Source organism: Thalassospira sp. MCCC 1A03138 (assembly GCF_002115785.1).
Classification (GTDB): Bacteria; Pseudomonadota; Alphaproteobacteria; order Rhodospirillales; family Thalassospiraceae; genus Thalassospira.
Genome location: NZ_JFJY01000001.1, coordinates 1 through 229,792, shown reverse-complemented (window position 1 = coordinate 229,792; position 229,792 = coordinate 1). Strand labels below are relative to the sequence as shown.

At 55.5% G+C, this 229,792-nt stretch carries 225 protein-coding genes, 5 tRNA genes, 1 other RNA gene, 1 pseudogene and 2 riboswitches (1 of these 234 cut by a window edge); of the genes and pseudogenes, 133 read left to right on the top strand and 99 right to left on the bottom strand.

From position 1 onward, the window contains the following. Positions 1–311 carry the 5' portion of a hypothetical protein gene (locus TH468_RS01155; protein ID WP_085641861.1) on the bottom strand. The gene continues 490 nt to the left of window position 1, outside the view, so the window shows 311 of its 801 coding nt (coding positions 1–311); its start codon is at positions 309–311; its stop codon lies beyond the left edge, outside the window. 232 nt (positions 312–543) lie between these two features. On the opposite strand from TH468_RS01155, the gene TH468_RS01150 reads away from it, so the two are divergent. From TH468_RS01150 to TH468_RS01135, 4 genes are all read left to right on the top strand, one after another. Further along, positions 544–1,359 (top strand): phage capsid protein, encoded by an 816-nt coding sequence (locus tag TH468_RS01150; protein ID WP_085641860.1) that lies wholly within the window; start codon positions 544–546, stop codon positions 1,357–1,359. A 44-nt stretch (positions 1,360–1,403) separates the two neighbouring features. Further along, positions 1,404–1,679 (top strand): hypothetical protein, encoded by a 276-nt coding sequence (locus TH468_RS01145; protein ID WP_085641859.1) that lies wholly within the window; start codon positions 1,404–1,406, stop codon positions 1,677–1,679. A gap of 118 nt (positions 1,680–1,797) precedes the next feature. Further along, positions 1,798–2,409, top strand: a complete 612-nt coding sequence (locus TH468_RS01140; protein WP_085641858.1) for a hypothetical protein — start codon at positions 1,798–1,800, stop codon at positions 2,407–2,409. A 65-nt stretch (positions 2,410–2,474) separates the two neighbouring features. Beyond that, positions 2,475–3,125 (top strand): phage tail protein, encoded by a 651-nt coding sequence (locus TH468_RS01135; protein ID WP_085641857.1) that lies wholly within the window; start codon positions 2,475–2,477, stop codon positions 3,123–3,125. 44 nt (positions 3,126–3,169) lie between these two features. Here the strand turns inward: TH468_RS01135 and TH468_RS01130 are convergent, their stop codons facing one another. Next, positions 3,170–4,726 (bottom strand): tetratricopeptide repeat protein, encoded by a 1,557-nt coding sequence (locus TH468_RS01130; RefSeq protein ID WP_168177051.1) that lies wholly within the window; start codon positions 4,724–4,726, stop codon positions 3,170–3,172. 101 nt (positions 4,727–4,827) lie between these two features. Between TH468_RS01130 and TH468_RS01125 the strand changes: the two genes are divergently transcribed. From TH468_RS01125 to TH468_RS01080, 10 genes are all read left to right on the top strand, one after another. Then, on the top strand, positions 4,828–5,397 hold the full coding sequence (locus tag TH468_RS01125; protein ID WP_085642412.1) for a hypothetical protein: 570 nt from the start codon (positions 4,828–4,830) through the stop codon (positions 5,395–5,397). 30 nt (positions 5,398–5,427) lie between these two features. Continuing rightward, entirely contained in the window at positions 5,428–7,350 is a 1,923-nt protein-coding gene (locus tag TH468_RS01120) for a hypothetical protein (RefSeq protein ID WP_085642411.1), read from the top strand. Beyond that, entirely contained in the window at positions 7,350–7,793 is a 444-nt protein-coding gene (locus TH468_RS01115) for a hypothetical protein (protein WP_085641855.1), read from the top strand. The genes TH468_RS01120 and TH468_RS01115 overlap by 1 nt, the downstream gene beginning before the upstream one ends. A gap of 298 nt (positions 7,794–8,091) precedes the next feature. Beyond that, on the top strand, positions 8,092–9,495 hold the full coding sequence (locus tag TH468_RS01110; protein ID WP_085641854.1) for a hypothetical protein: 1,404 nt from the start codon (positions 8,092–8,094) through the stop codon (positions 9,493–9,495). Positions 9,496–9,542: 47 nt separating this feature from the next. Continuing rightward, positions 9,543–10,655 (top strand): hypothetical protein, encoded by a 1,113-nt coding sequence (locus TH468_RS01105; protein WP_085641853.1) that lies wholly within the window; start codon positions 9,543–9,545, stop codon positions 10,653–10,655. 4 nt (positions 10,656–10,659) lie between these two features. After that, the gene (locus tag TH468_RS01100; RefSeq protein WP_085641852.1) at positions 10,660–10,998 is read left to right on the top strand and encodes a hypothetical protein; all 339 of its coding nucleotides are present in this window, start codon (positions 10,660–10,662) and stop codon (positions 10,996–10,998) included. A 159-nt stretch (positions 10,999–11,157) separates the two neighbouring features. Beyond that, the gene (locus TH468_RS01095) at positions 11,158–11,700 is read left to right on the top strand and encodes a DUF4365 domain-containing protein (protein WP_085641851.1); all 543 of its coding nucleotides are present in this window, start codon (positions 11,158–11,160) and stop codon (positions 11,698–11,700) included. Further along, positions 11,697–12,854 (top strand): hypothetical protein, encoded by a 1,158-nt coding sequence (locus tag TH468_RS01090; RefSeq protein ID WP_085641850.1) that lies wholly within the window; start codon positions 11,697–11,699, stop codon positions 12,852–12,854. Before TH468_RS01095 ends, TH468_RS01090 begins: the two co-directional genes overlap by 4 nt. A 411-nt stretch (positions 12,855–13,265) precedes the next feature. After that, positions 13,266–13,679 carry an MbcA/ParS/Xre antitoxin family protein gene (locus tag TH468_RS01085; RefSeq protein WP_085641849.1) on the top strand — a complete coding sequence of 138 codons (414 nt, stop codon included), beginning with the start codon at positions 13,266–13,268 and terminating at the stop codon, positions 13,677–13,679. Beyond that, complete coding sequence (locus tag TH468_RS01080) at positions 13,676–14,362, top strand: RES family NAD+ phosphorylase (protein ID WP_246832177.1); 687 nt, start codon at positions 13,676–13,678, stop codon at positions 14,360–14,362. Before TH468_RS01085 ends, TH468_RS01080 begins: the two co-directional genes overlap by 4 nt. Before the next feature lie 43 nt (positions 14,363–14,405). On the opposite strand, the gene TH468_RS01075 is transcribed toward TH468_RS01080, so the two are convergent. Continuing rightward, positions 14,406–15,386, bottom strand: a complete 981-nt coding sequence (locus TH468_RS01075) for an alpha/beta fold hydrolase (protein ID WP_085641847.1) — start codon at positions 15,384–15,386, stop codon at positions 14,406–14,408. A gap of 197 nt (positions 15,387–15,583) precedes the next feature. On the opposite strand from TH468_RS01075, the gene TH468_RS01070 reads away from it, so the two are divergent. The 4 genes from TH468_RS01070 (at position 15,584) to TH468_RS01055 (ending at position 19,043) form a co-directional block, all read left to right on the top strand. Then, positions 15,584–16,198, top strand: a complete 615-nt coding sequence (locus TH468_RS01070; RefSeq protein WP_085642410.1) for a TetR/AcrR family transcriptional regulator — start codon at positions 15,584–15,586, stop codon at positions 16,196–16,198. A gap of 270 nt (positions 16,199–16,468) precedes the next feature. Beyond that, positions 16,469–16,771 carry a hypothetical protein gene (locus TH468_RS21125; RefSeq protein WP_139834599.1) on the top strand — a complete coding sequence of 101 codons (303 nt, stop codon included), beginning with the start codon at positions 16,469–16,471 and terminating at the stop codon, positions 16,769–16,771. 137 nt (positions 16,772–16,908) lie between these two features. Next, positions 16,909–18,480 (top strand): phage terminase large subunit, encoded by a 1,572-nt coding sequence (gene terL, locus TH468_RS01060; RefSeq protein ID WP_085641845.1) that lies wholly within the window; start codon positions 16,909–16,911, stop codon positions 18,478–18,480. A gap of 251 nt (positions 18,481–18,731) precedes the next feature. Continuing rightward, positions 18,732–19,043: a hypothetical protein gene (locus tag TH468_RS01055; protein ID WP_085642409.1), complete on the top strand. Its 312-nt coding sequence runs from the start codon at positions 18,732–18,734 to the stop codon at positions 19,041–19,043. 265 nt (positions 19,044–19,308) lie between these two features. On the opposite strand, the pseudogene cml reads toward TH468_RS01055, so the two are convergent. Continuing rightward, a pseudogene (gene cml / locus TH468_RS01050) lies at positions 19,309–20,484 on the bottom strand (CmlA/FloR family chloramphenicol efflux MFS transporter); the annotation flags it as partial. 280 nt (positions 20,485–20,764) lie between these two features. Between cml and TH468_RS01045 the strand changes: the two are divergent. Then, entirely contained in the window at positions 20,765–21,058 is a 294-nt protein-coding gene (locus tag TH468_RS01045; protein WP_085641843.1) for a hypothetical protein, read from the top strand. Between the two features lie 32 nt (positions 21,059–21,090). Next, the gene (locus TH468_RS01040) at positions 21,091–21,546 is read left to right on the top strand and encodes a cell wall hydrolase (RefSeq protein ID WP_085642408.1); all 456 of its coding nucleotides are present in this window, start codon (positions 21,091–21,093) and stop codon (positions 21,544–21,546) included. 45 nt (positions 21,547–21,591) lie between these two features. On the opposite strand, the gene TH468_RS01035 is transcribed toward TH468_RS01040, so the two are convergent. After that, complete coding sequence (locus TH468_RS01035) at positions 21,592–22,188, bottom strand: papain-like cysteine protease family protein (protein WP_085641842.1); 597 nt, start codon at positions 22,186–22,188, stop codon at positions 21,592–21,594. A 155-nt stretch (positions 22,189–22,343) separates the two neighbouring features. On the opposite strand from TH468_RS01035, the gene TH468_RS01030 reads away from it, so the two are divergent. The 4 genes from TH468_RS01030 (at position 22,344) to TH468_RS01015 (ending at position 25,666) form a co-directional block, all read left to right on the top strand. Then, entirely contained in the window at positions 22,344–22,844 is a 501-nt protein-coding gene (locus TH468_RS01030; protein ID WP_085641841.1) for a 3TM-type holin, read from the top strand. Positions 22,845–22,887: 43 nt separating this feature from the next. After that, positions 22,888–22,985, top strand: a riboswitch (TPP riboswitch). A gap of 32 nt (positions 22,986–23,017) precedes the next feature. Continuing rightward, a complete protein-coding gene (locus TH468_RS01025; protein ID WP_085642407.1) occupies positions 23,018–23,488 on the top strand; it encodes an NUDIX hydrolase in 471 nt (156 codons plus the stop codon). A 254-nt stretch (positions 23,489–23,742) separates the two neighbouring features. Further along, on the top strand, positions 23,743–25,050 hold the full coding sequence (locus TH468_RS01020; protein WP_085641840.1) for an ATP/GTP-binding protein: 1,308 nt from the start codon (positions 23,743–23,745) through the stop codon (positions 25,048–25,050). Continuing rightward, on the top strand, positions 25,031–25,666 hold the full coding sequence (locus tag TH468_RS01015; protein ID WP_168177050.1) for an RloB family protein: 636 nt from the start codon (positions 25,031–25,033) through the stop codon (positions 25,664–25,666). Before TH468_RS01020 ends, TH468_RS01015 begins: the two co-directional genes overlap by 20 nt. 157 nt (positions 25,667–25,823) lie before the next feature. Here the strand turns inward: TH468_RS01015 and TH468_RS01010 are convergent, their stop codons facing one another. After that, positions 25,824–26,102: a type II toxin-antitoxin system Phd/YefM family antitoxin gene (locus TH468_RS01010; protein ID WP_007092311.1), complete on the bottom strand. Its 279-nt coding sequence runs from the start codon at positions 26,100–26,102 to the stop codon at positions 25,824–25,826. Positions 26,103–26,273: 171 nt separating this feature from the next. Between TH468_RS01010 and TH468_RS01005 the strand changes: the two genes are divergently transcribed. Next, entirely contained in the window at positions 26,274–26,861 is a 588-nt protein-coding gene (locus TH468_RS01005; protein WP_085641838.1) for an exopolysaccharide biosynthesis protein, read from the top strand. Positions 26,862–26,901: 40 nt separating this feature from the next. On the opposite strand, the gene TH468_RS01000 is transcribed toward TH468_RS01005, so the two are convergent. Then, on the bottom strand, positions 26,902–27,255 hold the full coding sequence (locus TH468_RS01000; RefSeq protein ID WP_085641837.1) for a hypothetical protein: 354 nt from the start codon (positions 27,253–27,255) through the stop codon (positions 26,902–26,904). Between the two features lie 217 nt (positions 27,256–27,472). Between TH468_RS01000 and TH468_RS00995 the strand changes: the two genes are divergently transcribed. Next, the gene (locus TH468_RS00995) at positions 27,473–27,853 is read left to right on the top strand and encodes a DUF952 domain-containing protein (protein WP_246832176.1); all 381 of its coding nucleotides are present in this window, start codon (positions 27,473–27,475) and stop codon (positions 27,851–27,853) included. Here the strand turns inward: TH468_RS00995 and TH468_RS00990 are convergent, their stop codons facing one another. Both TH468_RS00990 and TH468_RS00985 read right to left on the bottom strand, forming a co-directional pair. Beyond that, entirely contained in the window at positions 27,854–28,093 is a 240-nt protein-coding gene (locus TH468_RS00990; RefSeq protein WP_246832175.1) for a DUF1413 domain-containing protein, read from the bottom strand. It lies immediately after the preceding gene. Between the two features lie 105 nt (positions 28,094–28,198). Continuing rightward, on the bottom strand, positions 28,199–29,314 hold the full coding sequence (locus TH468_RS00985; protein ID WP_085641835.1) for an NADH:flavin oxidoreductase: 1,116 nt from the start codon (positions 29,312–29,314) through the stop codon (positions 28,199–28,201). 156 nt (positions 29,315–29,470) lie between these two features. Here TH468_RS00985 and TH468_RS00980 point away from each other — a divergent pair, with 156 nt between their 5' ends. Continuing rightward, positions 29,471–29,854 (top strand): helix-turn-helix domain-containing protein, encoded by a 384-nt coding sequence (locus TH468_RS00980; RefSeq protein WP_085641834.1) that lies wholly within the window; start codon positions 29,471–29,473, stop codon positions 29,852–29,854. A 3-nt stretch (positions 29,855–29,857) separates the two neighbouring features. Here the strand turns inward: TH468_RS00980 and TH468_RS00975 are convergent, their stop codons facing one another. Then, the gene (locus tag TH468_RS00975; RefSeq protein WP_139834598.1) at positions 29,858–30,253 is read right to left on the bottom strand and encodes a hypothetical protein; all 396 of its coding nucleotides are present in this window, start codon (positions 30,251–30,253) and stop codon (positions 29,858–29,860) included. Between the two features lie 206 nt (positions 30,254–30,459). Between TH468_RS00975 and TH468_RS00970 the strand changes: the two genes are divergently transcribed. From TH468_RS00970 to TH468_RS00950, 5 genes are all read left to right on the top strand, one after another. Next, entirely contained in the window at positions 30,460–31,770 is a 1,311-nt protein-coding gene (locus TH468_RS00970; RefSeq protein WP_085641832.1) for a quinone-dependent dihydroorotate dehydrogenase, read from the top strand. Positions 31,771–31,896: 126 nt separating this feature from the next. Beyond that, complete coding sequence (locus tag TH468_RS00965; RefSeq protein ID WP_085641831.1) at positions 31,897–32,781, top strand: TIGR01459 family HAD-type hydrolase; 885 nt, start codon at positions 31,897–31,899, stop codon at positions 32,779–32,781. Then, a complete protein-coding gene (locus TH468_RS00960) occupies positions 32,756–33,118 on the top strand; it encodes a hypothetical protein (protein WP_085641830.1) in 363 nt (120 codons plus the stop codon). Before TH468_RS00965 ends, TH468_RS00960 begins: the two co-directional genes overlap by 26 nt. Positions 33,119–33,153: 35 nt before the next feature. After that, entirely contained in the window at positions 33,154–33,348 is a 195-nt protein-coding gene (locus tag TH468_RS00955) for a hypothetical protein (RefSeq protein ID WP_085641829.1), read from the top strand. A 111-nt stretch (positions 33,349–33,459) separates the two neighbouring features. After that, positions 33,460–33,921, top strand: a complete 462-nt coding sequence (locus tag TH468_RS00950; RefSeq protein ID WP_085641828.1) for a pyridoxamine 5'-phosphate oxidase family protein — start codon at positions 33,460–33,462, stop codon at positions 33,919–33,921. A gap of 84 nt (positions 33,922–34,005) precedes the next feature. Here the strand turns inward: TH468_RS00950 and TH468_RS00945 are convergent, their stop codons facing one another. After that, positions 34,006–34,878: a DMT family transporter gene (locus TH468_RS00945; RefSeq protein ID WP_085641827.1), complete on the bottom strand. Its 873-nt coding sequence runs from the start codon at positions 34,876–34,878 to the stop codon at positions 34,006–34,008. A gap of 206 nt (positions 34,879–35,084) precedes the next feature. On the opposite strand from TH468_RS00945, the gene TH468_RS00940 reads away from it, so the two are divergent. Beyond that, positions 35,085–36,314: an SIR2 family anti-phage-associated protein gene (locus tag TH468_RS00940; protein WP_085641826.1), complete on the top strand. Its 1,230-nt coding sequence runs from the start codon at positions 35,085–35,087 to the stop codon at positions 36,312–36,314. Continuing rightward, the gene (gene herA, locus TH468_RS00935; RefSeq protein ID WP_085641825.1) at positions 36,314–38,053 is read left to right on the top strand and encodes an anti-phage-associated helicase HerA; all 1,740 of its coding nucleotides are present in this window, start codon (positions 36,314–36,316) and stop codon (positions 38,051–38,053) included. Before TH468_RS00940 ends, herA begins: the two co-directional genes overlap by 1 nt. A gap of 149 nt (positions 38,054–38,202) precedes the next feature. On the opposite strand, the gene TH468_RS00930 is transcribed toward herA, so the two are convergent. Together TH468_RS00930 and TH468_RS00925 are read right to left on the bottom strand one after the other, a co-directional pair. Beyond that, positions 38,203–39,057 (bottom strand): D-amino-acid transaminase, encoded by an 855-nt coding sequence (locus TH468_RS00930; RefSeq protein ID WP_085642405.1) that lies wholly within the window; start codon positions 39,055–39,057, stop codon positions 38,203–38,205. Between the two features lie 276 nt (positions 39,058–39,333). After that, positions 39,334–40,242, bottom strand: coding sequence for a LysR family transcriptional regulator (locus tag TH468_RS00925; protein ID WP_197467418.1), 909 nt, complete (start codon positions 40,240–40,242; stop codon positions 39,334–39,336). Between the two features lie 284 nt (positions 40,243–40,526). Between TH468_RS00925 and TH468_RS00920 the strand changes: the two genes are divergently transcribed. Together TH468_RS00920 and TH468_RS00915 are read left to right on the top strand one after the other, a co-directional pair. Beyond that, positions 40,527–41,465 carry an aromatic alcohol reductase gene (locus tag TH468_RS00920; RefSeq protein ID WP_085642404.1) on the top strand — a complete coding sequence of 313 codons (939 nt, stop codon included), beginning with the start codon at positions 40,527–40,529 and terminating at the stop codon, positions 41,463–41,465. Positions 41,466–41,693: 228 nt separating this feature from the next. Continuing rightward, entirely contained in the window at positions 41,694–42,635 is a 942-nt protein-coding gene (locus tag TH468_RS00915) for an arylamine N-acetyltransferase (RefSeq protein WP_210402196.1), read from the top strand. 65 nt (positions 42,636–42,700) lie between these two features. Here TH468_RS00915 and TH468_RS00910 read toward each other — a convergent pair whose 3' ends face one another. The 12 genes from TH468_RS00910 to TH468_RS00855 all read right to left on the bottom strand — a co-directional run bounded on the left by TH468_RS00910 (position 42,701) and on the right by TH468_RS00855 (position 59,425). Continuing rightward, positions 42,701–43,504 (bottom strand): ABC transporter substrate-binding protein, encoded by an 804-nt coding sequence (locus TH468_RS00910; RefSeq protein ID WP_085641824.1) that lies wholly within the window; start codon positions 43,502–43,504, stop codon positions 42,701–42,703. Between the two features lie 212 nt (positions 43,505–43,716). Then, entirely contained in the window at positions 43,717–44,838 is a 1,122-nt protein-coding gene (locus TH468_RS00905) for an ABC transporter ATP-binding protein (RefSeq protein ID WP_085641823.1), read from the bottom strand. Positions 44,839–44,848: 10 nt separating this feature from the next. Further along, a complete protein-coding gene (locus TH468_RS00900; RefSeq protein ID WP_062960875.1) occupies positions 44,849–45,700 on the bottom strand; it encodes a carbohydrate ABC transporter permease in 852 nt (283 codons plus the stop codon). A gap of 18 nt (positions 45,701–45,718) precedes the next feature. Then, positions 45,719–46,612 carry a carbohydrate ABC transporter permease gene (locus tag TH468_RS00895; protein ID WP_231887028.1) on the bottom strand — a complete coding sequence of 298 codons (894 nt, stop codon included), beginning with the start codon at positions 46,610–46,612 and terminating at the stop codon, positions 45,719–45,721. Between the two features lie 44 nt (positions 46,613–46,656). Next, positions 46,657–47,925 (bottom strand): sugar ABC transporter substrate-binding protein, encoded by a 1,269-nt coding sequence (locus TH468_RS00890; RefSeq protein WP_085641822.1) that lies wholly within the window; start codon positions 47,923–47,925, stop codon positions 46,657–46,659. Positions 47,926–47,955: 30 nt separating this feature from the next. Continuing rightward, positions 47,956–49,155, bottom strand: a complete 1,200-nt coding sequence (locus TH468_RS00885; protein WP_085641821.1) for a PLP-dependent transferase — start codon at positions 49,153–49,155, stop codon at positions 47,956–47,958. Beyond that, a complete protein-coding gene (locus TH468_RS00880; RefSeq protein WP_071239820.1) occupies positions 49,142–49,861 on the bottom strand; it encodes a FadR/GntR family transcriptional regulator in 720 nt (239 codons plus the stop codon). The genes TH468_RS00885 and TH468_RS00880 overlap by 14 nt, the downstream gene beginning before the upstream one ends. Before the next feature lie 437 nt (positions 49,862–50,298). Continuing rightward, positions 50,299–51,117 carry an alpha/beta fold hydrolase gene (locus tag TH468_RS00875; protein WP_209221525.1) on the bottom strand — a complete coding sequence of 273 codons (819 nt, stop codon included), beginning with the start codon at positions 51,115–51,117 and terminating at the stop codon, positions 50,299–50,301. A 284-nt stretch (positions 51,118–51,401) separates the two neighbouring features. Continuing rightward, positions 51,402–53,873 (bottom strand): autotransporter outer membrane beta-barrel domain-containing protein, encoded by a 2,472-nt coding sequence (locus tag TH468_RS00870; RefSeq protein ID WP_085641820.1) that lies wholly within the window; start codon positions 53,871–53,873, stop codon positions 51,402–51,404. A 232-nt stretch (positions 53,874–54,105) separates the two neighbouring features. After that, a complete protein-coding gene (locus TH468_RS00865; protein ID WP_085641819.1) occupies positions 54,106–55,092 on the bottom strand; it encodes a GAF domain-containing DNA-binding protein in 987 nt (328 codons plus the stop codon). Positions 55,093–55,186: 94 nt separating this feature from the next. Then, the gene (locus tag TH468_RS00860; RefSeq protein ID WP_085641818.1) at positions 55,187–58,843 is read right to left on the bottom strand and encodes an autotransporter domain-containing protein; all 3,657 of its coding nucleotides are present in this window, start codon (positions 58,841–58,843) and stop codon (positions 55,187–55,189) included. 192 nt (positions 58,844–59,035) lie between these two features. Further along, positions 59,036–59,425, bottom strand: coding sequence for a cytochrome c (locus tag TH468_RS00855; RefSeq protein WP_085641817.1), 390 nt, complete (start codon positions 59,423–59,425; stop codon positions 59,036–59,038). A 173-nt stretch (positions 59,426–59,598) separates the two neighbouring features. On the opposite strand from TH468_RS00855, the gene TH468_RS00850 reads away from it, so the two are divergent. The 5 genes from TH468_RS00850 to TH468_RS00830 all read left to right on the top strand — a co-directional run bounded on the left by TH468_RS00850 (position 59,599) and on the right by TH468_RS00830 (position 65,761). Further along, entirely contained in the window at positions 59,599–60,111 is a 513-nt protein-coding gene (locus tag TH468_RS00850; protein ID WP_082832717.1) for a sigma-70 family RNA polymerase sigma factor, read from the top strand. A gap of 120 nt (positions 60,112–60,231) precedes the next feature. After that, positions 60,232–61,275 (top strand): FecR domain-containing protein, encoded by a 1,044-nt coding sequence (locus TH468_RS00845; protein ID WP_085641816.1) that lies wholly within the window; start codon positions 60,232–60,234, stop codon positions 61,273–61,275. A gap of 160 nt (positions 61,276–61,435) precedes the next feature. Next, complete coding sequence (locus tag TH468_RS00840) at positions 61,436–63,865, top strand: TonB-dependent siderophore receptor (protein ID WP_085641815.1); 2,430 nt, start codon at positions 61,436–61,438, stop codon at positions 63,863–63,865. 222 nt (positions 63,866–64,087) lie between these two features. Then, the gene (yghX, locus tag TH468_RS00835) at positions 64,088–64,975 is read left to right on the top strand and encodes a YghX family hydrolase (protein ID WP_085642401.1); all 888 of its coding nucleotides are present in this window, start codon (positions 64,088–64,090) and stop codon (positions 64,973–64,975) included. A gap of 150 nt (positions 64,976–65,125) precedes the next feature. After that, entirely contained in the window at positions 65,126–65,761 is a 636-nt protein-coding gene (locus TH468_RS00830; RefSeq protein ID WP_168177049.1) for a bifunctional 2-polyprenyl-6-hydroxyphenol methylase/3-demethylubiquinol 3-O-methyltransferase UbiG, read from the top strand. A gap of 51 nt (positions 65,762–65,812) precedes the next feature. Here the strand turns inward: TH468_RS00830 and TH468_RS00825 are convergent, their stop codons facing one another. The 4 genes from TH468_RS00825 to TH468_RS00810 form a co-directional block, all read right to left on the bottom strand. After that, positions 65,813–66,739 (bottom strand): ABC transporter permease, encoded by a 927-nt coding sequence (locus tag TH468_RS00825; RefSeq protein ID WP_210402195.1) that lies wholly within the window; start codon positions 66,737–66,739, stop codon positions 65,813–65,815. Positions 66,740–66,742: 3 nt separating this feature from the next. Then, entirely contained in the window at positions 66,743–67,522 is a 780-nt protein-coding gene (locus TH468_RS00820) for an ABC transporter ATP-binding protein (protein WP_085641812.1), read from the bottom strand. An 80-nt stretch (positions 67,523–67,602) separates the two neighbouring features. After that, positions 67,603–68,589 (bottom strand): ABC transporter substrate-binding protein, encoded by a 987-nt coding sequence (locus TH468_RS00815; RefSeq protein ID WP_085641811.1) that lies wholly within the window; start codon positions 68,587–68,589, stop codon positions 67,603–67,605. Between the two features lie 135 nt (positions 68,590–68,724). Further along, complete coding sequence (locus TH468_RS00810; protein ID WP_085641810.1) at positions 68,725–69,627, bottom strand: AraC family transcriptional regulator; 903 nt, start codon at positions 69,625–69,627, stop codon at positions 68,725–68,727. A 158-nt stretch (positions 69,628–69,785) separates the two neighbouring features. Between TH468_RS00810 and TH468_RS00805 the strand changes: the two genes are divergently transcribed. After that, positions 69,786–70,541, top strand: coding sequence for an SDR family NAD(P)-dependent oxidoreductase (locus tag TH468_RS00805; RefSeq protein WP_085641809.1), 756 nt, complete (start codon positions 69,786–69,788; stop codon positions 70,539–70,541). A gap of 6 nt (positions 70,542–70,547) precedes the next feature. Here TH468_RS00805 and TH468_RS00800 read toward each other — a convergent pair whose 3' ends face one another. From TH468_RS00800 to TH468_RS00790, 3 genes are all read right to left on the bottom strand, one after another. Then, the gene (locus TH468_RS00800) at positions 70,548–70,916 is read right to left on the bottom strand and encodes a VOC family protein (RefSeq protein WP_085641808.1); all 369 of its coding nucleotides are present in this window, start codon (positions 70,914–70,916) and stop codon (positions 70,548–70,550) included. A 17-nt stretch (positions 70,917–70,933) separates the two neighbouring features. Then, positions 70,934–72,094, bottom strand: a complete 1,161-nt coding sequence (locus tag TH468_RS00795) for a hypothetical protein (RefSeq protein WP_085641807.1) — start codon at positions 72,092–72,094, stop codon at positions 70,934–70,936. A gap of 211 nt (positions 72,095–72,305) precedes the next feature. Further along, positions 72,306–72,977 carry a TetR/AcrR family transcriptional regulator gene (locus tag TH468_RS00790; RefSeq protein ID WP_085641806.1) on the bottom strand — a complete coding sequence of 224 codons (672 nt, stop codon included), beginning with the start codon at positions 72,975–72,977 and terminating at the stop codon, positions 72,306–72,308. 165 nt (positions 72,978–73,142) lie between these two features. Here TH468_RS00790 and TH468_RS00785 point away from each other — a divergent pair, with 165 nt between their 5' ends. Together TH468_RS00785 and TH468_RS00780 are read left to right on the top strand one after the other, a co-directional pair. Then, entirely contained in the window at positions 73,143–74,333 is a 1,191-nt protein-coding gene (locus TH468_RS00785) for an efflux RND transporter periplasmic adaptor subunit (RefSeq protein ID WP_085641805.1), read from the top strand. A gap of 24 nt (positions 74,334–74,357) precedes the next feature. Continuing rightward, positions 74,358–77,504 carry an efflux RND transporter permease subunit gene (locus TH468_RS00780; RefSeq protein WP_085641804.1) on the top strand — a complete coding sequence of 1,049 codons (3,147 nt, stop codon included), beginning with the start codon at positions 74,358–74,360 and terminating at the stop codon, positions 77,502–77,504. Between the two features lie 274 nt (positions 77,505–77,778). Here TH468_RS00780 and argE read toward each other — a convergent pair whose 3' ends face one another. Further along, the gene (gene argE / locus TH468_RS00770) at positions 77,779–78,966 is read right to left on the bottom strand and encodes an acetylornithine deacetylase (RefSeq protein WP_085641802.1); all 1,188 of its coding nucleotides are present in this window, start codon (positions 78,964–78,966) and stop codon (positions 77,779–77,781) included. Next, positions 78,963–79,730, bottom strand: a complete 768-nt coding sequence (locus TH468_RS00765) for an NAD kinase (protein WP_037992041.1) — start codon at positions 79,728–79,730, stop codon at positions 78,963–78,965. Before TH468_RS00765 ends, argE begins: the two co-directional genes overlap by 4 nt. Positions 79,731–80,044: 314 nt before the next feature. Between TH468_RS00765 and TH468_RS00760 the strand changes: the two genes are divergently transcribed. The 5 genes from TH468_RS00760 to TH468_RS00735 all read left to right on the top strand — a co-directional run bounded on the left by TH468_RS00760 (position 80,045) and on the right by TH468_RS00735 (position 85,956). Continuing rightward, on the top strand, positions 80,045–80,770 hold the full coding sequence (locus TH468_RS00760) for a TetR/AcrR family transcriptional regulator (protein WP_110252816.1): 726 nt from the start codon (positions 80,045–80,047) through the stop codon (positions 80,768–80,770). A gap of 146 nt (positions 80,771–80,916) precedes the next feature. After that, complete coding sequence (locus TH468_RS00755; protein WP_085641801.1) at positions 80,917–81,840, top strand: sulfurtransferase; 924 nt, start codon at positions 80,917–80,919, stop codon at positions 81,838–81,840. A gap of 106 nt (positions 81,841–81,946) precedes the next feature. Continuing rightward, entirely contained in the window at positions 81,947–83,155 is a 1,209-nt protein-coding gene (locus TH468_RS00750) for a YeeE/YedE family protein (protein WP_085641800.1), read from the top strand. Positions 83,156–83,850: 695 nt separating this feature from the next. Then, positions 83,851–85,668 carry a DEAD/DEAH box helicase gene (locus TH468_RS00740; RefSeq protein ID WP_085641799.1) on the top strand — a complete coding sequence of 606 codons (1,818 nt, stop codon included), beginning with the start codon at positions 83,851–83,853 and terminating at the stop codon, positions 85,666–85,668. Between the two features lie 78 nt (positions 85,669–85,746). After that, entirely contained in the window at positions 85,747–85,956 is a 210-nt protein-coding gene (locus TH468_RS00735) for a cold-shock protein (protein ID WP_007090722.1), read from the top strand. Between the two features lie 101 nt (positions 85,957–86,057). Here the strand turns inward: TH468_RS00735 and TH468_RS00730 are convergent, their stop codons facing one another. Next, the gene (locus TH468_RS00730; protein ID WP_085641798.1) at positions 86,058–86,735 is read right to left on the bottom strand and encodes a FadR/GntR family transcriptional regulator; all 678 of its coding nucleotides are present in this window, start codon (positions 86,733–86,735) and stop codon (positions 86,058–86,060) included. A gap of 204 nt (positions 86,736–86,939) precedes the next feature. Between TH468_RS00730 and TH468_RS00725 the strand changes: the two genes are divergently transcribed. From TH468_RS00725 to TH468_RS00700, 6 genes are all read left to right on the top strand, one after another. Further along, on the top strand, positions 86,940–87,722 hold the full coding sequence (locus tag TH468_RS00725; protein ID WP_085641797.1) for a transporter substrate-binding domain-containing protein: 783 nt from the start codon (positions 86,940–86,942) through the stop codon (positions 87,720–87,722). A gap of 52 nt (positions 87,723–87,774) precedes the next feature. After that, on the top strand, positions 87,775–88,446 hold the full coding sequence (locus tag TH468_RS00720; RefSeq protein WP_085641796.1) for an amino acid ABC transporter permease: 672 nt from the start codon (positions 87,775–87,777) through the stop codon (positions 88,444–88,446). Next, positions 88,439–89,092, top strand: coding sequence for an amino acid ABC transporter permease (locus TH468_RS00715; protein WP_007090726.1), 654 nt, complete (start codon positions 88,439–88,441; stop codon positions 89,090–89,092). The genes TH468_RS00720 and TH468_RS00715 overlap by 8 nt, the downstream gene beginning before the upstream one ends. Continuing rightward, positions 89,079–89,807, top strand: a complete 729-nt coding sequence (locus tag TH468_RS00710) for an amino acid ABC transporter ATP-binding protein (protein WP_085642400.1) — start codon at positions 89,079–89,081, stop codon at positions 89,805–89,807. Before TH468_RS00715 ends, TH468_RS00710 begins: the two co-directional genes overlap by 14 nt. Before the next feature lie 77 nt (positions 89,808–89,884). After that, a complete protein-coding gene (locus TH468_RS00705; protein ID WP_246832174.1) occupies positions 89,885–91,180 on the top strand; it encodes an MFS transporter in 1,296 nt (431 codons plus the stop codon). Positions 91,181–91,218: 38 nt separating this feature from the next. After that, positions 91,219–91,701 (top strand): YaiI/YqxD family protein, encoded by a 483-nt coding sequence (locus TH468_RS00700; RefSeq protein ID WP_085641795.1) that lies wholly within the window; start codon positions 91,219–91,221, stop codon positions 91,699–91,701. Between the two features lie 81 nt (positions 91,702–91,782). On the opposite strand, the gene TH468_RS00695 is transcribed toward TH468_RS00700, so the two are convergent. Next, positions 91,783–93,240: an aldehyde dehydrogenase gene (locus TH468_RS00695; RefSeq protein WP_085641794.1), complete on the bottom strand. Its 1,458-nt coding sequence runs from the start codon at positions 93,238–93,240 to the stop codon at positions 91,783–91,785. A 387-nt stretch (positions 93,241–93,627) separates the two neighbouring features. On the opposite strand from TH468_RS00695, the gene TH468_RS00690 reads away from it, so the two are divergent. Further along, positions 93,628–94,602: a helix-turn-helix domain-containing protein gene (locus tag TH468_RS00690; protein WP_085642398.1), complete on the top strand. Its 975-nt coding sequence runs from the start codon at positions 93,628–93,630 to the stop codon at positions 94,600–94,602. A gap of 145 nt (positions 94,603–94,747) precedes the next feature. Next, complete coding sequence (locus tag TH468_RS00685) at positions 94,748–95,569, top strand: DUF3750 domain-containing protein (protein WP_210402194.1); 822 nt, start codon at positions 94,748–94,750, stop codon at positions 95,567–95,569. Positions 95,570–95,644: 75 nt separating this feature from the next. Here the strand turns inward: TH468_RS00685 and TH468_RS00680 are convergent, their stop codons facing one another. Beyond that, positions 95,645–96,658, bottom strand: a complete 1,014-nt coding sequence (locus TH468_RS00680) for an NADP-dependent oxidoreductase (RefSeq protein WP_085641792.1) — start codon at positions 96,656–96,658, stop codon at positions 95,645–95,647. A gap of 108 nt (positions 96,659–96,766) precedes the next feature. Continuing rightward, on the bottom strand, positions 96,767–97,276 hold the full coding sequence (locus TH468_RS00675; protein WP_085642397.1) for a TspO/MBR family protein: 510 nt from the start codon (positions 97,274–97,276) through the stop codon (positions 96,767–96,769). A 285-nt stretch (positions 97,277–97,561) separates the two neighbouring features. Here TH468_RS00675 and TH468_RS00670 point away from each other — a divergent pair, with 285 nt between their 5' ends. Next, positions 97,562–99,253 carry a methyl-accepting chemotaxis protein gene (locus TH468_RS00670; protein ID WP_246832173.1) on the top strand — a complete coding sequence of 564 codons (1,692 nt, stop codon included), beginning with the start codon at positions 97,562–97,564 and terminating at the stop codon, positions 99,251–99,253. A 59-nt stretch (positions 99,254–99,312) separates the two neighbouring features. On the opposite strand, the gene zigA is transcribed toward TH468_RS00670, so the two are convergent. From zigA to TH468_RS00655, 3 genes are all read right to left on the bottom strand, one after another. Further along, the gene (gene zigA, locus TH468_RS00665) at positions 99,313–100,539 is read right to left on the bottom strand and encodes a zinc metallochaperone GTPase ZigA (protein WP_085641790.1); all 1,227 of its coding nucleotides are present in this window, start codon (positions 100,537–100,539) and stop codon (positions 99,313–99,315) included. A gap of 163 nt (positions 100,540–100,702) precedes the next feature. Next, a complete protein-coding gene (locus TH468_RS00660; protein WP_168177048.1) occupies positions 100,703–101,857 on the bottom strand; it encodes a carboxylesterase in 1,155 nt (384 codons plus the stop codon). A gap of 228 nt (positions 101,858–102,085) precedes the next feature. Continuing rightward, the gene (locus TH468_RS00655) at positions 102,086–102,799 is read right to left on the bottom strand and encodes a glutathione binding-like protein (RefSeq protein ID WP_085641788.1); all 714 of its coding nucleotides are present in this window, start codon (positions 102,797–102,799) and stop codon (positions 102,086–102,088) included. Between the two features lie 151 nt (positions 102,800–102,950). On the opposite strand from TH468_RS00655, the gene TH468_RS00650 reads away from it, so the two are divergent. Further along, complete coding sequence (locus tag TH468_RS00650) at positions 102,951–103,643, top strand: glutathione S-transferase family protein (RefSeq protein WP_085641787.1); 693 nt, start codon at positions 102,951–102,953, stop codon at positions 103,641–103,643. 74 nt (positions 103,644–103,717) lie between these two features. On the opposite strand, the gene TH468_RS00645 is transcribed toward TH468_RS00650, so the two are convergent. After that, on the bottom strand, positions 103,718–105,058 hold the full coding sequence (locus TH468_RS00645) for an MFS transporter (RefSeq protein ID WP_085641786.1): 1,341 nt from the start codon (positions 105,056–105,058) through the stop codon (positions 103,718–103,720). Between the two features lie 413 nt (positions 105,059–105,471). Here TH468_RS00645 and cyoA point away from each other — a divergent pair, with 413 nt between their 5' ends. The 6 genes from cyoA to TH468_RS00615 all read left to right on the top strand — a co-directional run bounded on the left by cyoA (position 105,472) and on the right by TH468_RS00615 (position 111,454). Continuing rightward, positions 105,472–106,602: a ubiquinol oxidase subunit II gene (gene cyoA / locus TH468_RS00640; protein WP_085641785.1), complete on the top strand. Its 1,131-nt coding sequence runs from the start codon at positions 105,472–105,474 to the stop codon at positions 106,600–106,602. A 92-nt stretch (positions 106,603–106,694) separates the two neighbouring features. Continuing rightward, positions 106,695–108,704, top strand: a complete 2,010-nt coding sequence (gene cyoB / locus TH468_RS00635; protein ID WP_085641784.1) for a cytochrome o ubiquinol oxidase subunit I — start codon at positions 106,695–106,697, stop codon at positions 108,702–108,704. A gap of 10 nt (positions 108,705–108,714) precedes the next feature. Next, the gene (gene cyoC, locus TH468_RS00630; RefSeq protein WP_085641783.1) at positions 108,715–109,335 is read left to right on the top strand and encodes a cytochrome o ubiquinol oxidase subunit III; all 621 of its coding nucleotides are present in this window, start codon (positions 108,715–108,717) and stop codon (positions 109,333–109,335) included. Then, the gene (locus TH468_RS00625; RefSeq protein WP_062952651.1) at positions 109,332–109,724 is read left to right on the top strand and encodes a cytochrome o ubiquinol oxidase subunit IV; all 393 of its coding nucleotides are present in this window, start codon (positions 109,332–109,334) and stop codon (positions 109,722–109,724) included. The genes cyoC and TH468_RS00625 overlap by 4 nt, the downstream gene beginning before the upstream one ends. An 87-nt stretch (positions 109,725–109,811) precedes the next feature. After that, complete coding sequence (locus TH468_RS00620; protein ID WP_085642396.1) at positions 109,812–110,588, top strand: SURF1 family protein; 777 nt, start codon at positions 109,812–109,814, stop codon at positions 110,586–110,588. A gap of 227 nt (positions 110,589–110,815) precedes the next feature. After that, the gene (locus TH468_RS00615) at positions 110,816–111,454 is read left to right on the top strand and encodes a glutathione S-transferase family protein (RefSeq protein ID WP_085641782.1); all 639 of its coding nucleotides are present in this window, start codon (positions 110,816–110,818) and stop codon (positions 111,452–111,454) included. A gap of 87 nt (positions 111,455–111,541) precedes the next feature. Here the strand turns inward: TH468_RS00615 and TH468_RS00610 are convergent, their stop codons facing one another. From TH468_RS00610 to TH468_RS00590, 5 genes are all read right to left on the bottom strand, one after another. Continuing rightward, positions 111,542–112,099, bottom strand: coding sequence for a peroxiredoxin-like family protein (locus TH468_RS00610; RefSeq protein WP_085641781.1), 558 nt, complete (start codon positions 112,097–112,099; stop codon positions 111,542–111,544). A gap of 117 nt (positions 112,100–112,216) precedes the next feature. Next, a complete protein-coding gene (locus tag TH468_RS00605; protein WP_085642395.1) occupies positions 112,217–112,798 on the bottom strand; it encodes a TetR/AcrR family transcriptional regulator in 582 nt (193 codons plus the stop codon). Between the two features lie 145 nt (positions 112,799–112,943). Then, on the bottom strand, positions 112,944–113,375 hold the full coding sequence (gene mscL, locus TH468_RS00600) for a large conductance mechanosensitive channel protein MscL (protein WP_085641780.1): 432 nt from the start codon (positions 113,373–113,375) through the stop codon (positions 112,944–112,946). 125 nt (positions 113,376–113,500) lie between these two features. After that, positions 113,501–114,040, bottom strand: a complete 540-nt coding sequence (locus TH468_RS00595) for a dihydrofolate reductase (RefSeq protein WP_085641779.1) — start codon at positions 114,038–114,040, stop codon at positions 113,501–113,503. Further along, positions 114,040–114,834, bottom strand: a complete 795-nt coding sequence (locus tag TH468_RS00590; protein ID WP_085641778.1) for a thymidylate synthase — start codon at positions 114,832–114,834, stop codon at positions 114,040–114,042. The genes TH468_RS00595 and TH468_RS00590 overlap by 1 nt, the downstream gene beginning before the upstream one ends. A gap of 163 nt (positions 114,835–114,997) precedes the next feature. On the opposite strand from TH468_RS00590, the gene ssrA reads away from it, so the two are divergent. The 5 genes from ssrA to TH468_RS00565 all read left to right on the top strand — a co-directional run bounded on the left by ssrA (position 114,998) and on the right by TH468_RS00565 (position 120,640). Beyond that, positions 114,998–115,374: a transfer-messenger RNA gene (ssrA, locus tag TH468_RS00585) on the top strand. Between the two features lie 137 nt (positions 115,375–115,511). Next, on the top strand, positions 115,512–116,054 hold the full coding sequence (locus TH468_RS00580) for an SspB family protein (protein ID WP_007090751.1): 543 nt from the start codon (positions 115,512–115,514) through the stop codon (positions 116,052–116,054). A 183-nt stretch (positions 116,055–116,237) separates the two neighbouring features. Continuing rightward, positions 116,238–117,854, top strand: a complete 1,617-nt coding sequence (locus TH468_RS00575) for a fumarate hydratase (RefSeq protein ID WP_085641777.1) — start codon at positions 116,238–116,240, stop codon at positions 117,852–117,854. A 164-nt stretch (positions 117,855–118,018) separates the two neighbouring features. After that, positions 118,019–118,939: a DMT family transporter gene (locus tag TH468_RS00570; RefSeq protein WP_085641776.1), complete on the top strand. Its 921-nt coding sequence runs from the start codon at positions 118,019–118,021 to the stop codon at positions 118,937–118,939. Positions 118,940–119,206: 267 nt separating this feature from the next. After that, positions 119,207–120,640: a methyl-accepting chemotaxis protein gene (locus TH468_RS00565; RefSeq protein ID WP_168177047.1), complete on the top strand. Its 1,434-nt coding sequence runs from the start codon at positions 119,207–119,209 to the stop codon at positions 120,638–120,640. A 3-nt stretch (positions 120,641–120,643) separates the two neighbouring features. Here the strand turns inward: TH468_RS00565 and TH468_RS00560 are convergent, their stop codons facing one another. Next, complete coding sequence (locus TH468_RS00560) at positions 120,644–121,702, bottom strand: AbrB family transcriptional regulator (protein WP_085641774.1); 1,059 nt, start codon at positions 121,700–121,702, stop codon at positions 120,644–120,646. A gap of 112 nt (positions 121,703–121,814) precedes the next feature. Continuing rightward, entirely contained in the window at positions 121,815–122,396 is a 582-nt protein-coding gene (locus TH468_RS00555) for a hydrolase (RefSeq protein ID WP_085641773.1), read from the bottom strand. 226 nt (positions 122,397–122,622) lie between these two features. On the opposite strand from TH468_RS00555, the gene TH468_RS00550 reads away from it, so the two are divergent. Continuing rightward, entirely contained in the window at positions 122,623–123,246 is a 624-nt protein-coding gene (locus TH468_RS00550) for an alpha/beta family hydrolase (RefSeq protein WP_085641772.1), read from the top strand. Positions 123,247–123,316: 70 nt separating this feature from the next. On the opposite strand, the gene TH468_RS00545 is transcribed toward TH468_RS00550, so the two are convergent. Further along, positions 123,317–123,754: a VOC family protein gene (locus TH468_RS00545; protein ID WP_085641771.1), complete on the bottom strand. Its 438-nt coding sequence runs from the start codon at positions 123,752–123,754 to the stop codon at positions 123,317–123,319. Positions 123,755–123,879: 125 nt separating this feature from the next. On the opposite strand from TH468_RS00545, the gene TH468_RS00540 reads away from it, so the two are divergent. The 4 genes from TH468_RS00540 to TH468_RS00525 all read left to right on the top strand — a co-directional run bounded on the left by TH468_RS00540 (position 123,880) and on the right by TH468_RS00525 (position 127,964). Beyond that, a complete protein-coding gene (locus TH468_RS00540) occupies positions 123,880–124,584 on the top strand; it encodes a YafY family protein (protein WP_007090760.1) in 705 nt (234 codons plus the stop codon). Next, positions 124,568–124,951 (top strand): TfoX/Sxy family protein, encoded by a 384-nt coding sequence (locus tag TH468_RS00535; protein ID WP_085641770.1) that lies wholly within the window; start codon positions 124,568–124,570, stop codon positions 124,949–124,951. Before TH468_RS00540 ends, TH468_RS00535 begins: the two co-directional genes overlap by 17 nt. 128 nt (positions 124,952–125,079) lie before the next feature. Next, on the top strand, positions 125,080–127,080 hold the full coding sequence (locus tag TH468_RS00530; protein ID WP_085641769.1) for a bifunctional diguanylate cyclase/phosphodiesterase: 2,001 nt from the start codon (positions 125,080–125,082) through the stop codon (positions 127,078–127,080). 290 nt (positions 127,081–127,370) lie between these two features. Next, a complete protein-coding gene (locus TH468_RS00525) occupies positions 127,371–127,964 on the top strand; it encodes a hypothetical protein (protein WP_085641768.1) in 594 nt (197 codons plus the stop codon). A gap of 5 nt (positions 127,965–127,969) precedes the next feature. Here the strand turns inward: TH468_RS00525 and TH468_RS00520 are convergent, their stop codons facing one another. Both TH468_RS00520 and TH468_RS00515 read right to left on the bottom strand, forming a co-directional pair. Continuing rightward, positions 127,970–130,036: a SpoIIE family protein phosphatase gene (locus TH468_RS00520; RefSeq protein ID WP_085641767.1), complete on the bottom strand. Its 2,067-nt coding sequence runs from the start codon at positions 130,034–130,036 to the stop codon at positions 127,970–127,972. Between the two features lie 3 nt (positions 130,037–130,039). Next, positions 130,040–130,345: an STAS domain-containing protein gene (locus tag TH468_RS00515; protein ID WP_007090765.1), complete on the bottom strand. Its 306-nt coding sequence runs from the start codon at positions 130,343–130,345 to the stop codon at positions 130,040–130,042. Between the two features lie 169 nt (positions 130,346–130,514). Between TH468_RS00515 and TH468_RS00510 the strand changes: the two genes are divergently transcribed. Beyond that, the gene (locus TH468_RS00510) at positions 130,515–132,107 is read left to right on the top strand and encodes a sigma-54 dependent transcriptional regulator (RefSeq protein ID WP_085641766.1); all 1,593 of its coding nucleotides are present in this window, start codon (positions 130,515–130,517) and stop codon (positions 132,105–132,107) included. 26 nt (positions 132,108–132,133) lie between these two features. Here the strand turns inward: TH468_RS00510 and cobD are convergent, their stop codons facing one another. Beyond that, positions 132,134–133,189 carry a threonine-phosphate decarboxylase CobD gene (gene cobD / locus TH468_RS00505; protein ID WP_246832172.1) on the bottom strand — a complete coding sequence of 352 codons (1,056 nt, stop codon included), beginning with the start codon at positions 133,187–133,189 and terminating at the stop codon, positions 132,134–132,136. 148 nt (positions 133,190–133,337) lie between these two features. On the opposite strand from cobD, the gene TH468_RS00500 reads away from it, so the two are divergent. Beyond that, the gene (locus tag TH468_RS00500) at positions 133,338–134,222 is read left to right on the top strand and encodes a phytanoyl-CoA dioxygenase family protein (RefSeq protein ID WP_085641764.1); all 885 of its coding nucleotides are present in this window, start codon (positions 133,338–133,340) and stop codon (positions 134,220–134,222) included. Next, positions 134,197–136,743: an ATP-binding protein gene (locus TH468_RS00495; protein WP_085641763.1), complete on the top strand. Its 2,547-nt coding sequence runs from the start codon at positions 134,197–134,199 to the stop codon at positions 136,741–136,743. The genes TH468_RS00500 and TH468_RS00495 overlap by 26 nt, the downstream gene beginning before the upstream one ends. A 68-nt stretch (positions 136,744–136,811) precedes the next feature. Here the strand turns inward: TH468_RS00495 and TH468_RS00490 are convergent, their stop codons facing one another. Further along, positions 136,812–137,963, bottom strand: a complete 1,152-nt coding sequence (locus TH468_RS00490; protein WP_085641762.1) for a Xaa-Pro peptidase family protein — start codon at positions 137,961–137,963, stop codon at positions 136,812–136,814. Positions 137,964–138,263: 300 nt separating this feature from the next. Here TH468_RS00490 and TH468_RS00485 point away from each other — a divergent pair, with 300 nt between their 5' ends. The 4 genes from TH468_RS00485 (at position 138,264) to TH468_RS00470 (ending at position 142,139) form a co-directional block, all read left to right on the top strand. After that, a complete protein-coding gene (locus TH468_RS00485; protein WP_037992343.1) occupies positions 138,264–138,449 on the top strand; it encodes a hypothetical protein in 186 nt (61 codons plus the stop codon). A 189-nt stretch (positions 138,450–138,638) separates the two neighbouring features. Continuing rightward, the gene (locus TH468_RS00480) at positions 138,639–139,382 is read left to right on the top strand and encodes a glycerophosphodiester phosphodiesterase family protein (protein WP_168177046.1); all 744 of its coding nucleotides are present in this window, start codon (positions 138,639–138,641) and stop codon (positions 139,380–139,382) included. Positions 139,383–139,514: 132 nt separating this feature from the next. Next, positions 139,515–140,660 (top strand): ABC transporter substrate-binding protein, encoded by a 1,146-nt coding sequence (locus TH468_RS00475; protein WP_085641760.1) that lies wholly within the window; start codon positions 139,515–139,517, stop codon positions 140,658–140,660. Positions 140,661–140,690: 30 nt separating this feature from the next. Then, on the top strand, positions 140,691–142,139 hold the full coding sequence (locus tag TH468_RS00470) for a GGDEF domain-containing protein (RefSeq protein ID WP_085641759.1): 1,449 nt from the start codon (positions 140,691–140,693) through the stop codon (positions 142,137–142,139). Positions 142,140–142,147: 8 nt separating this feature from the next. Here TH468_RS00470 and rodA read toward each other — a convergent pair whose 3' ends face one another. From rodA to TH468_RS00435, 7 genes are all read right to left on the bottom strand, one after another. Continuing rightward, positions 142,148–143,311, bottom strand: coding sequence for a rod shape-determining protein RodA (rodA, locus tag TH468_RS00465; RefSeq protein WP_085641758.1), 1,164 nt, complete (start codon positions 143,309–143,311; stop codon positions 142,148–142,150). Positions 143,312–143,315: 4 nt separating this feature from the next. Then, positions 143,316–145,202, bottom strand: a complete 1,887-nt coding sequence (mrdA, locus tag TH468_RS00460) for a penicillin-binding protein 2 (RefSeq protein WP_139834596.1) — start codon at positions 145,200–145,202, stop codon at positions 143,316–143,318. Positions 145,203–145,385: 183 nt separating this feature from the next. Next, positions 145,386–145,901: a rod shape-determining protein MreD gene (mreD, locus tag TH468_RS00455; RefSeq protein WP_085641756.1), complete on the bottom strand. Its 516-nt coding sequence runs from the start codon at positions 145,899–145,901 to the stop codon at positions 145,386–145,388. After that, positions 145,898–146,878: a rod shape-determining protein MreC gene (gene mreC / locus TH468_RS00450; RefSeq protein ID WP_085641755.1), complete on the bottom strand. Its 981-nt coding sequence runs from the start codon at positions 146,876–146,878 to the stop codon at positions 145,898–145,900. Before mreC ends, mreD begins: the two co-directional genes overlap by 4 nt. A gap of 125 nt (positions 146,879–147,003) precedes the next feature. Next, a complete protein-coding gene (locus TH468_RS00445; RefSeq protein WP_007090779.1) occupies positions 147,004–148,044 on the bottom strand; it encodes a rod shape-determining protein in 1,041 nt (346 codons plus the stop codon). A 182-nt stretch (positions 148,045–148,226) separates the two neighbouring features. Beyond that, on the bottom strand, positions 148,227–149,129 hold the full coding sequence (locus tag TH468_RS00440) for a S9 family peptidase (protein WP_085641754.1): 903 nt from the start codon (positions 149,127–149,129) through the stop codon (positions 148,227–148,229). Between the two features lie 161 nt (positions 149,130–149,290). Further along, positions 149,291–150,841 (bottom strand): 2-isopropylmalate synthase, encoded by a 1,551-nt coding sequence (locus tag TH468_RS00435; protein WP_007090781.1) that lies wholly within the window; start codon positions 150,839–150,841, stop codon positions 149,291–149,293. A 628-nt stretch (positions 150,842–151,469) separates the two neighbouring features. Between TH468_RS00435 and TH468_RS00430 the strand changes: the two genes are divergently transcribed. After that, positions 151,470–152,093 carry a LysE family translocator gene (locus TH468_RS00430; RefSeq protein ID WP_085641753.1) on the top strand — a complete coding sequence of 208 codons (624 nt, stop codon included), beginning with the start codon at positions 151,470–151,472 and terminating at the stop codon, positions 152,091–152,093. Positions 152,094–152,177: 84 nt separating this feature from the next. Continuing rightward, positions 152,178–152,495, top strand: a complete 318-nt coding sequence (locus TH468_RS00425; protein WP_007090783.1) for a hypothetical protein — start codon at positions 152,178–152,180, stop codon at positions 152,493–152,495. Positions 152,496–152,580: 85 nt separating this feature from the next. On the opposite strand, the gene TH468_RS00420 is transcribed toward TH468_RS00425, so the two are convergent. Together TH468_RS00420 and TH468_RS00415 are read right to left on the bottom strand one after the other, a co-directional pair. Then, complete coding sequence (locus TH468_RS00420) at positions 152,581–153,615, bottom strand: hypothetical protein (protein ID WP_007090784.1); 1,035 nt, start codon at positions 153,613–153,615, stop codon at positions 152,581–152,583. A 171-nt stretch (positions 153,616–153,786) separates the two neighbouring features. Beyond that, on the bottom strand, positions 153,787–154,815 hold the full coding sequence (locus TH468_RS00415; protein ID WP_085641752.1) for a GGDEF domain-containing protein: 1,029 nt from the start codon (positions 154,813–154,815) through the stop codon (positions 153,787–153,789). A 1,055-nt stretch (positions 154,816–155,870) separates the two neighbouring features. Here TH468_RS00415 and TH468_RS00410 point away from each other — a divergent pair. Further along, entirely contained in the window at positions 155,871–156,077 is a 207-nt protein-coding gene (locus TH468_RS00410) for a cold-shock protein (protein WP_007090786.1), read from the top strand. A 132-nt stretch (positions 156,078–156,209) separates the two neighbouring features. Then, a complete protein-coding gene (locus TH468_RS00405) occupies positions 156,210–156,884 on the top strand; it encodes a 5-formyltetrahydrofolate cyclo-ligase (RefSeq protein ID WP_085641751.1) in 675 nt (224 codons plus the stop codon). Between the two features lie 5 nt (positions 156,885–156,889). On the opposite strand, the gene thpD is transcribed toward TH468_RS00405, so the two are convergent. The 3 genes from thpD to TH468_RS00390 form a co-directional block, all read right to left on the bottom strand. Next, positions 156,890–157,807, bottom strand: a complete 918-nt coding sequence (gene thpD / locus TH468_RS00400) for an ectoine hydroxylase (RefSeq protein ID WP_085642394.1) — start codon at positions 157,805–157,807, stop codon at positions 156,890–156,892. A 228-nt stretch (positions 157,808–158,035) separates the two neighbouring features. Beyond that, a tRNA-Gln gene (locus TH468_RS00395) sits at positions 158,036–158,109 on the bottom strand. A gap of 82 nt (positions 158,110–158,191) precedes the next feature. After that, positions 158,192–158,265, bottom strand: a tRNA-Gln gene (locus TH468_RS00390). A 252-nt stretch (positions 158,266–158,517) separates the two neighbouring features. Between TH468_RS00390 and TH468_RS00385 the strand changes: the two genes are divergently transcribed. The 6 genes from TH468_RS00385 to TH468_RS00360 all read left to right on the top strand — a co-directional run bounded on the left by TH468_RS00385 (position 158,518) and on the right by TH468_RS00360 (position 165,915). Next, entirely contained in the window at positions 158,518–159,696 is a 1,179-nt protein-coding gene (locus TH468_RS00385; RefSeq protein ID WP_246832171.1) for a Ppx/GppA phosphatase family protein, read from the top strand. A gap of 59 nt (positions 159,697–159,755) precedes the next feature. Continuing rightward, positions 159,756–160,562, top strand: a complete 807-nt coding sequence (locus tag TH468_RS00380; RefSeq protein ID WP_085641749.1) for an RlmE family RNA methyltransferase — start codon at positions 159,756–159,758, stop codon at positions 160,560–160,562. Positions 160,563–160,840: 278 nt separating this feature from the next. Further along, positions 160,841–161,365, top strand: coding sequence for a PAS domain-containing protein (locus TH468_RS00375; protein WP_085641748.1), 525 nt, complete (start codon positions 160,841–160,843; stop codon positions 161,363–161,365). Further along, positions 161,340–162,668 (top strand): methyl-accepting chemotaxis protein, encoded by a 1,329-nt coding sequence (locus TH468_RS00370; protein WP_085641747.1) that lies wholly within the window; start codon positions 161,340–161,342, stop codon positions 162,666–162,668. The genes TH468_RS00375 and TH468_RS00370 overlap by 26 nt, the downstream gene beginning before the upstream one ends. Positions 162,669–162,911: 243 nt before the next feature. Further along, complete coding sequence (gene guaB, locus TH468_RS00365) at positions 162,912–164,378, top strand: IMP dehydrogenase (RefSeq protein WP_085641746.1); 1,467 nt, start codon at positions 162,912–162,914, stop codon at positions 164,376–164,378. Positions 164,379–164,577: 199 nt separating this feature from the next. Then, positions 164,578–165,915, top strand: a complete 1,338-nt coding sequence (locus tag TH468_RS00360) for an RsmB/NOP family class I SAM-dependent RNA methyltransferase (RefSeq protein WP_085641745.1) — start codon at positions 164,578–164,580, stop codon at positions 165,913–165,915. 194 nt (positions 165,916–166,109) lie between these two features. Here the strand turns inward: TH468_RS00360 and TH468_RS00355 are convergent, their stop codons facing one another. Then, the gene (locus TH468_RS00355) at positions 166,110–166,457 is read right to left on the bottom strand and encodes a hypothetical protein (protein WP_085641744.1); all 348 of its coding nucleotides are present in this window, start codon (positions 166,455–166,457) and stop codon (positions 166,110–166,112) included. Positions 166,458–166,759: 302 nt separating this feature from the next. On the opposite strand from TH468_RS00355, the gene guaA reads away from it, so the two are divergent. Next, entirely contained in the window at positions 166,760–168,313 is a 1,554-nt protein-coding gene (guaA, locus tag TH468_RS00350; RefSeq protein ID WP_085641743.1) for a glutamine-hydrolyzing GMP synthase, read from the top strand. A gap of 66 nt (positions 168,314–168,379) precedes the next feature. On the opposite strand, the gene TH468_RS00345 is transcribed toward guaA, so the two are convergent. The 8 genes from TH468_RS00345 to TH468_RS00310 all read right to left on the bottom strand — a co-directional run bounded on the left by TH468_RS00345 (position 168,380) and on the right by TH468_RS00310 (position 172,147). After that, on the bottom strand, positions 168,380–168,580 hold the full coding sequence (locus TH468_RS00345; protein WP_085641742.1) for a hypothetical protein: 201 nt from the start codon (positions 168,578–168,580) through the stop codon (positions 168,380–168,382). 58 nt (positions 168,581–168,638) lie between these two features. Continuing rightward, entirely contained in the window at positions 168,639–168,974 is a 336-nt protein-coding gene (locus tag TH468_RS00340; protein WP_085641741.1) for a zinc ribbon domain-containing protein YjdM, read from the bottom strand. 106 nt (positions 168,975–169,080) lie between these two features. After that, complete coding sequence (locus TH468_RS00335) at positions 169,081–169,491, bottom strand: MAPEG family protein (protein ID WP_085641740.1); 411 nt, start codon at positions 169,489–169,491, stop codon at positions 169,081–169,083. A 115-nt stretch (positions 169,492–169,606) separates the two neighbouring features. Beyond that, on the bottom strand, positions 169,607–170,371 hold the full coding sequence (locus TH468_RS00330) for an SDR family NAD(P)-dependent oxidoreductase (protein ID WP_085641739.1): 765 nt from the start codon (positions 170,369–170,371) through the stop codon (positions 169,607–169,609). A 93-nt stretch (positions 170,372–170,464) separates the two neighbouring features. Continuing rightward, the gene (locus TH468_RS00325) at positions 170,465–170,677 is read right to left on the bottom strand and encodes a helix-turn-helix transcriptional regulator (RefSeq protein WP_063093489.1); all 213 of its coding nucleotides are present in this window, start codon (positions 170,675–170,677) and stop codon (positions 170,465–170,467) included. Beyond that, positions 170,677–171,216 (bottom strand): DUF2975 domain-containing protein, encoded by a 540-nt coding sequence (locus TH468_RS00320; protein ID WP_085641738.1) that lies wholly within the window; start codon positions 171,214–171,216, stop codon positions 170,677–170,679. The genes TH468_RS00325 and TH468_RS00320 overlap by 1 nt, the downstream gene beginning before the upstream one ends. Before the next feature lie 283 nt (positions 171,217–171,499). Further along, positions 171,500–171,772: a hypothetical protein gene (locus TH468_RS00315; RefSeq protein WP_071240356.1), complete on the bottom strand. Its 273-nt coding sequence runs from the start codon at positions 171,770–171,772 to the stop codon at positions 171,500–171,502. Between the two features lie 111 nt (positions 171,773–171,883). Further along, positions 171,884–172,147 carry a hypothetical protein gene (locus tag TH468_RS00310; protein ID WP_071240357.1) on the bottom strand — a complete coding sequence of 88 codons (264 nt, stop codon included), beginning with the start codon at positions 172,145–172,147 and terminating at the stop codon, positions 171,884–171,886. A gap of 133 nt (positions 172,148–172,280) precedes the next feature. Here TH468_RS00310 and TH468_RS00305 point away from each other — a divergent pair, with 133 nt between their 5' ends. From TH468_RS00305 to TH468_RS00290, 4 genes are all read left to right on the top strand, one after another. Next, positions 172,281–172,742 carry a helix-turn-helix transcriptional regulator gene (locus TH468_RS00305; RefSeq protein WP_071240358.1) on the top strand — a complete coding sequence of 154 codons (462 nt, stop codon included), beginning with the start codon at positions 172,281–172,283 and terminating at the stop codon, positions 172,740–172,742. Positions 172,743–172,848: 106 nt separating this feature from the next. Then, positions 172,849–173,063, top strand: a riboswitch (cobalamin riboswitch). A 31-nt stretch (positions 173,064–173,094) separates the two neighbouring features. After that, complete coding sequence (locus tag TH468_RS00300; RefSeq protein ID WP_071240359.1) at positions 173,095–173,268, top strand: CbtB domain-containing protein; 174 nt, start codon at positions 173,095–173,097, stop codon at positions 173,266–173,268. A 3-nt stretch (positions 173,269–173,271) separates the two neighbouring features. Continuing rightward, complete coding sequence (locus TH468_RS00295) at positions 173,272–173,955, top strand: CbtA family protein (protein WP_085641737.1); 684 nt, start codon at positions 173,272–173,274, stop codon at positions 173,953–173,955. A 72-nt stretch (positions 173,956–174,027) separates the two neighbouring features. Next, entirely contained in the window at positions 174,028–174,552 is a 525-nt protein-coding gene (locus TH468_RS00290) for a hypothetical protein (RefSeq protein WP_085641736.1), read from the top strand. Here TH468_RS00290 and TH468_RS00285 read toward each other — a convergent pair whose 3' ends face one another. Further along, positions 174,553–174,924, bottom strand: a complete 372-nt coding sequence (locus TH468_RS00285) for a DUF1636 domain-containing protein (protein ID WP_246832170.1) — start codon at positions 174,922–174,924, stop codon at positions 174,553–174,555. 199 nt (positions 174,925–175,123) lie between these two features. Here TH468_RS00285 and TH468_RS00280 point away from each other — a divergent pair, with 199 nt between their 5' ends. The 7 genes from TH468_RS00280 to TH468_RS00250 all read left to right on the top strand — a co-directional run bounded on the left by TH468_RS00280 (position 175,124) and on the right by TH468_RS00250 (position 182,128). Then, positions 175,124–177,547 (top strand): heavy metal translocating P-type ATPase, encoded by a 2,424-nt coding sequence (locus TH468_RS00280; RefSeq protein WP_085641735.1) that lies wholly within the window; start codon positions 175,124–175,126, stop codon positions 177,545–177,547. A gap of 399 nt (positions 177,548–177,946) precedes the next feature. Beyond that, positions 177,947–178,783 (top strand): transporter substrate-binding domain-containing protein, encoded by an 837-nt coding sequence (locus TH468_RS00275; RefSeq protein WP_085641734.1) that lies wholly within the window; start codon positions 177,947–177,949, stop codon positions 178,781–178,783. Positions 178,784–178,809: 26 nt separating this feature from the next. Further along, on the top strand, positions 178,810–179,472 hold the full coding sequence (locus TH468_RS00270) for an amino acid ABC transporter permease (RefSeq protein ID WP_007090812.1): 663 nt from the start codon (positions 178,810–178,812) through the stop codon (positions 179,470–179,472). An 11-nt stretch (positions 179,473–179,483) separates the two neighbouring features. Then, a complete protein-coding gene (locus TH468_RS00265; protein WP_062952590.1) occupies positions 179,484–180,143 on the top strand; it encodes an amino acid ABC transporter permease in 660 nt (219 codons plus the stop codon). A gap of 10 nt (positions 180,144–180,153) precedes the next feature. After that, positions 180,154–180,918, top strand: a complete 765-nt coding sequence (locus TH468_RS00260) for an amino acid ABC transporter ATP-binding protein (protein ID WP_085641733.1) — start codon at positions 180,154–180,156, stop codon at positions 180,916–180,918. Between the two features lie 21 nt (positions 180,919–180,939). After that, positions 180,940–181,326 (top strand): RidA family protein, encoded by a 387-nt coding sequence (locus TH468_RS00255; RefSeq protein ID WP_082824806.1) that lies wholly within the window; start codon positions 180,940–180,942, stop codon positions 181,324–181,326. Positions 181,327–181,369: 43 nt separating this feature from the next. Further along, on the top strand, positions 181,370–182,128 hold the full coding sequence (locus tag TH468_RS00250; protein WP_085641732.1) for an IclR family transcriptional regulator: 759 nt from the start codon (positions 181,370–181,372) through the stop codon (positions 182,126–182,128). Between the two features lie 407 nt (positions 182,129–182,535). Here the strand turns inward: TH468_RS00250 and TH468_RS00245 are convergent, their stop codons facing one another. The 4 genes from TH468_RS00245 to TH468_RS00230 form a co-directional block, all read right to left on the bottom strand. Next, entirely contained in the window at positions 182,536–183,675 is a 1,140-nt protein-coding gene (locus TH468_RS00245) for a DUF1513 domain-containing protein (protein WP_085641731.1), read from the bottom strand. 19 nt (positions 183,676–183,694) lie between these two features. Next, positions 183,695–184,825, bottom strand: a complete 1,131-nt coding sequence (locus TH468_RS00240; protein WP_085641730.1) for an imelysin family protein — start codon at positions 184,823–184,825, stop codon at positions 183,695–183,697. A gap of 36 nt (positions 184,826–184,861) precedes the next feature. Continuing rightward, positions 184,862–186,319 (bottom strand): di-heme oxidoredictase family protein, encoded by a 1,458-nt coding sequence (locus TH468_RS00235; protein ID WP_085641729.1) that lies wholly within the window; start codon positions 186,317–186,319, stop codon positions 184,862–184,864. Positions 186,320–186,415: 96 nt separating this feature from the next. Continuing rightward, positions 186,416–187,684: an imelysin family protein gene (locus tag TH468_RS00230; RefSeq protein ID WP_085641728.1), complete on the bottom strand. Its 1,269-nt coding sequence runs from the start codon at positions 187,682–187,684 to the stop codon at positions 186,416–186,418. Positions 187,685–187,915: 231 nt separating this feature from the next. On the opposite strand from TH468_RS00230, the gene TH468_RS00225 reads away from it, so the two are divergent. Continuing rightward, positions 187,916–188,617 carry a cytochrome b/b6 domain-containing protein gene (locus tag TH468_RS00225; RefSeq protein WP_085641727.1) on the top strand — a complete coding sequence of 234 codons (702 nt, stop codon included), beginning with the start codon at positions 187,916–187,918 and terminating at the stop codon, positions 188,615–188,617. Positions 188,618–188,730: 113 nt separating this feature from the next. On the opposite strand, the gene TH468_RS00220 is transcribed toward TH468_RS00225, so the two are convergent. Then, positions 188,731–189,195, bottom strand: a complete 465-nt coding sequence (locus TH468_RS00220; protein WP_085641726.1) for a cytochrome c — start codon at positions 189,193–189,195, stop codon at positions 188,731–188,733. A 216-nt stretch (positions 189,196–189,411) separates the two neighbouring features. Between TH468_RS00220 and TH468_RS00215 the strand changes: the two genes are divergently transcribed. The 4 genes from TH468_RS00215 (at position 189,412) to TH468_RS00205 (ending at position 193,190) form a co-directional block, all read left to right on the top strand. Beyond that, positions 189,412–190,926 carry an NAD-dependent succinate-semialdehyde dehydrogenase gene (locus TH468_RS00215; protein WP_246832169.1) on the top strand — a complete coding sequence of 505 codons (1,515 nt, stop codon included), beginning with the start codon at positions 189,412–189,414 and terminating at the stop codon, positions 190,924–190,926. A gap of 524 nt (positions 190,927–191,450) precedes the next feature. Continuing rightward, the gene (locus TH468_RS21555; RefSeq protein WP_156484639.1) at positions 191,451–191,609 is read left to right on the top strand and encodes an RSP_7527 family protein; all 159 of its coding nucleotides are present in this window, start codon (positions 191,451–191,453) and stop codon (positions 191,607–191,609) included. A gap of 167 nt (positions 191,610–191,776) precedes the next feature. Then, on the top strand, positions 191,777–192,562 hold the full coding sequence (locus tag TH468_RS00210; protein WP_085641725.1) for an alpha/beta fold hydrolase: 786 nt from the start codon (positions 191,777–191,779) through the stop codon (positions 192,560–192,562). Between the two features lie 13 nt (positions 192,563–192,575). Beyond that, positions 192,576–193,190: an NUDIX domain-containing protein gene (locus TH468_RS00205; protein ID WP_085641724.1), complete on the top strand. Its 615-nt coding sequence runs from the start codon at positions 192,576–192,578 to the stop codon at positions 193,188–193,190. Positions 193,191–193,203: 13 nt separating this feature from the next. Here TH468_RS00205 and TH468_RS00200 read toward each other — a convergent pair whose 3' ends face one another. Next, positions 193,204–193,944, bottom strand: coding sequence for an SDR family NAD(P)-dependent oxidoreductase (locus TH468_RS00200; protein WP_085641723.1), 741 nt, complete (start codon positions 193,942–193,944; stop codon positions 193,204–193,206). Between the two features lie 143 nt (positions 193,945–194,087). Between TH468_RS00200 and TH468_RS00195 the strand changes: the two genes are divergently transcribed. After that, a complete protein-coding gene (locus TH468_RS00195) occupies positions 194,088–194,468 on the top strand; it encodes a hypothetical protein (protein WP_037992407.1) in 381 nt (126 codons plus the stop codon). Between the two features lie 116 nt (positions 194,469–194,584). Here the strand turns inward: TH468_RS00195 and TH468_RS00190 are convergent, their stop codons facing one another. Next, positions 194,585–195,874, bottom strand: a complete 1,290-nt coding sequence (locus TH468_RS00190) for a polyhydroxyalkanoate depolymerase (RefSeq protein ID WP_085641722.1) — start codon at positions 195,872–195,874, stop codon at positions 194,585–194,587. A 666-nt stretch (positions 195,875–196,540) separates the two neighbouring features. Continuing rightward, positions 196,541–196,672 carry a hypothetical protein gene (locus TH468_RS21950; protein ID WP_255356831.1) on the bottom strand — a complete coding sequence of 44 codons (132 nt, stop codon included), beginning with the start codon at positions 196,670–196,672 and terminating at the stop codon, positions 196,541–196,543. 593 nt (positions 196,673–197,265) lie between these two features. On the opposite strand from TH468_RS21950, the gene TH468_RS00185 reads away from it, so the two are divergent. The 6 genes from TH468_RS00185 (at position 197,266) to TH468_RS00160 (ending at position 203,457) form a co-directional block, all read left to right on the top strand. Continuing rightward, positions 197,266–197,556 (top strand): TOBE domain-containing protein, encoded by a 291-nt coding sequence (locus TH468_RS00185; protein ID WP_168177045.1) that lies wholly within the window; start codon positions 197,266–197,268, stop codon positions 197,554–197,556. Between the two features lie 151 nt (positions 197,557–197,707). Then, positions 197,708–199,213 (top strand): glucose-6-phosphate dehydrogenase, encoded by a 1,506-nt coding sequence (zwf, locus tag TH468_RS00180; RefSeq protein WP_062959214.1) that lies wholly within the window; start codon positions 197,708–197,710, stop codon positions 199,211–199,213. 4 nt (positions 199,214–199,217) lie between these two features. Then, complete coding sequence (pgl, locus tag TH468_RS00175; RefSeq protein ID WP_062952565.1) at positions 199,218–200,012, top strand: 6-phosphogluconolactonase; 795 nt, start codon at positions 199,218–199,220, stop codon at positions 200,010–200,012. A gap of 5 nt (positions 200,013–200,017) precedes the next feature. Next, on the top strand, positions 200,018–201,856 hold the full coding sequence (gene edd / locus TH468_RS00170; protein ID WP_085641720.1) for a phosphogluconate dehydratase: 1,839 nt from the start codon (positions 200,018–200,020) through the stop codon (positions 201,854–201,856). After that, on the top strand, positions 201,856–202,794 hold the full coding sequence (gene glk, locus TH468_RS00165) for a glucokinase (protein WP_085641719.1): 939 nt from the start codon (positions 201,856–201,858) through the stop codon (positions 202,792–202,794). The genes edd and glk overlap by 1 nt, the downstream gene beginning before the upstream one ends. Positions 202,795–202,815: 21 nt before the next feature. Next, positions 202,816–203,457, top strand: a complete 642-nt coding sequence (locus TH468_RS00160) for a bifunctional 4-hydroxy-2-oxoglutarate aldolase/2-dehydro-3-deoxy-phosphogluconate aldolase (protein WP_085641718.1) — start codon at positions 202,816–202,818, stop codon at positions 203,455–203,457. A 75-nt stretch (positions 203,458–203,532) separates the two neighbouring features. Here the strand turns inward: TH468_RS00160 and TH468_RS00155 are convergent, their stop codons facing one another. Then, positions 203,533–203,766: a hypothetical protein gene (locus TH468_RS00155; RefSeq protein WP_139834595.1), complete on the bottom strand. Its 234-nt coding sequence runs from the start codon at positions 203,764–203,766 to the stop codon at positions 203,533–203,535. Positions 203,767–203,917: 151 nt separating this feature from the next. Here TH468_RS00155 and TH468_RS00150 point away from each other — a divergent pair, with 151 nt between their 5' ends. Next, on the top strand, positions 203,918–204,787 hold the full coding sequence (locus TH468_RS00150) for a LysR family transcriptional regulator (RefSeq protein WP_085641716.1): 870 nt from the start codon (positions 203,918–203,920) through the stop codon (positions 204,785–204,787). 130 nt (positions 204,788–204,917) lie between these two features. Here the strand turns inward: TH468_RS00150 and TH468_RS00145 are convergent, their stop codons facing one another. Continuing rightward, on the bottom strand, positions 204,918–205,166 hold the full coding sequence (locus TH468_RS00145; protein WP_085641715.1) for a hypothetical protein: 249 nt from the start codon (positions 205,164–205,166) through the stop codon (positions 204,918–204,920). Between the two features lie 124 nt (positions 205,167–205,290). On the opposite strand from TH468_RS00145, the gene TH468_RS00140 reads away from it, so the two are divergent. From TH468_RS00140 to TH468_RS00125, 4 genes are all read left to right on the top strand, one after another. Then, entirely contained in the window at positions 205,291–206,166 is an 876-nt protein-coding gene (locus TH468_RS00140; protein ID WP_085641714.1) for a LysR family transcriptional regulator, read from the top strand. A 111-nt stretch (positions 206,167–206,277) separates the two neighbouring features. Beyond that, complete coding sequence (locus TH468_RS00135; RefSeq protein ID WP_085641713.1) at positions 206,278–206,832, top strand: sigma-70 family RNA polymerase sigma factor; 555 nt, start codon at positions 206,278–206,280, stop codon at positions 206,830–206,832. Next, positions 206,829–207,560, top strand: a complete 732-nt coding sequence (locus TH468_RS00130; RefSeq protein WP_085641712.1) for an anti-sigma factor domain-containing protein — start codon at positions 206,829–206,831, stop codon at positions 207,558–207,560. Before TH468_RS00135 ends, TH468_RS00130 begins: the two co-directional genes overlap by 4 nt. 131 nt (positions 207,561–207,691) lie before the next feature. Beyond that, positions 207,692–208,126 (top strand): hypothetical protein, encoded by a 435-nt coding sequence (locus TH468_RS00125; protein ID WP_210402193.1) that lies wholly within the window; start codon positions 207,692–207,694, stop codon positions 208,124–208,126. A 56-nt stretch (positions 208,127–208,182) separates the two neighbouring features. On the opposite strand, the gene TH468_RS00120 is transcribed toward TH468_RS00125, so the two are convergent. The 7 genes from TH468_RS00120 to TH468_RS00090 form a co-directional block, all read right to left on the bottom strand. Next, positions 208,183–209,244 carry a nickel/cobalt transporter gene (locus TH468_RS00120; RefSeq protein ID WP_085641711.1) on the bottom strand — a complete coding sequence of 354 codons (1,062 nt, stop codon included), beginning with the start codon at positions 209,242–209,244 and terminating at the stop codon, positions 208,183–208,185. After that, positions 209,183–209,830 (bottom strand): DUF1007 family protein, encoded by a 648-nt coding sequence (locus TH468_RS00115; protein WP_085641710.1) that lies wholly within the window; start codon positions 209,828–209,830, stop codon positions 209,183–209,185. Before TH468_RS00115 ends, TH468_RS00120 begins: the two co-directional genes overlap by 62 nt. A 16-nt stretch (positions 209,831–209,846) precedes the next feature. Then, positions 209,847–210,938, bottom strand: coding sequence for a zinc ABC transporter substrate-binding protein (locus TH468_RS00110; protein ID WP_085641709.1), 1,092 nt, complete (start codon positions 210,936–210,938; stop codon positions 209,847–209,849). A 339-nt stretch (positions 210,939–211,277) separates the two neighbouring features. Continuing rightward, positions 211,278–212,204: a hypothetical protein gene (locus TH468_RS00105; protein WP_085641708.1), complete on the bottom strand. Its 927-nt coding sequence runs from the start codon at positions 212,202–212,204 to the stop codon at positions 211,278–211,280. Positions 212,205–212,293: 89 nt separating this feature from the next. Then, the gene (locus tag TH468_RS00100) at positions 212,294–213,874 is read right to left on the bottom strand and encodes a SpoVR family protein (RefSeq protein WP_085641707.1); all 1,581 of its coding nucleotides are present in this window, start codon (positions 213,872–213,874) and stop codon (positions 212,294–212,296) included. Next, positions 213,871–215,220: a YeaH/YhbH family protein gene (locus TH468_RS00095; protein ID WP_085641706.1), complete on the bottom strand. Its 1,350-nt coding sequence runs from the start codon at positions 215,218–215,220 to the stop codon at positions 213,871–213,873. The genes TH468_RS00100 and TH468_RS00095 overlap by 4 nt, the downstream gene beginning before the upstream one ends. 146 nt (positions 215,221–215,366) lie before the next feature. Beyond that, complete coding sequence (locus TH468_RS00090; RefSeq protein ID WP_085641705.1) at positions 215,367–217,313, bottom strand: PrkA family serine protein kinase; 1,947 nt, start codon at positions 217,311–217,313, stop codon at positions 215,367–215,369. Between the two features lie 663 nt (positions 217,314–217,976). Here TH468_RS00090 and TH468_RS00085 point away from each other — a divergent pair. Continuing rightward, a complete protein-coding gene (locus TH468_RS00085; protein ID WP_085641704.1) occupies positions 217,977–218,306 on the top strand; it encodes a rhodanese-like domain-containing protein in 330 nt (109 codons plus the stop codon). Between the two features lie 2 nt (positions 218,307–218,308). On the opposite strand, the gene TH468_RS21550 is transcribed toward TH468_RS00085, so the two are convergent. Continuing rightward, a complete protein-coding gene (locus TH468_RS21550; RefSeq protein ID WP_168177044.1) occupies positions 218,309–218,473 on the bottom strand; it encodes a hypothetical protein in 165 nt (54 codons plus the stop codon). 91 nt (positions 218,474–218,564) lie between these two features. On the opposite strand from TH468_RS21550, the gene TH468_RS00080 reads away from it, so the two are divergent. The 6 genes from TH468_RS00080 (at position 218,565) to TH468_RS00055 (ending at position 223,772) form a co-directional block, all read left to right on the top strand. Continuing rightward, entirely contained in the window at positions 218,565–219,110 is a 546-nt protein-coding gene (locus TH468_RS00080) for a helix-turn-helix transcriptional regulator (RefSeq protein WP_085641703.1), read from the top strand. A gap of 21 nt (positions 219,111–219,131) precedes the next feature. Then, positions 219,132–219,671 (top strand): GNAT family N-acetyltransferase, encoded by a 540-nt coding sequence (locus TH468_RS00075; RefSeq protein WP_085641702.1) that lies wholly within the window; start codon positions 219,132–219,134, stop codon positions 219,669–219,671. Between the two features lie 296 nt (positions 219,672–219,967). Continuing rightward, positions 219,968–220,966 (top strand): TRAP transporter substrate-binding protein DctP, encoded by a 999-nt coding sequence (gene dctP / locus TH468_RS00070; RefSeq protein ID WP_085641701.1) that lies wholly within the window; start codon positions 219,968–219,970, stop codon positions 220,964–220,966. A 165-nt stretch (positions 220,967–221,131) separates the two neighbouring features. Then, the gene (locus tag TH468_RS00065) at positions 221,132–221,620 is read left to right on the top strand and encodes a TRAP transporter small permease (RefSeq protein ID WP_062952544.1); all 489 of its coding nucleotides are present in this window, start codon (positions 221,132–221,134) and stop codon (positions 221,618–221,620) included. Beyond that, positions 221,617–222,885 carry a TRAP transporter large permease gene (locus TH468_RS00060; RefSeq protein ID WP_007092235.1) on the top strand — a complete coding sequence of 423 codons (1,269 nt, stop codon included), beginning with the start codon at positions 221,617–221,619 and terminating at the stop codon, positions 222,883–222,885. Before TH468_RS00065 ends, TH468_RS00060 begins: the two co-directional genes overlap by 4 nt. A gap of 5 nt (positions 222,886–222,890) precedes the next feature. Next, positions 222,891–223,772, top strand: a complete 882-nt coding sequence (locus tag TH468_RS00055) for an oxaloacetate decarboxylase (RefSeq protein ID WP_085641700.1) — start codon at positions 222,891–222,893, stop codon at positions 223,770–223,772. An 80-nt stretch (positions 223,773–223,852) separates the two neighbouring features. Here TH468_RS00055 and TH468_RS00050 read toward each other — a convergent pair whose 3' ends face one another. Then, entirely contained in the window at positions 223,853–224,245 is a 393-nt protein-coding gene (locus TH468_RS00050) for a RidA family protein (RefSeq protein WP_085641699.1), read from the bottom strand. A 140-nt stretch (positions 224,246–224,385) separates the two neighbouring features. On the opposite strand from TH468_RS00050, the gene TH468_RS00045 reads away from it, so the two are divergent. Both TH468_RS00045 and TH468_RS00040 read left to right on the top strand, forming a co-directional pair. Beyond that, a complete protein-coding gene (locus TH468_RS00045; protein ID WP_085641698.1) occupies positions 224,386–224,982 on the top strand; it encodes a TetR/AcrR family transcriptional regulator in 597 nt (198 codons plus the stop codon). A gap of 251 nt (positions 224,983–225,233) precedes the next feature. After that, a complete protein-coding gene (locus TH468_RS00040) occupies positions 225,234–225,950 on the top strand; it encodes a LysE family translocator (protein ID WP_085641697.1) in 717 nt (238 codons plus the stop codon). On the opposite strand, the gene TH468_RS00035 is transcribed toward TH468_RS00040, so the two are convergent. Together TH468_RS00035 and TH468_RS00030 are read right to left on the bottom strand one after the other, a co-directional pair. Then, positions 225,906–226,550 carry an NrsF family protein gene (locus TH468_RS00035; protein ID WP_085641696.1) on the bottom strand — a complete coding sequence of 215 codons (645 nt, stop codon included), beginning with the start codon at positions 226,548–226,550 and terminating at the stop codon, positions 225,906–225,908. The two genes, TH468_RS00040 and TH468_RS00035, sit on opposite strands and share 45 nt — an antisense overlap. Positions 226,551–226,559: 9 nt before the next feature. Next, a complete protein-coding gene (locus TH468_RS00030; RefSeq protein ID WP_139834594.1) occupies positions 226,560–227,087 on the bottom strand; it encodes a sigma-70 family RNA polymerase sigma factor in 528 nt (175 codons plus the stop codon). A gap of 192 nt (positions 227,088–227,279) precedes the next feature. Here TH468_RS00030 and TH468_RS00025 point away from each other — a divergent pair, with 192 nt between their 5' ends. Further along, entirely contained in the window at positions 227,280–228,053 is a 774-nt protein-coding gene (locus TH468_RS00025; protein WP_085642390.1) for an alpha/beta fold hydrolase, read from the top strand. Positions 228,054–228,185: 132 nt separating this feature from the next. On the opposite strand, the gene TH468_RS00020 is transcribed toward TH468_RS00025, so the two are convergent. Beyond that, positions 228,186–228,262: transfer RNA gene (locus TH468_RS00020), tRNA-Thr, on the bottom strand. 141 nt (positions 228,263–228,403) lie between these two features. Next, the gene (gene rlmB / locus TH468_RS00015) at positions 228,404–229,276 is read right to left on the bottom strand and encodes a 23S rRNA (guanosine(2251)-2'-O)-methyltransferase RlmB (protein WP_071240401.1); all 873 of its coding nucleotides are present in this window, start codon (positions 229,274–229,276) and stop codon (positions 228,404–228,406) included. Between the two features lie 193 nt (positions 229,277–229,469). On the opposite strand from rlmB, the gene TH468_RS00010 reads away from it, so the two are divergent. Both TH468_RS00010 and TH468_RS00005 read left to right on the top strand, forming a co-directional pair. Beyond that, a tRNA-Tyr gene (locus TH468_RS00010) sits at positions 229,470–229,554 on the top strand. 36 nt (positions 229,555–229,590) lie between these two features. Beyond that, positions 229,591–229,664, top strand: a tRNA-Gly gene (locus tag TH468_RS00005). Positions 229,665–229,792: the final 128 nt, after the last annotated feature.

The following is a 229,792-nucleotide window of genomic DNA, read 5'->3' as shown; positions in this document are numbered from 1 at the left end:
GCATCGCAGAAATTATAGCGGGTAAACAGGCGGTAACGGTTGTTTGCCTTGAGCCAGACTTCGATATCGCGATCGGCATTGAAGACGCGGACGAAAACCGGTGCGCCAATTGCCAGGTCGGCGTTGGACAGTTCGGCTTCGAGATCGGGCAGAACCCGGTTGCGGATATTTTCCGCACCAAACCCGGCAAGGGCCGAAACCCGGCTGGTGAAATCGTTAAAATAGCCGGGAACAGGGGTATAGGGCAGCAGGGTATAACCCGCTGCCCCAATCCCGATCAGGGCGATGGTGGCAAACAGTTTTGCGCGCAACGCAAACTCCAGATCATCAATTTTGCAACAGGTCCGGCCAAACCGGACAGGTGTTCGAAACCGGCCGAGCAGGCGGGGTTCCGAACGACAACACCAAACCACTCAACCATGACCGCAAGATGACCGGTTCGGGGTGCAAATAAGGCGGAATTGCCTGATTTGCCGCGCTGTCGGGCTGTTTCATCGCCACTGTGGTCGGAAAATTGTTTTAGGGCAGAAGGATACAAAACCAATGAGCGTGACAATCGATAAAAGCTTTGTCGATCATTTCCAGGCCGATGTGCATCAGGCCTATCAGCGGATGGGATCAAAGCTTCGTAATACGGTGCGGGTCAAAAACAGTGTGAAGGGGGCCAGTACGGTTTTTCAGAAAGTCGGCAAGGGCAAGGCGACCACCAAGGCACGCCATGGCAAGGTGCCGGTGATGAATGCCGAACATGAGGCGGTGCGCTGTGACCTTCGCGATTATTATGCCGGTGACTGGGTCGATGCGCTGGACGAGCTTAAGACCAATCACGATGAAAAGATGGTTCTGGCCAATGCCGGGGCTTATGCGCTGGGTCGCAAGACCGATGATCTGATCATCAATGCGCTGGCAAGCGGCGAGGAGCTTATTGATCACAATGATACCGGGTTGACCCTTGGCAAGGTGATGGCAGCCTTTGAAGGCATGGGCAACCGCGATGTGCCCGATGACGGGCAGCGTTATGCGATTGTCGGCTGGAAACAGTGGTCGGAATTGCTGCAGATTCCGGAATTTTCCAATGCCGATTATGTTGGTGATGATGATCTGCCGTGGAAGGGCACGCAGGCCAAACGTTGGCTTGGCACGCTGTGGATGCCGCATTCGGGGCTTCCGGTGGCGGAAGGCATCCGGTCGTGCTTCTGGTATCACAGAACCGCCATTGGTCATGCGATTGGGGCGGACGTGCAGTCCGACATTACCTGGCACGGCGACCATGCCGCACATTTCGTCAACAATTCCATGAGCCAGGGGGCGGTGCTTGTTGACGATGCCGGGGTGAGCTGCATCCGGGCCAAAGAGTAAGCCGCGGCTTTTGACGATTTTTCATACAGATAACGGAGACCAAAATGGCAGAAGGTTTTAAAGCCAGAAACCTCAGTGTTCTGGCCTATGCCAACGGCTTTACGCTTTGGCATTACATCACCCCGGATTTCGCCGCCGATGTCGATACGGCGGGTTACTTTGCCGATGCCCGCGACATGCTGCGGGTCGGTGACATCATCATCGCCAATACCAACCGCGATGCCAACATGTCAGGCGGGCTGTTCGTCGTGGCGAGTTCGGGGGCTTTGGGCGTTGATGTCCGCGATATGACGGCGATTGGCAGCTCGAATACGGATTGATCCGGGCCCGGCCCGCGCACGTCGCTGGGTGGTTTTTCAGACAGATTTCATCTTTTCCTCGACCCGTTTCTGCCCCGGCAGGAGCGGTTTTTTTATGTCCAAACCAAGGAGAATGCCCATGCAGGGTTCCAAACCAGTTGAATGCGAAGTGCTTAACGTTATCCAAGCGGCGGGTATCTGGCCGGATTGCGATGACAAGACCCAGTTGCTTCAGGCAATTCAGAAACTCATTCCGTCCGCTGTTTCTCAGCGCCAGTATTTCACCGAAGACGGATCATTTGTCGTGCCTGAAGGTGTAACCAAACTCCGTGTAACTGTTGCCGGTGCCGGTGGCGGTGGTGGCCTGAATGGCTACAGGGTCAGCGAACAATCCGAAGATGGTGAGGCGTCCAGCGTTACCTATAACCAGGAAGTAGTTATTGCTGAGGGTGGCAAAGGCGGCTGGTCAGCAAAAACAACGGCTATTTCTGCACCGCATGGCGGTGCAGCCAATGGTGACGTGAACTTTGTCGGTCAGGGCTCTCCGGGGGGCAACGGCACGACGTCGCAAGATGGCTTAACCGGTGGTGCAGGTGGCAATGGTGGACTAGCGGTTAAGGAATTCGACGTTCTGCCCGGCGAGACTTTGCAGATTGTTGTAGGTGCAGGCGGCACCAGCACTGCAGATCCTGCGCCGGATTACTCGGGTAATTATGGCGTTGATGGTTATGTGATCATCGAGTGGGTCTGATTGAACTATCCCCGGCAGGGCTTCCTTGCCGGGGTTTTGTTTTTTGAAATGACAGGAGAATGTCTATGTTGGGTTCAACCCCGGTGGATTGCGAAGTCCTTCACGTTATTCAGGCAGCAGGCATTACGCCCAATTGCGATGACAAAACCCAGCTTCTTCAGGCGCTGGATGCCCGCTATCTGGGACAGAATGGTGGTGCATCCGGTGGCACCGAGATCGGTGTGATCGCAGCTCTTGCCATGCCGACCCCGCCGGAAGGCTGGCTGGTCTGTGACGGTTCGGCGGTTTCGCGGACCGACTATGCTGATCTGTTTGCCGCGATTGGTACCGTCTGGGGCCATGGCGACCAGATTGCGACCTTTAACCTGCCAGACCTTCGCGGCGAGTTCATTCGCGGTTTTGATGCCGGTCGCGGCGTGGATGATGGGCGTGGGTTTGCGTCTGGTCAGCTTGATCAGATGCAGCGCATTACGGCTCGTGCGTTAGGCTACGGCACTGACGGCGGTATGTTTGCACCGTTTGCGTCATTTGATGGGGCGTTCAGTGAGGCCGAGGCTAATAACAATGGTAGAGCTGCCGTGGGCACCCATAGTGGTTTGGTGTCCGGGTTGGCATTTGACAGCGCTGGCTCGCCAAATGCCCGAGTTGGCGCCGAAACCCGCCCGCGCAACGTTGCGGTGACTTATGCGATCAAGGCGTTTTATCCGGCGGTGTAAGGCCAAGGGATTTGCGTTTCTTGGAACAAAGGGAGAGGGGCGCTTTATTGCGCCCCTTTTTCCGTCAGATATTTGGTGACCTGAGCGGATGCTCGGGCGCGTTGTTCGTAGGTGACGGAGGGGGCGGCGACTTCGATCCAGGTTTTGGCTTCGACATGATCGCGCGCGGCGGCGATGGACAGATAGTACCAGGCAAGTTCGAGGTCTTCGGTGGTGTATTCGCCGTAATAATGCATCCGGCCCATGGCGGCAAAACCGTTGATATCGTCAAGTTCGACGGCCTTCTGATACCAGACAATTGCGCCTGCCGGGTCTTCGGGGCCACCGATGCCGTATTCAAGGAAATGGCCGTAATGGTAAGGGGCGTCGGGATCGCCGTTTTCGGCGGCAAGCTTCATCCATTTCCGGGCCAGCATGGGATCGGGTTCAATGCCCTCGGCCCCGGACTGGTAGATGGCGGAAAGGTTGTATTGGGCGTAGGCGTCGCCGTCGGAGGCGGCCTTTTCATACCATTCGCGTGCGCGGGGCAGACTGACATCGACCCCGATGCCGTGCAGATAGCAATCGGCCAGATTGACCATGGCAGACACATCGCCCAGATCGGCGGCGCGCCGATAGTGATAGGCGGCTTCGGTGGCGTCGGGTGCGACGCCTGACCCGTTGAGATACATGACGCCAATCAGGTTGATCGCGCCGGCATGGTTATGATCAGCCGCCTTGCGGGCCAGTTCCATCGCGCGGGTGAAATCCTGCGGCACGCCATTGCCATGATAGGCGGCCAGCGCATCGGCAAAGAGTGGTTCGGTATCGGGTGCCGGGGCGGTCATCGCCGGTTCGGATGCGGGAGCCGAGGCAGGAACAGCAGGAGCCGGTTCGATCACGATGGATCTGGAGGATGTAAAGCGTTCGGTTATCGTGCCGTTGGCATCCATGGTGCGGTTGGTGAAGGGGCAGGGTTCTGATGCCGGGTAGGTCGTAATGGCATCGCCGTCGGCCAGAACCGCGATGGCCGGGGCGTAACCCTGTTTGGCAGCGCAATTGTACCAGCCTTCGGCTTCTTCGAAGGCATCAAAGAAAAGGAATTGTCCTTCGAGATATTCGGCGAGCGCGAACTGTGCGGCGGGGTCGCCATTCATGGCGCGGGCGCGCAGGGCGTCTTCATCGCCATCATAGCTGTTTGCGGTGTCGGAAATGCCTGGTGCGTTTTGCTTCTGGTCGGCGGTGTAACCGGCCCCGGTGTAATAGCATTCGCCGGTTTCGCTGATATCGAAATTGGCGTTGATGTTTTGCAGCTGATCAATGGCGGGCTGGTCACCCTGCAGGGCAGCACATTCAAGCAGGCGGGTGATGGTGAAATGTTCATCATCGTCAATGTGGCCGTCCTCGGCATAGTCGTAGGACAGTATGGCGCCCAGTATGCGCTGGGCCTCGGCATCGCCTGCGTAGGACTTGCGCCAGTAATCATCGATCAGGGGATCGACATCAGAATTCTGGGCGATTTCCGCAGCAGGTGCCGGAATGGACGCCAAGGCCGGGGCCAGTTCAGACAGGCCCAAGGTGCCCGCGAAAACAAGTGATGCGACATACGGGAACCGGGACATTCGTGCTCCATTCAAATTGCCCGGCCCTGTCACGGTCGGTTGATACGGATTTTGACAATATTTCAACGATATCGGCAACCGGGAATTGAAGGGAACGCGATATGGCACTGAGCGACATCGCACTTTGTGCGCGTGCATTGGTGATGATCGGGGCGGCACCGATTGTTTCGTTCGAGGATGACACCGCCGAGGCGGAGGTGGCGGGGATGCTTTATCCGGCCATTCGGGACGGGATGCTGGCGGCGTATCCGTGGCGGTTTGCGGCAAGGGGTGCGTGGCTGGCGCGGAAGGAGAGTGAGGACGTTTTGGGCGCTGGCGAGGGCATGTTTGTCCTGCCCGGGGATTTTATCCGGCTGCTGTCGCTTGAGACCGAGGGCGGGGCGGTGCCGGAATTTGAGCTGGTGCAGGGGGCGGTGAGGTGCGCGGCGGATCGGGCGTATCTGCGCTATGTCGGGCGAATGGCGGAGGGGGCATTTCCCGCGTTTTTCGATCTGGCGCTGATCACGCGGCTGGCTGCGGAGTTCTGTGTGCCGCTGACCGAAAGTACGTCGCGGGCGGAATATCTGTTTAAGCGCGCGGAGGATCAGTTTCGGAGCGCGAGGCTGGCCGATGCGCAGCAATCAACCCCGCGGGCGATTGGGGATTTTACCCTGATCGGGGCTCGGGGATAAGGGTTTGGGGATTGACCGGAGGGGATGGTTATGGCGCGCAGGGTCTTGGAAAAGACGACATTTTCGACTGGTGAACTGGCGCCGGAATTGTGGGGGCGGTCGGATTTGAATGCCTATGGCAATGGGGCGGCGCGGTTGCGCAATGTGTTCATTGAACCGAGCGGCGGGGTGCGTAGGCGGCCCGGTATTGCGTTGATTGATGCGGTGTCTGGCCCGGTGCGGTTGATCCCGTTCGAGTTCAATACCGAGCAGACCTATCTGCTGGTGTTTGGGGATTACGAGGGGACGGTTTATCGCGATGGGGTGGCTATTGTCGGGTTTGAGACGCCGTTTGGAACTATCCACCATGCGCTTCTGAACTGGACGCAAAGTGCCGATACGCTGCTTGTCACCCACCCGGAGGTCGAGCCGATGCGCCTGACGCGAAAGGCATCGAGGGATGGGGCTGGTGTTTGGGAAATGACCAACTGGGCGTGGCGCGAAACGGCGGTGAAGCGGTTTCAGCCATACTACAAATTCGGCGATCCGGCGGTTTCGATCACGCCTTCAGGGACCAGTGGTACGATCAGCATCACGGCCAGTTCGGCGCTTTTTGAGGCCGGGCATGTTGGCACGCGGTGGCGTATCCAAGGGATCGAGGGGCAGATTGCCGGGGTTTCGAGTGCGACACTGGCAACCATTACCTTGAAAGAGGCGCTTCCGAATGCCAGCACGACACAGGATTTCGAGGAACAGGTGTTTTCGCCGGTTCGCGGCTGGCCGCGCAGCGTGACATTTCATCAGGACCGGATGGTGATTGGCGGATCGCGGGATTTGCCTAACCGGTTGTGGATGTCGAAATCGGGGGATCTGTTCAATTTCGATCTGGGCGAGGGGCTGGATGACGAGGCGATTGAATTTGCCCTGCTGGCCGATCAGGTCAATGCGATTACCGGCATTTTCGCAGGCCGCCATTTGCAGGTTTTCACCAGCGGATCGGAATGGATGGTGACGGGGGACCCGTTGACGCCAGCCAATATTCAGGTCACGCGCCAGACCCGGATCGGCAGCCGGGCGGATCGCACGGTGCCGTTGGTCAATGTGGATGGCGCGACGATCTTTGCCGCGCGCAGCGGTCGGGAATTGCGCGAATTTCTGTTTACCGATGTCGAGCAGGCCTATGGGGCGGCGGATTTGGCCCTTTTATCGCGCCATCTGGTGCAGGGCCCGGTTGATCAGGCATTTGATGCGGATCGCAGGCTTTTGCATGTGGTGATGGGCGATGGCAGCCTTGGGACATTGACCCTTTATCGCAGCGAGGCGATCACCGCCTGGTCGGCGCAAGGTGTTGAGGGTGCGGCATTTCGCGCCGTCGCGGTGGCGGGCGGGGAGGTTTACCTTTGCCTTGAGCGGGACGGGCAATTTTACCTTGGCCGGTTTGATGAGGGTTGCGGGCTTGATCTTTCGATCGCCGCAGAATTGACCGAAGGCGAGGAACCGCGCCGCCATTGGGGCGGGCTGGATGATCTGGAAAATGTCACGCTGGCCGTGTGGGCCGATGGGCGGCTTTATCGCGATATTACGGTGTCGGGCGGCACGATCAGTTTGGCTGATGCGGTTTCAACGGTTGTGGCCGGATTGCCGTTTACCCATGAAATTGCCGCTTTGCCACCCGCCGGATCGGATGGCACGCGGGCACATGGGGGCAATGCGCTGCGGCTTGTTTCGGTGACATTCCGGGTGCAGCAGACCGAACAGCTGCGTGTTGATACCGGGCGGGGATTTCGCGATGTGACGCTGGGTAGAGGACGGAGCGAGGACGCGGCCTATAGCGGTGATGTCAGTTTGCGGGCCCTTGGCTGGCGGCGTGGTAGTGCCGGGCGGAACAATGATGGATTATGGCGGATCGCCGGGGATTTTCCCCGGCCTTTTTTATTGCTGGGGGTCGCCAGCGAATTGGGGGTGAATGACTGATGGGCGCGTTTGCATCCTATGCACCAATGGCACTTTCTGCCCTGCAAACCGGGCAGCAGATTTCATCAAACCGCGCGGATCAGAAAAGCCGCGCGGCCCAGACCGAAGCCAACCGGCAGGCCGATATTGCCAGCATCAATGCGAGCGAGACGGAGCGTGCGCGCGAACGGGCCGAGGAATTGCGCATCCGGCAGGCAAGGCTTCGCGCACGCCAGGGGGCGGCGGGACTGCAAAGCGGGGCGGCGGGATCGGCCAGTGCGGTTCTGGCCGGGCTTGAAAAACAGGCATTGTCGGAAACGCAGGCCGATGCGGATGCGGCGGCGCGCAAGCGGGCGGAGGTCAACCGGCAGGCAAGTTGGCGTGAAACATCGCTTTTGCGGTCGTCACAGGATGACACGGTGGCACGGCTTAATGCGTGGTTTGCGCGGCGGGATGGGTGGTGAGGGCTTAAGGGGTTCGTGGCGGGTATTGAGTGTACGGCACTGTTTTCTGGATTCCCGCGTGCGCGGGAATGACGGGGTTGGGGTAGGGCCTTTCCACCCGTTCGTCACTCCTGCGAAAGCGGGAGTCCATCGGGCTTGTGGGTTCGGTGGTTGGGTTTGAGGATGCGGCGCGGCTGACTGGATTCCCGCGTGCGCGGGAATGACGGGGTTGGGGTGAGGCCTTTCCACCTGTTCGTCACTCCCGCGCAGGCGGGAGTCCAGGGCTGGGGGTTCGGTTTCGGGTTTTTAGGGGGATGAGATGGGCGTGGTATTCAAGGCTACTGGCGGGGCGGGTGTCGGGTTTGCCGGCGACGGGGAGCGTACGGTTTTTCCGTTTCAGTTTGCGGTTTTTGGCAGTGATGATGTGGCGGTGCGCGTTGATGGAAAGCCGGTCACGACCGGGTTTCATGTGGCGTTAAATGAGGCGGAGGAAGCGCCCGGTGGCGAGGTGATTTTCGAGGTCGCGCCAAAGGTGGGGGCCGCGATTTCGATCCGGCGGCATTTGCGGTTACGGCGGTTGAGTGCGTATGGCGGTTCGGCATCGCCCCGCGGGGATGCGGTCGATCGGGATCTGGATTATCTGACCGCGGCCCTTGGCGATGTGGATCGGGCGATGGTGGGCAGTTTGCGGCTTGATCCCGCCGATCAGGACAAGGGTGATCTTGCATTGCCGCGGATGGAGCCCGGTCGGGCGTTGGTGTGGAACGATCAGGGCGACGGGCTGGCGAACGGGCCGGATGCGGGGGAGATTGCAGCGGCGGGGCGGCATGGTGCGATGGCGCAGGATGCGGCTAACCGGGCCGAGGCCGCCGGAACGCGGGCGGAAACCGCCCTTGCGGGGTTTCAGAAGCAGATGGCGGGGGCGGCGTTTGACCTTGATCTGCGCGCGCAAAACGCAACGCTTTGGCAGGATGAACGCCGCATGCCGGTGATTGATGCGCCGGGTGACCGGATCATGGATATCCGCGAGACGGGGGCGCTGGTGCGGTTATCGAATGGCGGGCGGTTGAGCCTTCCGGGGGTGAGTGCCGCGCGCAACGGGGTGCGATACCGCGTGGTCAATGGCGATGGCACGATGGTCGATGTCGCGGCGGCCAGCGGGGATCAGATTGTGCCGCTGGATGGGGCGGCGGTGCGCAGTGTTCATGCCCTGCCGATCCGGGGGGATTGTGTTGATCTGATCTGTGATGGGACGCGGTGGTTTGCAGCACCAATCGCCCAAAACGGGCCGGTGGTGAAGCTTTTGCGGACCAATGCGCAGGATATTCCGGCGGGCGGTTATTTCATTGTTGAATGGGATCATGTTGCGGAGGATAGCCACGGGCTTTATGACGCCGCCCTGCATGGGGTTGGGAATCTTCCACCCGGTTTTTACCATGTTGATGCCGGGGTGAATTTTGCCATTGGTGCGGAGGCGGTGGCGGTCAGTGCCTATGTCGAGCGCCTAGGGGCGGCGGGATGGAGCACGCATTTGCAGGCGTCCGATATTGTCGGGTCGGGCAGCAATGCGACGCAGAGTGTGCGGGTCAGCGGCATCGCCCGGATCGGGATTGCGAGCGATAATGCGCTTCGGCTGCGGGTGCGGCATTCGGACAGCATCACGCGCCAGATCGCGGCGGGGGCGGTGATGAGCTGGTTTCATCTGTGCCGGATTGGCGGGTAAAGGCGGCACTTTCAGCCTTTCATTTATTCAGGGACGGAGAATGCAAAATGGGCATGCGATATGCGCCATTGGAAAGCTGCCTGCGCGTGACGCGGGCGAGCCCCAAGATCGTGCGCGGATCAGACGGGATTCTGACCGAGATTGGGGCCGATATTCCCGGCCATGATCACGATGCGCTGGGCCGGGCGAAGGGGCTTTTGATCGAGGCGGCGGCAAGCAATCTGTTGCGCTATTCCACCGCGTTTTCCAATCCGCTTTGGGAGAAGGAAGCGGGGGTAAGCGCAAGCGCATCCGGGATTGAGGCCCCGGATGGGAGTATCACGGCCACACGCCTTGACCTTCCGGGCGGCACGGCGGGGCTTTATCAGCGGGTCGATGATTTGGTTGCGGGGGAGGTTTACAGCTTTGGCGTCTGGGCGCGGGCGGTATCGGGCACGGCCCAAATTACGCTGGGCGGGGTAAATGGGGCATCTGCCCATGCGGTGAGCCTTGATGAAAGCTGGCAACGGGTGGGCTTTGCGGAAACCGCATCAGGCACCAGCCGCTATCCGAAAATCAGCACCGCGATTTCGGGCAATCCGGCATCAATTCTGATCTGGAATGCGCAGCTTGAGTCCGGGCCGGTTTTGACCAGCGACATGATCAGCAAGGGCATTCCGGCGGCACGGGCGATGGATGATGTGATGCTGGGGCCGGGGGGCTGGTTCCGGGGGGCAACAGGGCGGGGGACGTTTGTGTTTGATCTGGAATTGCCTGCGGCCTGGAGCGGCATCTGGCGGATCATGCAGATGCATTCGGGGAACCTTAAAGATGATCATCTTGATCTTGGCTATGACAGTGCGGCGGATCAGTTGCGGATTTCACTGCGCAAGGCTGGCGCGCCGATCATCACCCAGTCGCTTTATGGCGGGCTTGTGCCGGGCGCGCGCACGCGGATTGTGCTGGCGTGGGAGGATGATGGGGTGGCGGTCGCCAAGGACGGGGCGGTTTTGAAATCGCTGGGCGGCTTTGCCATGCCACGCAATTTCAACGTGATCTGGCTGGGGAGTTATGCCGGGCAAAGCGGGGCGTTAAACGGGCATTTGCGCGGGGTTTCCTATTGGCCGGAACGGTTGGGGGATGATCGGTTGATCACCCTTTCGGAAAATTCGGGAAATTAACCCCATGGAAGCCAAATCGGGATCGGAGGACAGGATGGAGGAACTTGATACGGTGCGGGCGGAGTTTTTGCAAAGCCTGCCCGGCGATATCAACCGGGCGCGCAATGCCTATCGCCGGATGGCGCAGGCCGCGGCCCTCAAGATGGATGCCAAAAGCTTTGCCGCCCATCAGACGGCGTGCAAGGCGGGGCTTTCGCATCTTGAAGGGCTGATCAAACTGCTGCGCTGGGCGTCCGGCCCGGATGCGGCGGCGGAAAATGACAAGGCGAAGTCGCCTGCGATGGAAGAGGCGGAGATCAGGAGGCTGATTGCGGAGGCAAGGGGGGCGTTGGGAGGAAATTAACAGGCCAAAATAGCAAAGAATATTAGCCTGAATCCTTTGAAAAATCGTTTTAAATTAGGAAAAATTAATGGGCTTTGAGGAAACCCTATTAGCAAACTTTCTTTTATAGTAATACATCTTGTGGGAGACGTTTTACGGGAAAATCACTTAAAAGTAGCCATGGCATATACAGAAGAGCACACAAAAGAATCTCTGAGCCGCGCATATGTTTCGATCGTGGCTGGAATGGCGGGGATTATTATAAGTAAACCTGATCATGACTATGGCGTTGATGGTACCTTTGCGCCGGTGAAGGGAACGGTGGATGATGGAGATAGCAAAGAGCGGTTTTTAAAGGGAGCTTGTAAAATTGACTATCAATTAAAAGCCACAACCGTTTGGTCTTATGATAATGAAAAAAAAGAAGTAATTTATGATCTAGAAGCTAAAACTTACAATGATATTGTAAATAGAAGTAGTGATGATCAACCTTTGATTCTTATTCTAATGTGTTTGCCGAAAGATAAAGAAAAGTGGCTAGATATTTCATCAGAAGAGTTGATTTTGAGGAATTGCTGCTTTTGGTGGTTGTCTTCCGGCAATAAAACTAAAAACAGAGGAAAGGTCAGGATTAGAATACCAGAGTCAAATATACTAAATGTAGATGCGATTAAAAATTTACTAGATAAAGAGCGAGTTCGGAGAATGGAGTTTTTCTCATGAATAAGAAAAAAATTTATGAGAGTTTACCTCACATTTCTAACGTTCAAAGCTATCTTCGTGTGAGCGATTGGCTCATTGCAGGAAATTCAGAAAATTATACACTTTATAAGAAAAGCATTGAAGGTGCAGAGTTCGAGTTAATCGTTGCAAAGTCTGAAAACGTTCGAGGCTGGGAAAGGTCGCTTGCCGATGCTATCGAGCAGTTAGCTGACTATCTCGGAAGATCGATTGAAGAGATTATTAGTGCAATATTGGCGATAAAGTTTGATGTGTTTCGCTCTCGGATTGCAGATAGTTTAGTTAGGTATGATACCATAGATATGGAGACTGCCGTCGAGTATGTTACTTGCTTGAAATCCTTCATGGTTTCTTCGGCAGCAGCGGAGTTGAGAAGAGAGCAATTGATTAAGCGTGCTCCTCCCGTAGCCGCTGAATATGGGAGAAAATGCCGGTTTGGTCATACATTCAAAGGTAGTTTTGGGTTTGTTGTTGAATCACCGGTCCATTTTGAGGCGATACCAAAACCACTAATAGAGCCCTTGGATACCTCCGTCTTTACTGAACTGGAAGCACCGTTTGAGCGGAAGGTTATTGAAAGAATTGCTACTGGTATGAGACATCTAGATTTGGCGGCTAGAGAAGATACCACGTTGCCAATTACTGATGGTTATGAGCAGGGCCTAAATGCCAACATGCTTGATGACCTGTTGAACTTGCATGAGGCAGCCAAACTTAGTCGTTTGAGCTTTGATTTTCAGTGGTCACCTCAGTTGCCAGAAGTCAAAATAGAGCAGGGTTTCAATTTTGATTTTGGTAGTGAAAAAATTGAAATCATGGAAACGGCATCGAGAGAACTGAAAAGAACTACTGTCCCGGAAAGAGAAGCTGTTGCGGGGTACGTAACGGATTTGCATACAGACTTCGACTTGCGAGCATCGGATATTTTCCATGATGACCGTAAGGTGGTGGTTAAAATATCGTCCCAAGACTATACGCAAAGAAGGCTGCACATCTCTCTCAATGAAGAAGATTATGGGAAGGCATTAGCTGCCCACAAGGCAGGAAAGTTGGTCTCTGTTATAGGAAAAATGGAAAAGAGGGGTAGATATTGGTACCTCCTTGATCCTGAGAGATTTCAAATAATTTCTGAGTAATCAACCATAATTGGTTCGTTTTTTTGCAGCGTATTACCTCTAATAGATAGCTTTCGCACCTCAAATATCTCTCCACACGATGTTGTAAGTCAGCAAAAATGGAAGCTTGTTAAGCGTCTTTGAGTGAGGAGAGCCTAGTGTCGATCTCATTGACATATCCCAAGAACGTGTCGAAATTTTCCGGTTTTATCGACATGACGTGACGTGCGGCGTGCACGGCACAGCTGGCTGGATTCCCGCGTGCGCGGGAATGACGGTTTTTTTTGGGGGGGGGGTAAGGTCTTTCCATCCTTTCGTTATTCCCGCGCAGGCGGGAGTCCATGGGGCCGCGAGCGCGGTCGCTGGTTTTGCTATCCCGTCATTTGCCATTTGGCATAAAAATGCTATATTGATGCCAAATGGAGGTATGTGATGGAATTCGCGATTGTGGAGCCGGTCGGGGCGCGGCCGGATCGGGCGGTGATTACCGAGGATGAGGCGGCCGCGCTGGCGCGGGCCACGGTTAATCTGTTTGGTGTCTGGGACCTGAGCGATCAGGAAGCGCGGGTGTTGCTGGGCGATATGCCCGCGCGCACATGGGCGCGGTGGAAGAAAAAGGATATCGGGCGGATTGATCGTGATTTGCGCACGCGCATGGCGATGCTGATCGGGATTCACAAAGGGTTGCGATATCTGTTTCGTGAACCGGCACGGGGTTATGCGTGGATCCGCAAGCCCAATGCGGCGTTTGGCGGGCAATCTGCGCTGGAGATCATGTTGCGCGGCGAGATCATGGATATCGCCGATATCCGAAGTTACCTTGATGCGGAGCGTGGTGGCTGGTGAGCAGGAGCAGGCATGTTGCGTGGCCGCAATGCGTGCGGATCATCCGGTCGATCTATCCGCCGATTGACCTGTTTGAAGATATCGCCGATCCCGCCGATTGGGAGGCCCTGGCATCGGCCGAGGCCAAGATGAACCCGCGTATCCGCGATAGCATCGGCAATCTGGCCAAGGTGCCGGTCGAACGCCGGGTATCGGGGCCGGGGGCGAGTTACGTGATGGCGCCGTTTGTCCATTGTTCGCCCTATCGCCCCGGCCGGTTTTCGGATGGTACATACGGGCTTTATTATGCGGGGGATGGCCGGTCTGTGGCGATTGCCGAAACCGTGCATCACCATGCACGGATGATGCGGGCGACCGATGAGGAACCGGGCTGGACATCGCAGTTTCGCGAACTGGTCGGGCGGATGGATCATGTGTTTGATGACGTGAGCGATCGGGCGGATTTGCTGGATCCCGATGATTATTCGGCGTCGCAGAAATTTGGGGCGGAGCGACGCGCGGCGGGATCGGACGGGATTTACTGGCCGAGTGTGCGGTTTGACGGCGGGCATTGCATCGCGTCGTTCTGGCCCGATGTGGTGCCGATCCCCGTACAGGGCGATCATTTTTCCTATCACTGGAACGGGGAGGCGGTCGATTATGTCCGTAACCTTGCCAGTGGGGAGACGTGGAAGGTGATTTAGCGGCTGCATCGCGCAAACGATGCAGCCGATTTGTTTTCAGATGTTATTTGAGCGTGACATGGGCATGTGACGGGGCGTGATTGGCAAGGGCTTTGGCGGCGTTCGCCCATGACGTATCCGCGGGGTCAAGCGCGGATTTGAGGTAGGCCAGCGTCATGCGTTGGGTGATGGCAAGGCGGTCGGGATCTTCGTCGTCGGTTTCCTTTGCATCATATCCGGCAATACCGCCAAGGCCGTGTTTGCCGCCAATGAGGGTCAGCAGGGCGTCGGCACCGGGGCTGTGGTGGAACGGGTCGGTGTGCCAGGCGGGGCCACGGGTCGTCAGGTGCGGGTTGTCATCGGCATCGCCAGCAACGACGAGGGTTCTGGTCGTCAGGTGGCTGAAATCGGGGTTGAGCGACGTGTAGTTTGCACGTGCAAAGTCGCTGAGGCTATCCCCACCCTTGCCAGGGGCGGCCAGCAGCACGCCGGCCGTGATGCGCGGTTCGATCAGATCGACATTCTGTGCGGTCGGGTCGTTGATATCGGTCAGACGGGCACCAAGCAGCATGCCAACCGTCTGCCCGCCCAGCGAATGGCCGATGGCAGCAATTTTGCTGCGGTCCAGCCGCCCGGCGATTGCGGGGAACTGGTCCTCTATCGCGTCAAGCTGATCGAGGATGAGCTTCATATCCTGCACACGCGAGCGCCAGAAAAACGGTGCGCCCGGTGCATCGGCCGGAAGGCCCGCGACCTTGGAATTGCCATGGGTCGGCTGGATCACGACAAAGCCGTGCGCGGCATAGAAATTCGCAAGCGGGGCGTAACCATCCTTCGACGGGATATAAAGCGACGGCCCATGCCCGTGCGACAGCAGAAGGATCGGAAGGTCCCGATCATTCGAGGGCGGGGTGAGCGGCGCGGTGATGCGCAGTTCAAGCGGTTGGCCGCGATCCGGGGCCGGGAGGGTGACCGGGTTGATGCACAGGGTCGGAAAGGACGGGCCGGTCGGGATATGGCGGGCATCGGTAAGCAGATTGTTCATGACTTGGTGCCTTGTTTTGCTTGGCGAAGGTCGGGGGCTTCGCCTATATAGAAAAACGGAACGTTGATCCGATAATAAACGGAACTTTGTTCCACTTGATGAATCGTATATACGGAACGTTGTTCCGTATATCAAGGGTAATTGCGTGCGGGGTCTTTGGACCGGTCGGAAAAAGGAAGCCATGCGTGGCGGACACCATGACAAAACATGACTTTGACAGTGATGGTAACGCACCGAAGCGGCGGGTGCGCGCCGATGCACAGCGTAACGAGGATGCGGTGCTTGAGGCGGCCAAGGCGGTTTTTGCGACCGCGGGCGTGGATGCGCCGGTGCGCGAAATTGCCACCAGGGCCGGGGTTGGTGTCGGCACGCTGTATCGCCGTTTCCCGACCCGATCCGACCTTGTGGCGGCGGTTTTCAGGCGCGAGGTTGATGCCTGTGCGGCAACCGCAGAAACGCTGGCGATGGATTATCCGCCGGGCGAGGCTTTGGTGCGCTGGCTTAATCGCTATACCGATTTTATCGCGACCAAAAAGGGGCTGGCGGCAGCACTGCATTCCGGCGATCCGGCGTTTGATGCGCTGCCCGATTATTTTCGCGCGAAGTTCGAGCCGGTTCTGATGTCGCTTCTGGAAGCCGCGGCGGCGGCGGGCGAGGTGCGCCGCGATATTGCCGCCTATGACCTTTTGCGCGCGATTGGCAACCTTTCGGTCGCCGGTGTTGGCGATGAAGCGGGGGCGGCACATACGCGCAGCATGGTGGAGCTTCTGGTGGATGGGCTGCGGTTTGGGGCGGTGAAGGCGGGACGGTAGGGGCGGTTTGGATGAGCCGGCATTTCTAGCGGTAACGAAACGGGCTTCGGCCCGTTTTTTTGTTTTCGGGAGCTGGGTTACGGCAGTGTCTGGTGTGCCGGGAAGATGTTTACTGCCGGATTTTCCGAAATCAGTTTTCCCAAGCGATTGATCACAGGCCAATTGATGTTTCGTCCGAAACATACCGGCTTTGCATGACGCAGGCCGGGAAGGTTATTGCAGGCACCATCTGGTACCGAGCATAGCCGTTTTTTGAAAGGATGAAGTACGATGAAATCTTTGGCCTTAGTTTTGGCAGCGCTGCTGTTTGCAGCCCCTGCCTTTGCGTCGGATACCAAAGGTGGTGTTCAAACCCAGAACATCACAAATACCGATAACCGAGGGAACAATCCCAATGGTTCTGACGAGAGCAGTGATGAAACTATGGAGGATGAAGGCGCAACGGGAAGGCAGAATTGTTATTCTGCGAGAAAGTGTACCGGCAAGATTCTCAATCACAAAGATGCGCACAACTGCAGGAACTCAGGTGGAAAATCCTGGGAAAGCAAGTTTGGAGTTTGCACCAATCTTTGAGATAGGTTGCGAAGATTTTTCACACTCATACTGCCTTTAACAAGGTTTAGTTTTTGCTGTGAATTAAACAGGCCCCCGGGGGAAACCCCGGGGGCCTTGGTTTTTGGGTCCTGTTATCAGATGGGTGGGGAGCGGGCATGGCGCAGGTGATTGATCGGGGGCGGGCGAGATGTGCCGGGTTTGGCGAGTTTGTCTGGATCTGGAATGCGATGATGGGGCTGGGGTTGCCGGGGCATCATCGCGATATGGCGGCGTGGCTTGAGGATTGCTGGAAGGCGGGGAAGGGGCAGCTTTTGCTGATGGCGTTTCGCAATTCGGGCAAATCAACACTGGTCGGGCTGTTTTGCGCGTGGTTGCTGTATCGTGATGCGGATTTGCTGATTCTGGTTCTGGCGGCCGATCTGGGATTGGCGAAAAAGATGGTGCGCAATGTCAAGCGTGTGATCGAACGCCATCCGTTGCTGGCGGGGCTGTTGCCCGAAAAGCGGGTCGATTGGGGCACGCAGCGTTTTACTGTTGAACGGGCGGGTGTGTTGCGTGATCCGTCGATGCAGGCAGCCGGTATTGGCGGCAATATCACCGGATCGCGGGCCGATGTGGTGATTTGCGATGATGTCGAGGTGCCCAAAAACAGCGATAGCGCCCATAAACGTGCCGAACTGCGCGAAAAACTGGGCGAGATTGCCTATGTCCTGTCGCCCGATGGCACGCAGATTTATGTCGGCACCCCGCATAGCTATTATTCGATCTATGCCGACGAAATCCGGGCCGAAACCGGGGAGGCTGCATCGTTTCTGGCGGGGTTTGAGCGGTTCTGCCTGCCGATACTTGATGATCAGGGGCAATCGAACTGGCCAGAGCGGTTTCCGACACTCAAGATCGAGGAAATCCGCACCCATACCGGGGAGCGGAAATTTGCCAGCCAGATGATGCTGGAAATGATCGCCCCCAGTGATGGGATCCTCGACCCCGCGCGGTTGCGCCGCTATGGCGATGATGCGGTGATCGCGCAGGCCAATGGCGCGCTTCGGCTGTCCATCGGGGATCGGCAGATGATGGCGGGCGCGTGCCATTTTGATCCGAGTTTTGGCAAAAGCGGGGGTGTACCTGGTGGCGCAAATGAGGGCGCAAAGGGGGGGGATGGCGCGGTGATCGCGTGCGTTTATGTCTGTGATCAGGGGGAATACTGGCTGCATGATATGGCGTGGCTGACATTTGATGCCACACGCCTGCATGAAGCCGATGAAGCCAGCCAGATTTGTGCCGGGGCGGCGGCGTTCATCAAGGCGCATCATTTGCCATCCGTGCGGGTGGAGACCAACGGGATCGGGCGGTTTTTGCCCAATATCCTGCGGCGCGCCTTAAAGCAGGCCGACTGGGCGGCAAGTGTGGTCGAACATCACGAGGCGCAAAACAAGGATGCGCGGATTGAGGATGCATTTGGCGCGGCGTTGAGTGCGGGGTTGCTGCATGCGCATGAGCGTATCTGGCAAACGCCGTTCATCCGTGAAATGCGCGAATGGCGTCCGGGCGAGGGGCGGGGGCGCCGCCGGGGCAAAACGGGGCGGCATGATGACGGGCTTGATGCGGTTGCGGGTTGCCTTATTCATGAGCCGGTGCGCCTGCCACGGGTGGAAAAAGCCCGGTCGGAGGGCGACTGGCGGCCTGCCGGGGCGGCTTTTTCGGCCCAAAAAGGCTTTCAGCCCTAAAAAGTTTTGTTCATTCACAGATGCTTATGCAACCCGTCGGAGAAAAGAGCGAAAAATTTATGGAAAATTCAACTTTCGTGATTACGTTATCTATATGGTTGAATAGTTTTCTGTGATTTTTTCTATACTAAAGATTAGTTATTGCCGCCAGGGCGGTGTTGGTCAATTTAGCAGTGCCGGGAAAGGACACCCAAACGGAGATTGGCATCGGGTGCGCCGCGCTGCGCTGTCCCTTAAAGGAGGGCCTGACCATGTGGAAAACTGTAAGCCTGATTGCCGTAATGGCCGGTGGCATTGCCCTTGCCAGTCCGGTCGAAGCGCAGACCGTATCGCCGGTTTGCGGGGATCGCAGCAAGGTGATCAATAGCCTGAGTGCGAAATATTCCGAGGAACCGGTTGCGGTTGGCGTGACCGCCAATGGCGGCGTGATCGAGGTGCTTAAGGCACCCGATGGCAAGACATGGACCATCCTGTTTACCTCGCCCAACGGGGCAAGCTGCCTTGTGGCATCGGGTGAGGCGTGGCAGGAGCTGGAAGTGAAATTGAACGGGCCGCACGCCTGAGTTTCCGGCGCGCGCAGGCATGATCCTGCTGTTCGCGCATGATGTGAAGACATCGTTGGAGACACATGGCGACGCCCTTTGACGAGACACCGGCCCCGCATGAATGCCCTGATCCTCCCGTTCGGGGATGTTGTGCGGACCATGCCGGTGACCATTGAGACGACGGCTGATCTCATCTGGTTTTGATGAGTGACCTCCTTGACTGACCCGCAAGCCTTTCGGTTTGCGGGTCTTTTTTGTGCCGGGGCGATCAGGATTAATCGCGGTTAAAGTGCCTGATCATCAGAACGATGATCGGAACAAACCCGCAAAAGGCAACAATCGGCCATGCACTTTGGCGGGGCAGCAGGGTGACGGCAAGGGTGCCGAACCCGCCAAGCAACAGACCGCCAAGACAGAAATAAACCGCCGTGACCGTGCCTGCGATGTGATCGAAACCGCGAAGCGCGCCATTGGGGGCGACGGATACCGCCATCGAAATACCGACCCCGATCAGCCACATCGGCGCGATGAAGCCCATGATCGATCGGGGTATGAGGCTTTCGGTCAGGGCAAGCATCCCGGCCCCGGTCATCAGGCAGAACATGCCGGTCGCCATGATCCGCGCGATGCCAAAACGCGGCACCAGCCGCCCGACCAGACGGGCGGTTGCCATCATGGCAATCGCGACGGAGGCAAAGAGGAGGCTGAACAGGGTTTGTGACAGGCCATGCCGTGCCATCAGAAGCCACGGTGCGACCGAGAAATAGACAAAGAAGCTGCCCATTCCGGCCCCGTAGGACAGGGTGTATTGCCAGAAGTTAAGCCGACCAAGCGGGGCAAGAAGATCACGCCAGCGAAGGCCGGTTTCGGTTCGTTGCCGGGTTTCGGGCCACAGGAAAAAGGCGGCAATGACCGCAAACGCCATGGCAAGGCCGAGGAGCGCGAATATCGCCCGCCAGCCCAACCATATTTCGACAAGAGCGCCGAGTAACGGCCCGATGGCCGGAACCATGGCGAGCATGGATCCCAGCAGCCCATAGATGACGTTGCTTTCATCGCGTCCGGCATAGATATCGCGCACGGTGGCAAAGGTCGCAACCAGACAGGCCGAAGCCCCGGCCGCCTGCACAAGACGCAAGGCCAGAAACACATCGCCGCGTGTGGCAAGGGCAAGGCCAACCGATGCCGCGATATAGGCCATCGCGCCACCCAGCAATACCGGGCGACGGCCAAAACGGTCAGACAAGGGGCCAAAGACAAGCTGCCCGGCACCGATCAGGACCAGATAGAAAGTCAGGGTCAGCTGGATCAGAAGCGGGCTGGAGCCAAGAATGCCCGCCATGCGTGGCACCACAGGCAGATACATATCCATGCCAAGCGATGCCAGAAGATCGAATGGAGATAACAGAAGAACAGTGGCGGTAAGCGAATACCGCCAAGACAAGATATCAGAGCGCATCAAGCCGTTTCCTTGAAAAAGGGATCGGGCAGCGCTCCCAGAGCCAACTGGTTCTGAAAGAACGCCGCAACAACAAAAACCAAAGGGGTTGCTGCGGCTTATCTGTCGGCTTTTTTGCTGGTGCTCATGGCGGGTGTCTCCTGTCTGACGGCAGCATAAAGGGTGGCTTGAATTGAGGGAAGTGGGTTTTGAATTTGGCCTTGCCATGTGTTCGTCACCTTTGTGACAGCGCGGCAGGCCTTTTTCATGGGCGATTTATGCAAAGGGGCAGGAGGATGTGATGAGTGGACCGGTTGATCTGATCTGGTGGATTACGGCGGTGGAAATCCCGGCGGTGGCGAGCCTTTTCTGGCTGAACTGGCGGATGCGAAGCGAGCTTTCAGAGCGGCTTGAAAACCAGCGCGCCAGCCATGATGCGGAGATGATCGAACTTCGCGATGGTTTGGCGGATTTCAAGCTGGATGTGGCGCGCAACTACGTTTCGATCCCGTACCTCAAGGATATTGAAAAACGCCTGACCGCGCATCTGCTGCGGATTGAGGCGAAGCTTGATCACAATGCGCCAGCGGCATGAGGCCGGGCGCAAAACAGGATAAGGAAATAGCGATGAATGATGTTCTGACGATGGATGCGATCACCGATCCGCACGTTTTGCCGGTGGGTGATGTTCTGGCGCGGACCCTTTATGGCGAGGCGCGCGGCGAGGGATTGAGCGGGATCGAGGCGGTGGCCTGCGTGATCCTGAACCGGGTGGCATTTGCCAAAGCGCGCGGGCGTTATTGGTGGGGCAATACGGTGTCGCAGGTGTGCCTGAAACCGGGGCAGTTTTCATGCTGGAACGCAGGCGATCCGAACCGGGCGAAGTTGCTTAAACTCAGCGCGCGCGACCCGGCATACCGGCTGTGCAAGCGGGTGGCGACCCGCGCCCTTGCCGGGGAGATTGCCGACATGACCCAAGGGGCAACGCATTATCACACCCATGCGGTTGAACCCTATTGGGCGCGGGGGCATGTGCCGGTGGCCGAGATTGGCGGGCACCTGTTTTTCAAAAACATCGGCTAACCCGATGGTCGTTATTGCCATCATGGCGGGCTGCAAAGCCCCGTCTCAATTGGCGATAAAGGCACCGGACCACATATGGGCGATGTTCTGGAACGGGACGGGCTGGGTGAAATAGGCCAGCGGATCATTGATATAAAGCACTGCTGTCGGCCCCATCGGGGTTTGCACCCATGCCATCCCGCGCAGCACCACGACATGCCCGCTATAGGGGGTGTTTTGCAGTTTCAGGATGATCGGACGCCCCGATGCCAGGGTATTGTAAAGCGCCATCGGATGGGCGGGCAGGGCATAGCTGGCAACACTGTTGCTGACCATGTTCAGCAATTGCATGATTTCCTGGTCCTGCCCGGTGCGGATGCATTGCTGTGCCAGCATCGGATTGGTGTTCACCGCGGCAGCATTGCAACATAGGGGCTGCGGCATGCCGTTTGCGAAAGAGACAAGCTCACACTGATGCGGTGATGAATTCGGGTTTGTCTGGCTTTTCCAATGGGCGATCTGTTCGACGACGGCGACCCAGCACCAGACCTGTGTCTGTTGCGGGATGTTGACGATGCCAAGGTCGATTGGTGGCGGGAGCTGCTGCGCATTGGCCTGATTCACCCCCAGAAACAATAGCATTGCGACAAGAAATCTTTTCATGACGGCCCCCTGATATCCCCTGCATTAAAACGCGAACATTAGATTTGATAAATAAATCTATTGGTTTTTTATTTTCGCGTCAATTTATTCAGGGTTGTGTTGGCGGGGTAAGGAAACTGGCGAAACCGGCATTTTTAAAAGGAAGGAGGTATCACGTGATACCAGCATTACTGGCACAGATCGGCCTGCCGCTTTTGATGAAGGCGGTTGGGGCGGGGCTTGAGACCATTGATCATCCGGTCGCGAAAACCGCGGCCGAGGGGCTTAAACAGGTGGGCGATGCGGTGACAAAGGGGGATGTCACCCCGGCCCAGATCGCGGAGGCCAACCGCCATTCCGAACGTATGGCGGAAATCGAGCTTTCGCGGGACCGGGGGATTTTGACAACCATCAACCGCACCATCCGGGCCGAGGTGCAAAGCGAGGATGCGTTTGTGCGCCGCTGGCGACCGAGCTTCGGCTATGCGGTCGCACTCACCTGGATCATGACGATGGGATCGATTGCCGCGGCCATTATCCTGACCCCGCTTCAGGCCCCGGCGATTATTGCGGCATTGGTCAATACCAGCCCGATCTGGGGCATTGCGCTGGGCGTTTTGGGGGTCAGTGTTGTTAAGCGGAGTGCGGATAAGAAGATCGGGGAGGGTGGCGCGTGACGGGGTGGTGGCCTGTTTGCGGCGGTGGGGGCGGGTTGTATCGGGTTGTCTCGCGTGGTGTGGCTGATATGATCGACATCGCACCGACCCTTTGAACCTGATCCGGATCACGCCGGCGAAGGGACGGGACCGCCCTGGTCTTTCCCTTGCCGGGCTCCGCAGACGAGGCCGCCATGCCTGATAAGCCTTTATCGTCTCCATCATCACCATCACGAGAACGGCCAATTGCGGCGACAATTGCGGTTGTCGTGCGTGAACAGCAGGTTTTGCTGGTGCGCCGCGCCAATCCGCCCGATCAGGGCATGTGGGGATATCCCGGCGGCAAGATCGATGCCGGGGAAACCCTTGCACAGGCCGCGTTACGCGAACTTCACGAGGAAACCGGCATTTCGGCGGAAGCCATCGGTGTTTTGACGGCCCTTGATGCCTTTGATCGTGATGCGGACGGGCAGATAAAACGCCATTTTATCCTGATTGCGATGCTGTGCCGCTGGAAAGGTGGGGAGCCGGTTGCGGGGGATGACGCACTGGAAGCGCGATGGTTCCCGGTTGCCGGGCTTGAGGAAAGCGGGCTTGAGCTGAGTCAGGATGTGGCGTGGGTGGCGCGGAAGGCTGCGGATGTTCTGGCAAAGGGGGAGGCCTGATTTGCAGTATCCTTCGTGAATTCAGGCTGTGGCGATTATTTCCGGTGCTGATTAGTGCAAGTTCGACCTAGGGCATTGTGCCTGGCGTTTTGAGGGGAGTGTTGTTAAGCGGAGTGCGGATAAGAGGGGGCTCATACAGTTCTTGCTTACAGGGCTTGAATTTTATAGTAGGGTGGAAAATACCGTATGAATTTGCGGAATTTTGACAAATTTCGCCAATATTTTTACCGATTGGTAAATCTAACAGGAGCCGAATGGTGATTTTGCGGTTCAGCGTACAGAACTATCTGTCATTTGATGAAGAGCAGGAAATCTCTTTCATTGCCAGCAAGCTGCGCGACCGGGACGATGGCCTTATTGATTTGGGGCATGTTTCGTCCGGGTTGCAGGGGCTTCCTGTGGCTGTGGTTTATGGTGCGAACGCATCTGGTAAAAGCAACTTGCTTCAGGCGATTTCAAATATGAGGCAGCTTGTTTTGTTTTCTCATCGTGCCAGTGGGCCGGGAGAAGGCATTAAACGCAGTTTTTTTGCGCTCCGCAGCGACTGCAAACAGGAAGAAACGAAATTTAGCATAGACTTTTTACTGAATAACGTTCGCTACCATTATGGTTTTTCGTTTGATAACGAGATGTATCGAGAGGAGTGGTTGTACTTCTATCCGGAAGGTTCGCGCCGTGTCTTGTTCGAGCGAGAGGCGGGGGAATCAATAAAATTTGGTCCGTCTTTCAGGGGAGAGAAAAAAACGCTTGAGAATCTGACGCGGGAGAACAGTTTATTTGTTTCTGTTGCTGCCCAGAATAATCATGACGTTCTGGGAGAAGTGTTTCAGTTTTTCCAAAGAACAAATGTCAATATGGATGTATATGGGCAAGGAGGGATTTTTCAAATTAATACAGGCGAAATTGATATTGACAAAAGATCAATCAATTTCTTGAGTTTAATAGGTACAGGAATCACAGGATTCCGACGTCAGAAGAAACAGGTTTCTGATGAAGCTATTGGTATTCGGGGAAGTTTATCAAAAATTATAGATCAATACATTGGAGGGAAGGTGAGTGAAGAATATCTGAAGTATATGTCAAATTATCAAGATGTAGAATTTGAGCATCAGGGTGATAATGGAACAAGTTCTTTTCTTAAAATAGCGCAGGAAAGTTCCGGAACAAGAAGATTGATCAGCTTACTCAATCACGTTTTCTATGTGCTCGATCAGGGTGGTTTTATCGCGATTGATGAAGTGGACGTCAGTGTCCATTCTCAAGCGACGGAAGCAATTATTGCTCTGTTTTCTAATAAAGAAACCAACCCCAACGGGGCGCAGCTTCTTGCGACGACACATGACACTAACCTGATGAACTCTAAAGTGCTGAGGCGTGACGAGATTTGGCTTGTGGAGAAAAATCGGGCAGGGATGTCCCAACTTTTCCCGTTGACAGATATTCGGACCCGCAAACAAGATAATATTGAAAAGGGTTATCTGGAGGGACGTTATGGTGCGGTGCCGATGGTCGATATTCACGATTTAATTGCCGAGGTTGGTTGTGGCGCGGAAAAGTCCTGATCTTCATCGACGTGGTCCGCGGTTAGAGCCCAAGAAAACCTTTTATCTTTTCTGTGAGGGAAAGAATACCGAACCGGATTATTTCCGAGCACTAAAACGTAAGATCAGAGATCCACTGATCAAGATTGTTGATAAACCTGCTGCTGGTGTTCCGATGACAATCGCAAATCTGTCTGTCGAGCAGGCAAATGCCATCGGCAAGGGCGCAAAACGCAAACGGGTCAAGCAATCTTATCAAGAGGCGGATGAAGTGTGGGCCGTGTTTGATCGTGACGAACACCCTCATATTCAGGAAGCAATGCAACTTTGTGATTCAAACAATGTCGGTATTGCGTTTTCCGATCCATGTTTTGAGCTGTGGCTGATTTTACACATTCATGACTTTAATCGTGCATGTAATCGTCATGACATCCAACGTGCATTGAGTGATGTTCTTGAGGGTTATGAGCGAGGCAGAGGTAAAACCGCTGATTTTTCGGTGCTGCTTGAGGATATCGAAAATGCGGAAAACAGGGCGGAAGTCTTACTTGATCGTCGGCATGAAGAGGGTGGAGATACGAATCCTTCGACCACGGTGTTCAAATTGACGCGTAGAATTCGAGCTGCTGCCAAGTAACTGTTTTCACTTTTCTGGTCGCAAAATGATTTGCTCAGAGAGAATAGCCAATCATCCCGCCACTGATTGGCATAGAGCAGGTTGTCTTCATGCAACCAGTCATAGGCCGTAATGATATCCGCTACGGCTTTGGGCGATATGACGACCCGATAATGCTTCATTTATGCCGGGTGGAGAGGTCGTTAAAGAAGCTTTCCGCGTCCTGTCCCTGACCGTCGGCAATCTGGTTCAGGCCTGTGCGGATGCCCGCAACCGTCTCGTTATATTCCAGACGATTTTGCATGTCCTGCCACGCCTTTGCATCCATCACCACCACCGAGGCCTTGCCATTGACGGTCAGGATCGCGGGTTGCTGTGTTTCACGCAGGCGTTTGGTGAAGGTCGCCGTATCGCGTTTGAATTCGGTCAGCGGACGAATATCCTTGGTGATATCCATATTTGCACCTTTAAAGCATCGAATTGAATGCGAATTTAGCATGTTTTTCGTGGTGGTGCGATGAAAATTCCCGTTGAAACGTCAATGCTGGCTTAGCCCCCCTGAAACAAAACCACCCTTGTTTGCGTTGCAGGGACAACGTGATTTTGCAAACAGGCAGCGAGGGTTGGCATGACGGACGCAGGGCCGGTTTCCGTGGGCGAGATTGTCGCGCGGATCCGGGATCAGGCAGCGGGGCGGCGCGCGGTTTCGGTTGAGGATATGGTGGCGGTGCTGGGGCGGCGGAGTTACGGGCCGTTTTTACTGGTGCCCGGTCTGATCGGGGTGACGCCGTTATCAGGTATTCCGATGGTGCCGGCGGTTTTGGCGGTGATTGTCGCGCTTTTTGCCATTCAGATCGTGTTCGGGCGGTCGCATTTATGGTTACCCGACATTCTGGGACGCCGGTCGTTTGCAGCAGGGCAGGTGCGCGATGCGATGGCGCGGATCGAACCGGTTGCCGACAAGCTGGATCGCTGGTTTTACGGGCGGTTGCCGGGTTTGACCGGGCGGCATGGGGTGCGGATGGCTGCTGCGATGTGCGTGGTGCTGGCGGCGTTCGTGCCGCTGTTTGAAATGGTGCCGTTTGCCGGGATCGCGCCGATGAGTGCGATTGCCGCCTTCGGGCTTGCGATCCTTGTGCGCGACGGGGCGCTGATGCTGGCCGCGATATTGATTTCGGCCGGGGCGGTCGCGGGGCTGGCGTGGGTTCTGCTGTGACGGGGCCGGTAAGGCAGCCAGCTTATTAGCGGGTGCAGTCTCAGGATATAAGTCGGGCCAGTTCGCTATAAAGATAAAACAGGACGCAGGCGGTGCCGATGGCCGCGATCAGGCGGGCGACAAGCCGGGGCAGATGGACTTTGGGCCAGATATCAAACGCGTTTGAGCCGCCGCAATCCTTGTGAATATCGATGATTTCGGGTGTTGCACGGGTTGAGCGGCCTGAACGGGCGGGATGGGACCGGCGGGTTGGCCGGGGCGACTGGGCCGGGCGCACCGGACCTTGCGCATCGCGGCGGAAGGCGGCCGGTTTCGCGGCCTGGTCATTTGAAACCCATTGGCGGGTGGTGTCGGGAAGGTCTACAGGGGCGCGTTTGGCCTGTCTGGTCGTCATGTTCTGCGTGCTCGTGTCCGGTTTGGTGGTATGGTCTTCTGATTTTGCCGGATGATTTTAACTGGTATAATTTAACTATACGTAAGTATCTTATTTCCTCTCATCGGTATAGGGTTCTTGTGCGGAACGCAAGAGGGAAAAAACATAAAGCCGGTTTTTTTGTCGTTTGGCATTGCGGCTGCTTGCCGAACGGGCCGGGCGACCTTATTTTCCCCGGATGACAAATTCATCACACACCATGATTTACCGCGTATTGGGCTCGGACGAGTGGGCCGAGGCGCTGGCGACCGGGCATTATGCCGGTGCGCCGCACGATATTGCGGACGGTTTTATCCATTTTTCGACGATTGATACGCTGGCCGAGACGCTTGCGCTGCATTACCCGAAACGCGGGGGCCTGCGGCTTTTGCATGTGCCGGTCGAGGCGGTCGCGGACAAGCTTAAATGGGAACCGGCGCGCGGTGGTACGCTGTTCCCGCATCTTTATGATGCGCTTTCGGTCGAGCATGTCGCACGGGTCGATGACCTTAAGCTTGATGATAACGAGGTTCACATCCTGCCCGAGGATCTGCGCCCCGACTATATGCGCAGAGGGTAATCATACCCGGAGATAGACGCGCCCGCCGCCACGCTTTTGGCCGGTATCCTCTACCGTGGGGAATTTACCGGCCCGCACGGCATTGAGAAATTCCCGCCCGATCCTGACCTTGTCCCCGATATAAAGCGTATCCCATCCCGCCCCGTAAATTTCCGGAAAGTGAAACGCGCCGGGATCGCGGGCGGCAATGCGGCTTTGCAGGCGGGTGATTTCGTTGGCATCCATGAGGGGTTCCATCATCGGTTCCTGCGGTTGGTTCTTTTCCCTGAAATATGTCGTGGGTGGCAAAAAGAAAAGGCGGCACCGATGGGCGCCGCCTTTTTGTGGTTGGTCGGTCGGGGTCGATCAGACCAGTTCGCCCAGCGTTGCTGGATCAAAGCCCAGCAGGGCATCGGTTTTATTGTCGCGCACCTTGGCGGTCCAGGCGGCATCGGTGATCAGCGCACGGCCGACCGCGATCAGATCGAACTCATCGCGTTCCATGCGGCTGACCAGTTCATCAAGCCCGGCGGTGGCCGAGCCTTCGCCGGCAAACGCGGTCATGAAATCACCGGAAAGCCCGACAGAGCCGACCGAAATCGTGGCCGCCCCGGTCAGTTTTTTCGCCCAGCCGGCAAAGTTCAGGCCGTTTTCGCCGTCCAGTTCGGGGAATTCCGGTTCCCAGAAACGGCGTTGGGACGCATGGATGATATCCACCCCGGCATCGACCAGCGGGCCGAGCCAGTCGGTCATTTCATCGGGGGTTGTTGCCAGACGGGCAGCGAAATCCTGCTGTTTCCATTGGCTGACGCGCAGGATGATCGGGAAATCCGGGCCAACAGCGGCACGCATGGCGGCGACCACTTCGCGGGCAAATGTCGCGCGTTCGCGGATGGTTTTGCCGCCAAAGCGATCCGTGCGCAGGTTGGTGCCCGACCAGAAAAACTGATCGATCAGGTAGCCATGTGCGCCATGAATTTCAAAGGTATCGAAACCGGCATTTTTGGCATCAAGCGCGGCCTGGGCGAAGGCGGCGATGGTGTCGGCGATATCGGCATCCGACATGATATTGCCGCGCGGCTCGTTCGGCGCGACAAGGCCCGACGGGCTTTCGACCGGGGTATCGGGCACCCATTCGGTCTGGAAGCTTTTGACCGATCCGGTATGCCAAAGCTGCGGACCCATCTTGCCACCGGCACCATGAACGGCATCCGCCACGGCCTTCCAGCCGGAAAGCGCATCCGCCCCGTGGAAGAACGGAATGCCCGGATCGTTACGCGATGAGGGGCGGTTGATCACGGTGCCCTCGGACAGGATCAGGCCGACACCGCCTTCGGCGCGCTTGCGATAATAATCGGCATTGACCGGGCCGGGGATGCCGTCAACCGCGTGCGAACGCGTCATTGGTGCCATGACGATGCGGTTGGGAAGCTCCAGGGTTTTCAGCTTGAAGGGTTGAAAAAGAACATTGGTATCTGACATCGGCTATTCTCCGATTGGAATTGGGTGTATGGTGGCTACTAGATATACGGTGTATACCTACTGTCAATCAGGCACCTTGAAGTTACCAGGTATACTTGAGGAAACCTGGATGGCCCCGAGCCGGTGGAAATGAGGTGGAAATGAGGTGGAAATGCCATGGTAATGAAAGAATGTTCGATCGAGATGTTCCGCTCGAACTGTCCGAGCCGGGAGCTTCTGGACCAGATTGCCGACAAATGGTCGATGATGATCCTGGCGGTTCTGGCCCATGGACCCTTGCGGTTTAACGCGATCAAGCGCGGGCTTGAGGGGATTACGCAGAAGGCGCTGACGCAGACGCTGCGCAAGCTTGAACGCAATGGCATTGTCGCGCGCCACGTGATCGCGACATCGCCGGTCGCGGTGGAATATGAAATCACCGATCTTGGCCGGTCGCTGGTGGAGCCGTTCAAGGCGCTTTATACGTGGACGCGCGATAATTACGACGAAGTCGAAAAGGCGCGGGTGGCGTTTGACGCGCGGATGGAGGAGCGGGTTTAGGCTCTAAGCTAAATCGCCGATGACTGAGATAAATGTCTCTGTGTTATCGGCGATAGATGCTTTCATTTGGGTAGGGCTCGTTGCTGTTCCTAGCGCAACCTGTGAACCATTTACAAAAGAAAAAATTCCATAATTTTTTCCTGGAACTAGAAATGGATGATCGAATTCGACGTACTCGACAGAACCATTTTGCTCAATAATTCGTCCTGTTAATTTTAGAGCCTCATGGGAATCCTGTGTGCCAGATACCTCACATATAAGGTTTATTGTGATTCTCTCATTGTTGCTTGAGTCTCTTTCTCCCGTATCGACTATGCCGGATACATTGAAAGATTCCGTTATTTTCATTGCAGGCATCTCTAATACGAGAAATGCTGACGATGTGTTGTCTTCCGGCATTACATGGGACCTTCTCTAGCGCTTAGCTCTTTTTTTGAAATGGTCAGGTCCTTGTCGTTTGTCAATCAAGCGCACACTGATATCTGCGGAGGTTTAGGGAGCGGGCTCTAACAGTAAATGGTTTTGCCAAATTCCATTGATCCTTGCCCCATCCTCCCTCACAGCGTAAGAACAAGGCAGGTATTTACAAGCACGGAGCAGGTCGCGTGGGGTGGTACAAGTCACTGGTTTTGCCGGTTGTGCGCTGGATCGATGCGGAGACTGCGCATGGTCTTGCGATTTGCGCGCTGAAAAACAATCTGGTGCCGCGCGATGATGATGCGCTCGATGCCACGCCGATCCTTGAGACCGAGGTTTTCGGGCGCAAATTTGCCAATCCGGTCGGGCTTGCCGCGGGGTTTGATAAAAATGCCGAGGTCCCCAATCAGGCGCTTTCCCACGGGTTCGGCTTTGTTGAAATCGGATCGGTCACCCCCGAACCGCAACCGGGCAACCCCAAGCCCCGGCTTTTCCGGCTTTATTCTGACCGGGCGGTGATCAACCGCATGGGCTTTAATAACGAGGGTGCCGCCATTGTTGCCGAGCGCCTGCGCAAGCGCGCGCGCAAGGGCATTCTGGGTGCCAACCTTGGCAAAAACAAATATTCCGAAGATGCGGCAGCGGATTATGTGAAGGGTGTTGCGGCCCTTGGCCCCTATGCCGATTATCTGGTGGTCAATGTATCCTCGCCCAATACGCCGGGGCTGCGCGCACTTCAGGGGCGCGCGCCGCTTGAAAAGCTTCTGACGTCGGTTCTTTCGGCGCGCGATAGCCATGCCAAGGGTGTGCCGGTGTTGTTGAAGGTCGCACCGGACCTGACGGAGGAAGACAAGGCCGATATTGCCGCGGTGGTATTGAAGCTTAAGCTTGATGGCATGATCGTTTCAAACACCACGATTGATCGGCCGGTCGGGCTTAATTCCTATGATCAGGATGAAAAGGGCGGTCTTTCCGGCCCGCCGCTTATGGAGCCCTCGACCAAGGTTCTGGCCGATTTTTACCGCCTGACCGAAGGCAAAATTCCGTTGATCGGGGTGGGCGGGATTGCATCGGGCAAGGATGCCTATGAGAAGATTCTCAATGGGGCGTCGCTGGTGCAGCTTTATTCCGCCCTTGTCTATCACGGGCTGGAGCTTGTGACCGATATCAAGGAAGATTTGGCCAGACGCCTGCGCAAGGATGGTTTTGCCAGTGTTGCCGATGCGGTTGGGGCGGCCTATCCGGAAATTTCCGGGCGCAGCGCCCCGGTGGATGAAGCGCGCGCAGCCAAGGCGGCGGTGACGGCGAAGGCGGAACCCGCCCAGGCCGAGGTGGCGAAAGCGGCTCCGGCGGCTAAAACGGCGGCCAAGAAGCCAGCGGCGAAGACTGCTGCCAAGAAGCCTGCATCCAAGCCCGAGGCGGCGAAAAGCAAGGCTGCGCCGAAGGCGGCACCAAAGGCCGAGCCAAAGTCCGGGCCCCAAAACGGACCGGCGGAATAGATTTACCTGTGGCAATCTGGACTCCCGCGTGCGCGGGAGTGACGGTTTGGGTGGGATGGCTTTGGGCTTTCCCATCAAGCCCGCCGCGAGGATGACGACGATTTTAACATGAAGTGGAATGCGTGAATGACGGTTGGCACCAGCTATCAGATGATCAACGGCCTGTCGGAAGTGATCGAACAGTACGATGCGGTGATCCTTGATCTTTGGGGCGTGGTGCATGACGGGGTCACACCCTATCCAAGCTCCATCCCGGCGATGGAGGCGTTGAAAAAGGCCGGTGTGCCGGTTGCCCTTCTGTCGAACGCGCCGCGCCGATCCAGCGTCGTGGTCGCACGGATGGAAGATATGGGTATCGCGCGTGACCTTTATGGTCCGGCGGTGGCATCGGGCGAGATCGCCTATAGCCAGCTTCTCGCACGCTCCGACCCATGGTACGCCAAGCTGGGGCGCCGGGTGATGAGTGTCGGCCCGGTGCGCGACATGTCGATGTTTGAAGGGCAGGATGTTGAAATCGTCAAGGATGTTGCCGATGCCGACTGGCTTCTGGTGACGGGGCCTAATGACGATTATGACGCGGTTTCGGTTTATGAAGATCTGCTGCATGCCGCCAAGGCGCGCGACCTTCCGATGCTGTGCCCGAACCCGGACCGCGAAGTGATCCGCGGCGGGGACCGCATCATCTGTGCCGGTGCGATTGCAGCCCGTTACGAGGTGCTGGGCGGCAATGTCCGCTGGGAAGGCAAGCCGCTGGCGAGTGCCTATGATTTCTGCCTGCAGCTGTTTGACAAGGGCCCGGATGCGAAGCTTCTGGTCGTCGGCGACAGCCTTTCGACCGATGTTGCCGGATCAAACAATGCCGGGCTTGATGTGGCGCTGGTGACCGGCGGCATCCATGCCGAGGAACTTGGCGCACCGCGCGGGACATTGCCGGAAAAGGGCAAGCTTGATGCGCTGCTGAACGCGACCGGGCGCAGCATTACCTATGCGGTTGGGGATTTTTGTTGGTGAGATAGAACTAAGCATTGATTCAGGCGATGTGGTGCGGGGTGAAATGTCTAAATCGGATAAGGTTTGGGGACTGATTGCTGTTATCTTTTTTGGTGCAGTCGCAATCGCGCACATCGTTAAAGGTGTTAGGTACGTTGTTGATGATGACTATCGTAATCAACGCATTGCCAGTGAAAATGCAAAAATGAATAAGCAAATACAAAAAACGGTGGAGAAGACTACAATCAGGTGGAATATTAATGGTTGTAATGTTCCGGGTGTTTGTGACGAACGTGGTTACAGGTTGGATGGTGACTACTCACGAATGTTGCACTACGAGATGTCTAAGGATAAGTAGTTTCAAACGTTAGTCTAACCTGCACTAGAACAGCTATGCGCGAAATCACGATTGAAGAATTGGCAGCACGCATCAGCCAGAAACGGGCCGAATTGGGCCTGTCTGGCAAGGGTGACGTGCAGCCAAATTCCGGCAGTCAGCGCACCCAAAGCAAGCGTAATCTGTTGCGCAATATTGCCGAGCTTGCCGCAAGGGACGGGCGAGAGCCGCCTTTTAAGGCGAATTACTGATTTGCTGTAATTCCGTTTGCACCCGCCTTTCCCGTTGGAAGGCGGGTTTTGTTTTTGTGGTTTCGGGATTGCGGTGGCAGAGTATTGGCGCATTAACAAACCGGAAAAACCATGCTTCTGACAGATGACATTCGCGATTATGCCGGGCGGTCGGTTTTGTGCTGGCTGGCCAGCGTTTCCGAAGACGGGCCGTCGGTCAGCCCGAAGGAAATCTTTGCCTGTTATGGCGAGGACCGCATCATCATTGCCAATATCGCATCCCCACAATCGGTGAAGAACATTCGCCATAACCCGCGCGTCTGTGTCAGTTTCGTTGACGTGTTTTCGCAGAAGGGCTGGCAGCTTTATGGGCGGGCCGTGCTTCTGAAAAACGGTGACGACGGCTTTGCCGATCGGCAGGCGATCCTGCAGAGCATGGCGGGCGATGCGTTTAAGGTCGGCATGGTGATTGATGTGGCAATCGATCAGGCACGCGAGATTGTTGCGCCGAGTTATCGGTTCAGGGCCGATGTTAACGAGGCCGACATGCGGACCGGGGCGATGGCGACTTATGGGGTGAGGCCGGTGGATTAGGCCCTGCGTCCTTCGGCGGTGGATGAGGATGCGGCACGGAGGACTGGATTCCCGCGTTCGCGGGAATGACGGTTTGGGGCAGCATCAGCTTTCGGCCACGCGCTTTTCGCGGAAGATGATGAAAATGCCGCTTCCGGTGATGATGGCCGCCCCAACAAAGGTCAGAAGATCGGGCGTTTCGCCCCAGAAAAACCAGCCAAGCCCGGTGGCCCAGACAAGGGCGGTGTAATCAAACGGGGCGACGGTTGGCGCATCGGCCACCCGGAAGGCCTGGGTGATCAGGGTCATGCCGCTGGTGCCGACAAAGGCGATGGCGATGAAAAGCCCGATATCCTCTGCCCGGATCGGGGTCCAGAAATACCAGACGGCACAGGCGCTGAGCAGGGTGCTGGTGAAGCTGAGGTAAAACAGAAGCGTCCACATGCTTTCGCGCGGGTCAAGCAGCCGCGCGCTTAGCATCAGAAGCGCATAGGTAAAGGCGGTCGCCACCGGCAAGAGCGAGACGGGTTCAAAGGTTGCCGCACCGGGGCGCACGATCACCAGAACACCCAGAAAACCGACCATCACGGCCACCCAGCGCCGCCAGCCGACCCGCGCAATCAGCACCGATGAAATCGCGGTAATGAAAAGCGGTGCGACAAAGGCAAGGGCCGTGGCCTCCGCCAGTCCCATCAGATGGATGCTGGTAAAGAACATGATGGTTGCGGCGATCCAGATGACGGTGCGCATGAAATGCACGCCAATACGATTGGACCGCAGGCCGCCAAACCCGACCATTTTTATGGCCAGCAGGGCGGCAAAGGGCAGGGCAATCGAATTGCGCAGAAAGATGATCTGGATCGGTGAATAATGATCCATCAGTCCCTTGGCCAGGGCATCATTGACACACAGCAGGGCGACACCGGCACACATCAGAATGATGCCGGTCAGGTTGTGCGGGGGCTGTTGTGCATTCATGGTTCGTGGCGCTTTCCCTGTGTGATGGTGGGTTATCGCAATCACCATCTGTTTTCTGAGCTTTAGGGCAAAGTGCCGGTTGAGGCCAGCAAAGAAAGCGGTTGGTTGGGCTTCGGAGTAGGACGGTTAGGAGGTTTGTAGTCAGTATTAGTAAAACAGTATATGGTGGTGGTCTTGTGGAGAGATGCACTGTTGGCGGGTAATTTATGTTTGTTGCATATCGAGGTGGAGAGAAGCTTAGAGATGAGCAAGAACTCAAAGCTCATTTGGCGTCTATTTTAAGGCTTGAAAATGTTGGCCTCCTTCTCGGCGCTGGCGCTTCTGTAGGGGCTGGGGGGCATACTGTTGCCCAATTATGGAAAAATTTTCTTGAGAACAGATATGCTGATGCCCAATGGCTTCTTGCGCAAGGTTTTGTAACCGAAGAAGAGATAGTCGTTGACGGAGATTCACAATCGGAAATCCCGAATGTTGAGACCTTGCTGGATACTCTCGCAATATCCATCGCTGAGTGGAAACGGATTGGAGATGATAAACACGGCGATGCTGTTTCTGTGCGATCCAATCTTTTTCGCGAAATTGTAGAGGCCGCAAAACTGGATGTTGATTACTGGGGAAATCGTGGTGGTGCACTAGAAAGTAGGGGCCTGTCAGATCATAGAACAGTTTTGCAGAAATTCGTCTCGGCACGCCAACCCGGGCAACCCGCACCTTGGGTTTTTACTACCAATTATGATCTAGCTGTGGAATGGGCCGCAGAATCAGTTGATATGTCTGTAATTAACGGCTTTGTTGGCTTGCATAGCCGTCAATTTTCTCCGCAGAGCTTTGATCTTGCATATCGCAACAGGCAGGCATTGGGAGAGGCTAGATTTGGGGTTTATAATATCTATCTAGCCAAATTGCACGGTTCGCTAACGTGGAAAGAGCTTCCTGATCGGACGTTGATAGAATTGGCTGCCCCACATGCGTGGCCAAGTATTGAGCATTTTTTAAATGCTGACGAAGAAGAACTTGGTTTTATGGTGTTACCTAGTGCGGCCAAGTACATGCAAACGACTGGTTTTGTGTTGGGCGAAATGTTTCGCCGGTTTGCCGAATTTCTTGCTCAATCGCAAACTAGCTTGGTGATAAGCGGTTACGGTTTTGGTGATGAACATATTAACCGGCTTATTTTATCTGCACTTCTGAACCCTACACTTCAGCTTGTTATCTATTTGCCCGAATTTGCACGGGTGGATCAGCACGGTTTGCCCCGTTCGTTTAGAAAACTTCTAGAGCTGAAAAATCCTCGAATCACCGTCGTAGGAGGGCAGCCAGAGGCATATTTCACTAGTTTGGCAAATCATCTTCCAGAACCGACTCTTTATGATGAAAATTTGATTGGGTTACGTCGAGCTATTAAGGAGATGGAAGATGATGGGGGGCATGTTTAATGCCCAAGTCTCGTCTGCCTATTGGCTATGTTGTTCAAGTTGATGGAAGTGAAGTCACCCTAAATCTATTGGACAAGCATCGGGGGAGTTTGGCATCGCACGGCTACGGAGTTTCAGTCGTCACAGAAGTTGGAAGTCTGATTTCGATTGAAGCAGGTAGCAATTTGCTTGTCGTGCGGGTGCTGTCGGTGAGTTTTGCCGAGCCCAGGGAGGTGCACCGTGCTGCACGAGGAAAAATGTATGATGCAGCCGAGCCATTGCGGCATCTACAGGGGGTTGTGGTTGGTAAACTTATTAGGCAAGGCGGTACGCTGAGTTTTCTTTCCGACTCACTCTCTACTCCGACACTCGGGGCAGAGGCATATCCGCTTGTGCCAGAAGAGTTGAGTTCCGTTCTTGGAAAGGTTGGCGATGCTAGTAAACCAATATACCTTGGCGATGATTTGAGGGGCGGCGGCTCTTTGCATATTGGATTACAAGACTTTATCAGTCGTCATGTTGCCGTTCTCGGTAGCTCAGGTCAGGGAAAAAGTTGCTTTACTGCGGCTATACTACAGCAGATTGTAAATTTAGAAGATGCACGTGTTGTAATATTCGATATTAACGGCGAATACTCGGACGCATTTAATTCAGATAAGTTTGACGACGATTGGATCAAAGTTACGCAGTTGGGGGGAGACGAGGCAAACTCGATTAAAATTCCCTATTACGCCCTCGGTCGGCACGGCCTGCATAAGCTCTTGATGCCAAGTGATAAAACTCAGCGTCCTGCCTTAAACTTTGCGTTGGATAACCTAAATAAGGTTCGTTGGTTTCCCCTGCATGGAGGAGCTGGCTTGGTGAATGATGCTCAGCCAGTCTTGTTTGATGATTGTCGCCAACAGGGAGCTGCTGAGGCGCAAGTCAGAATCAATACGCTCAGAAATAATCAAGCAACAGATGCAAATCAGTGGCCTCATATGAAAGCGCTTTCTGCATTGGTTGCAGACAGTTACTCAATTGGAACAAATAATAGAGGTGGGTTTGAGCGTAACGCATTTAACTACAATAATGTGCAGCCGCTGGTTACCCGGATAAACAGATATATCGAAGATGAAATGTTTTGCGATGTTGTTGATGTTCAGGGAGGAGTGCCCAACGGAGATAGGTTGCGTTGGTCAGATGAATCTAGAGCATTGATCACAAGGGTATTTGGAGGTCAACGAGAGAATTGGCGCGTACACATCGTTGACCTGAAACGCGTTTCGCAAGATTTGATGCCTTTTATTTTGGGCGCACTCTTGGAAATGTACGCCTATGAGCTCTTTCAGAGAGGGCAGGAGAATAAAATTCCAACGCTGTTGGTTCTGGAAGAGGCACATCATTATCTGAGACCGATGGGAAGTGGTGATGAGGCTTCTACAAACGCGCTGGCATATGAAAGGTTGGCTAAAGAGGGGAGAAAGTTTGGTTTGGCTTTGTGGTTAAGTACCCAGCGTCCATCCGAGGTTTCTCCAACAGTTTTGTCGCAATGCAATAACTGGATTTCATTTCGTCTTTCTTCGGAAAAAGACTTGGCAACGATACAATCTGCAAGCGAATGGGCAGACCGGAGAGACGTAAAACGGATTGCTGGTTTACCGAGACAAACGGCGATGGTTTTTGGTGGTAGCATTCAAATGCCGACGTTGATTCGAGCTCCGGTGGCTGATCCCTTGCCAAGGTCTGAGGACGCCAATTTTGATAGCTGGGGTGGGTAATCGTTTGATTTCATAGCTTCAATAGGCTGCTGCTTACCGAATGATCCCTTCAAAGGCATGACAGCGAGGCCTAGGCTATTTCGGACAAACAAAAAAACGCCGCCCGGTAAAGGCGGCGTTTTGCGTTTGGGACGCGAGATGCTGATGGGTCAGATCGCGGTGGCGCGGTTGGCGTCGATATAGATTTCGCGCAGGCGCTTGGCGATCGGGCCCGGCGTGCCATCGCCGATTTTCTTGCCATCGACTTCGGCGACCGGGCAGACAAAGGCCGAGGCCGAGGTCGAGAAGGCTTCCTTGGCGGCATAGACTTCATCGACCGTGAACAGGCGTTCTTCGACCTTGAGCTGCAATTCCTCGGCACATTTCAGGACGGCCTTGCGCGTGATGCCATGCAGGATGTCGTTGGAAAGCTGCCGGGTGACGATGACGTTATCCTGCGTCACGATATAGGCGTTGTTTGACGAGCCTTCGGTGATATAGCCATCCAGCACCATCCACGCATCATCAGCGCCCTTGGCGGCGGCTTCGGTTTTGAGAAGCGACGCATAAAGAAGCTGCACGGTTTTGATGTCAGACCGGCGCCAGCGGACATCCGGATAGGTCAGGATTTTCTGGCCGCGTTCGGCGAGCGGCGATTTGATCAGGGATTTGGACTGCGTGAACAGAACAACCGTGGCCGGGGTGTCATCCTTGATCGCGAAATCACGGTCACCGGCCGACCCGCGCGAGATTTGCAGGTAAACCAGCCCCTCGGTGATGTCGTTGCGTTTGACCAGTTCGCGGTGGATTTCAAGCAGTTCGTCGATATCGGCCTTGTAGGTAAAACCCAGTTCCGAGAGCGAGCGCGCCAGACGGGTCATGTGACCGTTGAAATCGATCAGCTTGCCATCAAGCACCGAGGTGACTTCATACACGCCATCGGCAAACAGGAAGGAACGGTCAAAGATCGAAACCTTGGCTTCATTTTCCGGCAGATAGTCGCCGTTCACATAAACAGTACGCATGTCATCTTCCTGTCTGTTCGGGAACCGTCGAAAGGCAATGCCGGAAATCCGGTTTCCGTGCGGGGCCATTCACGGGCGATAAAATATACCTTCAGGAAATATCATAGATCGGCTGGTTTTGTCGCGCCACGCTTTGATTGTTGCGTGTAAAAGGTGAAATGTTGCTTTGGTGGTGCCAGTTATGGCTGTTATATCGTGGCTACAGGCGGATATTGCTGTGATTTTCGAATAAAATTCGGCGGGTATGGGTGGAGGCGGATATTTATCCTGTCGCAATCAGCTTGGGTGTTTGTGTGCGGAAAAGGTTTGAATGCTCCAATCTATGAAGGCGCGAACCGTTGGGGAAATATGACGGTTATGCGGATACATGATTGAAACAGGTTCTGGCGGCGCGGTGTTTTCGGGCAGTACCTCGCACAATGCGCCGCTTTGTATAAGTGGATCAACGATATAGCTGGCGGCACGAATAAGGCCAAGACCGGCAAGCGCACAGGATATATATGCATCGGTGTCATTGACGATCAGCCGGTCGTTTGCGGGAATGTGGCGTTGCTGCCTGTTGACTTCGAAGGTCCAGTCAATCGGGCGCCCGGTCGCGCTGGCGACATATCCCACCAGATGGTGTTTTTGCAGATCGTCAAGGTTTGAGGGGCGACCGTATTTTTCGAGATAGGACGGGGCGGCGCAAACAACCCAACGAAAAGAATGAAGGCGACGGGTTATCAGGCTGGTTGTGTCTGCGGGAATGCCGGTGCGAATAACGCAATCAATGCCGTCCTGAAACAGATCAACGACATTATCACGTGCCGTCAGAAACAGCTTAACGTCGGGATAGCTTTCCTGAAAATCCTGCAATCGCGGCACGATAAAATGTCGGGCGATTGATGCCGTTGTATCGACCCGAAGAATGCCCTGTGCACGACCTGCACGACCGGGGAAGGATGCCTCGACGAGTTCAATTTCATGAAGGACGCGCTGGCAATCGGTAAAATAGGAAGCACCATCGACGGTCAGGCTGAGTTTCCGTGTGGTTCTGTTTAACAGGGACACGCCAAGATAGTCTTCCAGTTCCTTGATCGCGCGTGTCACCGTCGAGGGAGGAAGGGACAATGTTTCGGCAGCCTTGCCAAATCCCCCAGCCTGAACAATGCGAACAAATATTTCCATCGCTTTCAAACGGTTCATTCTTTCCCCGGTCATAAGAGAGGTTCAGCGGAGGGCTCACAGGTACCACAATAATTGCATCATATGGATAAATATGGCGTGATTTTTATGGGTGGAAAAATGGGTAGTAAAATAAGTATTTTATATCAATTAGTTATATTGATATCCGGTTTTCATGATTTTTGATTATTCCATTTTTGAGAATTAACTGCGCAGGATTGCTTCATAGTCAATGGCGGTAAAGCTGCGTATCCAGCACCTATCAGTTATCGGGATGATCCCGGTTGTTTGAAAAGGAAATGGATATGACAGACAAGAATGCAGCACAAAAAGAACCCATACTCGTGCTTGGTGCAGGTCAGCTTGGATTTTCGGTTTTGCGCGAACTGGCACCGCAACTTGATCCGGAAAAACAGCCCTTGTCCGTGCTGGTTGCGCCGGGGATGACCCGCTCGGAAAAGGAAATGGACCGTGAAATTGTCGCGCAATTAAACCAATGGGGCGCGGAGGTTATCGAGGCTGATTTGCGCACTGTATCGGTTAGTGATCTGGCGGACCGGTTTCGGTCGTTCCATACGGTCGTTAGCTGTACCGGTTTCGTCGGCGGCAAGGGCACGCAGCTTAAAATTACCAATGCGGCTCTTGATGCCGGTGTGACACGATATTTCCCGTGGCAGTTCGGTGTTGATTACGACATCGTCGGGCGTGGCAGCCCGCAGGATGTTTTTGACGAGCAATATGATGTTCGGTTGTTGCTTCGCGCCCAGAACAAAACCGAATGGGTTATTATTTCGACCGGTATGTTCACGAGCTTTCTATTCGAGCCAAGCTTTGATGTCGTAAATCTTGACGAGAAAACGATAAATGCGCTGGGGAGCTGGGAGACAAAGGTCACGGTCACAACACCGGAAGATATCGGCATATTGACCACCAAAATCATTCTGGCAAAGCCACCTTTTGCCAATGAAGTTGTTTTTGTGGCGGGTGACACCGTTTCCTATGGCCAGCTTGCTGCGATTGTTGAAACCGTGACTGGCGAGGTATTCCGAAAGACAGAACTGACCCACGAGATTCTTGGGGAATTTCTGAAACGTAACCCGAATGATGTCATGGGCAAATATCGCGCGGCTTTTGCGCAAGGGGACGGCATGCATTGGGATAAGGCCAAAACGTTTAACGCTGCCAACAATATCCCGACAACCGATGTTGAACGCTGGCTGCGTGCACACCTTGGCGATCAATAAGAGTTCGGCAGGTTTGGATTTTTCGGCCGTCTGACTAGGTGATACGGCGAGGGATGGCTCACGGCGCCCTCGCCAGACGGCCAAGAGACCAGGGTTGCAGAACATTCGATGAAAACTTTTTGAAATTAGTGTTTGACCTGAACTTAACTTGAGGTCCTATGGTCCTGCTCCAGAAACGGAAGTCCTGATTACATCACGCCCCAAACGGACAAGACACGGAGCCCCCCGATGAATACGCATCTGCCGATGAGTGCCCCCAAATTCGATGATGCCGCAATCACTTCCAGTGTGCAGAACGCGATTGACGCAAGCTGGGCAAAGCCCTTTCCGCTGCCTGAGCCGCAGGTCGATCTGGATGCCTATTTTGCCCGGATCGGCTATGACGGCCCGCGCGAGGCGAGCCTTGAGGTTTTGCGCGATCTGCATGCGCTGCATCCTGCACATATCCCGTTCGAGGCGATCAATGTGCTGTGTCGCAAGGGCGTGAGCCTTGCGCCAGAGGATATCGACCGCAAGATCATTCTTGAAGGACGCGGTGGTTATTGCTTCGAGCAGAACGGCCTTTTCCGCCGCGTGTTGCGCAGCCTTGGCTTTGAGGTCGAAAGCCTCGCCGGGCGGGTTTTGTGGGGTTATAACGAGGGCGATGGCCCGCGGCCGCGCTGCCACATGGCGATGCGCGTCACGCTGGATGGCGAGGCGTGGCTGGTTGATGTCGGGCTGGGTGGCTGTGTACCGACCGCGCCGCTTTTGCTGGGCGTTTCGGTGCCACAGGTCTCCCCGCATGATACCTTCCGGGTGCGGGAACGCAATGGCCGTTACCTGACGGAGCTTGAACGCGATGGTGTGTGGAAGCCGGTGCATGAGGTCGATATCGTTCCGGTCGAGGATATCGATTACGAGGTGATGAACTTTTACGCCAGCACCCATCCCGAAAGCGGCTTTGCCAAGGTTCTGATGGTGGCGCGAAGCGCCCCGCATGCAAGGTTCACGTTGCTGAACAATCGCCTGACCATCCGGCTGCGCACGGGCGAGGAAGAGGTACATCACCTTTCAGTAGGCGATGTCGAGCAGACATTGACCGATATTTTCGGGATTACGGTTGATCCTTCGTGGCGGAGTTACCTTGAAGATGTGGTCGCCAGTGCGGAGGCCGTGCGCAAGCAGGGGTAAGAACGCCAGGAAATGCAAATATTCAGGGGCCGTGGCAAAGTGCTGCGGCCCTTTTGCATGTGGGGTCAGTAATTGACCGTCAATTCATGCCGGTTCATCAGGCTTTCAAACGTGCCGTTCTGCTTGACGGTGGCAAGGGCGGCGTTGAAGCGTTCGAGCAGTTCATCGCCGTTCGGGTAATCCTTTGAGGTCATCAGGAAAAGCCCCGATCCTTCAAGCAGCGGTTTTTCAATTGTATAGAATTTTTCGACTTCTTCGGGTGGAAACAGGTTTCGGATGGTGTACCAGCCGACGGAGCGCGCGGTGGAGAACAGGTCAATCCGGCCCAGTTGCAGCATTTTGAAATTCTGTTCTTCGGACAGGGCATATTCGACGGAAAGCCCGGCTTCTTCGAACCATGGCTGATAATAATATCCCTGTATCCCGCCAAGGCGGTAGGGTTTGAGATCGGAGAGTTCTTCATAGTGAATGGCCGGTTTGCGACCGTTCGCGTTATAGGCGAAAAACGGGGAATCTTCGATATAGAGTGCATCAGAGAAATTGAATTTTCGCGCGCGTTCTTCGGTGCGGCGATAGGGCAGCGTGCCCCATGCTTCGAGATTTTCAACATCCTGTTCGCCGCGCTTCCACGGTTTGAAATGAAATTCAAACGTGACATTCATTTCATGGCCGATGGCCTCAAACAGATCGGGCAGGAAGCTTCCATCCGCGTCGGCATGCGCATAGGGCGGGTAATCGTTGGTGACGATCACCAGCGTTTCATCTGCATGTGCCGATGGCAGTTCATGCGCGTTGGCGTGCGTCTGAACGTTTGTCTGGGTTAGCAGCAAAAGGGCGGCTGCTAGCCCAATTTTGCGAAAAAATGTCATCCGTGTCCTTTTCCCGGTACCCCGGGCGATTGGCTGCGGCGTTTTTTGGGGGGCCGCAATTCAACCGTGTGTTCCATTGTATATGGGTAAGGCAAAAGAACTTTGCAGGGGCAAATGCAAAAGACAAAGGCCGCAGAGGGAGAGCTGCGGCCTTTGAGCAGATGCGCCGTGGTTCGAAGGGTGCAAACGGCGCGGGAAAATCGGGTGCGTGCCTAGGCCGTTTGGGGGCCGTGGGGTTCGTTTTCCGGGGGCAGGCGCAATTCGGTTTCGGTGTCAAAGACGTGGATTTTTTCCATGTCGAACGCGATATGGATGAAGCTGTCGACGGCGAAATCCGGACGGTCGAGGGTAAAGATTTTGACCGGATTGCCCGCGAGTGAGACATGGACAAGGGTTGAAAGCCCCATCGGTTCGATCAGTTCGACCCGGGCGGGAATGCCTCCATTTTCACCATTTTCATCGGCAGCAATCGCGATATGTTCGGGACGTGCGCCAAGGGTGACGGCCTGATTGGCCGTTGCCCCACGTGCGGGCAGGACGGGTACAAAAGACCCGTCGGTCAGGCGGATGCCAGCCGTGCCGTTCTGGGCGACTTCATAGGCACCTTTGAGGAAGTTCATCGCCGGTGATCCGATGAAGCTGGCGACAAAGATGTTGGCGGGGCGGTCATAGATTTCGACAGGGCTTCCGACCTGCTGAATGATGCCGTCATGCATGGCAACGATCCGGTCGGCCATGGTCATGGCTTCGATCTGATCATGGGTGACATAGACCGAGGTCGCACCAAGGCGGCGGTGCAGTTTGCGGATTTCGGTGCGCATCTGTTCGCGAAGCCGGGCATCAAGGTTGGATAGCGGTTCGTCAAACAGGAAGGCCTGTGGTTTGCGGACAATGGCGCGTCCCATGGCAACACGTTGGCGCTGCCCGCCCGAAAGTGCCTTTGGCCGCCGTTCGAGAAGGGCGGTCAGGCCAAGGATTTCGGCGACATTGGTGATCGCATCTGTGATTTTTTCCCGCGCGGTTTTGCGCAATGTGAGCGCGTAGCTCATATTTTCGGCGACCGACATATGGGGATAAAGCGCATAGGATTGAAACACCATGGCGATGTCGCGGTCCTTGGGCTGCAATTCATTGACCACCGTGCCGCCGATGGAAATCGCGCCTGATGTGATGTCCTCCAGCCCGGCAATCATGCGAAGCAGGGTCGATTTGCCACAGCCCGACGGGCCGACCAGAACGATGAATTCGCCATCCTGGATATCAAGGTCGATCCCATGCAGGACATCGACCGCGCCATAGCTTTTGACGGCATTTGAAATTTCAATGGAAGCCATTTGGGTCCTCTTATCCTTTCACAGCGCCAGCGGTAAGCCCCTGCACCAGATAACGCTGGATCAGCAGGAAGAACGCACAGGCCGGGATCAGGGCCAGCACACCGGCGGCCATCATCTGACCGAAATCAACACTGAATTTTGAAACGAATGACAGCAGACCGACCGGGAAGGTCGAGGCACTTTCGCTGCTGACCAGCATCAGGGCGAACAGAAGCTCGCTCCAGGCGGCGGTGAAAACAAAGCCGAGCGTTGCCGCCACACCGGGAAGGGTAAGCGGCAGAATGATGCGGCGGAAGGCCTGAAAGCGGGTATTGCCATCGATCATCGCGGCTTCTTCGAGATCCTTGGGAATGCCGTCAAAGAAGGACTGCATCAGGAAGGTCGCGAACGGCACATTGAACGCCGTATAGACGATGATCAGTCCGGTCAGACTGTCGGTCAGGCCAAGCGGGGCCAGAATTTTAAAGATCGGCGCAATCAGCATGACCAGCGGGAACATCTGGGTGATCAGCATCAGGGCGACGATGATCACCTTGCCGCGAAAGGCAAAGCGCGAAAATGAATAGCCGGTCACGGCGGCGACCATGGTGGTCACAATCGCGGTGGTGCCCGCAACGATCACGGAATTCAGGAAATAATGCGGAAAGTTGCTTTGGGTCAGGACGAAGAAATAGTTTTCCCACGTGGTGCGTGACGGCCACATCCGCACGCCTTCGGTATACAGGATGTCGTTGGGGGTGACCGATACCTTGAGCAGCCAGTAAAGCGGGAACAGGGCAAAGACGACAAAGGCCCCGATCATCAGATAATGACTGCCCCAATAGACCAGTTTGCGGGCGGGTGAATTTCCGGAAACGTTCATGTTCTTTGATCCCTTGCCCTAGCTGTCGGCATGCGTCATGGCGCGGCGCAGTGCAATCACACCCAGCGCATAGGCCAGCAGCAGAACCAGAAGGACGGCTGCAATCGCCGAGGCATAGCCGAAATCAAGGCGGCGGAAGGCCTGGGTGAAGATGTAGGAGGCGACGATCTGGGTTGAATCCGCCGGGCCGCCATTGGTCATGACGACAATCAGATCGGCGAAATTGGCAATCCAGATGGTGCGCAGCATCAGCGTGATCGCAATGGTCGGGGCCAGAAACGGCAGGGTGATGCTGATGAATTGCTGGCGGGTGGTCGCGCCATCGATTGAGGCGGCTTCGTACAGTTCCTTGGGGATGGATTGCAGGGCGGCCAGAAGGGTGATGGCAAAGAACGGAATACCAAACCAGATATTGGCAACAATCGGCCCCCACATCGCAAGGTCCGGATCGGACAGGATGTTAAACGGGGTTTCCATCAGGCCAAGGGCGGTAAACCAGTGCGGCAGCGGTCCGACGACGGGATTGAACATCCATGCCCAGTTCAGGCCCGACAAAAAGGTCGGCACGGCCCATGGGAGGAAGACCAGCGCCTGAACCAGCCGACGTCCAAGGAAATCCCGGTTAAGCAACAGGGCAAGGATCAGGCCAAGCGTGAACTGGAATAACAGGGAGCCGAAAGTCCACCACGCGGTATTGACCAATGCGCCAAGAAACGCATCGTCGGTGATCAGGGTCTGGAAATGGGCCGTGCCGACAAAGCCGCCACTGAACGGATTGAGGATACGGATATCGCGAAAGGCATAGCTTAGCCCCAGAACAAGGGGCATCAGCATCACCGCGATGATCAGGATCAGGGCGGGGGAAACATAAAGATAGGGTTCAAGAATGCCGGACAGTCTTCTGGAGATCACCCCCCGCCTTTCGACGGGGAGTTTTCCGGCCTGCATTGCAGTGGTCACTGATTTGCCGCCATCCATTTTTTCTGTGCCGGGGTCAGGTATTCTGCCCACTGTTTCGCCAGTTCTTCGGGCGTGATACGGCCAAGCATGGCTTCCTGACTGGTGCGGATCACAAGGCTGTCCTTGAAGAAGGCGAATTCTTCAAGATGGGTTGGCATGACGGTCGGATGAACGTCAGGATCGGACAGTTCGTTAAACCAGCCTTCGAATTGCGGGCTGGCAAAGAACGGATCGCTTTCGGCACCATTGTGGATCGGCAATGCCCCGATGCGCTTGTTCCAGGCAAGGTTGCTGTCCTTGGATTCAAGATGGGCGATGAGGTCCCATGCCTCGTCCTTGTGTTCGCTGTTGGCAAACATCGACCAGCCGGCATAGCCGATGGTCGGGAAGGCCTTACCCGACGGGCCCTTTGGCATGGTGGTTACGCCGAAATCCTCTTCCTTCATGCGGCTTGAAATCGCGATCAGGGCGTCGGGGTCCTGATCGAGCATCGCACAGGTGCCGGAATAGAACCCGGCGACGATTTCGTTAAAGCCCCAGTTCAGGCTGTCTTTGGGGGCCAGTCCGTCCTTGTAGATATCGATCAGATATTCAAGACCGTCGGTCCAGCCCTCGGTGGCAAAGGTGCTTTGGCCGTCTTCGGTGAAGAATTCGTTCGATCCGGCGGCGGTCGCGCCAAACATCACCCAGCCATTCAGCCCGCCGGGCCCGCCGCGCATGCAGTAGCCATATTTGCCGGGAAGGGCGGATACCTTTTCGGCAGCCGCGCGGAAGTCATCGAGCGTTACCGGGACTTCGGTCACACCGGCTTCTTCAAACAGCTTTTTGTTATAGAACATCGCGCGCAGATAGAAGCCATAAGGCAGCATATAGGCGGTGTTGTTGGCCGAGCGGGCAAATTCAAGCGCGCGGTCATTAAGCGTTTTGCCGCCGTCCCATTCCTTGATGTAAGGTTCGAGACTTTCGAGCGCGCCGTTATTGGCATAGAGGGTCAGCCACGTATCGGGCATTTCAACGATATCGGGGGTTTGTCCGGCCGATACCATGGTGGCGAATTTTTCAAAGGCCTGCCCCCATGGAAGGGATGTGATTTCGACGGTCACACCGGGATTTGCCGCCTCGTATTCCGCGACCAGGCTTTTGAGCGTTTCGGTGCGTTCCGGGCTTGTGATGACTTCGACAAGTTTCAGCGTGGTATCGGCATGGGCCTGACTTGTCAGAACGAGAGAGGTCACACCTGCTAGTAATGTTGTTTTCCAGTTCATTGTGAAGTTCCCTGTTTTTAAAGAGTATTCTTACTTCAGGCTTGCCCCGATCGCCTGTGTCAGGTCCGCCCGGAGGTCTTCCGGGCTTTCGAGGCCGATATGCAGGCGGACCAGATTTTCCGGTACGCCAAAGCGCAGTGCGGAATTGGGCCCGCCGACTTGTGCGCGCGTCACCAGCGCAGGCACAATCAGGCTTTCGTGTCCGCCCCATGACACGCCGATCTTGAAGATGCGCAGCGCATCGACAAATTTCGGGATATCGACATTCGGGGTGAACTCGAACGAAAACAGACCGGATGATCCGGTCAGGCCGGGGGGCGTTTGCCCGCCCAGACGCGGATGGTGAACCGCGATGACTTCGGGGTGGTCGGCAAGGAAACCGGCAATGGCCAGCCCCGATCTTTCATGTTCATGCATGCGGGCCGACAAGGTGCGAAGCCCGCGCAGCAAAAGCCAGCCGTCAAAGGCCGAAAGCTTGGCCCCCAGATAGGGCAGGATGGTGGTGCGGACATTGCCGATGAATTCGGCCGATCCGGCAATCACGCCTGCGACGACGTCGCTATGCCCGCCAAGATATTTGGATGCGGAATGAACCACGACATCGCAGCCCAATGTTGCGGGCTGGCAGAAAATCGGCGATGCCCAGCTATTATCAATGATTGATACCGCCCCGGCATCACGCGCAATATCGCAAAGGGTTTTGATATCGTGGGTGTGGAAGGTCCAGCTTGTCGGGCTTTCAAGATAGAGGACCTTGGCACCGGGAATGGCGGCGCGCACCGCATCGATATCGCGGCCATCGACATAATCGACCGTGACATTCATATCGCGCAGGAACATCTCGAAAAACCGGAAGGCATCGGGATAAAGATGTTCGACCGCAACGATCCGGTCCCCGGGGCGGACCACCGACAGGACGGCGGATGATATTGCGGCCATGCCGCTGGCGGTGCCCAGGGCGTCTTCGGTTTTTTCAAGGGCGGCGATTTTTTCCTCGAACGCGCGGACGGTCGGGTTGAGGCCGCGCGAATAGACCGGGCGGGTTTTGCGCCCGGCGTAGGTTTCGACCATTTCGGCGAAGTTTTCGAACACGAAAAGCGAGTTCTGGAAAATCGGCGGTACGACCGCATTGGCGAAATGGGTTTCGTCATAGGCAAGCCGGGTCGAGGGGGACAGGACCTCGTTTTCATTTCTGCTGTTTGCCGGTTTATCGGAATTATTGTTGTTCATTGGACATTCTCACGATGTCGTTTTCGACGATTTCAAGGATGGCAAGCGTGTGCTGACGGGCGGCTTCGGGGTCGCGCGCGACAATCGCGTCAAACAGCATGCGATGAAATTCAAAGGATTCCTTGGCGAAGTCCGGGCGGTTGAACGGCTGGGCAAAGAAGCTTTCAAACGCTTCGCGCATCTGACCCAGCAACTGTTCAAACAGGGGATTGCCCGACGCCTTGTAGATCGAGAGGTGATAGACAAGATCGGCCTGGCCGGCGGTGCCAAATTCCAGATGTTCGGCTTCCATCGCATCAAGGGCGGCGCGCATTGCTTCGATATCCGCATCGCTTGCGCGTTTGGCGGCCAGCATGCTGGCTTCGACTTCAAGGCCGCGGCGGACTTCAAGAGTTTGCAGCAACCCATCACGCTGGGTGGCGATGGAAAGCGGCATGAACAGGGTCTGTTCACTGACCGGGCGTTTAAGATAGGTGCCCGATCCGCGTTTGATTTCGACGATGCCAAGGGCCTGCATATGGCCGATTGCCTCGCGGATGCTGGATCGGCCGACCTGAAGGCCCGCCATCAGTTCGCGTTCGGGTGGCAATTGATCGCCGGGTTTCAAATCCGACTGCACGATGAATTGCGTCAGGGATTCAAGGATCGCATCGCGACGCCCCGATGTCTGTATGGGTCGGATAGTGGCACCTGCCGATTGCGACACTTCACACCTTTATCTGATTTTTACATCGCCCCGGCGACCGGTTATGTGGTCAGCCATCAGACGTCAGACCAATTTTGGAATTGAATCGGTTCAAGTCAAGCGGAAATGAAAAGAACGATGATGTTTTGCAATCGCGAATGGCGGCAGCGTACCGGTTTTCAGGCCTTTGGCGGGGAGCGGAATGGTGCGGTGGGTGCGCTGCAAATCCGGATGATTCGGGGCGTTTGACCGAAAGATTCCGTTAAACGGCGTGCGTGCGGCAGGGAGTCGGTGCAAAGGGCAGCGAGATCTGGCGGTGAGGATCGGAGCGATGGTGCCGACGGTGCCGATGGAGAGGTGGGCTGAAGGGGAACGAGCAGCGTGGCATAAAAAACGCGCCGCATGGGGGATGCGGCGCGTGAAGTTGGGCAGATGTTGAGGGAGGCAGGCGTTAAGGGTCAGTTGGCGTTGGCGGCCTTGAGGATCAGGTCGGCAACTTCCTTGGGGTGGGACACCATGACGACGTGGGATGCGCCATCAATCACAACGGTTTCCTTTGAATTGGCGCGTTTGGCCATGAATTCCATTGCGGCGGGCGGGATGTTTTTATCGGCCGTGCCATAGATGTGGTAGGACGGCACATCCTTCCATGCGATATCGCCAGACGGTTCGTTCAGCGCAAAGTCGGTGACCGGGCGTTGGGCAATCGCCATCAGGCGGGCCTTTTCAGCCGGAACGTCGGCGGCAAATTGCGCGTGGAACTTCGCCGGATCGATATAAAGGTCATTCACACCGTTGCCGAGCGGAACCGGGGCTGCCAGGGCTTCACCCAGGGTGCCGCCGGGGAATTTTCCAGCCAGTTCGGCAATGGTTTCACCCTTTTCCGGGGCGAAAGAAGCGACATAGACCAGTGCCTTGACATTGGCTGCACCGGTTGCGGCGTTGCTGATGACCGGCCCGCCATAGGAATGACCGACCAGAACGACTTCACCCGGAATGCTGTCGATAAGCGAGCGGGTATAGGCGGCATCGCCGGATACACTGCGCAGCGGGTTGGCGACGCTGATGACGCGATATCCTTCGTCCTGCAGGATCGGCGCGACACCATCCCAGCTATCAGAGGCGGCAAAGGCGCCGTGGACCAGAAGGATGGTCGGTTTGGTGTTGGCGGCATTCGCGGCCGCCGTGTCAGCCGCGAAGGCCGGAGATTGCGCGGCCATCAGGCCAAAAGCAAAAGCGGTCGCCTTGAGCAGGTTTTTCACATTCAGCATTTTCATCTTCCCTTTTCCCGGTTTCGCCGGTGACCGGCCAAACGTTGTTTCGATGAGATGCTTGTAGCCGTGAATTTATGATCGTGCAATATTAAATCGTGTGCGATTTAATCACGTGAGATCACATGAGCGTGAGATGGTAGTTGCGGTGGGTTGTTGTGGTCGTGGCTTCGGCGGAAATGACGAGTTAGGCCTTGATCATCGTTCACCTCTTTGGGCCGAATAAAAACGCGCCGCAGAAGAATGCAGCGCGTTTTCGATTGTTGAAGGGACAACAGGGTTGGAGGAAATCAGAACTTCATCCTGAACCCGGCACCGAAGGCATGTTCGTGGCTGTTTTCCGAGATCGAGGGCTGGTAATCGGCGTAAAGGGTCCAGCCGTCGTCATCGGCAAGGGCAAAGCCGAGATTGCCGACCAGCCGGTCGCGGTCGGTTTCGCTGCCCGAGACGGTGAAGGACGGGGTTCCGGTAAAGGCAAGCGTGGTGCTGTTGGAAACCGGGCCGATATGATGATCCCATCCCAGACGGAATTGCGGGATCAGGGTTTTGCCATCGCCGGTATCGATCATGCCAGCGAAGCGCACGCCAAGGCTTGCGGTGCCTGAAAGGTCGTCATCGGCCGCGCGCGAGATATTGGCCGAGCCAGCCCCGGTTTCGGAAAAGCTGCCATAGCGGTTCCAGGTCACGCCAAGCCCGCCATAAGGTTCCGCCCGCCAGTTTGGCGCAAGCGCAAAGCCCTTTGCCAGTTCGATATCGGCATTGAGCGCATTGTCGGTATAGTCCGCCGTGGCGGTGCGGTCGATGCTGCCGAAGTCAAGGTTGCGGCTGCTGTCGATGCCAATGCGGGTCCATCCGGTCTGCCCGGACAGGCGCCAGTCATCGCCGAGATCATGGGTGCCATAGATCCCGGCCATGAGATTGGCGGAATCAAGGGTGGCGTCACGGCCACTTTGGCGACTGTTGCCGTCGGCATAGCCGAAATAGATGCCAATGGTGGTGGTTTCCGACAGGCGGGTATCATAGCCGCCGATCATGCCGGCCCATTTGTAATCGGTGGCATCGATATTTTCATCGCCGTCAACCCGGCCTTTGCCGCCAATCGCCTGAAGCCAGATGGCAGAACCGGTCTGGGATATGCCGTCATTGCCAAGGGCCAGAAGGGGCGTGTCCGCATCGGTTGCGACATGGTCGGACGCGGCCGGACCGGCGGAAGCAAACCCCGCCAGTGCGGCGGGCGAAAGTGTGCCTGCGGCGACGAGGGTTCCGGAAGTGCCGCTGTTGCTGTTAAGGGCGGCCAGACGACCGCCGATCTGCCCGCCGGCCTGACGGGCGATCTGGCCGTTGATGGCGGTGGTGCTGGCGTGAACGTCGCCCGAAAGCTGTTCATAGGCGCGCTGGACTTCGGCGGTGGTCAGCCCCTGAAGGGCGGCACGGATGGTGGCACCATCAGCCCCCGGAAGATCATCGATGACAGCGGCGACCGCCGACTGGTTGCCGGTGACGGCATGATCGGTAAAATCGGTGTCGTTGCGTGTGAGGCTAAGTGTTACATCGTTGCCGGTGCCGCCACTATAGGCAACAGAGGCATCATAAAAGGCAAGCTGGTTATTGATGCTGTTGAAAGTACCGACAACTGCATCCACCCCGTCATTGGCGATGATGATGTGGGTATAATTGTCCTGACCGGACATATCATTATCGGGCAGGCCCAGAATGCGAAGCGTCGCGCCGCCAAGATCAACCGCCCCGTTGACGATCACCTGATCGGCATCGCCTGCGGCATTGACTTCGATCGCGAGGATCGAGCCACTGTTAAGGGTATAGTTGCCATTGACGGTCTGGGTTCCAATCGAATTGCCTGGGGCGTGAATACCGCCTGATTGCAGAGTGGTCGCCCCAACAGGACCGGTCCCGCCAAGGGTGGCGCCGCTCCGGATTGTGAAAGCCGAGGAACTGGCCGCGCCATTGACCAGCAAGGTGCCGCCCCAGACGGTGGTGGTACCGGTATAGGTGTTGGTCCCTGACAGGGTCAGTGTTCCTGCCGCCACTTTGATGACATTGCCAGCGCCGGAAATGACACTGGCATAGGTCTGGTTATCGCTGCGATTGAAGATAAGTGTTCCGAGGCTGGTGACGTTGAAGTTCCCGCCAAGGGCCCCGGTGGTGCCGCCATTGCCGATCTGCAGGATTCCCTGTCCGACATAGTTGTTGCCGGTAAAGCCAGATGAATCGCCGGTCAGGATTTGCGTATGGTTGCCGTTCTTGTTGAACTGCCCATTGCCCGACATGACGCCAGAATAAGTACCGGAACTGGTGGATGTGATGGTGAAGGTGCCGGTATTGACGATGTCGCCGATTAACTGACCCCCGTTTACCGCGGCGGTGCCGGTGTTGTTGAAGGTGCCGGTATTGTTCACCGTGGCCCTGATCGTCATGTAACTGTTGTTGACCAGAGTCCCGCTATTGTTCAGCGTCGCGCTAACATCGAAGGTGCCGTTATTGGTCAGTGTGCCGATATTGTTCATGGTGTCATTGGCTTCAAGCGTGCCGCCGCTTTGGATGGTGCCACCGTTGAAATCACCGGCAGGATATTGGTTGGGAACGGTATGGGTATCGCCGTCGGGTACATTTATGATCGATTGAGCTTTTACCGCGTGCGGCGTCGCAAGGATGCCAAGACCCCCGGCAGCAGAAATACAGCAGAGCACAGTGATATCGCGCAGCGCAGCACGAAGGTGGCGCATCGATAGTGGATTTTGCATGGTTATCTGCCCGTCAGTCCCAAATAGTCCCCAAGTCGGGCAGTTTTGTTTCCGGGTTGTTTCCCGACTGTCCCGTGTTCGGCTTTAGGCGGCGGGGAAAAGATACGCAACTGGAAATGGACCAACGAACATGCAGTTTCGACGAACCGACAAAACGGTACATCAAAATCAATCAGATAGGGTATTTGGCGGCTGGACTGGATGGGGAGGGGCTGAAAGCCCTAAATGCGATTCAGACGCCGAGCTTGCTGCGCAGTTCCTGGCGGTAGGGGCGAGAGACGCTTCGAGTTTGATCAAGAATACGCAGGCTGACTTCCCATCGGTCGCCGCTGCTGCCTGCATGGCGGTTGAGTTCCGCGACATGATGCAGATTGACAATCGTGGTGCGGTGGATGCGGTGAAAATGGCCCGGCGGGAGCATTCCCGCCCAAACCGAAAGAGGGCGCAGGTCCGTCATGGACGACCCGTCCGAGAGAAACAGGGTGGTATAATCCCGTGCCGAGCGCAAACAGACGATTTCAGCCGATGTTACACCCCGGACCCGCCCGAAGGTACGGATATAGATCAGCGGATCGGCTGACAGGCGGGCAACCGGTTGTCTGTTTTGTTGGGCGGGGATGTTGTTGCCATAGCGCGCAAGCGCAATCAGGTTCGCACAACGGTAAAGCTGTGATGTGATTGCGCCATCCCAATGCGTATGTATGCGGGTGGCATCAAAACCGATACAGGCGCGCAGGCGGTCTTCGAAAAAGACCGGGATGCAAAGGACGCTTTTGTCATTCTGGCGCAGCATTTCGGCCTGAAGATCGCGGGCGGGACGTGGCAGGGTGCTGACATCGTTAATCATGACGGCCTGATTGGCCGCAATGTATTGTTGCAGCCAGGCGATCATGGTAACGGGGGTGTCCTGCAGATCGGTGACGTGCGAGGTAACGGTTTCGCGGCTCCATTCATGGGTGTTGCGAAAGCGCAAAAGCGTTGCGTCATATTCGAACATCCATGCCCGGTCCGCCCCGGCGGCAAGTCCGGTCAGTTCCAGAATACCGGTAATTGCCTGATCACACGGTTCTGCCAGCAGCATCTGTGCCGTTTGGAAAACCCATTCGTCGCACCGGGCATCCTGAATGTTTCGGCAATCGGGCGACAATGGCAGGTCGGAAATTTCGAAAGACGGGCGCGCTAAAACCTGCGTGCCGGAATGCGACGCGTCCAATAGCATGGCTTGTGTTACCCAACCTGAATTTTTTCAGATGGTTACACGTTTGCGAGTGGATCGCAAGAGGTCAGTGCGCGGTGTGTCGCCATGGAATGCTTTAGAATTTCATTCTGAACCCGGCACTGGCGGCATGTTCGCGGCGGCTTTTGGAGATCGAGGGCTGGTAATCTGCATAGAAGCTCCAGCCATCGTCATCGGCAAGGGTCATGCCGAGATTGCCGACCAGTGTATCGCGATCGGTTTCGCTGCCTGCGACGGTGAAGGAGGATGTGCCGGTAAAGGCCAATGTGGTGCTGTTGGCTGTCGGGCCAAGGTGATGGTCCCAGCCAAGCCGGAATTGCGGGATCAGGGTTTTGCCATTGCCGGTTTCAAACATGCCCGCCATCCTTAGCCCGAGGCTTGCGGTTCCGGTCAGGGTGCTGTCAGATGCGCGTGACAGATTGGCCGAGCCGGCCCCGGTTTCGGTAAAGGCGTCATGATCGTTCCAGAGCACGCCCAGCGCGCCATAGGGCACAACCCGCCAGTTATGGGCAACGTCAAATCCCCTTGCCAGTTCAAGATTGGCATTGAGCGCATTGTCGGTGTAATCCGCCGTGGCGGTACGATCAATACCGCCAAAAACAAGATTACGGCGGCTGTCATTTGCCGTTCGGGTCCAGCCGGCCTGCCCGGAAAGCCGCAAATCATCGCCAAGGTCACGCGTGCCATAAAGCCCGGCCATGAAATTACGGCTATCGAGGGTGGCATCCCGGCCAGCCTGACGGTTCGTGGCGTCGGCATAACCGAAATAGACCCCCAGAATGGTGGTATCGGAAAGCTGTGTGTCAAAGCCGCCAACCATGCCGGTCCATTGGTAATCGGTGATGTCGGCATTGCCATCACCATCGATCCGGCCGGTTGCGCCGATGGCCTGAAGCCAGATGGCGGATGCGGCCTGTGGTGCATTTTCAGCCCCCAGCGAGAGCATGTTTGCATCACTGGCATATATTTCGCTGTCACTTGCCATCGGGCCGGAACGGGCAAAGCCGGTAAGTTCGGCGGGGGACAGGGTGCTGGCGGCAACAAGGGAGCCACTGGTGGTTTCGGTAACGCCGCGGTTGCGGTTCAGATCGGCAAGGCGCGCGCCGATCTGGCCGGTGGCCTGATGGGTGATGCGGGCATTCATGGTGGGGCCCGAGGCAAAGATATCGCCCGATAGCTGTTGAAAGGCGTGCTGTGCCCCGGCATTCGTCAGGCCGAGAATGGCGTTGCTGATGGTGGTGCCGTCCGTGCCCGAAAGGTTGCCGACCTGGCCTGCGACGGCTTTTTGATTGGGGGTCGTGGCAATGTCGGTAAAGCCGTTGGCGTTGCGGGTCAGTGTCAGGGAGACATCATTGCCGGTGCCGCCGACGGTTGAACGGGCGGCGTCATAAAAGGCAAGCTGATTGTCAATCGCTGCGAAATCGCCGGTAATTGCATCAACGCCATCATTTTCGATGATCACATAATTATAGGTCGTTTGACCGGAGAAACTGTTCCCCGATACGCCTTTGACCCGCAGCGTCGAGCCGGTGATATCGACCGTGCCAGTCACGATGACCTTGTCGGAATTGCCAGCACTATCCACCTCAATCTCAAGGATCGAACCGGCATTGAGAACATAGGCGCCATTGACGGTTTGTGTGCCGATGGAATTACCCGGCGCGTGAATGCCGCCTGATGAAATGCTGGTTGCCCCGACGGTTCCCGTGCCGCCAAGGGTGGCACCGTTCGCGACCGTGACGGCAGAGGCAATTGATCCATTGACCGAAAGGCGGCCCGCAGAGACGGTCGTGGTCCCGGAATAGGTGTTGGCCCCGCTGAGTGTTACGGTGCCGGTTCCGGTTTTGGTCAGTGCGCCGGTCCCGGCCAGAACGGCACTGATGGTGCCCGACTGGGTCGCGAAAGTGCCCGATGATGACAATGTGCCGTTTGACACGGTCGCGCCATTGAGTGTGATGGTGCCGGTGCGGGTCTGTGTTGTCGTGCCGAGATCAAGCGTTCCACCGGTCAGGTTAAGTGTGCCTGCGGCATCCCCGAGTGTTCCCGATCCTGACAGGGATAATGTGCCCGCCGAAAGAGTTGTCGCGCCGGTATAAGTGTTGGCAGCACTCAGCGTGACGGTGCCGGTGCCGGTTTTGGCAAGCGCCCCGGTTCCGGTCAGAACGGCACTGATGGTGCCTGATTGGGTATCGAAGGTTCCCGATGATGACAATGTGCCGTTTGACACGGTTGCGCCATTGAGTGTGATGGTGCCGGTTCGGGTCTGTGTCGTCGTGCCGAGATCAAGCGTGCCGCCGGTGAGGTTAAGTGCGCCTGCGGCATTTCCGAGTGTTCCCGATCCTGACAGGGATAATGTTCCCGCCGAAAGGTTTGTTGCGCCGGTATAGGTGTTGGCGGCACTGAGTGTCAGGGTGCCTGCGCCGTTTTTGGTCAGTGCCCAGCTTCCGGTGCCGCCCGATCCGGCCTGATCGGTGATGGTATTGGCAAGGGTTTGTGTATCGCCGGTATCAGGATTGAAGGTCAGGGTGCCGCTGCCTTGCAGGAAAACGCCGTCGCCAAAGGCAGAGCCGTCCTCGGCCGTGCCCGCCGCACCGGTTCCGCCGTTTCCGCCGGTGACAGTGTTGTTATTGACGGTCAGGGTTCCGGCGATTGTCAGGGTTGCGCCATCCATGACAAAGATGGCACCCCCGGCACCAAGGCCACCACCCCCGGCGGCCTGAGAGATGGTGCCGCTTGAGACACCGTTGCCCGCGCCAAATCCGCCCTGACCGATAGCGGCGGTCAGGCCGCCGCCGCCACCCCCGCCGCCAAAACCGCCATCGCTCCGGAATGCGCCACCCCCGCCGCCAAAACCGCCATTACCGGCTTTGCCGCCGCCGCCGCCAAAGCCGCCATCGGGGTCGTCGGTAAACGTGCCATCAATGCCGTTGACACCGCCGCCGCCGATCGACTGGTCGCCAGATCCACCGCCACCGCCATTGTTGCCGCCCGTACCACCGCCGCCGCCGAGATCGGCGCCATCCCCACCGGCACCTTCGCCCTGGGCGATCCCGTCACCACCATTTCCAACATTTGATCCACCGGTTGCCCCGCTGCCAAGGCCGCCACCCCCGCCGGAGTTGCCAGCGACAGCAACGCCGCCATCACCCCCCATGCCGCCGCCGCCGCCGGTGATCCCCGCTGTGGTTTGTGCACCGCCATCACCGCCGGTTGCTGCGTTGTTTTGCGCGACAAGGTTGCTGATGGTGACATTGGCGCCATCCTTGACGAACAGCGCCCCGCCAAGCCCGGCCCCGCCGCCGGCGGCCTGACCTGCATCGCCGCCCGAAGCAACGGCGTTTTCAATGGTCAGGTCGTTGATTGCCACGGTGCCGGAATACACAAACAGGCCGCGAAACGCGTTATTACCACTGAGCGTATTGCCATTACCGTTCAGCGTGATGTTGCTGTTTAACGCGTTCAGATCGCCGCTGGTCAGCGTAATGGTGCCCAGGCCATTTTGGACATCGATGGTGTTGGTGCCGCCCGCAGCGTTGGCATCAAAAATCGCCTGCCGCAGGGAACCGGCACCGCTATCGGCGGTGTTGGTGACATTGAACGTTGCGGCCTGTGCCGATCCGATTGGCGCGGTGGATAACAGGATCAGGGGGACAAGACCGTATCGGGTGTGCGCAAAGATACCGCGCCAGCACGAGAATTGACGTGCCCGCCGGGATGGTTGATGCGGATCCATGTAACAGCACGCCTTTGGTCATGAGAAATAAGGGGTTCCCATTCCTTTGGGCGACTTTTGCCAAGGGGACAACCCGCTATCTGGGGCCTTAGGCTTTATTCTGCGCAATCTGGATAAGGGGTTGCGCAAAGTGGATATTTGGCAGGTTTTTCAAAGATAAAAAGACCATCCGCCGGGCCGGATTATTCGGGATCAGTTCGCCAGTCTGGCATCGGCCCGTTGGGAGAGATCGTCAAGATAGGCGAGAAGATCGGCGATGGTTTCAGGGGTGAAGGTGAATTCCGGCATGGTCAGTTGATCGTGCGACACGGTGATGCCTTCGGCAAGGGCCTCTTCGAGGTTTTCAATCGGCCAGCGCTGACCGAAGCTTGCGAGTGGCGGGGCGGTGGTGATCGCCGGGTCGGGATAGGGATCACCGGCAAATTCCATATGACAGCGCAGGCAGGTCTGTTCGGCAATCGATTTGCCGCGCGCGATATCGCCCTGTTCCTCGCCGCGATGGGCCAGCTGGTTGCTGACGATCAGGAAGGTGGCGGCGGCGGCCCCCGTGATCAGGATGACAAGGCTGCTTTTGCGTATCATGGCGGTTCCCCTTTGGTCTTTGCCGCGATGATAGGGCCATTTGGTAAAGGAACGTTTTCGAAGATGGTGGCAATATTGCGAAAGATATTGATAATCAGTCTTAATATCTGCTAGTGACGTTTCTGGTTTCCGATACGCCATTGTTTGTGCCGGTCCAGAAGGAAGATACGGCTTTGTCCGCGAACCCCAATGCCCTTGTCCTGTTCATGTCGCATCGCCCGGCACTGGTGAATTATGCCAGCAGCATCACGGGCAATCGCGTGCAGGCCGAAGACCTGGTGCAGGAAGCATGGTTGCGGTTTGACGCGGCATCGGACCGGCGGCTGATCGAGGATGCGACGGGGTATCTTTACCGGATCGTGCGCAACCTGGCGCTCGATAGCAAACGCAGGCTGGCGCGGGAAAACCGCGTGACCAGTGCCGGGGATTTTGACGAGGCGGCCCGGATATCGGCCGATATCGCCCCGGACCCGGAAACCGTTGCCCTTTACAAGGATGAATATGCGATCGTGATGGCGGCGATGGATGAATTGCCCGAACGCACCCGCATTGCATGCGAGATGCATCGGTTTGGTGGCGCGAAGCTTAAGGAAATTGCCGCCTTCCTCGATATTTCCGTGCCGCTGGCGCACAAGCTGGTGGCGGACGGGATCGAGCATTGCAAACAACGGCTGGATCAGGCATGAGCCGGGTTCACAATATTTATAGAAAAAAGTTCCGCAAATGCGTTTAGTAGTTGTAGGAGTTTTCGGGGCAGGCCGGTGCGCACCCGCAATCTGCGATACCGACCGGGAATAGAGACGAGAATGGCAGCGAACACAGATGCGATCCCGCCGCAGGCCTCACGGGAGGCGACCGACTGGCTGATCCTGTTGCAGGAAGAGCCGGACGATCAGGATATTCTGCGCGCATTTGCGGAATGGTGCGAACGTGACCCCGCACATATGCAGGCATGGAATGCCACGCGCCGGGCGGCGGATGTGATGGCGGCAGGCGCGCCTGAACATGCTGATCGCTGGCAGCCCTTCGTTCGTGAGATGCGAACGGGGGGTGAAGGATCGTCTGTTTCATCATCATCGCGCAAAGACAATGTCGTGCGCCCGGCTTTCGGGCGGCGAAAGATGTGGCTTGGTGGCGGGCTTGCCATTGCCGCATCGCTTTTTGCAGCAGTAATCGGGCCGGGGATCGTTACCCGTGCCGTCACCGGCTGGCAGGCCGATTATGTGACCGATACCGCCGAGATGCGCACCATCACCCTTGCCGATGCCAGCACGGTGACGATGGCACCCGAAAGTGCGATCCGGGTGCGTTACGAGGCGGGCGAGCGCCATATCGACCTTTTGGGCGGCGAGGCGTTTTTTGAGGTCACCCCGGATGCCGAACGGCCCTTTACGGTTTTTGCCGACGAGGTTGGCGTGACGGTACTTGGCACCGGGTTTGACGTGCGGCGCAATGAAGCGGGCACAGATGTTGCGGTCGAGCATGGTCTGGTGCGGGTCGGGTTTGATCAGATCACCCCGCCGGTCGCAGAGTTGCTGGAAGCCGGGCAAAGTGCCAGCGTAACATGGCAGGGGGCGGTGGCGCGTGGCCAATTGCCCGCAGGTCAGATTGCCGCATGGCGGCAGAACCAGTTGATTGCACAGGATCAGCCGTTGGGTACCGTGATTGACGGGCTGCGGCGCTATTATCCGGGCCGGATCATCATCACCGATGATGCGCTGGCGACCCGGCCGGTTACGGGGGTCTATAACCTTGCCGATCCGCTGGCGGCTCTTCGCGGGATTGCACGGGCGCAAAATGCGGTGGTGCGGCAGGTGACGCCGTGGGTTTTGCTGGTGTCGGCATCCTGAGAACGGCCTGAAACAGGCCGTTTGGCAAAAATCTGAAAAATTTTCCGAAGTTTTTTTGAAAAAAAATCCCCGAGGCGCGTTTTGTGTTTTAAGCGCAAATGAGAAGCGTTGTTATTCTCATTTGTGATCATGTATATGACGCAGAACGGAGATCCATGGAATGACCACAGGGGGTAAGGCGGGTATGCGGAGCCGCAGCAGACAGACGGTTTTTGCAAGCGCGCTTTTGGTGACAAGCGCATTGGTGCCGGTATTGATCGCGGCACCGGCGATGGCGCAGGCACAGGTGGCGCAAAGCGGGGCGGGGGTCCTTGCCGCGTCACATGCATTTGAGATTCCGGCGCAATCCATGACCAGCGCGCTGACCCTGTTCGGGCAGCAGTCCGGCCTTCAGATCACGGTTGATGGCGCACTTGTGCGCGGGGTTGATGCGCCAGCGGTCAGCGGCAGCATGACATCGCAGCAGGCGCTGGATCGGCTGTTTGCCGGAAGTGGCCTGACCTATAACATTTCCGATGACGGCACCGTGGTGGTCGAACAGATCGCAACCGGTGCGGCGGCGGCAGAAGGCGAGGTTCTTGATCCGATCCGGGTTGAGGGCAATGCAGAGGGGGTCTATGGCCCGATGGGCCCGATAAAGGATAGTGTTGTTGCCAGCCGGTCGCGCACGGCATCGAAAACCGATACGCCGATCCTTGATGATTCCGCCGCCGTGTCGGTCGTGACGCAGAAGGAACTGGAAACCCGCAATGTGCAGGACGTGCAGCAGGCGGTCGCCTATAGTGCAGGCGTGCAGGCGGGTGAATACGGATCGGATGTGCGGTATGACTATATCCGTATCCGTGGGTTTTATTCGTCGCTTTCGACCTATCGCGATGGATTGTCGTCACGGAACTATAACTTCACGACCGCCCGCCAGGAGCCCTATGGGCTTCAGCAGGTCGATATCCTGAAAGGATCGACATCAAGCCTGTTTGGCATGAACGGGCCGGGAGGCTTGGTCAACCTGATTACCAAACGCCCGCAGGACGAAGCCGGTGGCGAGGTTTTCACCACATTCGGCGAAGATCACGTACGGGGTGGCGGTGATGTTACCGGCCCGGTCGCGGAAGACAGCAACTGGACATATCGCCTGACGGGGCTTTGGCAGGATGCGGAACGCGAACAGGATTATTCGCAGGATGACCGTGTGTATATTGCGCCGGCCTTTACCTATAAGCCGAAGGCGGGAACGGAACTGACGATCCTGACCAGTTACAGCAACCGCGAAAGCAGCTTGGGGTATGGCTTCCCGACCGGGATCGAAACCAGCCGCAATGCGTTTTTCGGTGAACCGGATTTCAACCGTTTTGATACCGAAGAAACCAATATCGGGTATGAGTTCTCGCACCAGATTACCGACAAACTGCAATTCCGCCAGAATGCGCGATATACCCATGTCGATCTGGATTACGAGACGGTTTATCTGAACGACACCACGCCGCTTGGCAATCGTTGGGCTTTTGCGATTTACGGCGAGCTTGACCGTTTCGCTGTCGACAACCAGGTGCAATATGACACTGCCCTGAATGATACCTTCGACAGCAAGACGCTGGTGGGCTTTGACTTCAACCGTGATCAGAACCGCGAAAAGCGTTATGACGGGTCGGCATCGCCGATTGATCCCTATAACCCGGTTTATTGCGGGCTTTCGTGTGTGAATATGAACTTCACCTCGGACACGGAAATCACGCAGGCGGCCTATGGTCTTTATGCGCAAGAGCAGTTGACGATTGCCGATGACTGGATCGCGACCGTGGGCGGGCGCTTTGATTATGTTCAAAGCGATACGGATACACTTAGCAGCGGAGCAACCGAGGAACGCGATGACCATAAATTCACATCGCGCGTCGGCCTGACCTATAAGGCGACGGACGAGGTTTCGGTTTACGGGAACTATTCGGAATCCTTCCAGCCGGTTTATGGCAGTGCCGCATCCCGCCCGAATGGAACCGCACCACAGGAAGGCACGCAGTATGAGATCGGCGTCAAATATCAGCCGACGGCGATTGATGCGATGTTTACTGCGGCCCTGTTTGACCTGACGCAGGAAAACGTTTCGCAATGGAATTCGACTTCGGCGACCTATCAGCAGATTGGCGAGATCAATTCGCGCGGGCTTGAGCTTGAAGGCAAGATGTCGCTTGATGAGCGGACCAATCTGACGCTGGCCTATACCTATCTTGATGCCGAAATCAAAGACGATGTGGTTCGCGGGAATGTCGGCAATCGTCCGTCAAACGTTCCTGAACATAATGCATCGGCGTGGCTGGATTACACCATTCCCGAACATGGGGTGTTTGGCGACCTGACGATTGGTGGTGGTGTCCGTTTTGTCGGGTCACGCTATAACAACGACGCCAATACCGATCTGCTTGGATCAAACACGGTGGTTGATGCCATGGTGAATTACATGGTGACGGACAATGTCAGCCTTGCGGTCAATGCGACCAACCTGCTTGACCGGGAATATGTATCGTCCAACACGTTCGGCAGCCGTTTCTATGGCGAGGGCCGCACGGTTCTGGCGACGTTGAAATATAGCTGGTAAGCCAAGGTGCTTTGAAGCATCCACCGGTTTGCAAAAGACGGTCGTCCCATCGGGGCGGCCGTTTTGGTTTGCGAATTTTCGCGCCGGAATGGGTAGGAAGTGAACTGGTTCACCGATAGCGGATTTGTGATTTGTGTGATGGCCGGGAATGCAGAAAACTTTTCGCATTCCTGCCACCAAACTCATGATTTCCGCCCCGGTTAATACCGAAGGGAGCCTATGATGAACCGTTTGACGGCCAAAGATTTCTCGCCGCAATTGCTTGAGCTTTATGATTTTTATGCGCACGGAATCATTTCGCGGCGCGAATTCCTTGACCGGGCCGCGAAATATACCGTCGGCGGGGTCACCGCGATGTCGGTTCTGGCGTCGCTTAGCCCGGATTATGCGCTTGCGACACAGGTCGAGTTTACCGATCCCGATATTGTTGCCGAATATATCATGTATCCGTCGCCCAACGGCCATGGCGAGGTGCGTGGCTATTTCGTCAAACCGGCGAACGCGACCGACAAGCTGCCCGGTGTGGTGGTGGTGCACGAAAATCGCGGGCTTAATCCCTATATCGAGGATGTCGCGCGCCGGGTGGCCAAGGCGGGCTTCATTGCCCTTGCCCCGGATGGTTTGACATCGGTTGGCGGCTATCCCGGCAATGATGACAAGGGGCGCGAATTGCAGCGTCAGGTCGACCCGACCAAATTGATGAATGATTTCTTTGCCGCCATCGAATTCCTGACCGCGCATGAGGCGACAACGGGCAAAACCGGCATAACCGGTTTTTGTTATGGCGGGGGTGTTTCGAATGCGGCGGCGGTGGCTTATCCGGAACTGGGGGCGGCGGTGCCGTTCTATGGCCGTCAGGCGGACGTGGCCGATGTGCCGCGCATTCAGGCGCCGTTGCTGTTGCATTTTGGCGAGCTTGACGAGCGGATCAATGAAGGATGGCCTGCTTATGAGGCGGCATTGAAGGAACATAACAAGGTCTATGAGGCCTATATCTATCCCGGTGCCAATCACGGGTTCCATAATGATTCAACGCCTCGCTATGACGAGGAGCAGGCCAAGCTTGCGTGGGATCGCACGATTGCGTGGTTTAATAAATATCTGAGCTAGGCTGCGGTGCAGCCCGCACATTCGCAGCAGCCCGGCGGCCAATATTCCGCCGGGCTGTTTTGTTTTCGATGTGTGCTTGACGGGAACGGCTTTTACGATACATCATAAGTTACGTGATTTAATATGGCTTGTGATGAAGGAGCATTTCCGATGCAAAACGCGACCGAAAGGGCGGAAAACCCGGTTGAATTCTGGGAAGATCATTACCGGACAAAAAAGACCGATTATTCCGGCAATCCGGGGGAATTGCTGGTGCGGTATGTGGCCGACCTGACGCCGGGGCGGGCATTGGATATTGGCTGTTCGCATGGGGATGATGCGCTTTGGCTGGCCGGGCGGGGTTGGGATGTGACGGGGGTGGATATTTCGCAAACCGCGATAGAGCGGGCGCAGAAGCGTCTGGTGGGGAGTGATTTTTCTGGCCGGGTGCTGTTTGTTGCCTGCGATCTGGAACGCGAGATGCCGGACGGGGAATATGACCTTGTCACCGCATCCTATTTCCAGTCGCCGGTGGCCCTTGCACGGGCCGACATCCTTCGGCGTGCGATGGCAAAGCTGGTGCCGGGCGGATCTTTCCTGTGTATCGCGCATGCATCGGCCCCGCCGTGGCGGAAGGGAAATGGCGAACACCAATTCCCGACCCTTCAGGAAGAGCTCGACGGGCTTGATCTTAGACCCGATGAGTGGATTTTGCACAAGGCCGGGTACGCGGTGCGCAACGTTACCGGGCCGGAGGGGGAGAAAGCGGAAGTGAAGGATATCGTGCTGTTTTTGCAGCGTGGTTGATAGCAGCAAAATAGCAAAAGGGCGGGATCATGTGACCCCGCCCTTTGTTTTCTATTCGCGGAACTTTTCGCGGGCTGGGGCACCGCCGCGACCGCGTTTGAGGCTGGGCAGGGCCAGCATGGCGAGCACGAAAAGCCCGGTTGCCAGTTTCAGATCGGGCGGAGGCATACCCGCCGCCAGGCAGAGCGACACCAGCTGATAATAGATGATCGCGCCGACAAACGGGGCGAGGAGCTGTCGGAAGACGCTGTGTTTGCCAACAATCGCCTCGCCGATCATGAGTGCGGCCAAGCCATTGATCAGGATGCCAAGGCCCATATTCACATCGGCAAAGCCCTGTGACTGGACCATAAGCGCGCCGCTGGTGGCCGAAAAGGCACTGGCGAGGCCAACGCCGCCGATGGTCGAAACCCAGACGGAAATGCCTTGGGCCTCGGCCATGGCCGGGTTGGCCCCGACCGCGCGCATGGCCGTGCCCTTTTCGGTTTTGAAAAACCAGTTGAGCGCAACGAACACCGCAGCCCCGATGATCCCGGCAATGATGATTTTGGCCGCCGGGAAGCCCGGCGTGACGAAGGGCGCCCAGTCAAAGACCGAACCGGTGCCAAAGATCGACAGGTTTGATTTGCCCATGATGCGCAGATTGATGCTGTAAAGCATCGTCATCATCAGGATACCGGCCAGAAGCGTGTGAATGCGAAACCGCAGATGAATAAGCGCGGTACAGCACCCCGCAGCAAAACCGCACAGAAGGGCGGCGACGATCGCCAGGGCCGGATTGACCCCGGCGGCAATCAGAACCCCGGCAACACAGCCGCCCAGCGGATAGGCGCCTTCGCTGGTGAGGTCGGGGAAATGCAGGGTGCGGAACGGGATCATGATGCCCATAACGACGAAAGCCAGAATAAGGCTTTGGGCCAATGTTACCGGGACCAGTGCCACATAGCTTGTGAAGGTCGAAGAGAGGAATTCCATCATCAATCAGGCCCCCAGCAACATGGCGTCAGACTTGACCGAGAAATGATCGATCAGCTTTGCCACCGTGACATCGGCCTTTTCTTCGCCGCCGATTTCCAGTTTGACCTTGCCCGCGTCCAGCATGATGACGCGGTGGCCGTAATCAACCGCGTGCTGCATGTTATGGGTGACCATCAGGGTGGTGAGTTTAAGCGCATCAACCGCGCGCACGGTTGCCCCCATGACAAGATCGGCAGTGCGCGGATCAAGGGCGGCGGTATGTTCATCAAGCAGCAGCAGATCGGGCGATCCGCCGACCGCCATGATGAGCGACAGAGACTGACGTTGCCCGCCAGATAGCAGTTCAACACGGGTATCAAGCCGGTTTTCAAGGCCAAGACCCAGGATCGACAGGCGTTCCTTGTAATCCGAAAGGCGTTTGGCATTCAGCCCACAGGCGAAGGTGCGGCTTTTGCTGCGCAGTTCGGCCAGAAGCATGTTTTCGGCAACCGTCATGCTGGCAGCAGTACCCAGCATCGGATCCTGAAACACACGCGCAATGCGCATGGCACGTTTATGCACGGGCGTGTTGGTGACATCATCGCCATTGATAAGAATCTGGCCGCGATCAAGGGGCATCGCGCCGGAAACGGCGTTTAGCATCGTGCTTTTGCCCGCTCCGTTGGAGCCGATGACAACACCGAATTCGCCGGTCTGGAGAGTGAGCGACAGGTCGTCCAGCGCGATCTTTTCGTCGGGCTGGCCTTTGTAAAAGGTTTTTCGTGCAGACCGGATTTCAAGCATCCGTATCCTCCGTAAAGCAACATTGGCGCCCCCCGGACAGGCCGGAATGCGGGGCGCCAACAAAAAGACAAGGCCGGAACTTATTCGACGATGCAACCGCAATCGTTGAATTCGGCCGGGATTTCGATGCCAAAGGCGGCGGAGGCCTTTTTCGAAATCATCGGGGCATGGTTTTCATAGGATGGTGCGGATGGCGGAATGGTCACCGGGTCCTTGCCATTGAGGATTTCGGCCGCAATCTTACCGGCATTCAGGCCGACCTGTTCGTAATCGACCGAGAAGCTGGCGGGCACGGTGCCATTGGCAACGGCGGAGCTATCGGAATTGACAATCGGAACGCCGATCTGACGCGCAGCGGCGGATACCGCAGCAATTGCCGGCTGGATCAGATTTGATGCCGGGGTATAGATGACATCAGCCTTGCCCGCCACGGCGGTGATGCGTTGCTGTATGTCATTGACGTTATCGATGCCGACCGGAACAACGGTAAAGCCCGCGGCGGGGGCGAGTTCCTGTACCTTTTCAAGCAGGGCAACATCATTGGCTTCGCCCGGGTTATAGGGCACGGCAAGGCGTTTGGCATCGGGCAGGAATTTGTGGGTGAATTCAAGAACGGCTGCGATGTCCTGAAGATCGGACGCGCCGGTCATGCCTTCGTCGCCCTTATCCCATGACGGGACCAGCTTGGCGGCCACCGGATCGGTCACGGCGGAAAACACGATTGGAATGCCCGAACCCGCCAGTGCCTTTTTGGCGATCTGGGAGACCGGGGTGGTGATGGTATAGATCAGTTTGGGGTTTTCGGCCTGCAATTTCGCGATCATCTGGGGCACCAGAGACGTATCAAAATTGGTGTGGCTTTCGGAATAGACAACGTCGGTGCCCTCGGCAAAGCCGTTGGTGGCCATGGCTTCCTTGAAGCCCGCGATGGACGCGTTAAGCTGCGGATGTTCACCGAAATTGGCAATGCCGACCTTGATCGGTTCGGCGGATGCGCTGTTCATGGCGGCAATCATTGTGCCCGCGATCAGAAGGCCTGAAAGCGCACCGGATTTGAAAAGTTTCATTGAATGAGGCTCCCTGATTTATTGGGTCGGCATGTGGCAGGCCGACCGTGCCACCGGATCATGCGAAGTTCGGCACGGCCCGTCAACAGGATGTCACATGATCGGGTGTACAATTATCAGGAAAAGGGAATGTTGTTATTCGGCGGCCTTTGTTGCGGGGATTTGTTCCTTTGCGCTATCGCGGTCGGTGGCGGGCGGCATGCCGAACATGCGGCGATATTCGCGGGTGAATTGTGACACGCTTTCATAACCGACATGGTAGGCCGCACTGCTTGCTGTCATGCCTTCGGCCATGATCAGGCGGCGCGCTTCGATCAGGCGGAGCTGTTTTTGGAACTGTCGCGGGGATAGCGAGGTGACGGTTTTGAAATGCTGATAAAACGAGGATGGGCTCATGCCAGCAGTTGCGGCAAGCCGATCCACCGGCAGGGGTTTGCTGAATTCCTCGCGCAGGATGGCGACCGCACGTGCCACGCGCTGGCTGTGGCTGTCGGGCCAGCCAAGCTGGCGGATGGCGGCACCATGCCGACTGGTCAGAAGCCAGTAATGCAGTTCGCGGATCAGGGATTGATGGAGCATCGGAACGGCATCGGGACGATCAAGCAGACGCATCAGGCGAAGGGCAGTATCGGCGACCTCGGCATCGGTGGGGGCGACAATGACGGCGGCATCATCGCTTTGCGGCGGGGTGCCCATCTGCAATGACAGGTCGGCGATAACCGATGGATCAAGATCAAGCACAAGCGACATATAGGGCGTATCGGGACTGGCATCGGTAATCTGGCTTACGGTCGGGACATCGGCCGTGATCAGAAGGGTATCACCCGGGCGCAGGGTGAAGGTCCGATTGCCAAGGGCAACCTGTTTGCAGCCCTGAAGGATCAGGCAAACCAGCGGGCGCGAGATCGCATAATCCAGCCCGCTTGGCGTGACCGACCGGATGGTAGTCAGGCCGGGAATGGGCGTCTGGGCCAGTCCGCTGTCGATGGCACGGGTATCAAGCCAGGACCGGACCGAGGTGAGAAGCGCGTTTGACATGCCGTGATCCTAATCCCGATTGATATCGTCGTAAATATGGTTTGGAGGATTAGGCTAAGTATGCCGAGGTTCCGGCAACGACGGGCGGGAGGGGGCAGCAGTATAACGGACAACACCAAACAGCGTGAACCAACATCACCAAACCAAGGAGTTGTCCGATGACCAAGATTTCAATTGTAACCGGTTCCAGCCGTGGCCTTGGCCGTAATACCGCCCTTGCCATCGCCCGCCATGGCGGGAATGTGATCGTGACCTATCACAGCCGATCTGACGATGCCGATGCGGTGGTTTCGGAGATTAAGGCAATGGGACGGAAGGCATTGGCCTTGAAGCTTGATGTTGCTGACATTTCCAGCTTTGCCGGTTTTGCCGAAAACCTGCGCATCGGATTGCGCGACGTCTGGGGCCGGGACACGTTTGACCATCTTGTCAATAATGCCGGTCATGGTGACATGGCGTCGATTGCCGAAACCACCGAGGCACAGTTCGACAAGCTGGTTGATGTGCATTTCAAAGGGGTTTTCTTCCTGACGCAGGCTCTGTTGCCGCTGATTGCCGATGGCGGACGGATCGTCAACCTGTCTTCCGGGCTGACCAAGGGGGCATTCCCCGGATTTTCCGCCTATTCGGCGGTCAAGGGCGCGGTCGAGGTGCTGAGCCTTTACATGGCCAAGGAATTTGGGGTACGCGGCATTGCGGTCAATACGGTCGCACCGGGCGCGATTGAAACCGACTTCCTTGGCGGTGCGGTGCGCGATACCCCGGATCTGAACAAGGTATTTGCCGAAATGACAGCCCTTGGCCGGGTGGGCGTGCCTGATGATATCGGGCCGATGATCGCCAGCCTGCTGTCAGAAGACAATCGCTGGGTCAATGCCCAGCGGATCGAGGTTTCCGGCGGGCAGGGTATCTAAGCCCCGTTAGGAACCGACTGCAAAGGCCCGGCTGGAAATCGAAACCGGATTTCCGGACGGGTCTTTCATATTGGCGAACTGATAGCCATCCGCCTGATGGATCGGGCCGACATCAACGCCGTGGGCAACCAGTTGTTTGCGGAAGACTTCAACATTCTTGACGTCAAAGACCAGTTTGATGAGCGACTGGCCTTCTTTCTGGCCCTTGCCCGCGGGATGGAGCATCAGGATCAGTCCATCAAGGGCGGGTCTGAGTTCGACGATGCGGTCACCTTCGAGGCGGATGGCCTGATAGACGAAAAGATCGCAGTAGAAATGGATCATTTCGTCGATCTTTTTCGTGTAGATCACGACCCGGTTGCATGTTGTCGGCATCAGGTTTTCCGTTGCTATCAGCTGCCACTTGCGGCGCTGAATACCGTGACGCCATTCACGACAATCCTGCCATCGCGCAACAGTTCTACATCATAATTCGTCATGCCCTGTTTGCCCGGTTCACCAGCGGCAAGGCCATCGACGGCAAAGGGCACCAGCGCGCCCAGCAGGGTCGGGCTTTGCGGGGTGCCGATCAGATCCTGAAGGCGTTCGCGCCCGATCAGGTCGACGTCAAGTTGGCCCGAAAATCCATAACGGGCGGCTTTCTGGGCGATGAATTCACCCTTGCCCAATGCTTCGAGGCCGCGGCCTTCGACATAGATTTCATCAATCTTGACCGGTGCGCCATTGTCGGCGGCCTTTTGCCAGAGGTCATTGGCGATCTGGCGACGTGCGGCGCGCGGGGCAAGGCCGGTCAGCATATCATTGAAGCCCTTTTCAACGATTGGCTTGGCTTCGGCCCAGGGCAGGCCGGTGCTGCTGCTTTTGATGCGCACGGTGCGGGGTTGCAGCAGGCTTGGCAACCACAGACCATCATGGGCGTAATCAAGATGGGTTTCACCGTTGGGGCCGGGATAAAGCAGGAAGCTTGTCGATTTGACTGCGCCAAGTTTTTCCCGGTTCGGTCCGGTCCATTCGGCGGCCTGCCAGGAAATGCGGGCTTCGTCGGGCATCCAGCGAATGACAAGCCCGTTCATCAGCCAGTGTTTGCGCGTGATCGGTTCATCGCCAATCAGGAAATCGGCCGCACCCGTGAAATTGACCGCGGTGCCATTGACATGGTTCCACCGCAGGCTTCCAACGGCCTTGCGCATGGTCAGTTCGCGCTGGTCACTGGTGGCATCGGCCAGCATTTTTCCGCGTTCGGGCAGGGCAATGTCGATATCGACCTGATTGGCGATATCGGTATCCTTGAGCGTCACGCGGACACCTTCAAGGGCCAGTTCACGCGCGGTACTGTAACCGCTGAGATCAAGGCGCACACCGTCATAGGTAAAGGTGACGTCGCCATTGCTGTTTTCCGCGGATGTTTCGGTTGCGGAAATGCCGTTTTGCATCAGGATTCCATCCATGATTTCGCGCGCCCTCTGCGTTTCAAGCGCAAAGGCATTCGCGCCCGTGGCGCAAATTGAAATCAGAGAAACACCAATGCCGATGACAATACGGCGTACAGGCATGATCGAAGCCCCTTTTGGGTAATGGTTTGAACGGTTCCAGTGTGTCGTGCAAATTTGGTGAAGATGGGGCACGGATTGCGGTATCAGCATGCCGAAGGCCCCCGAAACGCGCAAATGTGAAATGGATCACATCTTTCCCGAACTGTCATCTGGAAAGCATGGGGTATGTTGCGGCTGAGTGCGGCTGGTGGGGAGCGGTCCGGGTTGACGATCAGTCGGTGGCGCAGCCGATTTTGTCGCGCTTGCTTTCGACGGTCACACCACACAGGAAGACATCGACGGCGCGTTTGACCCTTATTGTGATCTCTTCCTCGCTGAGTTTGGGCGGGGAGATCATTTTCATCACCTGATTCTGCCAGTCGCCGACAATCATTGCATCGAAGATTTCGGCATAATGATCAGGGTCGTCGATGACAAGATTACCAAGGTCATTCTGGCGTTTCAGGTAGTTTGCAAGGCGTTTGCGCGTGCTTTCGGGACCGACTTCAAGGAATTTCTCAACCATTGGTATAAAATGCTGTCCTTCGGAGAACAGAATCTGCGTGAAGCGAACGGCTTCCTCGGTTAGTATCTTGGTCGATAGTTTAAAGGCGAAGTCGGTCAAAGCGTCACGAGGAGGGAGATTGGATTCCAGCGAAATATGCAGTTCCGCGGAAAATTCCATGCACCGTTCTGTCATGACGGCAGTCAGCAACCCATCCTTTCCGCCAAATGCCTCGTAGAGAGTTGTACGTGAGCCACCGGATCGAGAAATTACGTCATTTAGCGTAACGCCAGAAAAGCCTTTCTCCAGCAAAAGCTGCCATGCAGCATCCATCATCGCGCGTCGCCGTGCGAAGCCGCGACTGGATTGTTTTCCTTGGATTTCTGACGTTTCGCTCATGGTTTTTCGATCTTTTCTGTCGACGTTTCTTTTGGCTCTTGATCGTGCAGCGCACAATGTGTACTGTACCGTACAGTATTTAATAATTCAATGGCAAAGCTGCCTGATATTCCCCGGCACGGCAGCGCTGCTTACAGGACTGTGAGAAGGAAAATCATTTTGTCGATGCGATCTTGTTTGAAACTTGCAGGCGTTGCTGTGCTTGCATTGATGGTTGCGGCCTGTGACGAGCAGAAAGAAGCGCAGCAGTCGGATGCCAGCGCACAGCAGCAGCCGCAGGCAACGCCGGTTGGTACCTTGACACTTGAAGCGCAGACCATTGGTCTGATCGAGGAAATGCCGGGTCGTACCGTTGCCTTCCGCAAGGCTGCCGTGCGCCCGCAGGTCGATGGTATCATCAAGGAACGCAACTTTACCGAAGGCGCGTTTGTTGAAGCCGGTCAGCAGCTTTATATGATTGATCAGGCAGTTTACATGGCGGAACTTGACGCGGCACAGGCGGAACTTGCCAAGCAGCGCGCGACCCTTGATCAGACGACGAAAACCCGCAAGCGATACGAAAGTCTTGTGAAAACCCAGGCGGTTTCCGAGCAGACCTTTGACGATGCGATTTCGGCAGAAGCACAGGCGAAAGCAGCGGTTGCCGCAGCACGCGCGCAGGTCGATCAAGCACGTATCAATGTTGAGTACACCACCGTAACCGCCCCGATTTCCGGCCAGATCAGTTCGTCTGATGTGACCGAAGGTGCGCTTGTGACCGCCAACCAGACCGAAGCACTGACCACGATCACCCAGCTGGACCCGATCTATGTCGATGTGACGCAGGCGGGTGGCCGGTTAATGAAGATCAAGCAGGCGATCCAGAACGGCCGCATTCAGGGTGTTGAAAACGGCAAGATCGAAGTTGCCCTGATCATTGATGCGACCGGTGTTGAATATCCCCATACCGGGACTTTGCAGTTTTCCGACGTATCGGTGAATGAAACCACCGGAACGATCCGCCTGCGTGCGGTTTTCCCGAACCCGGATGGTGTGTTGCTGCCGGGCATGTTCGTGCGTGGACAGGTGCGTCAGGGCAAACTTGATGGGGCCTTCCTTGTGCCGCAGAAAGCCGTGATGCGCCGTCCGGATGGCACGGCATATGTTTACACCATCGGTGACGGCAAGGTCGTTTCCAAGGATGTCCAGATCGAACAGTCGCAAGGCGAGAACTGGGTCGTGACAGACGGTGTTTCGGATGGCGAACAGCTGATCGTTGATGGCATTCAGCGTATCGCACCGGGGGCGCCGGTAACGGCGCAGCCTGTCGAGAATGCGAATGCTGGCCAGGGTGCCGCCCAGGGTTCAGCCCAGTAAGCTGACGATTAAGGACGATTTCTAATGGCAAAGTTTTTTATTGATCGCCCCGTCTTCGCCTGGGTTGTGGCCCTGGTGATCATGCTGGCGGGGGGGCTGTCCATTTTGCAGCTGCCGATCGAGCAATATCCGTCGATTGCGCCGCCATCGGTGCAGATCGAGGCAACCTATCCAGGTGCTTCGGCGGAAACCGTTGAAAACACGGTGACGCAGGTCATCGAACAGGAAATGAACGGGCTGGATTTCCTGCGCTATATGTCGTCGAACAGTAGTGCGACGGGTAGTGCATCCATCACCCTGACCTTTGAACCCGAAGCCGATCCCGATATCGCGCAGGTGCAGGTGCAGAACAAGTTGCAGGCTGCCATGTCGCGCCTGCCAAGCGAAGTTCAGCAGCAGGGCATCACGGTTTCGAAATCGAGCGGTTCGTTCCTGATGGTGGCGGGCTTTGTGTCGGCCGATGGTTCGATGAATGCCGAAGACCTTTCGGACTTTGTGGTATCGACCATCGAAGACCCGATTGCACGTGTGAACGGTGTTGGTTCGGTTCAGGTGTTTGGGGCCCAGCATGCGATGCGCATCTGGCTCGATCCGAACAAGCTGATTTCCTATAACCTGACGGTTTCCGATGTCAGTTCGGCAATCGAAGCGCAGAACACGGAAGTCACGGCCGGTCAGATCGGCGGTGCGCCGTCGGTGCCGGGCCAGCAGATCAACGCGACGATTACGGCGCAAAGCAAGCTTACGACCGTTGACGAATTCGCCAATATTCTGCTGCGTGTGAATACGGATGGTTCGCAGGTCCGTCTGGGCGATGTGGCGCGCATCGAGATCGGTGGCGAAAGCTACGAGGTCGTTGCGCGTTATAATGCACAGGCCGCAACTGGTATTGGTATCAACCTGGCGACCGGGGCCAATGCGCTTGACACCGCCGAGGCGGTGAAAGCCCGCCTTGAGGAGCTTAAACCTTTCTTCCCGCAGGGGATGGAAGTTGTTTATCCGTATGACACGACCCCGTTCGTCAAGGTTTCGATCGAGGAAGTGGTCCGGACCCTGTTTGAAGCCATCGCGCTTGTCTTCGTCGTGATGTTCGTGTTCCTGCAAAACTGGCGCGCGACCCTGATCCCGACGATTGCTGTGCCGGTGGTTTTGCTCGGTACATTCGGCGTTCTGGCGGCGTTCGGATATTCGATCAACACGCTGACCATGTTTGGCATGGTGCTGGCGATTGGTCTTCTGGTCGATGACGCCATCGTTGTGGTCGAAAACGTCGAACGCGTGATGCATGAAGACGGCTTGCCGCCGCGTGAAGCAACGCGCAAATCCATGAGCCAGATTACCGGTGCGCTTGTTGGTATTGCGCTGGTTCTTTCGGCCGTGTTTGTGCCCATGGCGTTCTTTGCCGGGTCGACCGGGGCGATTTATCGTCAGTTCTCGATCACCATTGTTTCGGCGATGGTGTTGTCGGTGATCGTGGCGATTGTCCTGACACCGGCCCTTTGCGCGACGATGCTTAAGCCTTCCAAAAGCGATCCGCATGCCAAGAAGGGGTTCTTTGGCTGGTTCAATCGCGGGTTTGATAAGACCAACAATTTCTATCAGGGCAGTGTCGGTCATGTTGTGAACCGCAAATGGCGTTACCTGTTCGTGTATGGCATTCTTGTCGGGGCTTTGGCCTTCCTGTTCGTGCGTCTGCCGGGTTCGTTCCTGCCGGAAGAGGATCAGGGGATCATGTTCTCCATGGTTCAGCTGCCGGCCGGTGCCTCGCAGGAGCGTACGGTCGAGGTTCTCAAGAAGCTCGAAAAGCACTTCATGGAAGACGAGAAGGAAGTGGTGAACGGTATCTTTACCGTGGCTGGTTTCTCGTTTGCCGGGAGTGGTCAGAATGCGGGTATCGCCTTCGTCAACCTGAAAGACTGGTCGGAACGGACATCGCCCGGTCAGTCGGTTGAGGCGGTGATCGGGCGGGCCTATGGTGCCTTTGCCCAGATCCGCGAAGCCATGGTCTTTGCCTTTGCCCCGCCTGCGATTATCGAACTGGGCACGGCGAACGGCTTTGATATGCAGTTGGTGGACCGTGGTGGTGCGGGGCATGATGCCCTGATCGCGGCACGGAACCAGTTGCTTGGCATGGCGGCACAGGACCCGCGCCTTGTCGGGGTGCGTCCGAACGGCCTGAATGACACGCCGCAGTTTGACATCAATATCGATCAGGAAAAGGCCAGTGCGCTGGGTGTCAATATCGCCGACATCAACCGCACGCTGGCAACTGCCTGGGGCTCAAGCTATGTCAACGACTTCATCGAGAAGGGCCGTGTCAAGCGCGTCTATATGCAGGCAGATGCGAAATATCGCATGATGCCCGAAGATATGGATCATTGGTATGTCCGCAACAGCTATGACGAGATGGTACCGATTTCGGCCTTCTCGACCACGCAGTGGACTTATGGCTCGCCGCGGCTGGAACGCTTTAACGGTCTTTCGTCCGTCAATATTCAGGGGCAGGCGGCACCGGGCGTTGCATCGGGTGATGCGATGAAGGCAATGGAAGAAATCGTTGCCAAGCTTCCGGGTGGCATCGGCCTTGAATGGCAGGGGCTTTCCTATGAAGAACGCGAGGCAGGCGAACAGGGCCCGGCCCTTTATGCCCTGTCGATGATCGTGGTCTTCCTGTGCCTTGCCGCATTGTATGAAAGCTGGGCCATTCCTGTTTCGGTGATGATGGTCGTGCCACTGGGCGTTTTGGGTGCCGTGATTGCAGCCTTGCTGCGCGGGCTTCCCGATGACGTGTACTTCCAGGTGGCGATCCTGACCACGATTGGTTTGTCGGCCAAGAACGCCATTCTGATCGTCGAGTTCGCACGCGAGCTTTATGATCAGGGGATGGGCCTGCTTGAGGCAACGGTCGAGGCCGCGCGCCAGCGTCTGCGTCCGATCATCATGACCTCGATGGCCTTCACGCTTGGTGTTCTGCCGCTTGCGATCAGTACCGGTGCCGGTGCGGGGGCGCGTATCGCGGTGGGGACCGGGGTGATGGGCGGCATGATTGCGGCCACGATCCTTGCGATCTTCTTCGTGCCGCTGTTCTTCGTGCTGATTGTTGGCACCTTTGCCAAAAGCCGTTCGAAACGCGGCGACGTCAAGGCCGCCCACGAACATCCGGCGGAATGAACCAGAAAGCAAAGCCGGTCTGAATTAACAGACCGGCTTTGTCGGCGCGCTCGCGACGGTTGCAGACTTGTCTGCGCAGTCCCCCGACCCCGCCGTTGCGCGTGCGTAAGAAGGGCTGGTGCATTGCACCGGCCCTTTTGTTTTGACCGTAACGCCGATGGACGTCAAGTCGCTTGCACAAGGCAAAGGTCATTCCGGGGCCAATTCCTTGATAGTTTTTCAATAAAAAAGCCCCCAACTCGGGGGCTTTTACGTTTGTTTGGCAGGTGATTTGCTACTTTCGTACCAATACTGCCAAAAGCTTGTCGAGGAACTTTTCGCAGCGCGCGAGCTGGTCGAGTTCGATGAATTCGTCGGGTTTGTGGGCCTGTTCGATGCTGCCGGGGCCGCAGACGACGGTAGGGATATCGCCCATCGCCGAGAATACACCGGCTTCGGTGCCGAAGCTGACCTTGCCGGTGGTGTTGGCCCCGGTCAGTTCCATGACCAGTTTTGTGACTTCCTCGTCATCGCCGGTGGCGAGGCCCGGCATGTCGGAGACGACTTCGATTTCGACCCCGACATCGTCATAGGTTTCGCGCATTTGCGGGATAAGGGTGTTGTCGAGGTAATCGAAAATCAGACCTTTGAGTTCGTTGCGATCATGATTGGGAAGATTGCGGAATTCGAAATCGACATAGCAATTCTGCGGAATGATGTTGAGCTGTGTGCCACCATGGATAACCCCGCTGTGGAAGGTCGTGTGATTGGGCACGAATTCATCATCATGCGGGCCTTCATTGCGGAATTTTTGGCCAAGGCGGCGCAGGAACACCACGAATTCGGATGCGAATTCAACCGCATTGACACCTTCGCCCGGCAGCGACGAATGGCCCGATCGGCCGGTGAAATGCGCGCGGGCGGAATATTTGCCTTTATGCTGGGTGATGACCTGCATGTTGGTGGGTTCGCCCACGATGCACATGGCGGGCTTATGGGGCAGGGCGTTGATCGCCTCGACCAGGCTTGGCACACCAAGGCAGCCGACTTCTTCGTCATAGGTGAAGGCCAGATGGATCGGCACGCGCAGATCGGCATTTTTGAAGATTTCTGCCTTGGCCAGCAGACAGGCCAGGAAACCCTTCATATCGCAGGCCCCGCGGCCATAAAGTTTGTCGCCGCGGATATCGGTGGTGAACGGGTCGGATGCCCAGTTCTGGCCTTCGACCGGGACCACGTCGCTGTGACCTGACAGGATCACGCCGCCATCGACCGCCGGGCCGATGGTGGCATACAGGTTGGCCTTGCTTCTGGTTTCGTCAAACACGACCGCGCACAGATAGCCAAGGCTTTCCAGATAGCTTTGCGCCTGTTCGATCAGGGCAAGGTTCGGGGTCAGGCTGACACTTGGATGGCTGATCAGTTTGGCAAGCCAGTCAAGGGTTGCAGCAGACGGCATAGCGGTGGTGTTGGCGGCACTCATTCGACGAATTGTTCCTTAAGAATGCGTTCTTCCAGATTGTGTTCGGGATCGAACAGCAATTTGATTTTCATGTTGCTGTCTTCGCGGATGATCACGCGCGAGACATCGCGAACCTCGGTATAATCGGCCACGGCGGAAACCGGACGTTTTTGCGGATCCTGCACATCAAAAACGACTTCGGCCCCATGCGGCAGAAGCGCGCCGCGCCAGCGACGCGGGCGAAACGGGCTGATCGGGGTCAGGGCCATAAGGCCGCTTCCCATCGGCAGGATCGGACCGTGGGCCGACAGGTTATAGGCCGTACTTCCGGCCGGTGTGCAGACCAGTGCGCCATCGCACACCAGTTCGGCCAGCCGTTCGACCCCGTCGATCTTGATGCGCAGTTTTGCCGCCTGCCGGGTTTCGCGCAGAAGCGAGACTTCGTTGATCGCAAGCGCACACATGCTTTCGCCCTGCATGGTGTGGGCTTCCATCTGAAGCGGGTGCAGTTGCACGGTCTGGGCCTCGGCAATGCGTTCGGGCAGGTCCATTTCACGGAATTCATTCATCAGAAATCCGACCGTGCCCCGGTTCATGCCATAGATCGGCACCTTGCGCCCCATATAGCGATGCAGGGTTTCCAGCATGAAGCCATCCCCGCCAAGTGCGACAATCACATCCGCCGTTTCCGGCGAGACATGGCCATAGCGATGCTTTAACCGGTACATCGCGTCCTGGGCAATTTTGGTGTCGGCGGCGACAAAGGCGATGGAATGAATATGCATCTGCTTTCCGATCGAATGCGATCCTGTGATCGCATGCCACCATAATCGTGTCAGGGTGGCGTTGGGCGTGGTTCCGGGCGTGGTTCTGAACGTTTCCGGTTTTATTTCTGGCCGGATATGGGGGCCGTATCACCGGCCCGCAATCCCGTAATAGAGACTGGTTTACATGTAATTGCAAGGGGCTGGATCATCGCACGCGCGGGGATACTGTGCGCAAGGTCACGTTGGGTTCGATGTGCTCTCATATTGACCTTGGGGCAAAAACAGGGGAACCTTGGACAGCCTTATCGAACATGGCACAAGATATAAAAATCATGAGCAAACCGCCCTTTAGCATTACTGCCGCACTGGCCCGGATCTCCCATCCGGATGATCCGGTCGATGAGGGCACGATTGAAAATGCCATTGCCGACCATGCGCAAAATGCGCTGGCGACGACCCGACAGCCCCGCAATCCGCAGGCAACCCGCAAGCTGATCCTTGATGCGGCGTTTTATGAAATCCGCATGGCCGGGTTTGCCGGGGCATCGATCAATCAGATCCTGGAACGGACCGGCACGACCAAGGGCGCGCTTTATCATCATTTCCCCGGCAAGGCCAAACTTGCCCATGCCGTGATCGAGGAATGCCTGCCGCAATATATTGATGATGTTTGGCTGCGGCCGCTTGACGGGGCGGATGATATCCTGCCGGTGATGATGGGGCAGGTGGATTGCCTTGGTACCAAGGATGCGCCGAAACTGCTTGAAGGCGGTTGTCCGCTGGCACGGCTGGCGTCGGGGGCGGCGGAACTTGATGAAAATCTGCGCAAGCGGATTGATGGAGTTTACCGATACTGGCGGCGCGGTCTGGCGCTGCATCTGGGCCATGGACAGTTCAATAAAACCATCCGCACCGATATCGAACCGTCTTCGGTGGCAGAATTCATCATCGCTGCCCTGCATGGCTTCCTGACCCGCCCGCCTGCCTTGCGCAACAGCGAAACCCATGGCGCGTTTGCGCGCGAATATGCGCGGTATCTTAATGGGTTGCGGCCCTAGCGTTTAAAGGTTGCGGGGGATGCTCAATCACTAATGTTTGTCATTATAACAAAAAATAACTGTTATTATATATTAATTGACATCAGATGTATGGTGATTATATAGATTTCACAAATTTCTAATTCACCACATCGGAGACAGGCCCCATGCGTTCTCTTATTCTTTCTGCCGTTGCGGCAGTGGCGATTGTCTTTGCGGGTTCTGCCGCTCAGGCCGAGCGCCTGACCGAAAAGCCGCTGGTTGATGCCGCGTGGCTTTCGGATAATCTTGATAACCCGTCTTTGGTGGTTGTCGATATCCGGTCGCTGAACAAGGAAGGCAGCCCCTATGATGCCGGGCATGTTCCCGGTGCGGTTTTTGCGCCCTATGGCAAGTTCGGCTGGCGTGCCAAGGTGGGTGATGTTGTCGGCCAGTTGCCGCCGGTTGATGTGATTTCGGCCCGGATCGGCAGCCTTGGCATTGATAATGACAAACAGGTTGTTGTCGTGCCGGCCGGTCAGAACAGCTCGGATTTTGGTTCGGCGACCCGTGTTTACTGGACCTTTAAGGTGCTGGGCCATGATGCGGTGACCATTCTTGATGGCGGGCAGCGTGCCTGGGAAGCAGCCGGCAAGCCGGTTTCAACCGACGCGGTCGCCCCGCAGGCTGTGGCATTCAATGCCAATTTCCGCCCGGAGCTTCTGGCGACGGCCGATGATGTTGCCAAGGCGCGTGAAAATGGCGTCGCGCTGGTTGATGCGCGTCCGTCGGCACAGTTCCGCGGTGAACAGACCAGCCCCGTCGTGGCGCGTGCCGGTGCAATCCCCGGTGCGGTCAATATCGAACAGTCGGCGTTTTATGATGATCAGAAAGGCCAGTTTGTTGCATCCGATGTGATCAGCGGCCTTGTCGAAAATGCCGGTGTGTCGAAAGACGGTGATGAAATCACCTATTGCAATACCGGCCATTGGGCATCGGTTGCGTGGTTTGGCCTTTCGGAAGTGATGGGCAACAAAAACACCCGGATGTATGACGGCTCCATGACCGAATGGGCGGCTGATCCGTCGCGCGACGTGGTTGTTCCGGAATAATTCGGAAATACGGCGTAACACCCCTATAATGCACGATGTTTTGACGGAACCGGTTTGCCCGGTTCCGTTCGTTATCAGGTTTCCAGTCAGATAGAGCGTCACCACCATGTCTGAAACGACCCTTAATGTCCGTACTTCGGGCTTTAGTTTTGACAAAGGGCCCGCAGCCGTCACGGCGATCCTGTTTGTGATTGTCGCGGTGCTGATTGCGCAGGCCGTCGATATCCATCAGGCCGTGCTTTATGGCCTTGGCGGGTTGTTGGGCATTGCCCTTTATCATGCGTCATTCGGTTTTACCGGCGGCTGGCGGCGGTTTTCGGTCGAAAAGCGCGGCCGCGCGATGCGGGCCCAGCTTTTGATGATCGGCATTGCCGCGGCGGCGTTTATTCCCTTGCTTGCCATCGGCGCACCACTTGGCACTCCGATTGTCGGCGCGGTGGCACCGGTTGGTGTTTCGGTTTTGGTCGGCGCGTTCATGTTCGGCCTTGGCATGCAGCTTGGCGGCGGATGCGGATCGGGGACGCTGTTTACGGTTGGCGGCGGCAGTGCGCGCATGTTGCTGACGCTTGTGTTCTTTATCGTGGGCGCTGTGATCGGCACCGCACATTTGCCGATGTGGCTTGAACTGCCTTCCATGCCGCCCATGAGCCTCGGAACCGAATTTGGCATCTGGGGCGGGTTGGGCGTGACCTTTGCCGGTCTGGCTTTGGTGGCGTTGATCACGATCTGGGTTGAAAAACGCGCCCATGGTTCGATTGAAACCGCACCGGTGGCACCGCGTGCGGGCTTTGCCCGGTTGCTGCATGGTCCGTGGCCGTTGGTCGGGACGGGTATCCTTCTGGCCGGGCTTAATGTTGCAACGCTTCTGAGTGCGGGGCATCCGTGGTCGATCACGTTCGGGTTCGGGCTTTGGGGGGCGAAGATCGCCCAAGGTATCGGCATGCCGGTTGAAACCTGGGAATTCTGGAACTGGGCCGGTCCGGCCAAGGCGCTTTCAAATTCGGTGCTGGCGGATAATACGTCGGTGATGAATTTCGGCATCGTGATCGGGGCGGCATTGGCCGCAAGCCTTGCGGGCAAATTCGCGCCCAAAGTGAAGGTGCCGTTTGCGTCGCTTCTGGCGGCGGCAGTTGGTGGGATTTTGATGGGCTATGGCGCGCGGCTGGCGTTTGGCTGCAATATCGGGGCGTTGTTTAGCGGCATCGCCTCGGGCAGCGTGCATGGTTGGCTCTGGTTTGTGATGGCCTTTGCCGGTAGCTGGATCGGTATTGCGCTGCGCCCAGTATTTGGCATGGACGGATTTAAAAAGTCATGAGCGAGAAAAATACAATCCTGTTTGGCGCGGTGTTCCTCGCGGCCAGCGGTGCGGTGGCGTTTGATCATTATCATCACACCAGCGCGCCCGCCAATCCACCGGCAATATCGAACCCGGCCAACAATCCGGCGGTCGGGTGTAATCCGTGTGCGGGTAATCCGTGCGGATCGAACCCCTGTTCGGCGAACCCTTGTGCGGGCTATAACCCATGTGCTGCGAATCCCTGTGCGGGTTATAATCCTTGCGCAGCAAATCCATGTGCCGCAGCGCCGTGCGGTGCCAACCCGTGTGCGGCGTTTAACCCGTGCGCAGCAGAAAATCCGTGTGCGGCATATAATCCTTGCGGGGCAGGGAGCCCTTGTTCTGCCAACTAGGAACAAGAATATTTGCAATCAAAACAAGCCCGCGCTGCTTAAGTGACGGGCTTGTTTGCAAATTAAGCGTGGCCCATGACAAACATGGTGTTTGACAAGCAGACAAAACTCTGCGCATGTTGCCCTTGTTATCTGATCGCTCCAGAAGCGTAGAGGGGACTTTATTGGCCTCGCCTGTTGAGTGATCTACCGGAAAACCGCATTGAAGGGCCCTACTACGCGGGCTTTTCCGAAAGAATATGCAAGGCGCAGAGCTGACGTAATACATTCAAGGGCCGATTCCCTTCCCTCTGCTGCCGCAATACCAAGAGATACTTTTATTTGACCCAATTTTCGGATCTCGGCCTGGCCGAGCCCGTCCTTCGCGCTCTCAAGCATGAAGGCTATGATGCGCCAACGCCGATCCAGGCACAGGCCATCCCATCTCTCCTTGAAGGCAAAGACCTTCTGGGGATCGCACAGACCGGCACTGGCAAGACCGCTGCTTTTGCACTGCCGATCTTGGACCGTCTTTCCAAAAACGAAACCCGTACCCCGGCGAAATCATGCCGTGTGCTTGTGCTGGCGCCGACGCGTGAACTGGCCGCCCAGATTGGCGACAGCTTCCGTGCCTATGGCCGCTTCATGAACACCACGGTTGCTGTTGTTGTTGGCGGGGTTGCGCATGGTCCGCAGATCAAGGCGATTACGCCGGGTGTGGACGTTCTTGTCGCAACGCCGGGCCGTTTGCTTGATCACATTGATGCAGGCAAGCTGAAACTTAACAATGTTGATGTCGTCGTGCTCGACGAAGCCGATCACATGCTTGATCTTGGCTTCCTGCCGCCGATCAAACGCATCATCAAGATGTTGCCGCGTGATCGTCAGAACCTGTTCTTCTCGGCCACCATGCCGACCCAGATTGGTCAGCTTGCCGGTGATATGCTTTCCGATCCGGTCAAGGTTTCGGTGACCCCGGTTGCCACGACCCAGGAACGTGTCGAGCAGTCGGTCTATATGATCGAGAAAAACCGCAAGCGTCAGCTTCTGGCAGAATTGCTTGATAACCCGCTTTTCAAACGTACCCTTGTTTTCACCCGCACCAAGCGCGGGGCCGATCGTGTGGCGCGTCATCTTGAAAGCTGCAAGATCAGTGCTGCAGCGATTCATGGCAACAAAAGCCAGAATCAGCGCGAACGTGCCTTGAACGCGTTCAAGGATGGTCAGATCGGCGTTCTGGTCGCAACCGACATTGCCGCACGCGGTATTGATGTCGACGGTGTGACCCATGTTGTGAATTTCGAACTTCCGAATGTCCCGGAAAGCTATGTGCACCGTATCGGTCGTACCGCCCGCGGTGGTGCCAGCGGTTCGGCGATTGCATTCTGTGACGAGGAAGAACGCGGTCTTCTGCGTGATATCGAAAAAACCACCCGACAGTCGATCCCGGTAATCGATCGTCGCGATGCCAAGGCAGCCGCCGAGCAGGACGCGATTTCAAAAGCCGAACGCGATGCCAATCCCGATCGTCGGGCCAGCAATGGCAATGGGCGTGGCCGGAATGGCGGAGGTCGTCCGGGTGCAGGTGGTCGTAACGGTCAGGGGCGCAATGACGCCCGAGGTCGTAATGATCGCAATGACCGGAGCAATGATCGTCGTCGCACCGAAGAAACCACGCGCGATGTCGCCAGCGGATCGGAAAATTCCGGCCGTTACAAGGGCGGCATCAAGGGGGGTGCGGATCGCAACGATCGCAATAACGAGCGTACTGATCGCGCCGCAGCGGCCCGTCCGCAGGCCCGAGACGGCGCGCGTCGTGAAGGTCGTGATAGCCGCGATGCCCGTGATACCCGCAGCGCCAATGGCGATAACCGGGTTCGGACACCGAAAAAGGTGACTTCGAACGGGACGGGCGGCGGTGACAATCGCATTGCATCCAACCTTTCATTCCTTGGCAGCTCGGACGAGCGCCGCACAACCGGCAACGGTGCGACTGCAAATGGTAAGCCGGGTCAGCCCGGCAAACCGGCAGCCCGCAACGCACGTCCTGGTCGTGCGCGCCCCGGCAAGCCAGTAGGTGGTCGTCCGGGCGCGCGCCCGAATGGCGAACGCCGTTCTGAAAACAATTCCGGAAACCGCAGCAGGCGTGAAACCGCCTGAGGCAGCTTTCCAAACTGATTGGTGCATCCACGCGGGATGCACCGTAACGCCAATCGACACTCTAAAGGAGATTTAAAGATGGCAACTGGTACCGTTAAATGGTTCAACGCAACCAAAGGCTTTGGTTTCATTCAGCCGGACGAAGGCGGAAATGACGTATTCCTGCACATCAGCGCCGTTGAGCGCGCTGGCATGAATCACCCGCAGGAAGGCGACAAGATCAACTACGAACTGCGCACCGACTCACGTTCGGGCCGCGTTTCGGCTGACGATCTGACCGCTGCCTAATTCGGTTTGCCTTCGCTTGCGAGGGCGCTGATTTGCGAAACCCCCATCCGGGCAACCGGGTGGGGGTTTTGTTTTATCTGTACGTTTTACGTGGCCATACCCTACGGGCGCAGGAAGGCAATATTGGCCCGGGTCGCGGCACTGAGTACGTGGAAATGCATGGCATCGCGTGCACCTGATGGATTGCGGTCACGTACATAGCGCAGGATCTGTTCATGTTCGCGCAACGGTGCCTTGATCGCGGCCGCATTGGCAAAGGGCAGCATCTGGTTTTCATGGATGGTTTGCGCCGTCGGGAAGATCGCGGCGGCAAATAGCGGATTGCCCGATGCGGACAGCAGGATTTCATGAAATTCGGTATCGGCATTGGCGGCCGTGATCAGGTCGTCAGCCTCGAACGCGGTTTGCATGTCGTCGATGCTGCGTTGAAGGGCGATCAGATGATCGCGGGTGCGGGCCTGTGCGGCGAGGCCCGCGACATAGGGCTCGATCGCAAGGCGGAACTGATAGACCTGCGCGGCCTGACGTTTCTGATTGTCATCGCGCGGCATTCCGTCATGGGGATCGGCGACATAGGCGCCCTTGCCGGCCTGAACCCGGATCAGTCCCATGGCTTCAAGCGTTGCGAGCGCCTCGCGCAGGCTGGCGCGGCTGATGCCAAGGGTGGCGGCCAGTTCGCGCTGGGCCGGTAAAGAGTCGCCGGGACCTAAGCCGTTGCTTTTAATCAGGTTGCGAATGGCGCGCGCGGCGCGTTCCGGGGCGGTTTCAGTGCGTGTCATGCGTTTCCCATAACTGGTCTGACCAGTTGTATCAAAATTTATCCGGTGCAAAAATCCAATATATTTAAGGGTTATAGCTTTAATCAGCTTGTGATTTTTCGCAAGTACGAAATTTATCCATGGACAATAGCATAAATTTTATGCAGTTATTTTATGCAGATTAAAAATAAGTCTAATAATCCACTTTCATACGGGTAGAGGCAAATGAACAAATTTCTGAAATCAACCATCGCCGCGATTGCCATGATTGCGGCCCCGCTGGCAGGCGTATCAGCAGGGGCGCTTGATAGCATCAAGGAAGCCGGCGTTTTGAAAGTCGCCGTGCCGCAGGACTTTCCGCCGTTCGGAAGCGTTGGTACCGACATGCAGCCCAAAGGCTATGACATCGATATGGCGGCCCTGATCGCAGACGATCTTGGTGTGAAGCTTGAACTGGTGCCGGTCGCATCGAGCAACCGTATCCCGTATCTGACCACCGGCAAGGTCGATCTGGTGATTTCCAGCCTTGGCAAAAACCCGGACCGTGAAAAGGTGATTGATTTCACCGATCCGTATGCACCGTTCTATAACGGCGTTTTTGGTCCGGCTGATATCGATGTCAAGGGTGCCGAAGACCTTGCGGGGCATTCGGTTGGTGTGACGCGCGGTGCGATTGAAGATCTGGAACTGACCAAAATTGCCCCGGCGGATCTCGAAATCAAACGTTATGAGGATAATAACGGCACGATTTCGGCCTTCCTTTCAGGCCAGGTTGATCTGATTGCGACTGGCAATGTCACGGCAGCGGCCATCATCGAACGCAACCCGCCGCGCAAGCCGGAACCGAAATTCCTGATCAAAAATTCGCCTTGCTATGTGGGGCTGAACAAGGAAGAGGACGCGTTCAAAGCCAAGGTCAATGAGATCATTGCGGCATCGATTGCCGATGGCCGTCTGAACGCGATTGCCGAAAAGTGGCTTGGCATTCCGCTGCCGGAAAAGCTCTGATCCTGACTTGATTGACTGATGGCTTCACCCCTGACCGGATTGCTTGGTTTCAATGGCTTATGAATTCGATTTCGGTGCAATTGTCCCGCATTGGCAATTGCTGCTTGACGGGGTTGTCCTGACAACCGAACTGACCGTCATCGGAGCTGTGGTTGGCGTCAGTCTGGGGACTTTGGCGGCGTGGGCACGCGCATCGCGTGCCCCCGTCATCAGCCAGATCGTCGGCATATATGTGGAACTGATCCGCAACACCCCGTTTCTGGTGCAGTTGTTCTTTATCTTTTTCGGGCTCCCGGCGCTTGGCGTGAAGCTAAGTGAATTTCAGGCTGCGGTTCTGGCAATGATCGTCAATCTTGGGGCCTATTCGACCGAAATCATCCGGGCGGGTATCCTTGCGATCCCCAAGGGGCAGATCGAGGCCGCCCAAAGCCTTGCGATGAACCGGGTGCAGATTTTCCGCTATGTCATTATCCGTCCGGCGCTCAAGAAAATCTGGCCGGCATTATCAAGCCAGATCGTGATTGTCATGTTGGGATCATCCGTCTGTTCGCAGATCGCGGCCGAGGAACTGACCTTTGCGGCGAACTATATCCAGGCCGTCAATTTCCGTGCCTTCGAGGTCTATTTCGTGGCGACCGCACTTTATCTGGTGATGTCGGTACTGCTGCGCTGGGGTTTGAAGATATTTGGCAACTTCCTGTTTGAACGGCGCAGTCATGTCTGAATTCAGCCTTTGGGATATTGTTTATAATCTGCTGCTGGCCGCACGTTGGACGGTGTTGCTGTCACTTACCGCCTTTGTGCTGGGTGGGATTGTCGGGCTTTTGCTTTTGATGGTGCGGACCGCCGGTAATCCGTGGGCGATGCGTTTGGTGCGCGGCTATGTCGAACTGTTTCAGGGCACGCCGCTTTTGATGCAGTTATTCATCGTGTTCTTCGGTCTGCCATTGATCGGGATTGATGTGTCGCCCTGGATCGCGGCGATGTTGGGGTTAACGCTGTTTACCAGTGCGTTTCTGACCGAAATCTGGCGGGGGTGCGTTGAATCCATAGGGCTTGGCCAATGGGAAGCATCGGCAAGCCTTGGCATGAATTTCCGCCAGCAGATGCGCTATATCATTCTGCCGCAGGCGCTTCGTATTGCGGTGCCGCCGACGGTCGGTTTTTCGGTGCAGGTGGTCAAGGGGACGGCGGTTGCGTCGATCATCGGGTTTGTCGAACTTACCAAGGCCGGGACCATGATCACCAATGCGACCTATGCGCCCTTTACGGTCTATGGCTGTGTGGCCGTCATGTATTTCTTGATCTGTTTCCCGCTTTCGCTTTATGCCCGCCATCTGGAAGGAAAACTTCGTCATGTCGCTCGTTGAACTGCACGCTATCCACAAAAGCTTTGGCGAGCTCGAAGTCCTTAAAGGCATTGATCTTAAGATCGAGGAAGGGCAGGTGATTGCCCTGATCGGGAAAAGCGGATCGGGCAAAAGCACGCTTTTGCGCACCATCAACGGCCTTGAAACCATCAATGACGGGACGATCATGGTGGCGGGCAAGAAGGTTGGTGACCGCGATACGGATGTGCTTACGCTTCGGCTTAACGTTGGCATGGTGTTTCAGCAGTTCAATCTGTTCCCGCATTACACAGCACTTGAAAACGTCATGCTGTCGCCGCAGGTCGTGAAAAAGCAGTCAAAGGCCGAAGCCAAGGACGTGGCCGAGGAAATGCTGGCCAAGGTCGGGCTTGCCGACAAGATGATGCATTACCCCGATCAGCTTTCAGGCGGGCAGCAGCAGCGGGTGGCGATTGCGCGTGCCCTTGCCATGAAGCCGCGTGTGTTGCTGTGTGACGAGGTCACATCGGCCCTTGATCCAGAGCTGGTGAACGAGGTTCTGGCTGTCGTGCGCCAGCTTGCCGAGGAGGGCATGACATTGGTGATGGTGACGCATGAAATGCGTTTCGCGCGCGAGGTTTGCGATAAACTGGTTTTCATGCATCAGGGCCGCATTCATGAAAGCGGTGCCCCCGAAGATGTTTTTGCCAATCCGAAAACCCCGGAACTTGCCAGCTTTGTCGGTGGGCTTGCCTGAGCCGGTGGTGCGATTTGTGACAATTTCACAGGTTTGCAATTAGGGCTATTTCCTGTTGATGGTTGATCATCTAAAACGTGCCTTGGGCTTATGTCGAGGGCGAGGGCACGAAATTGCGCGATCAGACCGGTACATCTCAGGGTGATGGACATCCTGAAAGCGGAAATCTTCGGCCGGTATCTGGCGTAACCGCCTTTCTGGATCGCTATCCGTTTCTGGTGTTAGGCCTGCTTTTGATGGGGGCGTTTACCGCGTCCTCGGCAGCGCCACTTGGCGGGCTTTATATCATCGAAGGCATGGGGGAGCCGCCATGGAGGGTCAGCATGGTGGCGATTGTTCAGGTTGTTGTCACACTTCTGACCAACCGGGCATTTGGCCGCGCGATTGACCGGGCGTTGCCAATCAAGGCGCTTCTGATCACCAGTATTGTCTGTTTTGCCAGTGGTATGGCGATGCTTGCGACGTTTCAGATTTACTGGGTTTATCTTTGCTTTGCTTCGATCCTGCTTGGTGTCGGGTCTGGCGCGCTTTCGGTGATGTATTCGTTTGGCCGACTGTTTGCCGAGCAGACCGGGCGCGACGTTGTCAAATTCAACGGGTTCCTTCGGATGCAGACATCGCTTGGCTGGATGGTTGGCCCGGCGGCGTCATTATCGCTGTTTGGTGCGTTCGGTTTTACGGTGACCTATTACAGCATCGCGACCCTTGGGGCGGTGTGGTTTGTCGTGTGTCTGTTTATCGTCCCGGCGGCGTTCAAAACCCATCATCCCGGTTCGCTTGTGACGGGCAAGAAAATCCCGTTCAATTTCGGATTGCTTCTGGCCTGTGTGCCGGTGTTTTTCATCGGGGCGGGGAATGTTGTTTTCGTAACCGCCATGCCGCTTTATTTCACGACTGAAATGGGGCTAATCGCATCGGCGGCTGGTTTTGCCCTGACGGTGAAATGCTTTGTCGAGGTGGTGGTGATTTATTACTGCGCGCATCTGATCAGAAAGATCGGCGAGCGCGGCGGCATGATACTGGCCGCCGTGCTTGCCGCGGTCTTCTTCGGGCTGATCTATAACGCGACCAGCCTTGCCGATGTGCTGGTTCTGGCGACGCTGGACGGGATTTATTATGGCATTTTTGCCGGAATCAGTATGACCTTCGTGCAAAACTTCGCCCCTGATCGCCCCGGTGTTGCGACCAGTTACTATGTCAGTACGCTTTTCGTCGGCGGGCTTGTTGCCAATCTTGCAACCGGCTTTATCGCGACCTGGTATTCGTTCCAGGCAACCGTTCTTGTCGCGGGTGGGTTTGCGCTGCTGGGTGGGGTTGTTTTGATGATGATGAAGGATGCCAAGGCAGCACATGAAATGCCAACAATCGCCTGATGGCTTGACTTTATTGTTTGCGTGACGATTATCGCGCCATGTCTGAAAACACACCCAATAAAGCGGCGATGCGGCCGCGTATCCTTGTCGATGCGGATGCCTGCCCGGTGAAGGCGGAATGCGAACGTGTGGCCGAACGCCATCGTCTGGAAATGATCATGGTGTCAAACGGCGGTATTCGCCCGTCGCGCAATCCGTTGGTCCGGATCGTGATTGTGCCGCCGGAACCCGATGCGGCCGATGACTGGATTGCCGAAAATGCCGTCAAGAACGACGTGATCGTGACCAACGATATTCCGCTGGCATCGCGAGGGCTTGAAATCGGTGCGCGCGTGTTGCGTCCGAATGGTCAGGAATTTACCGAGGCGAATATCGGCAATGCATTGGCCGGCCGTGAAATCGCCGCCCATATGCGCGAAGTCACCGGGGAGCAGGGCCGCAATGCGGGCTTTACCCAAAAGGACCGGTCGCGTTTTTCCAACATGCTGGAAGTCACGATACAGGCCGCCCTGCGCGGTTAAGCGTAAGGCGGCCTGCCACAGGTCCCTGCCGATCATCTGAGGGAGTGCGACCGGGCTTCCCCCCTGCGGAACTTAATATCTTTAGAACGGATAGTGGCGTTTGCCGCTTTGGATCGTGATCCAGCGCATTTCGGTGAATTCATCAATTGATGCCTGCGATCCGAAGCGGCCATAGCCGCTGGCTTTTACCCCGCCAAACGGCATCTGGGCTTCGTCCTGAACGGTCGGGCTGTTGATGTGGCAGATGCCGCTTTCGATCCGCTTGGCGACTTCCATCGCGCGCGGGATGTTGGTGGAAAAGACCGCCGATGACAGACCATATTCGCTGTCATTGGCGATGCGAACCGCTTCGTCTTCGTTGCCGGCACGGATGACGACACAGACCGGACCAAAGCTTTCCTCGGCATAAATCCGCATCGCGGGGGTGACGTGATCCAGCAGGGTCGCATCCATCAGAACGCCATCGCGCGCCTTGCCGGAACCAGCGACCAGTTTTGCCCCCTTGGAGACGGCATCCTCAACCAGTTCTTCGATCCGGTTGACGGCTTCGACATTCACGACACCGCCCAGAATATGTTCGGCCTTTGCCGGGTCGCCAGCGGTCAGCGTTTTGGCCTTGGCGGCAAGTTTGGCCACGAAATCATCGGCAACCGCATTGTCAACGATCAGGCGTTCGGTCGACATGCAAATCTGGCCCTGGTTCATATAGGCCCCGAATGCCGCGCCATTGACCGCTTCGTCAATGTCGGCATCGTCGAGCACAAGGAACGGCGCCTTGCCACCCAGTTCAAGCAGAACCGGTTTAAGGTGTTCGGCCCCTAGTTTGGCGATGATGCGGCCAACGCGGGTTGAGCCGGTAAAGTTGATGCGGCGCACCGCCGGATGAGCGATCAGGGTTTCGACGATTTCCGGGGCATCTTCCGGGGCGTTGGTCACGACATTGATGACACCGGCCGGGGCGCCTGCCTCGACCAGGCATTCGCCGATTAGGCGATGCAGGGCGGGGCACAGTTCGGATGCCTTGAGCACCACCGTGTTGCCACAGGCAAGCGGCATGGCAATCGCGCGCGTGCCAAGGATGACCGGCGCATTCCATGGCGCAATGCCCAGCACCACGCCAACCGGTTGACGAATGCCCATGGCCATCAGGCCGGGTGTGTCGGACGGGATCAGGTTGCCCTGAATCTGGGTTGTCATTGCACCGGCCTCGCGCAGCATATTGGCCGCAAGATGGGCGTTGAAACCGCCCCACATGCGCGTACTGCCGGTTTCTTCAAGGACGAGACGACCAAACTCGTCGCCTTTGTCTTCCATGATGTCGGCGGCTTTGAGCAAAATCTTGCGCCGTGCGCCCGGACCCATTTTTGACCATTCCGGGAATGCGGCGGCGGCGGCATCGGCGGCCTTGCGCGCATCGGCGGGGCTGGCGGCAGCAGCAGAGGTTGCGACCTTGCCGGTGACCGGGTTCTTGCGTTCGAATGTCCGGTTGTTGGTGGCATTCACGGCTTCGTTGTTGATCAATAGCTTGGCATCGTTCACGACGTTTCTCCTGATTTCTTCTTTATGTTCTGCTGTGCGGCGGCGAAAGGCAGCTTTGCGCCGGGCAAGACCCGGAAAGGTCTTTGGGCAGAGATTCCGGTTTTCCCGCTTTGGCGTTACCTCAGGAAGATGGATACAGAAAATCTGTTATCTACTTTGATGTTCAAAGTAAAAATGTGACGTATCCTCCTGTCCGTTTACTCGCATGTGCAAAATAACGGAAACGCATTGTTCAATATGTCTTGTTGTTATTGGCGGTTGCTTTGACCGCAATATTAGTAAGCGCTGTAAGCGTTCCGATGTAAAGATGGTCAAGTTGACATTTTAAGACGAAAAATTGTACTATTTTACATATAACCATTTGGAATGTTTCAGGATCAAAAAGGCATGGTTACGCCGGTGATTGCAAAAAATCAACGCCCGGAAGCGTTTGGCATCCAACCGTTCGGTGATCGGGTGCCGGTCACGACACAGGCAGTGATGTACCGTTTTGATCATGCATTGTCGTCCCAGGACTGGGTGATGAATGACCGGGCGCGTCGGGACCGGTGCCATGCGGTTTTGATGCTGTCGGGGCGGGCGCATATCCGGTTGCGTCAGGGCACGATTGACTGTCATGCCCCGGCACTTGTGTGGTTGCCGCTGGGCGAAACGCAGGCGATTTCGGTTTCGGCCGGGGCGGACGGCTATCTGCTGTCGGTTGTGGATGATCTGGTGGCGCGCCATTGCGGGGGTAGTTCAACCAGCATATCCGTACCACCCTTGCCCGGCGGGGGGCTACCGTTACGGTTTGCGGCCGATATGGTTCATAACGTCACCCCGGCCGAAGGCAGTAACAATCTGGCGTTACTGGCGCGCAGTTTTGATGCGATCCGGGCGGAGCTTATGCAGAACGCGTTTGGGGCGGGGATGGTGGTCGGTGCGCATCTTCAGATCATCCTGACGATGGTTCTGCGTCTGACCGAGGGTGTGATGGAACAGCGTGACAAATATCGCCCCGGTTCGATCACGTTTCAGCGGTTTTTGCAGGCGGTAGAGCTGCATTTTCGCGAACACTGGAACATTGCCGATTATGCCACGGCCCTTGGCGTCAGTGAGCGGCGGCTGGGGTCAGCGGTGATGCGGGCGACGGGCAAGCCGCCCCTGACGCTTGTGCATGAACGTGTCATTCGCGAAGCCTGCATGCGGCTGGAACAAAGTCCGCTGGCGGTCGCACAGATCGCCTATGGGCTTGGTTTTCGCGATCCGGCCTATTTCAGCCGTTTTTTCAAACGTTACATGGGCGAGGCACCGGGCGCTTACCGCCGCTTGCGCCGGGCCGAGGAACGAGCGCGCGACCATACCTTTGCCGCGTGGCCATAAGGGGACGCAAGGCAATTGTCGCAGAATTGTCGCAAAGCCTCACCGTTTTTTGATGCTGCTTTGCAAACCAATTGCCATTTTTTGATCTTATTTGTCGTTTCACATCGTAACATTAATGAAACGTGACATCTGACAGGATTGATTGGTGAGAAAAGGCAGAAATTTCATTCTGGGCCTTCTGGCGATGCTTGTGCTGCCGTTTGGCATCAGCCTTGCGCAGGACCCGCCCGCCGAGAAGGCCGAAAAACGCCAGACATGGCGTAATGCGCCGCGACATTCATCGGGTGTAGCTCCTGATCCAGCGGCAAATGCCGATATTGCGATTGTGCAGGTCATGGCAGCCCATACCTATGGCTGGCGCGGTTATTTCGCGGTTCATCCGTGGATCATCTATAAACGCGCCGGTGAAACCAGCTATACGCGGTATGACGTGGTTGGTTGGGGCGGTGGCAATGTCGTGCGCAAGAATTATGCCTTGCCCGATGGCTTGTGGTTCGGGTCGGAGCCACAAATTCTGGCCGATCATCGCGGCGAGGGTGTGGATGATCTGATTGACCAGATCGAAACCGCGATCAGGGATTATCCTTATCCGGATCAGTATCGCAGCTATCCGGGGCCAAACAGCAACACCTTTGTCGCCCATATCGGGCGCAGCGTGCCCGACCTTGATCTTGATATGCCGGCGAACGCGATTGGCAAGGATTTCCGTGCGATCACCGATCCTGTCGGATTGTCATCAAGTGGTCAGGGTATTCAGGCCAATCTTTTGGGGCTGCTTGGTTTTTCCATTGGTCTTGAAGAAGGGATCGAGTTGAACCTGCTGGGTCTTAACCTTGGCATTGACTTCAATCGCCCGGCCCTGCGCCTGCCGTCTGTCGGGCGGTTGGGCATGGATAATGTTGCCCCGGTTGGCGATGTTGAGCCGGTGAAAGCAGCGGATGCAGGCGGTGCGGCGCCTGCGTATTGATTTCATCCATCCTACGATAAAGCCCCGCACATTTTGATGTGGGCGGGGCTTTGTCTTTTCGGATGCTCTGGCGGATCAATCAGCCAGCTTCACCAGCATCTTGCCGGTATTCTTACCTCTGAACAGATCGATAAAGGCTTCGGGGGCGTTTTCCAGCCCTTCGATCACGGTTTCACGGCTTTTGAGCCGCCCGCTTCGCACCAGATCTGCCCCTTCGCGGACGAAATCGGGGTAACTGCCCCAATGGTCGCTGACGATGAAGCCTTCCATCTTTGCGCGTTGTGTCGTCAATCGGAACAGGTTGCGTGGGCCGGGTTGCGGGGACTCGTCATTATAGTGTGAAATCATGCCGCATACGGCAATCCGCCCGCCAGTATTGATATGATCAAGGGCGGCCTCAAGATGCGCACCACCGACATTTTCATAATAAACATCAATACCCTGGGGGGCGACTTCGCCAAGGCTTCCTGAAAGATCGTCGGTATCGCGGTAATTTATTACCGCATCAACGTTCAATTCGGTGCGCAACCATTTTGCCTTGTCCCTATCCCCGGTCGATCCGATAACCCGGCATCCCTTGGCTTTGGCGAGTTGACAAACCACAGATCCGACCGCCCCGGCGGCGGCGGAAACAAAGACGGTATCGCCCGCCTTGCAATTAGCGATCCGGTTCAACCCCACCCATGCCGTCATGCCGGGCATGCCCAGCACGCCCAGAAACTTTTCGGGTGGAATATCAGGCATATCGGGGATGGGATGCAGGTAATCACGTTCAAGCAGCGCATGGCTGCGCCAGCCGGTCATCGAGGTAACAAGCGACCCTTCGGCAAAGCGTGGGTCGCGGCTTTGTATGACCCGGCCAATCGCGTGACCTTCAAGCGGGGCATTCAGTTCGAACGGCGGGATATAGCTTTTGCGTTTGGTCATGCGACCGCGCATATAGGGATCGACCGACATCCAGATATTTTCAATAAGGACTTCTCCGTCAAGCGGACTTGGCAGGACGCTGTCTCTTACCGCGAAGTCGTCCCTGGTGGGAACGCCATCGGGGTAATGTAAAAGGTGGATTTCCTTTGCTGCAATGTTCATCTGGGCCTCCTCGGTCGGTTTTACGCAGGCTAAGATGTGCCCGACGTAGGATTCCGACCGTCATTTCGCAATGGCGGATTTCGGTCGAATATCAAAAGCCCTCTGGTTTCAGGGGTTAAGAAAATAAATCGATCCGTTCAGCAATGTAGCGAAGCCAACCCACAGTGCATAGGGCACCAGAAGCATCCCCGCCAGACGATCAATCCGCCAGAACATCGCGCAATTAATGATGATCAGGATCAGAAGCGGGATGATATCGACCAGCCCGAGAAATGGTGACTGCGCCCCGAAAAACAGAAACGACCACAAAAGGTTCAGCGTCAGTTGGGCGGCGTAGATGGCAAAGGGGGCCTTTGCCCCGTAAATCCCGCGTTTAAGCCAGATGCGCCAGCCGCTAAAGGCGATCAGGAAATAAATCAGGCTCCATACCGGACCAAACAGCCAGTTTGGAGGATTGAAAAACGGCTTTTCCAGTGTCGGATACCAGTCATGGACGCTGGTTGCCGTGACGGCCCCGCCTGCTGCCGAAATAATCAGACACAGTACCATGAACGCAATCAGCGCAAAAACGCGCGTGCGGTGATTGGGGTTGAAGATGGTGCCGGTGTGATCGGTCATGGTTTTATCCCTGTTTGCTGCCATTGGACATCCAATAGATCGGACCAGAAGGCTTATCCGCAAGGGAAGGGAAACCACGCGGGTATGAAGCCACAATAAATATAGCCGCATAAGTGATTAGTATCACAGCTGAAACATGTCTGGATATTGTATGCGCTTGCTATAATCTGATTATTCCCACTGCTGGAAATGTAAAATACGGTGCACTGGTGGTGGGATACTTGAAAAGAACAAAACGTTGCCAACATGTTGGCAACGTTTAGGCACTGGCTTATGGGGATGGAAATGTTCAATCTGAATTCAATGAAGATCGGCACGCGAATGCTGATCATCGTCGCGGGGGCGATCCTTGCGGCACTGCTGGTTGGGGCGTTCGGTCTGACCGAATTGCGCAGCAATATGCTTGAAGATCGTAAGGCAAAAACGAAAAATCTGGTTGAATCAACAATCAGCCTGATTGGGCATTTCCATGCAATGGAACAGTCCGGCGAAATGACCACCGAACAGGCGCAAAATGCGGCCAAGGCGGCGGTGGCGGCCCTTCGGTATGATGAAACCAACTATTTCTTTGTGTTTGATTACACGCCGGTGGTTCTGATCCATGACATCAAGAAGGATCTTGTTGGCAAGAATCTGAGTGATGCGGTTGATGGATCGGGTAAACACCATTACCGCGAATTCGCCCGTGTCGCCAAAGAAGAGGGGCAGGGCTTTGTCGATTACACCTATCAGGTGCCGAATTCTGATCAGCTTCGCCCGAAGCTTTCCTTCGTCAAGGCGTTCAAACCGTGGGGCTGGGTTGTTGCCACAGGGATCTACATTGATGACGTAAATGCCGTCTTCATGCAGAGCATGCTGGTGATGGGACTTGTGGCATTGGCGGTCTTGTGTGCGGTTGTCGGTGTTTCGCTGATGATCAGCCGGGGCATTACCCGTCCGCTTTATGCCATTTCGGAAAACATGCTGCGTCTGTCGCAGGGTGATCACAAGATCGACGTCAAATATACCGATCAGAAAAGCGAGATCGGCGATCTGGCCCGCGCCATGGATATCTTCAAATCGAAAACAATCGAAATGGAAGAAATGCGCGAAGCGCGTGAAGAGCAGGAGCGTGTTGCCGAGGAAGAAAAACGCGCCGCACTTCGCAAAATGGCCGACAGTTTCGAGGCCAGCGTCGGGCAGGTGGTTGCACAGGTTATTCAGGCATCGGGTAACATGCAGCATTCCGCCAATGCGATGACCGATACCTCTAAACAGGTCGGACAGCGTTCGACCATTGTTTCCGCGGCTTCGCAGGAAATGTCGAGCAACGTGGAAACCGTTGCATCGGCAGCCGAGGAATTGAGTGCCTCGATTGCGGAAATCAGCAATCAGGTCGCGCAATCATCCAGCATTGCCAATGGTGCGGTTCGCACATCCGAAGACACCCACCAGAAGATCGAACTGCTGGCCGAGGCGGCAAACCAGATTGGCGAGGTCGTTTCGCTGATTACCGATATTGCCGAACAGACCAACCTTCTGGCGCTTAACGCGACCATCGAAGCGGCACGGGCCGGTGATGCGGGCAAAGGCTTTGCCGTGGTGGCCAACGAGGTCAAGAACCTTGCCAACCAGACCGCACGCGCAACCGAGGATATCCGATCCCAGGTCGGTGATATTCAGGTTGCGACATCCAACGCAGTGACGGCAATCGCCGAGATCGCCGAAACCATCCGCCGTCTTGACGGTGCGACAACCACGATTGCAGCCGCCGTTGAAGAACAGGGTGCCGCAACCCAGGAAATCGCACGCAATGTCGAACAGGCCGCACATGGCACCCGTGATGTTTCGGAAAACATCACGGGCGTTTCATCGGCCGCGGATGATGCTGAAAAGCTTTCGAACGAGGTGCTTGGCCTTGCCGAAGGTCTTGGGCGTCAGGCGGCGGTTCTGAACGATGCCGTCGAAGCCTTCCTGACCGAGGTTCGCAGCGCCTAAGTTGCGGGTTCGCAAAGGTCATTGACGCCGCCAGCCTTTTAACGAGGCTGGCGGCTTTTTTATGCTCCGGCTTTGCGGCCCCAAACCGGGAAGGGATCGGGCAGGGATTTATAGCGGGCGGGTTCGAATTTTCCGGCATTAATCGCCTCGTCCTCGTCTATCAGGCAGTCTGCAAGACGTGCGCGCAGGGCGGCTTCGTTCATCTGATCGGCAAGGCCGATAAAGACGATTTCCTGCTGACGGTCGCCAAAGGTCGGATCCCAGTTTGATAAAACTTTATCGCGCCAGTCATTGTTGTCGGGCCAGCGATCACGCGGTACGGCGCACCACCATGTGCCAAGGGCCTCGTGCTTTACCGCAGCCCCGGCCTGACTGATTTCGCCAACCCAGTTCGGGCGGGTGGCAATCCAGAAATGCCCCTTGGCGCGCACGATGCCCGGCCATTCGGAATGGATGAAATCGTAAAATCGTTTGGGGTGAAACGGCAAGGGGGTGCGGAAGGTAAAGCTTTTGATGCCGTACTCTTCGGTTTCGGGCAGATGGTCAGCAAAGCCATATAGTTCCTTGGCCCAAAGCGGGTGATCCTGTGCACGGTCGAAATCAAACAGGCCGGTATTCAGGATGTCACGCGGATCAACCTGGCCATGATCCGTTTCGATGATTTTGGCATCGGCATTGAGCGCGCGAATGATGCCAAGCACGATTTTGCGTTCGTCTGCACCAATCAGGTCAAGTTTGTTCAGCACAATCACATCGGCAAATTCGATCTGATCGACCAGAAGATCGACGATGCTGCGGTCATCATCGTCGCCAAGGCTTTCGCCCCGGTCATTAAGGAAATCGGTGCTGCTGTAATCGGCAATCATGCGCGCAGCATCAACAACCGTCACCATGGTGTCAAGTCGGGCAATATCGCCAAGAGACTGGCCGGTTTCATCGCGAAAATCGAATGTCGCGGCGACTGGTAGCGGTTCGGATATGCCGGTTGATTCGATCAGCAGATAGTCAAACCGGCCCTCTTCGGCCAGACGGCGGACCTCGATCAAAAGATCGTCACGTAGCGTGCAGCAGATGCAGCCATTGGTCATTTCGACCAGCTTTTCATCCATGGCCGAAAGTGCTGCCCCGCCATCACGGATCAGGTCGGCGTCGATATTGACCTCGCTCATATCATTGACGATTACGGCGACTTTCAGTCCGGCACGATTGTTCAGCACATGATTAAGCAGGGTGGTTTTGCCCGCACCAAGAAACCCGGACAGAACCGTAACAGGAAGGCGTTTCATAGCGGTTCCTTTTGAATGTTATGTTATAACATAACATTTATCGGGTTTTGAGATATGAGGCAATAATGAAAATGCTTAGGTGGGATCTATACTGGATCAACGCTGTGACGATGTCATCGCCATGCCGGCGCATGAGGGCTGGGCATGGCGACAAGGACAAGGATCATGGCTGGCTGGTAACCGTGCGGATATCGGCAAGCAGGTTGTTGAAATAGGGGTTCCATGTCAGGCGGGCGTGATATTTGCCCGGCGTTATCTGGCCCCATGCCCCGAACCACAATGTTTCTGAATCCTCTGGCAGGGGAATGTCTTCCTGGCCGTTTTCAAAAATGATGTGACTGCCACGCCTGCCATAATAGGGGTTATCTGGCGCAAACAGCACGTTCATGTGGGAAAAGGTGCTTATGCGGTCATCAAGCAGATTACTGGAAAGCACGGTCACACGGGGGGCGTCAAGGTTTGGCGGTGTTTCGCCGTACCAGACAAAACGCGACCGGGGATTGGTGAAGCGGCTTTGGAAGGCTTCAAGTGTGGCAGTGGGATCGAGGACGCTGTCATGCTGGCTCATCGTGATCAGCACCGGGCGGTTAAAATCCGCGCGGGTCAGATCGTCCTGTACCCTGCCGACGGTTTGATAATACAGGCTGGCCCCGTGCGACGGCAGGGATTGGTAATTGGGAATATTATCTTCGGTATCGATATCAACCCAGTCCCATAGATATGAAATTACCGGCGTGAGAAACAGATACCCGTTTGACGGATAAAATCCGGGCGAAAACAGCAGAAGACCGTTTACGTCGGGATCATGCGTGGCATAGCTGGTTATCAGATTTCCACCGGTTGAAAACCCGCCCAGCCAGACTTCATCAACCTCGCTTTTGAGCAGCTTTGCATGATGGGCAACCGTTTTCTCCCAATCCTCCAGATCCGGTAGCATCAGGTCGGCGGATTTCGTCCCGTGGCCGGGCAAAAGGATTGACCGGACAATCCATCCATCCTTTGCCATGGCATTTGCGATATCAATGAAATACCACGGGCTGGAACCAAGCCCGTGCACAAACAGAATGCCGCGCCTTGGTGTGGTTTTCGGGCGCATTTCAAAGGGCGCATTCATATCGACTTCAAGATCGTGGTCGTCGCTGATGAAGGCGCGGCGTTTGGAAATCCACGCGCGGTTTTCGCGCACATAGTCCGCAAAACTGTCCTGCTCAAAGGGTGGAAGACCCGTGGAAGGTTCAAAGCGCGGGGAATCTGGGGGCACCGCACAGGATGCCATCAGCAAAAGACCGGAAATCAGCAGACAAAGGCGGGGAAGCATGAGCCCTCCATCAATGTTTGTTCGTGCCATCGGACAGAGAGTCACAAACGCTCCCTCCGACCTGATCTGACGGATAGTGCGTTGGCTAATGTGAATGCTTACGTTTTCAATGATTTGCGGATCAGTTTAAAGGTGTGTTCGATCGTAAGTCAATTACGTCGAATTCGCCATTACCCTTGCATCCCCCGCCCTTTAATGGACGGGGGATGCAGATGGATGATGTTGGGATCAGGCGTTTTTGCCGGTTTTTGCCGTCTGGCCAAACAGGACTTTCTTGTCTTCCTCGCTCAGTCCGTCTTCCTTGCGAAGACCTTCGCCGGCTTTATAGGCCGCGATGGTTGCCGGACGGGCTTTGATGTTTTCAAACCAGCGTTTCAGATTGGGGAAATCATTCAGGTCCTGCTGCTGTTTTTCATGGCTGACGATCCACGGATAACAGGCCATATCGGCAATCGAATAATCGTCACCAGCGATACCAGCGATAAAAGTGCGACCCTCAAGGCGCTTGTTCAGCACACCATAAAGGCGATTGGTTTCGTTGACATAACGCGTGATGGCATAGGGGATTTTTTCCGGCGCATAACCGCTGAAATGATGGTTCTGGCCGGCCATCGGGCCAAGTCCGCCCATCTGCCAGAACAGCCATTCCATCACGGTTTTCTTGCCCCGCACATCGGTCGGTAGGAATTTGCCGGTTTTTTCAGCCAGATATTGCAGGATCGCACCGGATTCAAAAACCGTGATCGGATCACCGCCATCTGCCGGGTTCTGATCAATGATCGCAGGCATGCGGTTATTGGGTGAAAAGGCCAGGAATTCCGGTTTGAACTGATCCCCGGCACCGATATTGACCGGGTGGATTTTGTATTCAAGTCCAGCCTCTTCAAGGAAAAGCGTGATTTTGTGGCCGTTCGGGGTTGGCCAGTAATAAAGATCAATCATGGGGCGAAGCCTCCTTTGACTTTCATGATGTGTGGCTCATCTCAAACTATGACCTTGCCAACACGTTTCTGATACGTCAATTTAAACTGATCGTTCCATAATTCAAGGGCAGGCGAAAAACACGGTTTTGCCTCCTTATCAGGAGACCTCGATGATCCGCTTTTACTTCCACCCAACCCCGAACCCGGCCAAGATTTCGCTTTTCCTTGAAGAATCTGGTTTGCCTTATGAAATCCATCCGGTTGACACCAAAAAGGGCGAACAGCACAGCCCGGAATTCCTGGCAATCAACCCGAATGGCAAGGTCCCGGCGATTGTTGACACCGATGGGGCGGGTGGAAAGGAAACCCGCGTTTTTGATTCGAATGCCATCCTGATTTATCTGGCTGAAAAGACCGGAAAGTTCCTTGGTACGGCGGAAGATCGCGGTGAATTGCTGTCGTGGTTGATGTTCATTGCATCGGGCTTTGGCCCGTTTTCCGGGCAGGCGGTGCATTTTCAGCATGTGGCACCGGCGGGCAACGATTACGGTGTGAACCGCTATCGCAAGGAAATCGAACGCCATTACAAGGTGATGGATGATCACTTGGCCCAGCGCGAATTTGTTGTCGGTGACAGTTACACCATTGCCGATATGTCGCTTTGGGGCTGGATCGAACGTGCGGCATTCGTCATGAAAAATGATGCCCCGCTTGATCCCTATCCGAACCTGAAAAAATGGTATCAGGGCATCTGTACCCGCCCTGCGGTGGAGAGGGCACGCAAGGTTGGCTGTGACCATGCCTTCAAATCGGAAATGGATGACGTTGCCAAACGTGCACTGTTCCCGTCGAATTACATCTGATAATCCGGTTTTAACAAAAACACCCCCGGTAGACGACTGCCGGGGGTGTTTCGTTTCACATCGGGAAAGATCAATCAGTCGGTGTTTTTCTGTCCGAACTGCTTGTTGAAATGCAGGACGAGCAGAGTGACCGCCGCCCCCGAAAGCAGATACGCCCCAACGCCAATTGGGCCATAAGCCACGCAGAGCAGAAGGGCAATCAGCGGTGCGAAGCCGGCGCCGAGCAACCATGCAAGATCGGATGTCAGGGCAGAACCGGTATAGCGATATTCACGTTTGAAGTTCGATGCCAGTGTGCCGGCCGCCTGACCAAAGCACAGACCCAGAACCGCAAAACCGCCCAGAACGATCATGCCTTCATTGATGATGTTATAGGCGTAAAGAAGCGGGGTCAGAAGGGCGCCGGCTGCAATGATGGCAGCCGAGTAACCCAGCAGGCGACGACGGCCGATCTGATCGGCGATGAAGCCTGATGCGATGATGCCAAGCGCGCAAAGCACCGCACCAACACCCTGGGTCAACAGGAACTGACCCGGATTGGCGGGGGTATAAAGCACGACCCAGCTGAGCGCGAAGACGGTGACCAGATGGAACAGCGCGTAGCTTACCAGCGGTACAAGCGCGCCAAGAAGCACTGTCCGGCCGTTATGGCGGATGGTGTCGCGGACACGGACGGCCTGCAATTCGTTCTTTTCAAGCAGGCTTCCGAATTCGGACGTTGCCACCAGGCGCAGACGGGCAAACAGCGCCACCACGTTGATTGCAAAGGCTACAAAGAAGGCAAAGCGCCAGCCGAATGCGAGGAAATCCTCGGACGAGAGGGTCAGGATCAGGTAGGCAAACAGCGAGGATGCCAGAATGAAGCCAAGCGGCGCACCGAGCTGGGGCATCATTGCATACCAGCCCTTGCGATTATCAGGCGCGTTGAGTGCCAGCAGGGAGGCAAGACCATCCCATGCGCCGCCAAGTGCCAGCCCCTGCGTAAAGCGAAGAACGCACAGCAGATAGATCGCAAACATGCCCGCACTGTCAAAGCTTGGCAAAAAGGCCATCGCGGCGGTTGAACCGCCCAGCAGGAACATGGCAACCGTCAGCTTCGTGCCGCGGCCATACCGGCGGTCGACCGTCATGAAGACGAGGGAGCCGATCGGGCGGGCGACGAAAGCCAGCGAGAATATAAAGAAGGAATGGATGGTGCCGACGATCGCGCTTTCGCCGGGGAACAGGAGTTGGGGGAACACCAGCACAGAGGCGATGCAATAAACGAAGAAATCGAAAAACTCCGATGACCGGCCGATAATCACGCCAAGCGCGATCTGTCCGGGGTCGTTGACTGTGCCAGCCGAGTGTTGGCGTGCGTCGCGTTCCAGTCCCGAGGAGGTGGAGGTCGCTAAGGTATGAGTGGGTTGGTTCACGCCTGTCTCCCTAATTATCTGACTTCATTGCTTCTCATTGGACCCATCTTGATTGGATCGAGTCTAATTATAGACATGTGAATTGCAAACGTCAGTGTCAATTATTGTGTTGCGTTGCACAACGCATGGTTTACAGCTTTTTGATAATTGTCATAAACACCAACCGATGTTTGGCGGCCTGCTTGACATTGTTGCGGCGCAGCTATAGCTAGTGAGCGAAATTTTCTGCTGGTGATCTTTAAGAAAAAAGTTCGCCAAATTTGTGTCTCTTCCGTGGAAGTTTGGAATTTTAATTCCTATATGCCGCTACGGTTGGGGTACGACGTGTGCCGGTCCGGTGGGCTGGTTATGCGGCTCGCAAGCATATGGTTGTTTGTGAGAACATCTTCCAGAGACTGACAAAGTAGAAGCGCATGCTCTCAAAACTTGCACGCGGCGTCGCAATTGCTTCTGTGTTCACGTTACTGACCGGATGTAATCTGGTCGTGATGGATCCGTCTGGCGATATTGCGTCACAGCAAGCCGACCTTATCGTTGTTTCCACGATCCTGATGCTGATCATCATCCTTCCGGTGATGGCGCTGACAGTGTTCTTTGCCTGGAAATATCGTCAATCCAATAAGGATGCAGAGTACGATCCTGAATGGCACCATTCCACCAAGCTGGAAATTGTCATCTGGTCGGCCCCGCTTGCGATCATTATCGCGCTGGGTGCGATCACCTGGGTCAGTACGCACACCCTGGACCCATACCGCCCGCTGGATCGTATCGATGCGGAACGTCCGCTTGAAAAAGATCACAAGCCGATGGTGGTAGAAGTCGTTTCCCTCGATTGGAAATGGCTGTTCATCTATCCCGAGCAAGGGATTGCGACCATCAATGAGTTGGCCGCACCGATTGATACGCCGATCCAGTTCAAAATCACCTCTTCGGGGATCATGAACTCCTTCTATGTTCCGGCACTGGCCGGGATGATCTATTCGATGGCCGGTATGGAAACCAAGCTCCATGCCGTGATCAACGAGGAAGGCGTCTATGACGGGTTTTCGGCGAACTATAGTGGCGAGGGTTTCTCGCATATGCGCTTCAAGTTCCACGGGCTGAGCGACGCGGGCTTTGATGACTGGGTTGCCAGGGTCAAATCCGATAGCGCCACTTTGGGCCGTTCGGAATATCTGGAACTTGAAAAGCCAAGCATTGCGGAACCGGTCCACTATTTCGGTAATGTCGATCCGGAACTTTACACGGCCATCCTGAATATGTGCGTCGATCAGTCGAAAATGTGCATGAACGAAATGATGCATATCGACAAAAATGGCGGTGGCGGACTTGCGGGTATCTATAACGTTATGTCGTTGACATACGACACCCCGCGTGAACGTGGCAGCCAGCCTTTGCCGTTGACCGAGTCATTCGTGGCAACGCTTTGCACGACGCCGACAGGCGGTCTGAGCCAGGAAATTTCTTCGATCCCGCTGTTTGAAAACGGGTCTGAAGACAGCCGGTTCAGTCCCGTTCCTGCCAGCGTATCGACAGGGTTCTGAAGCAGTGCCGGTTGATGTAAGTCGACCGGCCCTTCGCGGTTCGCGCACCGGCCTGGCCGGTGCGTTGCCGCATCGAAAAGAAGAGTAATCCGATGTTTTCAAATCCGGACCTTTTGCATTTTATATTTGGCCGGCTTTCACTCGAATCCTTCCCGATGTTCCACGAGCCGATCCTGGCCGTGACATTCGCGGGGGTTGTTCTGGGTGGTATCGTCGTTCTCGGCGCGCTGACCTATTTCAAGCTTTGGGGATATCTCTGGCGCGAGTGGATCACATCTATCGATCATAAAAAGATCGGTATCATGTATATCATTCTGGCTCTTGTCATGCTTCTGCGCGGCTTTGCCGACGCGATCATGATGCGTGCCCAGCAGGCGATCGCCTTTGGCGATGTTGCTGGTTACCTGCCACCAGATCACTACGACCAGATCTTTACCGCCCACGGCGTGATCATGATCTTCTTCGTGGCGATGCCGCTGGTGACGGGGCTGATGAACTTCGTCGTGCCGCTTCAGATCGGCGCACGTGACGTTGCCTTCCCGTTCCTGAACAATTTCAGTTTCTGGATGACGACGGCCGGTGCGATCACCGTCATGATCTCGTTGTTTGTTGGCGAATTCGCCAAAACCGGCTGGCTGGCCTATCCGCCGCTTTCGGACATTGTTTACAGTCCGGGCGTCGGGGTAGATTACTATATCTGGGCCTTGCAGATTGCAGGTGTCGGTACATTGTTGTCGGGCGTAAACCTGATTGTGACCATCGTCAAGATGCGCGCACCGGGCATGTCGATGATGAAAATGCCGGTCTTCACCTGGACCTCGCTTTGCACCAACATCCTGATCGTTGCGGCCTTCCCGGTTCTGACTGCGGTTCTGGTTCTGCTGTCGCTTGACCGTTATGTCGGCACGAACTTCTTCACCAATGATCTTGGCGGCAACGCCATGATGTATGTGAACCTGATCTGGATCTGGGGCCACCCGGAAGTTTACATCCTGATCCTGCCGGCGTTTGGCGTGTTTTCGGAAGTGGTTTCGACCTTCTGCCGCAAACGGCTGTTCGGTTACAGCTCGATGGTTTACGCGACGATCGTTATTACCATCCTGTCCTATCTGGTCTGGCTGCACCACTTCTTCACCATGGGGTCGGGTGCCAGTGTGAACGCCTTCTTTGGCATCACGACGATGATCATCTCGATCCCGACGGGCGCCAAGATCTTCAACTGGCTGTTCACCATGTATAAGGGCCGCATCAGCTTTGACGTCCCGATGCTGTGGACGATGGGCTTTATGCTGACCTTCGTGATTGGTGGCATGACCGGTGTGATGCTGGCAGTTCCGCCGGCCGACTTCGTGCTGCATAACAGCCTGTTCCTGATTGCGCATTTCCACAATGTCATTATCGGTGGTGTGGTGTTCGGGATGTTTGCCGGTATCGTGTACTGGTTCCCGAAGGCGTTCGGTTACAAGCTTGACCCGTTCTGGGGCAAAATGTCCTTCTGGTTCTGGCTGGTCGGGTTCTATTTCGCCTTCATGCCGCTTTATGTTCTGGGCCTGATGGGCGTTACCCGCCGCATGAACCATTTCGATGACGGCTCGCTGCAAATCTGGTTCATCATTGCTGCCTTTGGTGCGGTTCTGATTGCCATCGGTATTGCATCGTTCCTGATGTCGCTGGTCGTGTCCTTCATCAAGCGCGAAGAATTGCGTGATGAAACGGGCGATCCGTGGGATGCACGTACGCTGGAATGGTCGACTTCGTCGCCGCCTCCGGCATACAACTTTGCCTTCACCCCGGTCGTTCACGATCTTGATGCCTGGGCTGATATGAAGAAACGCGGCTATGTCCGTCCGACTTCCGGGTTCCTGGACATTCACATGCCGAAAAACACCGGTGCCGGTGCGATCCTTGCGGGTATGTCGCTTGTCCTTGGTTTCGCGCTGATCTGGCATATCTGGTGGCTTGTCGCCGTCAGCTTCATCGCCCTGATCGGTACCGCGATTGCGCACACCTTCAACTACAACCGTGATTACCACATCCCGGCTAGCGAAGTTGTTGCAACCGAAGAAGAGCGTACCGCCCTTTTGGCAAAGCAGCAGGCGTAAGGGAATGACAATGGCGAATACAACTGCCTCTCAGACCGAAGCGCCGGTCTTTTACCTGAAGGAAGAGCATCACCCGCAGAACGGGACGATGCTCGGCTTCTGGCTTTATCTGATGAGCGACTGCCTCATCTTTGCGATCCTGTTTGCAACCCATGGCGTGCTTGGCCGCAATTATGCGGCCGGGCCGGCACCGGTGGATCTGTTTGATCTGGAGCTGGTTGCGATTAACACCTCCATGCTGCTGTTTTCGTCGATCACCTATGGCTTTGCCATGCTGGCGATGGAAAAGGGCAGCATCAAGGGAACCCAGACGTGGCTGGCGATTACCGGCCTGTTCGGTATTGCCTTCGTCGGGCTGGAACTTTATGAGTTCCATCACCTGTGGTATATCGGCGCCACACCGATGCGCAGTGGTTTCCTGTCGTCGTTCTATACGCTGGTTGCGACGCACGGGCTTCATGTGACGTTTGGCATCATCTGGCTGGTCACCCTGATGGTTCAGGTTGCCAAGCGTGGTTTGATCGTCGAAAACAAGCGTCGTCTGATGTGCCTTTCGCTGTTCTGGCACTTCCTTGACGTGATCTGGATCGGCGTATTCTCCGTTGTTTACCTGTTGGGAGTTCTGGGATGAGCACGCATTCTCATGCACATGATGACCATCACGGTCACGATCATGGTGACGGTGCCAGCCACGGCACTTTCAACAGCTATCTGATCGGTTTCATCCTGTCGGTGATCCTGACGGCCATCCCGTTCTGGCTGGTAATGGATGGGGTTCTGGACAGTAAGGTGGCAACCGCGGCCTGGATCATGGGTCTTGGTGTCGTGCAGATCGTTGTCCATATGGTCTACTTCCTGCACATGAACACCAAGTCCGAAGGCGGCTGGAACATGCTGGCGCTGATCTTTACCCTTGTGATCGTGGCGATCGCCATCGCCGGTTCGCTGTGGGTGATGTATCACCTGAACACCAACATGATGCCGCAGATGGATCATGAAATGATCCGAAGCTTCGGCTAGGTTCTGCTGATGTAATCGGGGGCGCGATACTTTCACCGGTATCGCGCCCTTTTTTGTTCCGATGATGTTTTGAAGGTCATGAAGATTATGGCTGATACGGATATGTCTACCGCCAAGGGGCCGTCGATCAGGACCCGCATCGTGGTTTGCATTCTGGCCGCGATCCTGTTTTCGGGCTTTGCGGCACTTGGTGTCTGGCAGGTTGAACGTCGGGCGTGGAAGCTTGATCTGATTGAACGTGTTGATGCCCGCGTTCATGGCGATCCGTTAACCGCACCGGACCGGGCCGACTGGGAAAATGTCACCCGTGAACGCGACGAATACCGCAAAGTCACCCTGCTAGGCCGTTATCGTAACGATCTGGAAAGCCACGTTTATGCTGCCACGGATTATGGTGCGGGATACTGGGTCATGACCCCGTTCGAACGGGTTGATGGCACCATTATCATGATCAATCGCGGCTTTGTCCCAACCGACCGCCGTGAACCCGATAGCCGGGCCGAGGGCACGGTTTGGGGCGATACGAGGGTTACCGGCCTTTTGCGGATGGATGAGCCGGGCGGTACCTTTATCCGGGACAACGTGCCCGACGAAGACCGTTGGTATTCACGCGATGTGCGCGCCATGGCCGCGAAACGCGGCCTTAACCCGGATGATGTCGCACCATATTTCATTGATGCCAATGGAAGTAACAATCCCGGAAAACTGCCGGTTGGCGGGCTGACACGGATCAGTTTCCCCAACAATCACCTGATGTATGCCATCACGTGGTTTGGCATGGCGGCGCTGACGCTGGTGGCGGCATGGATTGTGTTGCGGCGACGGCGCAACAAGGATGATGGTGATGACATCGACGATGAATAAGTACCTGTGATGCACCCTTTAAAACCCGGTCAGTCAGACCGGGTTTTGCTTTTGCCGGGCGGTGACGTCGCAATTGCAGAGCGACAATGCGCGCATCAGGTATGGATGATCTCCTGCCATACTGCTGTCAGGAACCTGTTTGCGATGTGATTTACATTGTTCAGAAACAAGGGGAATTTGCCACGCGACAAAAGCATGACCCATGAGCAAACGCAGGAGACATAACAATGCGATCAGATCGGCAATTGACCTTTTACCACGCGGTTCCTTCCCGAAGCGGAACGGTACACTGGATGTTACAGGAACTTGGCATTCCGTTTGACGTCAAGTTGCTGGACATTCGGGGCGGGGCAGGACAGACACCGGAATTTCTGGCAATCAATCCGCTGGGCAAGGTGCCGGCTATTGTCCATGGCGATACTGTTGTGAGCGAAGCGGCGGCAATCTGCTGTTATCTTGCCGATGCCTTTCCCGATGCAGGATTGGCCCCGGCCTTAGATGATCCGGCACGCGGGGAATATTTACGCTGGTTGTTCTTTTCACCATCCACCATCGAACCGGCTTTTGTTGATCGCGTGCGGCAGTATGAGGCACAGGACAGCAGTCAGAATTCCTATCGTGACTGGAATACGCTGGTTGCGATGCTGCTTGATGTTGTTGGTAAAGCGGACCCGTGGCTTATCGGTGAGAACTTCACGACGGTTGATGTCGTGATGGGGGCTACGATCCGGTTTGGGTGCATGTTTGACATACTGCCAAAAGACCCGGTCTTTAATGATTACATTCGCCGGATTGATGCGCGCCCGGCCTATCAGCGCGCGCAGGAGATTGATGCACCGTATTTTGCCGCTACAATGGCGGGCTGAAGACGTTCTGATAGTCTTGCGGGGAAAAGGCCGGTTTCTGTGAAATGAAACCGGCCGGTTTCGTTTTAAGGGTGTCCCGAAGGGCGATCAGGCATTGGTATGATCAATCACTTCGCCACGTGCCGGATAGTTTTTGGCAATCACGAAATCAAGCGCGCCAAGGATTTCAGCAAAGGCCGGACGGGCGAACGGCATTGTTTGTACGGTGCCGAAGTAAAGCGTGCCATCGGGCCGGACAAGGAACAGGCCCGGCTCGGAGAACAGTGCCGGTTCTTCGAACCCGGACGACGTCACGCCGTTGCTTGACGAAATATACAGGCCCCATTCGCGGGCCTTCTCAAGGCTTAGACCATAGCCGAGATCAAGGTTTTCAAGTGCCCATTTTTCCTTGGCAGTTTCGGCGCGGTCCTGTGTATCCGATGACAGGACAATCACATTCACACCACGTTTGTTGAAGTCGGCCAGCTTGTTATCAAGGTCTTTAAGGTATTTGCCGCAGATCGGGCAATGCAGGCCGCGATAGAACACGACCATGGTGAAGTTTTCTGGCGCCTGACCGGCAAGCGACCATGTGCCACCACCGACAAGCGGAACCGACAGGGATGGTACTTTCTGGCGGGGAAGTAACGGGGTAATAGCAGACATTATGGTCCTCATGAATGATGTGTTATGGCTTTGAAGAATATAATGGAACGATCATTCTGAAATGGCAATCAGCAAAGGACGGCATCACCGAACTGTGATCGCGTTGAAGTCGGTCCGTCAGTCGAGGGTGGACAGGATGGTATCGACGTAATCGTCCAGAGTGTCTTTATCCGCACCACGGCGTGCCATCAGGTGCACGCCCTGAATAGAGCCAGCCAGAAAGCGTGACAGGGATCGGATATTCTTGTCCCTGCCAATCGTGCCGTGTTCTACGCCACGTGACAGTGCGCGCACAAACATGTCTTCGACCCGGCGAAATGACGCCTGGGCAATTGATGCTGTCTCTGGATCATGCGGTGCCAGTTCCATGCCGGAATTGACCATCAGGCACCCCTTGTGACGGCCTTCGCCGCATCCAACGCGACTGGCATCGCGAAACGTTGCGATGATGGCTTCGCGGCCATCGGCCATTTCGCGCAGCTTGGCAAACCGGGTCGTGCTGATTTTCTGGCTGTAATGGTCAAGAACACGCAGGAACAACGCCTTTTTGTCGCCAAAGCTTGAATACATGGACGCGCGGTTAAGCCCGGTTTCCGCGACAAGGTCTTGGATCGAGGTTGCCTCGAAGCCCTTGCTCCAGAAAATGTTCATGGCGTTATCAAGAACGCTTTCTTCGTCAAATGCGCGGGGGCGGGCCATCGATGATCCTTTCATGTTCCAGTAACTGGAATGAATGTTCTGAAACTTATGTAAAAATAGGCGCGAGAGCGCGCAATATCAACTGACAAAGTCAGAAACAAAAGGTATTGCGCGCATCCCTGATGTCTAAGTTCGCAAATGGCGATTACGATTCCTTGCGGGTTGCCAGCAGGTCACGGATTTCGCGCAGCAGGGCGACATCCTCGGGGGTTGCGGGCGGCGGTGTTTCACCGGCTTTTTCGTCTTCTTTTTTCTTGGCCTTGTTGATCGCCTTGACGACAAGGAACAACACCCAGGCAATGATCGCGAAGTTAAGCGCGATGGTGATGAATGCGCCATAACCGATCACGGCACCCTGTGCCTTGGCGTCTGTATAATTCGTTGCCGTCACCGCGTCCGACAGGGCGATGAAATAGTTGGAAAAATCGAGACCGCCAAAGATATAACCGATCACCGGCATGATGACGTCCCCGACAAGGGATGTGACGATCCGCCCGAATGCCGCCCCGATGATCACACCGATTGCCAGATCGACAACATTGCCGCGCAGGGCAAACTTCTTGAATTCTTCAAACATGTTTACCTGTCCTCTTTCATTCTTGGTTTTATCGGGCAGGCGGTTTGTTGCCCTGCCGACGAAAAACTTTAGAATTGAAATGCGAAAACAGGAATTGTTTTGTTTGGTTGAGTAAGGCTATCCGATCAGCCCGCCACCCGGAGGCGATTTAACGTTACAAAGCTGTAATCCGGTCCACCGGGATTTTTAATGGTGGCACGCGCGGTTTCCTGCCATTTTTCGGCGGGCAGGGGATCAAGAAACGCATCGCCATCAATATCGGCATGGACTTCGGTCAACTCGTATCGCGTGGTGTAAGGCATGGCGAGTTTGTAAATTTGCGCGCCGCCGGCAATGATGACCTCGTTGACATCATCCTTGGCCGCGATCTGATCTGCCAGTTTGATTGCACTTTCAATGTCATGGCAGACGCGGACATTTTCATGATCAAACGTCCAGTCGGTATCGCGTGTCACGACGATGATTGTGCGTTTGGGAAGCGGTTTGCCAATCGCTTCGAACGTCACACGCCCCATGATCATCGGCTTGCCAAGGGTAAGCGCCTTGAACCGTTTAAGGTCTTCGGGCAGGTGCCAGGGCATCCAGCCATCCTTGCCAATCGCGCCGTTTTGAGCGGCGGCAACCACAGCAACCCGTTCGATCCGGTCGTTATTGTTCGCTGGCATCAGACGGCCACCTTGCCCGCGATATGCGGATGCGGGTCATAGCCGGTCAGTTCGAAATCGTCATATTTGAAATCAAAGATCGATTTGACTGCTGGATTGATTTTCATGGTCGGCAACGGGCGCGGTTCACGCGACAGCTGCAATTCGACCTGTTCAAGGTGGTTGGTGTAAAGATGGGCATCGCCCAGCGTGTGGACGAAATCACCAACGCCAAGATCGCAGACCTGTGCGATCATCATGGTCAGCAGGGCATAAGACGCGATATTGAACGGCACACCCAAAAAGATATCGGCACTGCGCTGATAAAGCTGGCAGGACAGTTTGCCATCCGCGACATAGAACTGGAACAGGCAGTGGCAGGGCGGCAGCGCCATGTTGGGTACATCTGCCACATTCCATGCCGAAACGATCAGGCGGCGGCTGTCGGGATTGTTTTTGATCTGGTCGATCAGTTGGGTGATCTGGTCGATTGTTTCGCCGTTCGCCCCGCGCCATGACCGCCACTGACCACCGTAAACCGGGCCAAGTTCGCCGTTTTCATCGGCCCATTCGTTCCAGATGCGTACACCATTGTCCTGAAGATATTTGACATTGGTGTCACCGGCCAGGAACCAAAGCAATTCATGGATGATCGATTTCAGATGCAGCTTTTTGGTGGTGACCATCGGAAAGCCCTTTGACAGGTCAAACCGCATCTGGTGACCAAAGACCGATACCGTGCCGGTGCCAGTGCGATCTTCCTTATGGGCGCCGGTATCGCGCACCAAACGCATCAGATCGAGATATTGCTGCATGCCGCATCCTGTTGTTCGGAATCGTGTTTGGGGCAGCATAGTTGGCAATGGATGGGGCGGCAAGTCACCCGGTGACGGTATCAGGGCTTGGGTGCTGTACGGCAGAGCGTTGTTCGTTTGCTTTGTCGGCTTAAAGGTCGACCCGGTGAAAGTTTTTGCCAATTCCCTTGCGAAAGTAGACCCATTTGACCTATATAGGGGCTGTCGGGGCAACCTGACTATGGCGTTACACGACTTGGCAGAATAGACATTACGGACCCGGGGGCGGTACCCGGCGGCTCCACCAACTTTCATCTATCTGACTTCGTCCGACTCAGGCGAAGATGTTGGGGCCGAAATAGGATCGACGTGTGTAGTAAAAGCCTCTGTTGGCGCTCGGCATGGTACCACCGTTATCGGGCTAATGTTTGTAAACGCAAACGACAACAATGCTCCGGTTGCTGTTGCCGCCTAAGCGGTACTAGCACCAAAGCGAAATTCCGATTGCCGGGAGCGGTAGTCTGGTGGGGGATGGGGCACCTAGCAACAGAACGCCCCGCTCTTGTATTTTTTCCCCTCTCCGTTATGAATAGAAGCAATTCAATTGCGTCATCTGCAAATGACGCGATCAGGTGCCATATATAAATGACGGGCATATCCTGAAATCATCAGGGAACCCGCCAGACACAGGATTATCGATGCAGGAACCGGAAGAATTCCGTTACGACCTTATGGTCGATCAGGCGCTGCGCGGCGTGGTGAAGCAGATCCTTTCGCGCGTGGCCGAAGAAGGCCTTTTCGGCGAGCATCACTATTACATCACGTTCCAGACCAATCATCCCGGCGTTGCTTTGCCTGAAGGACAGCGCAAGGCGCACCCGGATAATATCACCGTTGTATTGCAGCACCGGTTCTGGGACCTGAAAGCGGAAGACGATCATTTTTCGGTCGGCATGAGCTTCGATGGCATGCCAACCACCGTGGTTGTCCCGTTTGATGCCATGCTGGCCTTTGTCGATCCGTCTGCCAATTTCATGCTGACTTTCAGCGTCGAAGAAGAAATGGGCGACGATGATTTCGATTACGACGAAGATGACGATCTTGACGCCGATCTGGTTGATGGCGATGAAGACGCGACCCCGCAGCTGGTGACCGAGCCTTCAAAGCGCGGCAAGAAAAAGCCCGCCGAACAGGGTGAAACCGGTGAAGTCATCGCACTTGATGCGTTTCGAAAAAAATGAGCTTCAAAGGGGCGGGCATTTGGCTCGCCCTTTTTTCTTTCCCGCATGCCCGGTCCGGTTTCCCGCCGATTGCCGGAAGTCTGTTCATCTAATGTATCGTGGAAATTTGCCGCGTTTGGCGTTATGAACGGCACAAATTAAAACAAACCCACCTTGTTTTTGAGAGAGACGAGAACTTATCCCATGAGTGATTTTGTCTATAAACCCATGTTCGAGCAGGGTAAGGACACGACCCCTTACCGCAAGATCGGTGACGAAGGCGTTTCAACCGTTGAGGTCAATGGCGAGACGTTTTTGAAAGTCGAACCCGAGGCGATTGAGAAACTGACGCTTCAGGCGTTTTTCGATTGTTCGCATTTGCTGCGCCCGGGCCATCTCGAACAGTTGCGCAAAATCCTTGATGACCCGGAAGCAACGCCGAACGACAAGTTCGTTGCGATGGACCTTCTGAAAAACGCCAATATCGCATCTGGCGGCGTTTTGCCGATGTGCCAGGATACCGGTACGGCGATTGTCATGGGCAAGCGCGGTGGCAAGGTCATCACCAATGGTGCCGATGAAGAGGCGCTTTCAAAGGGTATCTGGCGCGCCTATCAGGAACATAACCTGCGTTATTCGCAGGTGTCGCCGGTTAATATGTTCGAAGAAAAGAACACGGGTTCGAACCTTCCGGCCCAGATCGATCTGTATGCGACGCCGGGCAATGAATATAAATTCATGTTCATGGCAAAGGGCGGCGGTTCGGCCAACAAGACCTTCCTGTATCAGCAGACCAAGGCGCTTCTGAACCCGGAAAGCCTGCGGAAGTTTTTGGACGAGAAAATTAGAACGCTGGGTACTTCTGCCTGCCCGCCCTATCACCTTGCCATCGTGATTGGCGGAACATCAGCCGAGGCAGCGCTCAAGACCGTTAAAATGGCATCGGCACGTTATTACGATAACCTGCCGACCGAAGGCGGTGTGCATGGCCAGGCCTATCGTGATCTTGAATGGGAACAGAAGGTTCTTGAGATGACGCGCGAAATGGGCATTGGCGCACAGTTCGGCGGCAAGTATTTCTGCCACGATGTCCGTGTGGTCCGCCTGCCGCGCCACGGGGCAAGCTGCCCGGTGGCCATCGGCGTTTCGTGCTCGGCCGACCGTCAGGTTCTGGGCAAGATCACCAAGGACGGCATTTTCATCGAAGACCTTGAACACAACCCGGCAAAATATCTTCCGGAAGTGTCGGACGAACATCTTGATGACAATGTGGTCAAGGTTGACCTGAACCGTCCGATGGATGAAATCCGCAAACAGCTCTCCGAGTATTCGGTCAAGACGCGTCTGGCGCTCACCGGGACCGTGATTGTGGCGCGTGACATCGCGCATGCGAAGATCAAGGAACGCCTTGATGCTGGTGAAGGCATGCCCGATTACATGAAAAACCATCCGGTTTATTATGCGGGCCCGGCCAAAACGCCCGAAGGCATGCCGTCCGGTTCGTTTGGCCCGACCACGGCGGGACGTATGGATGCCTATGTCGAACAGTTCCAGGCCGCAGGCGGATCGTTCGTCATGCTTGCCAAGGGCAACCGTTCGAAACAGGTCAAGGATGCCTGCAAAAACCACGGCGGGTTCTATCTTGGTTCCATCGGTGGTCCGGCAGCGCGCCTTGCGCAGGATTGCATCAAGAAAGTCGAAGTCCTTGAATACCCTGAACTGGGCATGGAAGCCGTCTGGAAGATCGAGGTCGAAGATTTCCCGGCCTTTATCGTGATCGATGACAAGGGTAATGACTTTTTTGCCGAATTTGGCATCTGATTTCGATATTACTGATTTGAAACAGGGCAGTGCGGGCAATCCGTGCTGCCCTGTTTTTGTTTGCGGCCGGTTATGCATAGCTGACCCACGGTCAAAATTCTTGCCTTGATTGGGGCTGCGTGGTCTGATTTTCGCAAAATCAACCCTTTAGCGGGAATGCTGATATGTCTCGAACTTCTGCTGTTGCCATGAACAGTGCAACAGAAAGCCGTCTGGTCGGTGTGACATCGGCCCTGGCGACGGTGGCGATCTGGGCGGCGTGGCTGATTGTCACGCGCTATGCCATGACATCCGATTTTACCGCGGTCGATATCGGGCTTTTGCGCTTTGTCGTGCCGTTTGTGTTGCTGGCCCCGATCTGGCTTAAACGCGGGATCTGGCCCAAGGGGCTCTCGATTGCCAATGGCCTGATCATGCTGGTGGGATCAGGCGCGTTTTATACGCTTCTGGTGGCCAGTGCCCTGCAATATGTTCCGGCAAGCCATGTGGGCATTTTGCTGCCCGGTGTGATGGCGGTCTGGGCGGTTCTGATTGCGGTTGTGATGTTCGGTGAACTGCCGGGCTGGGTCCGGCTGGCGGGTTATGCCACGGTGATTGCCGGTATCGTCCTGTTGGCGGTGCTTAAACCCGGCCATTCGACCGGTGACACGATCCTTTATGGCTATGGTCTTGTGTCGGCCGGGGCATTCATGTGGGCATGCTATACCCACGCAATGCGTCAAAGCGGCCTTGGTGCGCTGGAAGCGGCGGCATTTGTCGGCTTCTGGTCGTTTGTGATCATGGCGGTGGTAGCCCTGTTTACGGGCACGCACATCCCTGATGCGCCCATGGATGACGTGCTGCTGTTGCTCGTCACACAGGGCCTGCTGGCGGGATGCGTTGCGGTGGTGACCTATGGGCTTGCGGTGCGTCATATCGGGTCAACCGGTGCCTCGGCCTTTGGCGCGATGACCCCGGCATTGACCGCATTGGGCGGTGTGTTCCTGCTTGGTGAGGAAGGCAATCTTGCGCTGGCGATTGCGGTGGCATTGGTGATTTTCGGTGTGATGGTTGCATCGGGTGTTTTCCGCAAGGTTTTGCGTTAGTCCCCTGTTGCCAAAGACATGTTTGAAGGTACCGGCGGCGGGATAATTCAGCCCGCCGCTGGTGCCTTTTTTCTTTGGGATGCGCAGTTCTGCCGATGCGCACAGAAAATTCTTTTCGCAGGTGCAAAATCACGTTAGCATCATATTCGTGATTGCAAAGGCGCAGTCACGAACAATCGGCAGGCAACGAGGCTTGCAAGACAATCGCGCGACCGGATGGCGTTATGCACGGTCGATTTCAGATGTCCCATGCCTCGGAGAAGTTCAATGTTTGCCGGTTTCATGCGTTCCGTTTCCCCCGATGAAGACAGCCGTTCAAAACAGGGCCGCGAGGCCGGGCTTGGCGATATTCTGCGCCTGTTGCGCACGGTTGGGACAATTGCCGATGATGCACGACAAAGTGACGCGGCGATTGCCGGTATCCTTGATGCGGTTTGCGATTATTGCCACTGGCCGGTCGGCCATGCCTATCTGCTTCGCGAAGACAATACGCTGTCTTCGGCCAAAATCTGGTCGATCGGGCGGGGTGTTTTGCCCACAGATCTGACCGATTTTCGGTTGCAGTCAGAGGCCACGGTTTTCACCATCGGGCAGGGCCTGATCGGGTCGGTTGCAAAGACGGGGGAACCTGTCTGCATCGAAAACGTTGTTACTAAGGACGGCTTCCTGCGCGCCAGCGGGGCTGCCCGGAACGGGTTGCAGGGCTGTTTCGCGCTACCGGTCAAAATGGCCGGTAAAGTGGTGACCGTCATCGAATTTTTCAGTCGTGATATCGCCCGTCTTGATGACGAGATGCTTGAACTGCTTGGCTTTGTTGGCGGGCAGGTCGCACGCGTGCTCGAACGTGATGCGGCACTGGCCGTGCGCGAAAAACTGGCATCGGATTTTGAAAGCCAGGTGCAGGGCACGGTCGGGATGCTGGGTGCCGCGGTCAGCCAGATGCGCAGTGCGCTTGATGTGCTGGGCGATAGCAACCGGCGGACGGATGCATGTGGCAAGGGGATAGATAAGGCGGCCCATGCCGCCCTTTCCCGGATTGAAAATGTCGCCGGGCAGATGGATGCGCTTCAGGTGGCGTTGACCACGATTGGTGATGATGCGGGGACGAATGTGGAAACCACCCGTGCATTGGGAGCGCAGGCACGTGACATGCGCGATGAATTTGCCAAATTGCAGGCGCGTGCAGCCGATGCGGGCAAGATGCTGGCGACGATTTCGGCCATCGCCAGCCAGATCAAATTGCTGGGGCTGAATGCCTCGATCGAGGCGGCACGTGTTGGCGAGGCCGGGAAGGGCTTTGCCATCGTTGCCAAGGAAGTCAAGGCGTTGGCGGGGCAATCCGAAGCCGCAACTGCCGAAATCGCCCAATGGATGGATGGTGTCACCGGGGCGATTTCAAAGGCTGGTGGGGATATCGACCGGATTTCCGATGCGATGGGCGACTTGCAAGCGCGTGCCGAAATCACCGCGGATCAAACCGGTGGGCAGGTTGAAATTTGTCGCACCGTTGCGGGGGATGCGCTTGATGCGTTGAAACAGGCGCGTGTGGTTGGTGCCAGTGTTTCCGATATTGCAGAAGCAATTTCCCATAACGGGCAGGTCGCAGGCGAACTTTCCGATGCTGCGCGGAATCTTGAAACACAAGGATCGGACCTTAGCCACCGGGTGGAGGGCTTTGTTGGTCTGATCCTTGCGATGTGAGTGTTAGACTATCCTGTCGGGGAATTTCGACGTGCGCTTTGCCACCATGCGGGCCAATGGCGGACCAAACAGCAGCACCATGAAAAAGCGCGTTGCCTGTAACACCAGGATGAAGGACAGGTCGACATTGGTGCTGGCCGCGATGATGGCGACCGAGTCAAGCCCGCCGGGACTGGTGGCGAGATAGGCGGTCAACGGATCAACATCCATGAAAATCACCAGCAAAACCGATATCCCGGCACAAAAACCGATCAGAACGAAAATCGAAATCAGGATTTTCGGCAGGGCATAGGCTGCGTGACGCAAAACCGAAGGCGTGAATTTCAACCCGATCATCCAGCCGATCACGGCATAGGTCAGACCAAGAAACCATTCCGGCAGGACGATATCGACCATACCGGTGATGCTTAACACCATGACGACGATCATCGGCACAAGAAGCGGCCCGGATGGCAAACGTGACTTTGCCCCGAGAATGCACAGGATGACGGCGATTGCCAGTGTGATGCCGAAATCGCCGATATCAAACGGGCTAAACCATTGATGCGTATGGGCCGCCGCCAATGCCGGATCGACCCAGAAATTGGCAACACTTGATGCCACGGCAACCACAATCACCACCCGGACATATTGCATGAAGGCCACTAGTCTGGCATCGGCGCCAAAGGCCTCTGCCATGATGACCATGGCAGATGCGGCACCCGGCGATGATCCCCAGATGCCTGCCGTTCCCGGCAGGACCTGCTTGATGCACAATATCCAGCCCAAAAAGCTGCTGGCGATCAAGGTCAGTGCTGTAACACCCAGAACCAGCGGCCAGTCATGCATGAAGGATGTGATGATCCCGGCGGTCATTGACCCGCCGACCATGCAGCCGAGCACCGATTGCGCGCCAAGATAAATCGGCTTTGGCATGGCGATGGTGGCGCCATTGGTACCCAAGACAATGCCGACAATCATCGGGCCGAGCAAAAGGGCGGCCGGGATATCCGCATCATGCAGGATCACGGACAGCACAAGCGAAACGCCAATCAGCAGTCCCCATTGCAGAAGATGCGGCATTTTGCCGAGCTTTTCCCGATCAGGGGGCGAATTGGGTTTGGGGGACTTGGGTGCGTGGGGCGCATGGGGCGAGGTATCTGGCACGGGAAAGCCTTTTTTTGGGGCAGCAGGGTTATGGGGTGGTAAAGGTCAGTTCGGTTGATTGGCGGACACGCGCAATGCGCGGCAGGATTTCGGCAATTGAAAACTGGTGCATTTCGACCGATTTGGTGGCGGTGGTATCCTCGGCAATCACGATGTTATAACCGTGTTCCCACGCCGACCGGGCGGTGGATTCCACGCCGAAATTGGTGACGACACCGCCAAGGACGATGGTATCGATCCCGCGGCGGCGAAGCTGAAGATCAAGATCGGTACCGTAAAACGCACCCCATTGACGTTTGGTAATGACGATATCGCCGGGTTGTACGAGTTCATCCACAAGGGTGCCCCAATCTTCGGGCGGGCATTTCGCCGGGACGGATGGCAGATCGACCATCTGCTGCGGGGCATCGGCCATGTCAGAAGACCAGTAAACGCGGACCAGAACGATGGGGGCGTTGGCCGAACGGAATTTGGCGATCAGATTGCGGGCATTTTCAAGCACCGCATCACCGCTTCGCGGATGCAGGGACTGGGCCAGAATGCCATTCTGCAGGTCGATCATGACAAGGGCGGTACGCGCCGGATCCAGCAGGATTTGGTCTTTGGGCATGGGGCACCTGATTGGGGCAAGGTATCGGATCGGGGCAGATGGTGACGCCATTTGGGTTGGCGCAGTGCTTTGGGGAGTGTGATGATAAACCGAAATATACTGATGTGGCGAGTTTTTCGGATGAATAGCGGGGAAACAGCGGGAGGGTAGGGGATTGGGACTTGGCCCGGTTAATCGCGATGGCTTATGTTTTTTAACGCCACAGGAACAGGGATACCCGATTGCCATGACCATCGATTTTATCTTTGACGGACCTGATGATTTCAGGCTGACCATTGTGCTGGCGCATGGGGCGGGGGCCGCGATGGATAGCCCGTTTATGGATGAAATGGCCTTGGGACTTGCCGGGCGTGGTTATCGCGTGGCGCGGTTTGAATTTCCCTATATGGCGAAACGTCGGGTTGACGGGAAAAAGCGTGGGCCGGATAGGGCCCCGGTTCTGATCGAAACTTATCAGCAGGTTGTGGAACAGCTTGGCACACCTGAAAATCTTGTGATTGGTGGCAAATCAATGGGTGGGCGAATCGCCAGTATGGTGGCAGATGACCTTGGCGTGCGCGGTGTCGTGTGCCTTGGCTATCCGTTTCATCCACCGGGAAAGCCTGAAAACCTGCGGACTGCGCATTTACAGAAAATGAAAACGCCAACCCTGATTTGTCACGGAACGCGTGACCCGTTTGGCAGCGCGGACGAGGTGGCGGGTTATGGTCTTTCGGATGCGGTGGCGGTGCATTGGGTTTCTGACGGCAACCATGATTTCGAAGCGCGCAAGAAATCCGGCCACACACAGGAAGGCAATATTGCGGGTGCGGTCGCCGCGATTGATGACTTTGTCAAGACAACGGGATGATGCAATGACTGCACCATCCCGCTTTTGATGTTTGAGGCAAAAGCATCAATTGGTTGTGACGCGAAGGGGATCAGGCCAGGACGCTTTCGACCGGCATAAGGAAATCCTTGGCATATTCATCACTCATTGCCGCTTCCTGACTGGCGATATCGATCCTGACTCCATTAGGGTCCAGTAGGGTGAAATGACGTTGGCCCCATGGTTCATCGCGCAGTTCAAGGGCGAATTCAAAACCCTTGGCACGCAATTCATCGGCGGCAGACTGGGCGTTTTCGACACTGATGCCAAAGATGCTGCCTTCACCCATCGTGCGGCCCTGAAACAGGGGCGGCTGGGTTGGGTGGTCTGGCTGCATCAATCCGATCTGCACTTCCATGCAGTCGGGCCAGACAAGCTGAATGTACCAGTTGCCGGCAAAGACAGCGACAAAGCCCAGTTTTTCGTAGAATGAGCGGCTTTCTGTCAGTTTCTCGGTGACAATAATCGGAAAGGCGCTGGTGATTTTCATTGGTTTGTTCCTGACGAATGTTGAAACCCTGTTCCCTATAATTGTCATGTTTGCACATGCCTCCTGACAGGAGCCTGTCAGGAGCGTTATGATAAATTCTCGGTCATGCTGAGAAAGGAGCGAACATGAGAAGGGCCGACCGACTTTTCCGTCTTGTACAGATTTTGCGCCGTCGCAAACTGTGCCGGGCGCGCGAACTTGCCGAGGAACTGGAAGTTTCCGAACGCACGATTTACCGCGATATTCGTGATCTTGCCGCGTCCGGTGTTCCGGTCGAAGGCGAGGCGGGGGTGGGATATATCCTGCGCGATGGATATGACCTGCCGCCATTGATGTTTGATGCCGACGAGATCGAGGCACTGGTGGTTGCCGCACGCATGGTGCAAAGCTGGACCGATCCGCAAATGGCGCGGGCCGCGGGCGATGCCCTGACCAAGATCGAGGCGGTCTTGCCGGAAAAAATGCGGGGTCTTATTGGCGGGGTGCCGATTGCGATTGCCGAAATCGCACAGGCCCCGATTGCGATTTCGATGCCCGATTTGCGTCGTGCCATCCGTGAACGGCACCTGATCAACATTGATTATACCGATGCCAAGGGGGATGACACCAATCGGCGGGTCTGGCCGTTGGGGATGCTGTTTTTTGGTACCATCTGGCTGTTGGCAAGCTGGTGCGAACTTCGCCAGGCCTTCCGCGTTTTCCGTGCAGACCGGATCAAGAACATGCAGATCACCGCAGATCATTTCCGACCGACACCGGGGCGGACATTACGTGACTACCTGATTTCCGAAGGCGTCGAGGGGGAAATCCTCAATGGCATCGGCCGATAACGAATTTGTCCAGATGGTAAGCGAATTGTTATCCCCACTGGGAAACATCCGCCCGAACCGGATGTTTGGTGCATTCGGGCTTTATTGCGATGGGGTATTTTTTGCGATCATTGATGACGTTGTGCTGTATCTGAAAGGCGATGACCAAACTGCCGGGGCCTACGATGCGCAAGGTATGGCACCCTTTTGTGTGCCATCAGGTCGCCCGATGACACTGTCTTATTTCGAGGTTCCGGGTGACTGGCTGGACGAGCCTGATCAATTGATGGAATTTGCCCATATGGCACTTGGTGCTGCGCATCGTGCGGCAGCAGAAAAGGTGGCCAAAGCCAGGCGCAAAAAATCGAAAACCGGCAGTAATGGGTAAAAGTTTTCAGGGAGATCAGGGACAAAATCATCCGATTGTTTGAGGTCGCACTGAAAGGGCTGCATTTGCCGCAGATTTTCGTATAAGATTTTCCTGTAGTAAGAAAACCACGGGGAAAGCGCATCGGTGTGGCGTTAAAGGATTTGTGCCGGAGCATTGTCGGGACGTTCCGCGTTCGGGAAGATCAACCCGAACTGGTTCGCGCGCAGGTCAAGGCCCTCTCCCGTCAAATCCCGTTACTTTACATCCTGCTTTTTGCCAACGCGGTCGCGCTGGCTTTCACGCATTACGGAACTGCACCCGACTGGATGACGGTTTATATTCCAGCGGTTCTGGGGATTGTCTGTCTGATCCGCGGGCTTGCATGGATGCGCTTGCGTGATACGGCAAATGATTTTGCCAGTGCGGTGCTGCATTTGCGCCGTATCCGCATTCTGGCCGCAGTCATCAGCGTCGTCTTCACCGCCTGGGCGATCAAGATGTTTGGTTATGGTGATGCCTATCAACAGGGGCATGTCGCCTATTTCATCTCGATCACCGTGGTTGGGTGCATCTTCTGTCTATTGCATTTTCCCCCGTCAGCCCTTTTGGTCGTCATCATCGTTCTGGGATCTTTCATCCTGCATTTCGGGTCTACGGGGAACGAGGTTTACGTCGCGATTGCGGCCAACATGGCGATGGTCTCCTTGATGATTGTCCAAATCATCCGAAGCTACTACGCGGCGTTTTCCGGACTGGTGGAATCGCAAATCGATCTGGAAAAGCAGCACACCAAAACCATCGAGCTTTCCAATCAGAACCGTGAACTGGCCTTTCGTGATGCCTTGACCGGGCTTTCCAACCGCCGCGCATTCTTTTCCCATCTTGACGAAGCGGTGGCGCGCGCAAAGGATAGCGGACGTTTTGCGATTGCGATGATTGATCTGGACGGGTTCAAGCCGGTCAATGACGTGCATGGCCATCCGGCTGGTGATGATGTGCTGGTCAAAGCCAGCGCCCGCCTACGCGAGATTCTGGGGCCGGATGTCCTGTTGGCGCGATTGGGCGGTGATGAATTCGGTGTGATCCTTGACGGTGTCACGGATGCAACTGAACTTATCCGCATCGGACGGGAGTTGTGCGGAACGTTAAACGATCCGTTCGAAGTTGGCGGGGGTACGGTACAGCTTTCCGCATCGCTTGGTTTTGCGACTTATCCCGCGGTAGCGCGCGAACCCAATGCCCTGTTCGAGCGGGCCGATTTCGCGCTTTATTACGCCAAGAAAAACATGCCGGGCCATCCGGTTTTGTTTGCCGCCCATCACGAAACCCTGATCCGTCATGACAGCCAGATCGAACAGGCCCTGCGCAAGGCCGATCTGGAAAGCGAATTGTCGATCCACTATCAACCGGTTTTTGATTTGCACAGCGGCAAACTGCATTCGATCGAGGTGCTTGCCCGGTGGGATAACGACAAAATGGGGCGGGTTTCACCCGAAATGTTTTTCCCGGTGGCCGAAAAAACCGGGCAGGTCGGAACTTTGTCAATGATCCTGTTCCAGAAGGCTCTGAAATCCATGATCGCCTGGCCACAGGATGTACCGTTGTCGTTTAACCTGTCGGCCCGCGATATAGTTCTGCCCGACATGGCGCACTGGCTGATTGATCAGATCAAATTCTTTGGGATTGATCCTGGACGTCTGACATTTGAAGTGACGGAAACGGCTTTGCTGCGCGATTTTGTGTCGGCCCGTGCCAGCATCCGCTATCTGCGCCGCCACGGTGCAAAGGTTGCGCTGGATGATTTCGGGATCGGGTATTCCAGCTTGCGCTATGTTCATGAACTGGAATTCGACTGTCTGAAGATTGATCGCAGTTTTATCGAACCGATTGTTACCAGCGAACGCAGTCAGCGGATTGTCAAAACCGTGATCGATATGTGCGATAATCTGGGCACGGATTGCGTGATCGAAGGGATCGAGACACCCGAACAGCGTGACGAGGTTCTGCGTCTTGGCGGGCATCTGGCGCAGGGATATTTCTTTGCCCGGCCATCGGCTACGATTGATTGGGATGCGTTACCCAATGTGGCAGGTCTGGATCGGGCAGATCCACCATTAGCTCCCCGACCGGCAGACGCAAAATCATAACGTCCCATCATCAGATACGTGATCGCAAATAGGGCAAAATCGGCTGCATATTTGCCCTATAGATGTCGGTTTCCCGGTTAATCTTCCTGCAACCCAATCAGGGTATTCTTCTGGTCATCCGGCATGACTGATGGTGGCATATACCCGCGTCGCGGGCCGGAAAGCACCGAATACTGATTTTGCGGTCGATCTAAGCAATTGAAACGACTCGTTGTTTTTATTGGCTCTTGCAAGGATTCAGGCGAGTCGTTACGATTCGCCATCTCAGACGGGAACAGGGCTTCGGACAGATGTCAGGCCAGATACACATTTCATCCCAGATACCGGCGGTCACGATTGACGGCATTGATCTGGCGCCTGAAATTCGCACCCGTCTTCGCAATATGATTGATACACTGCCTGACCAACCCGCCCGATTGCGGGTGATGGGACATGTGCTGCTTGATCTTGGTCTTGGCAGTCTTGCACTTGACGCGTTTGGACGGGCGCTGTTGCTTGATGATCTTGATCCGGCAACGCATCTGGGACTGACCCGGACCTATTTGCAGAGCGGATCGCGCGATACTGCACTTGAACATCTGGAAATCGCAATCAGCCTGCGGCCCGACGCCCGCGAGCTGCGCGTGGTGGCCGCCGATCTTGTCGGTTGCCGTGACCACATGAAGGCATTTGATCAATTAGGGGCGGTCCTGTCGACAGATCCTGATCACGCAGGCGCGCGTAAGGGGCTGGCGGCACTGATACGCTCCGTGATCACAAGCCGTATTCAGGAAAGCAAATCTTCTTCATCAAAGCCTGCGATTGATACCGCCCATGTCTGGGACTTGCAGGATCATATGCCGGAACGGGAACTTTCCCCGCCTCAGCCTTGGTTCCTGAATTAGCCTGATCATTCCTGATGTTGTTTTGTCGTCCGGGCAGAGGGATTGGGCTGCAATGACACGACGGTGAAGTCATCATGCAGCTTGACCGGTGCGCGGTCCATGAATTGATCGGCGAGGTGGGATGCCAGATCGGTCATGCCGCCAGTTTCGGAAATAATCGCCTGTACCATTTTCAAAAGGCGTTCACCTTCAAGGAACGCACCATCATCAAGCACGGTTTCGATCAGGGCATCGCTGTAAAGCAGCAGGAAATTATCAATCCCGAAGGGCATTTCACGGGTTTCATATCGGGCATCGCGGATAACACCAAGCGGAACGCCGGAACCGTCAAGAAACGTGGTTTCACCGGTTTTGATGTTACCCAGAACTGGCGAGGTGCAGGCCGCACTGGCGTAGCGGAATGTTTCGGCGGTTCGATTGATAACACCATACAGCATCGTGGCGTATTGCCCGACCGGGAGCAGACCCTTGAGGTGGCGGTTAAGGGATTCCAGATACGCGCCTGGATCATCATCATGTCGGTCGTCCGACCAGATCAGGGAGTGAAGGCGAAATGTATTCAGCGCTGCACCAAGGCCGTGACCGGCGAAGTCAACGATGTAAACACCAAGCCTGTCGTCATCAATCGGGGCCAGTCCCCACATATCACCGCCAAGTTCGGATGACATCTGGAAGCTGGCGCTGATGGTCATGCCATATTCAAGGCCGGTACCCCGATATTGTTCCGCCTTGGGGATCAGCATTTCCTGCATGTCACGCGCCATTTCCAGTTCGGACTGCGTACGTTCCTGATAGGCCTGCAACTGTTTGACCAGTAGACGATTTTCAAGATGGATACGCGTACGCGCGATCATTTCCGCCTTGTTTAGCGGCTTTAAAATAAGGTCGGTCGCACCGTCCTCGAAAATCCGCGTGCGACCTTCGTTTTCTTCAAGTGCGGTCTGGGCGATGATCGGGATTTCGGCAAATAGCGGATTGGTACGTAAAGCCTTGCATACCTCGTAGCCATCCATTTTGGGCATGATGATATCAAGGATGATCAGGTCGGGACTGTGTTTGTGGGCCTGTTCCAAAGCATCTTCACCGTCCTTGGCGAAAACCAGATTTGTAAATCCGTCCGAGCGTAAATAGGACGCGATGATTTCACGCGATATCATCGTGTCATCGGCGATCAGGATCGTCGCATCACGCGGGTTCCGAAGATCACCTTGTTCGGCGGCCTCCAGACCTGCGACAAAATTGGTATTAAGCGGCAAGGCTGCCGATGCATCGGGGGCAAAAGTCAGCCGGATTGTCCGCCCGCCACGATCAAAGGTGACATCGTGGCAAAGGCTTCTGATCAATGGCAGGCCACGGCCAAAGGTGGATTCAGCACCGGGTAATGTTGGAACCGGGGTCTCATCGGGCGGGACAAAGCCGCTGCCCTGATCATGGATCGAAATTTCGACATTGCCATTGCGCCGCTTTTTCGCCGTCAGCATGATTGCGCGGCCACCATGGATCAGTGATGCCAGGCGGCGCGCCGTTTCCTCGCCCAGTTCATTGAAGCGGTCCATCGACAGATGGCCGGTCGTATTCATTTCCAGATTGCCGTGGATCATCGAATTTGCAAACGCTTCCTGCACGGCCATTTCGACCGTCGGTGCGATGGTATCGTGAATGATGCCGCGATGGCGAAGGGCTGTCACGAATTTGCGTGCCATCGGCAGTTGATAGGCACTTTGCGTCGACATACAGACCAGAAGATCCCAGTTCGCACCCCGCTTGGCGGTTCGCAACGGTCCCAGATCACCCAGATCAAACCCGTCATAGCATTCGACAAAATAATTGCAGTTCAGGCGGACCAGCGCACCAAGCCATTCCCGGCCGGTCTCGGACGGTATCAGGCATAATTGGTATCGGTTGCGGTGTTCAAAATCTTCGGGGCTTCGGCCAAAGAAAAGTTCCGCATGCGCGCCTGCGCCATCACCAAAAATGTGCCGCCCGCCAAGAATCTGTGCCGCACGTGTTTGGTCAAGCGGTTCGGCAACAGCAACAAGGGGGCGTGGATGGGCCTCGCCGGTTGCAGGCATGTATCAGTCTTCCAGCTTGAACAGGGTATCGAAGCGGGCAACTTCGAGCATGCGTTTGACCTGTCCCTGCGCGCCTTTGAGAATGACCGTCGCACGCGACTTCTCACCTTCGTCACGGGCAAGTAGCAACATGCCAAGCCCGGCTGAGTCGATGAACTCGACCCCGGAAAGGTCAAGGATTTGTGTTTCGGCTTCCTGACTGCGGATTTCTTCGATCAGTTTGCGAAAACTGGAATGGTCCCCAAATGTAAATCGGCCATTCAGTTCGACCTTGATCGTGTCGCCGGATTTTTCGGTGGTGTAATTCAAGCCGTGATACTCCCGGATGCGAGCAATGTTACTGAAACTATGCCTTTTTTAACCAAAAGCTGATTTCTATGAGATAACGAATCAGCTGACTAGAGGTTAGCAGTTGTGCATGTAATGTCACTATCGGTATGGTTCCGGTAGATGAATAGATCGGGACGTGAACGGCAAAATGCCAGAACAGGCACGCATTATTGTTGTTGAAGACACGCTGTCGCTTGCGCGGGTGTATCAGGACTACTTGCGCGCGGATGGCCACAAGGTCGAGCATGTCGTCACTGGTCGTGATGCTATTCAAAGACTGCGAAATGATCCTCCTGACGTTCTGGTTCTTGATCTTATCCTGCCGGACATGGATGGGCGTGATGTTCTGCGCGCCGCCCATCAGGCCGCACCGGAATGCAAGGTGGTTGTGATTACCGCCCATGGTTCGGTCAATGTAGCGGTCGAGGCGATGCGTGACGGGGCGTGGGATTTTCTTCTGAAGCCTTTTACCGCCGACAAGCTTCGGATCACGGTCAGTGATGCCTTGGAAGGGCGGTCCGCGATCAGTCATGCGGTCCAAAAATCTGATGGCGTCGATACCGTCGACGAGATGTATTTTGACATCATCGGCGCGTCAGACACGATGCATGATATCTATCGTATCATTGAAAATGCAGCCCCCAGTCGGGCAACGGTTTTCATTACTGGTGAGTCAGGGACCGGTAAGGAACTTGCGGCAGAAGCCATTCACCGTCGGTCCGAGCGGGTTAACGAGCCATTTATTCCGCTAAACTGTGGTGCGATCCCCAAAGACCTGATGGAAAGCGAGATTTTCGGTCACGTCAAAGGCGCGTTCACCGGTGCCGTAATCGACCGCGAAGGTGCCGCCCACCGGGCCGATGGCGGAACCCTGTTTCTGGATGAAATCTGCGAGATGGATCTGGACCTTCAGACCAAGCTTTTGCGGTTCATTCAGACCGGGACATTCCAGAAAGTCGGTGGCAGTTCGATTGAAAGCGTTGATGTAAGGTTTGTTTGTGCAACAAACCGTGATCCGCTTGAGGAAGTACGTGCCGGACGTTTCCGAGAAGATCTGTATTACCGTCTTCATGTAATTCCGCTTCACATGCCGCCCTTACGTGATCGCGATGATGATATCCTGCAAATCGCCAATTTCTATCTGCAACGCTTCACCCGTGAAGAAGGACGCGATTTTCAACGCTTCAGCCCCGATGTTGCCGCCCTGTTCGCGCGCTATGCCTGGCCGGGCAACATTCGCCAGCTTCAGAACATCATCCGCAACATTGTCGTTCTGAATAATGGCACCGAAGTCACCATGTCGATGGTGCCCCGACCGGTTAACAGCGGCACGGACGACGAACGTTTTGGGTCGGGATCCATCGAAGCACCGCCCCCCCATCCGGTCGTCTCAAACGGGTTGGAGGATGCCGGTCGCTTTTGGGAAGGGGACCCGGATGCGTTGGCCTTTTTGGCCGGTGCGCGCAACCTGCGCGACGGGGTGGAACCAAAGCATATGGATATGGCACCGGCCATGATTGGCGCGGACGCTCGGTTTGGCATGGCTCCGATGCCAGCCGGTTTGCCGATGGACAACAGCTATGCCGGGATCAAGCCGCTTTGGCTGGTGGAAAAGCAGGCGATTGAAGAAGCAATTGCGAGATGCGGTGGATCGATCCCGCGTGCAGCGGATGCCCTGGGCGTCAGTCCATCGACGATTTATCGCAAGAAACAGGCGTGGGAAGAAAACGGGGCGAAATAGACAAGACAGCTTTTAATTGATTGTCTTTAAAGACCTGCCAGCGCCTTTTCCAGTCTGATCCAGTCCTTTTCCGTACCCGGCAGACCAAACCGGACACGGTCAGCATGATCATCAAACAACCGGACCAGAATGCCCTGCGTGCCCAGATGGTGCGCAAGCTTTGCGGCATTCTTGCCGCGATATAGCCGAAACAGTATGGTGCCGCCGACCCGTTCCAGATCGGTCAGGCTGGCAATCAGATTATCAAGGCGGTTTGCATTGATTGACAACTGAAGGCACATATCGGTTTGCCACACCCGATCTTCAAATGCCGCCCGCGCGATGGTCAGTGCCGGACCCGCGATAGCCCATGGACCGATCCGGTCGGTTAGATCAGCCGCCAGTTCCGGGGGCATGACGGCACATCCAAGACGTAATCCTGCAAGGCCGAAAAACTTGCCAAATGAACGCAGGACAATCATGCGTTCGAATTTATGGCATTGTCTGCAAATGCTATATTCCGGGCTGCAATCCATAAAGGCCTCGTCAATCAGAAGCCATTTGCCATGTTCTGTTGCCATTTGGGCAAGTTCTGTCAGGGTGGTCTGGTCTATCAGGCCGCCATCGGGATTGTTCGGATTAACCAGAATGACAATGTCATCGCGGCCACCAGGGGATTGCAGGATATCGGCCATGTTCGATACCCGGTTTTCCGGTGTTGTTGTGACGGTTTCCGTTCTGAACCCCGCACGTTTCCAGCCCAGTGCATGTTCGGCATATGTCGGGCCGATAATGTGAACGGTTGCGGTTCTGCCCTGATCGGCAAACCAGAAGGGAATGGTCTGGATCAATGCCTGCGTTCCCGGCGCAAAGGCAATCTGGTTGGGATGTGAAATGCCGTAATAGTCCGCTGCGGCCTGTTTCAGGGCGTCCAGTTCACTTGCCAGCGGCAATCGTTGCCAATGGATGGCATCAATCGCTGCAATCGGCCAGGCGGTTGCATTGATCCCCGTCGACAGATCAAGCCAGTCCGGTGCGGCAATGCCGTATTTTTCGGCCGCCGCATCAATAGCGCCACCATGGGATGGGGGGTGCAGGATCATGAATGTGCCTTTGGCCCGAAATGGGGATACAGAGCGGTGAAACTTAATGCTATCTGCGTAACGCGTGACAGGATCGGGCGCAAGTCGGACTTGCGCGGCAGCAGGTGACTTCGTATCGTCCGCCAGACCCTGCATTGGATTTTCCGACATGATGACTGCGTTTCAGGCCTGCCAACGTGAAAGTTGGCTTTCGATCAACCCGCAACTGACAATTTCCGCCGCCGGTGCGGGGATCCGTTATGTGCCGTCGGTCGGTTATGACAAGGGCGGATTTGATGGTTCGGCGCATTCCGACCGGTTCTGGCAGGATGGATATTTCCTGATTGATGATCTGTTGCCTGTTGAAAGTCTGGCGCAATTGCGCACCGGGATTGAAACATTGGTGCTCAACGGTTTGCCGCCAGCGATGATCTATCTGTATGACGAGGCATGGCAGGTTTTCATGCGGCTTCGCCCGTTGCTGACCCATTTTCTGGGGGATCGGGTAAAGCTGCTTCCGCATTTCTGGGCATGGCATGTCGATCCGGGGCAGGGCGGGCGCGGGTGGCCGCCGCATCGCGATTATCAGGGGGAAAGTGTTATTGGCGATGACATGCTGATCAGCCTGTCACTTTGGGTGCCACTGGGCGTTGCAAGCCCCGATAACGGCTGTATGTACGTATTGCCGCGTTCATTTGAAAAGTGTTATCCTTGCCCTGTTGCTAAACCGGAAGATGTTGTTTTGCAAGATGTTCGGGCACTACCCGCGAGACCGGGGACCGTGATGGGATGGCGGCAGGATTTGTATCATTGGGGTGGGCGCGCCAGTACCTTTGCCACTGAACCAAGGATCAGTCTGTCGCTTGAATTTCAGAATGCAGCATTTGATCCCCTGGCGGATCGTCTGCTTGATCTGGACCAGCCACCGGCGTTTCGTGAACGGCTTGAACTGATCGTGCAGCAATTTGCGAAATACCGGCATATGCAATCGATGGACGACGATATCCTGCTATGGGCAAACAGCATTCATGCCGAACTGTCAGGTTGGGCATGACAAAAGCCCTGCATCGCGTTCTGAATGCCGGAATGGCACACTAACAACGGTCAAAAAGACCAGAACCGGGGTCGATGCCAATATGCCAAAAATGCTGAGCCTTCCCGGTGTCGCATTTCTTGCCTTCTGTGCCATCGCTCCTGTGTTTCTGCTTTTCTCGTCGCTTGATGACGATCTGGTGTCGGGCATTACCGTTTCAGTTCTGGTGGTCGTGGAATTCATCGCGCTGCTGTCGATGTGCATTGGCTGGATCCTGTTCGACATCACCAAGCGCAAGCAGATTTTCTATTTGGCGGCCGCGATGGGAGTGCTGCTAATCAGCGACCTTTTGGGTATTCCCAACCTTCTTGCGGCCCGCAGCGTGTTGGGGCAGGAACAGGCACTTGGTTCCTTTACCGGCCTTCTGGTTCTTGTGTTGCGACTGGGCTCTTTCTGGCTGGTTGTCATGAGCTGGCATGTCGCAAACCGTCACGAAAGCCGTCAGGGTAATGATCAGGTGTGGGCAATGGTGCCCGGGCTGATCATCGCCGGTGTCGCGGTTCAGGCATTTCTGGTCTGGTTCATGCCCGGTGTTTCAAGCGATGTCAGCGGGGCATTGCAAAATATCAGCACGCTTATCCTGTTTCCGACGACAATCATGATTGTTGCCGGGGCGGCGGGGTATCTGGTGCGGTGTCATTACCGGTTTTCCCTTTCCGAAAGCCTGATCTGTTTCACGTTGCTGATTGGCTGCTTCAATCATCTGGCATTTTTCGTATTCGGGCCGGAACACGCCGATATTGTCGCGCGCTTCATCATTCCATCGCGCCTGATCAGTTACAGTTTTGCCTTGGCTTTCATGTTGCTGGAATTGCGCAGTCATTATCGACAGTCATTTCAGGCAAGTTCGGCCAAAAGCGAATTTCTGGCGACCATGAGCCACGAAATCAGAACGCCGTTAAATGGCATTTTAGGCATGGCGCAATTGTTGCGGCAAAGTCAGCTTGACGATGCGCAAAAGGAACGGGTGAGTGCGATCTTGTCATCCGGGCGTGCGCTGATGGCGCTTTTGAACGATATCCTTGATATGAGCAAGATCGAGGCCGGTCGGGTCGAGTTGGAAAAACGTCCCTTTCACCCATCCGATATTACCTATGATCTGTTTCGTGCGATTGCCGACATGGCACGCGAAAAGAACCTTTCCCTGCATTGTGATGATGCGCCGTTGGCAACACGGATGTTTATCGGTGATGAAGTCCGGTTTCGCCAGATCCTGTGGAACCTGTTGTCAAATGCAGTGAAATTCACCCGGAAGGGATCGGTAAGGTTGGAAGTCACCCGGGAGGAAAATGTACCGGAACGGGTGCGCGACCTGATTGCGAATGAGGAAGTTTACCATTTCGCCGTTATTGATACCGGTATCGGAATTCCGCAGGATCGTCAGGAACAGATCTTTTCCCCCTTCAGTCAGGCCGATAATTCCACCATGCGGCAATATGGTGGAACGGGGCTTGGGCTCTCGATCGCGCGCAGTCTGACGGAATTGATGGGCGGCTTCATGATGGTCGATAGTACCGAGGGCAAGGGAACGCGATTTGACGTGTGGCTGCCGTTCGAAGCCCGGCAATCCGAACTGCATGAGCATGGTACAAGCCAGATCGCCGAGGGCAGTGGAGAGAGCATTCTTTCGGGAAGTCGGATTCTTGTTGCCGAGGATAACGAGATTAATGCCAACGTGATCCGGGGCCTTTTGCTGCGTCACGGATTGGTTGTCGATATCGTGCCTAACGGCCGCGAAGCGGTGCATGCCTTCCAGCGGAATGACTATGACGCGATCCTGATGGATGCCCATATGCCGGTTCTGGATGGCGAAGGGGCCACCCGCCATATCCGTGAACTTGAACGCGTCACCAGAGGCGGGCGAATTCCGATCATCTGTGTAACGGCCGAAGCATTCAGTGATCGCCATCGTGATTTTCTGGCTGCGGGCATGGACGAGGTTATGACCAAACCTGTCGAAGAACGAAGGCTTTACAGTGTGTTGTTACGCTTCCTCAGAAGATGTGCAGCGTTCCGTCCGGCGATTGCCGGTTCGCAGGGAAAAGAAGCCGCTGCGGAAGTGAGCGTTTTACCGTTGCCACGCGTAAAACAGCCGGAGCCAGCCCCGGAAACATACACAACCGTATCAGTCAAAGAGACCAAAATGGATTTGATCGACAAATCGCGCTTCGATGAAATGAGCACTGCCCTCGGGGCGGAGCAGATGGCGGGCTTGATTGAGCTTTTACCGGTGTCCTATCAAGAAGAGCGTGAAAAGATCATTGCCGCAATTGCAGACGGCGACCGCGAAAGCCTTCGCCGGGCTGCACATACCATCAAGGGAATGGCGGCAAACCTTGCCGCGGAAAAGCTCGCGGCCGATGCCCGCCAGCTGGAACTTTATGAAGGCGATTTTGACGTCGTGATCCGTGACAGGATTGCCGAACTGGATCGACTTGCCGAAGACACGGCAGATGCCATGCGCAAGGCGTTACAGGATTGACAGCCGCGACAGGAAAAAAGGCCAGCATCAATTCGAGCTGGCCTTTTTGTCGAAGGTTATTTCATATGTCAGCGCGTAATCAGGTCGAGTTGATGGCGCGATATGGCTTCGTTGCCTGTATCGGTAACAATCACCGAATGGCCGGGACACATGGCGATGCCGCTTTCGCTGTCCATCAGGATCATGTGCAGGAAGTAAACCATGCCCGGTTCCGCGATGACCGGATTGCCATGATAAAACATCGGCCAGTCCATCCAGTTCGGGGCAAAGGTCGTCCCCATTGAATAACCGCACGCGTTTAGGCGGTGGGCTTTCATGCCGCCTGCATCGCAAACCCGGGCATAGGCATCGAATACCTTGCCGATTGGTTCGCCCGGTTTAAGAGCATCGCGGCAGGCGACCATGGCTTCGGTTGCGACCTTGTGCATTTCAATGTGGCGCGATGTTGCCTTCCCGACTGGAATGGTGCGCATCATCGCGGCATGGTAATGCCGATAGGCTCCCGCCCATTCCAGCGTGATCTGATCCGTATTAGCCAGATGTTTGCGCCCGGTGAAGTAACGGCAAAGCAGCGCATCGCGTCCGGCGCCGATAATGAATTCATTGCCGGGGTAATCGCCGCCGCCTTTGAAGATTGCACCCTGCATGGCGGCAAGAATATCGCCTTCGAAGGCACCAGCATGGACGGTTTCAAGGGCGGCATCCCACGCATCATCAGCAAGGCTGGCGGCAGTGCGGATATAATCCAGTTCGGCCGGGCTTTTTACAACGCGCAGTTCCGATACCAGACGGGATGCATCGGTAAGCGTGCAGAAATCGTCAAGGGCGGCCTCAAGCTTTTTGCCATTGGCAGCCGTCAGGCCATAGGCATCGTATTCAACGCCAAGCTTTTTGCCACCACAACCAAATTCGGCCAGCATGTCTCGCAGTTGCAATGCGGGATTCACATCAGGACCATCGACCCAGATACGGATATCGCCGATGTCCGATGTGTGTTGTGCCTGACGCAAATCGGGTGCGCGGGTGATCAAGGCAACCCGGCCGTCCGCGCCCAGATACAGGCACTGGAAGAAGACATAGCCGAACGTGTCATATCCGGTGAGATAGAACATGCTTTCCTGACGAAACATCAGCAGACCATCAAGTCCTGCTGCTTCAAGACGGGCAACCGTCCTTACGCGGCGGGCCGCCAGTTCGTCGCGTTCAAAATGCAATGCCATTGGGGCTTCCCTGATTGTGCTTGTTGATTTGCCAACGACGCTAGCAAACTCCGTGAACGGGAAATAGGAAAAAATATGATCCGATGATGTTTTATTGATAAATTATAATTGTTGTATGATGCTGCTTTCGGGATTTTCGTTTCAGATCATGATTTTACCGGAAGAAATCAGTAAATTTTGTTCGAAACCGTAGACATTCTGTCATTCTGTCCCACATGAAATGTAATGGCAGTGTCACAAAGGGCATTGAAATTGCCCGATGCCAGTTCCGCTTAAGACCATCCCCCTCAGGAGGCAAAAGTGGCTAGCTATCAGAAATTTTCTGGAAATGCGCCGGCAACGTCATCGCGAGAAAGGCAGTTTGAACCGGCATATGAAAAATGGCGACGTGATGATCTTTATCACCTTGCCAAGCAGCACGGGATAGAGAACCGCGCGAGTATGTCGACCGACGAACTGGCCCGGGCGTTGCGCGATATTGGTTAGACGGGGTTTCTTTTCAGCGACTTCACGGCACCCTGCTGATAGCGGGATGCATCGTGATGATTTTGCCTGATTTCTTCCGGAAGCAGTTTCGCAACGTAACAGTAAGGTTAAATTGGCTTGGCATGCTTGCCGGGGGCGCGACTTGCGACCTACCTTCCCTATGGCCAATCAAGCCATATGGAGGGTCCCGTGAAGCCAGTACAACTTGTCTATCACCGTGGCGACAGCCTCAATGCACCGGAAAATACCTTTGCCAGTGCTGAAAGTGCTATTGCGGCCGGGGCAGATTTCATCGAGTTCGATGTGCATCAGTCCGCGGACGATGTTCTGTATGTCATCCATGACGAAACGGTTGATCGCACGACCGATGGCACAGGTGCCATTGCGGAAATGACCAGCGCGGAAATTGACCGGCTGGATGCAGGGGCCTGGTTCAACCCGGCGTTCGCTGGCGAACCGGTTCCAAGGCTTGAAGATTTTCTGCGCCGACTGAAGGAACGGGTTAAAATCTATTGCGAGATCAAGCAGGCAGACACGGGAAGGGTTGTCGAGATGCTTGATGATTTCGCTTTTGGAAATGACGTTTTTGTCAGTTCCTTTTCCGCCGCCATCCGCGAAGATCTGCGCCGGATTGCACCCGATCTGAAACGCAATGTGCAGCTTCATGTCGCCGGTTCGCTGGAACAAGCAATTCATCATGAACAGGCCCATATTTTCGAGTTTCTTGAGGAAAATGTGACCTGCGAAGCAATAGAGGAAGCAAAAGGCCATGGTCTTGAAACGATGATTTTCATCGATACGCCCAATGCGGAACTTTTCGCCAAACTTGTCGAATGGCAGGTCGACTATGTCAATCTGGACTATGCGGCTCTGTTCCGAGCGGTTCAGCATGAAGTTTTATTGCGTTTCGATGGTGCGGGACTGGCATCATGATCCTTACGTATGGGCTTAGTTGATTTGACCTTGCCCGCGATATTGGTTATTGCGGCGGCACTGAAAATAAACAGGCGATTGTCGCATTGATGCGGCGCCAACGTCTTGTGACCGGTGTCGGGGGAATGATCTTTGAAGCTTGGATGTTGGCTTGCCGCATTATGCCTGCTTTTTGTCGCATCCCGCGCCGAAGCAAGCGGGACAGATGGTTTAGCCGTACCGCGTATCGCGTTTATAAATCCGGGCCATGGTGATCACGGTTTCTGGAAAGATGTGCGTGACACAATGCAGGCCGCAGCCGACCAGTTTGGTTTTGAGCTGACTGTCTTTGACAGCAACCGTAACTGGAAACAGATGGCCGAAAGTGCCAATCGCGTTTTTTCCATGAACCCGCCCCCCGATTACATCATTGCGGTTAATGAACATCAGCAAGGCACCCGGATCATCCTTGAGGCCCAGGAACGCAACATTCCCGTTCTTATGCTGCTCAATGATCTGACCGATGAACAAAAACAGCGATTTGGTCGACCGGGTAAAGAGCTTGGTTTCTGGATTGCGACGCTGGTACCCGATAACGAGCGTGCCGGATTTGAAATTGCCCAATCTTTGGTTACGGCTGCACAACATGCAAACAGTAATGGGGCGAGCACAAATCTTTGTCTGCTGTCTCTGGCCGGCGATAGCCTGACGCCTGCGTCACTGCAACGGCTTAAGGGACTTGATGTCGCACTGGAAAGATATCCCGAGCTTCGTGAACAGCGTCGTCTGGTGGCCAATTGGTCATTTGATGAAGCCTATCGCAGGACTGCGGAATGGCTTGCCAAGGGGGGCTGTCTGGATGCGGTATGGGCCGCGAATGACAGTATCGCCTTGGGCGCAATCAAGGCAATTGAAGAAGCCGGAAAAGTGCCGGGGAAGGATGTCTTCGTTGGTGGTTTGAACTGGTCCGTCGAAGGACTGAAAAACGTTGCCAATGGCAAAATGACAATGACGCATGGCGGGCATTTTCTGGCCGGTGGATGGATTATAGTATTGTTAAAAGACTATCTTGAAGGCATTGAAAAATTGCGGAAAAATCCCAATGTGCCTTTCCGGATGCAGGCAATAACGCGAGACAATATCAAGACCTACCAGCAGGTTCTTGGAGACCGCAACTGGGAGAAGATTGATTTTTCACAGTTCAGTCTTGTCAACAAACCGGAACAAAGGGACTATCGGTTCAGGATCGAGGAACTGAATTCGGCGCAGGAACGTGATTGGCCAATACCGTCGCGCTGATTGGACTGTCTTTAATGGAAAGGGTGCCGTGTGTCTAAGACAGGAAAGGATACCGTTCAGGACCTGTCTGGACTGAAGCTTGGCAGTTCTGTTGCGACAAGGCAGCTTAAATATTCCCTGTTTGCCGCAATGCTACTTGGCCTTGCGATCACGGCGTTTCAGATTTTCAGCGACTATCAATGGCTTGGGGGTGTCTATCATCAGGCCAATCAGCGCGTTGTCGATAGTAGTATTCCCGTTGCAACCGAAGCCGTGACAAAAAAGGACGCGGCATTGGCGGAGGCCATGGCGCGCGGCATGATGCTGCAAAGGTCTGTTTCCAGTGTCAAAATTCAGCTTCAGGATGGCTACGTTCTTTATCAGGTTCGACGTCCGGTGGGAGAGATACCAACCTCGCGATGGGCGGAAAAGTTGTTCGGCGGTTTGAAGCAACTTGAAATCCCGCTTCAACAAACGGCCAACTCGTCAGATAATTCAATGGGAACGCTGGTCGTTGGCCTGAACCCACAGGTATATGTAACCGCGTTCATGTCCCGGTCTGCTTGGTCATTTTTGGCCAACATGGTTTTCGCCGTCGCCATGGCTGCAGTATTCGCTGCGCTAAGTTATGTTGTTTTCTCCCGCCCGCTGGTGAAGCTTGCCTATTACATTGTCAATTCCGATCCGATGGATGTGAAGCGGTCATTGGAAATGCCGCCAACCTATCGTCATGACGATGAAGTCCAATTGCTGAGTTCGGTTACTGTCGGTCTTTTTGGCATGATACGGGGGCAAATCGGGCAGCTGCAGCGCGCGCGTGATGATTTGCAGGATGCCAATGTCAATCTGGAAACACGGGTTGAAAGCCGGACGCGTGAATTGAATGAAGCCATGGGCAAGCTTGAAGTTCTGGCATCAACCGACCCTTTGACCGGTCTTGCCAACCGTCGTGTCTTTATGGTGCGTCTTGAGGAAAACCTGTCAATCTGGAAACGCCGCGATACGCCGATGAGCATCATCCTGCTCGATATCGACAGGTTCAAGCTGTTGAACGATACCTATGGTCATCAGGCAGGTGATGCAGTTCTGGTATCACTGGCAAAGCTTTTGAAAAGCAGCCTGCGCGATATCGATTTACCCGCACGACTGGGCGGGGAGGAGTTTGCGGTTCTTCTTCCGGGGGAGGGGGCGGAAGGTGCCATGGTCCTTGCAGAGCGTCTTCGGAGCGCGGTTGAACATGATGCTGTTGCCTTCGGCGGCAAGCATTTGAGCTACACGTCAAGTTTCGGGGTGATATCCCTGCCTGCACAGGGGACGGTTGGCAAATTGGGTGCGCAAGTTGCCAAAAACGTTGCATTGCTGAAATCCCACGAAAACACAGACGTTGCCGACATTCTTTATTCGCTGGTCGATGCCGCACTTTATCAAGCCAAGGAAACAGGGCGAAATCGCTGTGTGCCTGTCGATCTTGTCAATCTGGCCGATCAGATCAGCGCCTGAGTTGGGGGCTATTGACGGCCGTCGTCATTTCCCTGTCTTGAAATCCGTATATCGCGGTGGATTGATACACTCATCAGAAGGCCAAAGCTGACAAGAATGGTCATCATCACCGTGCCGCCATACGATACCAGCGGCAACGGAACACCGACCACAGGGATAAGTCCCATTACCATGGCGATGTTGATGAAGACATACAGGAAAAAGGTCGAGGTGATCCCGATTGCGACAAGGCGACCGAACTGGTTGCGGCACCGAAGCGCAATCACATAACCATACATGATCACCATGGTATAAAGCAGTAACAAGGCCAATCCGCCAACCAGCCCGAACTCTTCACCCAGCATGGTAAAGATAAAGTCGGTCTGTTTTTCCGGCAGGAAGTTCAAATGGCTTTGCGATCCCAGCATATAACCCTTGCCAAACAGGCCGCCCGACCCAAGGGCAATCTTTGACTGGGTAATGTGATAGCCCGCGCCAAGCGGATCATTTTCAGGGTTCAGGAACGTCAGAACGCGGTTCTTTTGATAATCGCGCAGAAACTGCCAGCCTATGGGAATGATTGCCAGAACCGCGCCAAGTATCAGGGCGAATTTCCACATCCGAACCCCGGCAAGCCAGAAGATGACGCCGCCACCGGCAATCAGCAATAGGGCAGTACCCAGATCAGGCTGGCGCAGCACCAGTGCCGCAGGAGCCAGAACCATTAAAAGTGGCGGTATCAAAAGCGGGATGCGTCCCACTTCTTCGACAGTCAGGCCGTGGAAATAACGCGCAAGTGCCAGCACAAGCGAGATTTTCATCAGTTCGGATGGTTGCAACTGGAAGAAACCAAGATTGATCCAGCGTTGCGCCCCCATGCCAATATCCCCCTTGATTTCAACCCCGATCAGAAGGATCAGCGCGACGAAATAGGAAAAATAGGCAAGTTTCAGCCAGACACGGACATCCGTAACCGCGATGCCAATCATCAGGAGGGCACCAACCGCAAAACGCATCATCTGACGTTCCGCCCATGGTTCAACCGAACCGTTGGCAGCCGAATACAACATGGCAAAACCGATCCCCGACAGTGCGGAAATCAGCAATACCAGCGTCCAGTTAAGCATTAAAAGACGGCGACCGATTGGCACGTAATCCGGATCTTCGCCGATACGATATCTGCGGCTTGCCATCGCTCTAGCCTTCTTCTTCGCGGTCTGTCTGTGACGGGCGCGACAATTGCGCGGTGGATTGAATGTTGGCTGCCGATATCCCCGGGCGTGCGGATTTCAGTTCCTGCGCCTTGATCAGAATGTCACGCGCAATCGGTGCGGCGATGCCTGAACCGGATCCGCCGTGATCAACAACAACCGCGCAGGCATAGCGCGGATTATCAACCGGCGCAAAGGCAACAAACAGCGCATGGTCACGGTATTTCCACGGCAGATCGGCGTTATCAAGAACCCCGGTGGTCTGGCGTTCGCGCATGGTAATGCGGCGGACCTGACTGGTGCCGGTTTTTCCGGCCATCTCCATGCCCTTGATATCAATCCGCGACCGATGTGCCGTGCCGCGCAATTCGTTGGTGACACCATTCATGCCGTCGCGAATACGCGCGAGATGGGCACGGTTGACCTGAAGTTCGGGGAATTCCTCACTCGCCCGGCTGGTGATGCCTTCTGCGGTTACATGATCGCGTGTCAGGTGCGGCTTAACAGCCTTGCCCGATGCAATGCGTGCAACCATGGTCGCCAGTTGCAACGGTGTTGCCAGAACGTATCCCTGACCGATTGACGAAATCAGGGTTTCACCACCCTGCCAGCGTTTGCCGAGCTGGATTTCCTTCCAGTCCTTGGTCGGAATCAGGCCGGAACGTTCATTGGGCAGGTCAATGCCGGTCAATTCGCCAAGGCCCAGTTTATTGGCCATGGCGGCGATGCGGTCGATGCCGATCTTTTGCGATATTTCATAGTAATAAACATCGCAGGAATGTTTCATCGAGTCATGCATATCGACCCAGCCATGCCCGCCACGTTTCCAGCAATGGAACCGTGCATTGCCAAGATCAAGATGACCCGGGCAGAAGAAGCGCTGATTGGCTGTAACCACACCGGCTTCAAGTCCGGCAAGGGCGACACACATCTTGAATGTCGAACCCGGTGCATAGGTACCGGTGACGGCCTTGTTAGACAGTGGTGCGTATTCGTTGTTGACCAGACTGTTCCAAAGTTTGTGCGAAATGCCGTTGGTAAAGGCGTTCGGGTCGTATGTCGGATGCGATGCCATCGCAAGCACTTCGCCGTTATGAATATCAAGCACAACGGCAGATGCGCTTTCCTTGTTTGACAGGCGCTGGTTGGCGTAACGCTGCAATTCAAGATCAAGGGTCATGACAACCGTGTTGCCACTGTCGCCTTCTTCGCGGTCAAGTTCGCGGATGACACGGCCAAGTGCATTGACTTCGACTTGGCTGGTGCCGGCACTGCCGCGAAGTGCCAGATCGTAAACTTTCTCGATCCCGCTTTTGCCAATCCGGAACCCGGGCAGTTCAAGCAATGGATCGCCGGTCAGTTCTTTTTCCGACACGGCCGCCACATAGCCCAAAGTATGCGCCAGATGAGGACCTTCGGGATAATCGCGCGAACGACCGGCATCAATGATCAGGCCGGGTAGGTCCGGGGCATTAACGCCGACGCGTGCAACTTCTTCCCAAGTTAAATTGTCGCGGACCGTAACCGGGACAAAGGATCGTCTGCGCGCGACGTCACGTTCAACCCGTTCAATCGTGTCGGGGCCAAGCTCGATGATCTGACCGAGTATTTCAAGGGTACGCCGAACATCCTGTGCCTGTTCGCGAACGATCATGATGTGATAGTTCTGCCGGTTTACCGCGACCGGAGCACCAAAACGGTCGGTAATCAGGCCGCGCGGTGGCGGCAAAAGGCGATGGGATATCCGGTTTTCATCGGCAAGCACCCGGTAACGGTCGCTTTCCATTACCTGCAGATAGTACATGCGTGCGGCAAGACCGGTCAGCAATATACCCTGCCCCGCGCCGAGCATCAGGGCGCGGCGGGTAAACATGCGATATCTGTCTGAGTCACGGTGCCACATCGGCGTCGTCAAACCTGCTGGTCGGAGTGCCCCGCCGGAATTCCGGAAACTTGCGTGCCCGTTTTATCCTGTGCGGTGCATGTTGAAAACTGTCTTTCAAGCATAGCCGGTAGCTATTGCCAAAACATCAATATTGATCCAGCTGGTGCTGTTCTAGATATGGCGCAGAAGCGTATTTTGCGCCCGTGCCAGAACCCATGCAACAAGCGGGAAAAGTGCCGCAGTCAGTACATAGCTAATCAATGTCGACTTGATCGGCAAGAAGGCCCCGATTAATGCCGAACTCAAAAGCCACTGAACCAGCAGTGCCGGGATCGCGACCAATGCAAAGCCCCACCACATTACGCTGAACGGCTTGTTATGGAAAAAACGACCCTGGCTTGCAGATCCGGTCTGCACGAGCAGCAAGACCAGCGAGCTGACACCAAGGGGCAGGCCTGTCAGCAAATCCTGCAACAGTCCAAGAAAGAATGCCGTCAGCGCGGTTAGCAAATCCGGGCGGTTCACCGACCAGTAGAATACAGCCATCAAAGGCAATGCAGGTGATGCGGTGCTGAGCAATGGCACGCTGATCGGCAGCAGATTAAACAGCAACAGAATGAAAACGCTGAATGCCGGAAATAAGCCTCGCGCAATGACATCCAGCCTGTGCCAGACACCGGGCTTCACGGAAGTCGATCCGTTGGCTGTGCGGGGCCGACCGTTGGCATATTTGCTGCTGCATCGTTCCCGTCATTGGGTACGATGCCAACCCCGTTGGGGATAACGCCATCATTCTGCTGATCACGGCGCATGACCTGATCGCTCAGGATGCCTTGCAGGCCATAATCCGCGACGCGCAGATATTCAAGTTGGTGGCGGCGGAACAGTGGCGCGACACGCACAGCATTTTCCGAAACGGATGAAACGACACCAACCGGAATGCCAGGCGGGAAGGCACCACCATGACCGGATGTCAGAATGCGATCGCCCGGCGCAACCGCCGCATCCGCAGTCAGGAAGGTCAAAAGCGGGCGGTCTGTGTTGTCGCCCGACAGAAACGCACGGTCACGCGAATTTTCAACAATCACCGGGACGCGTGAATTGATGTCTGTAATCAACAGAACGCGTGAAGCCTGATAGCCTGCTTCGGCAACACGTCCGACAAGCCCTTCGTCGGACATAACTGCCTGTCCTTTGATCACGCCATCGCGCGAACCGGCCGATACCATCAGGCTGTGTGCATAGGCACCGCCCATATCGGCAATCACGCGGGTGGTGACAAGGCGCAATGGCGGCGGGCTTGTATAATCGGCAAGGTCGCGCAGGCGGGCATTTTCATGCGCCAGATTACGGGCAACCTGCTGCCACGCCAGCAATTCGCGGTTTTCGCGACGCAGGCGTTCGTTCTGTTCATAGAGATTGAAGATATTGGTCGCCTGTTCCGTCAGCTCGTTGATGCTGGCGGCGGGACGGGAAACAACATTCATGATCGGGGATACAAGATCGGCCGAAGCAGCTCGTATTCTTTCGATCAGAACGGTATCAGCCTTGCCCAGAAGCATAAGGCCAAACGCCGAAACGATCAGAAGGATGAAGGCGAAGCGGTGAAGCGCCGTACGTAACGGCGAAAAGATACGCTGCTGCGGACCGCCATGCTGAGCCACTATATTCCCCGCATTAGATCAGAAAAGTTGTCCCGAAATCCCCGTGGGATATTCAACCTTAACGAAATCACCGAGTCGCGTCCAGTCAGGACATGACCCGGTGAGATGTTTTTTGCCATTTCGCCTTAGTAGGCGGTGTGCAACACGTTTCGAAGCATCTTCTTTTCTTCGAGTGCACGCCCCGTACCAAGCGCAACGCAGGACAGGGGGTCATCGGCAATCGAAACCGGAAGGCCGGTTGCATGGCGCAGGACATAGTCCAGATTGCCAAGCATTGCGCCGCCACCGGTCAGAACGATACCCTTGTCGACGATGTCGGCTGCCAGTTCCGGCGGGGTCTGCTCAAGTGCGACTTTCACCGCCTCGATGATTGCCGAAACAGGTTCTGCAAGGCTTTCTGCGATCTGGCGTTCGGAAATGATCAGTTCCTTCGGAACGCCATTCATCAGATCACGGCCACGGATTTCAACCGTTGCACCATCACCATCGTCCGGTGCGCAGGCCGAACCGATTTCTTTCTTGATGCGTTCTGCAGTGCTTTCACCAACCAGCAGGTTATGGGTGCGACGGATATAGGCGATGATCGCCTCATCCATTTTGTCGCCACCAACACGCACCGAACGGGCATAAACGATACCGCCAAGCGACAGGACCGCGACCTCGGTGGTGCCACCGCCGATGTCGACAACCATGGAGCCGGTTGGCTCGGTGACTGGAAGACCGGCGCCAATGGCGGCTGCCATCGGTTCGTCAATCAGCCAGACCTTGCGGGCGCCGGCACTTTCAGCACTTTCCTGAATGGCACGGCGTTCAACGGCGGTCGAGCCAGACGGAACGCAAATGATGACTTCCGGGCTTGCGAAGTTGCGACGGCCATGCACTTTACGGATAAAGTGTTTGATCATCTCTTCGGCGATGTGGAATTCGGCAATCACGCCATCGCGCAGCGGGCGAATGGCCTGAATGTAACCGGGCGTACGCCCGAGCATCTGCTTAGCTTCTTCCCCGACGGCAAGTACCTGTTTCTTGCCTTTTTCGTCGGTGATGGCTACCACGGATGGTTCGTTAAGGACGATGCCACGCCCTTTGACGTAAACCAGTGTGTTGGCGGTGCCCAAATCCACCGCCATGTCGGAGGATAAAACCCCAAGAAGCTTGGAAAACATTCCTGCCCTATGCCCCGGTTAATAGTAAAATCTTGAATACGAATGTACCGGCTTTGATAGCGTAACGCGCCAGTCGATGCACGAATAATCTGCTCAGGGAATTGAGGAATAATTAAGACGGGTCACAAGACTTGAAATAAGATGCAAAAAGATGATCCGCCATATGGTGTTGGCGTTTTCATTCAAGGTTTATCGCCCTTGAGAATTATTCCAGTTTTACGCAAGAAATCCATGATCAGGGCAGTTGTCTGTGGTTCGGTTTCTACTTTCAGAAATTTGCGAGTCGCTTGTTTTTCAGGTGTTTCATCACTTTGAAGCATCTCAAACATTACCGGTTCGCGATCTGCGCGCAGGTCCCGGTCCATCCGCCACTGGCACCATGCCGGTGGGTTAAGCCGATCCCCCTTTACCGTCACCAGCAATGCGGGAACGAAATTATCCATTTCCGACATGCATTGGGCACGCAGTCCCACCATCGAGACGAAATGGTGATCAAATCGTTTGGCGTGACCATGTCGATAGATTGCAAATTGTGCGGCGGCGGCACCATATCCGTAACCGAAAATCGCAATCCGGTCCGGGTCGATGCCGTTTTGCCCTGCCAGAAAATCAAGCGCGCTTAGGGCATCAAAGGCCCAGTAGGTAACCCCATGCTTCGGATTATCAAGTGTTCCGGCCGTGCAATAGCTTTGCGAAGGGTGGGCTTTTCCGGGCGATATGCGAAGAACGGCAAGGCCTGCATCATGTAGGGCGTCAATCCAGTCTTCCGGAAAGCGATCATCACAATCGGGGACAACAATCACCGCAGCGGTTTTGGTATGTCCGTCCATTGGCGGGTAATAGAGGCCTGGAATATCGAATTGCAGGCTGCTGTCGACTTCGGGAATGGCTTTTCCCGCGTCAATCAAACGCTGCCGCAGTCCGCTTATCGGATAAGGTTGAGATGGTATGTCGATTTTCTGCACATCATTGATCGCAGCGGCTTTTGCGTGTGGCGTCATAGCGACAATCACGACTGCACAAAACACCAATACCGTAATGGCAACAGATCGGTGATGAAACTGAAGAACAGGCTGTACGGTCATGGCTCTGGCCCCTTCGTTCAAGACGCATAATGTATCACAGAATGCGCGGGTTCACAGCAATCATGCCTGCTAAACAGCGGGGGTCTGACGGAAACCAGCCCTGAAACGGAAAAAGGGGCGGCAAATACCACCCCTTTATTCTCAAAATGCAGAATGCCTGATCAGGAAGCCATGGCGTCCGGTGCCGTTTTCTGGCTTTTCTCGATCAGCTTGTTAACAGCGGTGACATAGGCCACGCAGGATGCGACAACGGTGTCGGTATCCGATGCATTGCCAACCACGGTACGGTCTTCACCATCCAGTTTGACGGTAACCGTACCCTGTGCGTCCGTGCCTTCGGTGACAGCATGAACCTGATAGAGTTTCAGCTTCCAGTCATGTGGATAGATTGCCTTTATGGCGTTGAAGGTTGCATCAATCGGGCCATCGCCGGTGGTTTTGGCAGTGCGGGTTTCCCCATTCACATTCAGTTCCAGTTCGGCGGTCTGTGGACCTTTGGAGCCACAGGTGACAGCCAGCGACACGAACTTGATATGTTCGTTATCACGCATGCCATCATCGACCAGTGCGACGATGTCGTCGTCATAGACTTCTTTCTTCTTGTCTGCCAGTTCCTTGAAGCGGGCGAACGCGTCTTCGATGGCATTGTCGCCCAGTTCGGCAAAGCCCAGTTCCTTGAGCTTTTCCTTGAAGGCATGACGGCCGGAATGCTTGCCCATCACCAGACTTGATTTGTTCAGGCCGATGCTTTCCGGTTTCATGATTTCATAGGTTTCGGAATTCTTCAGGAAGCCGTCCTGATGAATACCGCTTTCATGGGCGAAGGCGTTTGCGCCGACAATCGCCTTGTTCGGTTGTACGACGAAGCCCGACACAGCCGACACCAGACGTGATGCGTTCATGATTTTGGTTGAATCGATCCCGGTTTCATACGGGAAGGCATCGTTGCGCGTTTTCAGCGCCATGACGATTTCTTCCAGTGCCGCGTTGCCAGCGCGTTCGCCCAGACCGTTGATCGTGCATTCGATCTGGCGGGCACCAGCATGGACAGCCGCCAGCGAGTTCGCAACCGCCATACCCAGATCGTTGTGGCAGTGAACCGACAGGATGGCCTTGTCGATATTCGGCACACGGTTAAACAGCATGGTCATCAGATCGGCATATTCGGTAGGGGTGGTGTAGCCAACCGTATCGGGGATGTTGATGGTGGTCGCACCGGCATCAATCGCGGCTTCAACGCAACGGCACAGGAAGTCATGCTCGGTGCGCGATCCGTCCTCGGCCGACCATTCAACGTCGTCGGTAAATTTGCGTGCCAGTGTGACACTTTCAATCACCTTTTCCAGAACGCGTTCCGGTTCCATCTGCAATTTGAATTTCATATGCAGGGGGCTTGTGGAAATGAAGGTGTGGATGCGTTTGTTTTCTGCCGGTTCCAGTGCTTCGGCAGCCCGTTCGATGTCGCCTTTGGCCGCACGGGCCAGCGAACAGATGGTCGGGCCCTTGATTTGTTTGGCGATTTCATTGACTGACCGGAAGTCGCCATTCGATGCGATGGCAAAGCCTGCCTCAATGATGTCGACTTTCATTTCTGCCAATGCGTGTGCCACACGCAGTTTTTCATCGAGCGTCATTGATGCACCCGGGGACTGTTCGCCGTCACGCAGGGTGGTGTCAAAAATGATGACGCGATTGTCGTTAGCACTAGCCATTACCGTAATTCCTGATCAAGCGGGACTTTGCCCGAAATTTGAAACGTCAATTTGGAAAGAGTGCGGGCCTTGTGGCGCGACTTGTTCCCCTGAGCTGCGGTAAATGGATTGACCTATTTGGTAATCCGAACCGTCTTCGTACGCTCAGGGGCGGGTAAGTCGTAGCGACCCGAGCGCTGCGAGACCAAGAAGACCGAGAATTAGGTTTAGAGCAGACAGCACAAAGGCACCCGAAGCATCGGCTTCGGTGCGATCGGCAATTGCAGGAATGTTGCAAATGTCTGCGGTCATCGGTCTTCATCAAATGGTATCGAAGTGCCAGGCTGTGCTGGCGACGCACCCAATTTCATCGGACGGCCCGCCAAGGTCAAGTAATTTTTGTATCTTTGATGCGCTTTTAAGGGTGGAAATTAGCGCGACGGTATTGTCGCAGGCCCATATGGCGGCGTGCAGCATAGGATAGAGCTACATTGATCAAATACGAGAATGACAAACCACCCAAGCCAAAGATTGCACTTGAAGTGTTCAGATTCTTGGTTATCTGTTGCTGTATCGATGCGAAATGCCCCAGAAAATTTTCCGATAACGTTTCGTATCAAGTGCCGCCACCAACTTACGGATATACACGATGGTAAGCCTGTCTTTGATCGGGGCCTTTATCCCGACGGCCTTCTTTGTCTCGATCACGCCGGGCATGTGCATGACCCTTGCGCTGACAATGGGAATGACGATTGGCGTGCGCCGTACCGTCTGGATGATGATGGGCGAACTTGTGGGCGTTGGGATTGTCGTGGTGGCCTCGGCCCTTGGTGTTGCAACGGTGATGCTGGAATATCCGGCGGTCTTTGCTGTTTTCAAATATGTGGGTGGTGCCTATCTGGCGTGGCTGGGTATCCAGATGTGGCGTTCGCGCGGACGCATGGCATTTAACGCTGAAATTGACGCCTCCCGCCCCGCGACCCCATTTGCGCTTGCTTCTCAGGGGTTTGTGACGGCAATTGCCAATCCGAAGGGCTGGGCGTTTATGGTGGCTTTATTGCCGCCCTTTATCAGCCTTGAACATGCTATAGCGCCGCAGCTTTCCGTGCTGGTGGCAATCATTCTGGTGACAGAACTGATTTGCATGACGCTTTATGCTTCGGGCGGCCGGTCGTTGCGACACTTTCTGGAAAAAAGCGGCAATGTCCGTATCCTTAATCGGATCGCCGGGACGCTGATGATCGCGGTCGGAATCTGGCTGGCGTCAAGTTAGGGGCCTATTTGTTTGTAAAACCTCTTTAAATCGGATTATCCTGCCTTATATCGTTGTATAAGTTTATTTGCAGGAAGAGCCATTATGCGCGAATTGCGCTGCATCATTTTCGAGGAAAGCGAGCTGATCAAGGCGCTGGTCGGATATCGCCGCCGCACCGGAAAGCCGTTGCCGCCCGGTCAGATCGGGAGGCTCGAAATTGAAAAATCTCCTGAAATTGCCGCACGGCTCAATATCATTGCCGATCATGGTGATCCGATAATTGTCCCGGCAGCAGGTGCAGAACTGGCGGCAGCCCTGATTGCCTATTGCATTGATGTGCGCGTGCCGGTACCGGCATCGTCGAAAAAGTCGATTACCATGATTGATGGGCATGTCGCGCTAAAGATCATGAAGCAATAGGGACGACTTTAACGCCCAAAAGAAAAAGCGCGGCATTGGCTGCGCTTTTGCAATTGAGGGCAGGGCGATCAAGGTCGGATCAGTGTTACCACTGCATCATCTTGCCTTTGAGAGCGCCCATGCGTTCGTCTTCGTTCTTGAAGCTTTGGCCTGCGGCAATCCCGTCCTGCACCTTTGTCATCATCAGCCATTCCTTGACCTTCATGAAACGTGGGGCAAGGAACTGATATGTATCGCGGACCAGACGCACCGCCGGTGCGCCCCGTTCCAGTGCCATCGTATCCCAGCGTTCAAAAAGCGGTTCCCATGCCCGCAGACGGCGATACAGATCATCGCGCTTGTTGCGGATATACTGGCGCTGGGTCGTGAAGTTACGCAGGACTGACATGATTTCGCCGGTATTGGCGTCAATCTCGTCAAAGCTGGTTTCAAACTTTTTCATCGCATCATCAATCAGGCGAATGACCTGTGTGACCGTTTCCAGAACGCCCTTTTCATGTGCATAGATACGGCGCAGTTCCTGCAGCTTCGTGTCGATCTTTTTCACATTGCGGTACTTGTCGCGCAGCGTTTCGACATAAGAAAGTTCCTCGGCGACCTGATGAACCAGATTGACGACTTCCTCGCGGTTTTCGCGGCCGATATTGAGTTTATCGGCGACTTCGTCGAATGCCTGATTGATCTTTTTCTTGGTGCCGGGGTCCTCGGCGATCTGCATCAGCTGTTCGGGATCAGTGATCAGTTCTTCATTCCCGGACATCCAGGTGACAAGCTGCATGGTCAGACGGTTATAGGCGATCGCACGGTGATCTTCATCGACATCCCACGACGCCTCGCCCGTCAGAACTTCGAGCGGCAAATCATCGCCGGGGCGCAGCACATTGACGAAATCCAGTGACTTGTCGACAAGGCCGATCAGTTCACCATCATTTGAATCCGGGTCTATCCCGAATTCCTTGCAAACCGCCTTAAGGGGCAGGGATACAACCGATCCTTCGGCCATTTTCAGCACAAAAAGAGCCTCGTCCGAAAGGTCAGACTTTTGGAAATGGCATTCCTCGAACGATTTAAAGACCTTGTGTTCAAGATCAAGTTTCCGTTCGCGCGTCGGTTTGTTCATTTATTTGCTCCGCCCGGATTGGCACTGCTGGTCTGATTTATCGTCAGCTCCTGCGATAGGGCTGACAGTCAGTTTATTGCAGCAGCCCCCGGGACTGGTAGTGTCCATATTCTCATACCGATAAGGTTGGGAGAACGTATCGATGTTTCCAGTCTCAACCTGACAGATATGTCACATTATCATAATGCAGGTATTTCTGCCTTCCTGTTTGGCTTGATAAAGCGCGCCGTCAGCACGGTCAACAAACTCCAGTATATTCTCGCCAAGCTTATAAGACGTCAAGCCGATTGAAACGGTTAACTTACCGAAATCCTTGCCTGTTTTCTTATTGATAATTCTTTGACCTGAAACATTGTCTCGCAATTTGTTGGCAAGTTTCGTGGCGTTTTCCAATGTCGTGTCGGGCAGGATCACGGCAAATTCTTCGCCACCATAACGCGCAACGGTATCCGCCCCTTTGGTCGAATTGACCAGAACCCTTGCAACAGCCTTCAAAACCCCGTCCCCGGCACGATGGCCGTGATTGTCATTGAAGTTTTTGAAATGATCGATATCGATCATCAAAAGGCTTAACGGGGCGCCGGTTTCCATCGTTGTCGTTACCGCATCACGAAGCGATGCATCAAAATTCTTACGGTTGGCGATCCCGGTCAGGGTATCGGTCAATGCATCACGGCGCACCAGTTCCAGTTCGCTGCGAACCCGGCGAACTTCATTGTGGTACTCGTCAAGGCAACCGTTGAATTCACTGTAACGACCATGGGCATCTCGGGTGGCACTTGAAAGTTCGCGGGTAACATCGCGCGCGACTTCAAGCGTAATATCGTCCGAGCTTAACTGATCGGATGCATTGTCCAGATGCTCGCAGAAGCCTTCGGTTTCACGAAGGACGCTGTGAACAGCTTCTTCTACCCGTTCGACCGCAGCCTGCAATCCTTCGACCCCCATATTCAGTCGCTGTTGCAGGGCATGTGTCCCGAGGAATTTGTGGTAAATCCGGAAAACGGTCTCTTCATCCAGTTCCTGGGTGTTGCGGATCAATACCTTGATCAGTTGGCTCAGTTCGGGAATCTCATCAGTCAGATAGCTGTAAAATACGTGATAAACCTGCGGCGTGGGCTGCAGATTCAACTCGGCGATCAGCGTCATGACATTGTGCGCAATGTCGCGTGGATTGGCGATCTTTGTCGTGGCAGTCAATTTATGTTTTCCGATCCGGTCTTCGGCTTAACCTTTTTACCAACTGCTTATGTCCCAATCCGTCCGGAATTATCCGGTTTGCTCGTTTTTTATATGTTGTGACTGCGTGCTGCTTTTTACACATTTATTTCTATCTTCAACCGAATTGCCTCTGCTTGTCACGAGAAACCGCGTCAACAATTATGACAAAATCGAACATTCGAAATACGAACGGACAGGGACGCCAGAAATCCTAACGGCTACAGGTGGTTGGTTCTTTTGATTGAATATTGATGTTTTATATTCCCGGTTTTGTTGTTCGGGGAAAGTACCTTGTATTTGCGGGTGGCACTTCGTATGGAGCCGTGGCAAGTACCATGTGATTCGCTTTTGGCCTGTCCGTTTGGTTTTGGAAAACTATCTAGGGACTCGGCGCAATAAAATGATTTCTGACATATGTCGGAGCATTGAAAAACAGTCTTTATATGTTCAGTTTTGTGAAAATGTTCACATTTGTCTGTCGCGCCTGATGCAACGGATGGTCCGCTCTGTTGCTTGTTAAATCCGGTATGGCCAGATTGATCCGGCCTGTCTTCTTGCGTGGGGGGCTGAATGGGGATGGTGACTTATCTGCTGTCGGAAAAATGTGGTTCGAATGATGCTGCTTCCGTCTTGAGACAAGTGAAATCCAAGCGTTTTGGCCGGGTTCACTGATCTTGATCAGGTTGCCAGACGGTAGCTTGTCACGACAAGGCAGGTCAAAATTGAAATTCGTTCGAAATCAATGTGCCCCCGGCGCGATCAGGTTGTGCTGAAAGTTGAACGTCGATCAGCAAGCAATATTCGCAAAATACCGGCTAACCATCAGCGTTGAATAAAGAACTTCAAACACGAATTCGTTGCGTGAAGGTCCAAATTCGCGTAAATGTTGAAACGATGCAGTGCATCTTTGGTCTGTGTTGTTGCCTTCTGGTTGAGGGTTCTGACGCTGGTTCAAAGGCGTATTGCAGGGACGTAACTTAAGCATTTTCCGCGCTTGGGAAATGCGATTACCAAAACTAAGGACGACTACGGATATGGCTACCGGAACGGTTAAGTGGTTCAATGCGACCAAGGGTTATGGCTTCATCACCCCGGACGAAGGCGGCAAAGATGCATTCGTGCACATCACCGCTGTTCAGCGCGCTGGTTTGCAGGGACTTGATGAGGGTCAGAAGGTTCAATTCGAGCTGATTGAAGGTCGTAACGGCCGCATGTCGGCAGAAGAACTCTCCATCATGTAATTTGATTTTGGATTGCAGCTTTTGCTGACAACCGTTAACGCGCCGGTCTCCGGCGCGTTATTCGTTTCAGGACCTTTTTACGATAGGATTGCTATCGCACCTGTTTCTCTAATCGCCATCAGGTTAAGCCCCATGACCCGGATCATTTTGCCCGCCCCACCTGAAAAGACCGACGATATTGCGATATCCGGGTGGCGAAAGGCGGTGCGCAAGCAACTTCTGGCGTGGCGGAGTCAAATGGATCCGGCGATTTACGCGGAACGATCAGCTGCCGTTTGCATGGGACTTGCCGATATCCTTGCCGTGCGCCCCAACGCCACAATCGGCTTTTACTGGCCGATACAGAATGAAGTCGACCTGTGTGGTGTGGTCTCCGATCATATTGATCGCGGTGGAAAGGCCGCCTTGCCAATCGTACCGGGCAAGGATCAGCCAATGGTGTTTCATGATTGGGCACCGCAAACAGAAATGGCGCCTGGCTTTGCCCGAATTCCTGAGCCGGTTGGAACGGCGGTCGTGCCCGTCCATGTCATGATCGCGCCATTGGTCGGGTTCGATGGCCATGGTTATCGTTTGGGATATGGCGGCGGTTTTTTTGATCGAACACTTGCCGCAATGGTCGTTCGTCCTCTTGTCATCGGTGTCGGATTTGAAGCGACGCGCATCGCTGACATCTTTCCGCACGAATATGACATTCCGGTCGATATCATTCTGACCGAGGCGGGCATGCGGCCAGTGAGCGAAAAGGCCACCAGCGATATCAACAGGGCGGAAGGATCATCGCCGCCCTGTTTCCTGTCATCCTGATCGGGTTATTCGGCGGCCCTGATTTTGTGGCGGCCGGTCCGAACCGGAACAATATCTTTGTCTTTGCGCGTTGCCAGAAAGTTCGGGCGTGGCTTCGTGCCGCCAAACGGCGCAACCAACCTGTTTGACATCGCATTATAAACGAAAAACAGGTTCGACCGCGGGTAGGGGGTGATGTTGTTGCCCGACCCGTGCAGCGTATTACAGTCGAAAATCAGAATCGATCCGGCGGGGCCGACAGGTGCGACAATCCCGCACTCATCAACCATTTCCGAGAGGTTTTTCTGATCAGGAGTGCCGATTTTCTGTATCTTGAGCGAGTTTTTGTAGTTCTGATCGGGAGTTTCTCCGACGCAGGAAATGAACTTTTTATGCGATCCCGGGATCAACATTAACGGGCCATTATGGGCCGAGTTATCCGTCAAAGTGATCGACATCGAAAGGGCACGCATGCGGGGCATGCCGTCTTCGGTGTGCCAGGTTTCAAAATCCGAATGCCAGAAGAATTCCTTGCCCTTGAAGGCAGGTTTGAAATTGACCCGTGATTGATGAATGTAAACATCGTCATCAAGGAAATGTTCGGCAATCGCAACCAGCCGGTCATCGGATATCAGGCGCTCGAACACGTCACTTTTATCATGGACGCGGAAAACGCTGCGCACTTCATCGCTGCCCGGTTCCGAAATGACCTCTTCGTCGGTCGGGTCGGAATTTTCGACCAGCCCGGTCTCGCGGCGGAGCTTGGCGATTTCGCCATCGCTGAAAACATTTTTCAGAAACAGAAAGCCGTTCTTTTCATAAAACTTCTCATCCTCGGCCGTGATCATCGGGCAATGGCCATGATCGGACCAGATTACCGGATCAACACGATCGATGACGGTTGGATGGGAAGCGCTTCGGGATCGGTACATATCGGTAAGCATCTCATGCTCCTTTGTTGCCAAATGTGCATTCGTTGCCTGTGATTTGTCACAGATCGTGATAGCCCCAACGTGCCACATGGGCGACAGGTTCCAAAAAAGCGTGGAATATCTTTTCTCTGCGTTCCCGGTTTTCCTGCCTGACAGGAAAAGAACTGTTGCACCACATAAGACAATCATAGCCTTGTGCGGCAAAAAAAATTGTGGTTCGGGATATGCAGATCAGAAAGATGGCTGGGGAACCTGGACTCGAACCAGGACTAGCGGAGTCAGAGTCCGCGGGTCTACCATTAACCTATTCCCCAGCAGGGGTTTTTGGTGCGGTTTACTGTTCGGTACATATTTGTACGAGCGAACCTCACCAAAGCTTGCAAAGTAAGCAAAGGCTGGCTGGGGAACCTGGATTCGAACCAGGACTGACGGAGTCAGAGTCCGTAGGTCTACCGTTAACCTATTCCCCAACAGAGCCTTGAACGCCGTGTGGCGTGGGCCGCTATTTATTAAACCGATGGCACTTTGGCAAGACCTTTTTTGCCCGTTACGTCTTTGGGCACGGGGGTGAAGTCGCTGCTCCATGAGTTAAATGCATACGGGATTTGCCTTGTGCAACATTGTCGGTAAACTCATATGTGTGATTCGCAGGAACGTCATATAATTGTCGTGTTGATGCGATCAAAGAATTTGTAACCGACAAGCAAGGCAGATCAGAGCAGGTGAAACAGGTATCTCCCCATAGCGACACGCACAGGGTCATCCGCCCTGAAGGCGGTGCTGCCATGGCTGGAAGTGCCGTGATGGATGCGCCGTGCGTTGCGCCATCATCGAGTTTGCCTGCCGACAGCCTTGTTGTGGATCGCCCGCTGCCCCCCACGACCAGTCATCCCCCGCTTTATGCCGCGATTGATCTGGGCAGTTCGAATTGCCGTCTGCTGGTCGCGCGCCCTTGCAAAGACGGGTTCAAGGTGATTGATGCGTTTTCGCGCGTTGTGCGTCTTGGCGAAGGTGTGCGTGAAAAAGGTTATCTTTGTCAGGCGGCAATGGATCGTGCGATTGACGCGTTAAAGGTCTGTTCGAAAAAACTGCGCAAGCATCCCGGTGCAAAACTGCATGCGGTGGCGACAGAAGCCTGCCGAACGGCCAAAAATCGCGATGAATTTGTCCGGAAGGTCTTTGACGAAACTGGTATTGAACTTAAAATCATCAATCCGGACGAAGAAAGCCGTTTGGCACTTCAGGCCTGTTCTGCCTTGCTTGACGAGCGCCCCTATGCGGTGGTGTTTGACATTGGTGGTGGCAGCACGGAAATCTGCTGGATCAAGGTCGACAATATGGGCCAGACCCAGTGCATTGAAACGCTTTCGATGCCCTGCGGGGTTCTGTGCCTGACCGAACGTTATGCCGGGATCGAACAGCGCCGCGAACGGTTCGAAGCAATGCGCACTGAAATTCGCGACCGCCTGCGCGATTTCGCCAGCCGCAATTGCTGTTCGGACATTCTTGACGATGGCAAGGTGCAGATGGTTGGTACGTCGGGCACCGTGACCACATTCTGCGGTATTGCTCTTGGCCTTGAACGGTACGAACGTCACAAGGTCGATGGATCGGATTTGCGGTTCGATGATGCGGAACGCGTTACCGAATTGCTGCTGCGCATGGAAGCCGACAAACGCAAAGGCCATCCCTGCATCGGGAACCAGCGGGCAGAACTGATGGATGCGGGGGCGGCGATCTTTGCCGCGATTCGCGATATCTGGCCGCTGGCGACGCTAAAAGTTGCCGATCGTGGCCTTCGCGAGGGAATATTGGTCGATTTGATGCGCGCAGACGGTCATGCTATTGACCCGTGCGATGCGCGACGTCATACAGTGTCCCATATTTCGGCCAATCCATGATCGGCGTCGCGCCATCGGATCGTACTGGCCTTTAACACGTTTCAGTTCAGGTAAAGAACATGACCGACAATAGCAGCGGAAAAGGCGGGACGCGCCGCCGCAAGGGTTCAGCCATTGCCGCGATCGATACCGGCGCCCGGCGCGGGCTGCGGACGCGCGTCAAAAGTGCCAAGGGACGCAAGATTTCCTCGACCCGCTGGCTCGACCGGCAGCTGAACGATCCTTACGTGCAGGAAGCCAAGCGCCTTGGCTATCGGTCGCGCGCGGCCTTCAAGCTGATTGAAATCAACAACCAGTTTGATCTGCTGCGTCCGGGCATGCGCATTGTCGACCTTGGCGCTGCACCGGGCGGCTGGACGCAGGTTGCGGTTGACATGGTCGGTTCAAAACAGGGACGTGGTCAGGTCGTGGGGCTTGATATTCTGGAATGGGAAGGTCTTTCCGGTGCAACCTGTTTGCAGGCCGACTTCCTTGATCCGGCGGCGCCTGACATGATCAAGCAGGCTCTTGACGGGCCGGTTGATGCCGTGATTTCCGATATGTCGCCCGAAACCACCGGCCATCGGCAGACCGACCATATCCGTATTATCGATCTGGTCGAACATGCCCTGCTGTTTGCCGAGGAGGTCCTTGCACCGGGAGGGATTTTCATCGCCAAGGTGTTCAAGGGCGGTACGGAAAATGATCTTTTGAACCGGGTCAAAAAGAACTTCCGTGTATCCAAACATGCCAAACCACCGGCGTCACGCCCCGAAAGCCCGGAAGCCTATCTGATCGCCACGGGCTTCCGCGGGCAGAACAATGCCGCCGATGACATTGCCAATGCAGAGTTGCGCGAAGACGATGGCTGGTCGCCGGTCAGCTAAGCCTTTGAAAAGCCAAAATCCAAAGCGCGCCAAATGATCGGCGCGCTTTTTTATTTGCAAAAATTCGGTTTCATCCCGTTTAGGTTGTGCCGAGGAGAAAATATTCCGCAAACCGATTGCGCTAAGTCAAGAAGTTGCGATCTGGCATCCTCTATACATTGGTTTAGCAAATAGTCTCCGCACCGGATGAAATTGACGCAGAATTGCGCGACCCGGGCGGGGTTTCGCTATGTCAGGATCGGTTGTGGGACCATTGATCCGTGAACGGGGTGCAATTGATGAAACAGGATCAGCTTTTTCTGACCGGTGTTGAACGTCATTTTGGTGATGATGAAATCATTGTCAGCAAGACCGACACCAAAGGGCGTATTACCTACGCAAATGACGTCTTTCTGCGGGTAGCAGGATATCGTGAAAAGGATATTCTAGGCCAACCGCACAGTATTATCCGCCATCCCGATATGCCACGCTGCGTGTTCGCCTTGCTGTGGGACACAATTTCCAAGGGCCGCGAGATTTTTGCCTATGTGATCAATCGCTCGGCAAACGGGGATCATTACTGGGTGCTGGCCAATGTCACGCCGACCTTCGGGCCAAACGGCAACATCATTGGCTATCATTCAAACCGCCGGGTTCCGCGCCGCGACGCGGTCGAACAGGTTATTCCGCTTTATGCCGATCTTCGTGCCGAAGAAGAACGCGAACGCAATCGCAAGGACGGTATGGCGCGCAGCACGCAAAAACTTGGCAATCTCCTGGGGCAGGCAGGCATCGACTATGATCAGTTTGTTTTCACTCTCTAATCTGCGACGGATTTTGATTTCCGGCCTAGTGCTGGCCTTTGGGTTGATCGGCAGCCTTCTGTTGGCACCAACCCATGCACCGCTTGTTTCCACGATTGCGATTGCCGGTCTTCTGGTTCTGGCTTTGATTGGCACGATTGCCATTACCCGCCACAAGCGGATCATTGACGAATTGCACGATATCGTCCATGACGCTGCCGATGGAAAAATGGGTGTCAGGGTCAATAATCGTCAAACGCAGGGCTATCTTGCGCCCCTGCAAAATGCGGTGAACCAGCTGCTTGATCTGACCGAGGCCTTCGCCAAGGAAGCCGCAGGCGCCATGGGTCACGCGTCGCGCGGATCCTATTATCGTAAAATCCTGCCAAGGGGACTGCGCGGTGATCTGATCGGCTATGCCGGAACGGTCAATGCGGCCCTTGATGCCATGCATGAAAAGACCAGGAGCTTCAGCTATAGCGCCGGTCGCATCGGTGATGATATCCAATCGGTGGTTGGTTCGGTTTCGAACAGCGCAAAACAGCTAAGCGACAGTTCTGATTTCCTGTCCCGGCAGGTCCGCCGCATTGCCGAGCAGGCCAACGATATGCGCGTTGCTGCTGACGACAGTACTGACGCCCTGAACGGCATCGCGGTTGCCACCGAACAATTCAGCGCATCCATCCGTCAGATCGGCGCACAGATCAATGGTTCTGCCGAACTGGCCGAGGCGGCGGTCAGTCGGGCCCGCGTTGCCGATGATCACATCACGCGCCTTGATGACATGGCGCTTCGTGTGACCAAGGTGGTTGAACTGATCACCGATGTTGCCGATCAGACTAATCTTCTGGCCCTGAACGCCACGATCGAGGCCGCCCGTGCTGGGGAAGCAGGCAAGGGGTTTGCCGTAGTCGCGACCGAGGTCAAAAACCTGGCGTCCCAGACATCGCGTGCAGCTGAACAAGTGATCGGCGAAATCGGTGAAATGCAGGCAATGACCCGCGAGGCGGTTTCATCTGTGCGCGAGATCAATGAAAAGATCAGCGAGATTGATAGTGGTGCTCGTCTGGTTGCCGAGGCCGCCCGCGAACAGACCGAAGTTGTCGGTGCCATCAGTGACCGGATCGATCAGGCGGTTCGACGGATGCAAACCATTGCGGCCATCCTCGCCGACGTCGCCAGCGGCACGACCGAGTCCGGCTCTGTCGTCCTGCAACTCCATAGCGAGGCGACAAATCTTCTGGGGCAGGCCGATTCACTTGATGGTGATGTGCGCCGGTTTATCGACAAGGTGCTCAACGTTCCGGATGCTGCGACCGCGTGAAACAGGGGGCGGGCAGCTTTCGCGATTGCGGCAAACGCTTGGTCTGCCTGGCAAAATTCGGGGGTGATCCGGGCATGAAAAAGGGGCTGCGCCAGATAGCAGCCCCATCTACCAGTTTCTAACGGAACTGCCCGGATAATGCAGCAATAAAATAACAGGGCTGCTATGGGCGCAGAAAACTTGGCATAAAGGCCATAACGTGTATAAGTTCCGCGCCAACTCAGATTAACGAGGTGGCCCCATATGACCCGCATTGCAGAAGCCCTGACGTTTGACGACGTTTTGATCAAACCCGCCGCCAGCGAAGTGCTGCCGGCACAGGTGCAGACCAACACCCGCATTACCAAAAATATCGACCTGCGCATTCCGCTTCTGTCGTCCGCAATGGACACAGTGACGGAAAGCCCGATGGCGATTGTTATGGCACAGCATGGCGGCATGGGGGTCATTCACAAGAACCTCGATATCGCACAGCAGGCCGAACAAGTTCGCCGCGTAAAGAAATTTGAATCCGGTATGGTCGTCAACCCGATCACCATTCACCCGGATCAGACGCTCGCCGATGCGCTTGACCTGATGGACCTTAACCACATTTCCGGTATTCCGGTCGTCGAACGCGCCAGCAACAAGCTGGTCGGCATTCTGACCAACCGCGATGTGCGTTTTGCATCCAACCGTTCCCAGCCGGTTTCCGAACTGATGACCCACGAAAATCTGGTCACGGTGACGGAAAACGTCGAAACCGAAGAGGCCAAGAAACTTCTGCATCAGCACCGCATTGAAAAGCTTCTGGTGGTTGACGAAGCCTATCGCTGCACCGGGCTGATCACGGTCAAGGATATCGAAAAAGCCAAACTTCACCCGAATGCCTGCAAGGACGAAAGCGGTCGCCTGCGTGTTGCTGCGGCAACCGGTGTCGGCGAAAGCGGCTTTGAACGCGCAATGGCGCTGGTCGAGGCCGGTGTTGACGTGCTGGTCATCGATACCGCACATGGCCATTCGGCCGGTGTGATCAAGGCAGTCGAATATATCAAATCAAAGATCGGCAATACCCAGATCATCGCCGGTAACGTTGCCACCCCCGAAGCCGTCAAGGCACTGGCCGAAGCCGGTGCGGATGCGGTCAAGGTCGGCATCGGTCCGGGTTCGATCTGTACCACTCGTATTGTTGCCGGTGTCGGTGTCCCGCAATTGACGGCAATTCTTGAATGCGCGGAAATAGGTCACAAGCTTGACGTTCCGATCATCGCCGATGGCGGCATCAAGTTTTCGGGTGACATTGCCAAGGCAATGGCTGCGGGTGCCAGCACCTGCATGGTTGGCTCGCTTCTGGCCGGTACCGACGAAGCCCCGGGTGAGGTCATCCTTTATCAGGGCCGTTCGTACAAATCCTATCGCGGGATGGGCTCGGTCGGTGCCATGGCACGCGGGTCGGCAGACCGTTACTTCCAGCAGGACGTTCAGGATAACCTGAAACTCGTCCCCGAAGGCATCGAAGGCCGCGTCCCGTATAAAGGTCCGGCCGGTCAGATCATCCATCAGATGGTTGGCGGGCTCAAGGCATCGATGGGCTATACCGGTTCGGCAACGCTTGCCGACTTCCGCGAACGGGCCCAGTTCGTCCGCATCACCAATGCGGGCCTTCGCGAAAGCCATGCCCATGACGTAACCATTACCCGCGAGGCCCCGAATTACCGTCCTGGTAACTAATCGGGGCACGCTGATCAATTGGCTGGGCTGCCTTGCGCTTGTCGCTGTTGGCGAATGGCCCAACCCATGATATCAGCGGGCACAAATTTCAGGTGGCGGCAGGCAATCCTGCCGTCATCGCCTTTTTTATCGTATGGTGTTTGCTTGAGTTCCCATATCGGGACAGGAACATCACACTCAGACAGGTTGGACATTCGTTTTGAAACCCGGTGCACGTATCGCGGCTGTCATTGAACTTTATGACGGCTGGACCCAGACCAGAGACGACGCAGACCGCGTCATTTCCGGCTATTTTGGCAATCGCCGTTATATCGGTGGTGGCGATCGTCGCGAGATCAGCGAACGTTTCTATAACCTGATCCGCCATCAGGCGCGTCTAGGCTGGTGGCTTGCCGAATGCGGATATGAGTTTCAGGACGGTCGTGCGCGCATGATCGCCGAACTGGTCTTGCAGGACAAACGCAAGGCCGAAGACATTTCAAACATGTTCAATGGTGAAGAGTTCTGCCCGAACCCGCTGCATCCGGCAGAAAATCATCTGATCAACAAGCTGACCGGCAAGACGCTTGATCATGACGGACAGCCAGGTGCGGTCAAAACCGAATTGCCGAAATGGCTTTATGCCGAACTGCTGAAACTCCATCACGAAAACCTTCCGGCTGAAATGGCGGCCTATAATCAGCCCGCCAAACTTGATCTGCGCGTTAACCGCCTTCAGGGCACGGTTGAAGACGCAATCAAATCGCTTGAAGCCGATGGCATCCACAATATCGAAAGAACGCCTTATGCGCCCAACGGCCTGCGTCTGCCGCTTGGTGTGAATATGCTGGTTACGGCGGCCTATAAGGATGGCTTGATCGAAATCCAGGACGAGGCATCGCAGATTTGCGTGCGGCTGGTCGATGCCAAGCCGGGCATGCATATCCTTGATATGTGTGCGGGCGGTGGCGGCAAGACGCTTGGCATGGCATCCGACATGCGCGGCAAGGGCCGTATCCTTGCCTGCGATACCCATGGCGGTCGTCTGGATAATTCGCGCAAACGTGCCAAACGTGCCGGTGCCGGGGACTGCATCCAGCAGCGCATCATTTCCGATGAACGTGATAGCTGGCTTCGCAATAAGTCCGGCTTCTTTGACCGTGTTCTGCTTGATGTTCCCTGTTCGGGGCTTGGCACCCTGCGCCGCAACCCGGCGCTGCGCTGGCGCATCGGGCAGCGCGATATTCGCACGCTGATGGCAAACCAAAGCAAGATTTTGAAGGCCGGTGCGGCAAAGGTCACCAAGGGCGGGCGTCTGATTTACGCGACCTGTTCGATCATGCCCGAAGAAAACGAACGCCTGATCGAAACCTTCATGCGTGATCGCAAGGATTTCCGACCGGTCCCGATCAGTGAAATCTGGCCCGACGCCCCGAAATCCGTTCCGGTCCCCGGTGGCAAGGACAAGCCGTGGCTTCGCCTGTCCCCGAACGAGCATGGCACGGACGGTTTCTTTGTTGCGGTGTTTGAACGCACAGCCAAAGGCAAGGTGAAATAATGACAATGGCGGCCATGGTCATCGCAAACAACCCGATGTCCGATGCCGCCCTTGGTCTGCTTGCAAACTGTAAAATTGCGGCAAGAAAAATGGCCCTGTCCCGAATGGGGACAGGGCCAGTTCTTTTCACAAGTGCATTTTACCGTGAACGCTATGTGAAGATTGGATCTTCCACAGTTTACCCGGCCGGTTTTTTATTCCGTCTTGGGGGCAGCTTCCCCACCGGTGGTGCCGCCATCATCCTGCGGCATCAGTTCCAGCGGGCTGCTATCTTCGCCTGCATTGCCATCAAGACCCTTCATGCCCGGAACTTCCTGATTGTCGTCCGGCAGGACGGTGTTCGGCGCTTCGCCGGTTTCGGCCGCCGGGGCATCAGGTGCCGGGGTCATGGTATCGCTGTTCTCTGTACCGGTTTCAGTGCCAAACAGCGACGCCGGGTTATTGCTCTCGGACTGGGTCATTGCAATGGCCGTTGCCGCACCAGCGACCAGAAGAAGGCCAGCGACGGCAAGCGCGATTTTACTGCCTTTGTTCTGTGTCATTTGTCTGTGTCCCTTTGCATGGTCAAACTTGATTTGCTCATGATTTCTAATTCTGTCGGACGCGGTTATCTCCGTGCTCCGTTGGAAATCAAGTTACAGACGCATTGCGCAGGAAAAAGGGACCAATTGTGCTCTTTTCGGGGGCGTTCCGGCAGGAAAAGGCCGCAATTGTCCCCAAATGCCGGAATTCGGCATCAGAATTTCATGAATGCATCCCAAGGTAACCGTTTGCGCCGGGTTGCCGAGACGGATGGTTTGGCGTATGTACGGCGCAACCCCATACTCGACGGAGATACGGCCCGATGACAGATCGCGTGCTGATTATTGATTTTGGATCGCAGGTCACCCAGCTGATTGCACGCCGCGTGCGCGAAAGCGGTGTCTATAGCGAAATCCACCCCTTCAACAATGTCTCGGATGCTTTCCTTGACGAATATGCGCCCAAGGCCGTGATCCTGTCTGGTGGCCCGGCATCGGTCCATTGGGACAAGGCACCCTCGGCCCCGGCAAAGGTCTTTGAACTTGGCGTGCCGGTGCTTGGCATCTGCTATGGTCAGCAGACCATGGTCAACCAGCTTGGCGGCAAGGTTGCGACGTCCGATCACCGCGAATTCGGTCGTGCCTTTGTTGATGTGATCGAAGACTGCGCGCTGTTCACCGGCATCTGGGCCGAAGGTGCACGCGAACAGGTCTGGATGAGCCACGGTGACCGCGTCGATGCCCTTCCTGACGGGTTCCGAGTTGTTGGCAAATCCGAAGGCGCACCGTTTGCCGCCATCGCCAACGACGAAAAGAAATTCTACGCCGTGCAGTTCCACCCCGAAGTGGTCCACACCCCGCATGGCGCGCAGCTGCTTAAGAACTTCACGCACGGTGTTGCCGGTTGCTCTGGCGACTGGACGATGAACGCCTATAAAGACGACGCAATCGCCAAAATCCGCAAGCAGGTTGGTGATGGCAAGGTCATTTGCGGTCTTTCGGGCGGCGTTGACAGCTCCGTCACCGCGGTTCTGATCTACGAAGCGATTGGCGATCAGCTGACCTGCGTGTTCGTTGATCATGGTTTCATGCGCTCGGGCGAGGCTGATCAGGTCGTCACCCTGTTCCGTGACCATTACAACATTCCGCTGGTCCATGTTGATGCGTCCGAAACCTTCATCGGTGCGATCGAAGGCGAAATTGATCCGGAAACCAAACGCAAAACCATTGGTCGCCTGTTCATCGAAGTGTTCGAAGAAGAAGCTAGGAAAATCGGCGGTGCTGATTTCCTTGCTCAGGGGACCCTTTACCCGGACGTCATCGAAAGCGTGTCTTTCACCGGCGGCCCGTCGGTCACCATCAAGTCACATCACAATGTTGGCGGTCTTCCGGAACGCATGAATATGCAACTGGTCGAACCGCTGCGCGAATTGTTCAAGGACGAAGTCCGTGACCTTGGTCGTGAACTGGGTCTGCCCGACAGCTTTGTCGGCCGTCACCCGTTCCCTGGACCGGGCCTTGCCATTCGTATCCCCGGCCAGCCGATCACGCGCGAAAAGCTAGATATCCTGCGCAAGGCCGATGCGATCTATCTCGAAGAAATCCGTAATGCCGGTCTCTATGACGCCATCTGGCAGGCCTTCGCGGTGCTGCTGCCGGTCCGTACCGTTGGTGTGATGGGCGATGGTCGTACCTATGACTATGCCTGTGCGCTCCGCGCGGTCACCTCGACCGACGGCATGACCGCCGACTTCTTCGCCTTCCCGCCGGAACTGCTTGGCCGCATCGCCAACCGGATCATCAACGAGGTCAACGGTATCAACCGCGTCACTTATGACTACACCTCGAAACCACCGGGAACGATCGAGTGGGAATAAGTTTTCCGATCACCGGAAACAACAAACGGCGCGTCCATTGGACGCGCCGTTTTGCTTTGGGCTGTTCTAATAGCCCGGCCCATCCGAGCCGCAATCCCCTGTCGAATTGCATGCATTCGATAAAACCTGCTGAACGCTGCGTTGCCAGTTAAAGGTCAGGCAGGAAGATAGCGACAGGGTCGCAAATAGTGCGGCGATAAGGGCAAGGTGGCGCATGGTGGCCCCCGTTTCCTTTGGATGGTTCAAGCCGGTATCAGACGACGACATTATACCAGAACCCGGTCGCAATGTCGTCGGCGCAGAGTTTACAGGGCGAAGCCCGCAATCAGATCTTTTTGACGAATTCGGATTTAAGCTTCATCGGGCCAAATCCGTCGATCTTGCAATCGATATTGTGATCGCCTTCGACAAGGCGGATATTCTTGACCTTGGTGCCGACCTTAAGCGGTTGTGACGCACCCTTGACCTTCAGATCCTTGATGATCGAAACCGTATCGCCATCGGCAAGGATATTGCCATTGGCATCCTTGTATTCGGTTTCGTCTCCGCCTGCTGTGGTTTGCTGCGACCATTCATGGGCGCATTCCGGGCAAATCAGCAATTCGCCATCTTCGTAGGTATAGGGCGACTGGCATTTGGGGCAGGGGGGTAACGTGCTCACGGCAGATCCTTGGGTAAAAGCGTTAAGTCATGACCCTACCCGTTCCGGTTTGGCCGCCTATCTCGTAACGCCCGAAACCCGACTTGTCGAGAGTTTGCGCCGACAATTACGACCAGAATAATTGCAAGGCAAAGACAAGCATCGCAAACAGGCTGACAAAATAGGCAATGGATCGCACGCCATTGATCCCCGGAACGCGCGTGATCCCGGCAAAATAGAACCCGGCATGGGCAAGGCGGGCGATGGTAAAGACAACCGCGCAAGCCACGGTGACAGTGTTTGAAATACCGATGGCGTGCGCGACCAGAGCGATGATCGCAAACGGCACCAGATTTTCCAGATGGTTCTGATGGGCACGAAGGCCGCGCGCGGCCAAGCCCTGCCGTTCGGGCAGGTTGTCGCGATTGCCCATCAGGCGTTTGCCACCGACCTGCCTGCCATAGGACCAGTTGTAAACCCACGGAAATGCAAGGCAGAAAAGAGCATTGAGGACGAGAAGGGCAAGTTCGATTGGCAAGGAAATACCTTTGAGTGGTGGCGTTTCCCTGCCATACGCAGGAAGAAGGGAAAGCGATCACACTTTTGCGCAATGAAGCTTGCACATTCAGCCAAAGGTGATCGCCTGTAATTGCTTATTCTTCGGCAGCCTTGCGAAGGGCCGGAAGCCCGACACCAGCCGTTTCAAACCCGCCATCGGCGGCGATCACCTGACCGGTAACGTAGCTCGCTTTGTCGGAGCACAAAAACGCAATCACTTCGGCGATTTCGCGTTCGCTGCCATACCGGCCAAGCGGCATGGCATCAAGATAGGCTGATATGATTTCCTGCGAATGCACGGCCATGGCAAGCTTGGTTTTGACCGGGCCGGGGCAGACGCAATTGGCCCGGACACCAAAATCACCAAGCTCGATCGCCTGCTGTTTGGTCATGTGAATGACAGCCGCCTTCGATGTGCCATAGGCCACCCGGAGGGTTGATGCCCGAAGCCCGGAAATCGAGCCGATATTGACAATCGCGCCCTTGGTCTGCTTGAGCGCTGGGATTGCCGCCTGCGAAACAAGAAAGGTCCCGTCAAGGTTGGTTTCCATGATCCGGCGCCACGCGCTAAAATCGGTTTCACCAATTGGCAGGAAATCGGCAACCCCGGCATTATTGACAACCGCATCGATCTGTCCGAATTCGGTCAGGACCTCGTCGATCATCAGATCGACCTGCTCTGGGATCGATACGTCACATTCAAATGCCTTGGCATTTGCGATATCGCGACATGCGTTGCGAAGTTCCGCGCTGTCGCGATCAATCATCGCAACCTGCCAGCCCTGTTCAATAAAAAGATGTGTGGTGGCAAGTCCGATGCCGCGCGCGGCACCTGTTACGAGGGCAACCTTGTTTTCCATTCACGTCTTCCCTGATAACAGCCGTTAAACAGGCTGCTTTGTTTCTTATGAAGGACGGCCCCGTGTTAACCGGGCCGTCATGATCACAAGAGCTTACAGGTCGTCGGCAACGAATTCCAGAAGATCACCGGGTTGGCAATCAAGTTCCCGGCAAATCGCGGCAAGTGTTTCAAACCGCACCCCCCGCACCTTACCCGATTTCAGAAGCGACAGGTTCTGTTCGCTCACCCCGATCCGCGCAGCGAGGTCCTTGGACTTCATCTTTCGCAGGGCAAGCATCACGTCAAGCCGGACAATGATCGCCATCAGACGAAGCTCCTGTTCTCGTCCTCGATCCGGGTGGCTTCACCCAGTACCCACGCAATCACCAAAAGCAACCCACCCAGAAACAGGGTGCTGGCCTCGGCATCACTGAGCCCGATAGACAACATCCTTTCGCCTTCAGGACGGGTTATGGTTGCCAGTACGGATGTCAGTGCGCCTGAAAGCGGCTTGATCAGGGTTTGCGCCATAAGGGCCACGGAAAATGCTTTCAGATGGGCAATCGGGGCAGGCTGGAAAATATGGTTTTCGGCAAAGGACAGGAACATCTTGCGCAATCGCCAAAGCCCATAGGCCATAACAAGTGTCGGCAGCATCATCGATGCCATCACGGCATATTTCTGCCATCCGGAAAGGGCGCGCAATTCTTCAATGCTGATGGTCATCTGGCTGGCGCTGGTATCAATCCAGCCATCGACATGCCATATCAGCGGCACGAGACAGATTTCGAAAACAACGCCGATAAGGCACACCCAGCCAAGAATGCGGCTGACGGTGCGGACATTTTTCAGGGTGTCGGACATGATGGGGCTCCATCCGGAAACAATCGGGGGACATTTTAATGACGAATCAAGTTTATTAATTAAAGTAAAACATGAATTTTTTATCGAAATGAGTCAATCCGGATTTTTGCCCGTAGTCGCGCTTTGATCGTCAGGCGGGTGATGCCCGGCCAAAATTCAGACAAAAAAATGCAGCCGGGGCGGTTGAAACACCCGGCTGCAGGAGGAATGGCGGGGAGGGGAGGGAAACCCGCCAGGGAAGAGAGGGAGACGAAAAAGTCTGGCTGCTTCCAGCGCGGCGTCGTTAATGCCGTTTGGAAGAGATCATCGCGTCCCACGCACCTTGCAAACGTTGTTTGGCTTCACGAAAACGCTGCAGGGATTCTTGCGGGATATCACCGCTATGATCCTTGATCTCGCTCCAGGCGGCATCCATGTCATCCCACGCCTGAACAACCTCGCTTGGCAGTTGTTCAAGCCCGGCTTCGGATTCCTTGCAATGGGCCGCAAGGCCGAATTCCCAATCCTTGAATTCCTGATGGAGCTTGGCGTGCTCCGGAAGGGGACGGGCTGTCATGGGAGCCTCCTTTTGCTTTTCCAGACAGGTTCAATCTGGCGTGTAATCATGTCATCGATTTGCAATGAAAAGGCGATTTTGGGGCATTTGGGTTGCCGGACCTGAAACCGGTCATTTACCCACCATGTTGTCCCATGCCTTTTCAAGCTTTGCAGTTGCCTTGTGGAATTGCTGCGCGGTGGCGTTGCTTGCGCTTTCACCCTCGGATTTAAGCTTTTCCCAAGCCTCGTTCATTTCGTCATATGGGCCGGAAACTTCCTTGGGCAGGTTGCCGACCTGCATGTTGTTGTCCTTGCAATAACCGGCAACATTCTTTTCCCAGCTATCGCGCGACTGCTGCAGATTAAAAAGATCAAGTGCAGTTTGCTCTTGCATCGCTGTTTCTCCTCGGTTTCAGGGGCACATTTGATGGTGTCTTGTCCATGAAACGCCTCCTCATGGCCGGGGTTCCATGGCAACCGCGATCAAGTCCCCTTGCCAAGTCATTCAGGGCATGGAAAATAGGGGCATGTCACAAAGCAAAACAAATTCCCGCAAAGTCGAAATTGCCCCGACGCGTCCCGTGATAGCTCGGGATGAAAACGGCGACGATTGTCAGGAATGCGATACAGCCGCACGTCTTGGCCTTTCCACCGAACAGGGGGAAGCCGTAACGCGTGACGCGTCGCGTGCGACCGGTCATAACCTGTCGCTGCCCGATATCGAGGCGGCGGCAAAAATCTTTGCGCTTTTGGGGGATGCCGGGCGGTTGCAGCTTGTTCTGCGCTGCATGGAAAAACCGCAAACCGTCGGCGAACTGGCCGAGGCATCAGGCATGTCACAATCGCTTACCAGTCATCATCTGCGTCAGTTGCGCGATCAGCGCATTCTGGCATCGGAACGAAACGGGCGTCATATCTTCTATCAGATTGATGACGAACATATTTCCCGTGTTGTTCGGGACGTCTTTGCCCACGTCACGCACGATTAGGCCTTCTGCCCCGGGGTTTGGGGGCGGATCGACAATCGGGCGAATATGTTCGACGAATGATCACCCGGCCTGCGTGGTTTTCACATTGCACTTGCGCCAAATTACCGTCATAAACGAATGGCTTGGTTTTTCCCGCTCTGCTCGGGGTTGGGAAACGAAGAGGGAATTTGGAAAGCCGTCTGTTTGACGGCCAAAGCCAAAGCCGCCCCCGCGACTGTATGCGACGAGTGCCCGCCATCATACCACTTGCGAAAGCAGGGAAGGTCGGCGACGCATGAAGACCCGCAAGCCAGGAGACCTGCCAGGCATGGACCCGAACCGACTGTCGGGTGTGACAGCAAAGGAGATTTCTATGACCACGCAGACCGCGGCATTTGCCGCTTCGAAAAAATCCGTTCTTCTGCCGATCCTTGCCTGCGCCGTTTTCGGCCTTGCCGTTGTATTTGTCACCGGCCACGTTCAGGCGGACCTGCTTCATGACGCGGCACACGATGTGCGCCACGCGACCGGCTTCCCCTGCCACTAAGTCATGTTCACACGCATAGTAACCAGCGCGTTGTTCGCTGGTGCTGCAGCGGGGCTTATTGCGGCCCTGCTACAGCTGTATTTTGTGCAGCCCGTTTTGCTGCATGCGGAGCTGTATGAAACCGGTGCCCTTGTGCATTTCGGCGGTGACGCGGTTAGCGCGCATCAGGATGTCGGTGGCATTGATCCGCTGCGTGACGGGCTAAGCGTCCTGTTCACGATGCTGGTCTATACCGGGTATGCACTTATACTGGTGGCGGCCATGGCCTTTGCCGAAAACCGTGGTCATGTGGTGACGGCGCGCAATGGCATCATTTGGGGCATTGCCGGTTTTGTCATCGTGCATTTTGCACCGGGTTTCACCTTGGCACCAGAGGTGCCCGGTGTTGCCGCGGCCGATGTCTATGAACGGCAAATCTGGTGGTTTGCGACTGTGGCAACCGCGGCACTTGCGGTTTGGCTGATTGCCTTTGGCCGGAACTGGCTCGCGTGGGCGGCGGCGGTTGTTCTGCTTCTGGCGCCGCATGTTATCGGTGCACCGGAACCCGATCAGTTCACCGGTCCTGTGCCGACCGAACTTGGTGCGCTGTTTGCCGCGCGTGCCTTTGGTATCGGGGCGGTGGCCTGGGTATTGACCGGCTTGTTTGCCGGGCATTTCTGGCGGCGTGAAGCCGACCGGCAAGCGTAAACGCAATCACATTGATCAGGCGCGGTATATTCCGCGCCTGTTTTCTTTCATTGATTTGTCTGGATAAACGAAATGTCACGTTCACTAGCCCTTTTTGGGATCGGGCTTGTTTTTGGCGGCGGGATTGGCTTTCTGGTGGCGGCGGGCAATGGCATCACCCTTGATGGTCATGACCATTCCGATCCGCGCGCACATGGGGAAAGTGCCCATGGTAATATGCATGACACGATGAATGTCAGCGGTGCCCACGCCAGCCATGATGCCACCATTTCGCTGCCCGATGCCGTTGATGTGCCAAGATTTGATGTTGCCATTGCGCCCGATCCGGTCAGTGGCTGGAACCTGCATCTTTTGGTGCAGAATTTCCGTTTTGCCCCCGAACATGCCAGCAGTCCCCATATCCCGGGCGAGGGGCATGCCCATGTCTATGTTAACGGCACCAAGATTGCCCGCCTGTATGGCCCGTGGCTTCATATCGCAGATCTTCCGGCGGGCGATAACGAGGTCACGGTCACGCTGACGGCCAATGATCACAGCCAGCTTGCTGTTGGCGATAAACCGTTGCGTCAGACAATGACAGTTTCGGTTAAACCTTAATCAAAGTGCTGGAATACGGGCCTTAAGGCAAAATCGAAGACGTCCGCAGCCGCGTGCGTCTTCGATCCATCCATCCGGGGCGTTCAGATACGCCCGGCAGGTGGCAATGATATCATCAATATCACGATGTGCCGATAATCCGGCAAAAAGATAACTTGCCCGCCCGGTTCCCTGAAGTGCAACCGATGTCGGGTCGCTGCATGATCCCATGCAGTCAACCTGTGTGATTTCAAACGTTTCGGGCAATTCCGCCTGATCAAGTGCCGTACCTAACTGCCGCGCAAAACCATCCGCATCGACAAAATCCACCTTTGAGGCCGGATCAGCATCGGGTGCTGGTTGGCAGGTTTTGCAAATGACAATACGGGGCATCTGGCGGTTGGCCTTGGTTCTTAAATCGGGTGGTTACTATGGCCGCAGTGCTGGCGTAATTCATCAACTTTTTCGGGGTGTCGGGCATTGTGTGTGATAACATTCAAATCATGGTTTGAATGTTCTTGACTCCACAACATATGAATTGTTATTTGAATATAACGCATGAATGTAAATTTGAATGTTGGCGAGGTCCAGAATGTCCGTCATCGCAAAATGGGATCAGTTCCCGGCCATTGGAAATTGTGAAAGCTGCAAGTCATCGCTGATTGCGGCTCTGAACGACGCCGCGCCGGGGCAAAGCTTTATTGCTGCCGCCGATGGCCTGCACGCGCAATCCGAACTGAGTGGCAGGGAACAGGGCACGGTTGATGATGTGCTGGCCCGCCATCGTGATGGCGTTTCGCATCGTCATTGGGCCGTGTCGGGCATGGATTGCGGGTCCTGTGTGGCGAAAATCGAAACCGCGCTTTCCAAACGTGATGGCGTGCAATGTGTTGATGTATCGATGATGCGTGAAACGGTGACGCTGGGTCTTCGCGACGACAGTGCCGAAACGCGTTCCGATATCAGCACGATGCTGACCAAACTGGGTTATCCGGCAAAGGAAAAGGTAATTCCGGGGGCGGCGAAATCATCCGAAGCCGCTTGCTGCGCTGGCGGTTCCTGTGGTTCTGCCAATCCGGCTGCGACGGATAATGCCGCGTCGGAAGATACCGATGCCGATGACAAATCCCTTCTGCGCAAACTGGCCCCCTGGCCGGAAGCCGGGGACGAAATTGCATGGGCGGCGGTCTGGCTTATGCTGGGCGGGCTGGTTGGCTGGCTGGTTCCGGTCACCGATGCTTATGCCATGTCCATTGCCTCTATCATCGCGGCATTGCCGGTGATGAGAACGGCGTTCCGTCTGGCGGCAAGCGGCGCATTCTTTTCCATCGAACTGTTGATGAGTGTCGCGGTTCTTGGCGCTGTTGCGATCGGCGAAAGTCTTGAAGCCGGTATGGTCGTCCTGCTGTTTGCGATTGGCGAAAGCCTTGAAGGTGTTGCCGCGGGGCGGGCACGCAGCGGGGTTAAATCGCTGATGAAACTGGCCCCGGAAACCGCAAGGCGGATTTCGGCATCGGGTAATGTGTTTGAAACGGTCGCCCCGTCCGCGCTTGCACTGAATGATATTGTCGAAGTTCGCCCAGGCGAACGTATTCCGGCCGACGGTGTCCTGACCGACGGGGCCGCCGAAATTGACAACAGCCACCTGACCGGTGAATCCGTGCCCGTCCCGTCTGAACCGGGGGACGAGGTTTTTGCCGGTGCCATTGTCACCGATCGGCCCGTACGCCTGCGTGTGACCCGTGCGGCGGGGCAAACCATGCTGGATCGCGTGATCGAGCTGGTTGAACAAAGCGAAAAGCACAAGGCACCGGTCGAGCGTTTCGTGGCCAAATTCGCTCGTATCTATACGCCAATCATAATGGCGCTTGCCGCCCTGACGGTCGTCATTCCGCCGGTCCTGTTCGGGCAGGGTTGGGAAGAATGGATCTATCGCGGATTGGCCCTGCTTTTGATCGGTTGCCCCTGTGCGCTGGTGATCTCCACCCCGGCGGCGGTCACGTCGGCGCTGGCCCGTGCGGCCAGAATTGGTCTGCTGGTTAAAGGCGGTGCCGCGCTTGAGGCCATCGGGGCGGTTCGTACCATGGCGTTTGATAAAACCGGCACGCTGACCGAAGGCAAGCCGAAGCTGACTGCAATAATGTCGGTGGGCGATATGGACGAGGACCGGCTGCTTGCGATTGCTGCTGCGCTTGAAACCGTGACCTCCCACCCGCTGGCAAAGGCGGTGGTTCATGCCGCGACGGAACAGAAACTTGACCTGCCGGAAATCACCGATGCGCGCACCATTGCCGGTGCCGGGGTCGAAGCCCGGATTGATGGCACGCTTTATCGCGTCGGGGCGGCCAAACGCCTTGATATCAAACCGGCTGCCGAAGTTGCCGATTGGCTTGCCGCGCAGGAAGACGCCGGCAGCACGGCCGTTGTAGTCCTGCGCGATGGGGATGTCATTGGCGCACTTGCGCTGCGGGATACCGCGCGTGCGGATGCCCGGGATGCGCTTGCCAAGCTGAACGCCTTGGGCATCAGTCCGGTGATGCTGACGGGCGATGCTGAACGCGTTGCCAAACGCATGGCGGGTGAGCTTGGTATGGAATACCGGGCGCAGCTTCTGCCCGAAGACAAGCTGAACGTGCTGGCTGATTTGCGCAATGATCCGGCGCGGAAGGGGCCGATTGCCATGGTTGGTGATGGTATCAACGACGCCCCGGCGCTGAAATCGGCTGATGTCGGCATCGCCATTGGCGGGGGCACCGACATTGCCCTTGAGGCTGCCGACGCGGTGGCGGTTAAGGACCGACTGTCGGATGTCGTTAATCTGGTAAAGCTGTCCCGCACCACGCGCCGCGTAATCCGCGAAAACATCGGGCTGGCACTGGGGCTTAAGGCTGTCTTTCTGGTCACCAGCATCACCGGTCTGACGGGACTTTGGTTGGCGGTGATGGCCGATACCGGTGCAACCGTTCTGGTGACACTTAACAGTCTTCGTCTGCTGATCGCGCTGCACAACCGCTGATCTCCCAGCCGCGCAAGCTACTCCAGAAAATTATCGAAAGTCGGCCGCTATTGCATCTCGTGATAGCGGCCGAATTCTTTTTTGCTACCTCGCGCGCGGCGACTCCCGATCTTCTCCGTGTTCGTGTTCGCCGTTTCGCGCAGAAATACTCGGAAAACGCCCTGCTCTGACGGGATGTGCAGGTCATCACTTCCATAAAAGTCCTCACATCAGATCGTCCGGGTGCCGGGGTCACTACATTTCGAAAGCCAAGGAAAACTGCGGGTTTCGCAAAAGAGAATTGACATGGCTAGATTTTGGTTTCAAGTTAAATCCGTAACAACGATATTAATTCCGGTATAACGGAATTAACCGGGACTCATCAAAAACGGTTGGCTCTTTTCATCAGTGGAGACAAACATGACCTTCTTAAAAACAATCGCAGTCGCGGCGCTTATGACCGCAACTGCCGGATCGGCCATTGCACAGGAAGCCAGCAAGCTCCAGCAGGTCCTTGACCGCGGTTACCTGATTTTGGGGACCGGCTCGACCAACCCGCCATGGCACTTCATTGACTCGGATAACAAGCTTAAGGGCTTTGACGTTGATATGGGCCGCCTTGTCGCCAAGGCCCTGTTTGGCGATCCCGATAAAATCGAATATGTCCAGCAATCCGGCGATGCCCGCATCCCGAACCTTGTGACCGACAAGGTCGATCTGGCCTGCCAGTTCATGACGGTTACCGCCGAACGCGCCCAGCAGATCGAATTCACGATCCCCTATTACCGTGAAGGCGTTGGTCTGTTGCAGATGGAAGGTGGCGAGTACGCCGATTACGAGGCGCTCAAAGCTGCCGGATCGGATGTTACCGTTGCCGTTCTTCAGAACGTCTACGCCGAAGAAATGGTTCACGCTGCCCTGCCAGAGGCAGAAGTTGATCAGTATGACAGTGTCGATCTGATGTATCAGGCGCTTAATTCCGGGCGTGCCGATGCCGCCGCAACTGATCAGTCGGCATTGCGCTGGTTCATGGTCAAAAACCCGGGCCGTTACCATGACGCCGGATATGGCTGGAACCCGCAAAGCTATTCCTGTGGCGTGAAGCCGGGCGATCAGCGTTGGCTGAACTTTGTAAACACGGTTCTGCACGAAGGCATGACCGGTGTTGAATTCCCGTTCTACGCCGACAGCTTCAAAACCTGGTTCGGCACGGAACTGTCGGTGCCGCAGATCGGCTTCCCCGTCGAATACAAATAACCTAGCAGCATCCGGGAAGAACCGTTTTGAACTACGATTTCAATTTCAGCGTCATCTGGCGCAATTGGGAGCTGCTGGCGCAAGGGCTTGGCCTTGGCTTGTTCCTTGCCCTTGTTTCGATTGCAATCGGTTGCGGGATAGGGCTTCTGGCGGCTTTCGGGATGCTGTCCCGTCATCGGGTTTTACGCTGGATCGCAGTGGCTTATGTCTCTGCGATCCGCAATACTCCGATCCTTGTCCTGATCCTGTTTTGCTATTTCGCATTGCCTCAGCTTGGCATTGCGCTTGATAAAATACCGTCCTTCATTTTCACGCTGTCGATTTATGCCGGTGCCTATCTGGCGGAAGTTTTCCGTTCGGGCCTTGTGGCATTGCCAAAGGGCCTGCGCGAAGCCGGGCTTGCCATCGGTCTGACGGAACTGAAAATCAAAATCCACATCATCATTCCGGTGATGTTGCGCAATGTGTTGCCGTCGCTTTCGAACAACTTCATTTCGCTGTTCAAGGACACGTCGCTTGCGGCCGCCATCGCGGTTCCCGAACTGACGTTTTATGCGCGCAAGATCAATGTCGAAAGTTTCCGTGTGATTGAAACATGGATGGTTGCGTCACTGATTTACGTGGTGGCCTGCTATGTCATCGCGTGGTTCCTGCGCCAGCTTGAACAACGTCTTGCGGTTCCGCGCTGAAAGGCTTTCACATGAATTTTTCTCTTTTCCTGACCGAATTGTGGAATGCCCGGATGAACCTGCTGGCCGGGCTTGGCGATACGGTTCTGATTTCCGTCGCATCCGTGCTGCTTGGAACGTTCCTGGGCGTTTTCGTTGGTCTGGCGATGACATATGGCAATAAGCCGACCCGGTTTGGGGTGCGCCTTTATATCGACTTCCTGCGCGGTACGCCGGTTTTCGTTCTGATCCTTGCCTGTTTTTATATTCTTTCGGTTGTCGGGCTGGATCTTAGTGCGTTTCAGGCTGGTGTGCTTGCGCTGACGATGTTCTGTTCGTCCCATGTCGGGGAAATTGTTCGTGGTGCGTTAAAGGCAATCCCGGCCGGTCAAACCGAAGCTGCCAAGTCAATCGGGCTGACTTTCGGGCAAACCTTTGCCTATGTCCTGCTGCCCCAGGCCCTGCGCCAGATACTGCCGACCTGGGTCAATACCGCGACCGAAATCGTCAAGGCATCGACACTGCTGTCGATCATTGGTGTGGTTGAATTGCTGTTGGCAACCCAGCAGGTCATTTCGCGGACCTATCTCAGCCTCGAATTCTATCTCTTCGTTGGTTTCGTCTATTTCATTCTGAACTTCCTGATCGAACAGGCCGGCCGTGCTGTCGAACGCCGCATCTCGATCCCATAATGAGGCAGCCATGTCCCCCATTCTGACAATTACCGATCTTCACAAAAGTTTTGGTGATCTCGAAGTCCTCAAGGGCATCGATATGACCATGCAAAAGGGTGATGTCGTCTCGCTGATCGGATCATCGGGTTCGGGCAAGACAACCCTGTTGCGCTGTGTGAACCTGCTTGAAGATTTCGAACGCGGTTCCATCGAACTCGACGGCGAAGCCATCGGCTACAGACACGAAGGTAGCGAACGCCGCCGCCTTTCCGAACGTCATATTGCGCGTCAACGCGCCATGACCGGCATGGCGTTTCAGCAGTTCAACCTGTTTCCGCATATGACCGCCATTCGCAATGTCATGCTGGGTTTGACCAAGACCAAGAAAATGGCAAAGGACGAAGCCTATGCCATTGCCGAAAAATGGCTTGAACGGGTTGGCATGATTGAACGACGTGATCATTTCCCCGGTCAGTTGTCAGGTGGACAGCAGCAGCGTGTCGCGATTGCCCGCGCGATTGCGATGAACCCGCGCATCATGCTGTTTGACGAAGTGACATCCGCCCTTGATCCGGAACTGGTCAAGGAAGTTCTGGCCGTTGTCCGCGATCTTGCCGACGACGGAATGACCATGCTGCTTGTCACCCATGAAATGCGCTTTGCCCGCGATGTTTCAAGCAAGGTCGTGTTTATGCATCACGGCCGTATCCACGAAGAAGGTCCCCCCGAACAGATTTTCGGCGCACCGGAAACAGACCGGTTGCGGGGCTTTCTTGCAAATTCTGAAATGTGATTGAAGACCAGGAGATATTGGATGACCATCAAAAGACACGGTGTCGGTGAAGCAAAAGGAAACGGTCAGAAGGCACTGCCTTTTGCAAAGGCTACGGAAGCCGATGGATGGCTTTACGTGTCCGGACAAACGCCGATGCGTGATGGCGAAGTCGTTGGAAACGGGATTGTCGAGCAGTCCCGTATCGCTATCGAAAACATGCTGAAAATCGTCGAGGATGCCGGATATAGCGCAAGCGATATCATGCGCATTGGCGTCTGGCTTGATGATGCCCGTGATTTCTGGAGCTTCAACGGCGTCTTTCAGGAATATTTCGGCGATCATCCGCCTGCGCGCGCTTGCGTTCAGTCTTCAATGGTGGTGGATTGCAAGGTCGAGGTCGACTGCATTGCCTTTCGCAAGGCATAAGAACCTCTATCCAAAGAACTGATCGCTAGCGAAGAGGGGACTTATGAAAGAAGGGCAAATACGGAAACGGGCGCGCGGCATTGATCGGGCGTTTGATATTCTTGATCATTTGCGCTCTGTCAAAGTCTCGCAACGGCCTGCCGAGATCGCCCAGGCGCTCGGCGCGCCGACCTCTACGATCTATGATCTGATCAGCGTTCTGCTGGAACATGGCATGCTCGAGGTCACCAATGCCAACGGATCGGTGTTCCTTGGGCGTCGTGTCTATTTCCTTGGGCTGGCCTATCGCGAATATTTCGATCTGACCCGCGAAGCCGGTGTGGTGCTGGATGAAATCACCGCCACCACCAAGGAAACATCGCAGTTCTGCATGCTGGACGGCAACAAATATACCGTCGCCCTGCAACGCGAAGGTAGCCGTCCATTCCGCATCAGCGCCAATGTCGGGGAACGCACTCCGATCCCATGGACGGCATCGGGGCGGCTGTTGCTGGGCCATTTTTCCGATGATGAAATCCGCGATCTGATTCCGGCAGACGATTTTGTCCTGCCCGATGGCAGCCATACCGATTTTGATGCCTATATCGCCGAAATCCGGCAGGCAGCAAAAGACGGGTTCTTTTCCTTCGACAGCATCGTTGACACCTTCACACATTGCTTCGCCGCCCCGATCCACGATCAGAACGGCGTGTGTGTTGCAACGGTATGTATTGTCGCACCCAAGGATGATGCCCGCAAAAACTATGCGCAATATCGCGATGCGCTAAAATCCGCCGGTGACAAACTATCCCATAACGTCTGATGTCTTATCCGTCCGCGCGCAATATCTGTGCGTGGAGCAATGCCGGTTTCTTTGTGCTGAAAAGAGAAAGCGGCGGTTATCGTTTCCCGCATCGATAACCACCGCTGTTCCACCTTGAGAGGCCTGCGGGGAGAGAGACCCGCAGGTGAGAGACAAGCCTTTTGGGGACAAGTGCGAATGGGTTGCATTCGCGGGCTGTGTCGAGACCCGTTATAGGTCAGGAAAAATGACTGCGCAAGTGAAAATCGTTCGCATTTGCATAAAATTTTTGGTTGAGAGTTTAGTGGTGTTTCTATCCCGACTAAAATGGTTGGTTAATGTCGCGGTTTTCTGCGGATTTCAGGTCGAAAATGCCAAAAAGACCGCACGAATTGTGCGGCCTTCCGGGTTGGATTAAACGACGGTATTTAGATGGAAATACGCCGCAGATGATTGTCCCAATGAAGCGATTTAAGCGAATCGTCGGGTAATTCGACGCGGTTTCGGCGAATCGCATCCATGCGCCACCCATTGCCAAGGCCGCTGGTACCAACGAACTGGCCTGCAACATCTGTCGCGGCAAGGCCGCAGCCATCCGGGGCGGCGATATGGGTCAGGAAGTCCGATGTTTTGACATCCCAGAATGTGATCAACCCGCCGCGTGGGCAGGAAATGCCAAATACCTGTCCCGATGCGTCAAAGCGCACCGATCCGCAATATTGCCGCATGCGCAGCTGGACATTATCCGGGGCTTCGATCGGGCGGATTTCGCTACCTGGCTGCCATAGCCCAACCAGCGGTACCTGATCGGTCAGTTCCCCCTGATACTGGAAGCCCGCTGCAATTGTCCCGTTGGGGGCGACATCAAGATGGCGGATGGATAATTGATGCCAGTCGGCTTTAAGTGCCGCCTGGTGGATCAGTTTTCCGGTATGGCGATCAATGATCGACAGGTTCGGTTCCATACTGTCGATATTAAGGGCCGTCCGGCCATCAAAGTCCGGGTGGGTGTGCAAGCCACCATTGGCGATGACAAGGCTTTCGCCGTCGGGCATCAGGTGCAATTCATGCGGTCCGGTGCCAAAGCTGTCAAATTCGGCAATGCGGCGATATCCGTCTTCGGCATCCCAGACAGAAACAACCCCGCGGGCATGGTCGAAATCATTCTCAGTGATATACAGAAACCGCCCGTCATCGGAATAAACCGCGTGCCCGTAAAACCGCCGGTCTTTCGGGCAATGCAGCTTGGCGCGGACCTCCCCGCTATGGCGATCAAGGATCAGGCCATAAAGACCCGGCCTGCGTTCAACTGCGGCCACATCGACATGGTTCGGGCGCAGGCCAAGGTCATGACCCCGGCCGGGCAGGGCCTGTTCAAACAGGATCTTGCCATTGGCGTTGAACGCGCTGACATAAAAATCATCATGATCCCCGGCACTGGCGGAAATATAATGCGCCCGGTCTTCAATAGATGTTGGTGCGGCGCCACGCGCAATGCTGATCGGCAACAGGGTAAAGGCCCCGCCAACACCCATGAGTTTCAAAAACTCGCGTCGTTGATGTTTCATTTTCTGACCTCTTGTATGCCTAGTCACCGTCAAGCGCGTTAAACCCGCCGCCCAACTGTGTCGTGCCGCCAACATCGCCTTCGACCAGCGTATTGACGAAACTGACCTGCCCGGCAAAGTCGGCGAGTTTCTGATAACCGTCTGGCTGATCCAAAAGCTCGACAATCGATGGCGGCAGTTTATCAAGCGCATCCGCCATGGTTTGCCAGTTCAGCCGGAAGGACCGATCCAGAAGGCTGCTGTCGATCAGAGCTGACAGGCCTTTGCCTTCTTCGCCGGTATCACCCCACTTGCCGTCATAAATCGCAAACAGCCCGGTCAGGTTATGGGTGATATTGCGCAGGGACCGTTTGGATGTCGGGCTTTCGGCCCGGCTGGCTTTGCCGTCCTTTGGTCCGTCGCCAAGCGGACGGCCAAGTTTCTGACTGACAATGATCAGAAGTCCTTCGTGAAGCGCACGATAAAGGTCGGTCGCGGCAAATTTGGCATCCGGGTAATCCATGCTGTCCGGGCCGGCTTCCATCATGCCCTGGGCAAAAGCTGGCCATTCGTCAACCAGTTCACCGGTCATGCGTTCCAGATTGGCGCCAATGGCCCCGCCATAACCGCACAGGAACACGCCATCCTCGTCATCATCCAGAAGCTTGGGTGACAGCTTGTCGTCAAACAGGACCTGCTCAAGCGCCGGGAACCCCTGCAACGCAGCACTGGTTTCGGCTATTTTTTCCCGGTCGGTATAGATCGCGGGCTTGTCAAACATCAGCTTGCGAAACTGCCTTGTCGCCGTACCATGTTTGTCAGGCCAGTATTCGATATGCTGATCGCGACCATTGGCCACCATCGGCCCCATGCGCCACGGCTGCACTTCCTGCCACACATCCATGGCCGCGTGGAAATCCTCGCGCACCTCGTCAAGGCCATCCTGATCGGGCTCGGCACAGAAATCATCGATTTCGTCGGACAGGTTTGCGGTCGCGTCATGCAGCGCATCAAGCTTGGGCGGCATGACCACGCCCAGAAGATGTTCAAGAACCGGACGGTAATTTTCATCGGGGATATCGGCACGTGCACCGGGCGGTGCCAAGCCCACTGTCAGCAAGGCAGTTGCCCCCAAAAGGGCGGCTTTGCGAGTGCGACACAGGAAAGGCATGATATCCCCCGAACAGTAAGGCTTATAAAATAACGCTTATAAAGAATTCAAAAACGCGATCAACTTGCTGCGATCCGATGATGGCAAGAATGTGACGGCGTCGCGCGCGGGTTTTGCCTCGCCCCCGTGCCACAGAACCGCTTCCAGAATGCTGCGCGCACGCCCGTCATGCAAGTAACCGGCACGTGAATCTACTTCCTGTGCGCGGCCCAATCCCCAAAGGGGTGGTGTGCGCCATTCCGTACCGCTCGCCTCGGCTTCGGGCCGATGATCGGCAAGCCCGTCACCCATGTCATGCAAAAGCAAATCGGTATAAGGCCAGATCATCTGCCCGGATTGTTCCGTCATATCGGCACGTTCTGGCAATTGATAGCTTGGCGTGTGGCAGGATGCGCATCCGATTGAATTGAAAATCTCGCGCCCGGCCATGACATCCGGATCGGATGCGTTTTGTCGCATCGGGGGAGCGATGTTGCGCGCGTAATAAAGCACAAGATCGGTAATCTGGTCATGGGCCTCAAGATTATCGAACTCGGGATCGTTGCCATCCGGCGCACCGCGACAAAGGCTCTGGGCTTCGGTGCAGTCGCCATATCCGTTCGGATAAAGCGGGGTTGAAAGGCCGATATCGAACTGGAATGCATTCTGGTTCTGCTGATCAAGGGTTGGCATTCCGGCCTTCCAGCCAAACCGCCCGATGGCGAGCTCGTCCTTTGCAATATCCCAAACCCGGTTGACCCGGCCCGATATGCCGTTCCCGTCGCGATCCTTCGGATCGGCGTTGGCAAGCAGGACCTCATCTGGAATGGCTTCCAGCAATCCCAGCCCGATCATTGGCGGGGCAATGCGCGGTGAAATCATTACATCATCATGCAATGGCCCATAGGCCAGATCAGCCATGCCATAGGTTGGATGACGCAATTCGACCATGGCGCCATCGGCAAGCTCGATGGTCTGGGTATCATAACGGACTGTAACCTTGCCCTCGGCCGGGACGGACGGGATCGAAAAATCCTGAAACTGTCCGCCATAAACCGGATCGGGCAGGGTCGATAGACGCCCCGTTGCCAGCAATTCCCGATCCGTATCATTTTGCGGCGGGATCGACAGGCGCAGCAACATGGATGTTGCCCCGGCTGATGGATCGTTTTCATCGACCGGATGGCCGCGGCCATTGCGGATATGGCACCCGTTGCAGGCGCGCGAATTAAATAGCGGCCCCAAACCGTCTGCTGCCTTGGTGCGCGTCGGGGCGGTTACCCAAAGCCTTTGAAAAAGGGCCTCGCCAAGCTTGAAAGCAAGCCGCTTTTCAAAGGTCATATTTGCCGAATGATGGGTGAATGCCATTCGCCCGGTTTTCTTCTGCCATGTCGTCGCCCCGCCCGGCAGGGCATCGGCGGGCAACGTTTCGTCGGCAAATGCCGGAGTCATTGCCCCGAAGACAAGGGCGGTCGCAATCATGAAACGGGAAAGGTGCATGGCGGGAAGCTGCATGGAATTCTTCTAATCGTAAAAGCGAAACGGCGGGAGAAAAATTCCCCCGCCGTCGGACTCATTTGGGGCATGACCCCGAATGCGGATCGTATCTGATCAATTGATCGAGGTCGGATTGTCAAGGCTGTCCGAACCTTCGAACTCGATCCCGTCAACGCCAATCGCGGCAACGATCTGTTCGATCGATTTGGTCTGATCGACAAGCGCATCGACAAAGGTCTGAACAACGGCATTGCCGTCTTCATTGTCCATCGCGATCAGCTGGTCGAAATGCTCGCCCGCCTGTGCGCGGCTGACCATGGCTTTACCGGCCAGAACCGATGCCGCCAGTTTGGCGCGCAGTTCGGTATCAAGGCCTTCATCCTCGGCGGCAACCATGTCCGAAAGCGATGGGCCTTCGACGACCGAACCGTCAACACGGTTATAGCGGCCAAGATAAACGTTCTGGATACCCAGCGCGTCATAGTAGTGCGAATTGTGGGTATTGTCCGAGAAGCAGTCATGCTCTTCTTCCGGATCATGCAGCAACAGGCCAAGCTTGGTGCGCTCGCCTGCCAGTTCACCATAAGAAAGCGAACCCATGCCGGTCACAATCGCGGTCAGGCCCGGAACGCCATCACCTTCAAGGACGGTTGAGCGTGCTTCGCCACCATCGGCCCACTGTGCGGTCATCCATTCCAGATCGGAAACCAGAAGATCGGTTGCGGCTTTAAGATAAGTGCCACGACGGTCGCAATTGCCATTGGTGCAGGCATCACCCGCAGCATAATCGGTCCAGGCGCGAGCACCGGCACCGGCTTCGGTTCCGTTCAGGTCCTGGCCCCACAGAAGGAATTCAATGGCGTGGTAGCCGGTGGCAACGTTGCTTTCAACGTCGTCAATTTCATGCAGGCTTTCGATCAGCGCGCCATCGATGGTCGACGCATCAAGGGTTTCACCAGAAATGCTAAGGCTCGGATTGGCAACCACATTGGCAGTATAAGCCGGGTTTTCTTCGTTTTCTTCGCCGTAAAGATCGGTTTCGACATAGTCGATCAGACCTTCGTCCAGCGGCCATGCGTTAACCTTGCCTTCCCAGTCGTCGACAATCGCGTTGCCGAAACGGTAAACTTCGGTCTGCTGATAGGGCACACGTGAAGCCAGCCATGCGGATTTCGCTGCATCGAAAGTTGCCTGCGACGGATCAGAAACCAGCGCGTTGACAGCAGACTGAAGCTGCTTGGCGGTGGTAACCGAGTCTTCGTAACCGGCATGTGCGATATCGGCATAGGTGGTCAGGACGTCTTTTGCGCCCGGCGCGGCATAGGCCTGTGCGCCAAGGGTGGATGCCAGTGCAGCCATCCCCAGAATTTTAACGAGTTTCATAGGAGTTCCCATCTGTCCCTGAAGGTGAGCCAAGGGCATAGCCCATCATGCTTCCGCATAATAGTTACTGCTTGTGATAATGATTTGCAAACTTCAAATATCTCAACAAGCAGATTTTCCACATTTTTTGCTGTGATAACCGGAATTTGACCTGCACTTTCGGCCGGATCGGGGCATCATCACAATCTTGCATTATTTGCCCGCGCAAAAAGCAGAAAAGGGGACCTGCGTATGAGCGATCAGATTGAACCGCAAAAAACCGTCCGGCTTTGGGATTTTCCCGTGCGCCTGTTTCACTGGGCGCTGGTGATCGCGATTGTGACATCCTGGTGGTCCAATCAGGAAGTCATGATCGATATCCATGCGATTTCAGGATACAGCGTGCTCGCACTCGTACTTTTTCGCATCATCTGGGGATTTGTCGGCAGTTCGAACGCGCGCTTTGCCGGTTTTGTCGCCGGACCGCGCAAGGTGATCGGCTATATGCGCAAACTTCCAAACGGCTCGGCCCGCGACCTGACTTATCCGGGGCATAACCCGGCGGGCGGCTGGATGGTTGTTGTGTTGCTCGTACTGGTCGCAGTCCAGGCGATAAGCGGCCTTTTCACCAGCGAGGATACCTTCCTGTTCTTTGACGGTCCGCTGGTTGCCTATGTCAGCTCCGATGTCGCCAGCACGATGAATTTCATTCACCACACCAATATCAATCTGATTTACGCCGCGGTAGCACTGCATGTTCTGGCAGCGATCTTCTATCTGATGATCAAGCGCGAAAACCTGATCGGTGCAATGATCACGGGTGTACGCAAAGTCCCCGAAAGCATGGTAACCGGCTTCATGCAAATCCGGTTTGCCTCCCCGGTCCTCGGGATTGCGATTCTCGTGGTTTGTGGTCTGGCAGTGTGGGGAATGGTCACACTGGCCCGCGGATAAAGAAATCCCCGAAAGGCTTTTCCTGTCGTGCTGCCGGGGGAAGGCAGCAAGGGGGGGATGACAGGACCTTTCGGGGACGTCCGAGCTTGCTCGTGCCCGGTATCTTCGATCTGTTACTTCGAACGGTATTCGTCGTGGCAGCCTTTGCAGGATTTGCCAAGTTCGCCAAGGGCAGCCCCCATCGCTCCCTTATCCCCGGCGGCAGCGGCAAGGTTCAGGGCTGCGGTTTTCAGTTCCGGGAAGCGACCGGAAAATTCATCCCAATTGGTCCAGACGTCTGGCTTCGCGGTGGTCTTTACCGATGCGTCTGCGGTGTTCTGTTCGAACGCGGCCGGGGCGGCAGTGGCGGAAAACGCAATGCCATTGGCAAGGTTGCGGATCACGCCATCAGGCAGTTCGCACTGGCCCTTCATGTAGCAGCCAAGTGTCCCCATCGCACCACCGATGCCATCCATCAGCATCTGACGGGTTTGAACGGTTTCGTTATCCATCGCCTCGTCGGCCTGTGCAGTACCAAATACCCCCAGACCAAGGGCAAGGGATGCGGTCATCAAACCGGCGGTCACAATATGCTTCATGGCTCTCTCGTTGGTTGTCTCTCTGAAACTCTCTGACGGATCGGGGTGTTGCGAGCGACCCCGGGTCTTTTATTTCTTATATTAAGGTCACAAGCATTGTTGCCTATGACTTACCGCTGCGCTTAGTCTCCCAATTGCGCCCCGAAATTCGGAATCACAACCGCGTGATCACCGAATAAATTATTGTAAATGACGTGCACAAGGAAACGCCCCCAAATGTCCGCTGTGTCCAACGCCGCCCCCGATGCCAGCCAAACCGCCATTTCCAATGGCAGATCGCGCGCCCGCAGGCTGATCTCCGACTGGAACCTTGATAAGGCATTTATCAATGGCGAATGGGCACGTGCTGATTCGCGCGAAGCCATTGATGTGTATGATCCGGCAACCGGCAAGGTGATCGGGGATGTGCCCTTCATGCGCACATCCGAGGCACGGCGCGCGATTGATGCGGCGGATGCGGCGTTTCCGGCATGGTCGCGCATGCTGGCAAAGGAACGATCCGGCTACCTCAAACGCTGGCGCGATCTTTTGGAACAGTATCAGGATGATCTGGCCGCTCTTATCACGCTTGAACAGGGTAAGCCTTATGATCAGGCATTGCGCGAAGTCGTCGGCGCCATTGCCTATGCCGAATGGTATGCCGAGGAAGCCAAGCGCGCCTATGGCCAAACCATGCCCGCGACCCAGCGCGACCGGCGCGTAGTGGTGCAAAAGCATCCCGTGGGTGTGGTGGCGGCGATCACGCCATGGAACTTCCCGTTGACGATGGTCGTGCGCAAATGTGCCCCGGCGCTGGCGGCGGGGTGCACAATTGTTGTCAAACCGGCCGAAGATACCCCGATTTCCGCCCTGGCCGCCGCCAAACTTGCCGAAATGGCCGGTTTCCCGGCGGGGGTGTTTAACGTCGTGACCGGCCAGCCCATGCCGATTGGCGAGGCCCTGACAGGAGATCCGCGTGTGCGGATGCTGTCCTTCACCGGCTCGACCGAGGTCGGCAAACGGCTGATGGTGCAATGTGCGCCGACGGTTAAGAAACTGTCGCTGGAACTGGGCGGCAATGCGCCTTTCATCGTGATGGATGATGCCGATATTGATGCCGCCGTGGCCGGGGCCATGATTTCCAAATTCCGCAACAGCGGCCAGACCTGCGTCTGTGCCAACCGCATTTTCGTGCAGGACGGGGTTTATGAAAGCTTTGTCGAAAAATTCATCGCCGCAAGTCATGCGCAGACCATCGGCAACGGCTTCATTCCCGGTACGGATATTGGCCCGCTGATCAATCGTCAGGCGGTGGCAAAAGTTGAACGATTGATCGATGATGCGAAAAAACGTGGCGCGACCCTGCATTACGGTGCTGACCGCCCCGAAGAAGGCCATTTCATCCGGCCGCTGGTGATGACCGATGTATCCCTTGATGCTGATTGCTTTAACGAGGAACTGTTTGCCCCGGTTGCGCCGATCTATCGTTTCAGAACCGAGGCCGAGGTGATCGAACTTTCCAACCGGGTACGTGCCGGTCTGTCGTCTTACCTTTTCAGTCGTGATATCGGCCGTATCCAGCGGATCGCCGATGGGCTTGAAACCGGGGTGGTTGGTATCAACGATGGCACCACGTCCCACGAAGGTGCGCCGTTTGGCGGCGTGAAGGAAAGCGGGCAGGGCCGCGAAGGTGGTCATTGGGGGCTGGAAGAATATCTTGAACCCAAATATCTGAATTATGCCCTGGGCTGAACCCTCGAATATTCGCTGACTTTCGTGCAATAATTCTAAGATCGCAGAACGGCAATTTTGCGCACCACTATTGCCGTTCTGCGATTTCTTAATCAGCCATGCAAAATTGAACGGTGTGCAGTTCCCGGAATCGAGTCTGCAATTTAAAGCCGTTTTGTCGGCAAATTGCCATTTAAGACCCCGTCTGAAGCATCAGAAACGCCCTGTTTGATCTGCCTCAATCCCTTTATACGCAAAGGATAGAGGTCTAATTGATCCGGCCTGTTCGGATTGTGTTTGAACTGTGTAAAACAGGTCGGGGAAAATTTCGTTCAAGTTGAATGGCTTATTTGTCATGAGACAATCATGCGTCTTTCGCATGAAATGATTATGACGGACTTGTGTCTGGATATGCGTCAAATGCATGGGTGAGGTGAAAAAACTCGTCTCGTAGGATCGAATAAACAGGCGTACACCGGCTTCAGAACAAATCAACGCGAAACCGGAGCGCACATAGCTCCGCCTGTTATGGAAAGGATAAAGCCATGCGTCGTTATGGTGATTACGATCTGACCACGCTGCAGCGCGAAGCCGAAAAACTCCGTGCTCAGGCGATCCGCAAAGCCGTTGTTACTTTGGCCCGCAAAATTGCTTCCCTGTTTGGCGGTAACCGCCTTCCGGGTGGCCGTCCGGCTGGTGCCTAAGCTTAACGCTTGGCGATGAATACCGGGTCGAATGACCCAAGAAACACCCCCGCATTCCTCCCATGCGGGGGTGTTTTGATTCCCATTCCCACCACAGGGCTTCACGCCACCGTCCGGTCCCGCTATTAAAGGGAATAACCAGATAACCCGATTGCGGAGCGTGCCTGATGAAACTTGCCCATTATGCCTTTGGCGAAGAAAACCGTGACAATGGCACGCTTGTGATCCTGCACGGGCTGTTCGGGCAGGCGCGTAACTGGACCGCCATCGCGCGGCGTCTGGCGGAAAAGTATCACGTGGTCACCGCAGATCTTCGCAATCATGGCCGGTCCGACTGGGACATGAACATGACCTATCCGGCGATGGCATCGGACATCGCCGAGCTGATCCGGGATGTTGCCAATGGCCCGGTCCACCTGATCGGACATTCGATGGGAGGCAAGGCATCAATGGTGCTGACCCTGTCACAGGATGCGGATCTGGTAGCCGATCTGGTTGTGGTTGATATTGCGCCTGTGATCTATGATCATGACTATACCGGCTATATCAGTGCCATGAAGTCTGTGGATTTCGATGCGGTATCGCGGCGCGCCGAAGTCGAAGACGCACTTGTCAGTGGCGTCTCGGAAAAGGGTGTGCGTCAGTTCCTGGCGCAGAATGTCGCGACCGACAAGGAAACCGGCAAAATGTCATGGCAGGTCAATATCGATGCCATGGCCAACCACCTTTCCGACATTACCGGTTGGCCTGAAACGGTGGGGGGCAGTTTTGATCGCGATGTGCTGTTCATATCCGGTGCCAATTCGCATTATGTCGATCCCAAGGATCGCGATCACATCAAATCGCTGTTTCCCAAGGCAGCCTTTACCAGCATCAAGGGCGCAGGCCACTGGGTCCATGCCGAAAAACCCGATGCGGTATTGTTGACCCTGTCTGCTTTTCTGAACCGCTGACGGATATTTTGACATGACCGAGCTTCCCAAAGGTTGGAACTTGCCGGAAAACGACGATATACGCGTTCAGAATATCGAATGCCTGTCGGATAACTGGTATCACCTGTATCGCGTCAGCTTTGATCTGCGCCGAAGCAACGGCGAATGGCAGTCCCAGCAACGCGAAGCCTATGACAGGGGCAACGGGGCGGCCATCCTGCTTTATAACCGCGCGGCTGGCACCGTGATCCTGACACGGCAATTTCGCCTGCCATCCTTTGTGAATGGCAATGAAAACGGCATGCTGATCGAAGTTCCGGCAGGGTTGCTTGACGATCGCGATCCGGCATCCGCCGTGATTGCCGAGGTCGAAGAAGAAACCGGTTACAGGATCGGCAAACCGCAGAAGGTCTTCGATCTGTTCATGAGCCCGGGTTCGGTTACCGAACGTTTGCACCTGTTCGTGGCCGAAGTCACAAGCGATCATCGCGCGGGCGAGGGCGGTGGTTTGCATGAAGAGGGCGAGGATATCCACGTGCTTGAAGTGCCTTTCAAAGACGCATTGGCCATGATATCGGATGGCCGCATCAGGGATGCCAAAACCGTCATTCTGTTGCAGCATGCCGTGTTAAACGGCCTGTTTGATTGATGTTTTTGCAGCGTTACCAAGGTAATTCGCTACCATCATAGGCAAAGAAACCGCCGCTTTGTGATGGTTGCAATCCGTCAATCACCATCAACATATTGGCCGTTGCCTGATCGGGGCTTTGTACATTGAGCCCCGATTTGGCAAACGGGCCAGAAAGGCCGGTATCAACCGTGCCAGGATGCAGGGCGACGCAGATGGCATTGCGTTTGCTGCGTGCAAGTTCGATGGCGGTGCATTTGACCAACTGGTTCAATGCGGCCTTTGCCGCCCGGTAACTGTACCAGCCGCCCATCCGGTTATCGCCGATGCTGCCGACCTTGGCCGACAGGGTGGCAAAGACCGATTTGCCGTCGCGCGGCAATAACGGCGTGAAATACTTCATCAGCAAAGCCGGACCAATGGCGTTGATCAGAAACGATTTCGCCATGTAATCGGCATCGATCTGGCGCAATGATTTTTCCGGCTGAAATACCTCGTCATGCAGATAACCGGTGGCATCGATGATCAGGCGAACGGATTGGTTCTGGGCAGATGCCTGATCGCGAACAAAGGCGGCGGCATTTTCGATGCTGCCGGGATCGGCAAAATCAATGGCGGGTTCGGTGCTGCGCGATAGTTCGATCACACCATCAAACCGGCCACAATCGCGAAGATGTCTCACAAATGCCCGACCGATGCCGCCGGTTGCCCCAATTACAATTGCGATGCTGGCAGCATCAAAGCTTTGCAGTTTGGGTGCGGGTGGTGTCGACATGATCTGATCCCCGATCTGGTTTTTTATTCTGTCTGTTTTACGGAGGCAGAACCGTGTTGGTTTATGGATTGTCACAGTAGCGGATTACACTCGTCTCAGATGCGTCAGTTATCCTTTATCTTTCGCAAATCAGGGACAATCCAATGCCATATGTTTTTAGCCAGGCCGCCGATACCGAAGCCATCGCCGAACGGGAATGGGGCAAAGCGGCTCAGATCATGTTTACCGGCTTTTCATCGTGCATCGGGATCATGGCAATCAAGAACAATGAGGTCATCGGTGTGCATCTGCCTCTGCGCGATGGGAATAACGCGGTGACCAATGACGATATCGATACGGCAATCGGATTGCTGGATGGTGGGGCGTATCCTGTCGTGATCGGATCGATCAGTGCATGGGAAGCATCGGCGTCTGCAGTCTATCAGCATCTGGTCGATACACTGCATCCGGTTGAACAATATGCCTATGGTGATGGTACCTATGGCGGTGAAATCGTCAATGGCCGGATTCAGCCGCGCTTTTAACGTCAAATCATCTGAGGATTTGATGAGGGAAGGTTACTGTATTCGCAAAGAGCTTTCCCAAAAAACAAAAGCCGTCCTTTCCGGGGCGGCTTTTGGCTGTTGCAATTGTACAAAGGTTATTCGGCGGCTTCGATCCGGGTCATGTCCGGTGCGCTTTTGCGGCCCTTGCCCTGCTGATCGTGGCGGCGGATGAAATCCTTGATCCGTGGGCTGATCTGTTCGCGCCAGCGACGGCCATTAAACACGCCGTAATGACCAACGCCCTTCTGGATGTGATGCATGCGCATATTGTCGGGCAGATTGGTGCAAAGCTTGTGGGCCGCGCGTGTCTGCCCCATGCCGGTGATATCGTCGCGTTCGCCTTCGACCGTCAGAAGGGCGGTCTTGGTGATGGCCGATGGTTCAACCGGAACCCCCTGCCAGCGCATGGTGCCCTCGGGCAGCTGATGTTCGTGGAACACGGCTTTCAGCGTCTGAAGATAGAACTCGGCACTCATATCCATGACGGCCAGATATTCGTGATAGAAATTGCGCTTGGCATCGGCACTTTCGCCGTCCCCCTCGACAAGATGGGTGAACATCTCGTGATGGGCGGAAACGTGCTTGTCCCAGTTCATGCTCATGAAACCGGCAAGCTGCATGAAGCCCGGATAAACGCGGCGCATCACCCCGGCATGGGGCAATGGCACATGCGTAATGACATGGCGTTCAAACCAATCGAGGCTGTGCTGCTTGGCAAAGTTGTTGACCTCGGTGGGGTTTTCACGGGTATCGACCGGGCCGCCCATCAGGGTCATCGATGCCGGCTGGCAGGGCTCGTTCCCGGCGGCCATCAGCGATGCGGCCGCAACCACCGGAACCGATGGCTGACAGACCGCCATCAGATGGGTGTTCGGGCCAAGCTTGCGCAGGAACTGCATGACATAGTCGATATAGCTATCAAGATCGAAATGACCCTGATGCACCGGAACCATGCGGGCATCGATCCAGTCGGTGATGTAAACATCATGATCGGGCAGCAATGCCTCGACCGTGCCGCGCAGAAGCGTTGAAAAGTGACCTGACAACGGGGCAACGATCAGAAGCCGCGGATCGTCCGGCTGATTTTTAAGGTGATCGGTTTCGCGTTTGAAATGCAAAAGATTGCAGAACGGTTCACTATATACTATTTCCTCGGTCACGGCGACGGTTTCACCATTGATGACCGTGGTATCAAGGCCGAATTCCGGTTTGCCATAACGGTGCGTGATGTGGGTGAACACATCAAACGCGGCGGCCGCCGCACGGCCCTGATGGGTATAGGCAAGCGGGTTGACCGGATTGCGCAGCCACTTCTTGCTGGCATCTGCCGCCATCCGCAATGGACTGATGGTGGCGTGCTGCAGTTCATAGAGATGGTACAGCATTAATCTCTCACTCCCCGGTGATGCAAAGGTTCGGTGGTGGGGTGCATCGACCGTGTTGGTCCCCGGCTGCATTTTTCCGAAAGGATTTCCGGTGGGCAGGCCTTCTGATTTTCGTAAGTTCTGAACCCGCGTCCGGCCGTTTTTTTGCGGGTGACCATCCGGGGATCAGATCATTGCGGGCTAAGGCACCGCAAAATCACGATAAACAGAAATCCTGCAATTCATCAGAATCCTACGATACTTCAGGTTTCAATCAATAGCCTAAAAGTATGATGAATTTCCAAACTTTCGTTTTTCACCTTGATTCAAACCAACATTAGGGGTGCTGTCGAGTGAAATTTTGCAATGCAGCGTAAGTTGTTGCGTTGCAATAATAGTTTTTCCCTGAAAGATGGGGGAAATCCGTTTTGATATATACAATAGTCTAGTATCTGCGGGACTCGAGGTCCGAAAGAACCAATCAAAGAAAAACGCTGCTGTCGGGGAAACAGCAGCGTCAAGTAGCGCGGAATAACGAAAGTAATATGCAGGTTACAATTTACGTGACCCGGACCGATGGAAGAGGGACGACCGACAGACGGGACAGGGTATGGGTGCGGGGTTGCCTGCCGGTCGTCACCTTGGATGGGAAGTCCATCCGGGTCTCGTAAAAGGTATGAGCTTTGATCAGATCAGACCGCGAAGGGTTTGCGCCATTCCCAGTCCGATAACGAACAGGAAAAATCCGGTGCTTCCGACCACGGCAACCGTGCTGCAAAGCTCGTTCAGGCGGTTCGGATTTTCAAGCAACTTCATCATGGCTGTGTCCTCCTCAATCTGTCTGAAGAAACCATACTGATCCTGTTTTGTTCTCACAAGAACAAAATTAGAACAAAAGCCGATAAAATATTTAAGTTATTGATTTTCAATGAAATTTATATGGTCTCGATGTTCTTGTCTTTCGAAGGAAAATGAGAACATCGGCGGTGCATGACCGGTATCAGGTTGAATGAAACCCGCAGAAACCAACGCTTTGGCGCGAGTCTTCGCAAGACGGTGTACAAACGCGGAATGGCAACCTCAAACTGCTGCGCGATTTACGCAGGAACTTCATGAAAAATTGAGTTTCTCGGGGATTATATGTTGCATGATGGCGTTGTCACTTTATATGCGCGATCGATTAACTGAAAGATATGACGCATTCTCCGGCTGTTTGGGAGAGTGCTATCAACAGGGTCTTTTTCCCGGTAAAATCAATTTATTGCGGGTTTTATGCTGCGTTCTATCGGTGATTTATTCCCCTGGTTGTTATGGTCCTTTCGCAACAAACTGTTACGGTTAAACTGGATTCCGGTAAAGAGGTGGCGCTGCCTGTTGATGGCAGTGGTCTTGACGCCGGAGATCGTGTAACAGTGGGCATCAGACCGGAACATTGCAGCCTTGCCGATCAGGACACGGCATTGCTGTCAGGTACGGTCGAAGTGGTTGAACATCTGGGCGAGGCGGGGCTCGTCTATGTGCAGGCCGATGGTGATGAACTGTTTGTTGCCCGTGTCACGGGTGACACGGCAATTGTAACAGGATCATCCATTGGCATTCATGCCCGGGTGGAAGATTACTATCTGTTCGATCAGAACGGACAAGCCAGACGGCGCCTTGATGTGGATAACGAACCGCTCAGAGCCCAGCTGGCAACAGGATAGGCGGTGACGGGGCGAAAACCCGGCGCCTGCCAACACGGTAAATACCGTGGCCCGGTCGTTTGCCAGAGCCCTTCGGGCTCGGGATCCCACCTTTACGACGGGGAGGAAACGAGTGAGAGCAAAGCAGTTCGCTTGGAAGGCTTAGGGCAAGATGACACAAACGACGACGCAGCGCCAACGGCTGAAGCATCGTATCGCTGATATCGTGATTTTCGGTGGGACCGGAGATTTGGCGTTACGCAAACTTTTCCCCGCGCTTTACGAAATGGAACGTACCGGGCGTTTCGATGATTCCACCCGCATTTTCGGCGCCTCGCGCAGCGAACATTCCGATGACGAATTCCGCACCAAGTTGGAAGAAGCCGGAAAAAAATACATTCCCAAAGGCGAATTTGACGCCAAGGTCTGGAAAAAGTTTGCCGCGCGCATCGCCTATGTTCAGGTATCCGCCGGGGATGAAACCGGCTTCAAAATCCTGCATGAAAAACTTGCCGATCAGCCGGATCGGGACCGTGTCTATTATTTCTCGACCAGCCCGTCGCTGTTTGCCGATATGGCCTTTAACCTCAAGAAAGCCGGTCTGGTAACGCCGAATTCGCGCGTTGTGCTTGAAAAGCCGCTGGGCCACGATCTTGAAAGCTGCCGTGAAATCAACGGCCAGATCGGTGAAGTCTTCGAAGAACACCAGATATTCCGTATCGACCATTATCTTGGCAAGGAAACGGTGCAGAACCTTCTGATCCTGCGCTTTGCCAATGCGATGTTCGAGCCATTGTGGAACAGCGCGCATATTGATCACGTGCAGATCACGGTTGGCGAGGAAGTTGGCGTCGAAGGGCGCTGGTCCTATTATGACGATGCCGGTGCGATGCGCGACATGGTTCAGAACCATATGTTGCAGCTTCTCTGCCTTGTCGCGATGGAAGCCCCGCATGTTCTCGATCAGGACGCGGTGCGTGATGAAAAGGTCAAGGTGCTCAAGGCGCTGAAACCGATCAACGATTCCAATATCGACAGCGCAACCGTGCGCGGCCAGTACCGCAATGGTGCCGTCGGTGGCAAGGAAGTCCCGGGCTATCTTGAAGAAGAAGGCGCCAATATCGACAGCACCACCGAGACCTTTGTGGCCATTCGGGCTGAACTGAACAACTGGCGCTGGGCTGGTGTGCCGTTCTATCTGCGGACGGGTAAACGTTTGCCGAAACGTCATTCGGAAATTGTCATCCAGTTCCGCGATGTGCCGCACCAGATTTTCCCGCTGGCAAAATCCATGACCAATTATCAGGCCAACCGCCTTGTTCTGCGCCTGCAGCCTGATGACGGCATCCATCTGGTTCTGAATACCAAGAATCCGGGGCCGGGCCTTGTGCGCCTGCGTCCGACGGCGCTTAACCTGTCCTTTGCCGAGGCATTCGGCGGGCGCAGCCCGGATGCTTATGAACGTCTTTTGCTCGATGCGATTGATGGCAATAACACGCTGTTCGTCCGCCGTGACGAGCAGGATATTGCCTGGCAGTGGGTCGATGCCATTCAGGAAGCATGGCAAAGCAATCACATCACGCCCAAGGGATATACCTCGGGCACGTGGGGGCCTTCGGCGGCCATTGCGCTGATCGAGCGTGACGGCCGGACCTGGAACGAAGAAGCCGGGTTCTGATGACATGCGGGTCGCAACACCTTTTGGTGTGGCGGCCTTGCGTGACGATGAACCGGTTCCCAATTTTCTGGACGAAGACATGACAAACGAACGCATTTTCCAAAGCGGCGATGACATGCTTGCGGCCATGGTCAAGGAAACCGTGGAACGCCTTGAATTCGCCATTGCGACCCGCGGCCATGCCAGCATGGCGGTGGCCGGTGGACGTTTTCCCAAACCGCTTTTTGAAAAACTCTCGACCGTCAAACTGGACTGGTCGAAAGTCACCGTGACTCTTGGCGATGATCGCTGGGTGGGGCTGGATGACGATCAGTCAAACGAAAAGCTGGTTCGCGATCATTTCCTGATCAATGAAGCCCAGCATGCGCGTTTTGTGTCGCTGAAAACCGGCGATGCCAATCCCGAAGACGCAATTTCAACGGTTTCAAGCCGCCTTCGCACCGATCTGAACTGGCCGCTTGATATCGTGTATCTGGGCATGGGGGATGATGGCCACACGGCATCCCTGTTCCCGTCATCCGCGCCCGATGCCCTGCAAAAGGGACTTTATCCCGCCCATGGCGAACTGGTTGCCGCCGCGCGTCCTACCGTATCCCCGGTCCCGCGCATCAGCATGACTTTGCCCGCCATCCTTAATGCCCGGTATATTGGCATCCATATTACCGGACAATCCAAATGGTCGACCTTTGAAACCGCGAAAAACGGCACCGAGATCGAAGAAATGCCGGTTCGCGCAATCTTGCAGCAGACTGACATCCCCGTCGATCTGTGGTGGAGCGCCGAGAACCCGAAAGGCTGAACCCCATGAAACGTGAATTAGAACAGATTACCAAACGCATCATCGAACGTTCCAAGCCCACCCGCGAGGCCTATCTGGAACGCATCGAAGCCGCCGCGTCCGACCGCCCGCATCGCTCATCCCTGTCATGCGGCAACCTTGCCCATGCGTCTGCGGGCTGCAGTGCGGCGGACAAGGAACGCATCAATGGCGACGAGGGTGCCAATCTGGGCATCGTGACATCCTATAACGATATGCTGTCCGCCCATCAGCCGCTTGGCGTCTATCCCGACCGCATCAAAAAGGCTGTGTTCGAAGCCGGCGCAACCGCACAGGTTGCCGGTGGCGTGCCCGCCATGTGCGATGGCGTGACGCAAGGCCGCCCGGGCATGGAACTGTCCCTGTTTTCGCGGGATGTGATTGCGATGTCGACGGCGGTATCGCTGTCCCATGATGTGTTTGATGCCGCTCTTTATCTTGGTGTCTGCGATAAAATCGTACCGGGTCTGGTGATGGGCGCACTTGCCTATGGCCACATTCCGGCGGTGTTTGTCCCTGCCGGTCCGATGCCGTCCGGTTTGCCCAACAATGAAAAGGCCCGCATCCGGCAGCTTTACGCTCAAGGCAAAGTCGGCCGCAAGGAATTGCTTGAAGCGGAAACCGCGTCCTATCACAGCCCGGGGACCTGTACCTTCTATGGTACGGCGAACTCCAACCAGATGCTGATGGAAATCATGGGCCTGCATTTGCCCGGTGCGGCGTTCGTCAATCCGAACACCGACCTGCGTGATGCCCTGACCGAAGAAGCCGCCCGTCGTGCGCTTCAGATCACCAAACTTGGCAATGATTACCGTCCGGTTGGCAAAATTCTGGATGAAAAGGCATTCGTGAACGGCATTATCGGTCTGCTTGCGACCGGTGGGTCGACCAACCATACCCTGCATCTTCCCGCGATGGCGCGCGCGGCGGGTATCGAACTGCGCTGGGAAGATTTCGATGAATTGTCGAAACTTGTGCCTTTGCTGTGCCGCGTTTATCCGAACGGGCAGGCCGATGTGAACCATTTCCACGCCGCGGGCGGCATGGGCTTTGTGATCAGCGACCTTCTGAAAAACGGTCTTCTGCATCCCGATCTTCAGACCATCCATACCGGCGGCATGGCGGCCTATGGGACCGAGCCGTATCTGGATAATGGCAAATTGTCGTGGCGCGATGCCCCGGCCACCAGCCATGACGAGGAAATCCTGCGCCCGGCCGAAAAGGCATTCAGTGCCGATGGCGGCCTTCGCATGCTGTCGGGCAACCTTGGCCGTTCTGTGATCAAGGTCTCGGCTGTGAAGCCTGAAAACCGCGTGGTCGAAGCCCCGGCTGCGGTCTTTACCTCGCAGGAAGAAATGATGCAGGCGTTCAAGGACGGCAAACTGCATCGCGACGTTGTCTGCGTCGTTCGTTTCCAGGGTGCCAAGGCCAATGGCATGCCGGAACTGCACAAACTGACTCCGCCGCTTGGCGTATTGCAGGACCTTGGTTACAAGGTCGCCCTTGTCACCGATGGCCGCATGTCGGGCGCATCGGGCAAGGTCCCGGCGGCAATCCATGTCACCCCCGAAGCCATGATGAATGGTCCGATTGCCAAGGTGAAAGACGGCGATATCGTGCGTCTTGATGCCGAAACCGGCGAACTGATCCTGAACGTGACCGAGGCCGAGCTGGCCAAACGTGACTTCGCCACCTTTGATAACAAGGCCGAACATCAGACCGGTTTCGGTCGTGAATTGTTCGGTGTCTTCCGCGAACATGTCGGACTGGCCGAACTAGGTGCCAGTGCGGTGCTTCCGGGGGCAGCCGAGGTCGAGGTAGCATAATGCGGCTGGTTGGTGATATCGGCGGTACCAACGCCCGCTTTGCCTGGATTGACGAAAATGGAAATCCGCAATCACCGATGACATTGCCGGTCCGCGATTATGCGACCATCGGCGATGCCATGCGGGATTTCATGGTGAAAACCGATTGCGCGAATCTGAATGAATTTGCGGTTGCCGTGGCCTGCCCGGCATCCGCAGACATCATCAAATTCACCAATAACCCGTGGGTGTTTTCCAAAAACGCGCTCAAGGCCGAATTTGGTCTGGACCGTCTGGTGGTGGTCAATGACTTTACCGGCCTTGCGATGTCCGTACCCTATCTTGGCGACGAAGACCTGATCACGCTGTTTGATGGTCCCGGGCGCCCGGGATTGCCATTGGCGGTGATCGGGGCGGGGACCGGGCTTGGCGTTTCGGGGCTTCTGCGCCATGACGATCACTGGATTCCGATTCAGGGAGAAGGCGGCCATGTGTCGTTGCCCGCCGTGGATGATCTTGATTATGAAATCGTCAAATTCCTGACGGCTGAGCTGGGTCGTGTGTCGGCTGAACGCATCCTGTCGGGCATGGGGCTTGAAAACCTCTATCGCGCGCTTGCTGCCATTGACGGGATTGATGTGACACCGCTCAGTGCCGCTGAAATCGTTGAAAATGCCATGCAGAAAAATGATCCGCTTTGCCTTAAGGTTCTGGATCGGTTCTGTCTGTTCATGGGCGGGGTGGCCGGTGATCTGGTCCTGACGCTTGGCGCATTTGACGGCGTATTTATCGGTGGCGGTATTGGTCCGCGCATTGCCGACTTTATGAAACAAAGCGGCCTTAAGGATCGTATGATCGCCAAAGGCCGTTTCCATGATTTAATGAATGATGTGCCGGTGCGCCTGATGACGGCGAAATACCCGGCCCTGCTCGGTTGTGCCAAGATTTTGACGGCCTGACCGAAAACTGGAGGATACCTTATGAGCCTTTCGTCACGCGAAATTCTGTCCAAGGCACCGGTCGTGCCGGTTCTGGTGATTGAAGACGTCAATGATGCCGTTCCGCTTGCAAAGGCGCTGGTTGCCGGTGGTTTGCCGGTGCTTGAAATCACCCTGCGCAGTGCCGCGGCCGAAGAAAGCATCCAACGCATCATCGCCGAAGTGCCAGATGCGATTACCGGTGCGGGCACCGTGATCAATGCCAAGCAGATGGAACGGATGGCTGAAATCGGCTGTGCCTTTGCTGTTTCCCCCGGTCATACCGACGGCCTTCTGAAGGCTGCCAAGGATACCGGCGTTCCATTGCTGCCCGGTGCGGGCACACCGTCGGAAATCATGAACCTGATCGATCATGGCTATGACATGTTGAAATTCTTCCCCGCCGAACAGCAGGGTGGTGTTTCGATGCTCAAAGCCCTGTCCGGGCCACTGCCGCAGGTCAAATTCTGCCCGACGGGTGGTGTGTCGCTGGCAAATCTTGGTGATTATCTGGCCCTGCCAAACATCATCACCGTCGGCGGTTCATGGGTGGCACCCAAGGATGCGGTCAAGGCTGGTGACTGGGCAACCATCACCCGTCTTGCACAGGAAGCGACCGACAAGGTTGCCGAACTGCGCGGCTGATTGCCCCTGATAGACGACTGCAAAAAAGGAGCCCGTCACGGGCTCCTTTTTCATTGGTGGGCGGGGGGATATTCATCAGACAATGCGTGTAACGCGCCACTGGTTGCCATCAAATGTGCGTTGCAGGCCAACATCGCGAAGCTGATCGTCGCTCAGATGCGCCATCACTTCGCGTTCGTTTTTGCGTTTGCGGGCTTCGAGCGAATAGTTTGCGATCTTGTTGATCAGGCGGCCAAACGGGACGCGGTTGGCGATCGGGTCGGTGCGGATGTTGAAGTCCTGTGCTTTGGTCGGGGGCTGATAGGCCATGATGTCCTCCTGATTTTCCAAAAGGTCGTGTTCTGTTGATGACCTGATCCTCTCATATGCAAAATAAAACGGGAATTTGGTTGTTTTGCATATTTAATGTGCAAAAATAGACGGAACTGTTGATCCACGATCATATGGACTGGTCATGCACATGAACTGGAACGACCTGCGCTATTTCCTGATCCTTGCCGAGGAAGGCAGCCTTTCCGGGGCCGCCCGACGGTTGCGCAAGGAACACACCACCGTCGCCCGCCGGATTGAGGCGCTTGAAGACGCGGTGGGGACCAAGCTGTTTGATCGTCTGCCGCGCGGCTGGCAACTGACGGCTGCGGGGCAGAACCTTGTGCCGGTGGCCGAACGGGTCGAGGCAGAGGCGCTTGGTTTTGAACGGCAGGCCAGGGGCGATGAAGCCGCCCACGGTGTGGTGCGGATATCCGTGCCCCCGGTTGCCGGACGGGTTTTGTTTGCGCCCCGTCTGGCGCAATTGCTGACCGCGCATAAGGGGCTGGAATTTGAAATTATCGGTGCGTCCAACGTGGTCAATCTGGCCCGTCGGGAAGCCGATCTTGCGGTGCGCATGATTACCCCGCGCGAACCGGGCCTGATTACGCGCAAGCTGGTCGAACTGGGGGTCGGTCTTTATGCCGCACGCGGATATCGTGACCGCGTCCCCGAACAGGATTGGGAATTCTGCGGGTACGAGGACACGTCCTATGGGGCGGCCAAAAAGGAATGGGTGCGTAATATCATGGGGCGGGAATTGCCCTGCCGGTTTCGGGCCGATGATACGGAATCGGTGCGGCAATTCATCGCGGCCGGGCACGGGGTGGGGGTGTTGCCACGCTACCTTGCCGATGGTGACGAACGGCTTGAACTGATCCGGGCCGATACGGCGGGTGAAAGTCGCGAAACCGCATGGCTGGTTGTTCATCCCGATATGCGCCGCTCCCCCGGTGTGCGGCTTGTCATGGATGCCCTGATCAAGGCCGCCGACAGCATTTCGGCAGAATTTCAGGTGTGAAAAACAAAAAGAGACCCCGTGTGGGATCTCTTTTGCTGCCTGAGGGAGGCATATCAAAGCGTGTCGATTGCCGGGTAAAACAGGGATCACAATCCCCTGATATTGTACGGCCGCTTTGAATTCGATGTAGTCACCACATTCTTTCGCGCAGGTTACCATCTTGGGTGCGCTCCAGACCCATATCGCGCAGTTGGTATTCGTTAAGTCGCATCAGAGCCGCATCGGTTTTATGGCTTTTATAGGCTCTGATTACGAAATCGGCGGCGGCGCGAAGTAGGCGGCCAAGCGTCAAGGTCTTGGAATTCGCCGATTTCTCTGCGCGGTTGCCCATGGTTTCGCATGCCGTGCGCGCTTCCAGGCTGACTTGTCCATTCATCATCTGGCCTCCTGTGCCACGAATGTTTGATGTCCATGAACAGACTTTCTCATGCGCAGAAAAATTACGTAATCCGATTAATTTGCGCTATAGTTGTGCAAATTTGCGCAAGTTGGGGCGAGGCATCATGAACTGGAATGATCTGCGGTATTTTGTTGTCCTGGCTGCTGAGGGAACCCTTTCCGGTGCGGCAAGACGCCTTAAAAAGGATCACACCACCGTAGCACGCCGGATCGAAGCCCTTGAGCAGGATCTGAATTCCAAACTGTTTGATCGACTGGCAACCGGATGGACTCTGACCGAGGCGGGGGAAAATCTTGTGCCCGTGGCGGCCAAGATCGAAGAAGACGTTCTGGCGTTTGAACGGCAGGCACATGGCGACGAAACCGCCTATGGCGTGGTGCGTATCTCGGTGCCTCCTGCTGCGGGTCGGTTGCTTTTTGCGCCGCGTCTGGCCGAGGTGCTCAAAGATCAGAAACATCTGCAATATGAAATTCTTGCATCAAGCATTGTGGCCAATCTTGCCCGGCGCGAAGCAGATGTTGCCGTGCGCATGGCTCAGCCCGACCAGAACGGTTTGGTGGTGCGCAAATTGACCCATCTGCGGATGGGGATTTATGCCTGCCGGGGATATTGCGAACAAACCCCGCCTGATGAATGGGAATTTTGCAGCGAGGAACGCAATTCCCGCGGTGAACGGCAACAGGGATGGGTGTGGAAAAAACTGGGGCGTCAATTGCCTGTCCGCGTCCGCGCTGACGATACCGAAACAGTGCGATCCTTTATCGTCGCCGGATATGGATTGGGTATTCTGCCGCGCTATATCGGGGACGAGGACAAGCGCCTTGAACTTGTCCTGCGCGATGATGACTGCGAGATCAGCAGATCAGTCTGGATGGTGGTCCATCCTGATATCCGTCGCTCCCCGGCGGTGCGCATCGTGATGGATGCGCTGGTGCGCGCGACCGAGAACATCAATCCGGAATTTAAACACGGCTTTTAGTGATCAGTCTGCCGCCGTGTTTCGTAAATACTTTTGGCTCGGGATCAAACATCCCGGAAAATGGTACATTGGTTCGTCGCAGGGTTGCGGCGGCGATAATTGGCGGATGGCATGGGGACATCAACCCGGGATCTGGAACAGTTTCTGGCACGTGCGGCCGACGGCGATATGGACGCCTTCGGGCATCTTTATCATGCGACATCGGCGAAACTTTTCGGCATTGTCCTGCGTATCTTGAAAAACAGGGCCCAAAGCGAGGATATCCTGCAGGAGATCTATGTGCGGGTCTGGGAACGTGCCGGGGACTTCGAACCGGGCCGTGCGTCGATCATCACCTGGATGGCAACGATTGCGCGGAACCGGGCGATTGATGCGCTGCGCCGTGACAAACGTCATGACGCGGTGGTGGATGATTTCGATATCGATCAACTGGCCGATCACGATGATCTGTCGGTTGCCGATGATGCCGAACGCAATGATGACCTGCGCCAGCTTGAAATCTGCCTTGGCGGGCTGGATGATGATCGCCGCTCAATGGTCAGGCTGGCCTATCTTGACGGATTTTCGCGTGCCGAACTGGCAGAACGGTTTGCCCAGCCGGTCGGCACGATCAAGACATGGCTGCATCGCAGCCTGAAACAGTTGAAGGAATGCCTCGGATCATGACCGACCGGGAAGATATCGACATGCTGGCGGCGGAATATGTGTTGGGAACGCTTGATCCCGACATGCGCCGCATTGTCGATGAACGGCGGACAAATGAGGATGACCTGAATGCCGCGATTGCCGATTGGGAAAAACGCCTGTCGCCGTTAAATGCACATTACCGTGATGAAATGCCGACGCGTGATCTGTTTCCCGGTATCCGTGCGCGGATAGAAGGGGCCCGGATCGAGAGGGAGCGTGTGCAGGCGGATAATATTGTTGAGATCGATCTGCTTAAACGCAAGCTCGCCCGCTGGCGGATCGGGACGTTTGCCACCGGTGCACTGGCGGCAAGCCTGATGGTGGCGGTGCTGGTATCGGATTTTGCCGCCCCGGTTTCGGATCGGCAATTTGTCGCCGTGTTTCACCGTGACGATACCCAGCCCGCCTTTGTCATGAGCATTGATCTGGATACCCGTGCGGTGATCATCCGTCCGGTTTCGGCAACATTGCCCGAAGGCAAGACCTATCAGTTATGGATTGCATCCGATGAGTTGGGCCCGGCACCCAAATCGCTGGGGCTGCTTGAAAACGCATCCGCGCCAACAACCCGGTCGCTGGGTGAATTTGATCCGGCCCTGCTGCGCAATGCGACCTTTGGTATCAGTCTGGAACCCGAAGGCGGATCGCCAACCGGGCGTCCGACGGGGCCTGCCATTCATGGCCGTCTGATCCCGGTCGAACACTGATTTCAAAAAAAGTTTCCCGATCTGAAACCCGGCCGGTCTCGTCTGCGTAGCTTCGATGTGCGCAACAAAGTGCGACACGAGCGGACGGCAGACAAAAGCCTGTCCCGGTTTAACAGACAAGGAGACTTCAAATGCTGGTGACCAAAAAGATGTTCGGTATTCTCGGCGGGGCGCTGATGGCTGGTGCCCTGACCGCCGCCATTCCGGCGGCTGCCAATGCCATGGGGCCGATGGTCGATGCGATGGATCAGGATGTTTCGGGCGGAACCGTCAGTGCATCGAAAATCATGGCCGAAGAAAATGGCTGGCTGGTGGTGCATCGCACCGATTCCGCGATGAAGCCGGGCCCCGTTGTCGGTTATGCGCCGCTGAAAAAGGGCGAGAACGTGGACGTTACCGCCATCCTGCAGGAACCGGTCAAATCCGGTGAAATGCTGATGCTGATGATCCATTCCGAACAGGGTGGTATGAAAACCGGCTATTTCGAATATACGCTGGGTGCCAAGGAAGACGGCCCGATCAAGCCGGATGGCAAACTGGTGATGAAAGTCGTGACCGCCGAATAATCGGGGTGGTCCTTTAAATCAAACGGCCCGCAGGCAATCTTGCGGGCCGTTATCTTTTACAGCCAGCCAAGCTGCCGGGCTGCCGAAAGCAGCAGCAACAGGCCAAACAGGGTGATCAACGCGGCCCCCGCCAAGCCAACCCCGCGCCGAAGCCAGCCCGATGTGCTTTCCGAAACACTGAAAAGATGCTGCGTGCCGGTCCGAATGCCGATGGCCGCCAGCCCGATCAGGCTGATGGTCAGCGCCACACCGGCCGCCATGGCAAAGGCCGATGCAACCCCGATCAGGAACAACCCGTTGGCCAAGGTAAACAGCAACACCAGTATCGACCCGGTGCAGGGACGCAGGCCGACCACAATCCCGCCCGCAATCATCTGCCAGCGGGACTTGGTGATGGCGTGGCTATGCTCATGATTGTGATGCTGATGGTCTGCATGTTCGTGATCGTGGTCATGATGATGTGCGTGGTCATGTGCACGGTGGTGATGGTGATGGTCATGACCGCCGTGATCGCAACAATCATCACGTCCCTGCAAAATACGGATACACATCAATCCGCCCAGCCCGGCAATCAGGGCATAGGACACGGCTTCCAGAACCAGTCCGTTCTGCGTAATTGCCGCCGGGCCAAGATTAAGGATCAGGGTCAGCGACCCGACAAGAACGATGGCCGTCACCGCCTGAACGCCAGCAATCAGGCTGCCCATGGCAACACCCTGTTTCCATCCGGCATCGCGCGACAGGAAATAGGTGGTTGTGACCATTTTGCCATGTCCCGGTCCGGCGGCATGGAACACGCCATAGGCAAATGACAGGGCAATAATGGTCAGTCCCGGCCACCACGCATCGCCGGTTTTGGCACTGCGCAGTGTTGCGGTCATTTGCCGGTTAAGCTGTGTCTGAATCACTACCACCTGACCGACAATATCCGATAGCCATCCCGGCAGGCTGATCAGGCTCTCGCCGTCATTTTGTGTCGTCTGATCGGGAGTATTCGGGGCCTGTTCGCTGCTGGTGCCGCGGCCCAGAAGATTACTGGCCTGAGCGAGCGCCTGATTACTCGGCAGAAACGAAATCGCCAGCAGAAAGGCCCCGATCAGGACTGGCAGAACCGGCATCCGCAACCTCGTTCTGGCAGGCAAGGTCAGCGCGTATTGGCGAAACCAGATCAAAATAGATGCGGTTCTTTTCATCTTCGCTCATTTCATAGTGGCATTTGAGATGGCGGTTACCCTTGAACAGGATCGGATCAACCTGGGTAAAGGCAACATCAATATAGAATTCCGCATCATAGACCGACAGGGCAATCGCATCTTTTATCGGGTCAAGCGGCTCTTTAAGCGTCAGGGTGAAATCGTAACTCACCCGACGGTCATCGGTGATATCGGCCTTGAAGTCCGTTGCCCCGGCAAAGGTCACAAGCTCCTCGTTCCGGCGCAGATGCGTCAACCATGAAACTTCGGAAAGCAATGCAAACGCATTGTCGTGAATGTCGGTGTTTTCTGCGTCAAAGAAACGCAAATCGTGATTTTTGTCGAACTGGTCGATCAGCGTCAGGCTAAACAGATCATCAAACACCCAATGCAGCCGGATTGCGGTGATCTTGTCGTCTTCAAAAATCATCTGCGCATCGGCGTCGATCCAGACATGCGGATGGGCCGATGCCGGTACGCCCGATCCGGCCCAAAGGACGGATGCAAGCATACCGGCAACAAACGTCTTAGGACTGCGACAGGCAGTCAACCAGTGCGCCCACGTTCTGGCGCAGGATGTTCTGATAGGCATCCGGTCCTGCCGGAATATCCGCGCCCAGCGGGTCAAGCGTTCCGATATGCGCGCCGGTATCGGCAACCACGGCCTCGACGATGGCGGGGCGGAATTGCGGTTCGGCAAAGACGCAGACAGCATTGCTGTCCCGGATTTTGTCTTCGATCTCATGCAGGCGCTTTGCTCCGGGTTTCTGTTCCGGTGAAACAGTGATCGAACCAACCGCATTCAGGCCAAATCCCGCTTCGAGATACTGATAGGCATCATGGAAAACGACGAACGGCTTGCCGCGGACCGGTGCGAGCTGGCTGTCCAGATCATTCCCAAGTGCATCAAGGCTGGCAAGGAACTTTTTCAGATTGTCCTGATAGGTGCCTGCATGGTCCGGATCAATTTCACCAAGTTCGTTGGCAATTGCCTTTGCGATGGCTGCCCCGTTGGCCGGATCAAGCCAGAGATGGGAATCAATACCGTGTTCATCATGATGGTGACCTTCTTCACCTTCGTGCTCATGCTCGTGGTCATGATCATGGTCATGGTCATGTTCTTCGGCATGGGCGTGATCCTCATGCCCGTCATGGTCATGGGCATCATGATCATGTTCGTCATGATGTTCATCTTCGTGATCATGATCGTCGTGATCATGGCCGCCATGGTCATGGCTATGGGCTTCCCACGCGCCGCCTTCACGCATTGCCAGGATGGTCAGGCCTTCAATATCGGCCAGTTCAAGCTGATGGGCACTGCCCGAAAGGGTTGCCAGCGGCTTTTTCAGGAAGCCCTCAAGGCCGTGGGAGACATAAATCACCAGATCGGCTTCCTGAAGCGACCGGGCTTCGCTGGGACGCAGCGAATAGGCATGCGGTGATGAGGCACCATCAAGCAGCAGAGCCGGTTTGCCAACGCCTGCCATGATTGCGCTGGCAATGCCGTGGATCGGCTTGATCGATACAACGACCGACGGATTTTCGGCTGCCTGCGCCCCATAGGGCAGGGCAAGCAGCGGCAGGGCAAGCAGGGCGCGACGAAGGGCAGAAATTGGCATGACATCAATCCGGTTCGAAACGGGGGAATGGCTATTGGTGAGGTATTATTTGTTATGTTATATCATAACGATTCGTCAAGCGATAAATCCCCTCGTGATCTGGTTATGCCTGTTTGAACCTAATAGGGTTTTCTGTTTGATCCCGATAAGCAAGTTTCGATTTCGTAACGAAAAATCCGCATCCGTAGTTGAAGGCGCATTTTTTGCCGATTTCGGTGCAGAACAAATGTTGGGGAATGGTAATGATGCGGTGCCATATGCGATCTGAACCCGCAAGAAACAATCCGCATCGAAGACGGTTCCATCTTTTCGGGCCGGTTAAAATATCTTGCCAGGGTGTTACATCCGGCACGGAGGACACCTCAAATCCGGGTTGCCGGTCGCGCGATCCGTATGCAAATCAGAAACGTTTAGCCAGAAACGGTCATCGATGTTTCTTGTCGTCTCACTCATGATGGTATTTTCGATGTTGAAAACGTGCCGCCGTTCTGTTTTCAGGGCATCAAGGGCGCGTGCAATCGCCGGGGCATTGTGAAAATGTTCCATGAAGGCACCGGTTCGATACGCTTCAAGAAGGCCGTCTGTAATGGTTTGCCATAGGGCGCTGTTTTTCCTGTTCACATAGATGAAAAAGTCGAACGGATAAACCAGCATGACGGTGTCATTCAGAACCACATCCGGATATTGCGCCTGGATTGCGGGCAATTCCCGATAGGCTTCGTGAACGGCACGGGTTAAAGCATCAAACCGACTGTTTTCCAGCATTTCCCAAAGGTTGTTGCGCGGGCCGCGTTCAACACAGAAACCGTTATCTTCCATAATGTCGGCATCGGGCCAGTCGGACCCCACCCCGATGCAGAACTGGCGCAATTCATCCAGGGTTTCGACATTCCGAAGCGCCTCTGCCCGGTCCTTTTTGACCATGAAAACACGGTGCCCCAGAATGCCGCGCGTGATGGGAATATTGACCTGGCGAAATCTGCTTTCACGCTCCGCACTGTAACCGGCAAACATCACATCGATATCACCGGCCAACAGCATTTCGCTTATGCGTGACTGTGTCGCGCCTTTTAATTCCTCGATATCCAGAACGTAATCAGTGCCCGACAAGTCCAACGCCATTTCGATGACGCCGAATTCATAGGCAAAAAATTTCTTCAGACCCTCGGGGAAGGCCATTTTGATGGTTCTGGTATCGGCCTGTGCGGTTTCCTGTAGCAAAAGGCAAACACAAACGACCCAAAATGCAAAACGCAGGATTTTCAAAACATTCGCCCATATACCGGTCGCAGAAATCTCAACTTGGGATGTATATTGGGTGTGCCTTGGGATGTTAAAGAGACCGCTATCGAATATTATATACCCTGCATCAGATCGTCGGGGCTAAAGTCCATTTCATGCAGGATTTCACCGGTTTCATTGTCAACCGCCTGCAAGGTCACGCCATATCCCCATAACTGCCCGATATAGCCCAGCGTCATCTCTGCTTCGGACTTTTCAAGCCGGACACCGTCATGTTCGGTATGCTGGATGTAAAGTTGCCGGTTGCCGCGCAGGTCGACATCAACCACCTGCATATCCGGTTCGCGGACCGAAATGTCATGCATCCGCGCCAGGGCGCGGCGCACTTTGCGGTATCCGTTATCGTCATGGATGGCGGCAACTTCCAGATGCGGGCTGGAGCTTAGATCGTCGATCAGAAACATCCGCATGTCGCGCATCAGTTTGGGTGACAGGAATTGCAGGATGAAACTTTCGTCGCGGTAATGCGCCCATGCTTCTTTTAACGTCTCGACCGGCTCATTATTACCGGCGATATCGGGGAACCATTTGCGGTCTTCCTCGGTCGGGTCAACACAGATGCGGTGAATATCCTGCATCATGGCAAAGCCAAGCGCATAGGGGTTGAACCCGGAATAACGCGGATCGTCATATTCGGCCTGAAACACCACGCGCGAATGGTAATCGATGAATTCCATCATCGCGCCTTCGGAAATCAGGCCCTTGTCATACAGGCTGTTCATGATCGCGTAATGGACATAACACGCACAGCCTTCATTCATCATCTTGGTCTGTTTCTGCGGATAGAAATACTGTCCGATATTGCGCACGATGCGCAAAATCTCGCGCTCCCAGGCTTGCAGGGTCGGGGCGTTTTTCTCCAGAAAATACAGCAGGTTTTCTTCGGGTAATCCGAACTGGGCCCGGCGTTCCTCGACCCGCATCTTGCGACGCATTTCATCAAGGTCCTCGTCGTCCTTTTCCGCCTGCGGCAAGGTACGCCACAGATCGTTATAGGTCTCGTCCTCGTATTTCGCGCGTTCGCGTTCACGTTCCAGTTCTGCCGCCAGATTGGGTTTTTCCGGGTGGGAATACCGGTTTACTCCCTGTTCCATAAGCGCATGCGCCGCATCCAGAACCCGTTCGACCGCATCAAAGCCAAACCGGTCCTCGCATTTGGCGATATAGCGTTTGGCAAATTGCAGATAATCGAGAATGCCTTCCGCATCGGTCCATTGCTTGAACAGGTAATTGCTCTTGAAAAAATGGTTATGGCCAAAGGCGGCATGGGCGATCACCAGGGCCTGCATGACGATGGTGTTTTCTTCCATGACATAGGAAATGCAGGGGTTGGAATTGATCACGATCTCGTATGCCAGGCCCTGATATCCCTTGCGATACATCACATCGTCGCGCACGAACCGTTTGCCGAACGACCAGTGATGATACATCAACGGCATGCCGATGGATGAATAGGCATCCAGCATCTGCTCGGACGTGATTACCTCGACCTGATTGGGATAGACATCAAGCTTTAGCTCGTTGATCGCGATATCCTCGATCGCGTCATAGGTGGCTTTCAGGGTGTTGAAATCCCAATCGGCACCGGAAAACAGAAGTTCGGGGGCGGTGGCTGGTTCGGTCTTTTTGCTCATCCTTTGACCCCGCTCAGTTTTTCGGCACGATTTTTGGCAAACAGTTCCCGGAAGACCGGGAAGATATCGGCGGCCTTGGTCACCCGTTTAAGGGCAAATCGCGCATTGGCGCGGGCAACCGGGGCATAGGCCTTCCAAAGGGCAGTTTCCCCTTCGGCGGAGGAGAAAATCTCGGCCTCGCGCTCGTCGGTGATTTCGATATAGGCGTAATACTGGCATTTCGGCAAAAGGTCCTCGGCCAGCAAGGCCGTGCATTTCGCACCGTCATTGGAATAATTGTCGCCGTCCGATGCCTGGGCGGCATAGATGTTCCATTGATCGGTCGGGTAACGATCTTTCATCACCCGTTTCATTTCTTCCAGCGCGGTCGAAACGATGGTGCCGCCGGTTTCGCGTGAATAGAAAAACGTTTCCTCGTCGACTTCGGCGGCGCGTGATGTATGGCGGATGAACACCACATCGACATGATCATATCTGCGATGCAAAAACAGATGCAGCAACATGAAGAACCGTTTCGCCAGTTCCTTCATCTGTTCGGACATCGACCCGGACACATCCATCAGACAGAACATGACGGCCTGGGTGTTCGGATCGGGGATTTGCTGAAACTGGTTGTATCGCGTGTCGATGGGATCGATGAAGGGGATCGCCTTCATGCGGCGCTTGGCTTCTTCAATATCTGCCAGAAGCATGTGAAGCGTATCTTCATCGGGCTTGGTCAGTTTGCCGGACGGGCGTTTTTCGGCCTTGGCCTGAAGGGCGGCGATTTTTTCTTCAAGGTCGCGGATTTCGGCGGTTTTCGGGCGGCGCAGGCCAATCCGTCGCGCCAGGGAATTGCGCATGGTGCGCACAAGGCTAAGGTTGGCGGGCGTCCCGTCCGATGAAAAACCCGCACGCGCCGTGCGAAAGGCCGTCGTCTGTTTCAGGCTTTTTTTCAAAAGATCGGGCAGTTCCAGATCTTCGAAAAAGATATCCAGAAACTCGTCACGCGACAGGGTGAACTGAAATTCGTCTTCACCGTCGCCATCGGGGCTGGCCTGTGATCCCCCCGCACCGCCATCACCACCCTGCGGGCGGGCAATCCGGTCGCCGGGGACAAACTTTTTATTGCCGGGCAGGACATAATTGCGATCCCCGCCGCGCCGCGCATGGTGAAAACTCGGTTCATGCAGGGTCTTCCCCGGAATGGTGATGGAATCGCCGCTATTGATATCGGTAATGCCGCGGGTGCGAATGGTGTCTTCTACCGCCTTTTTGATCTGTGCCTTTGCACGCCGCATAAAGCGCTGCCGGTTGCCAAGGCTTTTGCCTTTCGGGTTCTTGCGGCGGTCGACGATATAAAGCATGGGCCATCATATCCTTGCTTGCGCACGTATCGTTTCGAGAACCCCGGCCGACGGATCGTTGGAAAACCGTCGACCGGGAGCTCGGTGCACCGGGCGGACAAGGGGACAAACCGCCCGGTGCGGGTCGGCAAAGCCGCAGCTTGGGCTTAACCGGCCTTATTGACACGCATGTACCATTCGACCAGACGGCGGGTCTGGCGCTCGGTATAGCTTCGATCAATCATGCGTTTGACGAACTCGTTGTGTTTCTTCTCGGTGTCGCTGTCTTTTTTCGATCCGAAGGAAATCACCGGCAGCAGGTCTTCGACCTGACTGAACATGCGTTTTTCGATGACTTCGCGCAGTTTTTCGTACGATGTCCATGCCGGGTTCTTGCCCTTGTTATTGGCGCGCGCGCGCAGGGCAAACTTGACCACCTCGTTACGGAAATCCTTCGGATTGGCGATGCCCGCCGGTTTTTCGATCTTGGACAGTTCCTGATCGATGATCTTGCGATCCAGCAATTGACCGGTATCGGGATCCTTGAAGTCCTGATCCTCGATCCATGCATCGGCATAGGCGACATAACGGTCAAACAGGTTCTGGCCGTAATCGGAATAACTTTCGAGATAGGCCTTCTGGATTTCCGCCCCGATGAACTCCGCATAGCGCGGGGCCAGTTCGGATTTGATGAAATCCATGTAATCCTTTTCGCGTTCTTCCGGGTATTGTTCGCGCCGGATCGCCTGTTCGAGCACATACATCAGATGGACCGGGTCGGCCGCAACCTCGTGGGTGTCGTGGTTAAACGTTTCCGAAAGCACCTTGAAGGCAAACCGTGTCGAAATGCCGTCCATGCCTTCGTCGACACTCGCGGTATCACGATATTCCTGCATCGATTTGGCTTTGGGGTCGACATCCTTCAATGTCTCGCCGTCATAGACCCGCATCTTGGAATACAGGTTTGAATTTTCGTGTTCTTCAAGGCGCGACAGAACCGAAAACTGTGCCAGCATCTTAAGCGTGCCCGGTGCGCAGGACCCCTGTTCCAGTTCGGATCCCTGCAACAGTTTTTCGTAAATCCGGGTTTCTTCTGTCACCCGCAGGCAATAGGGAACCTTGATCACGCTGATACGGTCGATAAAGGCCTCGTTATTCTTGTTGGCCTTGAAGGTTTGCCATTCCGCCTCGTTCGAGTGCGCCAGAATGAGGCCCTGGAACGGGATCGCACCAAGGTTTTCGGTGCCGATATAGTTGCTTTCCTGTGTTGCGGTCAGCAACGGATGCAGCATCTTGATCGGGGCCTTGAACATCTCGACAAATTCAAGAAGCCCCTGATTGGCGCGGTTAAGGCCGCCGGAATAGCTGTATGCGTCCGGGTCGTTCTGGCTGTAATATTCAAGTTTGCGGATATCGACCTTGCCGACCAGTGACGAAATGTCCTGATTGTTTTCATCGCCCGGTTCGGTTTTGGCAATCGCAATCTGGCGCAGGCGCGACGGGATCAGTTTTACAACCGAGAATTTCGAAAGATCGCCGTTAAATTCATCAAGCCGTTTCACCGCCCATGGCGACATCAGCCCGGTCAGGCGGCGTTTGGGGATGCCGTATTTGTCCTCGATCGCATCACCCATCTTGGCCGGGTTAAACAGGCCAAGCGGACTTTCGAAAACCGGGCTGATCTGATCGCCGGCTTTCAGAACATAGATCGGCTCGACCTCCATCAGTTCCTTTAACCGTTCGGCAAGCGAGCTTTTACCGCCGCCAACCGGGCCCAGCAGATAAAGAACCTGTTTGCGTTCTTCCAGTCCCTGGGCGGCATATTTGAAGAAACCGACGATGCGTTCGATGGTTTCTTCCATGCCAAAGAAATCTTCAAAGGCCGGATATCGTTTGATGGTGCGGTTCAGGAAAATTCGGCCGAGACGGGAATCGGTCGAGGTGTCGATCATTTCGGGTTCGCCGATTGCCTTGATCATCCGTTCGGCTGCGGATGCGTAGGCCGATGGATCATCGCGACATAGATTAAGATAGTCCCGGATGGTTAGTTCGGTTTCGCGTTTTCCGTCATAGCCTTCCGCATACAGCTCGAAGATGTCCTTGTCTTCAGCCATGGCGCGGTCTCCTTTCCAACGTTATCGCACTTCTGTCAGATGTCGTTTCCTGTGTTCTTTTGATCTTGGGGCTTAACCGGCATGATGGCCGGATTGCCCGATCCTGTTGCAAGACGGCAGCGGCTTTGCTGCACTGCGGTGGCATTGAAAATAGCCGCCGTTCATTCTGTCTACGCCCGAAATAAACGAATCGTTCAATCGGGATGTGATTAAATAAAATAATGAACTTTATTTAAGGTTCGTTTAAAGGTCTGCCAGATGATGGCAAAGAAAATGGGTTTGATGACTTCTTAGAATGGCTTGCAATATTTGCAACCGGCAATGGTAATAGTCAAAGTCCCGCTTTGCGGCGACCCAAAGTCACTTTTTTCTGCGGGCGGATGTGGCCGGTGAATGCACCCGGATAAGGTCCGCTCCTGTGACCCTGTCTCTTTGACGTGGGGCTTCCGGCTTCATTCCGCAATGCCCAACTTACGAATATTGTTGGTAAAAACGCATGCGAAACGATCACTTCAAAGTGACCGGCCCCGACATCGGGAATAGCTTGGCCGGTCGACGAAAACATCCGCCGTACCCATTTTGCAATTGCACAGTCAAACAGCAAAATTATATCAGTTCTGTATTTCTACTGTGCGCCAAACCTGCCCCGAAGGGAAGTATCGAATGACCGATGGTAGCGTGAATTTCGTCGAAAGTGGTGAACTCGATCACCTGATCGCACAGGGTAACGTGACCCTGATTGACGTCCGCGAACCCGACGAATTCAAGTCCGGCCATATCAGCGGGGCGATCAATATGCCGACCTCGACTTTCGACATTCCGGCACTTGTCGACCTTGCCGACGATACAGAGACGGATTTCGTGTTCATTTGTGCCGTCGGACAACGATCTTTCGGTGCCGCCAACGCCGTTCTGCCCCACCTCGACTGTCAGGTGATGAACCTCAAAGGCGGCCTGCAAAGCTGGACCCGCGACGGATTTGACCTAACCTAAGTCTAACAAACGCGCCAGGTCCCTTTCCCTCTATCCGCCCTCGTATCCACAGCCCGAACACCCTCTCCTTTCCTCATCCTCATCCCTTCCTTGTCTTTGTCCTTGTTCTCGACCTCGTCCTCGTCCTCGTCCTCGTCCTCGTCCTCGTCCCTCCACTCCCGCTCCATACGCCACCTCCTCCAACAACCACATCGATTCTCGTTGACGATTTCTCATATGTGGGAATAATTCCCTAATTTTTGAACTTGAGGTGGTGGGATGATGGATCGGAGGATTGCGGAGCGATTGGGGGCGCTGCGGGCGGAGCGGGGCTGGTCGCTGGAGGAGCTGGCCGCGCGCAGTGACGTCAGCCGGGCCAGCCTGTCGCGGCTTGAGAATGGCGAGGTCAGTCCGACGGCGCATGTTCTGGGCAAGCTTTGTGCCGCCTATGGCCTGCCGATGTCACGCCTGATGCAGATGGTCGAGGACGAGTTCAAACCGCTTGTTTATCGCGGTTTGCAGCGGATCTGGGCCGACCTGGAAACCGGCTTTTTCCGACGGACGGTTTCGCCACCCGCGCAGGGGCTGATGGCGGAAGTCATCGAATGCGAACTCGATCCCGGCGCACGGATCGAATACGAGGGAACGCCACGCCCGGGGCTTGAACATCATCTGGTGATGCTGGCCGGGCAACTGCATATCACGGTGGAGGGCAAGGCCTATGTGCTGAATGTCGGGGATTGCCTGCGATACCGGCTTTCAGGCCCCAGCAGCTTTGAAGCCCCCGCCGATAAAGGCGCGATCTATCACCTTTTCATCGTATGAAAGTATGAGGCCCCCAAAAAAATGAGCGACCAGATCACCATTGCAAGCTTTGACGCCGATCAGCTTGAAAGCCACCTGGAGGCGTTTGGCGAGATGCTGCATGCCTGCGTGCATGACGGAGCCAGCATCGGATTTATCGAACCGTTTGATGCCGCCGCCGCAATTGGCTTCTGGCGCGATATGGTCCTGCCCGCGATGCGGGGCGGCAGGCGCGATCTGTTCGTGGCGCTGCTGGACGGCAGCAAGGTGGTCGGAACCGTGCAGCTTGATTGCGCCACCATGCCCAATCAGGTCCATCGTGGCGAGGTCTGCAAACTGATGGTGCATCCGCAATATCGCCGCATGGGCGTTGCGCGAAAACTGATGGAGGCACTGGAAAAACGGGCGTTTGCGAAAGCACGTCATCTGCTGACACTTGATACGAGAACAGGCGACAGTGCCGAGCCGCTTTATGCCTCGCTCGGTTTTGAAACGGCGGGCGTGATCCCGGCCTATGCCCGTGATCCGTTTTCCGAAAAGCTGAGCGCAACGACGGTGATGTATAAGCGGCTTGCCAATTAACGCGCAGGTGAACGATTCCCGTATTCTGTATTCAAAACCGTTTTTCTGGCATGCCAGATTACGTAGAAAAAGTGAATAATCAGCCCGATTATTCACTTTTTGCATTGCAGCATGTGATTGCCCGATAGGGCGCTTTCCCCCGGAACAGAAGACCTTCATGCTGCTGTGCAGCGCACTAAGGGTTAATGCGTGTGACAGTGGTATGACCAAAACATCTTGAATGCCAAACCGGGTTGAGCGCATCTTTGCGCCTGAAAGCTTTTGTATAAAATAAAAAAACCCGGAGGACGTTCGTCATGAAGAAATTTGCCCTTGCGGCGGCCCTGATGGCTGCCGTTGGTTTTACCGGCATGACCCATAGTGCCATTGCAGCCGATCTGACATTGCGGATTTCGCTGCAACTGCCGATGAAAAGCCACCTTGGTCAGAACCTTTTGATGTTCAAGAACGAGGTCGAGGAAAAATCGAACGGCGATATCGCGGTCGAGATTTATGACAGTGCACAGCTTTACAAGGACAAGGAAGTGCCCGCCGCTGTCGGTTCCGGGGCGATTGAAATGGGTGTGGCGTCGCTGACCCGTTATGTCGGTGATGTGCCGGCGGTCGATGTGTTCTATCAGCCGTTCCTGCTTGATTCCGAAGAGAAAGTCCGTGCCGCGGTTGCCAAGGGATCGCCGGTACGTGGCCCGCTTGACGACGCGATTGCCGATACCGGTGCGACCGTCCTGTGGTGGCAGGCATATGGCGGATCGATCATGCTGTCGAACGGTGGCCCGATCAAAGGCCCGGAAGGTCTTAAAGGCCAGAAAGTCCGCGTGTTTTCCAAAACCCAGGGCGATTTCATTTCAGCGGCTGGCGGTGCGCCGACCCTTATTTCCGGGTCCGAGCAGTATATCGCCTATCAGCGTGGCACGGTTGATGTGGGCATGACCGGCATGTCGGGCGTCAAATCCCGCCAGCTTTGGGAAGTCATGGATACGGTGACCGCCACCAACGATGCCGATGTCGAATTCATCGTGGTGATCAATACCGATTTCTGGAACGGCCTTTCGGATGCGCAGCGCGACATCATTTCGACCGCGGCGATGAATGCGGAAAAAGACGTGCGTGACCGCATGTCATCGATCGAAGCCGAAGCCTACGAAGAAGCCAAAGCCAACGGCATGACCGTCTATACCCCGACCGAAGAGGAAATGGCGGCATGGCGTGAAGTTGCCAAACCGGTTTACGAGGAATTCCTTAGCCATACCGGCGATCTGGGCAAGCAGGTCTTTGACGCGGCCAGCAAGCTTTAAGCCTTGTTCGCGGACGATAGACTGAACTGCCAATAAAGAAGACATCACCGCATTTTCGACGGCCCCGCCGTTGCGGTGATGTCTTTTCATCTATTCACCAGTCTCTCTTTTCAGGAGGCGGTCGGGACCGGAGGCCACCATCCCGGTACGGCCAGGATTTTTATCATGTTTGATCGTTTGATGCTTTTGCTGGCCTGGATCGCGGCCCTGCTGTTTGTCGCAGCGGGTGTGATGCTGACCTATGAGGTCGTGGCTCGGTATTTCTTTATTCGTCCCACCATCTGGGCGGCAGAGCTTTCGCAGCTTTGCCTGATCTGGGGATCGTTGCTTGGCATGCCCTGGGCATTGGCGGCACGGCGGCATATTTCCGTCGATGCGATCACCCGGCTTTGCAAGCCGGGGATGCGCCGTTTGCTTGAAATCATTGCGATGGCGGTGGTTCTGGTGTTTTCCGTCATGGTGACGTTCAAGGGCTGGGAAATTTTCCTTGAAAGTTTCGAGCGCGGCCGCACCAGCGGCACGATGCTTGACCTTCCGGCGTGGGTTGCGGAAATCCCGGTCGTGATCGGTTTTGCGCTTCTGGCTGTTCAGGCCGTCATTGAAATTGTCGGCGTGATCCGCGGCAAGGATATTCCGGAAGGGGCGCACGAATGACAATTATCCTGACACTTGCGGCAATGTTCGCCTTGCTGCTGATCCGTGTGCCGGTGGCCTTTGCACTGGGCGGGCTTGGACTTGGCATGCTGATCATTGGCGGGTTTTCGCCGCTGATGGCGCCGCAGGCGATCCTGTCGACACTGGATGGTTTTATTCTGCTGTCGGTGCCGCTGTTCCTTTTGATGTCCAACATCCTGCTGCGCGCCGGGGTCGGCAATGACCTGTTTGCCGCGGTCAGTGCGTGGGTCGGGCATTGGCCGGGCGGGCTTGCGGTGGCAACCATCCTGTCGTGTGGCGTGTTTGCCGCGATTTCGGGGTCATCGGTGGCAACGGCGGCCACGATTGGCACGGTCGCCATCCCGGAAATGGTCCAGCGCGGCTATAACAAGCGTTTCGTCTATGGCCTGATGGCGGCGGGCGGCACGCTTGGCATCCTGATCCCGCCATCGATCCCGATGATCATTTATGGCTTCGTGACCGAAGAATCCGTGATTGCGCTTTTCCTTGCCGGGGTCGGGCCGGGGATTGCGTTGCTGTTGCTGTTTATCGTTTATTCGATGATCTATGCCCGGTTTGGCGGGCAGGAACGCGAACCCAAACGCGGCTGGGATGAGCGCAAGCGCGCCACGTTAAAGGCGCTGCCTGCCGTGCTTCTGGCGGTGCTGATCATATCGGGGATCTATTCCGGGGCCTTTACCCCGACCGAGGCCGCGGCCATCGGTTTTGCCGCTGCCCTTCTGATTACGGCAGCGATGCGGGTTCTGACCTGGAAAGCGTTGAAGCTTGCGATTTTCGATACCATGGCGACCACGGTTGCGATCATCCTGATCATTGCCGGGGCCAAGGTGTTTGGCAAGGCGATCACGCTGTATCGCATCCCGCAGGATATCTCGATGATGATCAGCCAGGGGATCGATACCGAACTTGGCTTTATCCTCGTCGTGACGGTTGTATTGCTGATCATGGGGCTGGTGTTCGAAGCACTTTCAATGGTGCTGATCATGACGCCGGTTCTGCTGCCGGCGGCCTTGGCCCTTGGCTTTGATCCGATCTGGTTCGGGGTCTATATGGTGATCATGGTTGAATGCGCGCTGATCACGCCACCGGTGGGGCTTAACCTTTATGTCATTCAGTCGGTGGCGAAAACGCGATTGGGCGAAGTGGCGCGCGGTGTGTTGCCGTTCCTGCTTCTGATGTTCCTGACTGCGGCCATTCTGTATGTCTGGCATGATCTTGCCCTGTATATCCCCTTTAAAATGTGACGCTTATGACCAAACAAATCTCTCCTGCCGATAAACTCCGTGCGCTTCTGGCGACCGGTGATCTGATTACCATGCCGTGCTGCTTTGATGCGCTGTCGGCCAAGCTGATCGAACAGGAAGGCTTTGGCCTGACTTTCATGTCGGGCTTTTCGGCCGCTGCATCGCGGATCGGCGAACCTGATCTTGGCCTGATGTCTTATGGCGAAGTTCTTGATCAGGCGCGCAACATCACTGATGCGGTTTCGATCCCGGTGATCGGTGATGGTGATACCGGATATGGCAATGCGATGAATGTGAAACGCACCGTTGCCGGCTTTGCCAAGGCAGGCTGTGCCGCGGTGATGATCGAGGATCAGCTTGCGCCCAAGCGTTGCGGTCATACCAAGGGCAAGGAAGTCGTTGGCCGGGACGAGGCGTTTGATCGTATCAAGGCCGCCGTCGATGCAAGGGAAGCCGGGGCGGATATCCTGATCCTTGCGCGGACCGACGCCCGTCATCAGCACGGCCTGAGCGAGGCGATTGACCGGGCCGCGAAATTTGCCGAACTGGGGGCGGATATTCTGTTTGTCGAGGCCCCGAAAACGGTCGCGGAAATGCGCGAGATTTGTGCCGCCCTGCCGGGGCCGAAGATGGCCAATATTGTCGAAGGCGGCGAAACCCCCGATCTGACACCCGAAGAACTGAGTGATATCGGCTATCAGATCGCGGCCTATCCATTATCGCTTATGGCAGCGGCAATGAAGGCGATGGTTGAAACCCTGCAATTGATGAAAGCCGGCAAGCCACGCACCGATATGCTGATGGATTGGGGCCAGTTGCGCAATCGCATCGGCTTTGATGCCTATTACGAGGAATCGGAACGCTACGCGACCTCGAAGCGCAGGTAGGTGTTCGCGGTCATCTGATATTCCGTCAAACGGCGCGATAAGTTCTATCGCGCCGTTTGACGTTTTTAATCCTGTGATCTTTAGTCCGGAATGCGGGCGATAACCTTGATTTCGAAATCAAACCCGGCCAGCCAGTTCACGCCGATTGCCGTCCAGTTCGGATAGGGGGCTTTTGGGAAGACGTCACCCTTTACCTTCATGATCGTTTCAAACTGGTTTTCGGGATCGGTGTGGAAGGTCGTGACGTCGACAATATCGTCAAGCGTGCAGCCACCAGCCTTGAGCGTTGCTTCAAGATTGGCGAATGCCAGACGTACCTGTGCCTCGAAATCCGGTTCGGGCGAACCATCAGAGCGGCTGCCGACCTGACCGGAAACGAACAGAAGGTCGCCCGATTTGATCGCGGCGGAATAACCGTGTTCGGCATAAAGGGCATGTCGGTTGGCGGGGAAAATGGCGTTACGCTGTGCCATGGGGATTTATCCTTTTATCTGGGTGTGCAATTTCACATACGATGCGTATATAAAACTCAGATACATGGCGTATGTCAAGTTCTATATACGTGACGTATGTGAGATGATATGTGTCGGGTAATTGACCAAGGAGGTTTGCAATGGCCGCACGGCGTCGCCAGGAAACGATGGAAGAAAACCGCGAAAAGCTTGTTTCGGCGGGGCGCAAGGCATTCGGATCGCAGGGATTTGCCGCGGCGTCGATGGATGAGCTGACGGCATCGGTTGGCCTGACGCGGGGCGCGCTTTATCACAATTTCGGCGACAAGAAGGGGCTGCTTGCCGCCGTTGTCGCGCAGGTCGATGGCGAGATGGCTGCGCGGGCACGCGCCGCAAGTGCCAGTGCCGGGGACGAATGGCAGCAGCTTCTGGCAGAGGGGGCGGCCTATATCGCGATGGCACTTGATCCCGAGGTCAGAAGAATCGTTCTGCTCGATGGGCCTTCCATTCTTGGCGATCCGTCACATTGGCCAAGCCAGAATGCGTGCCTTGAGGCGACCAAAGAAGCCGTCGAAAGACTGATTGCCGCGGGGATCATGAAACCGGTTGATATCGATGCCGCCGCTCGCCTTCTTTGCGGTGCCGCCCTGAACGCAGCCTTGTGGGTCGCAGACAGTGATGATCCGAAAACAGCCTTGCCCAAGGCGGTTGATGCCTTCAGCCTGATGGCCGAGGGATTTCTGATCGAGAAACGATAGTATCGTTTGGCTGTAAGACGGTAATGCCACCGTATTGAGTTTGTTGCACCGCTGACTGGATGCCCGCCTTCGCGGGCGTGACGTTTTTTGGGGGGCACAAATCTGCTCGTCATTCCCACTGAAGTGGGAGGCGTCGGGGCGGGGAGAGATCGGACGGGATTCCCGTTCCCGTTTTATCGGAAAACTGGCACTATTCGGTAAATCCCACATGACGGTCCAAGTCGCCAGCCACCACAAGTTTCGAGGACGTGATGGAATATGTCCCCTATCTGCTCACCGCCTATGCGATTTTTGCCATGGCGGTCATGTCGCCCGGTCCGAATTTTCTGGCAGTGACCAGTGCCTCCATGACGGTGTCGCGCCGGGCGGGACTGGGGATTGCGCTTGGCATCGGTACGGGCACGATCTGCTGGTCGACGATGACGGTCATTGGGTTGACCGCCATCCTTGCCGCGTCCGAGGAAGTGGCGATTGCCCTGCGCTGGATTGGCGGTGGGTATCTGATCTATATGGGGTTCATGTCGCTACGCAGTGCCTATAAAAGCCGGGGGCAGGGGCTTGAGGTTCCGGTGTCGGATGCGAAGGCGGATCGTCCGTTATGGCGCTATGTCCGGCGCGGACTTCTGGTGCAGATGAGCAATCCCAAGGCCGCCCTTTTCTGGTTTTCGATCATGTCGATTGTGCTTCGCCCCGATGCCCCGGGCTGGGTCGGGCTTGCGATTGTGCTGGGCACGACGACGTTTTCATTTGGCTGGCATCTGGTGCTGGCATCTGGTGCTGGCGTGGTTCTTTTCAACCGAGGCCGTCATGCGCGTTTATCGGCGGGCCTACCGCGCCATTCAGGGCGTGATGGGGACGGCGTTTGTTTTGCTGGGCGGGCGGTTGATCGCGAATTAAACAAAACGATTTTCGGCTTGATCATATTACCAAGCGAGGATGCGTCGGCCAACGGCAGCACCGAATGCTGATACGATGGCGATGGCAAAGGGATACCAGATCAGCAAAAAGAGGCCTGAGTCGTTTCGGCAGGTAATCGTATAGGCCGTAGCTGCAAGAGCACCCGCCAGCATACCGGCAATTGCACCCGCGCGCGTCGGAGCAATCGGGGCACCAAGCCTTAGCAACCCGAAAATAATCGCCAGCGGCAGAGCCGCAGTGATGATGATGGTCAACACGCAGGATATGACGGCATATTCAGACGCCCCCAGCCACGATGCGCCCGACTGATCTGTTACTGCGCGCAGTACGATAATGGCCACGGTTGGAACAAGCAGTATCGATGAGGCACTTTTGCGATCAGGCGCAATCGCGCGACAGGTCATGAAAAGAGATGCGACAGCAAGGCTGAGCATGGCTGCAAGTTTAAAATATGTCGCTGGTTCATGGAGAGCAGCGGATAAATCGTTCCTGGCACCAAGCACCAGCAGGATTGCGGCAAAAAGAACTACAGTTCCGGTAACCGAACCGAGTGCGAGCATAAAGCCAAGCCGACCGGGCGAGGGATAAACAGATTGTCCCGCCTGTTTCGCAAGAGAGTTAATCAGCAAATCTGTTTTAGCCGTTTCCATGAGCCATCCCTATTTGTCCTGATCCGAGCGGGAGATCGCAAAAAGCCGACTTAAAGCACGGCTGAAAGTCACGCGAACCGCTGCTTCGCTACGATCAAGTTTTTCAGCCGTTGTGCGAACACTTTGCCCCTCAAGTGCGAGTGCTCTGACAACCTCGTGCTGTTGCGGAGGTAATTTTGCAAGGTTACGTTCGGCATCAATCGCCTTCGAGGGATCGGGCGTCGTGCCGACCATTTCGGCCAGTTCTTCGATTTCGATATCCGCATGTTTCGACCTTTCACGAGATAAACGTCGCACCGCATCGGTCAGTTTGTAGCGAACAATTCCTGCAAGCCACGGCTTGAACGGTCGCGTAGAATCCCATGTATGGCGCTTGTTGTGCAGGCCAATCAGGATTTCCTGCACGATGTCCTCGGTCTCTTGCGGATCAATTCCCATGAGCCTCAGCTTTCCGGGAATGGCGCTTCGAAGGCTGCGGGCAATTTCGCCAAGCAAATTGCCATATGCCTTGGCATCGCCCCGACGTTCGGCAAGCATTGCTTCTTCCCAACCGGTCTTACTTTTATCCAACGAACATTACTCAATGCAAAGGAAGTCAGGGTGGCGACGTCGCGGTTTCGTGATCGCTTGTGAACACTGCCCATGTTTCATCGAGGGTTGCACATCCGAAAACTTATAGGAAGCGCATTTGAGACGCTTTGATAAGCATAAGGTGTGAATATGAAATCCATGATGATTAAAATCGCCGCAGCTGCTGTTGCCGGTGTTCTGGTTATAGGCAATGCATTCGCGCAAGACGCGGTTGCTACTCTGACCCCGGCTCCCGTGAGAGCTGAAAACGTTGTTCTGGTCCATGGGGCATGGGCGGACGGTTCAAGCTGGGCGAAGGTGATACCAATCCTTCAGAAAGCGGGGCTGAAGGTTACAGCGGTTCAGAACCGGTTGACGTCCCTTGAAGATTCGAACGAAGACGTCCTTCGGGTGCTTGAACAGCAGGACGGTCCCACAGTTCTAGCGGGACATTCGTGGAGTGGTACAGCGATCAGTGATGTCGGCGATGCAAAGAATGTATCGGCGCTTGTTTACGTCGCGGCACGTGCTCCGCAGGCAGGGGAGGACTTTGTTGCTCTTCAGAAGACATTCCCCGATACCCCGGTAAGAGCGGGTGTCAAAAAGGTCGATGGTTTCACGACTGTTTCCGAAGATGCATTCCTGAAATACTTCGCGAATGGCATTCCTGAAAGCGAAGCCAAAGTTTTCTACGCGGTACAACAGCCAACGGCAGCATCTCTGTTTTCCGAAAAGACAACGCACACGGCCTGGAAGAACAAGCCGAGCTTTTATGCCGTGTCGGCAAACGATATGACGATCTCGCCCGAATTCGAGCGATTCCTTGCTAAAAGGATGGGGGCTCAGACCGTCACGCTGGATGCAGGGCACCTTCCGATGGTCTCTCATCCCCAGGAGATTGCTGATTTGATCCTTAAAGCAGCAGGTCGTTAAGGATAAGCCGTTCCGGAATGTATTCGGGATGATTTCAAATCGGGATATTGCCGGTCAAAAGAGGCTGGCGATATCCCTTATCAACAAAAGAAAACCCCGCAGCCAAAAGGCGATGCGGGGGTTTCTTTTTAATGGTGCCGGCAGAGAGACTCGAACTCCCAACCTTCGAATTACAAATCCGCTGCTCTACCAGTTAAAGCTATGCCGGCGTGGGCGGCGCGAAACATAGTCCGGGATGCGCGCGATTGCAAGCCTTTGATGCAGGGAAAATAGCATCAAATTTTGCGGCATATTTTCCCTGCTTCTGGCGGTGCCCTGGCTGCGGGGAATCCCGGCTTTGGGCCTTGTTCCTAGCGGCGATACAGCTCGTACAGGGCAACCGCGGCCGCGTTCGAGACGTTGAGGCTTTCGATGCGGTCCGACATCGGCAGTTTGACGAGGAAGTCGCAATTTTCGCGGGTCAGGCGGCGCAGGCCTTCGCCCTCGGAGCCCATGATGATGCCGACCCGGCCCTTGAGCTTGGCTTCGGCCAGCGTTTGTTCGGCGTAGCCATCCATACCCGCCAGCCAGAAATTCGCACCTTTAAGTTTCTCGATGGTTTGGCTGAGATTGCCGGCATGAATATAGGGCACGGTTTCGAGCGCGCCGCTGGCCGATTTGGCCAGAACGCCGGTTTCGGGCGGGGCGTGACGGTCCGGCACGATGACGGCAGCGGCACCAAAGGCCGCCGCACTGCGGAGAATCGCACCGACATTGTGCGGATCGGTGACCTGATCAAGGATCAGAACCGTGCATTGTTCTTCATCCCGGGTATCGGCGATCAGTTCTTCGACGGAAATCTGGGGCAGGGGCGCGCAATGCATGGCCATGCCCTGATGGACGGTGCCCGGCGGCAGCATTTCATCCAGATCGGTGCGCCCGGCAGCGTCAAGCTGCACATCGGTGCGTTCGGTATCGGCAAGGGCAGCAACGATTTCATCGCGCACGGCCTCGGACGCCCAGATTTTGTGAATCGTGCGTTGCGGATTGTAAATCGCGTTCAGAACCGGGTGACGACCAAATAGAATCAGGCGCGAAGCCCCACCGGCATTGCCGCCGTCACGACCGCGTTTTCGTCCGCGACGCGAATTGCCGTCACGTTTATCATCGTCTTGCGGGAAGCTGTCGCCCGGACCCGTTCCGGTCGAACGGTTGGCAGAACGTGAATTGTTGCGACGCGACATAATGGCGGAAACCTCCGGACGGTAAGGGTGTGAATGCACTTTGTTTCGCTTTGGAACGAAAGCATGGGGAACATATAGGAAAGGAAATACGATTTCGTGTTTTTTTTGCTGTTGACAAGGAAGGGCCCTGCAACGTATTCCCTCCCTCGCCGAACGAAGCCGGGGTTAACCCCGACAACGTTTTGACCCTGATGGAGGGGTGGCAGAGCGGTCAAATGCAGCGGACTGTAAATCCGCCGACTTAGTCTACGCAGGTTCGAATCCTGCCCCCTCCACCATTCTCTCGCCCTCGCGAGAGCTCGCAAAGAGAATATGCGGGTGTAGCTCAATGGTAGAGCAGAAGCCTTCCAAGCTTACGACGAGGGTTCGATTCCCTTCACCCGCTCCAGATTTTATATGATCCCGTCGGCTCGTGCGGTGGGTTCTTACGTGTTTTTTTTGGTTCGGATTAGGATCTGAGTGTAATGGCTAAAGAAAAGTTTGCGCGTACAAAACCGCACGTGAACGTTGGCACCA

Coding starts and splice junctions, on each gene's coding strand:
- TH468_RS01150 (WP_085641860.1), top strand. CDS start 544: ATGAGCGTGACAATCGATAAAAGCTTTGTCGATCATTTCCAGGCCGAT.
- TH468_RS01145 (WP_085641859.1), top strand. CDS start 1,404: ATGGCAGAAGGTTTTAAAGCCAGAAACCTCAGTGTTCTGGCCTATGCC.
- TH468_RS01140 (WP_085641858.1), top strand. CDS start 1,798: ATGCAGGGTTCCAAACCAGTTGAATGCGAAGTGCTTAACGTTATCCAA.
- TH468_RS01135 (WP_085641857.1), top strand. CDS start 2,475: ATGTTGGGTTCAACCCCGGTGGATTGCGAAGTCCTTCACGTTATTCAG.
- TH468_RS01130 (WP_168177051.1), bottom strand. CDS start 4,726: ATGTCCCGGTTCCCGTATGTCGCATCACTTGTTTTCGCGGGCACCTTG.
- TH468_RS01125 (WP_085642412.1), top strand. CDS start 4,828: ATGGCACTGAGCGACATCGCACTTTGTGCGCGTGCATTGGTGATGATC.
- TH468_RS01120 (WP_085642411.1), top strand. CDS start 5,428: ATGGCGCGCAGGGTCTTGGAAAAGACGACATTTTCGACTGGTGAACTG.
- TH468_RS01115 (WP_085641855.1), top strand. CDS start 7,350: ATGGGCGCGTTTGCATCCTATGCACCAATGGCACTTTCTGCCCTGCAA.
- TH468_RS01110 (WP_085641854.1), top strand. CDS start 8,092: ATGGGCGTGGTATTCAAGGCTACTGGCGGGGCGGGTGTCGGGTTTGCC.
- TH468_RS01105 (WP_085641853.1), top strand. CDS start 9,543: ATGGGCATGCGATATGCGCCATTGGAAAGCTGCCTGCGCGTGACGCGG.
- TH468_RS01100 (WP_085641852.1), top strand. CDS start 10,660: ATGGAAGCCAAATCGGGATCGGAGGACAGGATGGAGGAACTTGATACG.
- TH468_RS01095 (WP_085641851.1), top strand. CDS start 11,158: ATGGCATATACAGAAGAGCACACAAAAGAATCTCTGAGCCGCGCATAT.
- TH468_RS01090 (WP_085641850.1), top strand. CDS start 11,697: ATGAATAAGAAAAAAATTTATGAGAGTTTACCTCACATTTCTAACGTT.
- TH468_RS01085 (WP_085641849.1), top strand. CDS start 13,266: ATGGAATTCGCGATTGTGGAGCCGGTCGGGGCGCGGCCGGATCGGGCG.
- TH468_RS01075 (WP_085641847.1), bottom strand. CDS start 15,386: ATGAACAATCTGCTTACCGATGCCCGCCATATCCCGACCGGCCCGTCC.
- TH468_RS01070 (WP_085642410.1), top strand. CDS start 15,584: ATGACAAAACATGACTTTGACAGTGATGGTAACGCACCGAAGCGGCGG.
- TH468_RS21125 (WP_139834599.1), top strand. CDS start 16,469: ATGAAATCTTTGGCCTTAGTTTTGGCAGCGCTGCTGTTTGCAGCCCCT.
- terL (WP_085641845.1), top strand. CDS start 16,909: ATGGCGCAGGTGATTGATCGGGGGCGGGCGAGATGTGCCGGGTTTGGC.
- TH468_RS01055 (WP_085642409.1), top strand. CDS start 18,732: ATGTGGAAAACTGTAAGCCTGATTGCCGTAATGGCCGGTGGCATTGCC.
- TH468_RS01045 (WP_085641843.1), top strand. CDS start 20,765: ATGAGTGGACCGGTTGATCTGATCTGGTGGATTACGGCGGTGGAAATC.
- TH468_RS01040 (WP_085642408.1), top strand. CDS start 21,091: ATGAATGATGTTCTGACGATGGATGCGATCACCGATCCGCACGTTTTG.
- TH468_RS01035 (WP_085641842.1), bottom strand. CDS start 22,188: ATGAAAAGATTTCTTGTCGCAATGCTATTGTTTCTGGGGGTGAATCAG.
- TH468_RS01025 (WP_085642407.1), top strand. CDS start 23,018: ATGCCTGATAAGCCTTTATCGTCTCCATCATCACCATCACGAGAACGG.
- TH468_RS01020 (WP_085641840.1), top strand. CDS start 23,743: ATGGTGATTTTGCGGTTCAGCGTACAGAACTATCTGTCATTTGATGAA.
- TH468_RS01010 (WP_007092311.1), bottom strand. CDS start 26,102: ATGGATATCACCAAGGATATTCGTCCGCTGACCGAATTCAAACGCGAT.
- TH468_RS01005 (WP_085641838.1), top strand. CDS start 26,274: ATGACGGACGCAGGGCCGGTTTCCGTGGGCGAGATTGTCGCGCGGATC.
- TH468_RS01000 (WP_085641837.1), bottom strand. CDS start 27,255: ATGACGACCAGACAGGCCAAACGCGCCCCTGTAGACCTTCCCGACACC.
- TH468_RS00995 (WP_246832176.1), top strand. CDS start 27,473: ATGACAAATTCATCACACACCATGATTTACCGCGTATTGGGCTCGGAC.
- TH468_RS00990 (WP_246832175.1), bottom strand. CDS start 28,093: ATGATGGAACCCCTCATGGATGCCAACGAAATCACCCGCCTGCAAAGC.
- TH468_RS00985 (WP_085641835.1), bottom strand. CDS start 29,314: ATGTCAGATACCAATGTTCTTTTTCAACCCTTCAAGCTGAAAACCCTG.
- TH468_RS00980 (WP_085641834.1), top strand. CDS start 29,471: ATGGTAATGAAAGAATGTTCGATCGAGATGTTCCGCTCGAACTGTCCG.
- TH468_RS00975 (WP_139834598.1), bottom strand. CDS start 30,253: ATGCCGGAAGACAACACATCGTCAGCATTTCTCGTATTAGAGATGCCT.
- TH468_RS00965 (WP_085641831.1), top strand. CDS start 31,897: ATGACGGTTGGCACCAGCTATCAGATGATCAACGGCCTGTCGGAAGTG.
- TH468_RS00960 (WP_085641830.1), top strand. CDS start 32,756: ATGCGGTTGGGGATTTTTGTTGGTGAGATAGAACTAAGCATTGATTCA.
- TH468_RS00955 (WP_085641829.1), top strand. CDS start 33,154: ATGCGCGAAATCACGATTGAAGAATTGGCAGCACGCATCAGCCAGAAA.
- TH468_RS00950 (WP_085641828.1), top strand. CDS start 33,460: ATGCTTCTGACAGATGACATTCGCGATTATGCCGGGCGGTCGGTTTTG.
- TH468_RS00945 (WP_085641827.1), bottom strand. CDS start 34,878: ATGAATGCACAACAGCCCCCGCACAACCTGACCGGCATCATTCTGATG.
- TH468_RS00940 (WP_085641826.1), top strand. CDS start 35,085: ATGTTTGTTGCATATCGAGGTGGAGAGAAGCTTAGAGATGAGCAAGAA.
- herA (WP_085641825.1), top strand. CDS start 36,314: ATGCCCAAGTCTCGTCTGCCTATTGGCTATGTTGTTCAAGTTGATGGA.
- TH468_RS00930 (WP_085642405.1), bottom strand. CDS start 39,057: ATGCGTACTGTTTATGTGAACGGCGACTATCTGCCGGAAAATGAAGCC.
- TH468_RS00925 (WP_197467418.1), bottom strand. CDS start 40,242: ATGAACCGTTTGAAAGCGATGGAAATATTTGTTCGCATTGTTCAGGCT.
- TH468_RS00920 (WP_085642404.1), top strand. CDS start 40,527: ATGACAGACAAGAATGCAGCACAAAAAGAACCCATACTCGTGCTTGGT.
- TH468_RS00915 (WP_210402196.1), top strand. CDS start 41,694: ATGAATACGCATCTGCCGATGAGTGCCCCCAAATTCGATGATGCCGCA.
- TH468_RS00910 (WP_085641824.1), bottom strand. CDS start 43,504: ATGACATTTTTTCGCAAAATTGGGCTAGCAGCCGCCCTTTTGCTGCTA.
- TH468_RS00905 (WP_085641823.1), bottom strand. CDS start 44,838: ATGGCTTCCATTGAAATTTCAAATGCCGTCAAAAGCTATGGCGCGGTC.
- TH468_RS00900 (WP_062960875.1), bottom strand. CDS start 45,700: ATGAACGTTTCCGGAAATTCACCCGCCCGCAAACTGGTCTATTGGGGC.
- TH468_RS00890 (WP_085641822.1), bottom strand. CDS start 47,925: ATGAACTGGAAAACAACATTACTAGCAGGTGTGACCTCTCTCGTTCTG.
- TH468_RS00885 (WP_085641821.1), bottom strand. CDS start 49,155: ATGAACAACAATAATTCCGATAAACCGGCAAACAGCAGAAATGAAAAC.
- TH468_RS00875 (WP_209221525.1), bottom strand. CDS start 51,117: ATGAAAATGCTGAATGTGAAAAACCTGCTCAAGGCGACCGCTTTTGCT.
- TH468_RS00870 (WP_085641820.1), bottom strand. CDS start 53,873: ATGCAAAATCCACTATCGATGCGCCACCTTCGTGCTGCGCTGCGCGAT.
- TH468_RS00865 (WP_085641819.1), bottom strand. CDS start 55,092: ATGCTATTGGACGCGTCGCATTCCGGCACGCAGGTTTTAGCGCGCCCG.
- TH468_RS00860 (WP_085641818.1), bottom strand. CDS start 58,843: ATGGATCCGCATCAACCATCCCGGCGGGCACGTCAATTCTCGTGCTGG.
- TH468_RS00855 (WP_085641817.1), bottom strand. CDS start 59,425: ATGATACGCAAAAGCAGCCTTGTCATCCTGATCACGGGGGCCGCCGCC.
- TH468_RS00845 (WP_085641816.1), top strand. CDS start 60,232: ATGGCAGCGAACACAGATGCGATCCCGCCGCAGGCCTCACGGGAGGCG.
- TH468_RS00840 (WP_085641815.1), top strand. CDS start 61,436: ATGACCACAGGGGGTAAGGCGGGTATGCGGAGCCGCAGCAGACAGACG.
- yghX (WP_085642401.1), top strand. CDS start 64,088: ATGAACCGTTTGACGGCCAAAGATTTCTCGCCGCAATTGCTTGAGCTT.
- TH468_RS00830 (WP_168177049.1), top strand. CDS start 65,126: ATGCAAAACGCGACCGAAAGGGCGGAAAACCCGGTTGAATTCTGGGAA.
- TH468_RS00825 (WP_210402195.1), bottom strand. CDS start 66,739: ATGATGGAATTCCTCTCTTCGACCTTCACAAGCTATGTGGCACTGGTC.
- TH468_RS00820 (WP_085641812.1), bottom strand. CDS start 67,522: ATGCTTGAAATCCGGTCTGCACGAAAAACCTTTTACAAAGGCCAGCCC.
- TH468_RS00815 (WP_085641811.1), bottom strand. CDS start 68,589: ATGAAACTTTTCAAATCCGGTGCGCTTTCAGGCCTTCTGATCGCGGGC.
- TH468_RS00810 (WP_085641810.1), bottom strand. CDS start 69,627: ATGTCAAACGCGCTTCTCACCTCGGTCCGGTCCTGGCTTGATACCCGT.
- TH468_RS00805 (WP_085641809.1), top strand. CDS start 69,786: ATGACCAAGATTTCAATTGTAACCGGTTCCAGCCGTGGCCTTGGCCGT.
- TH468_RS00800 (WP_085641808.1), bottom strand. CDS start 70,916: ATGCCGACAACATGCAACCGGGTCGTGATCTACACGAAAAAGATCGAC.
- TH468_RS00795 (WP_085641807.1), bottom strand. CDS start 72,094: ATGCCTGTACGCCGTATTGTCATCGGCATTGGTGTTTCTCTGATTTCA.
- TH468_RS00790 (WP_085641806.1), bottom strand. CDS start 72,977: ATGAGCGAAACGTCAGAAATCCAAGGAAAACAATCCAGTCGCGGCTTC.
- TH468_RS00785 (WP_085641805.1), top strand. CDS start 73,143: ATGCGATCTTGTTTGAAACTTGCAGGCGTTGCTGTGCTTGCATTGATG.
- TH468_RS00780 (WP_085641804.1), top strand. CDS start 74,358: ATGGCAAAGTTTTTTATTGATCGCCCCGTCTTCGCCTGGGTTGTGGCC.
- argE (WP_085641802.1), bottom strand. CDS start 78,966: ATGAGTGCCGCCAACACCACCGCTATGCCGTCTGCTGCAACCCTTGAC.
- TH468_RS00765 (WP_037992041.1), bottom strand. CDS start 79,730: ATGCATATTCATTCCATCGCCTTTGTCGCCGCCGACACCAAAATTGCC.
- TH468_RS00760 (WP_110252816.1), top strand. CDS start 80,045: ATGAGCAAACCGCCCTTTAGCATTACTGCCGCACTGGCCCGGATCTCC.
- TH468_RS00755 (WP_085641801.1), top strand. CDS start 80,917: ATGCGTTCTCTTATTCTTTCTGCCGTTGCGGCAGTGGCGATTGTCTTT.
- TH468_RS00750 (WP_085641800.1), top strand. CDS start 81,947: ATGTCTGAAACGACCCTTAATGTCCGTACTTCGGGCTTTAGTTTTGAC.
- TH468_RS00735 (WP_007090722.1), top strand. CDS start 85,747: ATGGCAACTGGTACCGTTAAATGGTTCAACGCAACCAAAGGCTTTGGT.
- TH468_RS00730 (WP_085641798.1), bottom strand. CDS start 86,735: ATGACACGCACTGAAACCGCCCCGGAACGCGCCGCGCGCGCCATTCGC.
- TH468_RS00725 (WP_085641797.1), top strand. CDS start 86,940: ATGAACAAATTTCTGAAATCAACCATCGCCGCGATTGCCATGATTGCG.
- TH468_RS00720 (WP_085641796.1), top strand. CDS start 87,775: ATGGCTTATGAATTCGATTTCGGTGCAATTGTCCCGCATTGGCAATTG.
- TH468_RS00715 (WP_007090726.1), top strand. CDS start 88,439: ATGTCTGAATTCAGCCTTTGGGATATTGTTTATAATCTGCTGCTGGCC.
- TH468_RS00710 (WP_085642400.1), top strand. CDS start 89,079: ATGTCGCTCGTTGAACTGCACGCTATCCACAAAAGCTTTGGCGAGCTC.
- TH468_RS00700 (WP_085641795.1), top strand. CDS start 91,219: ATGTCTGAAAACACACCCAATAAAGCGGCGATGCGGCCGCGTATCCTT.
- TH468_RS00690 (WP_085642398.1), top strand. CDS start 93,628: ATGGTTACGCCGGTGATTGCAAAAAATCAACGCCCGGAAGCGTTTGGC.
- TH468_RS00680 (WP_085641792.1), bottom strand. CDS start 96,658: ATGAACATTGCAGCAAAGGAAATCCACCTTTTACATTACCCCGATGGC.
- TH468_RS00675 (WP_085642397.1), bottom strand. CDS start 97,276: ATGACCGATCACACCGGCACCATCTTCAACCCCAATCACCGCACGCGC.
- TH468_RS00670 (WP_246832173.1), top strand. CDS start 97,562: ATGTTCAATCTGAATTCAATGAAGATCGGCACGCGAATGCTGATCATC.
- zigA (WP_085641790.1), bottom strand. CDS start 100,539: ATGAAACGCCTTCCTGTTACGGTTCTGTCCGGGTTTCTTGGTGCGGGC.
- TH468_RS00660 (WP_168177048.1), bottom strand. CDS start 101,857: ATGCTTCCCCGCCTTTGTCTGCTGATTTCCGGTCTTTTGCTGATGGCA.
- TH468_RS00655 (WP_085641788.1), bottom strand. CDS start 102,799: ATGATTGATCTTTATTACTGGCCAACCCCGAACGGCCACAAAATCACG.
- TH468_RS00650 (WP_085641787.1), top strand. CDS start 102,951: ATGATCCGCTTTTACTTCCACCCAACCCCGAACCCGGCCAAGATTTCG.
- cyoA (WP_085641785.1), top strand. CDS start 105,472: ATGCTCTCAAAACTTGCACGCGGCGTCGCAATTGCTTCTGTGTTCACG.
- cyoB (WP_085641784.1), top strand. CDS start 106,695: ATGTTTTCAAATCCGGACCTTTTGCATTTTATATTTGGCCGGCTTTCA.
- cyoC (WP_085641783.1), top strand. CDS start 108,715: ATGGCGAATACAACTGCCTCTCAGACCGAAGCGCCGGTCTTTTACCTG.
- TH468_RS00625 (WP_062952651.1), top strand. CDS start 109,332: ATGAGCACGCATTCTCATGCACATGATGACCATCACGGTCACGATCAT.
- TH468_RS00620 (WP_085642396.1), top strand. CDS start 109,812: ATGGCTGATACGGATATGTCTACCGCCAAGGGGCCGTCGATCAGGACC.
- TH468_RS00615 (WP_085641782.1), top strand. CDS start 110,816: ATGCGATCAGATCGGCAATTGACCTTTTACCACGCGGTTCCTTCCCGA.
- TH468_RS00610 (WP_085641781.1), bottom strand. CDS start 112,099: ATGTCTGCTATTACCCCGTTACTTCCCCGCCAGAAAGTACCATCCCTG.
- TH468_RS00605 (WP_085642395.1), bottom strand. CDS start 112,798: ATGGCCCGCCCCCGCGCATTTGACGAAGAAAGCGTTCTTGATAACGCC.
- mscL (WP_085641780.1), bottom strand. CDS start 113,375: ATGTTTGAAGAATTCAAGAAGTTTGCCCTGCGCGGCAATGTTGTCGAT.
- TH468_RS00595 (WP_085641779.1), bottom strand. CDS start 114,040: ATGCCAGCGAACAATAACGACCGGATCGAACGGGTTGCTGTGGTTGCC.
- TH468_RS00590 (WP_085641778.1), bottom strand. CDS start 114,834: ATGCAGCAATATCTCGATCTGATGCGTTTGGTGCGCGATACCGGCGCC.
- TH468_RS00580 (WP_007090751.1), top strand. CDS start 115,512: ATGCAGGAACCGGAAGAATTCCGTTACGACCTTATGGTCGATCAGGCG.
- TH468_RS00575 (WP_085641777.1), top strand. CDS start 116,238: ATGAGTGATTTTGTCTATAAACCCATGTTCGAGCAGGGTAAGGACACG.
- TH468_RS00570 (WP_085641776.1), top strand. CDS start 118,019: ATGTCTCGAACTTCTGCTGTTGCCATGAACAGTGCAACAGAAAGCCGT.
- TH468_RS00565 (WP_168177047.1), top strand. CDS start 119,207: ATGTTTGCCGGTTTCATGCGTTCCGTTTCCCCCGATGAAGACAGCCGT.
- TH468_RS00560 (WP_085641774.1), bottom strand. CDS start 121,702: ATGCCGCATCTTCTGCAATGGGGACTGCTGATTGGCGTTTCGCTTGTG.
- TH468_RS00555 (WP_085641773.1), bottom strand. CDS start 122,396: ATGCCCAAAGACCAAATCCTGCTGGATCCGGCGCGTACCGCCCTTGTC.
- TH468_RS00550 (WP_085641772.1), top strand. CDS start 122,623: ATGACCATCGATTTTATCTTTGACGGACCTGATGATTTCAGGCTGACC.
- TH468_RS00545 (WP_085641771.1), bottom strand. CDS start 123,754: ATGAAAATCACCAGCGCCTTTCCGATTATTGTCACCGAGAAACTGACA.
- TH468_RS00540 (WP_007090760.1), top strand. CDS start 123,880: ATGAGAAGGGCCGACCGACTTTTCCGTCTTGTACAGATTTTGCGCCGT.
- TH468_RS00535 (WP_085641770.1), top strand. CDS start 124,568: ATGGCATCGGCCGATAACGAATTTGTCCAGATGGTAAGCGAATTGTTA.
- TH468_RS00525 (WP_085641768.1), top strand. CDS start 127,371: ATGTCAGGCCAGATACACATTTCATCCCAGATACCGGCGGTCACGATT.
- TH468_RS00520 (WP_085641767.1), bottom strand. CDS start 130,036: ATGCCTGCAACCGGCGAGGCCCATCCACGCCCCCTTGTTGCTGTTGCC.
- TH468_RS00510 (WP_085641766.1), top strand. CDS start 130,515: ATGCCAGAACAGGCACGCATTATTGTTGTTGAAGACACGCTGTCGCTT.
- cobD (WP_246832172.1), bottom strand. CDS start 133,189: ATGATCCTGCACCCCCCATCCCATGGTGGCGCTATTGATGCGGCGGCC.
- TH468_RS00500 (WP_085641764.1), top strand. CDS start 133,338: ATGATGACTGCGTTTCAGGCCTGCCAACGTGAAAGTTGGCTTTCGATC.
- TH468_RS00495 (WP_085641763.1), top strand. CDS start 134,197: ATGCCGAACTGTCAGGTTGGGCATGACAAAAGCCCTGCATCGCGTTCT.
- TH468_RS00490 (WP_085641762.1), bottom strand. CDS start 137,963: ATGGCATTGCATTTTGAACGCGACGAACTGGCGGCCCGCCGCGTAAGG.
- rodA (WP_085641758.1), bottom strand. CDS start 143,311: ATGGCAAGCCGCAGATATCGTATCGGCGAAGATCCGGATTACGTGCCA.
- mrdA (WP_139834596.1), bottom strand. CDS start 145,202: ATGTTTACCCGCCGCGCCCTGATGCTCGGCGCGGGGCAGGGTATATTG.
- TH468_RS00445 (WP_007090779.1), bottom strand. CDS start 148,044: ATGTTTTCCAAGCTTCTTGGGGTTTTATCCTCCGACATGGCGGTGGAT.
- TH468_RS00440 (WP_085641754.1), bottom strand. CDS start 149,129: ATGACCGTACAGCCTGTTCTTCAGTTTCATCACCGATCTGTTGCCATT.
- TH468_RS00435 (WP_007090781.1), bottom strand. CDS start 150,841: ATGGCTAGTGCTAACGACAATCGCGTCATCATTTTTGACACCACCCTG.
- TH468_RS00430 (WP_085641753.1), top strand. CDS start 151,470: ATGGTAAGCCTGTCTTTGATCGGGGCCTTTATCCCGACGGCCTTCTTT.
- TH468_RS00425 (WP_007090783.1), top strand. CDS start 152,178: ATGCGCGAATTGCGCTGCATCATTTTCGAGGAAAGCGAGCTGATCAAG.
- TH468_RS00420 (WP_007090784.1), bottom strand. CDS start 153,615: ATGAACAAACCGACGCGCGAACGGAAACTTGATCTTGAACACAAGGTC.
- TH468_RS00410 (WP_007090786.1), top strand. CDS start 155,871: ATGGCTACCGGAACGGTTAAGTGGTTCAATGCGACCAAGGGTTATGGC.
- TH468_RS00405 (WP_085641751.1), top strand. CDS start 156,210: ATGACCCGGATCATTTTGCCCGCCCCACCTGAAAAGACCGACGATATT.
- thpD (WP_085642394.1), bottom strand. CDS start 157,807: ATGCTTACCGATATGTACCGATCCCGAAGCGCTTCCCATCCAACCGTC.
- TH468_RS00380 (WP_085641749.1), top strand. CDS start 159,756: ATGACCGACAATAGCAGCGGAAAAGGCGGGACGCGCCGCCGCAAGGGT.
- TH468_RS00375 (WP_085641748.1), top strand. CDS start 160,841: ATGAAACAGGATCAGCTTTTTCTGACCGGTGTTGAACGTCATTTTGGT.
- TH468_RS00370 (WP_085641747.1), top strand. CDS start 161,340: ATGATCAGTTTGTTTTCACTCTCTAATCTGCGACGGATTTTGATTTCC.
- guaB (WP_085641746.1), top strand. CDS start 162,912: ATGACCCGCATTGCAGAAGCCCTGACGTTTGACGACGTTTTGATCAAA.
- TH468_RS00355 (WP_085641744.1), bottom strand. CDS start 166,457: ATGACACAGAACAAAGGCAGTAAAATCGCGCTTGCCGTCGCTGGCCTT.
- guaA (WP_085641743.1), top strand. CDS start 166,760: ATGACAGATCGCGTGCTGATTATTGATTTTGGATCGCAGGTCACCCAG.
- TH468_RS00345 (WP_085641742.1), bottom strand. CDS start 168,580: ATGTCGTCGTCTGATACCGGCTTGAACCATCCAAAGGAAACGGGGGCC.
- TH468_RS00330 (WP_085641739.1), bottom strand. CDS start 170,371: ATGGAAAACAAGGTTGCCCTCGTAACAGGTGCCGCGCGCGGCATCGGA.
- TH468_RS00325 (WP_063093489.1), bottom strand. CDS start 170,677: ATGGCGATCATTGTCCGGCTTGACGTGATGCTTGCCCTGCGAAAGATG.
- TH468_RS00320 (WP_085641738.1), bottom strand. CDS start 171,216: ATGTCCGACACCCTGAAAAATGTCCGCACCGTCAGCCGCATTCTTGGC.
- TH468_RS00315 (WP_071240356.1), bottom strand. CDS start 171,772: ATGACAGCCCGTCCCCTTCCGGAGCACGCCAAGCTCCATCAGGAATTC.
- TH468_RS00310 (WP_071240357.1), bottom strand. CDS start 172,147: ATGCAAGAGCAAACTGCACTTGATCTTTTTAATCTGCAGCAGTCGCGC.
- TH468_RS00305 (WP_071240358.1), top strand. CDS start 172,281: ATGTCACAAAGCAAAACAAATTCCCGCAAAGTCGAAATTGCCCCGACG.
- TH468_RS00300 (WP_071240359.1), top strand. CDS start 173,095: ATGACCACGCAGACCGCGGCATTTGCCGCTTCGAAAAAATCCGTTCTT.
- TH468_RS00295 (WP_085641737.1), top strand. CDS start 173,272: ATGTTCACACGCATAGTAACCAGCGCGTTGTTCGCTGGTGCTGCAGCG.
- TH468_RS00290 (WP_085641736.1), top strand. CDS start 174,028: ATGTCACGTTCACTAGCCCTTTTTGGGATCGGGCTTGTTTTTGGCGGC.
- TH468_RS00285 (WP_246832170.1), bottom strand. CDS start 174,924: ATGCCCCGTATTGTCATTTGCAAAACCTGCCAACCAGCACCCGATGCT.
- TH468_RS00280 (WP_085641735.1), top strand. CDS start 175,124: ATGTCCGTCATCGCAAAATGGGATCAGTTCCCGGCCATTGGAAATTGT.
- TH468_RS00275 (WP_085641734.1), top strand. CDS start 177,947: ATGACCTTCTTAAAAACAATCGCAGTCGCGGCGCTTATGACCGCAACT.
- TH468_RS00265 (WP_062952590.1), top strand. CDS start 179,484: ATGAATTTTTCTCTTTTCCTGACCGAATTGTGGAATGCCCGGATGAAC.
- TH468_RS00260 (WP_085641733.1), top strand. CDS start 180,154: ATGTCCCCCATTCTGACAATTACCGATCTTCACAAAAGTTTTGGTGAT.
- TH468_RS00255 (WP_082824806.1), top strand. CDS start 180,940: ATGACCATCAAAAGACACGGTGTCGGTGAAGCAAAAGGAAACGGTCAG.
- TH468_RS00250 (WP_085641732.1), top strand. CDS start 181,370: ATGAAAGAAGGGCAAATACGGAAACGGGCGCGCGGCATTGATCGGGCG.
- TH468_RS00245 (WP_085641731.1), bottom strand. CDS start 183,675: ATGAAACATCAACGACGCGAGTTTTTGAAACTCATGGGTGTTGGCGGG.
- TH468_RS00240 (WP_085641730.1), bottom strand. CDS start 184,825: ATGCCTTTCCTGTGTCGCACTCGCAAAGCCGCCCTTTTGGGGGCAACT.
- TH468_RS00235 (WP_085641729.1), bottom strand. CDS start 186,319: ATGCAGCTTCCCGCCATGCACCTTTCCCGTTTCATGATTGCGACCGCC.
- TH468_RS00230 (WP_085641728.1), bottom strand. CDS start 187,684: ATGAAACTCGTTAAAATTCTGGGGATGGCTGCACTGGCATCCACCCTT.
- TH468_RS00225 (WP_085641727.1), top strand. CDS start 187,916: ATGAGCGATCAGATTGAACCGCAAAAAACCGTCCGGCTTTGGGATTTT.
- TH468_RS00220 (WP_085641726.1), bottom strand. CDS start 189,195: ATGAAGCATATTGTGACCGCCGGTTTGATGACCGCATCCCTTGCCCTT.
- TH468_RS00215 (WP_246832169.1), top strand. CDS start 189,412: ATGTCCGCTGTGTCCAACGCCGCCCCCGATGCCAGCCAAACCGCCATT.
- TH468_RS21555 (WP_156484639.1), top strand. CDS start 191,451: ATGCGTCGTTATGGTGATTACGATCTGACCACGCTGCAGCGCGAAGCC.
- TH468_RS00210 (WP_085641725.1), top strand. CDS start 191,777: ATGAAACTTGCCCATTATGCCTTTGGCGAAGAAAACCGTGACAATGGC.
- TH468_RS00205 (WP_085641724.1), top strand. CDS start 192,576: ATGACCGAGCTTCCCAAAGGTTGGAACTTGCCGGAAAACGACGATATA.
- TH468_RS00200 (WP_085641723.1), bottom strand. CDS start 193,944: ATGTCGACACCACCCGCACCCAAACTGCAAAGCTTTGATGCTGCCAGC.
- TH468_RS00195 (WP_037992407.1), top strand. CDS start 194,088: ATGCCATATGTTTTTAGCCAGGCCGCCGATACCGAAGCCATCGCCGAA.
- TH468_RS00190 (WP_085641722.1), bottom strand. CDS start 195,874: ATGCTGTACCATCTCTATGAACTGCAGCACGCCACCATCAGTCCATTG.
- TH468_RS21950 (WP_255356831.1), bottom strand. CDS start 196,672: ATGATGAAGTTGCTTGAAAATCCGAACCGCCTGAACGAGCTTTGCAGC.
- zwf (WP_062959214.1), top strand. CDS start 197,708: ATGACACAAACGACGACGCAGCGCCAACGGCTGAAGCATCGTATCGCT.
- pgl (WP_062952565.1), top strand. CDS start 199,218: ATGCGGGTCGCAACACCTTTTGGTGTGGCGGCCTTGCGTGACGATGAA.
- edd (WP_085641720.1), top strand. CDS start 200,018: ATGAAACGTGAATTAGAACAGATTACCAAACGCATCATCGAACGTTCC.
- glk (WP_085641719.1), top strand. CDS start 201,856: ATGCGGCTGGTTGGTGATATCGGCGGTACCAACGCCCGCTTTGCCTGG.
- TH468_RS00160 (WP_085641718.1), top strand. CDS start 202,816: ATGAGCCTTTCGTCACGCGAAATTCTGTCCAAGGCACCGGTCGTGCCG.
- TH468_RS00155 (WP_139834595.1), bottom strand. CDS start 203,766: ATGGCCTATCAGCCCCCGACCAAAGCACAGGACTTCAACATCCGCACC.
- TH468_RS00150 (WP_085641716.1), top strand. CDS start 203,918: ATGAACTGGAACGACCTGCGCTATTTCCTGATCCTTGCCGAGGAAGGC.
- TH468_RS00145 (WP_085641715.1), bottom strand. CDS start 205,166: ATGATGAATGGACAAGTCAGCCTGGAAGCGCGCACGGCATGCGAAACC.
- TH468_RS00140 (WP_085641714.1), top strand. CDS start 205,291: ATGAACTGGAATGATCTGCGGTATTTTGTTGTCCTGGCTGCTGAGGGA.
- TH468_RS00135 (WP_085641713.1), top strand. CDS start 206,278: ATGGGGACATCAACCCGGGATCTGGAACAGTTTCTGGCACGTGCGGCC.
- TH468_RS00130 (WP_085641712.1), top strand. CDS start 206,829: ATGACCGACCGGGAAGATATCGACATGCTGGCGGCGGAATATGTGTTG.
- TH468_RS00125 (WP_210402193.1), top strand. CDS start 207,692: ATGCTGGTGACCAAAAAGATGTTCGGTATTCTCGGCGGGGCGCTGATG.
- TH468_RS00120 (WP_085641711.1), bottom strand. CDS start 209,244: ATGCCGGTTCTGCCAGTCCTGATCGGGGCCTTTCTGCTGGCGATTTCG.
- TH468_RS00115 (WP_085641710.1), bottom strand. CDS start 209,830: ATGCTTGCATCCGTCCTTTGGGCCGGATCGGGCGTACCGGCATCGGCC.
- TH468_RS00110 (WP_085641709.1), bottom strand. CDS start 210,938: ATGCCAATTTCTGCCCTTCGTCGCGCCCTGCTTGCCCTGCCGCTGCTT.
- TH468_RS00100 (WP_085641707.1), bottom strand. CDS start 213,874: ATGAGCAAAAAGACCGAACCAGCCACCGCCCCCGAACTTCTGTTTTCC.
- TH468_RS00095 (WP_085641706.1), bottom strand. CDS start 215,220: ATGCTTTATATCGTCGACCGCCGCAAGAACCCGAAAGGCAAAAGCCTT.
- TH468_RS00090 (WP_085641705.1), bottom strand. CDS start 217,313: ATGGCTGAAGACAAGGACATCTTCGAGCTGTATGCGGAAGGCTATGAC.
- TH468_RS00085 (WP_085641704.1), top strand. CDS start 217,977: ATGACCGATGGTAGCGTGAATTTCGTCGAAAGTGGTGAACTCGATCAC.
- TH468_RS21550 (WP_168177044.1), bottom strand. CDS start 218,473: ATGGAGCGGGAGTGGAGGGACGAGGACGAGGACGAGGACGAGGACGAG.
- TH468_RS00080 (WP_085641703.1), top strand. CDS start 218,565: ATGATGGATCGGAGGATTGCGGAGCGATTGGGGGCGCTGCGGGCGGAG.
- TH468_RS00075 (WP_085641702.1), top strand. CDS start 219,132: ATGAGCGACCAGATCACCATTGCAAGCTTTGACGCCGATCAGCTTGAA.
- dctP (WP_085641701.1), top strand. CDS start 219,968: ATGAAGAAATTTGCCCTTGCGGCGGCCCTGATGGCTGCCGTTGGTTTT.
- TH468_RS00065 (WP_062952544.1), top strand. CDS start 221,132: ATGTTTGATCGTTTGATGCTTTTGCTGGCCTGGATCGCGGCCCTGCTG.
- TH468_RS00060 (WP_007092235.1), top strand. CDS start 221,617: ATGACAATTATCCTGACACTTGCGGCAATGTTCGCCTTGCTGCTGATC.
- TH468_RS00055 (WP_085641700.1), top strand. CDS start 222,891: ATGACCAAACAAATCTCTCCTGCCGATAAACTCCGTGCGCTTCTGGCG.
- TH468_RS00050 (WP_085641699.1), bottom strand. CDS start 224,245: ATGGCACAGCGTAACGCCATTTTCCCCGCCAACCGACATGCCCTTTAT.
- TH468_RS00045 (WP_085641698.1), top strand. CDS start 224,386: ATGGCCGCACGGCGTCGCCAGGAAACGATGGAAGAAAACCGCGAAAAG.
- TH468_RS00040 (WP_085641697.1), top strand. CDS start 225,234: ATGGAATATGTCCCCTATCTGCTCACCGCCTATGCGATTTTTGCCATG.
- TH468_RS00035 (WP_085641696.1), bottom strand. CDS start 226,550: ATGGAAACGGCTAAAACAGATTTGCTGATTAACTCTCTTGCGAAACAG.
- TH468_RS00030 (WP_139834594.1), bottom strand. CDS start 227,087: ATGCTTGCCGAACGTCGGGGCGATGCCAAGGCATATGGCAATTTGCTT.
- TH468_RS00025 (WP_085642390.1), top strand. CDS start 227,280: ATGATGATTAAAATCGCCGCAGCTGCTGTTGCCGGTGTTCTGGTTATA.
- rlmB (WP_071240401.1), bottom strand. CDS start 229,276: ATGTCGCGTCGCAACAATTCACGTTCTGCCAACCGTTCGACCGGAACG.